Genomic DNA, 168,737 nt, shown 5'->3' with positions numbered 1-168,737 from the left:
ACGAGCCGGCGTAGGCGAACTGACCCGGGCTGGTCAACGCGGCACGCAGCGCCTGCGTCCCGCCATCGCCCACACCCGCGATCGCCTGATGCGCCCGGTCGCGCAGGACGTCGTACCTGTCCCCGACCGCCCTGCGCAGGTCCTTCAGATCCTTGTCCCCGGCCGGCCCGTCACCGTCGCTGATCACGACCACCATCGGCTCCACCGAGCCCTGGAGCGACAGGTTGTCGAGGATCTGCTTGGCCCGGCCGAGGTCAAGCCAGTCGCCGGCGCTCCTGTCCGCGCCGGACTGCAGGAACAGCACCGGGTAACCCTTGGGCCCCGCGGGACCGGGAGGGGCCTTGGGTCCGGGATCCTTGGCCTGGTAGCCCGGCGGCGTCCAGACCAGCGCCGACCGCTCCTTCTTCCTCACCTCATAGGTCAGGGTCTCGACCTTGCCGCCCTGTCCCTGAGGCGCGTCCGCCAGCAGGCGCGCCGAATCACCCTGAACCAAGAAGGTGCTCCAGAGAGGCTTGGAGCCCACGCCGGCGGCGTTCGTCGGATCCTTGAAGCTCTTGGTGTCGTCACCGGTGACCTGGTAGTAGTACAGGCCCGGCTTGAGCGGGCCGAGGGCCCCCGACCAGACGTCGCCCCGGCGGGTCAGACCGTACTCCGCCCAGGCGAAGGAGGGACCGAAGTTGCCCTCGATGACCACCTGTGACACCTGACCCGCGTTGGCCTGGACGTAGGCGTCAGGGACATTGAACGACGCGTAGCCGTCCTCGGACACGTTCAGCCACGGGGTGTCCGCCGTCGCCGGCAGCGGCGGCGCGAGCGATACCGCCGCCATCGCCATGACTCCGGCGGTGATCGCCGCCGAAAGCCGGCGCACGCCCGTGGGGCGCACGCTGCCGTCATTCCATAACGTCATACCGAAACTCCTTCATCGTCGGCAGTGGACAGGCCCCGAACTGGCCGACCTGGATCGTCGGTGGATGAGCGGTTGGTTCTGTGCCTGCACCTCCGTCCGTCGCACGTTCGCCCTGTTCGCCTGAACCGCTGGGTGCAGCCGTCGGCGTGTCAGGGTTCTCGTCGTGGTCTCGACGGTGCGAGGAAGCCGCGGATCACCGAGCAGGCCGGAAGCGGCAGTCGGCGTAGCCCTTTCACTGATCGGTCGCGTCGGCGACGTCGGTATGCGCGGGACCTCGCACCCGAGTCACTGGTCCGATGCCGCCGCTCCCAGCCCTCGGGGTACGCCCCTTTGAAATCGCTGACGGCGCGGACGATCAGGACGGAGCCGGACTGCGTCAACGTCCTCCATCACACCCCTGAGCACCTCAGCCGAATCAGGACTGGAAGCTGTGGGTCACCCGACCCGGAACGTCGGTACACGTGCGCCGCGGGCTCGCCGCCGTCGGCCTTGACGGCCACGCCACTCGTGGAATCGCACTCGATATCGGCTCCGTTGCCGATCTTCAACGTAAGCGACATCGATTGTTAACGCAAGCAACTTGCGATACCTCTCGACACGCCTGCCGTACGTCCCGAAGGCTCGGGCGGGAAAAGGGCGGCGCAATCGTCAAACGATTGCGCGCGGGTGTCTCACGCCCTTTCTCAGGCCCTCCGTCGAGCGTGGGCAATGCCGACGACGAGCGAGGCCGTTCCATCGCCCGCGTGACCGAGGGCCCCGGCTAGACCCGGTCCGCCGGCACGTATCGTCGTGTCCGAGCACCAGGAAGGCCAGGAAATGAAGATCGCTGTCATCGGGGGAACCGGCCTCATCGGATCCCGGGTGGTCGAGATTCTGAACGCGCGTGGACACGAGGCGGTGCCGCACTCGAGGTCCACCGGTGTGGACCTGCTCACCGGCCGGGGCGTGCCCGAGGCGCTGACCGCCGCCGACGTCGTCGTCAACCTGACGAAGCCACAGAGCTTCGACGACGCCTCGCCCGCCTTCTTCCGCAAGACGATGGACATCCTGCTGACCGGTGCCGAGGCGGCCGGCGTCGGCCACGCGGTCATCCTGTCGATCGTGGGCGCCGACCTGGTGCCCGGCTCGGTCTACTACCGGGCGAAGGTGCTGCAGGAGGACCTGCTCAAGGCAGGCCCGGTGCCGTACTCGATCGTGCGTTCCACGCAGTTCTTCGAGTTCATCGACACGGTGCTGTCCTGGACCTCCGACGAGCACACCGTCCGCCTGCCGGTCACTCTCATGCAGCCCATGGCCGCCGACGACGTCGCCCGGGCCGTGGCCGACGTCAGCGTGGGAGTCCCGCTGCGAGGCACGCTGGACATCGCGGGCCCCGAGGTCTTCGCGCTCGACGAGCTGGGCAGGATCACCCTCGCCGCCCGTGGCGACCGCCGCACCGTCGTCACCGACGACAGCGCCGGCTTGTACGCCGCCGCCCCGGGCTCCGCCCTCGTCGCCGGGGACGGCGCCGTCATCGCCACGACCACCTATCGGGAGTGGCTCGCGCGCTGACCCGCCGACGCCCTGCCGCGTGCTCTTCTACCGCGCACGGTCTCGGCGCCGCGTTGTCACAGATCGGATACTCTGCCCTGTCTTCGAGGCGACCGTACGTTGCGCAGCGACAGGAGCAGGACCTTGCCACCAGCAGGCACCACGATCCGGATCCGGGTACGGATGAGCGCCCGCGCCATCGATGAGCCGCACCGCGTCTCGAGTCAGCTTGAGCTGCTGTTCGATCTCACCTTCGTCGTCGCGGTCGCGGCCGTCACCGCCCAGTTCGCGCACGACATCGCCGACGGTCACAGCCTGGCGGGGCTGGTGCCGTTCCTTCAGGTGTTCTTCGCGATCTGGTGGGCGTGGATGAACTTCACCTGGTTCGCCTCGTCCTACGACACCGACGACGTCGCCTACCGGCTGCTGACCATGGTGCAGATGGCCGGCGTGCTGGTCCTCGCCGCCGGCGTGCCCGCCGCGGCGAGCCGCTCCGAGTACGGAGTCATCACGCTGGGCTACCTCGTGATGAGAATCGGGCTCGTCGCCCAGTGGCTGCGGGCCGGTCTCGAAGACCCGGCGAGGCGCCGCACCGCGTTCCGCTACGCCGGTGGCATCGCCCTCCTGCAGATGGGCTGGCTGTCGCGGCTCGTCCTCGTGGAGACGGGAGTCCTGCCCTCGTCCTTCGGCCTGCCGTTCTTCGTCTGCCTGGCCGCCCTGGAGCTCGCGGTGCCGTGGTGGGCGGAGCGGGCCATGGCCACCCACTGGCATCCGCACCACATCGCCGAGCGCTACGGCCTGTTCACGATCATCCTGCTCGGTGAGAGCGTGCTGGCCGCGAGCAGAGGGGTCGGAAGAGCACTCGAGGCGGACGCGGTCGGCGGCTCCTTCGTCGTGATCGCGATCGCCGGTCTCATCCTGCTGTTCGCTCTGTGGTGGCTGTACTTCCTCGGGCCCGCCGGGGACGGTCTCAGCGACCGCCGTAATCGGTCCTACCTGTGGGGATACGGCCACTATGGGATTTTCGCGGCTCTGGCGGCCCTCGGCGCCGGGCTCGAGGTGGCGGTGGAGCGGAACGGGCACGACGTCGTGGCGTCGTCGCCGGCGCTCGGCTACGCGGTCGCCGTACCGGTGGGGGTCTGTCTCGCCCTGCTGTGGGCGGTGCACGTGCTTGTCGTCGCAAAGCGCGTCATGGTCCCCGCCGCGGTTCTGGCGTGCGTCGTCATCGTCCTGTCGCTGCCGCTCGCGACGCCCTGGGTCGGCGTCGCCGGCACGGTCGCGGCGATCGCGGCGGTCTGCGTTCTGCTGGTCGCGGCCACGATCTGGTCGGCGGCCGCCGGGTCCCGCACGGCGAGCACGTCGTCATGACCCCTCTCACGTGACCGGTGACGAGTTGACGTGAACTTTGCGGCTGCTGTCACAACCTCGGGGGCTGTCCGGTCTTAGCTGGCGACCGGGTGGCAACGAGGCGGCCCGGCGGACAGAAAGAGAGCGCGATGAAGATCGTCGTTATCGGCGGCACCGGCCTGATCGGGTCGAAGCTGGTGAAGAAGCTGGGCGAGCAGGGCCACGAGGCGGTGGCGGCCTCGCCGAACACCGGCGTCAATACCCTGACCGGCGAGGGGCTCGCCGAGGTGCTGGTGGGTGCGCAGGTGGTGGTCGACGTGTCGAACTCGCCGTCGTTCGAGCGGACCGCGGTGCTGAAGTTCTTCGAGACCTCCACGGGCAACCTGCTCGCGGCCGAGGCGGACGCGGGCGTGGGTCACCATGTCGCGGTGTCGATCGTGGGAACGGAGCGGATGCCGGACAACGGCTACTTCGCGGCGAAGATCGCCCAGGAGCAGCTCATCGAGAAGTCGGGGATCCCGTTCTCGCTCGTGCACTCGACCCAGTTCTTCGAGTTCGACCGCGGCATCGCGGACGACGCCACGGTGGACGGCAAGGTGCACATGGCGCATGTGCTCTTCCAGCCCATCGCGGGCGACGACGTCGCCGAGGCGGTTCGCCGGACCGCCCTGGGATCACCGCTGAACGGCAGGGTCGAGATCGCCGGGCCCGAGCAGTTCTGGATGGACGAGTTCTTCCGGCAGGCGCTGACCGCCTGGGGCGACCCGCGCGAGGTGGTCACCGACCCGCACGCGCGTTACTTCGGCAGCGAGCTCACCGAGCACTCGCTGGTCCCGATCGGCGACGCCACCCTCGGCATCATCGGCTACCGCGACTGGCTCGACCGCTCCGCCACCGGCAAGTAGGCCGACGAGGCCGTTCATGCCCGAGGGCGCGCACGCGATGACCGCCGTCACCGGCCGCGCCGCTGTCCCACCGGTGCCGCTGTCCCACCGGCGCCGCTTGCCCCAGCCGAGCCGCGCGGGTCCCCGCGGTCATCGCGTCCCGCCCCGGCGAGCCGTCCGCCCACGACACGGAGACACGACACGGAGAGAGGAACGATGGCCGCACCGAGCGACGAGAACGAATTCCTGCACGAGCTCGAAATCGAGGTCGAGGCGGAGGTGATTCAGGTCGAGTCCAGCCGTCCTGAGGACGCCGCCGGCCTGCCGGTCACCGACTGGCTGTTCGACCCGGCAGACGCCGAACGCGAGGAGATCGGCCTGCGCGGTCTGCTCGCCGCGGTCGAGGTGCTCGAAGACGACCTCCGGCCCGGCGACCCCGCCGCGTAGTACGGCCCCGAACCAGGTCGTGCCTGACCGGTCAAGCCTGCTGCGCGTGGCCCAGGCGGGCCCCGCCCCGGCTCGGTCAGGCGTCCGCCGCAGAGGTGACGTGCAGGGCGACCGGCCGGAGGACCAGGCCGTCGGTCCACGTCACCGACTCGGGCGAGCCGGTGAGGCGGAGAGCGGGCCGGCGGGTGACCAGGGCTCTGACGGCCTCGGTGAGCTCGACCCTGGCGAGGCTGGCGGCCAGACAGCGGTGCGCGCCGTAACCGAATGCCACATGCGGGTTGGGAGGGTGGTGGGTGAAACGGTGGATGTCGAACCGGCCGGGCTCGGGAAACGCCTGCGGGTCGTGGTTGGCCGCGTTCAGGTTGGGCATGACGACCGTCCCCGCGCTCAGCGGGCCGCTGGGCAGGTCGATGTCCTCGGTGATGCGGCGCATGAAGGCGCTGGCGGGCGGCCCGTCGAAACGCAGGACCTCCTCGACGGCGGTGGCCGTCAGGCTCGGGTCCGCGACCAGCTCGTCCCACTGGCCTGGGTGGAGGAGCAACCGGAACACGCCACGGGCGATCATCGAGGCGGTCGTCTCGTACCCGGCCGTGATCAGTGAGAAGACCGTGTTGACGAGCTCGCCCTCCGACAGCCGGTCGTCGGCGTCCCTGGCCTGGATGAGCAGGTCGATGAGGTCCTCGCCCGGCGAGAGGCGATGCTGGGCGACCAGTTCGGCCGCGTAGGCCATGAAGTCGCCGTAGCCCTCGTAACGCGCCTGCTCGGTGGCCGTGGAGGTGGTGAGGAACATGTCCGTCCACTGGACGAACCGCTCGTAGTGGTCCATCGGCACGCCGAGCATCTCGCAGATGACGTGGGCCGGCAGCCGCAGCGCGTACTCCTGGACCAGCTCGAAGCGGTCGCCCAGGCCGTCGAGGAGCTCTCGGGCGGTCGCCGCGATTCGAGGACGCCAGGGTTCGATCTGGCGCGGGGTGAAGGTGCCCTGCATGATCCGGCGGTAGCGCGTGTGCTCCGGCGGATCCTGGTTGATCAGCGCGTCCGGGTCGTCGTCGATGCCGACGCCGCTCACGAACCGCGGCAGTCCGGGGATACGCAGGTTGCGGCTGGACGCCGGCGAGGCCAGCAGGGCCCGGACGTCCTCGTACCGGACGGCCATCGGGACGCGGTCGCCACTGGGCATGGTCGCCGGCTCCAGCGGCCCGCACTCGCGTCTGCGGGCGAACTCCGGTGGTGGCGTGCCCAGTGGCCCCGGCACGATATCCGGCCCGATGCCCGGCCTCATGCCGGGCTCAAGAGTGGGCCCGATGGTGGGCTCGGTCCCGTTCGGATCCAGCTCGGCGGTCACTGCAACCCCTTCCGTCCGGGTCGCCCGGGGTGCGGCCTACGCGGAACGTACGAAATGCCACACCATCCGTCAACGGACGAATTCGAAGGAGGAGCTCGTGAACCGCGAAGACGTTCACGGCGGCTGTCACAAGTCCGGCGGCTGTCCGGTCTTAGCCTGCGACCGGTCGGCACCACGCGGTGCGGCGAGCGCCGCAGACCCGGGCCGCCGGGCGGTCATGGACACGAACACCACTGTCGCCGGAGAGGTAGGACTTTGACGAAGGATCTGGAACCGCAGGGAACGGTCGCCGCGGCCGGGCCGGCGCCGATCGACACCCTCGACAGCCTGCGTGAGCACCTTCAATGGGCGGTCGAACTCGAACATGCGACGTTGCCGCCATACCTGTGCGCGCTGTACTCCCTCGATCCGGAGCACAACCCGGAGGCCGTAGAGGTGGTGGGCAGCGTCTTCGCCGAGGAGATGCTGCACCTGGCGCTGGCCGCGAACCTGCTCAACGCCGTCGGCGGCCGGCCGCGCCTCGACACGCCGGAGATGTTGCCGCCGTACCCCCGGCGGCTGCCCCACAGCGACCTGGAGCTGTCGTTGCTCCCGTTCGGCCCGGAGGCCCTGGAGATGTTCCTGCGCCTGGAACGGCCGGCCCCGCCCGGCGCCCCGGCGGAAGGCGACGGCTACGAGACGATCGGGCAGTTCTACGACGCGATCGAACAGGGCCTGCGCCACCTGTGCGAGCGGCTCGGCGAGCGGGAGGTCTTCTGCGGCGACCCCGCGCGCCAGGTGAGCGGCAGCCATTTCCGGCACACCGCGGGGTGGGTGTTCGCGGTGGAGGACCTGGAGTCGGCGCTGGGGGCGCTGAAGGAGATCGTCGAGCAGGGCGAGGGTACGGCCCGGGGCGAGGTCTGGGACGGTGACCAGGACGTCTTCCACCCCGACCGAGACGAGGTCGCCCACTACTACCGCTTCAGGGAACTCCAACTCGGACGGCGCTACCGGCGCGGCGACACCCCGCAGTCCGGGCCCACCGGTGAGCCGGTCTCGGTGGACCCGTCCGCCGTGCGCCCGATGCGGCCCAATTCGCGGCTGTCCGATCACGCGCCGGGCAGCGCGATCCGCACCGCGCAGGACGAGTTCAACCGCACCTACTGCACGCTGTTGAACCAGCTGGAGCAGGCCTTCGACGGCGAGCCGAAGATGCTGGGGGCCGCCGTCGGCACGATGTACGCGGTCAAGGCCCAGGCCGAAGCCCTGTTGCTGATGCCCGACGTGGACGGCACCACGGCCGGCCCCACCTTCGAGTACGTGCCACCCGAGTCGCGCTGACGAACGCCTGCCGCGGTGGGGAGCCGAGCTCGGCGAGCGCGCTCTTCGGCTCGTCACGCCCCTGATGCCGAACCGGCGGTGCGTGCGCTCACGAGCACCCACGCGTGCCGGCCGCGCGTCGATGCCCCGGCCGCACGTCGATGTCCCGGGCGCACGTCGGTGGCGCATGCGCGGGAACGGCGAGCCGGGCGTGCGGAGGCCGAAGGCGGGAACCGGTGCCGGTTCCCGCCTTCTCGCTCTCACCGCGCCTCGTTCTCACCGCGCCTCGTTCTCAGCGCGCGGTGGTGAACAGGAACGCGCAATCCTGTACGGCCTCCACGCGGTGGCGGCGTTCGGGCATGGCCAGCAGATCGCCGGGCCGCCCGTCCCACGAGTCGCGCCCGGCGACGAGCCGCACACGACCGTACAGCACGTGCACCGTGACCTCGCCGGGATGCTCGTGTTCGTGGATGTGCTCGCCCTGTCGCAAGGCCATCACGGTCTGCCGCAGCGAACGGTCGTACCCGCCGTGCACGGTGGTGGCACTGCGACCGGTGTCCGCCTTCCGGGCGAGTGCGAGCAGGTCACGGGCGAGTGCGGTCAGCGAAACCCGGGTCATGACCGCGGCGCCCGACGGTCTCGCCGGGCTTCCAGCTCCTCCGGGCCGACCACGGTCAACATCGGCTGGCCGGGTGCGCAGAACATCGTCACCACGAACACCGACTCCTCGTCGGCGAGGTGGTTGCCGTCCTGGTAGTGGATCACGTCCCCGCCGGGCTCCCAAAACGTCTCACCGGCCCGGACCACCCGCGCGGGCTCGCCTTCGAGCTCGAAGTCGACGGCTCCCTTGACCACGAACCCGTAGGCGGGCCCGGAGTGCCGGTGAGGCGGCGTGCCAGGGCTGTCCGGCGGCAGCGTGACCAGGATCGTCATCGCCTCGGCCCCCTCGGGCGCGGGCGGGGCCACCTGCACGCTGCCGACCATGTCGAACTCCGGCGGCGGACCGCTCTTGCCGGGGTTCTCACGGTCGTGAGCGCGCGTGCGATCGGTTCTCATCGGGCTTCCTCCCCGAGACGGGGGCCGGCTCGATCCGGCCGTACACCAGCTCAGACAAGACAGCGTCCCGATGCGTGACGGAGGGCCCCCGGCCCTTTCATCGTCTTTTCCGATGCCGCGCGCGGAGAGTTCAGCGGCCTCGCGCCGACCGGTTCCGCGGCCTGTCGTCGGCCACGACTCCGTAGCCGGAGGCGCGGAAGAGGAAGGAGGCCCAGGAGCGGTAGGGCCGCCACGCGTCGGCCACCTTCCGGTAAGCGGCAGGCGGAGCGTCCTCCGGCAGGCCGTACGCCTCGCGCAGGATCGCGAACAGGCGTGGCTCGTCGCCCGGGAACGCGTCCGGCGCGCCCGCGCCGCGGATCAGGATCAGGCCGGCGGAGAACGGCCCCACGCCGGGCAGGGCACGGAGCTCCGCCAGCGCCTCCTGGGGGTCGAGCGCGCGCAGGTGCTCGGTGGTGAGCACGCCGTCGAGCGCCGCCTGGGCCAGCCCGCGCAGCCACTCCTCCTTCTGCGCGGGCAGGCCGAGACCGCCGGCCTGCAGCAGCGTCATGGGCGGAGGAAAGGCGGTGTAGGTCTCCCCGTCCACGACGACCTTCGCGCCGTACCGCTCCGCGATGCGCTGTTTGAGCCGGGCGGCGACGAGCATCGACGTACGCTGCACGATCACCGCCCAGCACGCCGCCTCCCAGGGGCTCCAGAAGCAGAGCGGGCGCAGGCCGGGACTCTTGCCCTGCAGGTCGCCGAGCACCGGATCGGCCTCGCCCACCGCGGCGAAACCGGAGCCGTCCACGTCGAGGGACAGGATGCGGGCCACCTCGGCCCGGATCCGCGGCCCGGCGGCCCGCGTCGTGGCGACGGCGACCCCCTCGGGCGCGGCGGTCACGGTCACGCCGATCGGCAGCCAGTCGGACTCCGCGCAGTAGGCGAAGCGCAGCGCCCGCCCGTCGGAGGGCAGCCCGCTGGTGGCCGGCCAGTCCTCGACGAAGCTCAATGTGGCGCCGAAGTCGAACGGGCCTTCCGCCGTGAATGTGAAACCGTGCCTGGTCATAGGCCACATCGTACGAGGCCCGGCCGACAAACGATCTCTTTCTGCGGCCTTGCCCGGCCCCCCTGGGCCAGACCGGATCCTCGAGAACGAGGAACACCGGAGCGGACGGGAGGTACGGTCGGGATCATGGAGATGCTGGCGTGCGCGCTGATTCTTCTGGCCCTGCTCGAACGCCTGTGGCGATGGGCGGCCAAGGTCCGCAAGTCCGGCCGGTCCATCTCAGCCACCGGATTCGACGAGTTCGCGGCGGCCTTCCTCTCCAGCAAGCGGGCGCAACTGGAGCAGCGGCAGAGCGAGACGATGCTCCGCGACGACGAGACCGACGGCGCGCCACCCGCCAACCGCATCGACACCGCCCGCAACAAGATCACGATCGTCGTGCCGGGCAAGAGGTAGCCGCCGCTTCGGAGCGCGCTGCGCCAGAGCTTGTCGAAAGCTTTCGGCAGAAGACTTCCGACTTTCACTGTCGCCCTTCCACCCTCGTTGCCTATTCTTCCGTTGCACGGCGGCCTTCCGGTGTGACCAAAACCGGACCAACTGGCATTCCCGTGCCGATCATGGAGCGAGCATCGTGTCGAAACTTTTCGGTGACAGTGGGGAGACCGGCCTCGCCGACGAGCCGGCCTTCCAAGGGATGACGGGCTCATGGTGACGGTGGCGTTCAGCGGCACGCGGGAGGGCCAGGCGCCGCTGACCTGGGGACAGCGACTGATGTGGCGGGCGGTCCACCTGATGGGCGACAGCCAGACCTTCCTGAGCTGCCCCTGGGTGCTCCCGGTGTACGGCAGACGTGATCTCGGCAGCGTCCTGGAGGCGCTGCGCGTGCTGCTCGAACGCCACGAGAGCCTGCGGACGACCTTCGCCCTCACTCCTGAAGGGCCCGTGCAGCGGGTCGGCCGCGGCGGCGAGCTGACCGTGGACCTGGTGGACGCGGGACAGGACCCGGCGCTGCGGGTCGCCGAGCGGGTCGCGGGCGAGCTGGGCCGGACGCCCTTCGCGCACGACCGCGACCTGCCGCTGCGCGGCGCCGTCGTCGTCAAGAACGACCGCCCGATGGCGCTGGCGCTCGCCTTCTCCCATCTGGCGGTGGACTTCCAGGCGCTCAACACGCTGTCGGAGGAGTGGAAGGCACTGCTGCGCGGCGAGAAGCTGCCGCCAGCCGAGTGGCAGCCGATGGACCAGGCCGCCGCGGAGCGCGAGGAGCCGTACCCCGCCCGCTCGGCCAAGTCCGTCCGCTACTGGCACTCCGTGCTGGCGGACGGACCGCTGGACGTGTTCGACCATCCGCCGCATGACGCGGACGACCCGAGGTTCATCGAGGTCGGCATGGAGTCGGTGGCGCTCGCCGTCGCGGCGCAGCGGCTGGCGGAGCGCTGGACGATGAGCACGACCAGCGTGCTGCTCGCCGCCTGCGCCACCGTGCTGGCCGTCGTGAGCGGCCGCCCGCGCGCGGTCATGCAGCTCGTGCACAGCAACCGCCGCGACGCGCGTACCCGCGCGATGGTCGGCACCGTGGAACAGGACGGCCTGTTCGTGCTCGACCTGCCCGCCACGGACTTCGCCGCCGCCTGCCGGGCCGCGCAGCGCGGGGCGCTCAGGGCGTACCGCAACGCGCACTACGACCCGTTCGAGATGCAGGCCATGCGCGAGGAGATCGGCCGCCGCCGCGGCCGGGAGCCCGACCTCGACGCGTTCTTCAACGACAGGCGGACCGTCGGCACCTGGCCGGGCCTGCCTCCCGTCGACCGCGACGAGGACGTGGCCCGCCTCACCGAGAGGACCGGCACGTACGTGACGAACGCCTGGCCGGGTGTCCGGTTCAAGGCGTTCTTCACGGTCGTCTCGGCCCCCGACACCGGGAAGCTCAGCCTCATCGTGGACACCGCCTACCTGCCCCAGGACACCGCCGAGGCGATGCTGCGCGGCGTCGAGGCCCTGCTGGTCCGCGCCCTCACCGAGGACATCCCGATCGCCTCCGTTCCCGAAGTGTGCGGCGTCGGCCCCTACGACGGGCAGATCAGGACTGCTGGATCGCCAGGCGCAGACCGAACCCGATGACGATGAGGCCGGTGAGCCGGTCCAGGGCACGCTTGACCGGCGGCCTGCGCAGCCAGCCGCGCAGGATCCCGGTGAACCCGATGAGCACGGCGCTCCACACCAGCCCCTCGCAGACGTGGACGCCCGCCAGCAGCACGCCCATCACCGCGTGCGACACCCCCTGCGGCATGAACTGGGGCAGCACCGCGATGTAGAAGGCACCCACCTTGGGGTTGAGCAGGTTGGTCAGCAGGCCCCGCCGGAACGCCCGTCCCCACCCGGCGTCCGCCGGATCGGGCGGCGCCGCGTCGTCCGCCCCGCTCGTACGGCTGTGCCAGAGCATCCTGCCGCCCATCCAGATCAGGTACGCCACACCGGCCCACCGCACCACCTCGTACGCCACCTGGGAGGCGGTGAGGAGAGCCGACAGGCCAGCTGCCGTGAGCAGGCCCCACAGCAGAGTGCCGAGCTGAATGCCGAGCACGACGGCCCAGGCCGGCCTCCGGCCGGCGAGCAACGACGTACGCAGGATCAGCGCCGTGTCCAGACCGGGCGTCAGCGTGAGCAGCGCCACGATCGCGGCGAACGAAGCGATCGCACCATAGACATCCACAACGGCCACCGTAACGGCCGTTTCATCCGGTCGAGCTCCCGGAACAACGACACCCAATCGCATCGCCAGAGAAACCTACAATGCGCGACATAGCATGAAAGGCATGGACGAACCGCAGCCGGTCGCGCTCCCCAACGGCCGCAATCTGAAATGCGACACGTGCGAGAACGAGTTGTTCGAGGTGCGCCGGTGGAAACTCCAGACGACGGGCATGACGTTCATGAATCTCGACTGGGCCAATCGCGACGCCACCTGCTTCGTGTGCAGCAGTTGCCGTCGTATTCACTGGTTCCACTGGTGATCGGGAATCACAGGTAGCGCCAGGCGGCCGCGATCTCTCGCAGGGCCTCCGGCACGAGGCGGCGCATACGGCGCAGATGGGGATTATGCGCTCGCCGGTTGAGGCGCTATGGCCCTGGCCGCTCAGCTCAGGTCGGACATGTCGAGTACGAAACGGTAGCGGACGTCGTTGCGGCGGAGGCGGTCGAGGGCCTCGTTGACCTGCGACGAGGGGAGCAGCTCGATCTCGGCGGTGATGCCTTTGCCGGCGCAGAAATTCAGCATGGCGGCGGTTGCGGGACGGCCGCCGCTGCCCGCGGAGGTGAGTTTCTTGCGCCCCACGAGCAGGTCCATGGTCTCCACCGTGAGGGGTCCGAGATGCCCAATGTGGCTGAGCGTGCCGTCCAAGGCGACCAGTCGCAAGTACGGGCTGAGGTCGTGCGAGGTGGAGATGGTGTCGATGACAACATCGAACCCGTCTCGGGCCGAGGCCAGCTGTTCCGGATCTGTGGACACGATGAAGCCGTGGGCGCCGAGCCGGCGTGCGTCGTCTGCTTTGTCGGGTGAGCGGCTGATGACCGATGCGGTAGCGCCGAGCGCCACCGCCATCTTGACCGCGAGATGCCCCAGCCCGCCCAGCCCCGCCACGGCGACGCGGCTGCCGGGACCCACGCCCAGCGCGTGCAGGGGTTCCCAGACTGTGACGCCGGCGCAGAGCAGGGGAGCGGCGGCCGCCGGGTCCAGACCGGGGGGAAGCGGGTAGGCGAACCGGTCGCGGACGACGTACTCGCGGGAGAATCCCCCCAGGGTGGTCGATCCGTCCTGCCGGTCGGTGCCGCCGTAGGTCAGGGTCGGGAAGGCGTAACAGAAGTTCTCCTGACCGGCCCGACACATGGGGCACTCGCCACATGAATCGACGATGTTGCCGACCGCGACCCGGTCGCCGACGCGAAAGCGGGTGACCGCGGGCCCGGTCTCGGTCACCACGCCGGTGAACTCGTGACCCGGCACCAACGGATGCTCGGCCGCGCCGTCGTGGTCGCGCAGCGCGTGCAGGTCGCTGTGGCAGACGCCGCAGTAGTCGATCCGCACGGCGAGATCGTCGGGGCGCAGGTCGCGCCGCTCCAGCGGGGCCCGACGCAGCGTCGCCGCCGGGCCGTCCGCCCACCATCCGATCGTGGTCCGCACAACAACTCTCCTTAAACAGACTGTTCGGTTTATTGGGAGAGTACGCGCCATCCGCCCCCTCAGCAAACCAACCGTTCTGTCTGGTAGCGTCGCGGCATGGTGGACCAACCCGTGACCTCGCGCGGAGCCGCGACCTACCAGCGCATTCTCGACGTGGCTACCCGGGAGTTCGCCGAGCATGGCATCGCCGGGGCACGCATCGAGCGGATCGTGTCCGCCGCGCGCACCAACAAGGCCCAGCTCTACGCCTACTTCGGCAACAAGGACAAGCTCTTCGACACGATCTTCTTCGGCTCGCTGGAGCGGATCGTGAACGTCGTCCCGATCGACGCCGCCGACCTCGCGGACTGGGCCGTACGCCTCTACGACGAGTATCTCCGCCGCCCCGACCTCATCCGGCTGGCCACTTGGGCGCGACTGGAGCGCCGGCCAACCGGCCACCTCGTGGAGGACCACGATCGCCTCGACGATCACAAGCTGCGTGCCATCGCCGAAGCCCAAGCCGCTGGGCGAGTGCGCCAGGGAGACCCGTTCGACGTGATGGCCCTGGTCATCGCCATGTCCATGGCCTGGTCACCGGTCAGCAACGTCTATGCGGCGACTGCCCAGGAGCCCTCAGACGTACACGAACGGCGCCGCACCCTGCTCCACGAATGTGTTCGGCGCGCGGTTGCGCCCAAGTGACGCCAATCGCATTCACTGTTTCCGCTGGTGATCGGGAATCACAGGTAGCGCCAGGCGGCCGCGATCTCGCGCAGGGCCTCCGGCACCTCCTCCGGGGCGGGCAGCGGACGGCCCGGCTGGACCCGCCCGCTCCGGATCTTGTCGCGCCAGTCGCCGATGCCCTTCACGAAGTCGCCGTGGTCCTTGTCGCCGTACCGGACCATCCCGGGCTCGTACTCCACGCCGAGCCAGGCGCACAGTCGCCGCAGCTCGCCTTCGGTGTCGTCGACGAGCCGCTCGTAGCGGACGTCGATGCCGTCGTGACGCCGCCTGGCCTCCTCCAGGTGGCGCATGTACTGCAGCGTGTGCTGTACGGCCTCGTCCATCGGCCGCGCCCGCGGATCCGCCTCGTGCCACGACCTGGCGATCGACGCGGGGTGGCGCAGGAGGAAGACGAACCGGGCATCCGGCCAGCACGTCGTGATGCGGCGGTAGGCGAAGACGTTGCTTGGTGTCTTGTCCACCAGGACCTGCTTGCCGCTCCGGACCAGCTCCCGGTGCAGCAGGCGGTCCCACAGGATGTGCTCGATGTCGCTCGTACGGTGGCCGGCCGCCTCCATGGCCTGCCGTACGGGATCGGTGGTGAGGGTCACGGCGACCCGCCGGACGTGCAGTTCGTGCGGCGCGTGGATCCTGCTGTGGCTGTTCAGCAGCACGCGCAGGAGCGTCGAGCCGGACCTGACCGGTGAGAGCACGAAGACGGGTGCGCGCAGCAGGCGGTCGGCGGCCGGATCCGCGGGCGGGCGTGGCTCGTCTCTCGGCTCCGCGGCGGGTATGGCCCGTGGCCGGGCTCGCGTGATGACGTAACCGGTCATCCCTTCGACGGCGGCGTTGACCCTGCTCTTCCATGCCATGGCCGCGACCGTAGGGAGGCGTGGTGGCCTCGCGGTTAACGGAGGCTGGGGATTTCCGAAGTCGGGACAGCCGAGCCGGGCGCGCCGGTCACGGTCACGCCGGCGACAGGACCAGCACCGCGTGGTCGGGCGCCACGCTCGCGAGCCGCAGGAGGATGTCGCCGATTCTGCCGGGCCGTCCCATCGCCAGCGTCAGCCCGCCCTCCGTCCGGCAGCGGCCGTTGACGCAGCTCTGGCTGACGCCGGTGTTCATGCCCTCGACGTGGAAGGCGCCCGCGCCCGCCTCGAAGCGCAGCCGCAAAACGCCCTGGTCGAGTGAGGCGATCGTGATCGCGTCGAGGCCGGTCTTCCGGTCGAGCCGCAACCGGTCTCCCTGGCGGACCGCCACCTCGCAGTCGGCGTTCCGGCACGCGTCCGGGTGGTCCGAGGCCGCGACGACCGAGGGGCTGGGCGAGGGCGCTGCGGAAACCGTGGCCGTGGAATCCGTGTCCGCGGGGATCGTGGTGGACACCGGGCCGCCCGCGGCCGCAGGTCCCGGCCGCGTCTGCGGCTCCTGCGTCCCGCACGCCGTGAGCAGCACGGTCACCGACACGGCGAGGAGACCGGCCCGGCCGATCAGGCGGGACGCGTACGGTTCTCGACGCATGACTCTCCCCGAGACCACGACGGCTACGCCGGTCCGCGGCGCCGGCGGCCGGAGCGGCCCAGGTCCCGCCGCTCGGCTCGATCGAGCCTTCCCCGAGCCCTGCGGCCCCAATCCCGCAAGCGGGGATCACAGGAGGAGGGCGCCGGTGATCTGGTGGGCGGTTCTGCGCACGGCCGCGCCCAGGCGCGGCAGCGCCGCCGCCCCCACCGGCGCGGCGACCGCGACGGCCATGCACACCCCGCCGTCCGGGCCGAAGACGGGCGCGGCGACGCAGCACACCCCCTCGGCGAACTCCTCCCGCGCGTACCCCACGCCCTCGCCGCGGACGGCCGCGAGCTCGCGTTCCAGCGCGACCGGCGCGGTCACCGTACGGCCGGTCATCCGGCGCGGGGCCGGAGCGGCGAGGAACGCGGCGCGCAGACCGGCGTCGTAGGCGAGCAGCACCTTGCCCGTGGCCGTGCAGTGCAGCGGCGCCCGGTCGACGCCGTCCGACGGCGACTTCACCCGGTTGTGCCCGTACAACCGCTCGACGTACGCGACCTCGGACCCGTCCGGCACGGCCAGGTTGACCGTCTGCCGGGTCACCTCGTAGAGCTGGAGCAGATGCGGCAGGACCGCCCTGCGTGAGCCGGGCAGGCGACGGCCCTGGACCGCCCAGCCGCGCGGCGCCACGAGGTCGACGAGGCGTCCGCCGACCGTGTAGTCGCCGCCCGTACGCGTGACCAGGCCCCGCCGCTGCAGGGTCCCGAGCAGGCGATGAGTGGTGGTCTTGGAGAACCCGGTGGACCTGTGCACCTGGGTCAGGTTCATCGGCCGCATGCCGGCGGCCAGGCACAGGAGGATCTCCATCCCGCGTTCCAGGCTGCCCAGGGCGGAGGCCGCCTCCGCTCGGCGGGCGCGATCCAACGGTACGAACAACCCCACCCCGCGACGCTCGAAGCACATCTTGATCGGCCAGCGGTCACCTTAGCCGCGCCGCGCCGCGCATGAGGGGAGAACGCGGTTGCTACGCCGAGGCCGCCAGCTCGACCTGGCGGCCGACCCCGTCGCATTCGGCCGCGGCCAGCACGGGGGCGAGCAGGCCGGGGAAGCGGGTCTCCAGGTCGTCGCGGCGGAGCACGACGAAGCAGCGGGTGCCCTCCTGACGGGTGCGCGTGATCCCGGCGTCGCGCAGGACCCGCAGGTGATGGCTGAGCGTCGACTTGGCGACGGGGGCCCGCAGCTCCCCCCATCCACGCTCCCGGCCGTCGGCCAGCAGCCGGACCAGGCCGACCCGGATCGGATCGCTCAGCGCCGCCATGACCGCGGTGAGCGAGATCTCGTCCAGTTCGGGGTGGTGCGCCTGCTTCATGGGCCAATGGTAGCTTGTTCGTTGTTCATCGAACATCGAACACGGGAGTCGCGTTGACTGGACACGCTGACGGCCGCTTCGCCGGCCGGGTCGTCGTCGTCACCGGTGCGGGCTCGGGCATCGGACGCGCCGCCGCCCTCGCCTTCGCCCGGGCGGGAGCGCGGGTCCTCGGGGTGGGCCGCCGCGCACACGCCCTCGAGGAGACCGCCCGGCAGCATCCGGGCATCGACGTGCTCGCCGCGGACCTGCGTGCCGCGGATGCGCCCGAGACGATCGCGCGTGCGGCCGCCGGCCGCTGGGGCCGGGTGGACGTGCTGGTCAACAACGCCGGCGCGACCGCGGTCATGCCGCTGGCCGAAACGACGGCGGCGCGCGTCACCGACCTGTTCGACCTCAACGTCACCGCGCCCAGCCTGCTCGCCCGGGCGGTGCTGCCCCACCTGCGCGAAACACGCGGGTCGATCGTCAACATCTCGAGCACGTACGGCCACCGCCCGCTGCCCGGCGCGGCGCATTACGCCGCGTCGAAAGCCGCGATCGAGCAGCTCACCCGCAGTTGGGCGCTGGAGCTCGCCGGGGACGGCATCCGGGTCAACGCCCTGGCCCCCGGACCGACCGAGAGTGAGGCACTCACCGCCGCCGGTCTTCCCGCGGCCGTCGTCGAGCAGACCAAGCAGGACGAGGCCCGCCGCATCCCCCTTGGCAGGCGTGGTGAGCCCGGAGAGGTTGCCGAGTGGATCCTGCACCTCGCCGATCCGGCCGCGACCTGGCTCACCGGCCAGGTCCTCACCCTGGACGGCGGTCTTGAGCTGGCCTGAGCCGAGGGGCCGCCTGCGGCCGGGGCTCTCGGGGAGCGCCCCGGCCGCAAGCGTTTCTCAGTTCACCTCGACGCTCTCCAGTACGCCGAGAGCGTCGGGGACCAGGACGGCCGCCGAGTAGTAGGTGGTGACCAGGTAGGAGATGATCGCCTTGTCGTCGACGCCCATGAAGCGCACCGACAGGCCGGGCTCGTACTCGTCCGTCAGCCCGGTGCGGCGCAGGCCGACGACCCCCTGTTTGTCGGCCCCGGTGCGCATCACCATGATCGAGCTGAGCCCGCCCTCGCTGATCGGGATCTTGTCGCAGGGCAGGATCGGCACCCCGCGCCACGCCATGACCGTCGCCCCGTTCACCTCGGTGACGTCCGGATACAGCCCGCGCCGGGTGCACTGCCGTCCGAAGGCGGCTATGGCCCGGGGATGGGCGAGGAAGTAGTGCGAACTGCGCCGGCGGGCGAGCAGCTCGTCGAGGTCGTCGGGGGTGGGCGGGCCGGAACGGGTGTGGATGCGGTGCTTGAGGTCGGCGTTGTGCAGCAGGCCGAAGTCGCGGTTGTTGACCAGCTCGTGCTCCTGACGCTCCCGCAACGCCTCGATCGTCAGCCGCAACTGCTGCTCGGTCTGGTTCATCGGCTCGTTGTACAGATCCGCCACCCGCGAGTGCACCCGCAAAATCGTCTGCGCCACACTCAGCTCGTACTCACGCGGCCCCAGCTCGTAGTCCACGAACGTCCCCGGCAGCGTCGCCTCACCCACATGCCCCGCCGCCAGAGCGATCTCCGCCTCCCCATACCGGTTCACCGGCCGTGCGGCGGGAGGACGGGCGAGATGTTCGCGCAGGCCGCCCGAGAGCGCGGTCAGGTTGTCCAGCGCCGACCGGTCGAGGACGAGGAGAATGCAGGAGGTGAGGGCCCTGGCGGGCGCGGCCGCCGCGCCGATCAGGTCTCCCAGGTGGTCGCCGTCGGCCAGGACCTGGAGCAGGGCCTCGCCGCCGTACGGTCCGGGGCCGACGCGTGCGATCTTGCCGTGGGCGACGAGCACGACCTGTCCCGGCGGCACCGGCTCGCCCGGGCCAAGGTCGTGCTGGACGAACCGGTCCGCCAGCGCCCCGAGGATGTCGAGGTCGCCGTAGCCGTGCAGGGACGGCAGTTCGCCCAGCTCGGCCGGGATGACCCGCACCCGCGCCCCGGTGGAGACGAAGCTCACCCGCCCGTCCCCCACCGTGCAGGTGAGCCGGCGGTTGACCCGGTAGACGCCGCCCTGGACCTCGGTCCACGGGAGCACCCGCAGCAGGTGCCGAGGGGTGATCTCCAGCATCTGCGGCGGCGTCTTGGTGGTGGTCGCCAGGTTGCGCGCGGCGGCCGTGCTCAGGGTCAGGCGCGACGCGGTCATAGCGCCCCCGCCGGAAGCGGATGAGCAGGCGCCGCGAGGTCAGACCGCGTGAGAGCGGGCGCCGTCACGGACGACGCCGTGACCGACGGCGCCCCGTGAGCCGACGGCGCCGCGAGCGCCGGCGCCCTGTGTGCCTGCGGCGCCAGGGAGAGGATGCGTGCGGTGGCCGTGCCGAGGCCCGTCGGGCCCTGGGACCACCGGGCCGCCGGCCCCCTGCGCAGCTCCTCCTCGAAGTAGCGCCGGGACCGCCGGTGCCAGCGCAGGATCGCCGCCATCCAGTTGCGCAGGTCGGACACGTATCCCCCGACCGACTCCCGCACGGTCTCCCCCGCCTCGATGCGGTCGAGCAGGGCGGGCAGGTCGACGGTGGTGATGTGCTCGAACTGTCTCATCCGGCTGGTCATCAGCGCGTCCACCACGGTCACCGCCTCGTCGGGCGCGTGGTCGAGGAAGGTGCCGAGCACCACGACGGCGTTGTGCAGCTCCCCCTCGAACTGGACCTCCTTCCGGTAGGAGAACAGGTCGTTCAGCAGGCACGCGTAGTCCTGCGCGGCGTCGGTCATGCCGAGGAACTCGCGGGTCCGGTGGATCTCAGTGGGGATGACCCGGCCCGGCGCCAGCCTGGCCAGGCTCATCGTCATCTGCGAGCCGAACGTCCTGCGCCGCATCTCGATGTAGTCGACCGGATCGGGCACGCGGTGCTGGGCCTGGTTGGCCAGCTCCCACACCCAGCTGTCGATCATCTCCTCGACGGCGACGCGGAAGGCCCTGCGGGAGCCCTCGGGCAGCGGCCCTGCCGTGCGCGGCCACAGGTCGGCCAGCCCGCGTTCCAGCCCCGTCATCGGAGCCAGGCGCGGGACGAGGTCCAGCGGCATGAACTCCTTGAGCCGCCGGTTGCCGAGCTTCGCGCCCACCAGGTCGCGCGCCGCCCCGTAGACCCGGGGATAGTAGTCGTCGCCGTACGTCCCCCAGGCCAGCCAGTTGGTGGCCAGGACCAGTTCGTCGGCCGTGGCGTCCGGGTTGATGCCGGACGCGCACAGGGCGAGGTCGAAGCCGACGAGTTGCGGCTCGCTCCACACGGCGGTCGCCGGGATGCCGGGGACCCCGTCGAAGAAGCCCATGGCGGCGCACCATTCGACGTCCGCCGCGCGCGCCGCGTCCAGGTGCGGGTTGTCGCGCACCTCGAACGGCATGTACGGCTCCGGCAGCCGCACCGCCGCCTCCGAGAAGGGCCGGTGGGTGTGGTTGCGCAGGCCGCCCGCGCCCGTGACGTGGGCGCGGGCCACGTTCATCCCGAGGAACCCGCTTCCTCCTGCCGTCTTGGTGTATCGGCTGGAGGCGGTGTGCCAGGCGTGTCCTCCCGCCTGCCAGTCCTGCAGTCCCTTGACGTAGCTCAGGACCAGCGCCTGCTCGGGCGGCAGGACCCCTTCGTCGGCGAACAGCGCCGGCAGCTCGGTCAGCGCGGCGTGCTCGAACTGGTGCAGCCGGGAGGTGAGCAGGTCGTTGGTGATCTCCACGGCCCGAGCGGTCTCGCAGCCGAAGAAACGCTCGCAGACCAGGACGCAGTTGGACAGCTCACCCTCCTTCAGCACCTCGCGCTCATAGGAGAACAGGTCGTTGCGCAGGTGCACGGCGTCGGCGAACGACTCCGTCAGCACCCGGATCGGCCGGGACTCCGCCAGCCGGGCCGGCAACTCCGCGCCGGCCGCGTGCTCCACCAGCGCGGCCGACCACGGGGCGCCGCCGACCTTCCTGCGTTCCTCGATGTACTCGATCGGGTTGGAGACGGCCTCGCGCTCGATGTGGAACAGCTCCCACATCGACTCCTGCAGCAGGTCGCGGGTGACCCGGACGAACCGGCGCCGCCACGCCTGCGACATGGCGGGCACGGTCCGGGGCCACAGGTCGGCCAGGCCCCGCTCCACGGGGTTGGCCGGCTCGGGCGGGTCGTCCGTCATGAACGCGTCGAGCCGGTCCAGGTAGTCCTGGGCGCCGTCCAGGTCCCTGCTGCGTTTGAACGTCTCCAGGAAGTGGTCGTCGAAGTAGAAGACCCACACGTACCAGTCCGTGACCAGGTCCAGTTCGGGGGCGGAGCAGTCGGGATGGGTGTAGGCGCACATCAGGCCGTAGTCCATCGCTTCGAGCGACTCCTCGGTCCAGATGTCCGGGTCGTCGAGCATGCCCATGTCCGCCGCCCACCCCCGCGTGTGCGCCCGGGCGGTCTCCACATGCGGGTTCAGCCGGGGCGGATACGGGAGGTAGAAGTCCGGCAGCCGGTAGGAGGACATCAGAGGACCTCGACGCTCTCCAGGATGGCGAGGGCGTCGGGCACCAGGACGGCCGCCGAGTAGTAGGTGGTGACCAGGTAGGAGATGATCGCCTTGTCGTCGATGCCCATGAAGCGCACCGACAGGCCGGGCTCGTACTCGTCCACCAGCCCGGTGCGGCGCAGGCCGACCACGCCCTGGTCCTTCTCCCCCAGGCGCATGACCATGATCGAGCTGATGCCCTTGTCGTTGACCGGGATCTTGCTGCACGGCAGCATCGGCACCCCGCGCCAGGCCGGCGCCTTCTGGCCGTTGAACTCCACCGTCTGCGGGTAGATGCCCCGGGCGTTGCACTGGCGGGCGAAGGCCGCGATCGCCTTGGGGTGGGCGAACATGACGTTCGGGTTCTTCCAGACCGTGGCGAGCAGCTCGTCGAGGTCGTCGGGGGTGGGCGGGCCGGAACGGGTGTGGATGCGGTGCTTGAGGTCGGCGTTGTGCAGCAGGCCGAAGTCGCGGTTGTTGACCAGCTCGTGCTCCTGACGCTCCCGCAACGCCTCGATCGTCAGCCGCAACTGCTGCTCGGTCTGGTTCATCGGCTCGTTGTACAGATCCGCCACCCGCGAGTGCACCCGCAAAATCGTCTGCGCCACACTCAGCTCGTACTCACGCGGCCCCAGCTCGTAGTCCACGAACGTCCCCGGCAGCGTCGCCTCACCCACATGCCCCGCCGCCAGAGCGATCTCCGCCTCCCCATACCGGTTCACCGGCCGGTCCGGGTCCTCCCGGTAGGCCTGCACGTGCTCACGCAGGCCGTCCGACAGGGTGAGCAGCCGTTCGAACTCCTCCCGGCCGAGCGCGAGCACGGTGCACGGCGTCACGGTCTTGACCGTCCACTCCCACCGCGCGTCCGCGTTCACCAGCATCTGCTCGCCGACGTACTCGCCGTCGGCCAGCACCCCGAGGCGCGTCTCGTTGCCGTACGCCCCCTCGCCGAGCCTGTCGACCTTGCCGTGGGCGAGGAGCACGACCTCGTCCATCGGGGTGCCGGCCCGCGCGATGACCTGGCCGGCCTCGTACTCCCGCTGGATGAACAGGTCGGCCATGGCGGCGAGCACGTCGGCGTCGCCGAAGCCGTGCAGGGCGGGAAGCTCGCACAGCTCGGCGGAGATGACCCGCACGTCCGCCCCGGTCGAGACGAACGTCACCCGCCCGTCGGCCATCTGGTAGGTCAGCCGCCGGTTGACCCGGTAGGCGCCGCCCACCGCCTCGACCCAGGGCAGCACGCGCAGCAGATGCCGGGAGGTGATCTCCTGCATCTGCGGCGGCGTCTTGGTCGTGGTGGCCAGGTTGCGCGCGGCCCTGGTGCTGAGGCTCAACCGGTTGTCGGTCGGCATGGTGTTTTCGGTCACAGCACATCACCCCATCTGTGATCGGCACGGCGGCCGGTTGTTCGGTGACTGGACACGCTCGTCGCCGAGCGGCGGAGGGGGGAGCAGAGATCAGGGTCCTGCCGGCCTGGGCAGGGCCACACCGCATCGCCGGCCGCCCGTACGGCCGCGCGGAGGCGGCCGGAGCGGTTCCGGCGGCGGGAGTCAAGAAAGAGGCGGTCTGCCGGTCGCGCGCCTCACCGGACGCGACGGGTCAGCCGCTCGGTGAGCACCGTGAGCGCCTGCGCCGCCTCCGGCGCGATCGCGCAGTGGCGCAGCGCGTCGAGCGCCTGCCCGGCCCGCAGGGCGATGAGGTCCTCGACCTCGCCGAGGGCGCCGGTGTCCACGATGATCCGCCGGAGCTCGGCCGCCCGGCGTTCGTCCAGGTCGGGGCTGCCGTGCCAGGTCCGCAGCAGGTCCCGTTCCGGCCCTCGCGCCCGCGCGTACGCGTACGCCATGAGCACGGTCCGCTTCCCCTCGCGCAGGTCGTCGAGGACCGGCTTGCCGGTGACGGCGGGGTCGCCGAAGACGCCGAGGACGTCGTCGCGCAGCTGGAACGCCTCTCCGAGCGGCAGGCCGAACCGGGAGTACGCCTCCAGCAGGGCGGGCGGGGCTCCGGCGAGGGCCGCACCGATCTGCAGCGGGCGCTCCACGGTGTAGCGGGCCGTCTTGTAGCGAATGACCGTCAGGGCCTGTTCGACGTCCGCGTCGGCGCGGGCGTGCGCCAGGATGTCGAGGTACTGCCCGGTGACGACCTCCGTGCGCATCCGGTTGAACAGCTCGCGCGCCGCCCGCCCCCGCACATCGCCGGCGGCGGCGTCCGCGAGCAGTTCGTCCGCCCACGCCTGCGCGAGCACGCCGAGCAGGATGGCCGCGGACTGGCCGAAGGCCTCCGCCCCCTCCCACCGCGGAGTCCCGGCGAGCCCCCTGTGGATGGTCGGGCGCCCGCGGCGCAGCTCGCTGCCGTCCATGACGTCGTCGTGGATGAGCAGACCGGCGTGATAGAGCTCCAGCGCCGCGCCGGTGATGACGGCCCGGTCCTCGTGCGGCTCATCGCCGCCCGCGCCCCGCCAGCCCCAGTAGCACAGCAGCGGCCTGATGCGCTTGCCGCCCTCGACCACGAACTCGCGCAGCAGCCGGTAGCCCTCGGCGACGTCCGGATCGCCGACCGGGGGACGCCGGGCGTCGAGGAAACCGGCCAGCAGCTCGTCGACCCGTCCCCGGACGGCGCTCGTGACGGCGGCGACGCCGCCGGTGTCACCGACGCCGGTGATCCCTTTGACAGACGTGTCCACGGTGTCCGCGGTCATGCACGGCCTCCTCGCTCGGCGAGCCGGTATCCCTTGCGGAAAGTTACTTAATGAACACGCAAAGTAGAACCGGTCGTTCCGATAGTCGGAACTTCCCGCCGAGCCGTGCCGTGCTGCTTGCCGGCCCTGCCGGCCGTGCCGCTCAGCCGGCCCGGCCGGCCGTTGCGCTCAGTCGGCCCGACCGAATTGGGCGATCGCGGTCGCGAGCAGGGCGAGCCCGAGGACGGCGAGGACGGCCACCTCGACGGCGATGGGCACGTGCCACCCGCCCCACGTCAGCCCCGGCGCGAGCCGGGCCCGTACGGCGGGCGTCAGGTCCAGGTGCGCGAAGACGAGCCGCCTGATGGGGTCCACGGCGTACGAGAGGGGGTCGATCCGGTTGAGCGCGGTCAGCCACACGGGCAGGTTCGAGGCGGGGAACATCGCGCCCGACATGAAGTACAACGGCATGATCAGCAACTGGTTGAGCGCCATGAACGACTGCATCTGCTTGACCCGCACCGACATCGCGACCCCGAAGGCCGTGATGGTGAAGGCCAGCAGCACCTGGATGCCGAACACGCCGAGCATCAGCCCCGGCGCGTACGGCACGCCCACGGGACCCGCGATGCAGATGACGACGAGGCCCTGGAAGGCCGCGACGGTGGCCCCGCCCAGGCATTTGCCGAGGACGATGGACCCCCGGGACACCGGCGCGACCAGCATCTCGCGCAGGAAGCCGAACTCCCGGTCCCAGACGATCGAGGCGGCCGAGGACATCGCGGTGAACAGGACGGCCATGGCGAGGATGCCCGGATAGAGGAAGGTCCGCAGGCCGAGCCCGCCGGTGCCGCCCGAGGTGAGCTGGGACAGGCCGGTGCCGAGGACGAACAGGAACAGGAACGGCTGCACGAGAGAGGTGAGGATGCGCAGCGGGCCGTTGAAGAAGCGGATGATCTCGCGCTGCCAGACCACCTTGACGGCGCGCAGCTCGCTCATCGCGCTGCGCCCCGGCACCCGGACCGCCGTGATGGGCAGCGTCATCGCCGGCCTCCTCGCGCCGCGGCGAGCGCGGCCGGGCCGCGCGCGCCGCCGGACGACTCCGCGTCGCGGATCGACCGGCCGGTGTAGGACATGAAGACGTCGTCCAGGCTGGGCCTGGCCACGCTGACGGACCGGATCGACAGCCCCGAGCGGGAGAACAGCTCCGGCACGAACCGCTCCCCCTCCTCCACCTGGAACACGACGACGTCGCGGGACGCGACGGCCTTGATGCCGAACCGCTCGTCCAGGACGGCGACGGCCGCCGCGCCGTCGTCGGTCTGGATCTGGACGCGGTCCTTGCCGACGCCGGCCTTCAGCGCGGTGGGGGTGTCGAGCGCGATGATCCGGCCGCCGTCCATGATGGCGATGCGGTCGCAGTGCTCGGCCTCGTCCATGTAGTGCGTGGTCAGGAAGACCGTGATGTCCTCGGCCTCCTTCAACTCCCGGATGTAGGACCAGATGGAGCTCCTGGTCTGCGGGTCCAGGCCGACGGTGGGCTCGTCGAGGAACAGCACCCGCGGCGAGTGCAGCAGGCCGCGGGCGATCTCCAGTCGCCGCCTCATGCCGCCCGAGAACGTCGCGACCTTGGCCGCGCGCCTGTCCCACAGCCCCACCATCTCGAGCACTCCGCGCAGCCGCGGACCGACGTCCGCGCGAGGCACGCCGTACAGCTCGGCGTGGAAACGCAGGTTGCGCTCCGCCGTCAGATAGCCGTCGAGCGTCGGGTCCTGGAACACCAGCCCGATGGAACGCCGCACGCTGTCGCGTTCGTGCACCACGTCGTAGCCCGCCACGCGCGCCGCGCCGGCCGTGGGCGTGGTCAGGGTGCAGAGCATGCTGATCGTCGTGGACTTCCCGGCGCCGTTCGGGCCGAGGAAGCCGAAGATCTCCCCTCTGTGCACGGTCAGGTCGATGCCGCGTACGGCCTCGACGTCGCCGTAATGCTTGGCCAGGCCGGTGGTTTCCACCGCCGGATGCGTCATCCCGCCTCCCCATCAATTACACTTGGTGTAACAGTACACCAGGTGTAACCAAGGAAGGCCGATACGCTGTGCCCATGAGAGCGGGCGGACTGCGGGAGCTGAAGAAGAACCAGACCCGGCAGCTCATCGCCGACACCGCGAACGCGCTCTTCCGGGCCCGGGGGTTCGACGAGGTCACCGTGGACGAGATCGCGGCGGCCGCGCAGGTGTCGAAGAAGACGGTGTTCAACCACTTCCCGACCAAGGAGGACCTGGTCTTCTACCGGGCCGAGGACCGGGAGGCCATGTCGCTGGCGGCGGTCACCGACCGCCCGGCCGGGTTCTCCATCCTCGACTCCTTCCGCGCGATGTGCCTGGCGCAGACCAGGTTCATCCCGGGCATGCGGCGCGACCTCGTCCATCCGCGCAGCTTCTTCGACCTCGTCAGCGGCAACCCCTCCTTGGAGCGGAAGATGCACGAGGTCAACGAGCGGATCACCCGGGTGCTCGCCGACGCGCTGGCGGCCGAGGCGGGCGCGGAGCCCGGCGACCCGCTGCCCCGCATCGTCGCCTCGACGCTGGTCGGCGCGCAGCGGGCGCTCTACCGGCGGCTGCGGCAGCGGGTCCGCGAGGGCGGGCCCGACGAGGAGATCGGGCGCGCCCACCGCGCGGACGTCGAACGGGTCTTCGGCCTGCTCGGCAAGGGCCTCGGCGGCTACCCGCAGGCCTGACCGCTATTCGGCCACCGCGACCCTGGCCTCCTGGCCGTCCACGGTCGCGGCGCGCTCGCGCCGCCAGGGGCCGTGGAACAGGAGGACGGCGGGCGCGAACAGCGCCAGGCACACCAGCGAGACCACCAGCCAGGTCTGCCAGCTCGTGGCCTCGACCACGTGCGGGATGACCAGCAGGCCGACCACGGCGATCGCCTTGGTGAGGAAGCCGAACAGGCCCCATGCCGTACCCTGCAGCCGGGGGTCGACGTCCTCGGCGTCCTCGGAGTAGTTGGCCATCCAGGGGGCGTACGCCACGCCGAGCGAGCCGCCGAGCAGCGCGCCGACGATCATGAGCATGCCGCTGGACACGCCTTCGCCGCCGAGGATGTACGCCAGGTAGGCGGTGACCAGCACGGCCGCGACGGTGCCGACGAGCGTGATCGGCTTGCGCAGCTGGGTGCGGTCGGAGACGCGGCCGGCGACGATCAGCGTGATCAGGTTGAGGCTCCAGAAGCACGCCATGATCGTGGACGCCTCGGCGGCCGTGATGCCCAGGGCGCCGACCAGCATGGTCTGCCCGAAGAGCGTGAGCGTGATGTAGAGCACCAGCCACAGCGAGATGCCGACCACGTGGGCCCAGATGTTGGGCCGCACGAACAGCGAGGAGACCCTGGCCGGCCTGGTCAGGTCGACGACGTCGGCGGCCTTGCGCTCGGTGTGCTGGATCTGCGCGCGCAGCTCGGGCGACAGGTCGGCGATGTTGAAGGCGATGACGATCGAGATGACCAGCGAGAAGCAGCCCATGATGACGAACTGCGACCGCCAGGAGTCGTCGAAGATCGGCAGTGTCCAACCCGCGACGGCGGCGGCGAGGAAGTTGGCCCCCACCGGGCCCCAGGTCCAGAAGCCGAACGCCTGGGCCCTGCCGAGGCGCGGCGAGAAGTCGCGGACCAGCGGCGCGGTGCTCGCCATCGCCACTCCGTCGACGAAGGCCAGCACGATCCTGGCGATCAGCAGGTCCCTTGAGCTGTGGACGAGCGTCATGGCGAAGCAGCACACGGCGGTCAGCAGCATCAGCGGGACCAGCAGGCGCACCCTGCCGATCCGGTCGGTGAGCCTGCCGCCGAGCGCCGACGCGACGGCCCCCGCGACCGCCGCCGCCCCGGACACCGCACCGTACGTCGCGAGGGAGATGTCGAGGTCCTTCAGGAGCAGCGGGACCACGGGGGCGATCTGCGCCTCATAGGAGCCGATGAGGACGGCCAGCACGGCCATCGTGAGGATCTTCATGCGACGCGCACCCGTGGGGTACTCGTCGAGCTCGCGTACGTAGGACAGGCCCATAGACACGCCTTTCTCGTCGTCCCCCGTCCCAGCGATGAGTTCTAGAAGCAAGCTCTAGAATTCATTTCCACGAATGCTGCGCCTCCTCACGCCCAGAGTCAAGGGGCTGTGAGCATGTGTTTCTTCGGCACGGAATGACTAGAATGAGATTCTAGGATTTCGATCGAAGGAGGACGAGGTGGACATCGCCGAGGAGCTGGCCGGGCTGGACGCGGCCTTCGACCACACGGCCGTCGCCGCGCCGCGCATCCGGGACCTGCTGCCGATCTACCGCGACCTACTGGGAGGCGTCTACCTCGGCGGTGGCGACAACGTGGTGAACGGCTACCGGACGCTCCAGCTCAGCTACGCCAACGGGAGCAAGATCGAGCTGATGGAGCCGCTGGCCGGGTCCTCGTTCTTCGACAGCTTCTTCGACCTCACGCGCGGCAGAGGCGGGGTCCACCACCTCAACTTCCATGTCACCGACATCGAGGCCGCCGTGGCGGCGCTGCGCGAGCGCGGATATCGGCTGTTCGGCCTCAACCTCGCCGAACCCCGCTGGCGCGAGGTCTTCCTCCACCCGAAGGAGGCGCACGGGGTCCTGGTCCAGCTCGCCCAGCCGGGGCCGCGCGCTCCCGAGCCGGTGCCGTCCCTCGACGATCTGCTGGCCGGTCGAGGCCGGCGCGGCAACGGCGTCCCGAGCCCGTGACAACGGACCCTCGCCATCTCTAGATTGGAGTTCTAGAATTCGACTCTAAGACTTACTCCGCCTCGGAGGAGAACGATGACCGCATCGCACAAACCCGTCCCGAAGCCGACGCCGGAGACCCAGCCGTTCTGGGACGGCACGGCGGAGGGACTCCTGCGGATCCAGCGCTGCAGCGCCTGTTCGCGGCACTACTTCTATCCACGGCCCGCCTGCCCGCACTGCGGCTCGGACGACGTCATATGGGTGACCTCCGGCGGCAGGGCGACCCTCTACTCGTACGTGATCAGCCATCGCCCGGCTCCCGGCTTCGAGCAGGAGGGGCCGTACGCGATCGCGGTCGTGGAGCTGGAGGAGGGCGTGCGCATGATGACGAACATCGTGGGCGTCGAGATCACGCCGGAGAACCTACCCCTGGACATGGAGCTGCGCGTGGTGTTCGAGCAGCGCGGCGACGTGCACGTTCCCCTCTTCGAGCCCGCTGGGGGTCCCAACCGATGAACATCGTCATCGCGGGCGCGGCCGAGACCGACGAGCTCGGCAAGCTGCCCCACATGTCCACCGCGCAGCTCCACCTCCAGGCCGCGCGCAACGCGCTCGCCGACGCGGGGATGACCAAGGACGACATCGACGGCGTCGCCACCGTCGGCGTGCCCGGCCCGATCCAGATCGCCCACGCGCTCGGGATCGCTCCGGCCTGGCTCGACGGCACCGGGGTGGGCGGCTCGTCCTTCCTCTTCCACGTGCGGCACGCCGCGGCGGCCATCCGGGCCGGGATGTGCACCACCGTGCTCATCACGCACGGCGAGTCCGGGCGGTCGCGGGTCGGCGCGCCCCGGCCGGCCCTCGGCCCCGACTCGCTGATCGGCCAGTTCGAGCTGCCGTACGGCGTGCTCGGCCCGCCCACCATGTTCACGCTGACGGCACTGCGCTACATGAAGGAGACCGGGCTCACGCACGAGCAGCTCGCGGAGGTCGCCGTCGCGCAGCGCCGATGGGCGCACCGCAACCCCCGGGCCATGTACCAGGACCTGATCACCGTCGAGGACGTGCTCGCGTCCCGGATGGTCGCCTACCCCTTCCACCTGCTGGAGTGCTGCCTCGTCACCGACGGAGGCGGCGCGCTGATCGTGACGACCGAGGAGCGCGCCCGCAGGTCGCCGGTCCACCTGCTCGGCTCCGGCGAGTCGGCCGAGTCGCCGATCATCTCCCAGATGGAGGACTTCACCACCTCGGCCGCCTTCCGGCGCTCCGGCGAGGCCGCCTTCGCCGAGGCGGGCATCTCGCACGACGACGTGGACCACCTGATGATCTACGACGCCTTCGCGCACGTGCCCATCTACGGGCTGGAGGACCTCGGCTTCGTCAAGCGCGGCGAGGCAGGGCCGTTCATCGCGGAGGGCCACACCTCCCCCGGCGGCCGCCTGCCGCTCAACACCAACGGCGGCGGGCTCTCCTACACCCACACCGGCATGTACGGGATGTTCGCCATCCAGGAGTCCGTACGGCAACTGCGCGGCGAGGCCGCCGCCCAGGTGCCCGACGTCGAAGTCAGCGTCGTCCTCGGCAACGGCGGCATGTTCGCCTCCGCCGCCACGCTCGTCCTGGCCGGCCACCGCCCCTGACCCCGCCCGGCCCTGTCGGCCCTCCTCCGCTGCCGGAGGGCCGACGGCGGCGTACGCCGCTGTAATGGCCGACGCTCGCCCGGCGACTACATGTCGGGGCGTTGACGTCCAGCCGGCCGAACCTTCCGGGGAGCCCGGAAGGCACAGGAGCAGCAGATGAGCATTCAGCGGCGGCTCGAAGATTTCCTCGATGCGATCGATGACATTCTCGGAGAAGAAGAGATTCCTCCGGACAGAGCGCTCCGGCCGAGACTCCGGCGGCTCCTGGAGAGGGAGCTGATCCAGGAGGAAATCCGAAACTCGATGGCAGACGTGGGCACCGAGGAAGATCAGCTGTTCGAGATCGCCTCCGGCATGCTCGAGCAGATTCCATGTGAAGCCCCGGACGAGTACGACCGGTTTTGCAGAGCACTCGGTGACTATCAAGCGGCTCTCAGCACCGCCAGGCGGGACGCCGCGGACGACATGTGGAACCGCGTTCTGCCCCGGGTGGCCGCGTATGGAGGCATCGCGGGTAGCGCGATTCTGCTGATCGGCCTGCTGGCAGGCGGCCTGTTCGACGTCCTCGGCGAACTCCGGTTCGTCGGCGGCCTGATGCTGCTGGCCGCCGCACTCGCCGCGGTTCATCTGCGCGTACGCAAGACGATGGCCGGGCAGCGATTCCTGTTCGTCGTCACCGGCAAGTGGCATCGCAAGGTCTACATCTCGGAACGGGAAGCGCTTCTGTCCACCATCGTCGAGCGCGACCTGGTCGTTCCCACTCTCCGTCTGGCGTTGAACCAGGCGCGCGAAGACAGGCTGAGCCGGCGTTTCGCCGTCAAGGCCAGTCCCGGCCTCGGGGATCTGCACAGCACGCTGTATTACGTCCCGACGCCCGTCGAACGGGAAGTGGGCGAGCTCATCCGCCAGCTCACCGGCGGAAGCATCGGCCTAGCCGGTCCGCGCGGGTCGGGGAAGTCGTCGTTGCTGCGGCTCTACTGCGCCCCTCGAAGGAACGCCTCCTCCGCGGACGTCTGCTGCCTGGTGTCGGCGCCCGTTGACTACCTGGCTCGCGATTTCGTGCTTCACGTGTTCGCGGCACTATGCCGGTCCGTCGTCGTCAAGGTCAAGCGGAGACGGCGAGGCGCAGGCTCGCTTTCACTGGGGTATCTGATCGGGCTGTTCGTGGTGAGCATCCCTGTGAACGCGATATTCGGCGGCATGGTCTGGTTCGGGCTGCACAATTATTCCGGATCGCCTCCGCTACAGGGGCTGTCGGCCATGGCGATAGTCGCCGGGGGCTCCGCTCTGCTGTTCTTCTACGTCACCTGCGGGCTCGATTTCTTGGCCCGGTGGTGGAGGCTCCGCGCGGACCGCCGGTTGCGGAGGGCCGCGCTACGCAATCTCGCCCGGATCAGATATCTCCAGACGCACACCGAATCCTGGTCCGGGACCCTGAAGGCGAGCCTCGGGACGAAGCTGGGCCTGGGTCTCGACGGGCAGAGATCGCGCGGCGTCTCCCGGGCGGAGCAACCCCCGGGATATCCCGAGATCGTTCGCCTGTTCCGCGTGTTCGCGAGCATGACGTCCGCACACGCACGGGAGCAGGGAGGCCGTGTCTTGATCGGCATAGACGAACTCGACAAGATCGCCTCCGCCGGTCAGGGGGAGAAGTTCCTCAACGAGATCAAAAGCATCTTCGGGGTTCCCGGGGTTTACTTCCTCATAACCGTGTCCGATGACGCGTTGACGGCGTTCGAACGCAGGGGCATACGTCTTCGCGACGCTTTCGACAGCTCTTTCGACGAGATTCTGCGAGTGGAGCTGCTCAGCTATCGGGAGTCACGGCGCATGCTCTACAGGCGGGTGATCGGTCTGTCGGAGCCGTACGTGGCGCTGTGCCATGCACTCTCCGGCGGGTTGGCCCGCGACCTTATTCGTTCGGCTCGGCACGTCATCCGATCGGCCACGGAACGCGGGAAGCCCGACGAGTTCGATTCGATCGTGAGGCACATGGTCAGAGACGACGTCCGGCGGAAAACGGGAGTATTGAGCCAGATCGAGGCGATCAGGAACGACACTGCGCTGCTTCACGTGCTCCACAGGGTCAAGGTCGGATATTACGCCGAGAAGGAGCTGTCCGACCTGCTCCATGACGTCCGGGCCGCACCGCCCAAAAATCAGCGGAAGCCCGATTCGGAAGCGGATCTCCTGCGCCGAGAATTGATCGCCTTCTTGTATCTGTCGATGACGTTGGAAGACGTGTTCAACGAGCACCTTGACGAGGACCGGGTGAGATCCGCCGCTGACGACTCACACGGGCAGTGCCTGTTCGACAGGCTGGCGTCCGCTCGCTCGGCCCTCGGCACGAACACGGAGTTGGCGTGGAGACTGACGAGTGAAGCGCGCTCGGCCTGGGGTCTGGACAGCTGGGACAACGAGGCCGGAGGGAATGCCCACCGACCCCGTGGCGGCCCCTTCGGAGTGCAGCCGTCTCCGACTCCCTGACAGCTCCGTCGGCGGCGCTTCGGCACGTCAGACCGTAGGCTTGGCTCCGTCGAGTGGACAGTGACGAGGAGACGCTGGATGACAGCTCTGCCGGATGACAGTTGGCTTCTCAGCATTCGCCCTCAACCCGACCGCGTCACCGCGGAGGAGTACGACGCGCTCCCCGAGGAGATCGCCAAGGCCATCGAGATCGTCGACGGCTACGTGGTCTACTGCGCGGCTCCCACGCCTGATCACCAGACCGCCGGCAGGCGACTGGCGAACCTGCTGGAGCGACATGCCCGCGCCGCCATGGGCAAGGGGCATGAGTGCCTCACCGTCAACAACGACGTGGATCTGCGGCTGAGGGACGTGCCGTTGCTCAACCGCAGGCCCGACGTCGCGCTCTACCGGTGCCTCGACCGAGAGCGGGGCGAGCGTCTGCGCGCCGAGCACGCGCTGCTTGTCGTGGAGATCGTGTCTCCGGGATCGGAGACCCAGGACACGACCGACAAGCTCGGCGAGTATGCCAAGGCCGGCATCCCGCACTACTGGATCGTCCGTATCGACGGCACCGGCGTATCCGCGATCGAACGCTATCGGCTGGACCGGGCGGCGATGCTCTACAAGCACATCGGCACCCTCATGAAGGACGAGCCCGGGGAGGCTCCCGTCGTGAGCAACCCGATCCCCCTCACCGTCGACTGGGCCGAACTACAGTTCTGAACCCGTTCGGCGGCATGCTCATACGGGGAGGGCGTCTCCGGGGAAGCCGTGGCACGGGTGAACCTCGCAGCGCATCATCCCGGCTCGAACGCAGGGGTCCCCGGCCATGATCTCCGCGGCTTCCTCGGCCGGCACGGTCATGATTGCGACGCCGGCCACGACGTCGGAGGCGACCGGGCACAGGATCGCGATCACCCCCTCGGCGCGCAGCGACACCATACGCCGCTGATGTTCGAGCTCGATCGCGTCAGCGCCGTCCATGGTCCGCTCCGGCCCCCCACGAAAGGAGCGCCAGGCTGTAGGGCTTCGCGGTCGCGGCCAGAACCCGGATCTGTTCGTCGGTCACGCTCGTGCTCATGACGTCTCCCTACTTCTCGATGCGCTCGGCCAGCGAGACGATGATTCCTTCGGGCCCGCGGACGTAGGCCATCCGCCACACGCCTTCGTATTCGCCGACGCCTCCCACCAGGCCGTAGCCGCCGGCGGCGGCGTGCTCGACCGCGGCGTGAAGGTCGTGCACCTCGAAGGCGACGTTGCGCAGGCCCAGCTCGTTGGCCGGCGCGGCAGCCGAACCCGGGAGGTGGTCCGGCCGCGTGAAGCTCGACAGCTCCAGCGTCGTGCCTCCGCCGGGCGCTCGCAGCATGACGATCTCGGTGCGGGCGCCGGTCATGCCGATCACCGTGTCCAGGAACTCGCCTTCGACGGCCATCTTCGGATCGGCCTCCAGACCGAGGCCGACGAAGAACGCCTCCCGTCCTCTACCGTCACCATGCCTGCGGCCAGATCGCCCACGTCGACCCACGCTGCAGCCACTGCGGAGAGCCGATGCACGCCGACCTCCTCCCCGGCCCGGGTTCGGCCTGACGGCCAAAGGCCGCTTCGATGGGGAACGGCGCCGCCTCAGTAAGGCCCGTAGGTCACCGCGCAGGGGACGCCGTTGAGCGTGAAGCCGGTGGGGTGTTCGTCGGCCCCGTTTGCGTTGAAGCCGATCCAGAAGCTCGTGCCGGGATCAATGCTCTGCTGCCAGATCGGACTGGCGGCCTGGACGCTCGGCGGGGTCTCGGAGAAGGTGGCGTTCCACCCTTGCATCAGGGTCTGGCTTCCGGGGAAGACGAACTGCAGGATCCAGGGGCTGAACACCCGGGTCCCGGTGTTGGTGATCGTCACTCTGGTAGTGAAACCGGTGGTCCACCCCAGGCTGGCGTAGGTCACCGCGCAGTCGTAACCGGCCGGCACATCCGCGGGCGCCGCCCGGGCGGGCGCCGTGAACGACGCGGCCAGGAGAAGCCCGGCAATACCGATCCCCGACGAAGCCCGCAGAAAACGCATCGATCCCCCTCAGGACGGCGTCCCATGAAACCGATTTCGATGTGATCGTGAGCCACTCGAAATGCGCTGTCAAACAATTACCGGGACATATTTCGCGGCGCGTCGGCCCTGTCACACGTACGTTCGCCGCTTCGGCTGACCGAGCTGGGAGTTTCACCGCCGGCCACATACCGGTCACTTGACGGAGGCTGCCGGAACGGCCCTACTCGGCGTCGCTAATCGCGCTTTTCAGGCGCGCAGGAATGGTGGTGTGGCGACCGGTTCGGTAGCGGCCCGGGGTCGTTCCGATGATGTCGGTGAACGCCGCGATGAAGCCGCTCGGGTTGGCCCATCCACAGGCGTAGGCGGTCTGGGTGGTGTCGTGGCCGTCGGCGAGGAGCACGAGCGCGTGGTGGATGCGCAGCTGCGTGCGCCACTCGTAGAAGGTCATGCCGAGTTCCTTGCGGAACAGGCGGCTGAGAGTGCGGGTGCTGGCTCCGATCGTCTTCCCGAGCTCGGCCAGCGAGGCGTTGTCCGCCGGATTCTCATGCAGCATCCGGGCGATGGCCTGCAGCCGGTCGTCCCGTGGCTCCGGCAGGTGCAGCGGCTGTTCGGGTGCCTCGCGCAGGTCGTCGACGAGGACGCGAAGAAGGCGAAGGCGCGCGGAGCGGCTGTAGGCGGGCGCGTCGTCGTCGTAGTTGCGGGGGCCGGTCAGGGCGAGCAGGACCTCTCGGGCGAGATCGGAGGCCAGGAACACGACGGGACGCTCTGGTATGAACCGGGCGAGGGACGGCGCGAGAAAGACGATCCGCATGTCGGTGTCGCCGTGGGCGCGGTGGTAGTGCGTGAACCCGGCCGGGGTCCAGGCGACCCGGTTCGCGGGAACGATCGAGGTGCCGCGCTCGGTGTGGACTGCCAAGACGCCGCTGGCCGCGTACACCAGGTGTCCCCGCGTGTGCGACTGCACTGCGCTGACTTCACCGGACGGCCAGAGGTGTCGCCCGCCGGACGGCCACAGATGTGACGTCACACCGGCCGTCGGGCGAGGTTGGCGGCGAACGGGCATCGATTGGCATCCTATCGGTGGCCGGCCACACCGCGATCTCGTGACACTTCCTCCATGCGGACGTGGTTCCCGGTCGTGCGGAGCAGCCTGGCCGAACCACCTGGCATCGGGGCAGCGTGCCTCGATGCCGCCGCTTGCGAGAGAAGGAGAAACGCATGGCGACGTTCGTTCTTGTGCCCGGCGGTTGGAAGGGCTCCTGGGCGTATGAGGCGGTGGTTCCGCTGCTGGAGGGCGCCGGTCATACGGTTCACGCCCTGACCCTGACCGGTCTGCGGCCGGACGACGACAACGCGACGGTCGCGACTGCCAACCTCGACACGCACGCCGACGACGTGTTGCGGCTCCTCGATCGTGCCCACATCACCAGCGCGACGCTTGTCGGCCACAGCTACGCCGGGATGGTGATCGCCGCCGCCGCCGATCGCGCCGACGGGCGGATCTCACGGCTGGTGCATCTCGACGCCTTCGTCCCGCGCGATGGCGAGTCGTGGTGGTCGTCGGCGAACGAGTACTTCCGGGATGTGATCGCGGCCGGCGCCGCGGGCACGGGCTACGCCGTGCGTCCGCCGGACGGCGGCGATCCCCGCCGCCGTCCTCATCCCCTCGCCTCGTTCCTGCAGGCGATCCGGCTCACCGGCGCGCACGCCCAGGTGCCCCGCCGGGAGTTCGTCTACTGCTCGGGATGGGAAGACCGGACGCCGTTCGCCGAACTCCGCACCCGGCTCCACGCCGATCCCGGATGGCAGGTCCACGACCTCCCGACCGGCCACGACGCGATGCACGAGGCCCCGGAGGCGGTCGCCGCACTGCTGCTCGGCGACCGCACCGCGGATGCATCACCCAACAGTTAGGGCTTCACCACGGCTCGCCGTGATCGGCGCGCTGGGCGCCGCCGCGATCGGATGCTCGGGCGGCGGCGTGGACGCACGCGACTCCCCCGCCTCCACGGCGGGCACACCGGCGGCGGTCACCCGGCCCGAGGTGGTTCCGTCTCTGTCCGGCGGGACCTGGACGGAGACCAGAACGGCCGGAGCCGGCGCGGTGATGGAGAGCGTCGCCGCGACCGGGCACGACGAGGCCTGGGCCGTGGGCAGCCCCGGCGAGAACAGACGGAGCGGCCCGATCCTGCGCTGGGACGGCCGCGCCTGGCAGTCCGTGGCACTGCCGCCGGGCCTGCGCCATCCCCGAGTGGTGTCCGGGACGTCCCCCGGCAACGTATGGATCTTCGACATGGACGCGAACGCGTGGCAGTGGGACGGCCGGCGGTGGTCGGCCCGGGGACGACCGCCCTGGAAGCTGCCGGTCCTCCTGGCGGACGCCGTGGTCACCGGGCCCGAGGAGGTGTGGGTCGCCGGAGGTCAGGACGAGGGCGCCGCCGGAGATCCGCGCCGGCGGCCGCGGCTCGCCCGCTGGTCCCCCTCCGACTGGTCCGACGCATCGTCCTCTCGATCCGCCTGGCCGGGCATCCGTCACTTGGGGGCCGGCGTCTCCGGGGGCCTCTGGGCGCTGACCGGTGACGGGGACAGCGGACCCACCGTGGAGCGCTGGGACGGACGCCGCTGGACGATCGTGTCCGCACCCCCTGGCCCGCGTGAAGCCTCGGCGAGATCACCGGCCGAGCCCGCAGCGCAATCCCCCGCGTCAGCCGGGCGCGGGCCGGCGACCTCGCGGACTCGCGGCCAACGCCTCTTCCACGCCCGGCGTCACCACCGCGCGGAACGCCGCGTCCATCTCGGCGGGGGTGGCGGTCAGTTCGCCGTCGGCCCACTTGCGCAGCAGCGCCATGAACGCCCCGACGACGCAGGTGATCATCAGATCGAGCGAAGCCGGCGGTGTGCTTCCCGAGGGGAGGCCCGCCAGCAGTTCGTCACGGACGACCGCGGCCATGATCTGCTCTCCGCGCGCCATCACGACGCCGCCCCCGCGCCGTCCGAGCAGTGCTCGCACCAGTCGGCGCTGCTCCTGAAGGTGCTCGAACATCGGCAGGCTGAAGGCGAACAACACGCCCGGCCGGGACGCGGGAGCAAGATGGAGGAGGTCGGATAGTTCGTCCAGGTTGCTGAACAGCACATCCTGTTTGTCGGTGAAGTGTGCGTAGAAGGTCGAGCGGCCGACGTTGGCGCGGTTTATCAGGTCCGTGACCGTCACCGTCTCGTAGCCCTTCTCCAGGATCAGCTCTGTCAACGCCTGCTGAACGGCCCGACGGGTGCGCCGCACGCGTCGGTCGGAGCTCTCCCGCCGCGGGCTTCCGGACACCTTTTCCTTCCCTGTCCCGTACGGCACAGCCTGCCGGATCTGCTTGTTGACCGTCTCACGGCCCCGAATCGATCATTTATAACCGAACACATTGTTCCGAAACAAGAAGGAGGATCCCTTGAGCGCAGGAAAGCTCCTCCACGGTCACTCAAGACACAGCCACGGGGGCGGCACGATCGATTACCCGCGGGGTTACGACGTTCTGGCCGAAATCGGCTTCCTCGGACGCCGCCGCGGCGTTTTCACGCGTCTGGCCGCGCTGTCGGGCGCCGAGCAGGGCCATCAGATCGTGGACGTCGGATGCGGCACCGGCTACCTGACCCGGATGCTGGCTCCGATCGTGGGTCGCGAAGGGCGGGTGACCGGCCTCGACCCGTCGCCGGCGATGATCGGCCACGCCCGTCGGCGTTCACCTGACAACTGCTCCTATCAGGTGGGCGAGGGGCAGGCGATGCCTTTCCCCGACGCCTCGTTCGACATCGCGGTTTCCAGCTTCGCCGTTCATCACATGCCCGTCTCCGCCCGCGGCACCGCCGTAAGGGAGATGTTCCGCGTCCTGCGGCCGGGTGGCCGGCTGCTGATCGCCGAGTTCCGCCCGCCGGCCAACCCCCTCGCCGCCCGCCTCGCGGCCGTGCTTGCCGGTCCCGCCATGCGGCCCACCATGCCGGAACTGCTCGCCGACCTGGTTCCCGGCGCCGGTTTTCGCGTCGAGAGCACGGGCACGGTGGGACCGGTGCTCTACTACGTCACCGCCGTTCGTCCGCTCGATGCCCCTTCCTGAGAACCACCTCGCGCCGGGCGAACCGCCTGTGCGCGGCGGCGGTACGCGCCGCGCACAGGCGTACGAGCTCAGCGGCCGGGCCGGTCTCGCCAGGTGATGAGCGCGTCGAGCGCCTCCACGTGGGAGCCCCGCACGAGCAGAGGGTTGATCTCCAGCGACTCCAGGTCGTCGCCGAGACTCCCGGCGAAGGCGGCGACCCGGGCCACGACCGCCGCGACGGCGTCGAGATCGGCGGGCTCGGTGCCACGAGCGCCCCGCAGCAGCGCGGCGCCGCGCAGTTCGTCCAGCGCCCGCCGCACCTCGGCCGCGTCCACCGGCAGGACGCGCAGCGCCGTGTCACGCAGCGCCTCCACCCAGATCCCGCCCAGGCCGACGGCCAGGGTGAGCCCCCACGCCGGGTCCCGTACGACGCCCACCAGCAGTTCCACGCCGCCGCCGCGCTGCGGCTGGACGAGCGCGCCCACCCGGCCGGCGCCGGGGACCGCCGCGGCGGCGGCCACGACCTCGCGGTAGGCCCGCTCGACGTCCCGCGCGCCGGACAGGCCCAGCCGGACCCCGCCGATGTCGCTCTTGTGCCCCAGCCCTTCCGCGGCGACCTTGAGGACGACCGGGTAGCCGAACCCGACCGCCGCCGCCACCGCCGACTCCTCGTCGTGCACCAGCTCGCCGGGCACGACCGGGATCCCGGCCGACGACAGCAGAGCGGCGGCGCGGTGCTCGGCCCACACGCCGGTCCCCGGCTCGACCAGCGGGGCGTTTCCCGCAGCCTCGGCCGGGACGGCCGCGTCCGCCGCCTCGACCGCGGCGCGGTAGGCCCGCCCCCATCGGACGGCGGCGCCGATGGCGTGCATGCCGTGCTCGATGCCGCCCGCGACGTACGGGAACCCGGCCTGCCGCTGGACGTCGCGGCCGAACTCGGTGACGTCGGTCAGCACGTTGCTCACGACGACGACCGGCATCGGCGCCTCGGCCATGCGCCTGGCGCTCGCCGAGAACGTGGCGTACACGGGGGCGGGGTCGGGCGGGGCGACGCGCGGGAGGTCCGACAGCAGCATGACCGCCTCCACCCCGGGATCGGCGGTGACGGCCTCCAGCGCGCGGCCGAGCAGCGTGCGGTCGATGAGCACGTAGCCGGTGACGTCGAGGGGGTTCTGCACGGTCCCGAAGGCGGGCACGATCTCCCGCAGCCGGGCGACGGTCTCCGGGGCGAACGCCGGCAGCTCCAGCCCCTCGTCCTCGGCCCGGTCGGCGATGATCTCCGACGCGCCGCCCGAGGGCGTGACGACCCCGATCCGCGCGCCTGGCAACGGGCCCACCTCGGCGAGCAGGCCCGCGGTGATGATGAGGTCCTCAAGCGACCGCACCCGCACCACCCCGAGCTGCCGGAACGCCGCGTCGATCACGTTGTCGTCGCCCACGAGCGCGCCGGTGTGGGCCTGGGCGGTGCGGGAGGCGAGCCGGCTGCGGCCGATCTTCAGCGCGACGATCGGCTTGCCCGCGAGCAGCGCCCGGCGCGCCGCCCGGGAGAACGCGGCCGGGTCGCGGACCGACTCGAGGAACAGCGCGATGGCCTTGGTCGCCGGGTCGTCCACCAGGTAGTCGATCACGTCGGTGACGGTGACGAGCGACTCGTTGCCCATCGAGGTGAGCAGGCTGACCCCGACGTTGCGGGCCTGGGCGAAGCCGAGCACCGAGCTGGCCAGAGCGCCGCTCTGCAGCACCACCCCGACCGACCCGCGCAGCAGCGGGGACGGGATCGGCAGGCCGTACGGCGTGACGTCGGCGGCGGCGTTGATGAAGCCGTTGCCGTTCGGGCCGAGCATGGTGAGGTCGCTCTCCCGGGCGAAGTCGACGATCTCCGCCTCCAGGGCGGCGCCCTCCGGCCCGGTCTCGCCGAAGCCCGCCGTGAGGATCACGTAGTGACGGATGCCGAGCTTGGCCCCCTCGCGCAGCACGGGCAGCACGGCCGTGGTCGGCACCATCACGTACGCGAGGTCGACCTGGCCGGGGATGTCGGACAGGCTTCGGTGGGCCTGCTCGCCGTGCACGACGCCGCCGCGCGGGTTGACCAGGTGCACGGGCCCGCGGAAGCCGTGCGTACGGAGGTTGGTCAGCGTGCTGATCGACCAGCCGGACTTGTCCGTCGCCCCGACCAGGGCGATCGACCGGGGGTTGAACAGCTCTCCTACCGGCATCCTCACTCCCCGATCGTGCCGAGGCGGGCGTGGCCCCTGAGCAGGTTGCGAGCGATCGTCCGGCGCTGGATCTCGTCGGTGCCCTCGAAGATCCGCAACAGGCGCAGCTCGCGATACCACCGTTCGATCGGCAGTTCCTTGGTGTAGCCCATGCCCCCGTGGATCTGCAGCACGCGGTCGACGACCTGGTTGGCCATGACGGCGCCGTTCAGCTTGGCGATCGAGGAGGCGTGCCGGGCGTCCATGCCCTGCTGGACGCGCCAGGCGGCGTGCAGCGTGAGCCACTTGGCCGCCTCGATCTCCACCTGCGAGTCGGCGATCATCCACTGGATCGCCTGGTATTCGGCGATCGGCTTGCCCATCGACATGCGGATCTTGGCGTAGTCGATCGCCATCTGCAGCATGCGCTCGGCCGAGCCGACCGCCCGCGCGGGGATCATGTAGCGGCCCTGGCCGATCCACTGCATGGCCAGTTCGAAGCCCCTGCCGAGCTCGCCGAGGATGTTCTCCTCCGGCACCCTGACGTCCTCGAACACCAGCGAGGCCGGGCCCCACTGCCCCATCGTCGGGATCGGCTCGGACTTCCAGCCCATGTCGCGGTCGGCGAGGAAGCAGGTGACGCCGCCGTTCGCGCCCCTGTCCGGGTCGGTGACGGCGAACACCATCACGAAGTCGGCCTCGTTGCCGCCGGTGATGAAGGTCTTCTCGCCGTTGATGACCCAGTCGCCGCCGTCCTTGACGGCACGCGTACGGATGTTGCGGGCGTCCGACCCCGCGCCCGGCTCGGTGATGGCGAAGCAGGAACGGCGTTCGCCCTCGATGGTCGGGATGAGGTAGCGCTGCTTCTGCTCCTCGGTGCCGGCGTAGAGGATGTTGTCGGCCGACCCGCCGAAGCTGAACGGCACGAACGTCCGTCCCATCTCCATGGCGATGATCGCGGACATGACCGCGCCCAGGGCGGCTCCGCCGTACTCCTCGGGGGTGTTGATGCCCCAGAAGCCCATCTTCTTCGCCTTGAGCCGCAGGTCGCGGAGGACCCCGGGATCGAGCCCGGGGCCGCCGGCGCGCTCGCTGCGCAGCACCTCGGGTTCGAGCGGCATGATCTCCCGCTCCACGAACGCGCGGATGGTGTCACGGATCTGCAGTTCCTCTGGGCTCAGGGAGAAGTCCATCGACGCGACTCTTTTCTAGAATTGCTCTCTAGGAATCGGTTCCAGCCTGGTTCCCCGCCGAAGAGGTGTCAAGAGGTCTGGAATCAGTTTCTAGAATTCGACCGGCTACGATGGTGCCGTCCCTGGAAAACGCGCCGGCCGTGGACCCGCCGTCCCCGGAAACAAGGAGCCCAGATGGCACGCAAGCCCGGCGGCAAGAGCGGCTCGTGGGAGTGGAGCCGCACCGCCCAGACGCGTAAGAGCATGCTTCAGGCCGCCCGCGAGGTCTTCTCGGAGCACGGCTTCGCCGACGCCAACGTCGCGGACGTCGTCGAGCGCGCCGGCTCCAGCGTCGGCAGCCTCTACCACCACTTCGGGGGCAAGACCGAGCTGTTCCTCGCGCTGTACGAGGAGCACCAGGCCGCCCACGAGGAGGCCGCCGCCGCCGGCGTCGCCGCGGCCAAGCAGGCGGGCGTGAAGGACCCCGTCGAGCTGTTCATCGAGGGAGCCAGGGCGTTCCTGGAAGGGTCCTGGCAGCGGCGCGACCTGGCCCGGCTGTTCATGGACGGCGATGGGCCGCCCGGGTTCGAGCTGATGCGGCGCACCCGCGGCCGGGAGTGGGTCCGGCAGAACGCCGTCCTGCTCGGCGCGGCGAACACGCCGACCGACCGCCTCACGGTCTCGGTCCTCACCAGCGTGATCGGCGAGGCCGGCCGCGAGGTCGCGACCAGCGAGACCGAGGAGGAGGCCCATGAGGTCGTCGAGGCGGCGATCGCGCTGATCCGCCGCTTCGGCGACCCCCTGGCCACCCACGAAGGCACGACCGACGCCGCAGGTGCGATGGAAGCGGGAGTCGCCGGGAGCTGACCCCGGCGCCCTGACCCCGGCGCCCTGACCCTGGCGCCCTGGCCCCGGTGACGGCCCGCGCCTCCACGTCAGGCGGGGCGGAAGGCCGCCCTGCCCCGGTCGATGACGACGGTGCCGTCGTCCTTTGCTGTGCGGAACAGGGCCGTCGCACCGTCGCCGGACGTCCAGATCGAGACGGTCAGCGTCTCGCCGGGGAAGACCGGCTTGCTGAACCGTCCCGACATGGCCGCGAAGCGAGCCGGATCCGATCCCGCCACCGCGTGCAGCAGCGCCCGACCGGTGATCCCGTACGTGCACAGCCCGTGCAGGATCGGCCGGGGGAAGCCGGCGCGGGCGGCGAAGACGGGGTCGGAGTGCAGCGGGTTGCGGTCCCCGGACAGCCGGTAGAGCAGCGCCTGGTCCTGGCGGGTCTCGTACGTCACCGTGTGGTCCGGCGGCCTGCCGGGCTCGGCCCACTCGTCGCGGGGGCCGCGCTCGCCCCCGAAGCCGCCCTCGCCGCGGATGAACACCGAGCTGCGGCTCGTGATCAGCGATTCGCCGCTTTCGGCGTCCGCCGCCCTGGCCTCGGTCGTCACCAGCGCCCCCGAGCCCTTGTCGTAGATGCCGGTCACCGTCGAGGTGGTCCGCACGCGACCGGCGGACGGCAGCTCGCGGTGCAGTTCGAACGCCTGCTCGGCGTGCACGAGCATGGCCGGGTCGAAGTCGCCGAGCCGCCGTCCGGTGGGGGCCTGGGCGGCCAGGACCGCGAAGGTCGGCAGCACCCGCTGCCGGATCCCCGCCGAGTTCTCCGTGGTGAAGGTGAGCTCCTCGGTGCCCGCCCCGACGCCCAGCGCGTACAGCAGGGTGTCGGCGGACGTCCACGACCGCTCGTACGGCGCGCTCTCCACCCCGATCAGACTGTGGTCGAGCGGCATGTCAGCTCTCCCCCTCCGGGATGCGCCCGCTGGTGAGGGCGTTCGGCACGGCCTTGTCCACCAGGGCGGGGATCACCTCGCCCAACTCGGCCGGATCCCACCGGGCGTCCTTGTCCACCCCCGGCCCGGCGTGCCAGCCCTCGGCGACGCTGATGTGCCCGCCCCGCACGTTGAAGACGCGGCCCGTGATCCCCCGCGACTGCGCGCTCGCCAGCCAGACCACCAGCGGCGCGATGTTGTCCGGCGCCGAGGGATCGAAGCCGCCCTCGGCGGGCCGCCGCCCGCCCGGGATGAGGTTCTCGGTCATCCGGGTGAGCGCGGCGGGCGCGACCGCGTTGACCGTCACGCCGTAACGCGCCAGTTCCTTGGCCGCGATGATCGTCAGCGACGCGATTCCCGCCTTGGCCGCGCCGTAGTTGCCCTGGCCCGGGTTGCCGTAGATGCCGGACGACGACGTGGTGTTGATCACCCGGGCGTCCACCGGCTCTCCGGCCTTGGCCTTGGATCTCCAGTAGGCGGCGGCGTGCCGCAGCGGGGCGAAGGTGCCGCGCAGGTGCACCCGGATGACCCCGTCCCACTCGTCGGCGGTCATGTTGACGAGCATCCGGTCGCGCAGGATGCCCGCGTTGTTGACCAGGACGTGCAGGTCGCCGAAGGTCTCCACGGCCCTTTCGATCATGCGGCGCGCGCCGTCGAAGTCGGAGACGTCCTCGCCGTCGACCACGGCCTCGCCGCCCATGGCCCTGATCTCCTCGACCACCTCGCCCGCGGCGCCGGTGGACGACCCGGTGCCGTCGACCTCCGCGCCGAGGTCGTTCACGACGACCCTGGCGCCCTGGCGCGCGAACTCCAGCGCGTGTCCCCGCCCGATGCCCCGCGCGGCACCGGTGACGATCACGACACGGCCTTCCATGATTCCGCCCATGCGCTGCTCCCTTGACTCGACCTTGACCGGACCGCGTGTGAACGTGATTCTAGTAATGGAATCTAGAATTCGGTAGGGAGGAGCCGGTCATGATCCAGCTCGCCGTTCGATGACGGCCGTGCCGCAGACCATCGCGGCGGACCCCGGCGAGCGGGAGCGGCTGCGCCGCGCCTGGCGGACGCTGTCGGTCGTGAGCATGGCCAGCGTCCTGACCGCGCTCGGCGGCAGCGCGCTCAACGTGGCGCTCCCCGAGGTCGTACGGCAGACGCACGCGAGTGCGGACGCCGCGAGCTGGATCCTGCTCGCCTTCCAGCTCACGACGACCGTGCTCATGGTCGTGTTCGGCCGGCTCGCCGACCTGTTCGGGCGGCGGGCGATGTACCTCGGCGGCCTGGCCACCTACACCGTCGCCAGCCTGCTGGCCGGGCTCGCGCCGAGCGCGTGGGTCATCGTGGCGCTGCGCGTGCTGCAGGCGGCGGGCGGGGCCATGCTGCTGACCAACAGCGCCGCCCTGGTGACCGACGCCTTCCCCAAGTCGCGACTCGGCGAGGGGATGGGCGTCTACACCGCGTCCTTCTCCATCGCCCAGCTCGCCGGCCCGGCGCTCGGGGGCCTGTTCACCGAGCACCTCGGCTGGCGCTGGGTGTTCTGGTACAACGTGCCCCTCGGCATCGCGTGCCTGGTCTGGGGCGCGGTCGCCCTGCGGCCCGGACCGCCGCAGGGCCGCGACCAGGGGCTCGACCTGTCGGGCAACGCGCTCGTGCTCGCCTGTCTCGGCGGCCTGCTGCTCGCGCTGTCGGAGGTGACCAGGCTCGGCTGGGGACATCCGATGGTGGTGTCCGGGCTCGTCGTGTTCGCCGTGACGCTGCCGCTGTTCGTCGTGCGCGAGCTGCGGGCCCGTCATCCCGTGGTGGACATCCGGATGTTCCGCGACGTCACGTTCGCCCTCGGGACGCTGGCGTCGTTCCTCAACTCGACCGCCCGGGTCGGAGTGGTGCTCCTCGTGTCGCTGTTCTTCCAGGCCGTCCGCGGGGAGGACCCGGTGCGCGCGGCGGTGAAGGTGCTGCCGCTCTCGATCGCGGCGATGGCGGCGTCGGTCGCGTCGGGCTTCCTGCTGCGCCGTCTCGGCCCGCGCACGGTGGCCGTCGCCGCGACCTCGCTGACGACGGCGGGCCTGGCCGTCCTGCTGTGCCTGATCTCCCCCGGCGTCTCGTCGACGGCGCTCATGGCCGCCCTCGTGCTGATCGGCGTCGGCTCGGGCATGTTCCTGCCCTCCAACACGACCGCGATCCTCGACGGGGTGCCGTCGCACCGGCTGGGGATCGTGAACGCCATGCGTCTGATGCTGCAGAACACCGGGGTGGTGGTCGGCACCGCGCTGGTGCTGTCGATCATCACGGTGCCGCTGCCGGCCGGGCTGCACGACGCCGTCTTCGCGGGAACGCTGTCCCACGTCTCGTCCACGGCGGTCGAGCAGCTCGTGACCGGCTACCGCTGGGCGCTGGCCTGCATGACCGCCGTCTCCGCGCTGGCCGTGCTGACCTGCTTCACCAGAAGGCGGGCGGGCTCGTCCGTCAGCTGAGGACGCGGCCGTGCCGGTCGCGGGCCTTCAGCCGCACGGTGGGCATCTCGGGGGCGGGCAGCGGCTCCTGCCCGCCCGGGACGACGCCGAAGCGGCCGCCCCTCATCCAGTCGTCACGCGCCCGCGCGATCTCCTCGTGCGAACGGCCGACGAAGTTCCACCACATCACCAGGGGCTCCTCGAACGGCGTGCCGCCCAGCACGAACAGCCGGGCCGGACCGGCCGCCTCCATCGGCACCGCCGTACGGCCCTGGCCGAGATAGAGCAGCGAGCCCGGGCTCAGCGCGACCCCGGCCACCTCGGCCGTGCCCGACATGGCCAGCACCGCCGTCTCGAAGGCCGGGTCCACCGGCAGCCTGTGCCGCCGGTGCTGTCCGGGCGGCCCCTCGAACAGCACCTCGGCCCCGAGCAGCGGGGTGTGCACGAGGGCGGGCGAGCGCAGCGGCCCGGCCTCGCCCACCACGACGGTCACCGTGACGTCCCCGTCGCGCAGCACGGGCAGGGCGGCGTGGTGCTCGAACCGCGCCTGTCCGTGCCGGGCCTCCTCCGGCAGCGCGACCCACAGCTGCAGGCCGTGCATGCCCGGCGGGTGCTCCGGCGGCGTCTGCTCCGAATGGGCGATGCCGTGGGCGGCGGTCATCAGGTTGAGCTGCCCGGGCACGATCGACTGGACGTTACCGAGGCTGTCGCGGTGCAGGATCTCCCCCTCCGCGAGCCACGTGACCGTCTGCAGGCCGGTGTGCGGGTGCGGCGGCACCTGCATGCCCGGCCGGCCGGTCACGTCGTCGGGCCCGAAGTGGTCGACGAAGCACCAGGCGCCGACCATCCGGCGCGGGCGCTGCGGGAGCAGCCGCCGCACGGTCGTGTAGCGGCCGAGCGGCACGTCGTGGCCGGGCAGGAGCACGCTCTCCGGCTCCGCCTCGGCCGCCACGGTGCATCCGTACAGCGCCGGCTCCCCGGGGGTCACTTCGAGCCCTCCCCGCCGTCGAAGAACCTGGCCCGCTGATCGGCGGGCACCAGGTCGAGGTAGTCCGGGTGCCGCTCGATGTACCGCTTCACGAACGGGCAGAACGGCAGGACCGACAGCCCGGCGTCCCGGGCGGCGTCGAGCGCCGCCCGGACCAGCGTCGAGCCGAGGCCGCGGCCCCCGAAGGCCGGGTCGATCTCCGTGTGGGTGAAGGAGATTCTCTGCCCGTGGAGCCGGTATTCGGCGAACCCGGCGAGTGCGCCGTCCACGGTGATCTCGAAGCGGCTCGCCTCCGGGTTGTCGGCGACCTGCGGTTCTGACTGCTGCATCGGCTTTCCTTCTTCCAGGATCGTCGTCAGGCGGCGATCGTCGCGTGCATCTCCCACACGAGGATCTCGGCGGGCTCCGTCGCGGTGACCTTCTGCCCGCCGGTGGCGGTGAACCGTACGGCGTCGCCGGTCTCCAGAGTGCCCGCACCCTCCAGGGTGACGGTCCCCCGGGGTACGAACAGGTGCAGGAACGGCGCCTCGGGCAGCTCCACGCTCTGACCCGGCTGGAGGCGTGCGGCGTACAGCGCGGCGTACCGGTTCTTGATGCGGATCGCCGCCTCGCCGGCGTGCTTGTCCATACCGCTGGCGACCGGCACCAGGCCGCCGGCCAGCAGCTCGTTCTCGATCTCCAGCTGCTCGTAGCCGGGCGTGATGCCGGGCTCGTCGGGGACCACCCACATCTGAACGAAGTGCACGGGCTTGTCGTGGGTGTCGCCGCCGGTCAGCCGCCAGGAGTCGTTCTTCTCCGAGTGCAGGATGCCGGTGCCGGCACTCATGCGCTGGGCCAGGCCCGGGTAGATGACGCCGTTGTGGCCCTCGGAGTCCTGGTGGACCAGGGAGCCCTGGAGCACCCAGGTGACGATCTCCATGTCGCGGTGCGGGTGGGTCTCGAAGCCGGTGCCCGGGTGGACGACGTCGTCGTTGTTGACCAGCAGCAGCCCGTGGTGGGTGTTGTCGGGGTCGTAGTGGCCGCCGAACGAGAACGAGTGCTTGGAGTCAAGCCAGGAGATGCGGGTGGCGAAACGCTCGGCCGCCCGGCGGACGTCCACACGAGGGTTCAGCGTGGTCGTGGTCATGGGGTGCCCTTTCCTCGGCGCCATGTAGATGATGTGTCATCTACTGGTGCCTGACAACATACATGACGAGTCATTGATTCCGGCTAGCCTGGGGGCATGAACAGCCCTCGGTGGCTCGACGCGGACGAGCAGCGCGCCTGGCGGGCGTACCTGCGCATGCAGGGCCGCCTGACGGCCCGGCTCAACCGGCAGCTGCAGGCGGACTCGGGTCTGTCCCTGGCGGACTACGACGTCCTCGTGCACCTCACCGACCGGGAGGAAGGACGGCTGCGGCCGTACGAGCTGCAGCGCGACCTGCAATGGGAACAGAGCCGCCTGTCCCACCAGCTGACCCGGATGCAGCGCCGGGGGCTCGTCCGGCGCGAGGAGTGCGTGGACGACGGCCGCGGCGCGTACGTCGTGATCACCGAGGAGGGCCGCAGGGCCATCACCGCCGCCGCCCCCGGGCACGTGGAGACCGTGCGCCGCCTGTTCTTCGACGGCCTCACCCGCGAACAGGTCACCGCGCTCGAACGGCTGACCGCGGACGTGCTCGACCGGCTCGGCTAGAGCCTTCGGCGCGGCGGCACCGGCGTCCTGGCCGGCCTTCTTGCGTGACGTCACGATCTGACCATTCCAGCGGCCGTGCCGCCTGGGTAGCGTCGGAACATGATTCACCGTGGTGGCTGGGCGGCGGTCAGCCGGCCCCATGTGGTCGACGCGGGGCTCGTGGTCTTGGCCGTCGTGATCACTGCTCTCACGCTCCGGGGGCCGGCGTACGTGTCAGCGGGACTCGCGGTCGCGGCGCCGGCCCTGCTCGTGCGCAGATCCCGGCCCGCCCTGGTCGCCGCGATCACCATGGGGGCGGATCTGGCGGCGATGTCCGCGCTGGTCGCCGCGGGTGCGGCCGCACCGCTGCTGGTCGGGGCCGCGGCCACGATCGCGCTGTACAGTCTGGGCCGCCACGGCGAGAGGGTGTGGCTGACGGGTACGGCGCTCACGGTCGGCTACGTCACGGTCGTCATGATGGTCAATCCGGTGAACCCGGTGGGCAACGTCATGCAGATCCTCGCGGCCGTCCTGCTCGGCAGGCTGCTGCTGTCGCGGCACTGGCTGCTGGAGCGCCGGAAGCGGCGAGCGGCAGAGACCGCCGTGTCGGCCGAGCGGCGCCGCATCGCCAGAGAACTGCACGACGTGGTCGCTCACCACATCACCGTGATCAACGTGCTGGTCGGGGCAGGGCGCACGACGATGGCGAGCGATCGGGCCGCGGCGGAGGAGGCGTTCGTGACGGCCGAGCGGACCGCCCGGCAGGCCATGGCCGAGATGCGGCAACTGCTGCATGTGCTGAGGGCCGATGACACGGCGGAACCCATGGATCACACCGGAATCGGCGTCGCGGGCGTGCCCGCGCTGGTCGAGCAGGCCCGGCTGCCCGCGGAGCTGGACGTCACCGGCGAGGCCGTGCCCCTCCCCGCGGCCGTCGACCACGCGGTGTACCGGATCGTCCAGGAGGCGCTGACCAACGTACGCAGGCATGCCCCGGCGGCGCGTGCGCGCGTCCGGCTCTCGTACCTGCCGGGCTCCGTCGAGGTGGAGGTCACCGATGACGGCACGGGAACGCCGGCGCGAAGCCGTGGTGGTTTCGGGCTGCGCGGGATGGCCGAACGGGTGGCGCTGATCGATGGGGTTCTGACGACCGGTCCCCGGCCGGAGGGAGGCTTCCGGGTGCATGCCCGTCTGCCCCTCGCCATGCGGGAGAGGAGGCCGGAAGATGATCATCACAGTGCTGCTCGTGGATGACCAGGTCTTGGTCCGCAAGGGATTCGGAATGATCGTGAACGCGCAGGGAGACATGTGCGTCGCGGGTGAGGCAGGCGACGGCGAGCAGGCTGTGCGTCTCTGCGCCGAGCTGCGCCCTGACGTGGTGCTGATGGATGTGCACCTGCCGGGCCTGGACGGAATCGCCGCCACCGAACAGATCACGGCGGCGCTGCCGGGAGTCCGGGTGCTGGCGCTGAGCATGTACGACATGGACGAGTACGTCGTGGACATGTTGCGCGCGGGCGCGTCCGGTTTCCTGCCCAAGGACATCTCGCCCGAGGACCTGGTCGAGAGCGTGCGAGTCGTTCACCGAGGCGAGTCGGCGGTGGCGCCGCGTCTGCTGACCCGGCTGATCGGCGCGTTCGTCCGGGCCGGCAGGCCGCGCGGGTTCGGTGGCCATGGCGCGGCGGGCTCGGCGGGCGCGGTGGGCGCGCTGAGCGAGCGCGAACGCGAGGTGCTTCTGCTCATCGGCAGGGGACTGTCCAACTTCGAGATCGCAAGGGCTCTCCTCCTGGCGCCTTCCACCGTGAAGAACCACGTCACCAACGTCTTCGCGAAGATCGGAGCGCGCGACCGGGCGCAGGCCGTGATCACCGCCTACGAGTCGGGCCTCATCACCCCGGGCGAATAGGAGACCCAGGACCACGCTCCTAGCGCCGCCGGTCACCGGTGCCGGGCTCCCAGCGGGAGACCGTGCCGCCGGAGGACGATTTCCGCAGGCCCGGCCGCGAGGCTGGACAGGTGATCACCACAGCGAATCTCACCAAGCGCTACGGCCGGACCTTCGCCGTGAACGGGCTGTCCTTCACGGTGGAAAGCGGCCGGGTCACCGGCTTCCTCGGTCCGAACGGAGCGGGTAAGTCAACCACGATGCGCATCATCCTCGGGCTGGACCGGCCCACCGCGGGCGACGCGCACATCGACGGCAGGCCCTACCGGGAGTTCGAGCAGCCGCTTCGCAAGGTGGGGGCGCTGCTCGACGCCAGGTCCGTGCACGGCGGCCGCTCGGCCCGTAACCACCTGCTGTGTCTCGCCTACAGCAACGGGCTGCCCGCCTCCAGGGTCGGCGAGGTGCTCGAAGAGGTCGGGCTGGCCTCGGTGGCCGACCGCAGGCTCGGCGGGTTCTCCCTCGGTATGTTCCAGCGGCTGGGCATCGCGGGAGCGCTGCTCGGCCATCCGGAGGTGCTGCTGTTCGACGAGCCGGTCAACGGGCTCGACCCCGAGGGGATCGTGTGGGTGCGCACGCTCATGCGCCGCCTGGCCGCGGAGGGGCGCACCGTGCTGGTCTCCAGCCACCTGATGAGCGAGATGGCGCAGACCGCCGATCACCTGATCGTCATCGGCAGGGGACGGCTCCTCGCGGACGCGGGCGTCTCCGACTTCATCGGGCGCAGTTCTCAGAGATACGTACGGGTGCGCTGTGCCGATACGGCCCTGCTGGCGTCGCACCTGCCCGAGGGGAGCACCACCGCGCACGGCGACCACGTCCGGATCACCGGCATCAGCGCCCGGGCGGCCGGCGAGGCCGCGGCGGCGGCCGGGATCGCATTGCACGAGCTCGTCGAGGTGCGGCCGACCCTGGAGGCCGCCTACATGGAGCTGACCCAGGCCAGCGCCGAGTTCACGACGGGGCGGCCATGATCGGCCTCCTGCGCTCCGAATGGGTCAAGCTCCGCTCCATCCGCTCCACCGTCTGGACGATGGCCGGCCTCGTCGTCGTCATGGTCTCCTTCGCCTACCTCAACAGCGCCATCGCCTCCCGCGACGCGGAGCGATTGCCGGCGGGCGAGGCGACCTGGACGGCCCTCGGCGCGGCGCCGTTCGCGTCCCTCATCGTGGCCTCGCTGGGCGTCCTCGCGATCAGCTCGGAGTACCGCACCGGCATGATCCGCACCACCCTGCTCGCGGTGCCGCGCCGAGGGCGCATGCTGGCGGCCAAGGCGGCCACGTTCGCCGTGTTCACCTTCGTCGTCAACCTGCTCACGTGCCTGGCGGCGTTCCTGGTGGGGCAGGCCGTGCTCGGCTCCCACGGCGCGTCCCCGGAGGAGCCCGGCGTCCTGCGCATGGTCGCCGGATGCGCCCTCTACCTCACCGGGACCGGACTGTTCGGGCTCGCCCTCGGCGCCCTGGTCAGGCACACCGCGGGCGGCGTCGTGGCCGTCATCGTGGCGCTCTTCGTGCTGCCGCAGCTCGTCGGGATGCTCCCGGACGGGGCCGGCGCGCGGCTCATGCCCTACGTCACGAGCGTGGCGGGGATGCGGATCATGTCCTCGGCCCCGGGCGTGCTGACCCCGTGGGCCGGATTCGGTGTCTTCTGCCTGTGGCTCGCGGCCGCCGCGCTCGCCGCGCTCGTCCTGCTCGGAAGGCGTGACGCCTGACGCCCGCGCCGGACGGTACGGCGGGACGGCGCGCACCCGGTGACCTAGCTGACGAGGCCCTCGGGGAAGACGACGTCGGCCACTCCGGGGACGGTCCTGGCGACCAACTCGGCGATGCGGGCCGACCGCTCGTCGCCCGGGCCGTACAGCTCGACGACGCCGTCCCGCACGGCCGCGCCGAACGACGCGGTGTCGGCGCAGTCGCGCAGCGCCGCGAGCACGTCCTCGCGGATCCGCTCGTCTCCCTGGGCCAGCAGGCCCATCAGGTCGCGGCGGCTGACGATCCCCACGAGCTCGTCGTCGCGCAGGACGGGGACGCTCTTCACCCCGGTAGTGATCATCAGTTCGACCAGGTCCATGGTGTCGGCGCCGTCCCCGACGGTGGCGACGCGCGGCGTCATGACCTCCTCGACGAGCGCGGGCGGCCTGCCGGTGGGCAGGGCCTCGGGACGCAGGAAGGCCCGGGGATTGGCCCCGAACTCCCCGCGCAGCAGGTCCATCTCGCTGACGATCCCGACCATCCGCCCGGCCGAGTTCACCACCGGAGCGGCCGTGATGTCCTGCTCGTACAGCAGGCGGACGGCCTGCTTGATCGTCGCCGTGCGCCGGACTGTCACCACCGGCGTCGTCATGATCTCTCGGACCAGCATCGTGACCACCTCCTACGCGGCCGGTGCGAGGGCGAGCGTGCCGCCGGGCGCCGGCAGGACCCGCGTGCCGAAGTCCCGGCAGACGCCGTCGAGCGTCGCCCGCAGCCACTCGCGGTCCTCCGGGCAGGCGTGCCGCAGCCGCATCCGCACGGCCCGCATCGGCGCCATCCGCAGCTCCAGCAGCCGCCCCGACGCCGCCTCGGCCGTCGCGAAATACAGCAGCCGCAGATCGTCGCGGAACTCCTCGTAACCGGCGATGCCCTCGTAGTCGTCGATCAAGTCGCCGCAGCCGTAGAGGATCAGCCGGTCCCGGTACAGCTCGGCCGGGCGGGGGTGGTGCGAGGAGTGGCCGTGGACGAGGTCGACGCCGCCCTCGACCAGCGCGTGCGCGAACTCGACCTGGTCGTCCTCGACCTCGTAGCCCCAGTTGGAACCCCAATGGATGGAGACGACCACGATGTCCCCCGGCCGTCTGGCCTGCCGGACACAATGGACCGTCTCCGCCGCGGCGTCGCGGGACGGCCCGGCGAGGAAGGCCACCCCGGGCCGGTCGCGGGCCGCCGCCCATCCGCCGGGGACGCCGCTGGACGGCATCGCGACCGCGAACACCAGGACCCGCCCGCCGCCCGGCAGGGCCACGATCGCTGGCCGTCGCGCCTCGTCCTCGTCCCGTCCCGCACCCGCCTGGTCGAGCCCCGCCTCCGCCAGCGCGTCCAGCGTCTCGGCGAGCCCGCGTACGCCGAAGTCGAGCACGTGGTTGTTGGCCAGCACGCACACGTCGGGCCGGGCCACGGCCAGGGCGGGGAGGTTGGCCGGGTTCATCCGGTAGTGCACCTGCTTGCCCGGCGCGAAGTCGCGGCTGCGGGTGACACTCGTCTCCAGGTTCAGCACCCGTACGTCGGGGGCGGCCTCGTCCAGCACCTCCAGGGCGTCGCCCCAGGGCCAGGAGTAACCGCCCGGCCGCGGAATCGGGCCGTTGGCCGCCTCCGCCAATTCGACGTACGCGCGGGCGTCCCGGACGGACGACTCCTCGATCGCGGGATCGCCGGGGTGCGGAAGGATCTGGTCGACGCCCCGGCCCAGCATGACGTCGCCGCACAGGAACAGCGTCACCGGGTCCCCCGCCGCCGACCGCATCTCACCCCTCCTCGGTGAGTACCGCACAACGGGCGCCGCCAGGACAGTGGGGGAAGTCCCTGTGGTGGGCAAGCCACAGGCGGACGAGGGCGGCTTCGAGGTCGCGCACGTCCAGCCCCGCCTCGCCGGCGATCTCCCGCAGCCGATCGAGGGGGTGGTGCCCCGCACCGAACAGCCCGGCGTGCCGCCCGGCTTCCAGTGCCCGGTCGTCCGGCGGCGGGTCCACCCCGGGCCAGACGCCGCGCAGTTCGCGCAGGAACAGCGCGACCGTCACCGGGCCCCAGCCCGGCAGCGCGCCGAGCGCGGCGCGGGTCTCGTCCAGGCCGTCCCCGCGCAGCGCGCCGGCCTCGCCGCCCACCGACTCGGCGAGGCGGAGCAGCCGGGTGGCCGTGCGGTAGTCGTAGCGGGCGTAACCGCCGCGGTCGAGGATCTCGACCAGTTCCTCCCACGTGCGGCCTTCGACGTCGGAGATCCCGCGCACCCCCGCCTCGGCCATCGCCCGGTAGGTCCGTACGGCGATCGCGGCGGAGATCCGCGCGCCGAACAGCGTCGCCGCGAGCAGCCACCGCTCGACCTCGCGGTCCCCCCGGTCGACGTCGATGCCCATTTCACGGGAGAACCGGCCGCCCAGGGTCTCGACGAGACGGCGCGCGCGGTCCGGCAGGCAGGCCGGGTCCCTGTCCGCCGCCGTACGGCTCCGCGTCCTGGACGTCACACTTCCATACTCCCCCCTGGCCGCCCGCCGCCACCGGGCGGCGTCAGGCGCCGGACAGCAGGTCGTCCATACCCTCGTCCCGGTGGAGGCGGCCGATCGCCTCGGCCAGCAGCGGGGCGACCGGGCACACCTCCAGCGACGGCAGGGCCGTCTCGTCCTGCGGCAGGGTGTCGGTGACGACCAGGCCCCGGATCAGGCCCCGGATCTCCGCACGGCGCAGTCGCTCCCACGCGTCCCCGGCGAACAGGCCGTGCGTCGCGGCGACGGCGAACGGCGGCACCGCTCCCTGTGCGAGCAGGGCCTCGACGGCCGCCTCGATCGTCGCGCCCGTGCTGATCATGTCGTCGACGACCAGCGCGGGGCGGCCGGTGACGTCGCCGAAGACCTGCTCGGCCCGCACGTCCGCCCCGGTCAGCCGCGTCTTGCGCACCAGCGCGACGGGCCGCGCCAGCAGGCGGGCGTAGTGGCGGGCGAGCTTGATCGCGCCGAGGTCGGGCGCGACCACCACCGCCTCCTCCGGCAGGCCGCGCCCGGCGGTGCGGGCGAGGGCGGGCACGGCCGTCAGCGTCTCCACCGGCATCGGACACACCGCCTCCAGCGCGGCCGTGTGCGGGTCGACCGCGATCAGGCGCTCGACCCCGGCCGAGGCGAGCGCGGCCACCACCACCCGCAGCCCGATCGCCTCCCCTTCGCGGCGGCGCCGGTCCTGCCGGGCGTATCCCACGTAGGGCACGACCGCCGTCAGCCGGGCCGCGCCGCCCCGCCGGCAGGCGTCGGCGAGCAGCAGCGCCCCCATGACGTGCTCGTCTACGGACGGCCCGGTGGGCTGGACCATATAGACATCCGCGCCTCTGACACCGGTGACGACCGGCCGCGACTCGCCGTCCGGGAACCGCTCGACCACCGGGACGGACGGCTCCAGGTCCAGCGCGGCCGCGACGGCGACGGCGAGCGGGCGGTTGGCCGTCCCTGCCACGATCCGCAACCTCATCGCCGCCCCCCTCAAGCACCCACTGGCACCGTCCCCCGTAGACGCCTGAGGCAAGCGTGGCGCGGCCGGACCGGGGGTCCGGGGGCGTCCCCCCGGGTGCACCGCTCAGGTCACACGGCAGAGGATCTCGCCGTGCAGGACGCTGAACCAGGCGTCCTCGCTCGCGGCCCACTCCCGCCAGCCGTCGGCGATCCGCCGCAGGTCGTCCCGCGTGGCGTGGCCGCCCTCGACCGCACGGTCCGCGTAGGAGGACTGGACCGTGCGGTCGGCCCACAGCCCGCCCCACCAGTCCCGTTCCTCCGGGGTGGCGTAGCACCAGGTGGACGACGACGAGGTGATGTCGGTGAATCCGGCCTCCCTGGCCCAGGCGCGCAGGCGGCGCCCGGCGTCGGGATCGCCGCCGTTGGCCCGGGCCACCCGGCGGTAGAGGTCCAGCCAGTCGTCCAGGGCCGGAATCTGCGGATACCAGACGAAGCCGGCGTAGTCGGAGTCGCGCACCGCGACGATCCCGCGCGGCTTGGTCACCCGCCGCATCTCGCGCAGCGCGGCCACCGGGTCGCCGACGTGCTGCAGCACCTGGTGGGCGTGCACCACGCAGAAGGAGGCGTCGGGGTAGCCGAGCGCGTGAACGTCGCCGGTCGTGAAGCTCACGTTGCCCAGTCCGCGCCCCTCCGCCTCGCGGCGGGCCTGCTCCAGGATGCCGGGCCCGGTGTCGAGGCCGATCACCTCGCCCTGCGGCACCAGTTCGGCCAGGTCCGCGGTGATGGTGCCGGGGCCGCAGCCGACGTCCAGGATCCGCATGTGGGGCTTCAGCGCGCCCAGCAGGTACGCCGCGGAGTTGGCGGCCGTGCGCCAGCGGTGGGAGCGCAGGACGGACTCGTGAAAGCCGTGGGTGTACACGGCCGTTTCTTGTGCCATGCGGACACCCTTCCACACGTCTCGATATTTGAGCAATTATGTCTCATATTAAGAGACAGCGAACCGGCGGCGTGAGCGTGAGGTGGTCGCCCGCGGTTGATTCCCGGGCCCGAGCGGGGGCATGGTGATCGGATGACCAGCGATGAGGTGCGCGACGGAGTCACGCTGACCAACCTCGACCAGCCGCTGTTCGACGGCGCGGGCGCGATCAAACGCGACCTGGTCGACTACCTGGACGCGGTCCGCGACCGCGTCATCCCGGTGCTGCGCGAGCGGCCGCTGTCGGTGGTGCGGGTGCGGCAGGGCCAGGCGCCGTTCATGCAGAAGAACGTGCCCTCCTACGCCCCGGACTTCGTGCGGACGGTCACCGTCTGGGCCGAGTCGTCGCAGCGGCGCGTGTCGTACGCCCTGTGCGACGACCGGCGCACCCTGCTGTGGCTCGCCAACCAGAGGGCGGTGGAGTATCACCCCGCCCTCGTCCACGCCGGCGACTGGGACCGCCCCACCCATCTCGTCCTCGACATCGACCCGCCGTCGGCCGAGGCCTTCCCGCAGGCCGTCGCCGCCGCGCGCCTGATCGGCCGGGCGCTGGCCGACGCCGGTCTGTCGGGCGCGGTGAAGACCAGCGGCGCCAAGGGCCTGCACGTGTTCGTGCCGCTGGAGGCGCACACCACGGTGGACGTCGCCGCGGCCACCCGCGCCCTCGGCGTGCGCGCCGAGCGCCTCGATCCCGCCCTCGCCACGACGGCGTTCATCCGGGAGGACCGCGGGGACAGGGTCTTCATCGACTCGACCCGGTCGGGCGGGGCGACCGTGGTGGCGGCCTACAGCCCGCGCGTACGGCCCGGCGTTCCCGTGTCGTTCCCGGTGGCCTGGGACGACCTGGAGCGGGTCGCCCCCGGCGACTTCACCGTCCACACGGCCCCGGAGCTGCTGCGGGACGGCGACCCCTGGGCCGCGCTCATGCCGGAACCCCAGCGGCTCCCCCGCGACCTGGTCGAGGAGGGCCACACGATCCCGGTCGCCCGCGTCCAGGCCATGCACGAGGGCAAGCGCCGCGCCCGCGCCCGCCGCGCCACCTCGTGAGCAAGTTGGCGACATCGTGTTGCTATAGTTCGCGACATGTCGTCGCCAACCTCGCGCCAGAGCTGGGTCCCCCTCGTCGTGCTCGCCACGGGCGTGTCGATGGTCGTCATCGACGCCACGATCGTGAACGTGGCGGTGCCCGCGATCATCTCCGACCTGGGCCTCGGCGCCACCGACGTGGAGTGGGTCAACTCGATCTACTCGCTGATGTTCGCCGCGCTGCTCATCCCGTTCGGCCGGGCCGGCGACCGGTACGGCAGGCGGCGCCTGTTCGCCCTGGGGGTCGCGGTCTTCCTGCTGGCGAGCGTGCTGGCGGCGACGTCGGTGAACGGGCCCATGCTCATCGGCGTACGAGCCGTGCAGGGCGTGGGGGCGGCGATGGCCGTGCCGATGACCCTCGCGATCATCAACCGCGTCTACGTGGGACGTCAGCGGGTGATCGCCTTCGCGGTCTGGGGCTCCATCATCGGCGGCATGGCCGCCGCCGGTCCGCTGGCGGGGGGCTGGCTCGTCACCGAGCACGGCTGGCGGGCCGCGTTCTGGATCAACCTGCCCATCGGCGCGCTGCTCCTGCTCGGATCGTTGCGGGTGCCCGAGTCGCGGGACGGCCACGCGACGGGCGGCGACCTGGCCGGGCTCGTCCTCGCCGTGCTCGGCACGACCGGCGTCGTCTTCGCGCTGATCGAGGGCCAGAAGTACGGCTGGTTCGAGCCGCGGCGGACCGCGGACCTGTTCGGCCTGCGGTTCGAGAGCGTCTCCCCCGTGCCGTTCGCCTTCGGCATCGGCATCCTCGCGCTGGTCGCCCTCGTCGTGCGCGAACGGCGGCGCGAGCGCGCCGGCCTGCCCGTGCTCGTCGACCTGACGCTGTTCGAGCTGCCGAGTTTCCGCTACGGCGCGATGGCGGCGGTGATCGTGGCGCTCGGCGAGTTCGGCATGATCCTCGTGCTGCCGCTCTTCCTGCAGTCCGCGCTCGGCTACACCGCCTTCCGGGCCGGCCTCGTCATCGCCGCGCTGGCCCTCGGCACCTTTCTCGCGGGCGGGCTGGTCCCCCCGCTGTCGAAGAAGTGGTCGCCGCGGACCATCGTGCGGATCGGCCTCGCCATGGAGGCCGTCGGGGCTGCCGGGATCGGCCTGTCCCTGTCTCCGGACATGGGCGCCTGGCGGCCCGTGCCGTGGCTGCTCCTCTACGGCGCGGGCATCGGCTTCGCCACCGCACAGCTCACCGGCGTCCTCATGGCCGACGTGCCCGCGCGGCTGTCCGGCGGCGCGTCCGCGCTCCAGAGCACGGTCCGCCAGCTCGGCGCGGCGCTGGGAGTCGCCGTCCTCGGCGGGGTGCTGGTGTCGGGGCTCGGCTCGGCCGTCGAGCGCGGGCTCGCCGACCGGCCCGAGCAGGTGCGCACGAGTGCGGCGCGCGCGGTCGAGGAGAGCGCCGGCGCCGCCATCCCCGCGCTCCGCGACCCCGTGATCCGCGCGGTGGCGGTCGACGCCGCCTCCGAGGCGACCCGCAGGGTCACGTTCATCACGGCGCTGACGCTGCTGGCCGGGGTCGGCGTCACCCTCCTGCTCCCCCGCACCCCCGTCGCGAAGGACGAGTCGCCGGAGCGGGTCGCGGCGGGCGGGCCGGATACTGGAGGCCGCGACCTGGACACGTAGCGACCCTGGAGGGGGTAATGCCGAGGATCAGCGCGGCGACCGTCGCGGACCACCGGGCCAACCAGCACGCCGCCCTATTGGAGGCGGCGCGGGAGATCCTGGCCGCCGAGGGCGTGCACGGGCTCACCCCGGCGGCCGTCGGCGCCCGGATCGGCCTGGCCCGCTCCAGCGTCTACCGCTACTTCTCCTCCACCGCCGACATCCTGGCGCAGCTCGTGGAGGACGCCTTTCCCCGCTGGTCGGCCCGCCTGCGCGCCGCCATCGCCCCCGCCGGCCCGGACGCCTCGCTCCCCGCCAGGATCCGCGCGTACGGCAGGGCCGCGCTCGACTTCGTCGGCAGCCCCGACTACGCGCTGATCCCGGCGCTGCAGGCGATCGGGCTGCCGGGCGAGTGCCGGGTCCGGGTGGACGAGCTGCACGGGGAGCTGATCGCGCCGCTCGCCGACGCGCTGCGCGAGGCCGGGGCCGACCATCCGGCGCTGCGGGCCGAGCTGGCGTGGGGCGTGGTGCGGGCGGGAGCCCGCCGCCTCATGCCCGACGCGGCGGCACACGACCCGGAGCCCGCGGCGGACGCGGACCCGGACGACATCATCGAGATCACCCTCGACGTGCTCACCCGCGCCTTGCGCTGATCCCCGCCCGCCCGCACGAGCCGGGCCGGTAGACGAGCCGGTGCCTCAGAGCGGCGTCGTCCCGCGCCGTTTCCTGCCGCCGTCACCCGAGCCGTGACATTGCCATGACATCACCGGGATGCACAATGACGTCATTCACGATTGACGTGACGTCAGAGTGGCGTCATAGTTGAGCCATGGATCTGATGCCATACGTCGAGAACCTCCGCCGTCAGCTCGCCGTCGCCGCCGAGGCGGGTGGGCCCGACGCCCGCGCGCTTGCCGAACGCCTCACGAGCGCCCTCGAATCGGCGACCAGGCTCACCCTGCTGGAGGCGCTGTCGGCGGCGGCGGACGAGATCACCCGTGATCTCGCACCGGGCTCGGTCGACGTGCGGCTGCGCGGCGGCGACCCGGCGTTCGTGGTGACGCCACCGCAGCCGGGCACGTCGCCGGAGGGCACGACCGGCGGGACGGAACCCGCGCCGCCGGCAGCACCGCCCGGAGCACCGGAGGCCGTCCCGCCCGCCGGTCTGCCGTCCGGCGAGGAGGGCGGCACCGCGCGGGTCACCCTGCGGCTGCCCGAGCACCTCAAGGTGCGGGTGGAGGAGGCGGCCGCCCGGCAGGCGATCTCGGTCAACGCCTGGCTGGTCCGCGCCGTCTCCGCCGCGTTCGAGCCGGGCGCCGGAAGTGGTCACGCCGACCGGCCGCAGCAGCCCCGCAGCGGGCGCAGCTACACCGGCTGGGTGCGCTAGCGGCGCCCGGCCTCGTCACCCGCCACCACTCTTCGCCCGGCCCCGAGGCCGGGATGTTTCACCGGACCCGTGAGGAGGGCTCCGCCATGCCTGCTTTCGACACCCCCGAGCCGATCATCGCCGACATCCAGATCTACATGGGCCAGGTCCGCGTCCACGCGAGCGACCGCGCCGACACCGTGGTGGAGGTGCGCCCCAGCACCCCGTCCAGCGAGGCGAGCGCGCAGGCCGCCGAGCGGATCATCGTCGAGTTCTCCGCCGGACGGCTGCTGGTCAAGGACCCCAAGCCCAAGGCCCTGCGATACCTGCTGCCCTGGCGCGGCTCCATCGAGGTGACCGTCGAACTGCCCGCCGGCTCCCGCGTCGAGCTCCAGGGCGCCGCGGAGCTCATCGCCACCGGCCCGCTCGGCCAGACCGTCCTGCAGAGCTCGTACGGCGACCTGCGCCTGGAGGAGACCGGCCCCCTGGAGATCAAGGCGTCGTACGGCGACATCTCCGTCGACCGGGTGATCGGCCCCGCAGAGGTGACCACCTCCACCGGGACGATCCGGATCGGAACCATCGACGGCCCCGCCGCGCTGAGAACCTCCACCGGCGCCATCACTCTCGGCGAAGCGGCCGGTGACCTGCAACTGAAGACCGCCCACGGTGACATCGTCGTCGACCGCGCGCAGGCAGGCCTCACCGCCAGGACCGCGCACGGCGGGATCCGGGTGCACGCGGCGGTGAGCGGCGCCATGCACCTGGAGACCGGCTACGGCAAGGTCGGCGTCGGCATCACCGCGGGCACGGCCGCGTGGCTGGACCTGCACTCCAAGAACGGCGTGGTGCGCAACACCCTCGACGCCGCGGAAGGCCCCGAGACCACCGACAGGGTCGTCGAGGTGCACGTGAACACCAACTGGGGCGACGTCGACATCCACCGGTCCTGACCTCCGAACACGATTGAGGAGACCCCCTATGAGCGACGCGATCACGGCCGAAGGACTTGTCAAGAGATACGGCGAGGTGACCGCTCTCGACGGGCTGAGCTTCACCGTCCCGCGAGGGACGGTGCTCGCCCTGCTCGGCCCGAACGGCGCCGGCAAGACCACGACGGTGCGGGTCCTGACCACCCTGCTGCGTCCCGACGGCGGCCGCGCCACCGTCGCCGGGTACGACGTCGTCGGCGACGCCCGGCGGCTGCGCTCGTCCATCGGACTGTCCGGCCAGTACGCCGCCGTCGACGAGCACCTGACCGGCGCCGAGAACCTGGAGATGATCGGGCGGCTCTACCACCTGGGCGCGAGGCGCAGCAAGGCCCGCGCCCGCGAGCTGCTCGAACGCTTCGACCTCACCGACGCGGCGGACCGCCCGGTGAAGGGCTACTCCGGCGGCATGCGCCGCCGCGTCGACCTCGCCGGCGCCCTGGTCGCCGACCCGCCGGTGCTGTTCCTGGACGAGCCCACCACGGGGCTGGACCCCCGCGCCCGTGCCGCGTTGTGGGACACCATCTCGGAGCTCGTCGCGGCGGGCAGCACGCTGCTGCTCACCACCCAGTACATGGAGGAGGCCGACCACCTCGCGGACCAGATCATGGTGGTCGACCACGGCCGCGCCATCGCCCGCGGCACCGCCGACGAGCTCAAGGACCAGGTCGGCGGCAGCCGCATCGAGCTGACCGTGACCGACGCCGCCGAGTTGGAGACCGCCCGGCAGGCCCTCGCCCGGTTCGCCGCCGGCGCCGTGCGGACCGTGCCGGAATCGCTCCAGATCACCGTCGCGGTCACCGACGGTCCCGAGTCGCTGCGCCAGGTCCTCGGCCTGCTCGCCGACGCCGGAGTGCGGGTGCGCGACGCCGGCCTGCGGCGGCCCACCCTCGACGACGTCTACCTCACCCTGACCGGGCACCAGGCGTCCGGCACCGACCCCCAGGCCCGGGAGGCCACCCGATGAACGCGCTCACCATGCCCATCGCCGACGGCTGGACCATCGCCAGGCGCAACACCCGGAAGATCAGGCGCTCGCCCGACCTGCTCGGCTCCGCGATCATGTTTCCGATCGTGTTCGTGCTGATGTTCGCCTACGTCTTCGGCAGCGTCATCGATGTCCCGGGGATGTCCTATCGGGAGTTCCTGCTCCCCGGCATCTTCGTCCAGGCCGTGCTCGTGAGCGCGCAGGTCACGGGCTACACACTGACCCTGGACCTGCAGAAGGGGATCTTCGACCGGTTCCGCTCGCTGCCCATGGCCCCGTCCGGGGTGCTGATCGGCCAGACCGTCAGCGACCTGCTGATGAACCTCGCCAGCCTGGTCGTCATGGCGGTGATGGGACTGATCGTCGGCTGGCGGGTGCACACCCCGCCGCACGAGGCCGTCCTCGGCTTCGGGCTGCTGCTGCTGTTCGCCTACGCGTTCTCCTGGTTCACCGCGACCGTCGCGCTGGCGCTGCGCACCCCGGAGAGCTTCAACAACATCGCCACCACGCTCTCCTTTCCGCTGATGTTCGTCTCCAACGCCTTCCTCGACAGCTCCGATCTGCCTGCGCCGCTCCGCGTCGTCGCCGAGTGGAACCCCGTCTCGACCATCACCCAGGCCGCGCGTGAGCTCTTCGGCAACACCAGCGCCGCGATGAAGACCCCGGACGCCTGGCCCCTGCAGCACGCCGTTCCCGCGTCGCTGCTCTGGATCGCCGTCATCCTGGTCGTGTTCATCCCGCTGGCGACGCGCCTCTACAAGAAGGCCGTCAGCGCCTGACCACCCGCGCCGGCGACGGGCGCGGCCCGGTCAGGGCTTGCGGGCGACGGCCCCCAGGATGCCGGAGTCGCCCGGGTCCGCCGGCACCTCCCATGGAACGTCGGGCCGCCACGCCTGCACGGGGACCAGGCCGGGCTCCAGGATCTCCAGCCCGTCGAAAAAGGACGCGATCCGCGCCAGGGACCGGCCCGCAAGCCCGCCGGACGAGGTCGCCGAGTAGACCTGCTTGCTCGCCTCGACGACCTCCTCCTGGATGTCGCCCTTGTAGATGTGCGACAGCACCAGGTGGCCGCCCGGGACCAGCCGTTCCCGGATCTCCGCCACAGTGCGGGCGGCGGTCTCGTCCTCGGTCACGAAGTGCAGCACCGAGACCAGGAGCACGGCGAACGGCCGGGTGAAGTCGATGTGGGCCCGCACCTCCGGGTCGTCGAAGATGGCGCCGGGGTCGCGCAGGTCGCCGCTCATGACGATCGTGTCCGGGTTGTCGGCCAGCAGCGCCCGCGCGTGGACGAGGACGACCGGGTCGTTGTCCACGTACACGACGCGCGAGCCCGGGGCGTGCCGCTGCGCGACCTGGTGGACGTTCTCCTGGGTGGGCAGCCCGGCGCCGATGTCGATGAACTGGGTGACGCCCGACTCGGCCAGGTGCCGCACGGCGCGGCCGAGGAAGCCGCGGTTCTCCCGGGCGATCTCCCGCCCGTCGTTGCCCATCTGGCGGCCGATGGCGAGCATCTTCTCCGCGGCCTCGCGGTCGGACGGGAAGTTGTCCTTGCCGCCCAGGTAGTAGTCGTACATCCGGGCGACGCTGGGGACGGCGGGATCGATGCCCGCCGGTGCGTATCCGAAGTCGTCCATACGTCGCCCCTCCTCGGTGGGATCGCTCCCACGATGCCGTACGACGAAGATCATCCCCCGAGATTCACCCGCGGGCAACAGGGCAGCGCCCTGGTGACGACCTCAGGAGGACGCATGACACCACGCATGACCCTGACGGCGGCGGTGCTCGACGCACCCGACGCACGCGAGCTGGCGCTCTTCTACCAGCGGCTGCTGGGCTGGCCGATCGGCGACGACGAGCCCGGATGGGTGACGCTGCACCCGCCCGGCGGCGGGACCGGCCTGTCGTTCCAGACCGAGAAGCGGTACGAGCGGCCCGTGTGGCCCGCGGCGTCCGGGGAGCAGCAGATGATGCTCCATCTGGACATCGAGGTGGACGACCTCGGCACGGCCGGGGCCCACGCCGTCGAAGCGGGCGCGACCCTCGCCGGCCACCAGCCGCAGGACGACGTGCGGGTCTACCTCGATCCGGCGGGACACCCGTTCTGCCTGTGGATCAGGACGGGCTGACCGGCGCCCTGATGATCTGGCGGCGAGGACGGCGGGCGTGTGAAAGCGGATTAATGCGGGCGACACTCCACAGACGGTGACCGCGTAACAACGCCTGGTCAGACTTCCGAGGTATGAGCGAACCGAGAAATGCCGCCGACGGGGGCGGTCACGCGTCTCCCGGCCCGCATCCCCGGCACCCGCATCACCGGCGATCCTGGCGGCGGGAGGTCGCGGAGCTTGCCGCGCTCTTCCTCGCCGTCGGCCTCGCCCACGTGCTGACCACCCTGCTCGGCCACCGGGACCCCGGCCCGGTGGTCCTCGTCGGCCTCGGCCTGGCGCTGATCCTCGGCTCGGCCGTGCACCGGCGGCTGTCGGCGCCGGGAGCCGTACGGCCACGCCTACGGGTCAGGGCGGAGCAGCCCACGAGCCTGTGGCGGGTGCGCGCCAGGGTCGCCGAGCGCCCCGGCCGCCTCGCCGCGCTCGCCGGGGCGTTCGCGCGGCAGCACTGCAACATCCTCGCCCTGCAGATCGCGCCCGCCGGGAGCGCGTCGACGCTGCCGGAAGGCGGCGACGCCCTGGACGAGTTCATCGTCGAGGCCCCGGCCTCCCTGACGCCCCTCGACCTGTGGCGCGCGGTCGACCGGGCCGGCGGGGCGGACGCCGTCATCGTTCCCGCCCAGGTCAGGGACCTCATCGACCCCGGCATCCAGGCCCTGCTGCTGGGCCGGCGCGTACGCGACGACCCGGGCGAGCTGGTCGCGGCCATGACCGAGTTGCTGCGCACGGCGGACATCGGCAGGCCGGGCCCGGGCGAGCCCGCTCCCGGGGAAGGGCCGACCGTGATGATCATCCCCGTGCCCGGCGGCGGCGTGCTGGTGGCGCGGCGGCCGGACCTGCCGTTCACGCCGACCGAGACGGCGCGGGCCGCCGCGCTGGCCGCGGCGGCCCGGCACCGTCAGTGGGCGGACGAGTGAGCTGATCCGGACGGGCGCGCCGATCCTCAGCCCGCCGCGTCGAGCCGGCCCAGCTCCTCGGGCGACAGCTCCAGGTCCACCGCCTTCACCGAGTCGAGGATCGTCTCCGGCCGCGACGAGCCGGGGATCGGGATCACCACCGGCGCCTTGGCCAGCATCCAGGCCAGGCACACCTGCTGCGGGCTCACGTTGTGGGCCCGCGCCACCTCCGCGAACGGCGCGAAGCGCGAGCCCAGCTCGCCCGCCTGGGAGATGCCGCCGAGCGGGCTCCAGGGCAGGAACGCGATGCCCATCTCCGCGCACAGCTCCAGCTCCGGCTCGCTGGAGCGGAAGGACGGGGAGAACTGGTTCTGCACGCTGACCAGACGGCCGCCGAGGATGTCGTTGGCCTGGCGGATCTGCTCGGGGTTCGCGTTCGAGATGCCGGCATAGCGGATCTTGCCCGCGTCCAGCAGGTCGCGGATCGCCCCGACCGAGTCCGCGTACGGCACCCGCGGGTCGGGCCGGTGGAACTGGTAGAGGCCGATCGCGTCGACGCCCAGCCGCTTGAGCGAGGCGTCGCACGCCTGCTTGATGTAGTCCGGCGAGCCGTTGAGCGTCCACGAGCCGTCACCCGGACGCAGGTGGCCGCCCTTGGTGGCGACCAGCACGTCCGAGGTGTCGCCGTCGTAGCTCGCCAGCGCCTTGGCGATCAGCGTCTCGTTGTGGCCCACCTCGTTCGCGTGGAGGTGGTAGGCGTCGGCGGTGTCGATGAGCGTCACCCCGGCGTCCAGGGCCGCGTGGATGGTCGCGATAGAGCGCTGCTCGTCGGGCCGCCCCTCGATGGACATCGGCATGCCCCCGAGACCGATCGCGCCGACCTGCACGTCGCCGATGCGGCGAGTCCGCATAAGAAGATCCCCCTTCGAAGTGACACAGATCAGAGTTCTGTGTCCTATCCTGCGGATTCGGCATTAAGCCGTCCAACAGAAGATTCCGATCGCATTGAGCAGCGTGGGTGATAAGCGGTGGAGTTGCGGCAGCTCAGGTACTTCGTGGCGGTCGCCGAGGAGAGCCATTTCACACGAGCGGCCGATCGTCTGCGCATCGCGCAGTCCGGCCTGTCGGCCTCCATCCGGGCGCTCGAACGGGAGCTGGGCGCCGACCTGTTCCGGCGCAACACCCGGCAGGTGCGGCTCACACCCGAGGGCCGGGCGCTGCTGGTGGAGGCCAGGCGGGCACTCGCCGCGAGCGACGCGGCCCGTGACGCCGTGGCCGCCGTCCAGGGCCTGCTGCGCGGATCGCTGTCCATCGGCTCGCTGCAGTGCCTGCACGCGGTCAACCTGCCGGCCGTGCTCGCCGGGTTCGTGGAGTCCCATCCCGGCCTCGACATCCGGCTGCGCCACGGCGGCTCGGGCGAGCTGATCGAGCAGGTGCGCGAGGGCCGCCTCGACCTCGCCCTGGTGTCCCGTCCGGCGCACGAGCCCGACGACGTCGTGGTGACCCCCCTCGCGGCCGAGCCGCTCGTCCTGGCCTGCGCGCCGGGGCACCCGCTGGCCACGCCCGGGAAGGTGGGGCTGAAGGCGCTGCGGGGCGAGCGGTTCGTGGACTTCCCGCCCGACTGGGGCACCCGGACGCGGGCCGACGAGGCGCTCGCCGCCGCCGGCGTCGACCGCCATGTGGCCCTGGAGGTCACCGACGTCCACTCCCTGCTCGATCTCGTGGGGAACGGCCTCGGCGTCGCCCTGGTCCCCCGGTCGTTCTCCGCGAAGACCGCTCGCGTGCGCTTCCTGGAACTCGCCGACCCCGTTCCGATGTGGGAGACCGTGGCGGTGAGCGGAGCGCCCGGCGGCGCCGCGGCGGCGGCGCTGCTTGACAAAATCCACCACGCCTCACATTGACTTTCTAGTCAAAAATCACCCAAATTGGTATATAACACGTCATAAGCCTTCGGGGTTCGGCCCCAGGGCCCCGAACAGCCGACGACCACGAAGGCGACTCCCATGAGCGTGCACGTCCACGTCCGACTCAACGACGGTTACGCCGTCACCGAGGACGGCCAGCTGCTGGAGCGGAGCAGTTGCCACTGCGGCGCCTCCTGGGAGACGACCTACCAGGTGGACGAGGGCGAGCCCGAGAGCATCTGACCACCGCGGCCGCTCCGCCGGCGGCCGCCCGACCTCACCGGTCGCCGCGGGCGATGATCTCCAGCAGCGCGCGGTGCGTCTCCCGGTCGGCCGCCACGACGAGCCCGCCCGCGCCGGTGTGCAGCGGCTCCCCGTGGATGCCGGTCACCACGCAACCGGCGGCCTGGCACAGTGCGATCCCGCTCGCGAAGTGCACGCTGTCACGCAGGTGGCCGTCGGTGACGTACGCGGCGCGCCGGCCGGCGGCGACCCACGCCACCGCCAGGGTGGTGGAGACGACCCGCGGGCGGAAGCGCTCGGCGAAACCCGGGTCGGCGAGGAGCCCGGTGGCCCGGAAGGCGGGCGCGTTCGGGAACGGCGGATCGAGGTTGACGTCCACCAGTCGCGACTCGGCCGACGGCCTGAGCCGCTCGTCCCCGGCCTCGCGGCGGACGTACGCGTGAGCGCCGTCCGTCCAGAACGCCTCACCGGCGAAGGGGTCGGCGCAGGCCGCCGCCGTGACGGCGGAGCCCGCGCGCAGGGCCACGTTCACCGCGACGAGCATGGTGCGCGCGGCGTAGTTCAGCGTGCCGCACAGGGGATCGACCAGCCACATGCGCTCCGCGTCGTCCCGCCCGGTGCGGCCACTCTCCTCGCCCGTCACGGCGTCGTCCGGACGAGCCGTGCGGATGACGTCGAGGATGGCCTTCTCCGCTTCGATGTCGGCGGCCGTGGCGAAGTCGTCCGGGGACTTGGCCACGCGCGTCAGCGATGTCCCCCACATGGCGCGCACGACGGCTGCTCCGGCCTGCGCCGCCGTCAGGGCCAGTTCCTCGTCTGTGATCGGCACGAGGACAGGACTACCACGACCCCCGGCGGCTTCGTGAGGCGCGGTGCGGCCCTCTCCCCAAGGCGATCGGTTCTCACTAGTCTGATCCAGAAGTTTCCTCTGTTCAGGTGCTGGAGCCGCTCATGTCCCCCGCCTCGCCGGATGTCGCCCTCGCCCGCCGCCAGTCGCTCGCGGACCTGCTCCGGCGCTCCGCCCGGCGGCATCCCGCCCGGCTGGCCGTCGCGGACGCCGCGCAGGTTCGCACCTACGCGGAGCTCGACGAGGACGTGACGCGGGTGGCGGGCGCGCTGACCGCCCGGGGCGTGCGTCCCGGGGACCGCGTGGCCGTGCTGTCGCGCAACAGCGTGGACTACGTGCGGACCGTCTTCGGCGTGGCCCGCGCCGGGGCCGTCCTCGTGCCGGTCAACTTCATGCTCGGCGCCGACGAGATCGCCTATGTCCTGTCCCACTCCGGCGCGGTCGCGCTCATCGCGCAGGACGCGCTGCTGCCGGTGGCGCGGGACGCGGCCAAGCAGGCCGACGGGCTGCGGCTGCGCATGGTGTACGGCACGGCGCCCGAGGAGGGCTGGGAGCCGTTCGACGCGTTGCTGGTGGAGGACGCGGCCGAGCCGGTCGTGCCGATCGGGCCCGACGACCCCGCGCAGATCCTCTACACCTCGGGCACGGAGTCGCGCCCGAAGGGGGCCGTGCTGTCACACGCCGCGCTGATCGCCCAGTACGCGAGCTGCGTCATCGACGGCGGCATGACCCGCGACGACGTCGAGCTGCACGCGATGCCGCTGTTCCACTGCGCCCAGCAGCACTGCTTCCTGGTGCCGGACATCCAGCTCGGCGCCTCCAGCCACATCCTTCCCGGGGCCGACCCGGCCGCCGTGCTGGAGGCGATCGAGCGCCACCGCGTGACCAAGTTCTTCGCGCCGCCCACGGTGTGGATCTCGCTGCTGCGCCACCCGGACTTCGGCCGGCGCGATCTGTCCTCACTACGCAAGGGCTACTACGGTGCGGCGATCATGCCGGTCGAGGTGCTGCGGGAGATCGGCGAGCGGCTGCCGGACGTGCGCCTGTGGAACTTCTACGGCCAGACCGAGATGGCGCCGGTCGCGGTGATGCTCCAGCCGGAGGACCAGATCCGCAAGGCGGGCTCGGCCGGCCAGGCCGCGCTGAACGTCGAGACGCGGGTCGTGGACGCCGACGGGAACGACGTCCCTCCCGGGGAGATCGGAGAGATCGTGCACCGCAGCCCGCACGCGATCCTCGGCTACCTGGACGACCCCGGGAAGACCGCCGAGGCCTTCCGCGGCGGCTGGTTCCACTCGGGCGACCTCGGGGTGATGGACGAGGAGGGCTACCTCACGGTCGTCGACCGGATCAAGGACATGATCAAGACCGGCGGGGAGAACGTCGCCAGCCGCGAGGTCGAGGAGGTCGTCTACGAGCATCCGGCGGTCGCGGAGGTGGCCGTCGTCGGGGTCCGCCACCCGAGCTGGATCGAGGCGGTCGTCGCGATCGTGGTGACCAGGCCGGGCACGACCGTCACCGAGGAGGAGCTGCGGGCCCACGTGCGGGCGCGGCTGGCCGCGTTCAAGGTGCCCAAGGCCGTCGCGTTCGTGGACGCGCTGCCGAAGAACCCCAGCGGCAAGATCCTCAAGCGCGAGCTCAGGGACCGCCACGCCGCCCTGGCCGGCCGCATCCCCGGCGCGCGGCTTCCGGGCGGTCAGGAGGGGTAGCCGTAGCGGCCGTGGAGGCGGACGAAGCGGGCCAGCATGAGAACCTGGCGCGGTTCGAGGCCGATGACCGTGCGCTCGAACAGCACGACCTCCTCCCGGCCGCCCGTGCCGATGGGCTGCACCAGGCGTCCGCCGAGCCGCAACTGCTCCACCAGCGGCGCGGGGACCGTGGGAAAGGCGGCCGAGACGATGACGGCGTCGTAGGGGGCCTGCTCGGGCACCCCCCGGCCGCCGTCGCCGACGAGCACCTCCACGTTGCGGATGCCCTGCCGGGCGAGATTGCGGCGCGCCCCGCGCACCAGGTCGGGCCACAGCTCGACGCTGACCACGTCGGCGGCCATACGGGCGAGCAGCGCGGTCTGGTAGCCGAGACCGCTGCCGACCTCCAGCACGTGCTCCCGGCCGGTCAGGCCGAGTCCCTCGATCATCGTGGCCGACAGCGACGGCTGGGTGGTCACCTGCCCGTGCGCGATGGGGATCGGCACGTCCTCGTACGCGTGGGCGACGTGTTCGGCGGGGACGAAACCGGCCCTCGGGGTCGAGCGCACGGCCCGGAGCAGGCGCTCGTCGCGCACGCCCACCGCCCGGACGGCCCGGACGAGGTCTTCGGGACAGGCGGCTGCGGTCACGTCCACCACGCTCACGTTCGGCGGTGAGCGGCGCCGTCCCCCGCGGCCCGCTCATCCCCGGTGATGCCCCCGCAGCCGCGCCGGAACCCCAGCCCGCGCCGGAACATGAGCCTGCGCCGGAACACCAGTCGCACCCGAACCTCGGCCGCGTCCGAACTCAGCCGCGCCGGAGCTCAGACGTGCCGGAACCTCAGCCCGCGTCGGCGGCGAAGGTCACCTCCGCTGTGCCGACGGTCCCCCCGCGGCGGCCGGGGGCGCTCTGCCACTGCCAGTAGAGGTTCGTGTGCGCGATCACCTGCTCGGGGGACGGCGCGCCGTAGGCGGTGAGGTCCTCGGTGGTGTGCGCGTCGCCGACCAGCGTCACGTCGTATCCCCGGACGAACGCCCCGTGGAGGGTCGAGCGGATGCACGCGTCGGTCTGGGCGCCCGTGACGACGAGACGGCCCACCCCGCGCTCGGCGAGCAGCGCCTCCAGGTCGGTGTCCTCGAACGAGTCGCCGTACCTCTTGTGGACGAGCGGCTCCGCGTCCTCGCGGACCAGCTCGGGCACGTACTGCCAGTTCTCGCTGCCCTGCTGGAGATCGTGGTCGTCGGAGTGCTGCACCCAGATCACCGGCACGTCCTCCGCGCGCGCCTTGCCGATCAGGGTGTCGATGTTCGCGATCACCGCGTCGCGGTGGGGGGCGCCGGCCACCACGCCGTTCTGGACGTCGACGACCAGCAGCGCGGTGTTCGGGCGATCGGCAAGAGTGGTCATGGGATTCCCGTTCTCGTCGCGGACCTCGTGTCGTCTCACCCTAGAACCGGCCACCGACATTCAGCCTGCGTACGAAGCACCCCAAATTGGAGTGCTACATACCGATTTGCTAGCGTCTGGGGTGTGCGGTTGACGAAGTTCACGGACCTGGCCCTGCGTGTCACCATGCGCCTGGCGGTCCTGGACCCGGGGGCGTCCCTCACCACCCGCCAGGTGGCCGACGCGATGGCGATCCCCTACAACCACACCGCCAAGGCCATCGCCCGCCTGCAGCACCTCGGCATCGTGGAGGCCCGCCGGGGACGCGGGGGCGGCCTGGAGCTGACCGAGTTCGGCCGTACGGCCTCGATCGGCTGGTTGGTCCGCGAGCTTGAGGGAGAGGAGGAGGTCGTCACCTGCGAGGGGGAGATCCCCTGTCCGCTGCGGGCCGTCTGCAGCCTGCGCGGGGCGCTGCGCGGGGCGCAGCAGGCCTTCTACGCCTCCCTCGATCCCATCACGGTGGACCAACTGACCTCCTCGTCGACGAGGCCGGTGCTGCTCAGCCTCTCCTGACCTGCACAAATGGGAAGAACAAGCAGGTTCATGGCGTTAAATTTGCATCTTAGATACCAATTTGGAGGATCTCATGCTCTCCCCGGAGTCGGCCGCGACCATCCGCGCGACCCTGCCCGTGATCGCGGGCGCGATCCAGGACATCACCGCCCGCTTCTACGACACCATGTTCGCCGACAACCCCGAGCTGCTGCGCGACCTGTTCAACCGCGGCAACCAGGCCAACGGGGAGCAGCGCGTCGCGCTCGCGGGCTCGATCGCCGCGTTCGCGACCGTGCTGGTGGAGCGTCCTGGGGAGCTTCCCGGCACGATGCTCTCCAGGATCGCCAACAAGCACGCCTCCCTCGGCGTCACCGAGGAGCAGTACGCCGTGGTGCACAAGTACCTGTTCGGCGCGATCGGCGAGGTGCTGGGCGACGCCGTGACGCCCGAGGTCGCCCAGGCGTGGGACGAGGTCTACTGGCTCATGGCCGAGACGCTGATCGGCCTGGAGCGTGCCCTCTACCGCGAGGCGGGCCGGGGCTGGACGCGGGCCACGGTGATCGAGCGCCGTGACGAGACGGCCGACGTGGTCGCCTTCCTCCTGCGCCCGGACCTGCCGATGCCCTTCCGGCCGGGTCAGTACGTCAGCGTGCAGGTGACGCTGCCCGACGGGGCACGGCAGATCCGGCAGTACAGCCTGTCGAACGCCCCGCAGCGCGGCGACTGGCGGATCACGGTCAAGCGGGTGCGCGACGAGGGAGCACCCGAGGGCGAGGTCTCCAACTGGCTGCACGGGCATGTCCGGGCCGGTGACGTGCTCTCGGTGTCCGCGCCCTTCGGCGACCTGACCCTGCCCGAGGGCGACGGCCCGCTGCTGCTCGCCTCGGCGGGGATCGGGGTCACCCCCATCCTGTCGATGCTCGACCACCTGGCCGCCACGGGGTCGGAGCGACGGGTGCTGGTCGTGCACGCCGACCGCTCGCCGGACGCGCACGTCCATCGCGAGGAGCTCGCGGACCTGGTCGCGGCCCTGCCCGGCGCCACCCTCCACCGGTGGTACGAGGACCTGCCGCTGGACCAGGTGGACGACGCGGCGCACGCCGCCGGCCATGTCACCGGCCATGTCGCCGGCCATGTCACCGCGCTGGGCCGGGCCGACCTGTCGGCGATCGACCTGCCCGGGGACGTCGTGGCCTGCCTGTGCGGGCCGCTGCCGTTCATGCGGGCCGTGCGCGCGCAGCTGGTCGAGCTGGGCGTGCCCGCATCCGGCATCCACTACGAGGTGTTCGGCCCCGACCTGTGGATCGCGGCCGCCTGATCCGGTGACCGGCCCGCCGCCCGCCCGCGGCGGGCCCTCCCACCGCGCCTTCTCACCGGGCCTTCTCACCGGGCCCTCTCGCCGCGCTTTCCCACCGCGCTTTCCCACCGGGCCCGGTCAGCGCAGCAGGCCGACGCCGACGTAGCCGTCCACGCCCGGGATCCTCGGCAGCCTCGGCTCGTCGGGCTCCGGCCGCCACTCCTCGGTCACGATCAGACCCGGTTCCACCAGGTCGAATCCGTCGAAGAACCGCAGCAGCTCCGCGTGGGTCCGCGGGGTGACCGCCCCGGCGGAGGTGTTCTTGTACAGCTCGCGTCCCTCGCGGATCTTCTCCTCGTCGAGGTCGCCGTACGACAGGTGGCTGATGGCCATCGCGCTACCGGGGGCGAGCCGGTCGCGCAGCGTGGCGACGATGCGCTCGGCGTCTCCCGTGTCCGGGACGAAGTGCAGCACGGCCACCATGAGCAGGCCCACCGGCTTGCCGAAGTCGATGTGCTCGGTGATCCGGGGGTCGCCGAGGATGGCCTCGGGCTCGCGCAGGTCGCCGTCCACGACGATCGTCTGGCTGTTGTCTGCCAGCAGGGCCCGGCCGTGGGCCAGCACGATCGGGTCGTTGTCGACGTAGACCACCCGCGCGTCGGGGGCTTCGCGGAGCGCGACCTGATGGACGTTCTCCTGCGTCGGCAGCCCGGCGCCGATGTCGAGGAACTGGCGGATGCCCTCCCGGGCCATGAGGGTCACGGCCCGGCGGAGGAAGCGTCTGTTGGTCTGCACGCCTTCACGCGCGTTCGGGGTCAGCTCGATGAGCTTCTCGGCCGCCGCCCGGTCCACGGCGAAGTTGTCCTTGCCGCCGAGGAGGTAGTCGTAGATCCGGGCGACGCTGGGGATCGTCACGTCGATTCCCGGGGGACCCTGCTCCATGTTCATCCCTGCCCCTGATGCGCTCGTACCTTGATCAACGGTATCCGATAAGTCGGAATTCGGCGCGTCAAAGGCGGAGTTGACCGGCACGCGCCGAGGACACGGCCGGTCAACCCCGTAGCACGGCGGGCCCCCTCAGTCCCCCGCCGGGCGCTCACCCCCCGGGGTGCCGGCGACCAGGATGTCGACCGGGCCCGTCGTGACAGGAGCGGTGACGACCGGGTCGGTGATGAAGTCGCGCATCCAGTGGAAGCTGGCCTTCGGCGTGCGCACCTGGGTGTCGTAGTCCACGTGCACCAGCCCGAACCTGGCGGAGTAGCCCCGCGCCCACTCGAAGTTGTCCATCAGCGACCAGCAGAAGTAGCCCCGCACGTCCGCGCCGGCCTCCATCGCGTCGCGGGTCGCGGTCAGGTGGTCGCGCAGGTAGTCGATGCGCCCGCTGTCCTCGATCACGCCGTCGTCGCCGTACCCGTTCTCCGTGATGTAGACGGGCGGCAGGTCCGGATAGCGGGAGGTCAGCCCGACGAGGGTCTCGTACAGCCCCTCGGGCTCCACCACCCAGCCCAGCCCGCTGGTGCGCGCGTCCTCCGGCGTGACCGTGCGCACGCCCAGGTCGAACGCCGAGCGCAGGGCAGGGTCGGCCTCCTCGTACGGCGCGGCCTCCACGTGCAGCCGGTAGTAGTAGTTCACCCCGAGGAAGTCCAGGGGCGCGCCGATGACGTCCAGGTCGCCGTCCCTGCGGAAGGAGAAGTCGGTGATCCGGCCGAACGTCTCCCCCATGTCGGCGGCGTAGGTCCCGCCGAACAGCGGTTCGGTGAACTGCCGGTTGACCAGCAGATCCATCCGCCGCGCGGCCCGGACGTCCTCCGGCGAGGAGGTCACCGGGACGGTCGGCGACATGTTGAGCGTCACCCCGATCTGCTGACCGGGCCGGGCCATCTCGCGCAGGCGCGCGACGGCCAGGCCGTGGCCGAGCAGCAGGTGGTGGGCCGCGGCCAGCGCGCCGTGCCCCTCCTTGGCGCCCGGCGCGTGCCGGCCCTCGCCGTAGCCGACGATGGACGAGCAGTAGGGCTCGTTGAGCGTGATCCAGTTCGAGACCGAGCCGCCGAGCGCCTCGTACATCACCTCGGCGTAGTCGGCGAAGCGCTCGGCGGTGTCGCGGACCCGCCAGCCCCCGCGGTCTTCCAGCGCCTGCGGCAGGTCCCAGTGGTAGAGGGTCACGTACGGCTCGATTCCGCCCTCGCGCAGGGCGTCGACGAGCCGCCGGTAGAAGTCGAGCCCTCGCCGGTTCACCGGTCCGCGGCCGTCGGGCAGCACCCGCGGCCACGCAACGGAGAATCGGTAGGCCCCCGCCCCCAGGTCTTTCATGAGATCGACATCCTCTTGCCAGCGGTGATAGTGGTCGCAGGCGAACTCACCCGACTCGCCCCGTGCCACCGCGCCGGGCACCCGGCAGAAGGTGTCCCAAATCGAGGGCCCCCGGCCATCGGTGTCGACGGCCCCCTCTATCTGGTACGCCGCGGTGGCCGTGCCCCACACGAAGCCGGCGGGAAAGGTCCGCGGCATGGCGAGGCGTTCGTCGGTCGCCGTCATTCCGTCTTTGCTCCAGGTTCCGTGCCCGCTTCGGTGAACAGCCCGGGCACGGCGGCATGCCGTGCGGGCGATGGGACCGTTCCCCCGAAGGCCGCGGGACCCGCCGAGCCGTACGGCGGGCACATACGCGGGCAGACGGAGTTCCGCAGCGGACACCTGAACTCCCTCGCAGGAGAAAGGGAAGCGGCTGCGAGACACGATGGCGGCCGGGCCCGTGGCAACGAAAAAGCGCCAGCCGATGTCCGCCATCACACATAAGAGGACGGGACGTTGTCAAGTCACGAAAACGTGACGGGAGGAAATTCCGCTTACTGGTTGACGTGCTCACCTGCGGTTGCCTATTTTGGGGAAACCGGTTGCATGAAACCGGTTACAGCGAGATGCGATAGCGTTTGGTCCGTGGCAACGATCAGAGAGCTGGCGCGCCTGTGCGGCGTGTCTCCCGCGACCGTCTCCCGCGTGTTCAACAACCCCGAGGTGGTGAACGCGAATACCAGGGAGCAGGTTCTGCGGACGGCCCGCCAAATCGGCTATCTGCCCAACGAGTCGGCCCGCACCCTGGCCACCAAGAAGTCCTTCATGGTCGGCCTGGTGTGGGACACCGACCATCGCCGGCCCGGCTGGCGGCATCCGTTCTTCCAGGAAATCCTCATCGGCCTGAAGACGGCGCTCAGCGGGCGCGGATATCACCTTCTCATGCTCGCCACCAGCGGGGACACGGGCGGGGAGAGAGCGGAAGACGCCTACGTGCGCGCCGTGCGCAGGCACAACCTGGACGGCGTCGTGATGATCGACAGCGGCACCTGGGATCCCTCACTGCGGCGGCTGTCCGAGTCGGGCATCCCCTGCGTCAGCCTCGACCGTCCCGTCGAGGGTTCCCGCGCCACCTATGTGACCTCCGACAACGCGGGCGGCGCCCGCCTGGCCGTACAGCACCTGCACGAGCGGGGACGGCGGGCCATCGCCACGATCACCGGCCCGGCGCACACGCGCCCGGGCGCCGAGCGCCTGCGGGGCTACCAGGACGAGCTGTCCCGGCTGGGGCTGCCGCACCGGCCCGAGTTCGTCATCGAGGGCGACTTCTACCTGTCGGGCGGCCACGCCGCGATGCGCCGCCTGCTGGAGGCGGACGATCGGCCCGACGCCGTGTTCGTCGCGGGCGACGAGATGGCCGTCGGCGCGCTGCGCGCGATCGGCGAGGCCGGCCTGAAGGTGCCCGAGGACATCGCCCTGGTCGGGTTCGACGACATCGAGGTGGCCGCGCTCGTGCCGCCGGGCCTGACGACCGTCGCCCAGGACAAGGCGGGGTTCGGCACCGCCGCCGCGGAGGCGGTGGTCTCCATGATCAACGGTGCGGACACCCCGCCGCCCCGGGTCCTGCCGACGACACTCGTCGTACGCGGCTCCAGCACGCCCCCGCTCTGACCCGCTTCATCCTCGGCCGGTCCATGCGTACGGCTCACCGGCGGCGAAGCCGGGCGTCCTGCAGCGCGGGCGGCGTGGTGGCGTAGTTGTCCTCGGGGTTGAGGTCCGTTCCCGGCGGCACGATGGCGTCGATGCGGTCCAGGATGTCGTCGGTCAGGTCCACGTCGGCGCCGGGGAGGAGTCCGTCGAGCTGGTCGGCGGTGCGCGGCCCGATCAGCACGGACGTGACGGCCGGGTGCGCGCGGGCGAAGGCGACCGCGAGTTGCGGCAGCGTCATGGCGGCCTCGCCGGCGAGGGCGGCGAGCTCCGTGAGCGCGGCGGCCTTGAGCCTGCCGGTCGGCGTCTCCGGGTCGTACCGCGACGGCTGGGACGAGGCCCGGTGGCCGGTCGTGAGATCGGCCCGGCCGGACAGCCATCCGCCGTTGAGGGGGCTGAAGGTGAGGACGCCGAGCCCGTGGCGCTGGGCGGTCGGGAACACGGCGCCCTCCGGCTTGCGGGTGAACACGGAGTACATCGACTGCTCGGTCAGGAACCGGTATGTCCCCGTGCGCTGCGCCGTCCACTGTGCCTCCGTGATCAGCTCCGCGGGGAACATGGAGGAGCCGAACGCCCGGATCTTCCCGGCGCCGACGAGGTCGGTCAGGGCCGACAGCGTCTCGCCGACGTCCGTCTCATGGTCGGGGCGGTGCATCTGGTAGAGGTCGATGTGATCGATGTCCAGGCGACGCAGGCTGTCCTCGACCGCGCGGACGATCCACCGACGGGAACCGCCTCGCCGGTTGGGGTCCTCGCCCATCGGCAGCCCGAACTTCGTGGCGATGACGAGGTCGTCGCGGCGGCCCTTGATCGCCTTCCCGACGATCTCCTCACACTCACCCCGGGAGTAGACGTCGGCGGTGTCGATGACGTTGATGCCGGCGTCGAGTGCGCGGTGGATGACGCGGATCGCATCGTCGTGGTCGCGGTTTCCCATGCTGCCGAACATCATCGCGCCGAGGGAGAGCTCGCTGACGGACATTCCGGTGGCGCCGAGAGTTCTGCGTTTCATGTCGTATGCCTTCTGGGTTCGCGGGGCTGCTGACCTGTTCATCCCACCAAGCCGGCCCGCCGTGCCGTGAACCCGATCCTGCCGCCGCCTTGCACGATCCTGTCAATCTCGCGCGCCGGGCTCCCTCGGGCATGGTGATGTCAGCCGGTCAGGGCTGGTTGACTGACGCGCATGGACCTGCTTGACGAGATGCGGAGGCTGATCACGCGCCACACCGCCGTCGGCCTTCGCAGGGGGATCGTGGACGGAGTGACCATCGCGTCCGTGGACCGGCCCACGTTCCCGGTCGGCACGTTCTCCACGCCGTCGCTCGCGATCGTCGCGCAGGGCGTCAAACGCACGGTGCTCAACGGGGTCCCGTACGACTACCGCGCCGGGCAGTACCTCGTCGTGTCAGTGGACCTCCCGGTGATCGGCCAGGCCCTGGAAGCCAGCCCGGACAAGCCGTTCGTCGTCTTCAGCATGTCCCTGCGCCCGGCGGACATCGCGCCGCTCCTGCTGGAGGCGAGCGCGGCCGGCAAGCCCCCGGCGTTCACCGGAATGGCGGTGAGCGACGCCTCACCGGAGTTGCTGGATCCCGTCGTACGCCTGCTGCGCATCGCGGACCGGCCGGACGACCTGCGCGTGCTCGCGCCCGGATACCAGCGGGAGATCCTCTGGTGGCTCATCAACGGTGACCAGGGGGCGCTCGTGCGGCAGATCGGCCTCGTCGACGGCAATCTCGCGCACATCTCCCGGGGAATCCGCTGGATCCGCGAGCACTACCGGGAGCAGCTGTCCGTCACGGATCTGGCAGGGCTCTGCGGGATGAGCGCGTCGTCCTTTCACCGGCACTTCCGCGCGGCGACGTCGATGACGCCGGTCCAGTTCCAGAAGCAGATCCGTCTCCAGACGGCCCGCACTCTGCTCATGACCCGGTCGGGGAACGTGGCGGACATCGGCTATTTCGTCGGTTACGAAAGCCCGTCACAGTTCAGCCGCGAGTACCGCAAGGTCTTCGGGGCCTCTCCCGGCCGGGACGCCGCGCAACTGAGCGCCATGGCGCAGGAGGACACCAGGCGGGAGCTGGTGGACGAGCCGGCCTGACCCCATCGCCGCCTCCTACCGTATGCTGTACGGTACAGCGTACGAAGAGAGAAAGGGCCGAGTGCGTGTACGAGCCGAGCGACGAGGAACTGAAGAGCGTCGAGGACTGGTTCGCCCAGTACGACGCGCTCGCCGAGCAGGGGACGATCGAGCGGCTGGCCGACCTCGCGGTCTTCCCGATGAACCTGGCCACCGACGTGCCGGGCGGCTTCGCGGCCGTACGGCAGTGGACGCGCGAGGAGTACGTCGAGGCGATGCGGGAGGCCATGGGCGGCGGGACGGCGGAGCTCGGCATGGAGTCGGTTCGGACGCCGCACTTCCTCAGCCCCAACCTCGTGTTCGTGGAGACCACGGCGACGATGACGGTCGAGGGCCGGCAGGAGAGCATGCACTACGGCGACCTGCTGGTGCGCACCGAGGAGGGGTGGGCGTTCCAGACGATGGCCCAGGGCGGCTGGGGTCACGGCTGGCCTCCCGCCAGGCGCGGCTGACCGGCCCGGCACTGCCGGTCCCGCCCAAGGCGGGCGAGGGGGCGAAGCCTGGGTGAGGGGGGCGATGCGGGCGCACTCCGGACAGTTGTATAAGCTTCCTATGCAATTCACTTCCCGTCCGGAGGAACACCAGTGTCCGTCACCCCGAGCGCCGATCCCCCCGAGGAGCCCCAGGCGGTCGCCGCCGTCCTGGACGAACTCGCGGTGCTCACCGTGCGGCGGCTGTCCGTGCAGGGCGACCTCAGCCTCACGGCCGCGACGACCCTGTCGTACCTGGACCGCAACGGCCCGCAGCGGCTGAGCGTCCTGGCCGCGCGCCAGTCCGTCACCCAGCCGTCGATGACCCAGCTCGTGCAGCGCCTTGAACGTGAAGGCCTGGTGTGCAGGGCGGTCGACGACCTCGACGGCCGCGCGGTGCGGGTCAGCGTCACCGACGACGGCCGGGCGCTGCTGGCCGAGCGGCGCCGCCGGCGCAGAGAGCGGCTCACCGAGATGCTCGGCACGCTGTCCCCCAGCGAGCTACGCGAGCTGACGCGGGTCGCCGGCGAGTTCCTCCCCCTGCTCCGGCGCCTGCTCGAGGGCACGGCAGACGAGTAGGGATCAGGGCGCTCCCCCTCGCTTCTTCCCAGGAGGTCCGGTGAGCTCTGCTCATGCCCCTGTCTCCAACCCCTTCAAGCAGCCGAAGGCGGTCTGGGCGGTCGCCTTCGCCTGCGTGATCTCGTTCATGGGGATCGGGCTGGTGGACCCGATCCTGCCCGCCCTCAGTACGAAGCTGCACGCCACGCCCAGCCAGGTGTCGCTGCTGTTCACGAGCTACCTGGTCGTCACCGCCGTGGCGATGCTGGTCACCGGCTGGGTCTCCAGCCGCATCGGCGCCAAGCGCACCCTCATCGTGGGCCTCGCCCTGATCGTGGTGTTCGCCGCCCTCGCCGGGACGTCCGGCAGCATCGGCGGCATCGTCGGCTTCCGCGCCGGCTGGGGCCTCGGCAACGCCCTGTTCATCGCCACCTCGCTCGCCGTCATCGTCGCGTCGAGCAGCGGCGGCTTCGCCGGAGCGATCATCCTGTACGAGACCGCGCTCGGCGTCGGCATCGCGGTCGGGCCCCTGCTGGGCGGCGTACTCGGCGGCATCAGCTGGCGCGGCCCGTTCTACGGCGTCGCGGTCCTGATGGCGATCGCGCTGATCGCCACCGTCACCCTGGTGCGGCCCACGCCCACACCGGCGAAGAAGACCGGCATCGCGGCCCCGATCAAGGCCCTGCGTCACCGCGGCCTGCTCATCCTGGGCCTGACCGCGCTCTGCTACAACTGGGGCTTCTTCACCGTGCTGGGTTACGCGCCCTACCCGATGGAGCTCGACGAGCACCAGCTCGGCCTCGTCTTCACCGGCTGGGGAATCCTCGTCGCGATCTTCTCGGTCTTCGGCGCCCCGCGGCTGCAGGCCCGCTTCGGCATCGCCCGCACGCTGTACGCCAACCTCGTGCTGTTCAGCCTCGACATCCTGGTGATCGCGCTGTTCACCGACAACCGGATCGTCGTGATCTGCGGCGTGATCGTCGCCGGCGTCTTCATCGGCGTCAACAACACGGTCACCACCCAGGCGGTCATGACCATCTCGCCCGTGGAGCGGCCCATCGCCTCCGCGTCGTACGGGTTCATCCGCTTCATCGGCGGCGGCCTCGCGCCCTTCGTCGCGGGCAAACTCGCCGAGCGCCTCGACAGCCAGCACGCGCCGTTCTACTTGGGGGCCGCGGCCGTGCTCCTCGGTGCGCTCGTCCTCACCACCGCGCACCGGCAGCTCGGCGAGGCCGAGCGCGCCCAGGCGGCCGAGATGGCCGCCACCGAGCCGGCCGTCGCGCGACGGGAGGAACTGGAGGAGGAGGCCCTGGCCGAGGACCTCGGCTCGGCCACCTGATCGAGACGCCGGGGGGCCGGGCGCGGCGGCCCTCCGGCGCTGCCCGTACGCCGCTCGTCCTGCCCATGCCCTCGCCATGCCCCTGCCATGCCGCCGTCACGCCGGACGGCCGCCGCCGGGGCAGCGCGATTTCCGAGCACTCCGGGGACCGGGGACGCGAGGGCCGGGTCAGATCCGCGTGAGCAGATCGGGAGTGAGCGCGGCGGATCCCCGGCAGCCGGAGAGGGCCAGCGTGAGGTCGGTCTCCGCCAGCACGCAGCGGATCACGTGCTCCACCCCCGCCTGCCCGTCCAGGCCCAGCCCGTACGCGTACGGGCGGCCGAGCAGCACGGTCCTCGCGCCGAGCGCGAGCGCCTTGACCACGTCGTCCCCGGTGCGGATGCCGCCGTCGAACAGCACGGTGAGCCGGTCGGCCACGGCGTCGGCGACGGCCGGCAGGGCGTCGGCCGCCCCGATCGAGCCGTTGACCTGGCGTCCCCCGTGGTTGGAGACGACGACGCCGTCCATGCCCGCGTCGGCCGCCAGACGGGCGTCGTCCGGGTGCAGGACGCCCTTCAGCACGATCGGGCCGTCCCAGTGCTCGCGCAGCAGCGCGAGGTCCGGCCACGTCTTGCCCGGGTCGCCGAACATCCCCACGAAGTGCAGGACGGCGGCGTTCGGGTCCTCGTGCACCGGCCGGGCGAGCCCGGCCTGGAACGCCGGGTCGGTGAAGTAGTTGGCGGTGCCGACGCCGCGCAGGAACGGCAGGTAGGCCTGGTCGAGATCGCGGGGCCGCCAGGCCAGCAGCGGCGTGTCGAGGGTGACGACCAGCACGGTGAACCCCGCTGCCTTGGCCCGGGCAAGGAAGCTGAGGCTGACCTCGCGATCCTTGCCCCAGTAGAGCTGGAACCACCGCTCGCCGTCGCCCATGGCCGTCGCGACGTCCTCCATCGGCGTGCTGGAGGCCGACGACAGGATGAAGGGCACGCCCGTCGCGGCGGCCGCGCGGGCGGCGGCCCGCTCGGCCTCCGGATGCATGATCGACAGCACGCCGATCGGCGCGAGCGCCAGCGGCGCGGGCAGCCTCCTGCCCAGCACGGTCACCGACAGGTCGCGTTCACGCACGTCGCGGAGCATCCGCGGCACGATCCGCCAGCGGTCGAGCGCCTCGCGGTTGGCGCGCTCGGTGCGCCCGCTGCCCGCGCTGCCGGCGACGTAGCCGAACGGGCCGGGCCCGAGCCGCCGCTCGGCCATCTCCTCCAGCCGGGTCAGATCGGTCGGCAGCCGGGGCACGGCACCGGTCATGCCGTTGAGGTAGATCTCGTACTGGAAGTCCGCCCAGGTGGTCATCGTCGCCCTCGTTCCGCCGCCGAATCGACAGCGGCACGCTACCGAATCACCGCCCAAAAACTGACAAGTTGGTCATACCGGCTCACCGGGGTCCGGGGGCGCGGCGGAAGAGGAAGGGCTGACTCTCCCGGCCCGGCACGACGAACCAGCACTCGCCGGTGCCCTCGCTCGCCAGCAGCGAGAAGAACGCCTCGACGACCGTCTCGACGTCGAGGATCGGGAACTTCATCTCGTCCAGCAGCGCCTTGATGTCGCCGTCCAGGATCCCGGTGTCCGCGAACGACGGGCACAGCCCCTGCACCCGGACGCCGAGGGGCTCCAGCTGCGGGCCGAGCGAGCGGACGAGCCCGACGACCGCGTGCTTGTTGGCCGCGTAGACGGGATCCTGCGGAATGCCCACGATCCCCGCCATGCTGGCGGTCGCCACGATCACGCCCCCGGCCCGCATCGCCGGCAGCGCGGCGTGCACGCCGAAGACGACGCCGTCGAGGTTGATCCCCATCACGCGCCGGTAGCGGTCGAGGTCGAAGTCCTCGCCGAGCCCACAGCCCGAGGCGACGCCCGCGTTGAGGAAGGCGAGGTCGAGCCCGCCGTGCCGCTCGACCGCGAGCGCGACCGCGGCCTGGTTGTCCTCCAGCCGCGACACGTCGGTCCGGACGAAGGCAGCGCCGATCTCCTCGGCGGTGCGCGCGCCGGCCTCGGCGTCGACGTCCGCCAGCACCACGTGCGCGCCGTACTCCGCCAGGCGGCGGGCCACACCCGCGCCGATGCCGCCCGCGCCCCCGGTGACGAGCGCGACCTTGCCGGAGATGTCGTCGATGTTCACAGCGGCAGCCCTCCCGTCGCGGACCTGGTCGAGCCGGTGGCCCGATAGGCCTCGATAGTGCGTTCGGCGATGCGCATCTGGTGGATCTCGTCGGCGCCGTCCGCGAACCGCGCCCATCGCGCGTGCTGGAACATGTGCGCCAGCGGGGTGTCGGTCGAGTAGCCGAGCGCCCCGTGGACCTGGATGGCCCGGTCGACGATCCGGTTGAGGCTGTTCGCCACGAAGTGCTTGGCCATCGAGACCTCCGTGCGGAAGTCCTCACCCTTGTCGATCTTCGAGGCGGCGTGCAGGACCATGAGCTTGCACTGGTAGAGCTCCATGGCCGAGTCGGCGATCATCCACTGCACGCCCTGCTTGTCGGCGAGCAGCGACCCGTGGCTGAACCTGTCCAGGGCCCTGCCCACCATCATGTCAAGGGCCGTCTCCGCCTGCGAGATCCACCGCATGCAGTGCGCCAGCCTGGCCGGGCCGAGGCGGTACTGCCCCAGGCGGTGGCCGTTGCCCCGCCCGCCGAGCACGGCGGAGTCCGGCAGGCGCAGGTCGGTGATGACGATCTCGCTGTGGCCGGTCGAGCCGTGCATGGTCTCGATCTCGCGTACGTCGTTCCAGCCGTCGGCCGGCAGGTCCACCAGGAAGGCCGTGTTGGCGCCCCGCGCGCCCTCCGGCAGGTCGAACTCGGTCTTGGCGATCAGGATCGCGAAGCTCGCCCTGCGCGCGTTGGAGATGAACCACTTGTGCCCGTTGATCACCCACTCGTCGCCGTCCTTCACGGCGCTCGTGCGGATGAGCGTGGGATCGGAGCCGGCCACCTCGGGCTCGGTCATCGCGAAGCACGACATCTTCACGCCGTCGAGCAGCGGCCGCAGGTAGCGCTCCTTCTGCTCGTCGGTGCCCCAGTGCAGCAGCGTGTGCATGTTGCCCTCGTCGGGGGCCGCGCAGTTGAGCACCCACGGTCCGAGCCTCGTCTTGGCCGCCTCGGCCTGCACCATGGCCAGCTCGACGTGGCCGAGGCCCATGCCGCCCCACTCCTTGGGCATGTGCGGCAGCCAGAGCCCCTCCTGCCTGGCCTTGCGGCGCAGGTCGAAGATCGTGCGCAGGTACTCCTCACGGGTGAGGACCTTCTCCTCGGAGTCCTCGAACGGCTTGACCGCCGGGATCACAGTCTCCTGGACGAACGCCCGCACCCGCGCGCGTATCTCCTCGTGCTCGGGGGCGAGCGTGAAGTCGATGGCCATGATCCTCCCTCGGGCACGGTAATGCGGCTGACACGTCAAATAATGCGATCGCCTGAAATACCGTATCCTTCGGGCGTACGAGCGACAAGGGAGGCGCGATGCCGGCGGAGACGACGGTCCGGAGGCTCGTGGACGCCGCCGAGCGCCTGTTCGCCGAGCGCGGCATCGACGCGGTCTCGCTGCGCGAGATCAACGCCGCCGCCGGACAGCGCAACTCCACCGCGCTGCAGTACCACTTCGGCGACCGCTCCGGGCTGCTGAAGGCGGTGCTCGCCAAGCACCGGCCGGAGATCGAGGCGCGGCGTCACCAGCTCCTGGACGAGTACGAGGCACGCGGCCCGCTGCCGCCGGCCGAGGCGCTCCGCACGCTCGCCGCCGCGCTCGTCCGCCCGGCCGCCGCCAAACTGGCCGACCCCGGCGGCGGGCGCGACTACCTGCGCGTGATGGAGCAGCTGGTCCACCGCATGCCGCCCAGCCTCCCCGAGGACGGCGGCGGCAGCATCGGCCGCTGGCGTGAGCTGGTCGCCCCCCTGCTTCCCCAGGCCGCCGTGCGCCTGCACCAGCGTTTCATGGCGATCCGCATGACGTACGTCGAGCTGGCCCGCCGCGCGAGCGGCCCCCCGGCGAGGGACGACCGCCTGTTCACCAGCCATCTGATCGACGTGGTCGCGGCGGTCCTCGCCAGCGAGGTCTCCGGCGAGACCGCCCGCCTCCTCGCCGAACGCGAGCGGCGTCACTGAGACCCGCGCGGCGGTCGTAGCCGTTCTTTTGCCCTGTCTGGGGAATCCGCTGCCGGAGCGTGACGGCATCGGGGGCACACAGTCCATAGGACGACCGCCGCGCGGCGGTCTCATCGGGCATCAGGAGATCCCACGGCGGACCTGATTCCGCGTCCGTCCCGCGGGTCGCGCCGGACGCTCTTCGTGCGCATCGACGAACCCGCCCACGCCATACGCGATCGGCCAAAGGGTGATCATGCCGAGTCACGCATCGCGAACAGCACGGGCCGGGAACGGCTCGCGGATCTCGCCCAGGCGGTCACACGGACGGCTGCACCACGTCTTCGAGGCGCGGTGCGACCTGACGCCCGGGGCGACGGCGCTGGAGTGCGGGCGGCTGAGGCTGACCTACGCCGCGCTGGACGCGCGGGCGAACCGGCTGGCGCACCTGCTGCGCGGCCTGGGGATCGGCTGCGGATCCCGCGTCGCGATCCTGCTGCCGAGGTCGGTGCACACATACGTGGCGCTGCTCGCGGTCGGCAAGGCGGGCGCGGCGTTCGTGCCGATCGACCCGCAGTCGCCGCCGGACCGGGTCGGCTACATCCTCGACGACGCCGGCGTCGACCTCGTGCTCACCACGGCGGACGGGTCGCCCGCCGTGGTGAGCACGGGCCACCGCGTGCTCGACCTCGACGCCTCCGCCGGTCTCGCCGCCGCCGCGCCGGCCACCCGCCCGCTCGACGGCGCGGCCGGCGACGATCCGATCGCGTACGTCATGTACACCTCCGGGTCGAGCGGCCGGCCGAAGGGCGTCGAGGTGGCGCAGTCGAGCATCGGCAACTTCCTCGACGTCGTGCCCGGCCTGTACGGCGTGCGGCCGCACGACCGGGTCTACCAGGGGATGACGATCTCCTTCGACTTCTCCATCGAGGAGATCTGGCCGACGTGGTCGGCCGGGGCCGCCCTCGTCGCGGGCCCGGCGGACTTACCGCAGTTCGGCGCGGAGCTCGCGGACTTCCTGGACCGCAGCGAAATCACGGTGCTCTACTGCGTGCCGACGCTGCTCGCGACGATCCCGCGCGAGCTGCCGCGCCTGCGCACGTTGATCGTCGGGGGCGAGCCCTGCCCGCCCCGCCTGGTGGAGCGGTGGAGCCGGCCGGGCCGCCGGATCCTCAACACGTACGGGCCGACGGAGGCGACCGTCACCGCGACCTGCGCCGAGCTGCTGCCGGGGCGGCCGGTCACCATCGGCCGGCCGTTGCCGACCTATTCGGTGGTGCTGCTCGACGAGCGACGCGACCCCGTGCCGGACGGCGAGGTCGGCGAGATCTGCATCGGAGGGCCGGGCGTCGCCCGCGGCTACGTCGGCCGTCCGGACCTGACCGCCGACCGCTTCATCGAGCATCCGCTCGCCTCTGCGGGCGGCAGGCTGTATCGCACCGGAGACCTGGGCCGTGTGACCGCGACCGGGGACATCGAGTATCTGGGCCGCGCCGACTCCGAGGTGAAGATCCGGGGACACCGGGTGGACCTCGGCGAGATCGAGAACGTGCTGCTGGAGGACGCCGGCGTCGCCGAGGCCGTGGCCGCCCTCGTGCCCGTGCCCGACGCCGCCGCCTCCACCGGCGAACTCGCCGCCTACGTCGTGCCCACGGCGGGCGGTGAGGGCGGCGGGGACGGCGACGGCTACCGGGCCCTCGCCGGGCGGCTCCACGACCGGCTGCGCCGCCGGCTTCCGTCGTACATGCTGCCCTCGTTCCTGGACGTCGTGACCGCGCTGCCGGCCATGCCCAGCGGCAAGGTGGACCGCCGGAGGCTGCCCCCGCCGACCGGCCGCCGCCTCGTGGGCTCCGGCCCGGTGACGCCCGCCGAGGGCGAGCTGGAGACACACCTGCGCGCGGTGTGGGCCGAGACGTTCGGCCTCGCCCCCGAGGCGTTGTCGGTCGAGGCGGACTTCTTCACCGACCTCGGCGGTCACTCCCTGCTGGCGGCCCGCGTGGTGTCCCTGCTGCGCACCGGTGAGATCGGCGCGAGCCTCGCCGTTCGCGACCTCTACGCCAACCCCACCGTGCGCGGCCTCGCCGCGCACCTGATCGCCGCACGCCCGGGCACCCGTACGGGGGTGCCGGGGCCGGCCGCCCCGCCCCGCCCGGCTCCCCTGCGGCACGGCCGCCGCCGGATCGCGCCGGCCGGGGCCGTACAGAGCGCGGTCATCTACGTGCTGCTGCTCGTGATCACGCTGCCGCTGTCCATCACGTTGTACGGATGGACCAACCCTCGCCCGGTCCCCGGCGTCCCCAGGAGGGACGAAGGGTGGCTGCTGCTGCCCGGTCAGGGCGCCGAGCTGCTCTCCTCACTGGCGCTGGCCGCGATGACCGCGTATGTCATGGTGCACTGGCTGCTGCCGGTGCTGCTCGCCCGGCCGCTGACGGCCGGCGTCCGGCCCGGCCGATATCCGCTGTGGAGCGTCACCTACGTGCGGTTGTGGGCGCTGCAGCTGCTGCTGTCGGTCTCCCCGCTGCCGCTGCTGAGCGGCTCCCCGATGATGGGGGCGTACCTGCGGCTGCTCGGCGCGCGGGTCGGGGCCGGCGCCGCCGTCGCGACAGGCGACGTCAACCTTCCGGCGATGCTGCGGATCGGTGCGGGCGCCTCCGTCGGGTACCGCTCCTCCCTGCACGCGTGGCTGGTAGTGGACGGATGGGTGGTCGTCGCCCCCGTGGAGATCGGTCCGCACGCGTTCGTCGGGAACGGCGCCGTGCTCGGCCCGGGCACGCGGGTCGGCGCCCACGCCGGGCTCGGCGACCAGTCGGCGCTGACGCAGGGCGAGACGGTGCCGGAGGGAGCGCGGTGGGCCGGGTCGCCGCCGAGCCGCGTGGAGTCGCTCGGGCCCGTGGTGGAGACGATGCTGGGCGCCCCCGCCCCGGTCGGGTGGAAGGCGCGTCACGTGGCCGCGGCGGTGGCGGTCCTCTGCTGCCTTGAGGCGGTCGCGGTGGCATCGATCGTGCCGAGCGTCCTGCTCGTCTGGGCGGCCGTGGCCGCCTGGGGTCTCGCGGCCGGCCCGGCCGCCGTCCTGGTGGCGGGCCCGCTGTACGTGGCCGTCGTCTGCGCGGCGGTGGCCGCCGGCAAGCGCCTGGTCCTGCGGAAGGCGCCGGTCGGCGTCCACCCGGCGCGTTCCTGGCTCGGCGTACGCAAGTGGGCGGTGGACAAGCTCCTGGAGTTCAGCCTGCGGTCGACCAACTCGCTCTACGGCACGCTGTACACCTCCCCGTGGCTGCGGCTGCTCGGCGCGCGGGTCGGCCGCCGCGCGGAGGTGTCCACGGCCGCGCAGCTCGACCCCGATCTCCTGACGCTGAGGGAGGAGAGCTTCGTCGCGGACATGGCGAGCGTGGGAGCCGCGGGCTTCGCCCGGGGCCGGGTCGCCTTCCTGCCGACCGAGGTGGGCAGGCGGGCGTTCGTCGGCAACGCCGCGGTCATCCCGGCGGGCACGCGCATGGGGCCGGGGTCGCTGGTGGGCGTCAGTACGATCCCGCCGCGCGACGGCGTCCCCGAGGGCACCTCGTGGCTCGGCTCCCCCCCGATGCACCTTCCCGTGCGGCAGGACAGCGGCGCGTTCTCCGAGGAGCAGACGTTCCGGCCGCCCCGCCGGCTGGTGCTCCACCGCCTGGGCGTCGAGTTCTTCCGCGCCACCCTTCCGGCGACGCTGTTCGGCACGGGCTTCTACCTTTACCTGCTGGGCGTGCACGCGCTCGCCCGCGTCCTGGCCCTGCCCGCGGTCGTGGCCGCCGCGCCGCTCGTCGCCTGTGCGGCGGGGCTGGCGGTGATCGGCTGCTGCGCCGGGTTCAAGCGATGTCTCATCGGCGTCTACCGGCCGAGGGTGGAGCCGTTGTGGAGCAAATTCGTCCGGCGCACGGAGTTCGTCACCGGGCTGTACGAGGCCGCCGCGGTTCCGGCCGGGGTCGCGCTGCTGGCCGGCACCCCGTTCCTCCCGCCCGTGCTGCGCTGGTTCGGGTCCCGCATCGGCAGGCGCACCTGCATAGCGACCACCTACATGACCGAGTTCGACCTGGTGGAGATCGGCGACGACGTCGCGATCGGATCGGGGGTGTCCCTGCAGACCCACCTCTTCGAGGACCGGGTCATGAAGATGTCCGCCGTGACCGTGCGGTCCGGCGCGAGCATCGGCGCCCGCGCCGTCGTGCTCTACGACTCGGTGGTGGGCGAGGACGTGTCGCTCGGCGCTCTGTCGCTGCTCATGAAGGGCGAGCGGCTCACGCCGGGCACGAGCTGGCGAGGCATTCCGGCGCAGGCCGCCCCCGCCTGAGAGATGTGCGAGGAACACCATGGGATCCACCGGCGTACGCGGAGTCCTGCGCCGCCTCTTCCGCCAGGAGAAGGCCCCGCCGCCGCGCTCCGGACGGCCGATCGCGCTCGTCTACCGGGGCCCGGCCTCGCTTCCCGGCTGCTCGGAGGCGGTCGCCGGGTTGCTCGAGGGGAGTCGCTGGGGCTTCGACGTCCGCTACACGGGCCCGCACGAGGAGATCCCGCTCTCGGCGGAGGCGCTGGCCGGGGCCGCCGTGTACGCCCAGCCCGGCGGGGGGGACCTGGCACGCGGCTACCGGCACCTCAAGCGGCATCGCGGCCCGCTCCGCGACTTCGTCGCCCGCGGCGGCCGCTATCTCGGCTTCTGCCTCGGCGGCTACCTCGCAGGAGCCACCCCGGGCTTCGCCCTGCTGCCGGGCGACACCGACCAGTACATCGCCACGCCGGGCGCGACGGTGGAGGACGAGGAGGACACGCTCGTCGACGTGCGGTGGCGCGGCCAGGACAGGACCGTGTTCTTCCAGGACGGCCCCTGCTTCCTGCTCGAACCGGGCAACAGGGCCAGCGTCCTCGCCACCTACCCCAACGGCGCCGTCGCCGCCCTCGTCACGCCGTACGGCGCGGGCCGGGTCGCCGTGGTCGGCCCGCATCCGGAGGCCACCGACGACTGGTTCACCGACGCCGGTCTGCCGGTGCGGCACGCGCAGGATCTCGCCCTCGACCTCGTGGACGCGGCGATGACCGGGTGAGTGACCCATGTGACTCCTGCGAAAATAGCCACAAAAGTGACTAATATGAACAAATTACCGCTTTCCGGCAAAAATCCCCATTATGGGGGAATGGTGCGTAAATTAGCCGCCCTCGCCGCGGGGCTCACCCTGATCGCGTCTTCGGCCGTTCCGGCCGCCCCGGCCGCCGCGGAGCCGGTCACCTTCCTCCCCGGGGCGGCGGGGACGGGCGACCCCTACTATCCCCTCCAGGGCAACGGCGGTTACGACGTCGGGCACTACGACCTGCGCCTGCGGTTCGATCCCGACGGCCATAAGTTGGACGCCACCACGACGATCACCGCGACCGCCGCCCAGAACCTGTCGCAGTTCAACCTCGACTTCTCCGGGCCGCCGATCAGCGGCGTACTGGTGGACGGCGCCCGGGCCGCATACCGGCGCGACGGCCAGGAACTGGTCGTCACCCCGCCGAACGGGCTGAGGGCGGGAAGCACGTTCACGGTTGCGGTGTCCTATGCCGGCGCCCCGAAGGCGGTCTCGGACGCGACCGGTGAGCAGGGATGGATCAGGACCAAGGACGGCGCGTTCGTGGCGTCCCAGCCGGACGGCGCGCGCAGCTGGTTCCCGGCCAACGACAGCCCGGCGGACAAGGCCACCTTCTCCTTCCGGGTGTCCGCGCCCGAGGACCTCACCGTGCTGGCCAACGGCGAGCGTACGGGGACCGACGGCGCGGACGACGACGGCTACAGGACCGTGCGGTGGGAGATGAGGCAGCCGATGGCGCCCTACCTCGCCACGGTCGCCATCGGGCGCTTCGTGGTCAGCGAGGGCACGGTCGACGGCATGCCCAACGTGACCGCCTACGACCCGTCGCTGGCGGACGAGTCGGAGAACCTGCACGACTACACGGCGAAGGCGGTGGCCTGGGAGACCGGGCTCTTCGGCCCCTACCCGTTCTCCTCCACGGGCGGCATCGCCGACGGCGACGGCTCGGTGACCGCGCTGGAGACGCAGGGCCGGCCCGTCTACAGCGGCGGCCCGAGCGACAACCTGGAGATCGTGCACGAGCTGGCGCACCAGTGGTTCGGCGACAGCGTCGGAGTGCGCAGCTGGCGCGACATCTGGCTCAACGAGGGCTTCGCGACGTACGCCGAATGGCTCTACCAGGAGCAGCACGGCGGGCCGTCCGCCAAGGAGATCTTCGACCGGCACTACCGGAAGACCGGCCACTTCTGGCACCTGAAGACCGGCGATCCCGGCCAGGCGCACATGTTCGACGAGGACGCGGTGTATCTCCGGGGCGCGATGACCGTCCACGCCCTGCGTACGAAGATCGGGGACAAGGTGTTCTTCCCGCTGCTGAAGACCTGGGTGCAGCAGAACAGGCACGGCACCGCGACCACGGCCGACTTCGTCGGCCTCGCGGAGAAGCTCAGTGGGCAGAACCTCCGCCCCTTGTTCGACGCCTGGCTCTACCAGGCCAAGAAGCCCAGCATCTGATCCCGGCGACTATCGCTGAACCAGCATGGACCGCACGCCCGGAAGGACGGCGGCGCGGAAGGTGGCGTCGAGTTCTGCGGGGGTGGCGGAGATGTCGCTGCGCGCTCCCATGGTGCGGGTTTGCCCTTCCGGCGGGTGGGGAGGGGAGGACAGCGCCGCCGGGGGATGGTTGCGGACGGCCCGTTTCGGACTTCATGGCGGTCCGTATTGAGGTGGATCGGACGGAGCGGGACCGCGGAGGGGTGAAGTGAGCGGAATACCCACCATCAAGAACCTCGACGAGCTGACCGAGCTCGTCGAGCACCGGCCCGGCCTGTACCTGCGGTATTCCAAGGGGCCCGACGCCGACGCCGGCAAGCCGAGCGTCGACTACGAGAGCCGCCTGGAGCTGCCCGGCCTGTCGGTGACCGTGCTCGACGCCGAGCGCTGGTGGACCCTCCCCCTGCGTGACTGGCTGGCCCGTCAGATCTGCAAGTACACGCACCTGGCCGAGAAGGACGAGGAACGGCACGCATGGGTGCTGACCGGCCACATGGTGGGCCGCGGTCCCGACCACGAGCCGCTCATCGACCAGGTCGAGCCGGTCGCGTGGCTCGACGACTCGGTGGTCGAGCAGGCGCGCGACCACTACGAGAAGGTGTTCGACGCCGGCCGCGACTCCACCGGCTGAGCGGCGCGGCACGTGCACGCCGCGGATGCATCCCGAAGTCGCGATCGACACCGACACGTCGCCTGCGGGGACGCTCCCCGGAGATCGTCCGCCCGGTAGCCTTGCAGGCCGGTGTACCTGCTGCGTCCGCGCCCGCAGTCACGGGAGCCGAAGCGTTCTGCAGTGGTTTATATGCTTTCTTTTCCTGTTCATGACGGTGATCGCGAGGGTGGACATGGTCGAGAGGGCAGGCACCGCGAAGCGGTCGCGATCAGCGCGCGCCGCCGGCGGTGACCCCGAACTGGATCTGCGGCAGCTCCTGGCCGGCCTCACCGCCGTACGGGACGGCGATTTCGGCACCCGGCTTCCCGAGGACGGAGACGGCCTGCTGACGGAGATCGCGACCGTCTTCAACGGGATGGTCGACCAACTCTCCCTGTTCACCTCCGAGGTGACGCGCGTGGCGCGGGAGGTCGGCACCGAGGGACAGCTCGGCGGCCAGGCCGAGGTGCCGGCGGTGTCCGGCACCTGGAAGGACCTGACCGATTCGGTGAACGCGATGGCGGGCAACCTCACCAGCCAGGTCCGCTCCATCGCCGAGGTCACCACCGCCGTCGCCAAGGGCGACCTCTCCCAGAAGATCACCGTCGACGCCCGCGGCGAGATCCTCGAACTCAAGAACACCGTCAACACCATGGTCGACCAGCTGTCCTCCTTCGCCGACGAGGTCACCCGCGTCGCCCGCGAGGTCGGCACCGAGGGACAGCTGGGCGGCCAAGCCGACGTCAAGGGCGTCTCCGGCACCTGGCGCGACCTCACCGACTCGGTGAACTTCATGGCCGGCAACCTCACCAGCCAGGTCCGCAACATCTCCCAGGTCGCCACGGCGGTCGCCAAGGGCGACCTGTCGCAGAAGATCACCGTCGAGGCCAAGGGCGAGGTCGCCGCGCTCGCCCAGACCATCAACACCATGGTCGACCAGCTCTCGTCGTTCGCCGACGAGGTCACCCGCGTCGCCCGCGAGGTCGGCACCGAGGGACGGCTGGGCGGCCAGGCCGACGTCAAGGGCGTCTCCGGCACCTGGAAGGCGCTGACCGAGTCGGTGAACGTCATGGCCGACAACCTCACCGACCAGGTCCGCAGCATCGCCGAGGTGACCACCGCGGTCGCCAAGGGCGACCTGTCGCAGAAGATCCGCGTCGACGCCCGCGGCGAGATCCTGGAGTTGAAGGAGACCATCAACACGATGGTCGACCAGCTGTCCTCCTTCGCCGACGAGGTCACCCGCGTCGCCCGCGAGGTCGGCACCGAGGGCCGGCTGGGCGGCCAGGCCACCGTACGCGGCGTGTCGGGCACCTGGAAGGACCTGACCGACTCCGTCAACGTGATGGCGTCCAACCTCACCAGCCAGGTGCGCTCGATCGCCCAGGTCGCCACGGCGGTCGCCAAGGGCGACCTGTCGCAGAAGATCACCGTCGAGGCCAAGGGCGAGGTCGCCGCGCTCGCCCAGACCATCAACACCATGGTCGACACGCTGAGCGCGTTCGCCGACGAGGTCACCCGTGTCGCCCGCGAGGTCGGCACGGAGGGCCAGCTCGGCGGCCAGGCCCGGGTGCCCAACGTGGCGGGCACCTGGAAGGACCTCACCGACAACGTCAACTCGATGGCCGACAACCTCACCAACCAGGTGCGCGCGATCGCCCTGGTGACCACGGCCGTCGCCCAGGGCGACCTGACCAAGAAGATCGACGTCGTCGCCCGGGGCGAGATCCTCGCGCTGAAGACGACCATCAACACGATGGTCGACCAGCTGTCCTCGTTCGCCGCCGAGGTCACCCGCGTGGCCCGCGAGGTGGGCAGCGAGGGCCGGCTGGGCGGCCAGGCCGAGGTCGAGGGCGTGTCCGGCACCTGGAAGCGGCTGACCGAGAACGTCAACGAGCTGGCCGGCAACCTCACCCGCCAGGTGCGCGCGATCGCCGAGGTGACCAGCGCGGTCACCTCCGGCGACCTGACCCGGTCGATCACCGTGGACGCCGAGGGCGAGCTGGCCGACCTCAAGGACAACGTCAACTCCATGGTGGAGTCCCTGCGCGAGTCGACCATGGCCAACCAGGAGCAGGACTGGCTCAAGACCAACCTCGCCCGCATCTCCGGGCTGATGCAGGGCCACCGCGACCTGTCGGCGGTCGCCGAGCTGGTCATGAACGAGCTGGCCCCGCTGGTCAACGCGCAGCAGGGCACGTTCCTGCTGGCCGAGGAGACCCCGGCGGGCGCGGAGCTGCGGGTGGTCGGCTGCTACGGCCACCGCGACACCTCGCGCCGCTACGCGTTCGGCGAGTCGCTGGTCGGCCAGGCCGCGCAGTCCAGGCGGACGATCCTGGTGGAGGACATCCCGCCGGGCTACCTGAGCGTGTCGTCCAGTCTCGGCGAGGCCGCACCGGTCGCCCTCGTCGTGCTGCCGATCGTGGTCGAGGACCAGGTGCTCGGCGTGATCGAGCTGGCCAGCCTGGGGCGCTTCGCCAGCATCCACCGCGCCTTCCTCGAGCAGCTCGTCGAGACGATCGGCGTCAACGTCAACACGATCGTGGCCAACGCCCGCACCGACGCGCTGCTGGCCGAGTCGCAGCGGCTCGCCACCGAGCTGCAGGTGCGGCAGGAGGAGCTGCAGCGCTCGAACGCCGAGCTGGAGGAGAAGGCGGAGCTGCTGGCCCAGCAGAACCGCGACATCGAGACCAAGAACAGCGAGATCGAGCAGGCGCGCCAGGAGCTGGAGGACCGGGCCCAGCAGCTCGCGCTCGCGTCCAAGTACAAGAGCGAGTTCCTCGCCAACATGAGCCACGAGCTGCGCACCCCGCTCAACTCGCTGCTCATCCTGGCGCAGCTCCTCTCGCAGAACCCCACCCGCAATCTCACCCCCAAGCAGGTGGAATACGCCAACGTCATCCACTCGGCCGGCACCGACCTGCTCCAGCTCATCAACGACATCCTCGACCTGTCCAAGATCGAGGCCGGCAAGATGGACGTCACGCCGGAGCCGGTCAGCCTGCGTCAGCTGCTCGACTACGTGGACGCCAACTTCCGCCCGCTGACCACCCAGAAGGGGCTGCGGTTCGAGGTGACGGTGGCCTCCGACGTGCCGGCCCAGCTGCTCACCGACGAGCAGCGGCTGCGGCAGGTGCTGCGCAACCTGCTGTCGAACGCGGTCAAGTTCACCGAGTCGGGCTCGGTCGAGCTGCGCATCGAACGGGCGGCCGACGTGGACCTGCCGGGCGCCGCCGGCCAGGAGATCCTGGCCTGCCATGTGATCGACACCGGCATCGGCATCGCCGCGGAGAACCTCTCGCAGATCTTCGACGCCTTCCAGCAGGCCGACGGCACCACCAGCCGCAAGTACGGCGGCACCGGCCTCGGCCTGTCGATCAGCCGCGAGATCGCGACCCTGCTCGGCGGCGAGATCCGCGCGGCCAGCACGCTGGGTGAGGGCAGCACGTTCACGCTCTACCTCCCGCTGGCCCACTTCGACGGCAGGCAGCGGGACGAACCCGAGACGCGGGAGGACGAGCCGCGGCTGATCGCCTCTCCCTCCGCCGCCGAGCACTCCCTCACCGGGTACTCCTTCACCGAGCACCCTGTCGCAGGGGACTCTGACGCGGGGCACTTTGTCGCAGGGCACTCTGTCGCTGGGCACTTTGTCGCTGGGCACTTTGTCACCGCGCACGATGGGCCCGCGGCGGCGCAGACCTCGGGTGGCAGGAACGGCAGGGCGGGACGCCGCCTGCTGGTCGTCGAGGCCAAGCCCGGCGGCCTGCTGTCCATGCTCGCCCAGAGCGTCGCGGCCGACCTGCACGACACCCACGGGCCGGTCCAGGTGTCGACCGCGAGCCACGCCCAGTCCGCGCTGTCGATGCTGCGTCAGGAGAGCGTGCACTGCGTCGTGCTCGACCTCGGCATGCCGCACGACGCCGCGGCCGACTTCCTCAAGGGGCTCGACGCCGATCCCGCGCTGCGCGCGCTGCCCGTGCTCGCGCACCACTCGCGCAAGCTGTCGCGCCCGCAGGAGGACCTGCTGCAGGTGCGCTCCCGCAACCAGCCGCTGGAGCGCCTGCCCAGCCTCGACGAGCTGCGCGAGCGGATCGCCCTGCACCTGTCCGCCGAGGAGCCCGGCAGCGTCCTGCCGCTCGTGCAGCCGGCCTCGGAGGAGGGGGCGCAGGAGCTCGGGAAGGTCGACAGCGCGCTCGTGGGCCGCAAGGTGCTGGTCGTGGACGACGACGTGCGCAACGTCTTCGCGCTCACCACGATCCTCGAACTGCACGGCATGCAGGTGCTGTACGCGGAGAACGGCCGCAAGGGCATCGAGATGCTGATGCGCAACGACGACGTGGACCTGGTGCTGATGGACGTCATGATGCCGGAGATGGACGGCTACGCCGCCACCACCGCCATCCGCTCCATGCCGCGCTTCGCCCGGCTGCCGATCATCGCGGTCACCGCCAAGGCCATGCACGGAGACCGGGAGAAGACGCTGTCGTCGGGCGCGAGCGACTACGTCACCAAGCCGGTGGACGCCGAGGAGCTCATCGTCCGCATGCAGCGCTGGCTCGACCTGCCCGGCAACGGCGACGGGTAGGCGCGGCGGGCTCAGGGCTGACGGGTCGGGGCCGGGGCGGCGCGACGGCGCCGCACCCGCGCCGCCCGGCGCAGGTCCTCAAGCACCGCCCTGGCGGCCCGCCGTCCGGAGACCAGCGCGCCCTGGTGGGAGCCGGTGTCCCGGTGGTCGCCGCACACGTAGCGCCCGGCGCCCAGCCCCACCGCCTCAAGACGAACCGGGCGGCGCAGCGGCATCGGGGGCGGCATGGCGGGCAGGGCCGCTTCGATCGCGTAGGTCGCGACGTGCTCCCACGACGAGGTGTCGCCGTAGATCTCGGTGAGCCGGGTCCGCACCCGCGGCTCGTCCCGGTCCCCGTGTACGCCGAGGACCGAGGTGGCGATCAGGGCGCGGCCGTCCGCGGAGTACCCGGGCGCGGCGTCGGTGATCACGATCGTGTCGGTGACGATCCCCTCCACGTCCACGACCAGCGTGGGCTCGCCGAGGGGCGAGGCGGGGGCGGCGTGATAGAAGGTCGTGACCGGCCGCATCGCGGGCACCGGCAGACCGGGCACCAGCCGCGCCGCGGTGGGCGCATCCACCGCCACCACCACGGCCGCGCCCGCGATCTCGCCCCCGCCCGCGAGGGCTACGCCGTCGGCCGTCAGCGCGCTCACCGGCGTCTCCAGCGAGATCGCGTCCTCCGGCAGGCGGGCGGCGAGCTGTGCGGGAATCCGCTCCATGCCGAGGGCCGGCACGCCGATCCTGCCGCGGGAGAACGACCGCCACAGGAGGTGGAAGATCCGGCCGGAGGTCTCCAGCTCCCGTTCCAGCACGACTCCCGCGAGGAGGGGGCGGAACAGGTTCTCGACGATCTCGGGGGACGCGCCCCAGCGCCGCAGCTCGGCCAGGGTGGTGCGCCCGGCGCCGCCGCGCCGCCGTACGAGGAAGTCGGGGAGCAGCAGGTCGCGGGCGGTCACCGCGGCGAGCACCGCCTTGTCGAACGGCGTGCCCACCGGGGCGAGCAGGCCGCTGAGCGCGTGCCGGGGATGCCGCCAGGGCAGCGCGACCCGCTCGCGCCGGCCGCCCTTGAAGATCATCGCTCCGTTGGTGAACCGCCGCAGGTCCAGCGCGGCGATGTCGAGGACCCGGCGGGCCTCGGGGTAGCTGGTGTTGAAGATCTGGTAGCCCCGGTCGAGCCGGAAGCCGTCCACCACGTCGGTGCGGATCCGGCCGCCCACGCCGTCGGACGCCTCCAGGACGCGCACCGGCACCCCCTCCTGACGCAGGTGCCAGGCGCAGGCCAGGCCCGCGAGCCCCGCGCCGACGACGATCACCGTGGCGGGCTGTGGCATGAGCGGATCTCCTCCCCGACCGGCCGCACACGCGACGGCTCCCTTCTGGGAATTCGAACCGGAACGGCGGGGCGGATGCAGCGGCTCCGTACGAGGCTCGAAGCGGTGGGCGAGAGGTCAGATCTGTGATCGTTCACAGTCCCGGAAAGCCGGCGTCGCTGAAAGTTACAAAGATCGGCGCTCGGCGTCGATGTGCAGGTGACACGCCCGCAGCGGCTCCTACCAGCCGCAGATCGCCGATTCCCGGATGCCTCGGATGATTGCGTTCACATCGGTGAACCGGGCTGATTGACCACCCCGCCGGTTTCGCGTTGTGATGACGCACCCGGCGCTATCCCGTCGCACCGTACCCGCCGGGGCCCGGCCCGACCCCGGAGGTCCCGCATCGGAGAGTCGCGATCACTCCCACGCCTCCGGCGCCCGCACGGCCGAACCCCGCGCCCCCGTCGGCACCCCCTCATGGAGTTCCAGATGACCACACGACGAAGATCCGCTCTGGTCGCCGCCGTGGCCTCGGCCGCCGCGCTCGCCGGGACCGGGGTCCTGCCGGCCCTGCCCGCCTCGGCGGCGGCGGGCTGCCGGGTGGACTACCAGGTGACCAACCAGTGGCAGGGCGGATTCGGAGCCAACGTCACGATCACCAATCTCGGCGACGCCGTCAACGGCTGGACGCTCACCTGGTCGTTCACGGCGGGCCAGGCCGTCACGCAGGCGTGGAACGCCACGGTCACCCAGAGCGGTGCGCAGGTCAGCGCCAAGGACGCCGGCTACAACGCCTCGATCCCCACCGGCGGCACGACGTCGTTCGGCTTCAACGGCTCATGGAACGACTCGTCCAACCCCGTGCCCGCGAACTTCGCGCTGAACGGCACCACCTGCACCGGCGGGGTCACGAGCAGCCCCTCCGCGAGTCCCAGCGCGAGCCCGACCCGGTCGCCCTCCGCGAGCCCTTCCGCAAGCCCTTCCGCAAGCCCCTCGGCGAGCCCCACGCCCAGCCCCACGCCCAGTCCCTCCCCCAGCCCCACGAGCATCCCGGCGGGCGCGCGGCAGATGGAGGACCTCGACCGCGGCCTGATCAGCGTGCGGTCGGGCAGCGGCAACCTGGTCTCCTGGCGCCTGCTCGGCACCGAGAGCATCGGCACCGGGTTCAACGTCTACCGGGGCTCGACGAAGCTGAACTCCTCGCCGATCACCAACTCCACGAACTACTTCGACTCCGGGGCCGCCGCCGACGCCACGTACACGGTGCGGGCCGTGGTGAACGGCACGGAGCAGGCGGCGTCGGAGACGTCGCTGCGCTTCACCGGCGGCGACCACCTCGACGTGCCCATCCAGCCGCCGTCCGGCGGCACCACACCCGACGGAGTCGGCTACTCCTACAGCGCCAACGACGCGAGCGTCGGCGACCTCGACGGCGACGGGCAGTACGAGTTCGTGCTGAAGTGGGACCCGTCCAACGCCAAGGACAACTCCCAGTCCGGCTACACCGGCGACGTGTTCGTCGACGCGTACAAGCTGAACGGCACCCGGATGTGGCGCATCGACCTCGGCCGCAACATCCGCGCCGGCGCCCACTACACGCAGTTCCAGGTGTACGACTACGACGGCGACGGCAAGGCCGAGGTGGCGATGAAGACCGCCGACGGCACCAGGGACGGCGCCGGGAGGGTCATCGGCAGTTCCTCGGCCGACTACCGCAACTCCTCCGGCTACGTCCTGTCCGGTCCCGAATATCTGACCATGTTCAACGGCCAGACCGGCGCGGCCATGTCCACGGTGAACTACGACCCGCCGCGCGGGACGGTCTCCTCGTGGGGCGACTCGTACGGCAACCGGGTGGACCGGTTCCTCGCGGCCACCGCCTACCTCGACGGCGCCCGCCCGTCGCTGGTCATGTCGCGCGGCTACTACACCCGTACGGTCATTGCGGCCTGGGACTTCCGCAACGGCTCCCTGGTCGAGCGGTGGAAGTTCGACTCCGACTCCGCCGGCAGCCAGTACACCGGCCAGGGCAACCACAACCTGGCCGTCGCCGACGTGGACGCCGACGGCAGGGACGAGATCGTCTTCGGCGCGATGGCGATCAACGACAACGGCTCGGCGCTGTGGAACACCCGCAACGGCCACGGCGACGCCTTGCACGTCGGCGACCTCGACCCGTCGCGCGCCGGGCTGGAGGTGTTCAAGGTGGACGAGGACACCAGCAAGGCCGCGGCGTGGATGGCCGACGCCCGCACCGGCTCGATCATCTGGAGCAACGCCTCCTGCGGCTGCGACAACGGCCGCGGCGTCTCCGACGACGTCTGGTCCGGCAGCCCGGGCGCCGAGTCGTGGTCGTCCGGCGTCAGCGGCGTCTTCAACACCAGGGGGCAGAACGTCGGGCGCAAGCCGGGTTCGGCGAACTTCCTCGCCTGGTGGGACGCCGACCCGGTCAGGGAGCTGCTCGACGGCACCCACATCGACAAGTACGGCACCGGCGGCGACACGAGACTGCTGACCGCCAGCGGCGTCCACTCCAACAACGGCACCAAGTCCACCCCGTCGCTGTCGGCCGACCTGTTCGGCGACTGGCGCGAGGAGGTCGTCTGGCCGACGAGCGACAACACCGCCCTGCGGATCTACAGCACGACCACGGCGACGAACCGCCAGGTCTACACGCTGATGCACGACCCGACATACCGCCTGGCGGTCGCCTGGCAGAACACCGCCTACAACCAGCCGCCGCACACGGGCTTCTTCCTGGGCGACGGCATGTCCGCCCCGGTCAGGCCGAACATCTATCTGAGGTGATCCGCCGGCGGCGGCCGCGGACTACCTGGCGAGGTCCGCGGCCGCCGCCGCGCTACCAGGGCTGGGGCGCTACCGGGGCGGCCGGCGCCCCGCGCTCCATGCGCCCGAAGCGCTCAGCCGGAGGCTTCCGTGGCTTGCGTGAGGCACAGACCGAGCTGGGTGTACAGCTCCAACTGGTCGAAGTACTCCCGGTGCGTTTTGATCTTGCCGTCCTCGATGAAGGACGCGCAGGTGCCCCGGAAGGTGACCGGGCGACCGGTCCCCTCCAGCTCGCCCCCGTCCGGCAGCAGGATCGGCCCGAGGTGCGTCCCCGTGGCCGTCCACTCCACCATCAGGGGCGCTTCACAGCCGACGGCCTCGTACCACACGATCAGCTGGAAGTCGGGAAAGCTCTTGAAAACCTGCTCGTACATCCACCCGATCTGCTCATGTCCCTCCGCCACTCCGAAAGGCGAGACGAGGACGGCGTCCGGGCTGAAGGTATCGAGCAGGGCCTCCAGATCGTGTTCGTTCAGCGCGTCGGCCAGCTGGCGTTTCACAGCCCATGGATCCGACATGACGACAGTCCTTCGACGGTCGGTATGCAACGCAGTGCAACAACATTAGCCAGAGACCGGTCAGACGTCGCCCACGGTTACGCCGCCGGAACGCCACGAGAGGGTCCCGTTTCTCACAGAGTTGCGCAATTTCCGCACGGCGGTCCCGGCGGCGGCCCCGCTGACCGTTCGTCAAGGGTCGCCAGGTCGCCGACCCTCGCGTGACCTGCACCTTTGTGGGTAGGCCAGTCACAGCGGAGGGGGGTGGCAGGATGCGATCGTCGATCAGTCTCGGCCGAGTGGGCGGGGTCCCGGTCGGGCTCAACATCAGTGTCATCGTGATCGTCGTGATCCTGGTGATCGGGCTGGCCTTCGGGCGTTTCCCCATCGCCTTTCCCGGTCTGCCCATGGCGGCGTACGTGCTGGCCGCGGTGGTGTCGGCCCTGCTCTTCCTGGCCTCACTGCTCGCGCACGAGCTGGCCCACGCGATCGTCGCCAGGCGGCACGGAGTGGAGGTCAACGGCATCACGCTCTGGCTGCTCGGCGGGGTGGCCGAACTGCGCGGAGAGCCCCGCTCCCCCGGCGCCGACCTCAAGATCGCCGGGGTGGGGCCGTTGACCAGCGTCGTGCTCGGCGGCCTCTTCGCCCTCGTGTCCTGGGGAGTCTCGGCCATCGCGGCGCCGCCGCTGGTCAGCGGCATGTTCGCCTATCTGGCCGCGGTGAACGTGCTGCTCGCCGTGTTCAATCTGGTGCCCGCCGCGCCGCTGGACGGCGGCCGGGTGCTGCGGGCCTTCCTGTGGGCCCGCTGGCACGACCGCATGCGGGCCGCCGTGGCCGCCGCGCGGGCGGGCCGGGTCTTCGGCTATATCCTGATCGCGCTCGGCTTCCTCAACCTCGTCTCCGGCCTCGGCCTCCAGGGGTTCTGGCTGGCCCTGATCGGCCTGTTCCTGGTGAACGCGGCCACCGCGGAGGAGCAGCAGACGCAGATCGACGCCGCTCTGCACGGGATCACGGTGGACGAGGTGATGTCGCGCGACCCGGTCGTCGCCCATCCTGACGAGACCGTGGCCGGGTTGGTCGACCGGCTCGTGCTGCGCCGCCACCTGTCCACCTATCCGCTGCTGGACGACGACGGCCGGTTCGCGGGACTGGTGACCCTGGGCCGCGTCCGGCGGGTGCCGCCCGGCGACCGGCCGACCACCCGGCTGCGGGACGTCGCGTGCCCGCCGTCGGAGGTGCCCACCGCGCACCCCGGCGACCTGCTCACCGAGTTGCTCCAGCGGATGAGCGGCGGCGCGGACGGCCGGGCCGTGGTGCTCGACGCCGACGGTCGCCTCGTCGGTCTGGTCACGCCCACCGACATCAGCCGGACCATCCAGACAGTGGACCTGCGGGCGCGCGAGCCGTACCGGACGCCACGTGGCGCCGACCTCGCCCCGCCGCCTCCCGGAGACCGCACGCCCGGAGGCCCCACGCCTGGCGGCCCTGCTCCGGGAGGCCCTGCTCCGGGAGGCCCTGCTCCCGGGGGCAGGGTCCCGCCGGCCGGTCGCCGCGACGCCGCCTGAACGCTCGTCCGATACGGGTCACTCGTCGGCGGGTTCCTCGACGTCGTCGGGCGAGTCGGCGCCGGGGGCGTGCCAGTCGCCGGACGCGCCTCCGTCCAGGTCCGTCCCGGGCTCCACGTCGGGTGACTGCGCCAGCGGCGGCAGCCGCTCCGGGATCACGTGCTCCGGCCCCGCGTTGTCCTTCGGCATGGCCTCCTCCTCGGGCTGCTGCCTCTCCGTCTTCGCGTACCCTCGGGCGACGCGGGCATTCGGTCAGGCCGCGAGGAGCGGCCGCGATAGCCGAAAACAGACCCGCGAACCGTGTTGAAAGGGAGACCAGGGGTAGGCGAACCGTGCGACCGGACCGGACAAAGCGGTCGTAACTGATAGAGGAAGGCTCTCAAGGAGGTGGGGACATGACGATCGTCGACGACACGGCGGTCGAACGACGGCGGCTGCGGTTCGAGCGGGACGCGCTGCCGTACATCGACCAGATCTACGCCGGCGCCCTACGGCTCGCCCGAAACCCCGCCGACGCCGAAGACCTGGTGCAGGACGTCTACATGCGGGCCTTCAGCAACTTCCATCAGTTCCGCGAGGGCACGAACCTGCGGGCCTGGCTGTACCGCATCCTGACCAACACCTACATCAACACCTACCGCAGGCAGCAGCGGCAGCCGCAGCGGTCCGCGGCCGAGGACGTCGAGGACTGGCAGCTCGCCGAGGCGGCCTCGCACACCTCGTCGGGACTCAGGTCCGCCGAGGTGGAGGCCCTGGACGGGCTGCCCGACTCGCGGGTGAAGCATGCGCTGCAGGAGCTGCCCGAGGACTTCCGGCTGGCGGTCTACCTCGCCGACGTGGAGGGCTTCGCCTACAAGGAGATCGCCCAGATCACGGACGTCCCCATCGGAACGGTCATGTCGCGGCTGCACCGGGGACGCCGGCAGCTGCGGACCAAGCTGGAGGACTACGCCGCCGAGCTCGGCCTGCTCCGGTCGGCCGGCCCCGCCGCACAGGACGGCGAGAGAACCCGGGACGGCGGCACGCACTAACGCAGGCACCTGGGCGGAAGGAGCTCAGGCGTCCTCGCGCTCGGGGTTCTCCAGCCGGAAGAAGTTGCTCGGGCTGCCGTCCTTGCGGTGCTCCTGGTAGATGAAGTTGAGGTTGCGCTCCTCGAACGTTGTGAACCACTCGTCCCAGGAGATCTCCTTCAGGTCTTGGTCGCCGTAGCCCTGGAAGTCGAACCGGAGGACGCCGGGACGGCCCTCGTGCTCTGTGCCGGTAACGGTGGCGGGTCTGGCGTCCCGTTCCTCGGCCCACCGCCTGATGACCTCGTGGTCCGTCGTGATCAGGCTGCGTCCGGGGCGCTCCTCGTGCTCCTCGGAAGAGGAGATCTCCTGCTCGTACTTGTGCTCGCCGGTGACCGGGTGGTGCTGCTCGGACATCTCGCCACCTCCCCGTCGTCGTCCCTACCCCGCGCCACCGGCCTTACCCTGGGCCTTCCCGGGCAGCCGCACCCAGGCGGGGGACTCCTCCCCCGGCGCGTACGCGGAGTCGAGGCGCTTGCCCACGACGCCGGGCATGCCCTGCTCGGCCGCCGCCCGCCGCACCGCGCCGGGCTCCCCGGGCCAGGACGGCGCCGTCTGCCAGCGCGGCCCGTTCACCGCGAGGTCCTCCAGCCCCGCGCGGCGGCGCTCGAACGGCTCGCCGAGCAACGACCGGCCGTCGTCGTAGAGCAGGTCGTAGGCGACGTAGACGGGGGTGCCCGCGAACGTGACGACCTCGCCGTCCAGCACGACGGCCCTGCTGCCCAACGACTCGGCCAGCGGGCGCAGCCAGCGATGCTCGCCGGTGACGTCCGCGCCGACCGCGTCGCGCAGCGCGAGCCGGCCGCCCTCCACGTACGCGAGCGCTCGCGTGCCGCCCCACCAGAACTCCCAGGCGTACGCCTCGGGGTCGCGCGGCACGCGGGCGCGGGTCACCGGCGTCATCGGCGCGAGCGAGGTGGGCGGAGGCTCCCACCGCCCGCTGGGCGGGTCCATCCGGTGGATCATCCAGTTGCGCCCCCGGGTCTGGAACAGCACGTAGCGGCCCGCGACCCGGGAGCCGCTCAGCACGATCTTGACCTCGCGGTCGCTCCACTTCTCGGTCGCGTAGTGGCCGCGGTCCCAGATCGTCATCGTGCCGCCGCCGTACTCGCCCTTGGGGATCTCGCCCTCGAACCGGGCGTACTCCATGGGGTGGTCCTCGGTGTGGACGGCGAGGTGGTTGATCGCGGGGTCGGGCGGCAGGCCCTTGGGGATCGCCCAGGAGACCAGCACGCCGCCCCGCTCCAGGCGCAGGTCCCAGTGCAGCGACCGGGCGTGGTGCTCCTGGATGACGAACGTGTCGTCCTCGCCCCGCGGCAGCGGTCCTTCGGTGGGGATCGGCTCGCGGGTGCGCGTCGCGTCGCGCTTGGCCCGGTAGGTCTCGAGTTTGTCCGCCATCTCACTGGTCCTACCCACGGCATGACTCGCCGTGGGTGACAAGCGTGTCACCTTGTAGCGACATGTCCGGTTAAGGACTTCGTGACCACTTGGTAATTGCGAGTCACTATCGTCACGCAGCATGAGTTCAGCGATCAGGCTGACCGCGGGCGCCGGCGTCGTAGCCCTCGGTCTCCTCCTGCCCGGCACCCCCGCCACAGCGGCCCCGAGCCACACGGTCAAGATCACCGTCATGGCCAGCTCCGACATCCACGGAAACGCGCTCAACTGGGACTACTACAAGAACGCGGAGTACGACGACAGCGCGCACAACGACGTGGGCCTGGCGAAGATCTCGACGATGGTGTCGAAGATCAGGGCCGACCGCGGCGCCGACCACACCATGCTGTTCGACTCCGGTGACACCCTCCAGGGCACGCCGCTGGACTACTACTACGCGAAGATCGAGCCGATCACCTCGACCGGCGCGATCCACCCCATGGCCAAGGCCATGAACGCCATCGGGTACGACGCCGTGACGCTGGGCAACCACGAGTTCAACTACGGCCTGCCGCTGCTCGGCGCATGGGTCAAGCAGATGAAGGCGCCGGTCCTCGGCGCCAACGCCGTCTCGGCCACGACCGGCCAGCCGGCCTACGAGCCGTACGTCATCAAGACCATGAAGGTCAAGGGCGAGAAGCCGATCAAGGTGGGCGTGCTCGGCCTCACCAACCCCGGCGTCGCGATCTGGGACAAGGCGAACGTCGACGGCAAGCTGAAGTTCCTCGACCTCGTCGCGACCGCCAAGAAGTGGGTGCCGGTCATCCGCGACCGCGGCGCCGACGTGGTGCTGGTCACCGCCCACGCGGGCGACGACGGCCTGTCGTCCTACGGCTCCGACCTGCCGGTGGAGAACGCCGCCGCCATGGTCGCCGAGCAGGTGCCGGGCATCGACGCCGTGCTGTTCGGCCACGCGCACAACGAGGTGCCCCAGCGCTTCGTCACCAACAAGGTCACCGGGCAGCAGGTGCTGCTGACCGAGCCCAGCAAGTGGGGCCAGCGCCTCAGCGTCGTCGACTTCACGCTCGCCAAGGAGCGCGGGAAGTGGACGGTGACCGGCAAGTCGTCCACCACGCTCAACACCAACACCGTGGCCGAGGACCCGAAGATCGTCGCGCTGATGAAGGACGCGCACGACAAGACCGTCGGCTACGTCAACAAGGTCATCGCCCAGTCCACCCAGGAGCTGTCGGCGGCCGAGTCGCCGTACAAGGACACGCCGATCCTCGACTACATCCAGAAGGTCCAGACCGATCTCGTCAGCAAGGCCCTCGCCGGCACCGCCGACGCCTCGCTGCCCGTGCTGTCGATCGCCGCGCCGTTCAGCCGCGCCGCCGTGTTCCCGGCCGGGCCGGTCAGCGTCCGCGACATGGCCGGTCTGTACGTCTACGACAACACCCTGCTCGGCATCAAGCTCAACGGCGCACAGATCAAGGACTTCCTGGAGTATTCGGCGAAGTACTTCGCCCAGGTCGCCCCGGGCGCGCCGATCGACCTCGCCACGCTCACCAACGCCGGCGGCACGCCCGACTACAACTACGACCAGCTCTCCGGCGTGACGTACGACATCGACATCTCCAAGCCGGTCGGCCAGCGCGTCGTCGGCCTGTCCTACCAGGGCAAGCCCGTCACCGCCGACCAGCAGTTCGTCGTGGCCATCAACAACTACCGCCAGTCGGGCGGCGGCGGCTTCCCGCACGTCTCGACCGCCCCGGTGGTCTACAACGCCCAGGTGGAGATCCGCCAGGCGCTGATCGAGTACGCCGCCGCGACCGGCACCATCGACCCGGCCTCGTTCGCCGAGCCGAACTGGAAGCTCGTCCGCGACGGAGTCCCCGTCTTCTCGGAGTGACCTGCACGGAGTGACGACTGGGGGTGGCCCGTTCCGGGCCACCCCCTTCTCCGTTGAGCGGTCGTACTCAGGTCGATCCGGGTGATTGCGCTCATGCCCGCGCGCCGGTCCGGCGGCGACGCTGACGTGTCGGAACGCCGAGAGAAAGAGTGGCCGTGAGCAGAAGCGGGATCGTCCTTCTCGCGATCGTCTCCACGATCGCCGGAATCATCCTGGTCTACGTGGTGGACGTGCCGCTGCCGGTGGTCGTCTCACTGGGGTTCGGAGCGCTGTGCCTGCTCTGGCTGACAGTGCTCCTGACCGTGCCGTGGAACCTGTACTTCCAGGCCCGTTCCCTGATCCACGAGATACGGGTCAGCCGCGAGCGCGGGGTGGAGGTCTCGCCGGAGCGCGAGACGGAGGCCCTCCGCATCGCGGTACGCATGCGCCGGGCGGCCGTCGCCGCCCACCTGCTGTCGGCGGCTCTGCTCGCGGTCGTCACCTACTTCTCCGGTGAGACCGTCGGCTACTACTTCGCCGTCTTCTACCTGGTCGCCACCTTCTTCAGGCCCGCCGGAGCCTGGTTCTCGCACCTGCGCGGCCGGATGGCCACCATGCTGGAGGAGGTCCGGTTTCCGCGTGAGGACGTCGTCACGCTCGCCGGGCGGGTCGAGGCGCTGGAGAGACGGGCCGAGGAGTCCGAGGCGCGCGCCGCCGAACTCGCCGAGCGCCTCGACGCCCTCACCTCGGAGACCCGCGCCGGGTTCCGCGCGGCCACGGTACGCGCGGACGACCTCGACCGCCGGCTCGACGCCATGGGCAGGACGTTCGAGGACTCCCTCAGCCGTCTCACTGACAACCAGGAGGTCCTGTCGGGCATCAAGGCGTTCCTCCGCCTGATCAGATCCGAGACGGCGTAGTCCGCGAGCCTCCCCGCTGCTCGCGGGTGCGGCGGCCGTGTCCGCCGCGGCGGCGGTCCCGGCTCTCAGCAGCGCAAAACCGGAAATTCCCGATTTTGTGGACGGTCCCCTCAGTGCCCGATACCCTCTGCCGGGTCAAGATTGTCGGATCTTCAACAACAGGGCGGGGACGGCGTGGCGCGCTCGTGGAGGGAGCTACCCACGGGCCGGGTCGTGCATCTGCACGCAGAATCGGACGTGTATCTGCACGCGGGACAAGACGTGCACCTGCACGGCGACCCGGACGCCGTCGCGCTGGCGGTCGACCCCCTGCCCGACGACGCGCCCGCGCTGGTCACCTACGTCCCTCGCCCGGCCCTGACCCCTGCGGACGTGGTCGCCGACGTGCTGCGTGAGCTGGAGTCCGCCGCGCTCGCGATGTTCCCCGCCTGGCTGCCCGAGGCCGGCGGCATCACCGGAACCGGCGGCGCGGCCGTCGCCGCCGTCCGTGCCCTCGCCCTGCGCACGGGCTCCGGCACAAGGCACTTCGCGCCCTTCCTCGCCCAACTCGCCGAACGCGCCCTGCGCGAGCGGGCCGCCCTGGGCGGGGTCACGCGCGGGGTCGTGGCCGGAGGCCGTACGACGGGCCGGGCCGGGACGTTCCCGCCCGAGATCCGCGCCGCGGGGCTGGCCCGGGTGCTCCGCTCGGGCTACCGGCGGCCGGAGGCCGCGATCCTCGTGCGGGTTCCCTCCGGGCTCCCGCCCGCCGCCGAGGAGGTGCTGGTCGCGGCCTGCGAATGGCTCGCCCACCACGGCGGGTTCGGCGTCTGGCTCACCGGGCCGCCGCCGCGCTCCGTCGACCGGATCGAGTCCGTGGCCGCCCCGATCCCCGAGGATGTGGCGGCGCTCGTCCGCGAGATCGAGCCGGGCGGCGCCGAGGAGTCTCCGCTGCCGGCGCTCACCTATCCGCCTCTCGCCGGGCTGCCGCACCCGGGCAGCGCCGCCGAACGGCGGTTGGAGGCGGCACTGTCGCCGTGCGACTGGGCGGCAAGCCGCGAGTGGAACCAGCTCCACGCCTCAGGACCGCTCAGCAACCCGATCCGCGTCGACCTGCTCTGGCGTGCCGAACGATGCGTGGTCGAAATCGACGGTCCCGAGCATCTCGGTCCGCTCCGCCGCGCCGCCGACGGACTGCGCGACCAGCGCCTGCGCCGGGACGGCTACGCCGTCCGCCGATTCACCAACGAGCAGGTGCTGAAACGTGTCAGCACCGTGCTCGCCGAGTTGGAACGCTTCCTCCACCAGTGCCGCAATGGAACGTTCGAAGGGTCACCCCATGCCTGACAAACCCCTGTCCTTCTCCGCGACCTGCGCCCTACTGATCCTGATGGCAGAGGACCGGGAGGTGTCCAATCCCGAGCTCAAGGAGAAGTACGGCGTCACCGTCACGGGCAAGGAGCGGACCGCCCTCAACGACGGCGGATTCGTCACCAGCCGGAGAACGGGGCGCTCTTTCAGCCATGTGCTGACCGACAAGGGCTGGCACCACGCGTCGGAGCTCGTCCGGGACGGCATCAGCGCGCCGGGCACCGGCTTCGCCGCGGCTGCGGTCAAGGCCCTCGTCGGCAACCTCCAGCGGCACATCGACCGGAGCGAGACCAGCCTCGCCGAGATCTTCGGCCGGGAGGACCTCGTCCCCGGGTTGAACGAGTCGTCGATGCCAGAGACGACGGCAGGGACGACGGCAGAACCGATCGCGCAGCAATCGATCGCGCAGCCGCCGATCCCGCAGCCGCCGATCGCGCCGCCGCCGATCGAGAGGGTGCCCGCGTCCGAAGACGTCGAGACCTTGATCCGCAAGGCGTACGCGCAGCTCGCCGACAGGCCGAACGCCTGGGTCAGCCTGACCCGGCTGCGTCCCCTCCTGGGCGACGCCCCCAGGGACGTGGTCGACGCCGCCCTCTGTCACATGATCGGCCTGCCGGACGTACGTCTCGTTCCCTGGGAGAACCAGAAGACCCTCACCCAGGCGGATCGGGAGGCCGCCGTCGTCGTCGGTGACCAGCCCAAGCACCGCATCTGGATCGGAGCATGATGTCCGGCAAGGAACTGGACGCTCTGTCGGCGTTGAGGTTCAACTACGCCAAGGTCCCCGACGACGTCTGGCGCCCGCTGCCGTTCCACGTCGGGACCCTCCACCAGCGGACCGCGCAGACCGTCCTCGACGGGTTCATCGAGGCCGAGGAGAGCGCCGATGCGAGCCCCATCGGCATCGTCATCGAGGGACAGCGAGGCTCCGGCAAGACGCACCTGCTCGGCTGGGTCCGGCAGAAGGTGCACGAGGAGGACGGCTATTTCTTCCTGGTGAGCCTGCTCGACGCCAGGAGCTTCTGGGACAGCGTGCTGCTGTCCATGCTGGACAGCCTTTCCCGGCCCATACCGGGATCGGGGACCCAGCTCACGGAGCTGCTGTGGCGGCTGTGCCTGATGGCCGAGATCCCGGAGGACGCGCGCCGGTCGCTGACCGGTGAGGCGTCGCTCTCCCGGCAGGACCTGGACGACTTCGTGCGCGCCCTGCGCCGCTACGACCGGCACGTCGGCGGCGTCGCCCAAGACGTTGCCAGGGCGCTCGTCCTGCGCGCGTCCGGCGACCCGTCCGCGCAGGACGTCGGAGACGCCTACCTCTCGTGCGCAGCGGAAGGAGACCCGGGCGAGCGGGCCGGCTGGGGTTTCAGCACGATCGCGAAGTCGCCGCAGGAGATCGTCAGGGACCTGTCCCGCCTGGTGGCGCTGACCGGTCCCTCCGTCATCGCGGTGGACCAGATCGACGTCCTGATCGCGCAGTCGTCCGTCGCCATGGCGGGAGACACCAAGGACTCCTGGCAGCAGGCGGCCGTCGTCGAACAGATCGCGGGCGGCCTGATGAACCTCCGCGAGGTGACCCGCCGCACGCTGACCGTGCTCTCCTGCCTTCCCGCGACGTGGGAGCTCATCCGCACGAAAGCCACGGACACGGTGCAGGACCGGTTCCGGGAGACCATGCCGCTCGACACCATCCCCGATGCGCGAACGGGCATCGAGCTGGTCGAGAAGCGGTTCAGCGCGCAGTACGGCGCGGTGAGGTTCACGCCGCCGTATCCGACGTGGCCGGTGAAGCCGGAGGCGTTCGAGGAGGCGAACCAGTACACGCCCCGCCAGTTGCTCATCCGGATCGACCAGCACGTCCGGTCATGCCTGGCGAGCGGGCAGGTCACGGAGTTGGAACGGCTGACTGGCGCGCCTTCGAACAAGATCGACCCCGAACCCCGGCCGCCGAAGCAGGAACCCGACTTCGGCGCGCTCGACAGGCGGTTCGCGGAGCTGCGGCAGCGGGCGGACGTGGTGGAGGCGCTGGACCCGATCACCGAGGACGTCGTGATGCCGGGGCTGCTGTCGGCCGGACTGTCCGCCTGGATCGCCGAGCAGGGCGAAGACGGGCGCCTGTTCACCCAGGACCCGCCCCCAAGCACGAAGCCGCCCCTGCACGCCCGCCTGCGACGGACGCTGGACGAGGAGACGGAGAACGAGGCCCACTGGTGCTTCCGCGCCATCTCGGCATCCCATCACACCGCCGCGCTCAACCGGCTGAAGACCGCGTCGACGGCGGCCGGGCTCGACGAGCGGATCCCCGCGCGCAAGCTGTTCGTGCTCAGGAACCAGAGCTGGGCCAAGGGACCGGCCACCCAGCAGGCCCTGGCCGCCTTCGAACAGGCGGGCGGCCGAGTGCTCCAGGTCGAAGAGGACGATCTGAGGATCTTCTCCGCGCTTCGCACCCTGCTGACGGAAAACTCGCCGGACCTCCGGGCGTGGCTCGTCTCGCGTAAGCCGACGAGCGAAGTGAAGCTGTTCGCCGAGGCGCTGAGCGACGCGGCCGTTCCCCGCGTGTCCGGCACCGGACTGTCCGCCCGGCCGAGCCGGTCGCAGGACCGCCCCCGGCGCACCGCCAATCCCGAACGGCGTCTGCTCCGTCTGGAGAGGGTGCCAGGACTCACGACGCTGCCGGTGGCCGACGCGCCGCCCCTGCCCTCCGGTGACACACCTGCCGCCGACACACCTGCCGCGGCTCCCGGCACCGCGCAGTCCCTGGCCTTCGGCATCGCGGCGTCCCCGGCCTCCGGCGGTGTGCCGGAACCTGTCGGTGCGAGCGCCGCGGTTTCCGGCGTCACCCTCGGCCCGGCCGTTCCCGATCTGCAGGTCTGGCCGCCGCTGCCCGCCGCCTCGGACCTCACTGTGACGTCACCGGCCGAGGCACCGGCCAATGCACCGGACACGGAGCTACCGGCCGTCGAGGTGGCGGCCGTGGAGACACCGGTCGCGGAGACGCCGGCCGTCGAGACACCGGCCGTCGAGACACCGGCGGCGGAGGCGGCGGCCGTTCCCCGCCCGCGAAGGCCACTGTCATCGGACGAGGGCCCTGAGGCTCCCAACCTGACGATCGGAGCGGCGACATCGGACGGCCGGCCGGTGCGCGTCCAACTGGAGACCCTGCGCAAGCACATGGCGATCTTCGCCGGCTCGGGCTCCGGCAAGACGGTGCTGATCCGCCGCCTCGTGGAGGAGTGCGCTCTTCAGGGAGTCTCGGCGATCGTCCTCGACGCGAACAACGACCTCGCGCGGCTCGGCGACCCGTGGCCGGAGCCACCCGCGGAGTGGGGCGAGGGCGACGCGGCCAGGGCCGACGACTACCTGGCGAACACCGACGTGGTGATCTGGACGCCGCGCAAGGAGTCGGGACGGCCGCTGAGCTTCCAGCCGCTGCCCGACTTCGGCAGCGTCGCCGACGACCCGGACGAGTTCGGCGAGGCGGTGGACGCCGCCCTCGCCGCGCTCGTGCCCCGGGCGAAGCTGGAGGCCAAGACGGCCAAGGCGCATCTCGGCCAGGCGGTGCTCCGCGAGGCCGTCGCCCACTACGGACGGCGCGGCGGCACGAGCCTCGCCGGCCTGATCGCCCTGCTCGACGACCTGCCGGACGGCGTGAGCACTCTCGAAGGCGCGGCCAGGCTCGCGACCGAGATGGCCCAGCACCTGAGGGCGGAGACGATCAGTGATCCGCTGTTCGCGGGGACCGGGACGCCCGTCGATCCGGGCGTCCTGCTGACGCCGCCGGAAGGCAAGCGGGCCCGCGTGTCGGTGATCAGCCTCACCGGCTTGGCCTCCGACGCTCAGCGGCAGGGCTTCGTCAACCAGCTGCAGATGGCGCTGTTCTCCTGGATCAAGCGGCATCCCGCCGGAGACCGGCCGCTCGGCGGGCTGTTCGTGATGGACGAGGCCCAGACGTTCGCGCCGTCCGGGACGGCGACCGTGTGCACCCAGAGCACGCTCGCCCTCGCCGCACAGGCCCGCAAGTACGGCCTCGGGCTGGTGTTCGCCACCCAGGCGCCGAAGGGCCTGCACAACCGGATCACGGGCAACGCCGCCACCCAGTTCTTCGGCCTGCTCAACGCGCCGGCCCAGATCACGGCGGCGCGGGAGCTGGCCAGGGCCAAGGGCGGCGACGTCCCCGACGTGGCACGGCTGCGGTCCGGCCAGTTCTACGCGGCCTTCGAGGGCGGGTCGTTCACGAAGGTCAGTACGCCGCTGTGCCTGAGCCACCACCCGAGCAGCCCGCTGACGAGCGAGGAGGTCGTGGCCCGGGCGAACCGGTCCTGAATGAGAGCGCGCGGAGCCGGCGCCGTCCTCGGAGGCGACGCCGGCTCCGCTACACCTGCTCTGCCCTGGGAGTCGGGTTGGGCGGGGTGACCGGCCGGCCGTAGAGGATCGATGCCCAGGCGTTGGTGAGGACGTCGACGAGGACCTCCTCGTCGTCGAACGGGGGGACACCGGCCGCGGCCAGATAGTAGAGCCGTTCACCCATCCAGGTCAGCGACGCGGCGACCGCGCGCACGTCCATGTCCCCGAGCCGCCCGCGGACCTGCGGGTCGGACTCGATACGGGCCGCGGCGGCGTCGGTGAACAGGTCCATCTGTTCCAGCCAGAGGGTTCGCAGCCCCTCGTCCGAGCCCTGGCTCTCCACGATCGCCATGAGGATGCCCGCGTTGTCGCGCCACAGCCGGGCGCCGTCCCGCACCCCCGCACGCAGCGCGGCGACGGGGTCCTGCGACCCGCCGATCCAGGGGTCCGCGGCCCGCTGTCCCTGCGCGACGGCGTCGCGCACCAGCTCGCCGAGCACGGCCTGCTTGCTCGGGAAGTAGAAGTAGAAGCTCGCCCGCGAGACCTCCGCGGCGGTGAGGATGTCGGCGACGCTGAGGGTGTCGAAGCGGCGCTCCCGCAGCAGCTCGCGGGTCGCGGACAGGATCCGCTCCCGCAACCCGGTGGACGCCGGCTCCGCGGCCGATCTACGGGCCGGCCGCGCACCGGGCTTCGAAGACATGCCCCTCAGGATACCGACGTGCTGTACGGACGCCATGTATGAACGCCGCGTACAGACACAATGTCCATACATTGTGTATGGTGCCTTCATGACACAAACAGGCATCGGCATGAGGTACCGCACCTTGGGCACCAGCGGTCTTCGGGTGTCCGAACTGATCCTTGGCGCGATGACCTTCGGAGAGCAGGGCGGGGTGGGCGCGCCGCCGGCGGAGTGCCGGCGGATGCTCGACCTGTACGCCGAGGCCGGCGGCAACATGATCGACACGGCCGTCAACTACCGCGACGGAGCCAGCGAGGAGATCCTCGGCGAGCTGCTCGAGGGCAGGCGCGAGTCGTTCGTCCTCGGCACGAAGTACACCGTCTCTCGCGACCGCTCCGACCCGAACGCCGCGGGGAACCACAGGAAGAACCTCCGGGCTTCCCTGGAGACCAGCCTGCGCCGGCTGCGTACGGACTATCTCGACCTCTACTGGGTGCACATGTGGGACCGTGGCACGCCCATCGAGGAGACCATGCGCGCGCTGGACGACGCCGTCCAGGCCGGCAAGGTGCTCTACGTGGGGATCTCCGACGCCCCCGCCTGGGTCGTGGCCCGCGCCAACACCCTCGCCGAGTGGCGCGGCTGGAGTCCCTTCATCGGCCTGCAGGTGCCGTACAGCCTGCTGCAGCGTGACGTCGAACGGGAACTGCTCCCCATGGCCGAGTCCCTCGGACTCGGCGTCACGGCGTGGAGCCCGCTCGGCGGCGGGGTGCTGTCCGGCAAGTACACACTGCCCCGCGTACACACCCCCCAGGACGGGGCCGTGCCCGCGGGACGGCTGAAGGCCGAGTCGCTCTCGGCCCGCGACCACGCCGTCGCCCGGGCCGTGCAGGAGGCCGCCGACGACCTCGGCGCGACCCCGGCGCAGGTCGCGATCGCGTGGACGATGAGCCGCTCTCCCGCCGTCCATCCGATCGTCGGGGCGCGTTCCGCCGACCAGCTACGTGACAATCTCGCCGCCGCCGGCCTCGCCCTCCCCCCTGAAGTGCGCACGCGCCTGGAACAGGCCACCGAGTTCACCCTCGGATTTCCCGGCGACTTCATCGCCCAGACCTCACCGTGGGTGTTCGGCGCCGCGCTCACCGACCCCCCTTCCGGCACATTCCGGCGATGAGGGCCGCCTCAGCTCCTGCTGCCCGCTCCGTCGAGGAACTACCTGCTTCCCCGGCGCGACCGCACCCTCCTACCGGTTTTCCTAGCGGCGGAAGGCGGCGGCACCGGCGGCGGCGATCGCCACCGACAGGACGATGACAACGGTGAGCGTCCCCAGGGGGTTGCGGTGCCGTACGGGTGCGATCGCGCGCATGGCCGGCACCCGGTAGACGGGTGACGGCGACGGAGTGGGCCGCGGCGTCGGACGAGGGCTCGGGGACGGCGCCGCCGCGGGCCGGGGCGCGGCCGCCACCCGATGCGGGGAGTGCCGGGGCGCCGGGGCGGGCTTCTCGGGCGCCGGCACCGGAGGCTTCGGCGCGGGCGGCGGCTCAGGGGTGGGCGGTGGCACGGGTGTCGGCGGCGCGCAGCCCGGCCTTCCGATGCCGACCTCGGCGTGCAGGTCGACGATCACGTCGACGTCGAGGCAGACGCCGACCCGCAGGCCCGGTCCGTTCGGATCGTCTGCCGTGAGGGACGCACCGGCGGCCGCCCGGACCGGGGCGGGTGCCGCGGCGGTCAGCGTGGCACAGGTCAGCGCGGCACAGACGGAAACGGCCGCGACCGCGACGGCCACGCGCGGGCCCGCCGTCCTGCCCATGTCAGCGGCCCTCGGGGATCCGCTGGAACTCGTGCAGGGCGCTCACGAACGCGTCGGGCTTCACCGCCAGGCCGCCGCTGAAGGGGCGGGAGATGTTCCAGGCGAGATAGACGCCGACGCCGAGCAGGACCGCCATCGCCAGCACCGGCACGAGCGTGAGCCCCCGGGGCCGTGCCCCGGCCAGGAACGGGAAGACCACGACGAGGACGCCCGTGAGCACCGTCAGCAGCATGACGCCGGGGGGCGGCTCGGTGCCCGCGTCGGCGGCGCGCTGCCGCCGGGCGGCGAACAGGTCCGCCATCCGCTCCAGCACGGCGTCCCTGGCGTCGTGCGCCTCCTCGGTCGTGGCCGGTAGTTCGGTCACGTGGGCACGCAGCGCCTCCAGCCGCGACGTCCCCTCGGTGCCGAGGTGTCCGGTCGTCATCTGCGGCCACTCGTCCTCGACGACGTATCTCGCGTACTCGCGGAGTCCCTCGCGCACCTGGGCGGCGTCGGGGGCCGGGAGCGGCGCGGCGGCCCAGTAGGCCTCCACGAGCGCCTGGGTCTCGGAGTAGGTGTTCTGCCGTGCGGAGTCGGCCGTGGTCCACGGCACGACGATCGCGATGGCGAACACGAGCAGGAACAGCGAGGAGAGCATCGACCCTGCGTGACCGGCGGACGCGCCGCCGGGATCGCGGTCGTCGGTGCCCCGGCCCAGCGCGCGGAAGAGAAGGGCCGCCACGGCCACCAGCCCGACGGCCGCCGCGACCGCGAGTACGCCCAAGAGCATGACATCTCCACAGACACTTTGCCGATTACTTGCAGTGACATGAGTATCACAAGAAGTAACCATTGACCAGCGAAGACGGGCAAGTGACGGCGCGGCCTGCGCCACCCGCCGGGAGAGGTCATGGCAGGATCGGCGGGGAGGTGAGCGCATGCGCGTGGTGATCGCGGGCGGACACGGGAAGATCGCCCTTCGGCTGGCACGCCTGCTGAGCGGGCGGGGCGACGCGCCCGTGGGGCTGATCCGCAACCCGGATCAGGTCGCGGACGTGGAGGCGGCCGGCGCCGAGGCGGCGGTGTGCGACCTGGAGCGGACCACGCCGGAGAAGGTGGCCGAGATCCTGCTGGGGGCGGGAGCCGTCGTCTTCGCCGCCGGGGCGGGACCCGGCAGCGGCGTCGCGCGCAAGTTCACCGTGGACCAGGGAGCCTCGGTGCTGCTCGCCGACGCGGCCGAACGGGCAGGCGTGTCCCGCTTCATCCAGATCTCCTCGATGGGCGCGGGATCGCCGCCCGCGCCGGGGAGCGACGAGGTCTGGGCGGCCTACATCACCGCGAAGACGGCGGCGGAAGAGGATCTGCGCGCCCGCCCGCTCGACTGGACGGTCCTGCGGCCGGGGCGGCTCACCGACGGGCCGGGGACCGGTCTGGTGACGCTCGCCGACCCGCCGCTTCCCTCCGGAGCCGTGCCGCGCGACGACGTGGCCGCCGTGATCGCCGCGCTGATCGACGCTCCGGAGACGCGGCATCGCGTCCTCGAACTCATCGGCGGGGGCGTGCCCGTCACCGAGGCCGTACGCCTCGTGCTGCTGTGATCACCGCACCGGGGTGTTCCGGGACCGTTACCCATGCCGTCCCGGATAGCAAGAGGCACTAAATACCCAATCGGGCACTAGATCGTTGCGTTACGGAAAAATCCCGAATTTGTGGGGTTCATGCGCCTTGACGTGCTTTTCGGGGTGACGAAGACTTCCCTCGACTTCGCGTGATCCACTCCGGGCTGACCCCCCTCCCCGGAAAGGCACGCCAGATGGAGGAAACTCGATGAGTAGCTCTCCCCGGAGAGCGCGTCGCTATGCCGCCGCGCTCGCACTCCCCCTGGCGATCACTCTGAACGCCCTCCCGGCGCTCGCCGATCCCTCTCCGGATCCGGTCCCGCCCGATCGGGCGTCCAGCACCGCGCAGAACGGCGTCGCGCTGATGCGCGTCGTCGTCGCCGACCAGTCGGGCGTGGACAGGCTGCTCGCCCTGGGCGTCGACCTGGCCGAATACAACAAGCCCGTCGACGGCGGCATCGAGGTGCACGCCGTGCTCAGCCCCGAGGAGGCGCGGAGTCTGCGCGACCAGGGCTTCGACGTCCGCGACGCCATCTCCGACCAGAGCGACTACACCGCGAACCTGGCAGAACGGCGGCAGGCCCTCGCCACCGCGTCGGCCGACGCGGCGGAGACCGACACGCTGACCCCGCTGCGCGCCGAGTGGTTCACCAGCCTCGACAACCAGCGTTTCCTGTCGGTGGAGGTGAAGACGAGCGCGACCGACGCCCAGACCGTGCTCACCGCCACCTGGGACAGCGGCCCCGGCACGGCCCCCGACTCCGGCGGCTCGACGACGATGTCCCGCTTCACCGACGCGGGGCAGTACATGTACCACCGGTTCAACTCGCCGCTGCCGATCACGGAGACCCCCACCCAGGTCACGATCACCAGCAGCCGGGGCGGCTCGGTCACCGTGCCGGTCACCAAGTGGCTGGGCGAGCCGCGTAAGGCGCCGAGCAAGCACTACGTGCAGGACTTCGTCGACCACTACATGGACCCCACCGAGGTCACCGGCCGGATCGTCGCGCTGGCCAAGCAGTTCCCGAACATCTCGGAGATCGTCGACCTCCCGAACAAGACGAACGGCTACCGCCGCCAGGCGCAGGCGCAGTTCGGCACGGGCTCGGGAAGCGCCCTGGCGAGCACGTTCTACGTGACGTCGAAGGCGTACGGCAGCGAGGGCGGCAACGACGTCAGCGTGGCGCTGGCGAACCCCGGGACCGCCTCGGCGCCGCTCTCCGTCGCCGTCAACGGCAAGGACGTCGTGGTGAACCTGGCCACTGACGCCTCCGGCGCGGTCACCAGCACGGCCACCCAGGTGGTCGCCGCGCTCAACGGCGACTCCGCCGCTTCGGCGCTGCTGACCGCCGCCCTCTACCGGACCAGCACGGGCGCCGGTGTGGTGGCGGCGGCCCCGGCGACGAAGCTGACCGACAACCTCAAGGCGCCGGCGACCGTCTCGCGTCAGCCGTTCCAGATGAAGGCGCTGCGCATCGGCAAGAGCCGGGACGGCTCGAAGACCGGTGTGTTCCTCTACTGCCAGGAGCACGCCCGCGAGTGGGTGACCTCGCTGACCTGTGTGGAGACCGCCGAGCGGCTGCTGCGCAACTACGCGCTCGACGCGGACACCAAGAAGCTGGTGAACAACCTCGACATCTTCATCGTGCCGACGATGAACCCCGACGGCGCCCACTACTCGATGTACGACTACAACATGCAGCGCAGGAACATGGTCAACTACTGCGCTGCCGACGGGTCGGACCCCGGGCGGCGCAACTCCTGGGGCGTCGACCTCAACCGCAACTTCTCGGTGGGCAGCGTCTACGACGGATACAACGGCGGCTCGACCACCTGCACCGGCGACACCTACGCCGGGCCGTCGGAGCTGTCGGAGCCGGAGACCCGCAACGAGGTGTGGCTCACGGAGAAGTTCCCGAACATCAAGTTCGCGATGAACACCCACTCCTACGGCGGCTACTTCATGTGGCCTCCGGGGGCGTACAAGACCGCCGGGCGGGAGACGCTGCCGCGGCCGGACCTGGGCACGGAGGAGTACTTCTGGAACGCCTCCACCCACATCCTGTCGGCCGTGCAGGGCTGGCGCGGCACGGCCATCTGGCCGGGGCGCACCGGCCCGGTGATCGACGTGCTCTACTCGGCGGCCGGCAACAGCGCCGACGAGTTCTGGTACAACAAGGGCATCATCGGCTGGGACTTCGAGGTCGGCGCCGACGTCTACGACCCGGCGACCAACAGGTACAACGCGGTCGGCTTCCAGCCCCCGTTCGATGAGGGCCACGAGGAGGCGATGGAGTTCTCCAACGGCCAGATCGGCATCCTCGAAGTCGCCCAGATGTACCAGAAGGACAAGCAGAGGCCCGAGTCGAAGCTCGTGGTGACCGACAGGACCGACACCTCGGCCACGTTCACCTTCAGCGTGGACGAGCCGGCGAACGTCTACTACACCCTCGACGGCAGCCGGCCGACGCTGAGCTCGCCCAAGCTGACCTCGTCGGGCATGCGTGAGGGCGCCGCGAAGATCACGGTCGACAAGACCACCGAGGTGCACTGGTTCGCCATGGACCTCGCGGGCAACGTCGAGAAGAACTACAAGCCGGACGGCAACGGCAAGAACTACAACAACGAGACCGTCACGGTCGACAAGGCTCCTGTGGTGCCGCTGACCGTGACCGCCTCGTCCCGCTGCACGGGCACCTTGGCGTACGTCGCCGTGACGGCCGTCAACGCCGGTGACGTGCCGGCGACCGTGGAGCTGAACACCGCGTTCGGCAAGAAGACCGTGGCCGACGTCGCTCCGGGCAAGCAGGCCTACCAGTCCTTCAACACCCGCGCCCCCCAGATCGACGCCGGCACGGTCACCGTGAAGGCGACCGCCACGATCGGTGGCAAGCAGGTCATCTCGTCCTACGACGCCGCCCACGGCGCGTCCAGCTGCGGCTGAGCCGCATACACCGCCGTAGCACAACCCGGGGCCGGCCGGCCGACCAGCCGGCCGGCCCCGCCCCCCATAGATGGAGCGATTCCCATGAGAATGACCACCCGGATACTCGCCGCGTCGGTGCTCGGCCTGGCCCTCGCCGGCGCGGCCACCCCCGCCATGGCCGACGACGACCCCGCCACCGGCGGCGTGGATGTGTCGGTGAACATCCAGCCCACCACCACCCCCGGCCAGCTGTCGATGACCGTGGCCGACAACAACGGGGTGTCCCTGGAGGAGAACGGCTCCGACGCCGCCGCCCGCCAGTTCACCGGCACCCTGCCCACCGTCACCGTCACCGACACCCGCACCCCCGAGGAGATCCCCGCCGGCGAGTACTGGGCCGTCGTCGGCCAGGCCAGCCAGTTCGTCGCCGCCGACGACCCGGCCAAGACCATCGGCCCCGAATACCTCGGCTGGAAGCCGCACCTGATCAGCGACTCCTCCACCGGCGCGGTCGCCGCCGGTGAGCCGGTCTCCAGTGTCGTCTCCGACGGCACCGGAGCCCCCGAGGTGGGCCTGAAGGGCCAGGAACTGCTGGTCTCCTCCGCCGACTCCGCCGACGAGATCGGCACCTCGCAGGTCAACGCCGACCTCGCCCTGCGCACCCCCGCCGACGTCGCCGCCGGCGAATACCACTCCACCATCACCCTGTCGCTGTTCAACCAGTCCTGACCCGGCGGTTCCCCGCCGAACCAGCACCGTCCAGGACGAGGTGACACAGGGTTAGGAAATCCTGACGTAGCGGATTGTTGACCGGGCGGTCAATCAGGCAGACCGTCAGGTTACAGGTCACCTCTCCCCGTACGGAGGCACGGATGGATCTCACGAGATCGTTGTCCGACGTCGTCGCCCTCGTCGCCGGGCTGGTCGCGGTGCTCGCACCGTTCTTCTGGGCCGACGCCCAGGCGGCCACGCAGCCACTGCTCGTCCTCGGCGCCCTGCTCGTCGTCTCCGCCCTGTGGTCCATTCTGGGCGCGGGCGGCGCCAGCTCCTGGGTGACCGCGGCGTTCGGCGCCCTGCTGTTCGTCTCCCCCTGGGCGTTCGGCTTCGACGGCGACTCCGCCTCGGCGTGGACCGCCTGGATCACCGGCGCGGTCACCGTCGTCGTCGGCCTGCTGACCGTCCTGCAGGTGCGCGGCCGCACGACCGTCACCGCCTGACCCTCACCGCCCGACCCTCACCCGCCCACCCTCGCGTACGGCCTCGCCGCCTCCGTCGCCCTCCCGGCGACCGGCGGCGGGGCCGTACGCCTTTCCGGCACCCGGCGAGGGAGTCGGCGCGTGGGCGACAGCAGCGGTGGCAGGGGCGGTGGCTACGGGGGCTGGGCACGGGGCCTCACCTGCACAGGGACCAGAGTCGCGCTTATCACTCCATAGGCGATATGTCGCCCCTTGACTTTGGCGCGATCTCCACTCAATCTGTTGCGTATAGCGCTTCCTGTTCCACCAGACGAAACTGGGAAACCCTCGCATGATTCCTGCGTGCCCCCTCGCCGCCCTGCCCCGGGGTGAGGCCCTCCGAGTCGAGACAGATCCCCCGATCGCCGTCTTCCACACAGAGGACGGTGAACTGTACGCGGTGGACGACACCTGCACGCACCAGGACGCGTCGCTGGCGGACGGGTGGCTGGAAGGGTGCGAGGTGGAGTGCCCCCTGCACGCGTCGCGCTTCGACCTGCGCACGGGCCGGGTGGACGCTCCTCCCGCGAAGCTGCCGGTGCGCACCCACCAGGTGGTGGTCCAGGACGAGACCGTCTACATCGTGCCCTCGGACCTGCCGCCGAACCTCCCGCCCGGCGTCCGCACCGGTTCGGCCTGAGACACCGTGAGGGTGCCGTGAAATCCGTCGCTATCGTCGGCGCGTCGCTCGCCGGGCTGTCGACGGCCCGCGCGCTGCGGGCCCAGGGCTTCGGCGGGCGCCTGACGATCGTCGGGGCCGAGCCGCACCGCCCCTACGACCGGCCCCCGCTGTCCAAGGAGTTCCTCGCCGGGCAGATGACGACGGCGGACCTCGCCCTGGAGGGCGACGGCGAGGACCTCGACGCCGACTGGCGCCTGGGCGTCGCCGCCACCCGGCTGGAACAGGGCGGGTCGCTGCGGATCGCGCTGGCCGACGGCTCCGCGGTCGAGGCGGACGGCGTGGTGATCGCCACCGGCGCGGTCGCCCGCACCCTCGGCGGCGATCTCGCCGGGGTGCACACGCTGCGCACGATCGAGGACGCGGCGGCCCTGCGGGCCGATCTCGACGCCGCCCGGCGGCTCGTGGTGATCGGGGCGGGCTTCATCGGCGCGGAGGTCGCCTGCGTCGCGCGCACACTCGGGCTCGACGTGACGATCGTCGAGGCGGCGCCCGCGCCGTTCGCCCGCGCGCTCGGGCCCGAGATGGGCGCCGCGCTCGCCGGGCTGCACCAGGACCACGGGGTGCGCCTGATCTGCGGCGCCGCCGTACGCGACCTGACGGGCGAAGGCCGCGTCGACGGCGTGCTCCTTGAGGACGGACGCCGCCTGGACGCCGACGTGGTGCTCGTCGGCATCGGCGCGCGGCCGGTGGTGGAGTGGCTCGACGGCAGCGGGGTGCAGGTCGGCGACGGCGTCGTCTGCGACACCGGCGGCGCGACGAGCGTGCCGGGAGTCGTCGCGGTCGGCGACTGCGCCGCCTGGTTCGACCCCGCTCTCGGCGCCCACCTTCGCGTGGAGCACTGGACCGGTGCGGCGCGGCGTCCCGCGACGGCCGCGCGGACGCTGCTGTCCGGCGGCGCCGCCGTGCCGGACACCCTCGCGCCGCCCTACCTGTGGTCCGACCAGTACGGCATGCGGGTGCAGTTCGCCGGGCACACGCTGCCGGGAGACGAGGTGAGCGTCGAGGAGGGCGACCTCGCGTCCCGCCGCTTCCTCGCCGTCTACCGCCGGGAGGGCCGCACGGTCGCGGTGCTCGGCGTCGACCAGCCGCGTTCGTTCACCCGGTGGCGGCGCCGCGTGAACGAGCCCGCCGGGGCGCGATGAGCGCCGCCGTGTCCCACCGGGGACGTCTTCGCGGCACCGGATCCGCCCGCATCGGGTCGGCTGACACCGGGTCCACCGACACCGGGTCCACCGACACTGGGCGTGCGGCGATCCGGATCATCCGGCGTGGCCGAGACGGTGGCTGATGTCCGCGGCGCCCGCGACGAGCACGGGCGCGAGCTCGTGCATGCGCTCCTCGCTGAACCGGTAGGCCGGGCCGGAGGCGCTGACGGCGGCCACCACCTCGCCCTCGTGGGAGCGGATGGGCGCGGCGATGGCGTTCAGCCCGATCTCGTACTCCTCCACGGTGACCGCGTAGCCCCGACGCAGCGCCTCGTCGAGCTGCCGTCGCAGCTCGTCGGCGTCGGTCACCGTCGCCGGGGTGAAGCGCTCCAGCCCGGCGGCGGTGATGAGCCGTTCGCGGCGCCGCTCGTCGAGGTGGGCGAGCAGGACCTTGCCGCTCGACGTGGCGTGCAGGGGGGTGGGCTGGCCCACCCAGTTGTGCGCGGTCACGGCCGCCTGGCCGCGCACCTGGTCGAGGTTGATGGCGAAATGGGACCGCGCGACGGCGATGTTGACGGTCTCCCCGATCTCCTCGGCGAGCCTCCGGCACACCGGGCGGCTCTGCTGGACGAGGTCGAGCCGCGCGGCCACCCCCGCGGCGAGCCGGACGACGCCGAAGCCGAGGCGATACTTGCCGCGGTCCTCGGCCTGCTCCGCCAGGCCGCGCGCTTCGAGGGCGCCGAGAAGCCGGAACGCGGTGGACTTGTGCACGCCGATCTCCGCGGCGACCTCGCTCACGCCGGCCTCGCCGCGCCGGCTGAGGATCTCCAGGATCGTGACGGCCCGGTCCACCGACTGGACGCCGCCGCTCCCCTCGGACCGCGCGGCGGCTTCGTCGGTCCCCGCGAGATCGGGGTCCGGCGCGTGACGTTGCGAATGCTGCACTCTATTGCGCATATCAATATCATCCTGCCCGGGAGGCGGACATGTATGACTTTGTCATCGTCGGTGGTGGATCAGCGGGGAGCGCGCTCGCGAACCGGCTCTCGGCCGACCCCTCGAACCGGGTGCTCGTGCTGGAGGCGGGCCGTCCCGACTACCTGTGGGACGTGTTCATCCACATGCCGGCCGCGCTGATGTTCCCCATCGGCAGCCGGTTCTACGACTGGAAGTACGAGTCCGAGCCCGAGCCGCACATGAACGGCCGGCGGATCTACCACGCCCGTGGGAAGGTGCTCGGCGGGTCGAGCAGCATCAACGGGATGATCTTCCAGCGCGGCAACCCCATGGACTACGAGCGCTGGGGCACCGATCCGGGCATGGAGACCTGGGACTTCGCGCACTGCCTGCCGTACTTCAAGCGCATGGAGACCTGTCTGGCCGCCGACGCGTCGGACCCGATGCGCGGGCACGACGGGCCGCTGGTGCTGGAGCGCGGCCCGGCGAAGAACCCGCTGTTCACGGCCTTCTTCGACGCCGTGCAGCAGGCGGGCTACCCGCTGACCGACGACGTGAACGGCTACCGCCAGGAGGGCTTCGCGCCGTTCGACCGCAACCTGCGCCGCGGGCGCCGCCTGTCGGCCGCGCGCGCCTACCTCCACCCCGTGATGGACCGCCCGAACCTCACGGTCAAGACCCGGGCGTTCGTCACGAAGATCCTGTTCGAGGGCAAGCGCGCGGTCGGCGTCGAGTTCGACGGCAAGCGGGTGCGGGCCGGGGAGGTCATCCTCTGCGGCGGCGCGATCAACTCCCCGCAGCTCCTGCAGCTGTCCGGCGTGGGCGACGCCGACCACCTGAAGGCGCACGGTGTGGACGTGGTCCACGACCTGCCCGGCGTCGGCGAGAACCTCCAGGACCACCTGGAGGTCTACATCCAGTACGCCTGCAAGCAGCCGGTCTCGATGCAGCCCGCCATGAAGTGGATCAACCGGCCGATGGTCGGCGCCCAGTGGCTGTTCCTGCGCAAGGGTCCCGGCGCGACCAACCACTTCGAGGCCGGCGGCTTCGTACGCGGCAACGAGGACGTCGACTACCCCAACCTGATGTTCCACTTCCTGCCCGTCGCCGTGCGGTACGACGGCAGCGCTCCGGCCGGCGGGCACGGCTACCAGGTGCACATCGGGCCGATGTACTCCGACGCCCGCGGCTCGGTGAAGATCAAGAGCGCGGACCCCCGGGTGAAGCCCGCGCTGCGCTTCAACTACCTGTCCACCGAGCAGGACCGCCGCGAGTGGGTCGAGGCCGTACGCGTGGCCCGCGGCATCCTCAACCAGCCGGCCATGGACGCGTTCAACGCCGGCGAGCTGTCCCCCGGCCGGGAGGTCGAGACCGACGAGCAGATCCTCGACTGGGTGGCGAAGGACGGCGAGACCGCACTGCACCCCTCCTGCACGGCGAAGATGGGCGTGGACGAGATGTCCGTGGTCGACCCGCTGACCATGGGGGTGCACGGCCTGGAGGGCCTGCGGGTCGTGGACGCCTCGGTCATGCCGTACGTCACGAACGGCAACATCTACGCGCCCGTGATGATGGTCGCGGAGAAGGCGGCCGACCTGATCCTCGGTAACACTCCCCTGGCCCCCGAGCCGGTGGAGTTCTACCGGCACAGGAAGGACGCCTGACATGAAGGACCTGCACATCGGCGGGCAGTGGCGCGACGCGGCCGAGGGCGGCCGGCGCGAGATCCACTGCCCGGCCGACGGACAGCACGTGGCCACCGTCGCGGAGGCCGGCCGCGCCGACACCGAGGCGGCGATCGCGGCGGCCAGGCAGGCGTTCGACGAGGGTCCGTGGCCGCGCACGCCGGAGCGGGAGCGCGGGGCGCTGCTGCTGCGCGTGGCCGGTCTGCTCGAGCGCGACAAGGCCGAGATCGCGCGGGCGGAGTCGCTGGACACCGGCAAACGCCTGGTGGAGAGCGAGTACGACGTCGACGACGTGATCGGGTGTTTCCGCTACTTCGGCGGGATCGCGGGCACCGACGCCGGACGGGTGGTCGACACCGGGCGGACCGACGCGATCAGCCGGGTGGTGTACGAACCGGTCGGGGTCTGCGGCCTGATCACGCCGTGGAACTACCCGCTGCTGCAGACCTCCTGGAAGGTGGCGCCCGCGCTGGCGGCGGGCAACACCTTCGTGCTCAAGCCGAGCGAGCTGACGCCGTCCACCGCGATCCTGCTGATGCGGCTGCTTGAGGAGGCGGGTCTGCCGCCCGGCGTGGCCAACCTGGTGCTCGGGGCCGGCGCGGAGGCGGGCGCGCCGCTGGCCGAGCATCCGGACGTCGACATGGTCTCGTTCACCGGCGGCCTGACGACCGGGCGCCGGATCATGGCCTCGGCCGCGCAGACGGTCAAGCGCGTCGCTCTGGAGCTGGGCGGCAAGAACCCCAACATCGTGTTCGCCGACGCGGACTTCGACACCGCGGTCGACTTCGCCGTGACCGCCGTGTTCCTGCACTCGGGGCAGGTCTGCTCCGCCGGCGCCCGGCTGCTGGTGGAGGACTCCGTCCACGAGGAGTTCGTCGACGCCGTGGTGCGCCGGGCCGAGCGGATCAGGCTGGGCGGGCCGTTCGACCCCGAGGCCGAGACCGGCCCGCTGATCTCGGCCGGGCATCTGGCCAAGGTCGAGGCGTACGTCGAGGCGGGGATCGCCGAGGGCGCGACGCTGCGCTGCGGCGGGCGGCGCCTGGAGGGCGCGGGCTACTTCTTCCCGCCGACCGTGCTGGACGGCTGCCACCGCGGTATGCGGGTCGTGCGGGAGGAGTCGTTCGGGCCGGTGCTGACGGTGGAGCGGTTCTCCGGTGAGGACGAGGCCGTCGCGCTGGGCAACGACACCGACTACGGGCTGGCCGGGGCGGTGTGGACGACGGACGCGGGCAAGGCGCAGCGGGTGGCCGGCCGGCTGCGGCACGGCACCGTGTGGATCAACGACTACCACCCCTACGTGCCGCAGGCGGAGTGGGGCGGGTTCAAGCAGTCCGGCGTCGGCCGGGAGCTCGGTCCGACCGGGCTCAACGAATATCGCGAGATCAAGCACATCTGGCAGAACACCGATCCCCGCCCCCAGCACTGGTTCCGCCCCTGAGTCAGTCGCCTCGCCCGTGCGCGGCGAGGAACTCCTCGATGCGGCCGTCCATCTCGGGCGGCGCCGCGAGGGGAAGGGTGTGATGGGTGGCCCCGGGCAGCACGGCCGTCTCCACGCGCGGCAGGAGCGCCGCGGCGGAGGCGGCCACCCGGCCGATGTCGTGCGCCCTGCTGCGCTCGGCCAGGAGAAGCAGCACCGGGAGCCGCAGCGCCCGCAGCGCCTCCGGGGCGGGGCGCGGACCGGTCAGGGGCCGGGCGGCGGGGAAGGCGGCGGCGCGGTCGTAGAGGCGCAGCCACGTCTCGTCCAGCGCCGCCTGCCCCGTCTCCCAGCCGAGGAACGCGCGGCGTCGGCGTACGGTCGGGCGCAGCAGCATCGGCAGGGCGCGCAGCAGATAGCGGCGGGAGAAACCGGTGAAGCAGTTCGTCGGGTCGGCCAGGACCAGGGCCCTCACCCTCGCGGGCGCGTGCGCCGCGTAGTGCAGGGCGCTCCATCCTCCGTAGGAATGGCCGCACAGAGACACCGCCGGGGACACTTTTGAGGCGGCGAGCCCGTCGAGCACGGCGTCGAGCCAGGCCATCTGGTCGCTCAGCGTCCGGATCGCCCGATCGCCGGCGACGCTGCGTCCCGCGTCCCCGACGGTGTCGACCGCGTGCACCCGGTAGGCCGTGCCGAGCGCCCGCGCCGTGCCGGACCAGACGGTCGAGGTGGTCCCGCCGCCGTGCAGGAGCACCACCGGCGGCGCGTCCGCGGGGCCGACGGAGTTGACGTGGGTCGTGCCGTAGGGCGTGCGGATCTCTACCGACTCGGTGGAGGCGGGCCAGCGCGTCGCCAGGACGGCGTCGTAGGCCGCGAGAAACCCGTCGTCGATGGTCGTCAAGACGCCTCCAGAATGCCTCGCTGAGCGATAATCTCGTTCAGCGAGATAATAGGAGGTTTCATGATGACGCGCGGGCACGAGGGCCCGGAGATGGAGATCTTCCACCTGCTGCGGGCGGTCACGGTGGAGTACGGCCTGCGGCAGGCGGAGTTCGCGGCCGGGCACGGCATGCACGCCACCGACGTGCGGGCGCTCATCTGCCTGCTGGACGCGGAGCGGGCCGGGATCGACGCCACCGCCGGTTTCCTCGGCTCCGGGCTGGGCCTGAACTCGGCGGGCACCACGGGGGTCGTCGACCGGCTCGAACGGCTCGGCCTGGTCAGCCGGGTCCGTGACGTCAAGGACCGGCGCCGGGTCCTGCTGCGAGTCGAGGACCGCGCCAAGGAACTGGGGTGGAGCTACTTCGGCCCGCTCATCGACGCGGCGGTCACGGTCCTGTCCGGATTCGACGAGCGGGAGACCGCCGCCGTGCGGCTCTTCCTCACCACGACGCTGGACGCATTGACGGCACAGGACCGATGAGCCGATGCGGGGAGCATGCTGGAGGCATGGACGTGTCCGTGCGCTTCGCACCCGAGCTGTGGATCTTCCTCGCGCCGCGCAACCGTCGGCCCGAGGTGGTCGTGCCGTACGACGGGACGTCCTCGCTCGGCCACCTGATCGAGTCGGCGGGCGTGCCGCTGACCGAGATCGGCGAGCCGGTCGCCGGAGGCCGCCCGGTCGAGCGGTCGTATCGGCCGGGCCAGGACGAGGTGGTGGAGGTGCCGGCCGTGCCCAGGCCGCAGGCCGTGCCCCACTGCCGGTTCGTCCTCGACGTCCATCTGGGGACGCTGGCGCGTCGGCTGCGCCTGGTCGGCCTGGACACCGCCTACCGCAACGACATGGACGACGACGCCCTGATCGAGCAGGCCGGCGCCGAGGACCGGGTGCTGCTCACGCAGGACCGGGGCATCCTGCGCCGCCGGTCGCTGCGGTTCGGCGCGTACGTGCGGGGCGCGCGGCCGGACGACCAGTTCCTCGACGTGCTCGACCGCTTCCGCCCGCCGCTGGCCCCGTGGACCCGCTGCACGGCCTGCAACGGGCGGCTCGCCCCGGTCGGCAAGGCCGAGGTGGAGGACGCGCTGGAGGCCGGGACCCGGCGCAGCTACGACGAGTTCGCCCACTGCCTCGCCTGCGGCCGGATCTACTGGCGCGGCGCCCACGGCGGGAACCTGGCCGCCGTCGTCGACCGCGCCCTCCACGCCGTCCGTCTCGGGTAGCGGTTGCGTCTCCAGTAGGGGGAGACGCCAGGGTGGGGACATGAACGGCGACACGCTCTACTCGATCGGTGAGCTGGCACGGCGGACCGGACTGACGGTCAAGGCCATCCGGTTCTACTCCGACTGCGGGATCGTGCCGCCCACCGGCCGCAGCCCGGCCGGCCACCGCCTCTACGACACCGACGCCGCCGCCCGGCTGGAGCTCGTACGCCCGCTGCGCGACCTGGGGATCGACCTGCCGACGATCCGTAAGGTCCTGGACCGGGAGCTGTCCCTGGCGCAGGTCGCGGCGGCGCACGCCGAGGCGCTTTCGACGCAGATCCGCGTGCTGCGCCTGCGGCGCGCGGTGGCGACGGCGGTGGCCAGGCGCGGCTCCACCCCAGAGGAGACGGATCTCATGCACAGACTCGCCAGGCTTTCCGAGGACGAGCGCCGCCGCCTGGTCGGCGGCTTCCTCGACACCGCGTTCGGCGGCCTGGACGCCGACCTGACCGGGATCAGGCGCACGATGACCCCCGAGCTGCCCGACGATCCCGAAGACGAGCAGGTCGAGGCGTGGATCGAGCTGGCCGGAATGGCCCGCGACCCGGAGTTCGGGGCGCTCATGCGGCGCGTCACCGAGCAGCACCTGGCCGACCAGCACGGGGCCGACCAGCACGGGGCCGACCAGCACGGGGCCGGCCGCGCCCGGGGAGACGTCCCGCGCCCGGGCGCGGTGGCGATGGTCCGCGACCACGTCGCCCCCGCACTCGCGGCGGGCGTCGACAGCGCCTCACCCCAGGCGGACGCGGTCGTCGCCGCCGTGGTCGCGCGGTACGCCGACCTCGTGGGCCACCCCGACGACAGCGCCCTGCGACACCGGCTGCTCACCCTGCTGGAGACCGCGAACGACCCGCGCAGGGAGGCGTACCTCCGGCTGCTCGCGGTGGTCAACGGCTGGCCGCCCCCGGAACCGCTGACCCCGGCCCTCACCTGGTTCGTCCAGGCCCTGCGCGCTCGCGCTTCGTGAGACGCGCCCCGGTTCCTTCTGCAAAGATCACTCCGAAATGTCCCCGCGCTCCGGAGTGTCCGCCATGACCGATGGCCGCTCAGCCTTCGCCGAGGTGTTCTCCCACTACCGGGAGCTGCTGCGGGATGAACCGTGGCTGGAGGTGGCCATGTGCTGGACGGTCGTCGTCCCGCACGACCACCGGCCGTTCCCCGTCGCCGACGCCGGAGCACGGGTGAGCGGCGGAACCCGGCACGAGGTGCACGAGGCCGCGCCGCTGGAAGCGCTTCCTTACGACGACGGGGTTTATCCGATGCTGGTGGAACCGGTCGGATCGGCCGTGGTGCTGTTCGAGAACAACGGATTCCTGGGCAGCCTGCCCGAGGTGCTGCGGCGGCTCAGCCGCGACGGCCGGGTGTGCGGCGTCTACTGGAACGTGGAGGGCGACAACAGGCTGAGCTACGCGGCCGACGGCAGAGTGCTGGTCAACCTCGACGCGATGTTCTGGGACGAGTGGACCGGCGACGACTTCGCGGTGCTCGAACCCGAGTTGCGTGCCATGACCGACCTGCTCGCCGGGGACGAGGACGACTGGCAGGCCGCCGCGATGACCGTGGTCGAGCTGGTGACGGGGGTGCGGCTCACCGCCGAATGGCTGTCCGGGGCGCATCCCTACCTCACCTTCCGATGGCCCCTGGCGGCGGAGCCGCCCTCACCCGAGGAACTCGCCGAATACCGGAACGACCCGGAGGTGAAACTGAGGGACGCGGTGCGGGCCGCGCCGGAGTCGCGGCAGTTCACCGCGCTCACGCACCTGGCAGCGCTGCTCGCCACCCGGTTCCGCCTGGGCGAGATCCCCGTCGTACGAGACGTCCTGGTCGACCTCGCGTCGGGGCGGCGCGCCGGGGCGCAGCGGGCCGTGGAACTGCGTGAGCAGCTCGTGGCGCCGCTGGCCCAGGAAGCTTTCACCGACGACGACGATGACGACGCGGACGACCCGTCGTTCGAGCAGGACCCGGCATGGCAGCGGATGCAGGCGGGAATCGCCCTGCAGATCGCCGCACGCGGACCGAAAGGCGCCGCCCTGACGGACGTCGACATTCCGATGGTTTTCGACGCCTACCATCACGCCGGTCTGGCCCTGGGCGACGACTGGCCGGCGGTCCGCGAGTCCGTCCGCGGGATCCTGTCCGGCACGGACGCCTGAACGCCGCCGTCCGCGGCTACGCCTCGTCTTCGACGTCGTCGATCGGGCGGCCGAACGTGACCGCGTCGCGGACGGCACCGGGCACGGTGGAGCGAAGAGGCGCGTCGGGGCGCAGGCCGAGCGCGTCGTTGACCGTCGAGAACGCCACGCGGAGCGCCACGAACACGGTGATCGTGAAGATCTGCGCATCGTCGAATCCGGCGTCGCGCAGCTCCTGCACATCCGCCGCGGTGGTGCCGTTGGGGTCGCGCGCCACCTTCCGGGCCCACGCCGCCATGGCCCGCTCGCTGTCGCTCAGGCCGTCGTCGACGCCCCTGAGCACCCCTGCGGCGGTCCGCGCGTCGCTCGCCTCGGCCAGCCTGCCTCCCCACACGAGTGAGCAGTAGGAATCGCCGAACGCCGACGCGCACGCGGTGACGAGCACGGAACGCTGACGCAGGCTGAGGCGGTCCCCGGTGTTCACCTGCCGCAGCAAAGCGAACAGCCCCGTCACCGTCGCCGGTTGATAGGCCCACAGGCGTGAGACGCTCATGACGTAACCGACCTCGGCGACGTCCTCGTCGAAGATCTGCCGGGCCTCCGCGCCGACGTCGGGCATGCCGAGAAAACCGATTCTGTCCATGGTCTCTTTTCACCGTCGCCGGTTTGCTTGGGCCACCAGCGTCGCCGTTCGCCGGCCCCGGCTCATCCGTGCGACGCACGGATTCTCGTACGGACGCGGTCTCGGTGTCGCCTCCTTCGTATCGCCGGGCGCCCGTGCCGAAGGACAATGCGGGGATGAGGTACCACGAGGGCGGCCTGCCCGATCGGCTGGTCCACGCCGGGGTCACCGTACGCGAGGCCGAGGTTCTCTGGGCGGTCGCGGAACGGCTGCGCAATCGCGAGATCGCCGAACGGCTGCACGTCTCGGTGCGCACCGTGGAGAGCCACATCGCCGCCCTGCTGCGCAAGCTCGACGCCCCGGATCGGGCGGCGCTGGCCGCGACGGGTGCGCGACTGCGACGTTCCGCGCGGGCCGGCTCCGCGCTGCCCGCCCCCCTGACCACCCTCGTCGGCCGGGCGGAGGAGACGAGCGAACTCCTCGCGCTGCTCGGCTCCCATCGTCTCGTCACACTCATCGGTCCGGGGGGCGTGGGCAAGACCCGGCTCGCGCTCCACGTAGCCGAATCCGCAGGGGCCGAATCCGCAGGGGCCGAATCCGCAGGGGCCGAATCCGCAGGGGCCACGGCCCTCGCCGACCGGTTCCCGGGAGGCGTCCGGATGGCCGATCTCGCTCCGGTGGAGCCGGAGTCCGTCGGTGACACCTTCGCCCGGGCGCTGGGCGTCGTGCCGGAGCCGGGATGGCCGCTACGCGACATCATGCGGGAGGTCGCCGCGGTTTCCGGTTGCCTGCTGCTCGCGGACAACTGCGAGCACGTCGTCGCGGAGGCCGCCGAGATCGTCGCCGACCTGCTCGGCGCCGGCGGCGCGCTGCGGGTGCTCGCCACCAGCCGCGAACCGCTCGGCATCCCCGGCGAGGTCGCCTACCAGGTGCCGGCGCTGCCCCTGCCCGCTCCGGACGCGTCCGAGCGGGCCGAGAGCATCGCGCACTACGACGCCGTACGCCTGTTCGTCGACCGGGCGGCGGCCGCGTCACCCGGCTTCGCCCTCACCGACGCCGTCGCCCCGGCCGTCGCGGCGCTGTGCCGGCGCCTCGACGGGCTGCCGCTGGCCATCGAACTGGCCGCGTCGCGGCTGCGCACGTTCGGGCCGCTGGAGCTCGTGGAGCGCCTCGACCGGCGTTTCGAGCTGCTGTCCGCCGGAGCCCGTACGGCCCCGCCGCGGCACCGCGCCCTGCGCAGCACCATCGACTGGAGCTACCGGCTGCTGGACGACGGCGAGCGAGCCTTGTTCGAGCGGCTCGGCGTGTTCCCCGCCGACTTCGACCTGGCGGCCATCGAGTCGGCCTGCGGAGGCGAGGATCTCGGCGGCGAAGCCGTGATCACGCTGCTGCCCAGGCTGGTGGACAAGTCGCTCGTCTCCACCGCAGGGCGCGGCACCGGGCGCTACCGGCTGCTCGAGACGATCCGCGCGTACGCCGCCCACCGGCTGGCGGGCTCGGGTCGTGAACCGGACGCGAGGGGCCGTCACGCCGCCCACTACCTCGCCTTCGCCGAACAGGCCGCCGAGCGATTACGCACCTCGGAGCAGCGCGTCTGGCTCGACCGCATGACCACAGAGCAGCCGAATCTGCACGCCGCGCTGGCACACGCCGTCAGCACCGGCGACGTCGAGTCCGCATGGCGGCTGATCGCCGCGCTGCAGCGGTTCTGGGACGTCACCGGACGGCGCCGCGACGCCCACACGTGGGTCAGGCAGGCACTGGCCGTCGCCGACCCGCCCGCCACGCCCGCCGTCGTCGCCGGGCTCACCGAGGCCTGCCTGATCCTCGACTCCCGGGACGCTCGCGCCGCGTTCGACCTGGCCCGCAAGGCGGCGAGCCTGGCTGCCGGCCTCGACGGTCTCACCCGTGCCAGGGCGGCACGCGCGGTCGGGACGAGCGCGACCTGGATCCGGCCGGAGCTGGTCGCCCCGGCGTTGCGGGAGGCGCTCGCCGGGTTCGGCGACGAGCATCCGTGGGACAGCGCGCTGACGATGCAGGGCCTCGCGATCACCACCGCCGACCTGGATCGGGCGCTCCAGTGGGGACGGGACAGCGCGGCGTTCTTCCGCAGGGCCGGCGACCAGATATGCGCGGCCAACACCTTGTACATCATGGCGCAACGGTCGATGGCCGCCGGCGTCGCCGACGACGAGGTGCAGGAGTGGCTCGGCGAGAGCCACGCCCTGGCCGAGGCCGCGGGCAGCGAGGCGGACATGGCCCACGCGGCGGTCGGTTTCGCGCAGCTGGCGTGGCTGCGCGGCGATCACGACCGGGCCGCCGAGCTCATGACCGAGTGCCTGCCCACCCTTCGCCGGCTCGGTGACCGCCGCTGCACGGGCCGGGCGCTGCACATGCTCGGTCAGCGGGCGTACGAGAAGCAGGAGCCGGCCCGGGCCGAAGAGCTGTTGCGCGCCAGTGTCGAGGCCATCGCGCTCGCCGGCCAGTCGTTCGTGCTCGTGTCGGCGATCGAGGCCCTTGCGGCCGTGTACGCCGCGCAGCGGCGCCCCCGCAGCGCCGCCGTGCTTCTCGGCACGGCGCACAGCGTGCGCGAGGCGGCCGGCGCGCACATGCGCCCCCGGCGACCACCCGACCACCAGGAACTGCGCCACGCTCTCGTACGGATCCTCGGCGCCGGGCCCTTCGACAGCGCCCACCGTCGAGGTGAGCGTCTGTCGCCGGCGGCGGCGCTGCGGCTCGTGCCGCTCGACGAACCACCTCTCCTCACGACGCCGTGACGCCGCCTCCCACGCGGCGCAGCGCCTCGGGCGTGAGGTCCTTGAGGGTGGGATATCCGTCGACGGCCATGATGAGGTCCGCCTCGGCCAGTATCGAGCGCAGCACGTGCACGACGCCGTCGACGCCGCCGACCGCCAGCGCGTACGCGTACGGGCGGCCGATCCCCACCGCCGTGGCGCCCAGCGCCAGCGCCTTGACAACATCGGCGCCGCTGCGCACACCCGAGTCGAACAGGACCGGCAGCCCGTCGGCGGCCTCGACCACGCCGGGCAGGCACTCCAGGGCGGGCAGTCCTCCGTTGGCCTGCCGTCCGCCGTGGTTGGAACAGTAGACGGCGTCCGCGCCGTGGTCCTTGGCGCGACGGACGTCCTCGGGATGGCAGATGCCTTTCAGCATCAGCGGCAGCCCGGTCTGCGACCGCAGCCAGTCCAGGTCGTCCCACCTGAACGGTCCGCCGAAGATCGGCAGTCTGCGCACGAACGCCTCGGTGGCGTCCTCGCCGGGACGCAGTCCCTGCCGGAACACGGGGTCACTGGTGTAGTTGCTCAGGCATCCGCTCGGCACCTGCGGATAGTTCGATGCGCGCAGGTCGCGGGGCCGCCAGCCGGTGACCCAGGTGTCCAGGGTGACGGCGATGCCCTTGAAGCCCACCGCTTCGGCCCGGTGCACCAGGCTCGCGGCCAGGTCCCGATCGGGCGGCGTGTAGAGCTGGAAGAAGCCGGGCGTGTCACCGAGCGCCGCGGCCACGTCCTCCATGGGGTCCGCGGACAGCGTCGCCGCGAAGAACGGAACGTGCGTACGAGCGGAGGCTCGGGCGCATGCGAGGTCGCCGTGCTCGTCCTGGGCGCACACCCCGATCACCCCGATGGGCGCCATGAACACCGGCGAGGGCAGCCGCGTCCCGAACAACTCGATCGACATGTCGCGCTCGGCGGGAGCGACCAGCATGCGCGGATACAGGCCCCAGTGTGTGAACGCCTCGCAGTTGGCTCGCTGGGTGTGCTCGTCACCGGCGCCGCCGGCCACATAGTCCCAGACCTTCGGCCGCATCGCGGCGGACGCCCTTTCTTCCAGCTCCGCGAAGGTCATCGGATAGGGCGGTTGATGGCCGGTCTGTCCCTGGGCGTACAGCTCGTCCTGGTACTTCGCGAAACTCATACGTGCGCGTTACCCCTGGCAGGGTGCGCTACCCGAGCCCGGCGGCCAAACGACGGCCAAGTATGCGGAAAAGAGCCGGGCCCCGCCGGCGGTTCTGGACGAACCAGTCGTCGGGGTTGCGGTCCGACTCCCGAGAGCTGTCCGAGCCGGTGTTCAGACAGATGATTCGGTGAGTCGTGAATAGGGCACGCCTGTCGATTGCTCGGATATCGTCCAGAGTCGACGCCGCTCCACCGGGTCGCAGGCGCGGGCCGGCGCCCGTTGCGGCTTCGGGGCGCCCTTGAACTGCCCCGGACCGCCTGGCCCGTAGTACTCGCCGCCGGTGGCGTGTAGGTCGGTAGCGGCCCGTAGCACCGGCAGAGCACCCCGCTGAGCCGACTGGGTGAGCAACCATCCGATCGTCGCGTTGATCAGCCGGAACCCTGGCGAAGCGTCCCGGAACAATTCGGTGCGCGCACCGCCCGGATGCGCCGCGAGGCTGATCGTGGAGCAACCGGCCGCGATGAGCCGGTGCTGGAGTTCGAAGGCGAAGAGCAGATTGGCGAGCTTCGAGGCGTTGTAGGCGGTCGTCGGCCGGTACCGGTCGAGGCTGCCGGGGTCGAGGTTCGTGACGGAGCCTGCGCTCGCCGCCTTGCTGCTGACCGTGACCACCCGGCCGTTCGGCGATCGTTCGAGCAGGTCGAGGAGGAGGCCGGTCAGCGCGAAGTGGCCGAGATGGTTGACGCCCATTTGTGACTCGAAGCCATCTTCGGTGAGGCGGGCCGGCTGCCACCAGAGGCCGGCGTTGTTGACCAGGATGTCGAGCCGGTCGAACCGCTGGTGGAACTCGGTTGCCGCCCGCCGCACGGATCTGAGGGATGCCAGGTCAAGGGCGAGCACGCTGCCGGGGCCGGGTAACCCGCGCACGGCGTCCCTGCCCCGTGCGGGATCGCGGGCTCCGAGGACGACGTGTGCGCCCCGGGCTGCCAGGGCCTTCGCCGTCTCCAGCCCGATGCCGGCGGTGGCGCCGGTCACCAACGCGATCGTGTCGTCGAGCGGTGGGATGTCTCGCGCACTCCACATGGCGTCTCCTATTTTCGGAACGATCGCCCCGTTTCGAATATACGGAACGCCCGCCCCGCTTGTCGATGTCTTCAGGAGGAACCCTTGCGCGCCGACGCTCGCCGCAACCGCCAACGCATCCTTGACACCGCCTACGACGTACTCGCCGCCGAAGGCGTCGGCGTACCCATCGACGAGATCGCCCGCCGCGCCGGCGTCGGCGCCGGCACCGTATATCGGCACTTTCCCACAAAGGAATCACTCATCGAGGCCGTCGTGCTCGACCGCATCCACGCCATGACTGACAAGGCCCGCTCCGGCATCGACTTCACCGCGTTCTTCGCGTTCATGGTGGAGGCCGGCCTCGCCAACCGCGCCATCGCCGACGCGCTGGCCAGCGGCGGCTACCAGATCCCCGCCGACGCCGACGCAGCCCTCAACACCGCCTTCGCCGAACTCCTCCAGAAGGCGCAGACAGCCAGAACCATCCGCTCAGACATCACACCCGACGACCTTCAAGCCCTCATCGTCGGCTGCGTCGCCACCGCCAGACACCGCGGTGACACCGACCTCGTCCGGGTCGTCGTCGACGGCCTACGCCCTTGACGCCAGCGGCATCGGCGGCCAGGCGCGGGCGGCACCCCCACCTCCGAGCGGGGGTGCCAAGCACGGGCAGCGGGGTGTCGGCAACTGACGGCTCGTCCGAGCGACGAGAAACATAAAAGCCCGCAAGCGGCGGTCTCAGGAGGCGACGGGGTAGGTCGTGAGCGCCTTCTCGAACCAGTCGATCGTGCGGCGCAGGCCGGTGACGGGGTCGATCCGCGGACGCCAGCCGAGCCGCTCCTCGGCGAGCGAGGTGTCGGGACGGCGGACGGCGGGGTCGTCCACCGGCCGCTCGACGAACCGGATCGGTGAGGACGAGCGCGCGAGGTCGCGGATCGTCTCCGCCAGCTCCGCCATCGACATCTCGGCCGGGTTGCCGATGTTCACCGGCCCGGCGAAGTCGCTGTCCGCCAGCGCGAGCACGCCGTCGATCGTGTCGTCGACGTAGCAGATCGACCGCGTCTGGCTGCCGTCGCCGGTCACGGTGATCGGCTCGCCCAGCAGCGCCTGGCGGATGAACGTGGGGATCGCCCGGCCGTCGTAAGGCCGCATCCGCGGGCCGTACGTGTTGAAGATCCGCACGATGCCGGTGTCGGCACCGCGCGCGTTGCGGTAGGCCGTGGTCAGCGACTCGGCGAACCGCTTGGCCTCGTCGTACACGCTGCGCGGCCCGACCGGGTTCACGTTGCCCCAGTAGGTCTCCTTCTGGGGGTGTTCCAATGGGTCGCCGTACACCTCGCTCGTGGAGGCGAGGACGAACCGCGCGCCCTTCTCGGCGGCGAGCCCGAGGGCGTGCAGCGTCCCCATGCTGCCGACCTTGAGCGTCTCGATCGGATGGCGCAGATAGTCGGCGGGGGACGCGGCCGAGGCGAAGTGCAGCACCAGGTCGACCTGGCCCGGCACATGGACGAACCCGGTGAGGTCGCACTCCACGAGCCGGAACGCCGGCCGCCCGATCAGGTGCTCCACGTTGCGTGGCGACCCGGTGAGGAAGTTGTCCAGGCAGACGACCGCCGCACCGCGCTCCACGAACCGTTCGCACAGATAGGAGCCGAGGAACCCGGCTCCCCCGGTGACCACGACACGGGATCCCTTCACCGCACACCCACTCCTCGCAACTTCCTGACCGCGTCGAGCACCTCGGGCACCCCGATTTCGAGCAGCCCCTCCGATGGCCGGTCGCCGTGCGGGTCGCCCCTGCGCCCTGCCCACAACGCGATGTGCGGGCGGTCCGGCGGCGGCCCCCACAGCGCGGGCGGCACCGGGCCGTACAGGATGACCGACGGCGTGCCGACGGCGACGGCCAGGTGCGACATGCCCGTGTCGCCGCAGACGACGAGCGCCGCGTGCGCCGTCAGCGCGGCGAGCTCGGGCAGGTTCGTACGGCCGGCCAGCACGGACTCCTCCGGCAGGTCGGCGAGCTGGGCGACGTGCCGGGCGAGCGCGATCTCGGTCACGCTGCCGGTGAGGACGACCCGGTGGCCCTGGCCGGCCAGATCGGCCGCCACCCGGGCGAAGCGGTCCGGCGGCCACTGCCGCGCCCGGAACGCCGCCCCGGGATGGATGATCACCTCGCCGCCGGCGAGCGGGCTCGGCCCCGGGTCGCCCAGCGCGAGGTCCTCCGGGTCGGCCACGATGCCGTACCACTCCAGCAGGGAGCACCACCGCCGCCTCTCGTGCGTCTCCGGCTCCCAGGGCGGCCCGTCCGAACCCGGCACCAGGTGGTGGGCGTGCGTGAGCAGGCGGCCCGGCCGGGTGCGGCGCAGCGCCTGGATGCTCTCCGGGCCGCTGCCGTGCAGGTTGACCGCGACGTCCGGAGACTCGTACGGCACCGGCCCGGGGCCGGACACGTCGAGCAGCTCGTCGACGCCGCCGACCAGCGGCAGCAGCCCGCCGAGGTAGGCCGGGGCGGCGAGCACGAAGCGGTGCTCCGGGTGCGCCCTCCGCAGCGCGCGCAGGGCGGGCACCGAGGCGAGCAGGTCGCCGAGCCCGAGCCCGCGCAGGGCGAGCAGCACCGGTCTTCGCGGATCTTCTAGGGCCATGACGTCTCCGTTGAGGCGCACACGACCAGCTCCCTGACCTCGCAGCCCTGCGGCTGGCCGAGCGCGAAAAGGATCGCCGAGGCGACGTCCTCCGGCTGGTTCAGCCGGGTGTCGGGGCCGGGCTTGTACTGGTCGGGACGGTCGTTGAAGAAGTTCGTCTGCATGCCGCCGGGGATCAGCAGGGTCACCCCCACCTGCCCCGCCAGTTCGGCCGCCAGGGCCCGGGTGAACCCCACGACGCCGAACTTCGAGGCGCAGTAGGCCGTCGCGTCGCTGAGCGCCCGCACCCCGAGCGTGGAGGCGACGGTGACGACCTTGCCACCCGACCGGCGCAGGTAGGGCAGGGCCGCCCGGACCACCGCGGCGGTCCCGAGCAGGTTGACCCCGATCACCCGTTCCCACTGCTCGGCGGCCACGTCCTCCAGCCGTCCGCAGGCGTCCACGCCCGCCGCCGTCACGACGCCGTCGAACCCGCCCGCCCGGCCGGCGAGCTCGCGTACGGCCCGCTCGGCCTGCTCGCGGTCGGCCAGGTCGGCCCGCACATGGTCGAACCCGCCGTCCGGCTCGTCGACGTCCACGACCAGGGGCCGTCCGCCGGCCTTGGCGACCGCCATGGCGGTGGCCCGGCCCAGGCCGGACGCGCCACCGGTGATCAATACGTTTCCCACCATTGAGGTCGATCCCTTTCGATAGGCGGCCGAAGTCACGAAGCGGCTCGGGCGGCGGCGATCAGTCCGGTGGTGGAGTAGCCGGGCACGGTCGGCAGGATGACGACCTCCCCGCCGGCCCGGCGCACGGCCTCGGCCTCCGGCATCGACCGCTCGTCGTAGTCGCCGCCCTTCACCCACACGTCCGGGCACAGGCGCTCGATGACCTGCGACGGCGTGTCCTCGCCGAAGACCGTCACCGCGTCCACGCAGCCGAGCGCGCGCAGCACCTCGACCCGGTCGCGCTCGCTCACCAGCGGCCTGCTCGGCCCCTTGAGCCGCCGGATCGAGTCATCGGAGTTCACGCAGACCACCAGGGCGTCGCCTAAGGCCCGGGCCCGCCGCAGCAGGCTCACATGACCGGCGTGCAGCAGGTCGAAACACCCGCCGGTCGCGATCAGGCGGCCCCCCGCGGCGCGTACGGCGGCGGCCACCTCGAAGGCGGACGCGCCGGGCGCGAACGGCACCGGCGGCTCGGCGGCGGGACAGTGCCGGCCGGGCCGGTGCTGCCCGGAATGGTGCAGGCGCAGTGCGGCGGCCCCGCCCTCCTCCACGAACCTGGTCGCCTCGCCGACCGCACGGGCGACGGCGTCCTCGGTGGACGCGCCGTCCGCGAGGGCGAGCGCCGCCGCCGCGGCGAAGCGGTCGCCCGCGCCGCAGGCGTCCGTGCCGGACGCGGCGTGCGGGACGGGGACCGGCCCGAACCTGCCGCCGCGCCGGGCCAGCATCGCCCCGCGCTCCCCCAGTGTGATCGCGACGGCCTCGGCGTCGAGGTCGCGCACCAGCCTGCGGGCGGTGCGCTCCGGGGAGACGTACGGCTCCTCGCACATGCCGCGGGCCTCGGCCTCGCTGGGCGTGACCAGCGCGCATCCCCGCACGGGCAGCGACCCCCGGGGATGGGGGTCCCAGACCAGCGGGACGTCGAGGCCGCGCAGCGGCTCGCGCATCAGGTCGGCCACCCCGCGCCCGTAGTCGGCGACCAGGACCGCGCTCGCCGCGGCGAGGGCGTCGGCCGCGCGGGCGAACGCGGAGGCGGAGGCGATCTGGCCGGGCCGGCCCATCGCCCGCCCGTCGCCGGTGTCGATCCTGACCAGCGTCTGCCCGCGGGCGCGGACCCGCGCCTTGCGCACGGTCGTGCCGCGCAGCGGCAGCCGCACGATCTCGACCGTGGGCGACAGCAGGTCCTCCAGGCACCGGCCCGAGGGGTCGTCGCCCAGAGCGGTGATCAGCACCACCCGCGTGCCGTCGCGGGCGGCCAGCAGCGCCGCGAGCCCCGCGCCGCCCGGCCGGTGGTGCTCCGCCTGCCCCTCCACGACGGGAACGGGGGCGTCGGGGCACAGCCGGTCGGCGGTGCCCTCGACGTCGACGTCGAGCAGGGAGTCTCCGACGATGACGAGTGGTCCGCTCACGCGACCGCCTTCTCAATCACGTCACAGAGCATGTGGATCACCGTGAGATGCACCTCCTGGATGGTCGCGGTGTCGTCCGCGGGCACGGTCAGGGCCTCGTCGCACAGCTCGGCGAGCGGGTTCGGCCCGGGGCCGGTCAGCGCCCAGGTCGTCAGGCCGCACTCGCGGCCGGCCTCGGCCGCCTCGGTCACGTTGCGGCTCGTCCCGCTGGTCGACAGGCACATCAGCACGTCGCCGGGGCGGCCGTGCGCCCGCACCTGCCGCGCGTACAGCTCGGCCATGCCGAAGTCGTTGCCGATGGCGGTCAGCGACGAGGTGTCGCCGTGCAGCGGGATCGCGGCGTACGGCCGCCGGTCGGCGCGGTAGCGCCCGACCAGTTCGGCGGTCAGGTGCTGCGCCTCGGCGGCGGAGCCGCCGTTGCCGCAGGCGAGCAGCCGCCCGCCGCCGCTCAGCACCGCCGCGAGCTTGTAGCCCCAGGCGTGGATCTTGGGTGTCTCCGGGTCCACCGCCGTCAGCGCGGTGCTCAGCCGGGCCAGGTGAGGATGCATCGCTCAGCCTCCCGCGGCGGCGAGGGTGCCCAGGCACCCGCCGGCCAGGTTTCGGTACACGGACTCGGTCTGCTCGGCGATCCTCGGCCAGCCGTAACGGGCGCGGGCCCGCCGGGCTCCGGCGGCCGACAGCGCCGCCCGCAGTCCGGGCCGGGTCAGCAGATCGCAGAGCGCGCGGGACAGCGCGCGCGGCCGCCGGGGCGGCACGAGCACGCCGCATCCCGCGACGGTGTCGAGGTGGCCGCCGACCGCGGAAGCGACCACCGGCACCCCGCAGGCCAGGGCCTCCAGGGGCACCATGCCGAACGGCTCGTACCAGGGGACGGTCACCAGAACGTCCGCGGAGCGCATGAGGGCCGGCACGCCGGCCCGGCTCACGCTGCCGATCAGCCGGACCCGGTCGCCGACGCCGAGGCCGTCGGCCAGCGCGCGCAGCCGCGTGCTCTCCTCGTCGCCCGGGTCGCCGCCCGCGATGACGAGCTCGGCGCCGGGCACGTGCCGCATCGCCCGGACGACGGTGTCCACCCCCTTGCGGGGCACCATGCGGCCGATGCTCAGCACCCGGGGCCGGTCGCCGCGCGGGGCGGCCGGGCCGTCCGGGCGGAACACGCCGAGGTCGACGCCGCACGGCACGACCGCGATCCGGTCGCGCGGCACGCCCATCGTGACCAGTTCGCCCACCTCGTCGGAGCAGGTCGCGACGACCGCGACCGCCCGGTGGCCGATGTCGCGCTCGATCGCGAGCCGGCTCGGCGGGCTGGTGTCGGCCTCGCCCTGCCAGCGCCGCTTCACGGTGCCGAGCGCGTGGTAGGTCTGCACGACCGGGATCTCAAGAGGCTCCGCCGCCGTCAGCGTGGCCAGCCCGCTCATCCAGAAGTGCGCGTGCGCCACGTCGGGCGGCTCGGCCTTCCACCTGCGGGCCAGGTGCGCCCCGAACTCCGGCATGTGCGGCAGCAGCTCGTCCTTGGGCAGCGGTTCCGCCGGGCCGGCCGGCACGTGCTCGACGGTGACGCCGGGCGCCATCGGGACGACGTCCGGCTGGCCGGGGCAGGTCCGCCGGGTGTGCACGACGACCTCGTTGCCCCGTTCGGCCAGGGCCAGTGCCAGGGCCGCGACGTGCACGTTCTGCCCGCCGGCGTCCACACCGCCGAGGGTCGCCAGCGGGCTGGCGTGCTCCGACACCAGGGCGATCCTCATGGCACCCTCTCCTTCACCGCCTCTTCGGCGGGGATGAGGCGGCGCACCGCGGCGACCACCTGCTCGCCGCCGACCGTGGCCAGGCACGGGTGCCCGGGCACGGGGCAGACGCGCGCCCTGCTTCCCCGGCAGGGGGCGTCCTGGTCGCCGAGCACCACCGTGGGCACGCCGTACGGCGCCCAGCGGGCGGCGGGCACGACCGGCGCGAACAGGCTGACCACGGGCGTGCCGACGGCCGCCGCGAGGTGGGCGGGGCCGGTGTTGGCGGCGACCACCGCCGACGCCCCGGCCAGCACGCCGGCGAGCTCCGCGAACGTGGTCGCCCCGCCCAGATCGAGCGCGGGGCCGGAGACGAGCGCGGTCAGCGCGCGCTCTCCCGGGCTGCCGGTGACGACGACCCGCTCACCCGCGGCCAGCAGCGCCTCGACCGCCTCCGCCCACCGCTCGGCGGGCCACGCCCTGGCCGGCGCGGTCGTGCCGGGATGCACCACCACATAACCGGGCGGGCCGGTGAGGTGCTCCACGTCCGGCAGCGGACCACGCACGGCGAGCCGCCCGTCGTCGCCCAGCGGAAGCTCGAAGCCGGCGGCGCGCGCGAGGCCGAGCATCCGCTCCGGCTCGGGGAGGTCCACGCTCTCGTCCACGACGTGCCGCACGTCGAGCAGTGAGCCGGGGTAGTCCTCGCTGATCGCGGCGATCCGCGGCACTCCGGCCAGCCGGAGCAGCAGGGCCGTCGGCAGCGCCGACTGGTGGAAGGACGTGAAGACGACGGCCGCGTCCGGGCCGACGGCGCGAACCTGCTCGACCAGGCGGGCCGCGTGCTCGGAGGTCATCGGGATCCGGTCGGGGTCGATCCACGGGGCACGCCATTCCAGCACGCGGTCGACGCCGGGCAGCAGTTCGGCCGCGGCCCTGCCGTACGGACCGGCGAGCATCACGACCTCCCGCGCCCCGGCGGCGACGGCGCGCACGGCGGGCCCCGCGAGCAGCACGTCCCCCGCGTTGTCGGGCCGCACCACCAGAGCGGTCCCGATCACGAGCGCCTCCCCGTCCGTGCCTTCACCTCGCCTCTGATCCGGTGCGCGCAGGCCACCGGAGGGATGACCAGGCTGGTCACGGCCATGCGCGCGACCTCCTCCGGCGTACGCGGGCCCGGGGCGATGCGCGCCCAGGCGAACTCGGCGGAGAGGCCGAGCCAGGCCAGTCCCGCCGCGGCGGCCAGTCGCCGCCCCCCGCCGGCGGCGAGCGTGAGCGCGAGCAGGCCCATGCCGGTGGTGAGGGCGTGCCGCTTGAGCCGGCCGCCGTGGCCGCCGATGGCCGCCCGCCAGTCGCGGCCGTGCACGCGCCGCATGAGCGCGTCGGACGCGTTGCCGCGCTGGAAGCGCACGCTGGACCAGAAGCCGTCGTCGCGCATCGGGTGGCGGGTCAGGCGTTCGCCCTTCACCAGCGCGAACCCGGCCCGCTCGACCCGCAGCGCGAGGTCGGCGTCCTCCCGGTAGGCGCCGGGGAAACGCTCGTCGAAGCCGCCGGTCGCCTCCAGGGCGGTCCTGCGGTAGGCCATGTCGGCGGTGATCCAGTCGGCGTCGGCCAGCCCGGCGGTGTTGCGCTCCGCGTCGGTCGGGCGGCGGCCCGGCGGCAGCGGCACCTCCAGCCGTCCCTGGCTCCCGCCGACGTTCCCAGGCAGGCGGGCGAGGTCGTCCGTCAGCGCGCGGACCCAGCCGGGGCCCGGCACCACGTCGTCGTCGAGGAACACCACCCACGGCGTCGTCGCGGCCCGCCATCCGGCGTTGCGCGCGGCGGCCGGGCCGCGCCCGCCCGACCTGAGCAGGCGCACGCGGCCGGGCACCGGCAGCGGCTCGCGGCCCTCCTCCGGCCGGTCGTCCACGACGACGATCTCAGGGCCGGGACCGACGGCGGCGAGCGTGGCGGCCAGGCTCGGGCGCCCGATCGTCGGGACGACGACCGTGACGGCCTGTCCCGTTTCTTGGTGCGGCTCCCCGGTGGGAGCCGTGTTCGTCTCCTGGGTCATCTCAGTCGTCATCCGGCGAACACCGCCCCCCTGCGCACGACGTACGGACCGAGGACGAGCACGTCCACCGGGGCCGAGCCGAAGCACTCCAGCGCGTCGCGGGGGTCGTCCACCATCGGCCGGCCGGCCGTGTTGAGGCTCGTGTTGACCACCACAGGCAGCCCGGTGCGCGCCTCGAACTCCTCGAGCAGCCTTGCCAGCAGCGGGTCGCGGCCGCGCTCGACCGTCTGGATCCGGGCCGTGCCGTCGACGTGCACGACCGCGGGGAGGCGGTCGCGCCACTCCGGCCGCACGTCGTGGACGAACAGCATGTACGGGCTCGGCGTCGGGCCCCTGTCGAAGATCATGGGGGCGCGTTCCGCCAGCACCATCGGGGCGATGGGACGGAACTGCTCGCGGCCCTTCACGTCGTTGAGCCGCTCGGTGTTGCGGGGGTTGCCGGGGTGGGCGAGCAGCGACCGGCGGCCGAGCGCGCGGGGGCCGTATTCGGCGCGCCCCTGGAACCAGGCGATCACGCGGTCGGCCGCGAGTTCGGCGGCGACGGTCGCGGCGAGGTCGGCGGGGCGCTCGTACGGCACGCGCGCGACGTCGAGCCAGGCGCCCAGCTCCTCGTCGGTCCAGCTTCGCCCGAGGTCGGCGCCGGGCATCGGCGTGACGGGGTCGCCACCGGCCTGGGCGAGGTGCAGCGCTCCCCCGAGCGCGGTGCCCGAGTCGCCCGCCGCGGGCTGCACCCAGACCTCCTCGAACGGGCCCTCGGCGAACAGCCGGGTGTTGGCCACGCAGTTGAGCGCCACTCCCCCGGCCATCGTGAGACAGCGTGCGCCGGTGCGCTCGTGCAGCCACCTGGCGAGGTCGAGCAGCACCTCCTCAAGGCGGATCTGCACGCTCGCGGCGAGGTCGGCGTGGTCGGCCGTCCACTTCTCGCCCTTGCCGAGCGCCTTGGCGTAGACGCTCCAGTCGATCGGCTCGACCCGGAAGCCGCCGTCGCCGGTGGGGTGGACGAGCTCGCGCATCTCGCGCAGGAAGCGCGGCTCGCCGTAGGAGGCGAGGGCCATCACCTTGTACTCGTCGCTCGACCGGAGGAAGCCGAGGTGCTGGGTGAGGTCCTCGTACATCAGCCCGAGGGAGTGCGGCAGCGCCTGGCTGGCCAGGACGGTCAGCTCGCCGTCCCGGTAGTGCCCGGCCAGGTGCGAGACGGCCTCGCCGCGGCCGTCACAGACCAGCACCGCCGACTCGCGGTAGGGCGCGGCCAGCCCGGCCGACGCGGCGTGCGCGATGTGGTGGGGGACGAAGCGCACCTGGGCGGCGTCGAGCCCGGGCAGCGCGGTGGCCAGGAAGTTGGGGGCGCGGCGTGCGTAGGTGGTGCGCAGGTCCTCCCAGTGCCCGTCCTGCCCGGGCCCGCCGGGCACCACGAGCTCGGGGTCGTAGGAGTAGGCGACGCCGTCGAGGTCCTCGGGCCGCAGGCCGGCCTGTTCGAGACACCACGCGGCGGCCAGCTCCGGCAGTTCCCAGGCGGAGAAAGGAACCGGGCGCTTGCCGTGCTTGCGCCGGCTGAAGCGCTCTTCCTCTGCTGCGGCGATCACCTCACCATCCACGACCAGCGCGGCGGCTGGATCATGAAAAATCGCATTTATCCCCAAGAACCGCATCGGTTTCCCTCCGTTGCGCAGTGGAGGTCTGGTTACCGAGAGAAGCGCTACTAAACACTCCTTTGTAGAGAAGTCGACGTGAGTGGGGGATGCACTCAATAACTACTACTCTGAGTAGTCATGGGCGGAGTCGTGGCGGTGTTTGCCGATCTGTCCCCCGGGTAGCCCGGCGGGCGATTCACGCAGGAGGTCGCTCGTGTCCCAGCCCGCCCGTCCACCCGCCGCGGTGCTTTTCGACCGTGACGGAACGCTCATTCACGACGTTCCTTACAACAGTGATCCTGAGCGGGTGGAGCCCGTCGCCGGGGCCAGGACCGTGCTCGACCGGCTGCGCGCGGAGGGCGTCCCGGTCGGGATCGTGACCAACCAGTCGGGAGTCGCCAAGGGCCTGATCGCCCCGGAGGCCCTGCGCGCCGTCAACGACCGGGTGGACGCGCTGCTCGGCCCCTTCGACGTGTGGGAGGTCTGCCCGCACGACGACGGCGACCGCTGCGACTGCCGCAAGCCCGCGCCCGGTCTCGTGCTGCGCGCGGCCCGGCGGCTCGGCGTACGTCCGGAGGACTGCGTGGTGATCGGCGACATCGGCCGGGACGTCGAGGCCGCTCGCGCCGCCGGCGCCCGGGGCATCCTCGTGCCGACCCCGGTGACGCTGCCCGAGGAGGTCGCGGCCGCCCCCGAGGTGGCGCCCGACCTCGCCGCGGCCGTCGATCTGGTGCTCGGGGGAATTCAGCTCAGAGCTGAGGATGAAGGGGCATGACCAGGGCAGATGGGTGAGGCGCCCGCGGGCGGAGGGCACGGTGTTCCGAGGTCGGCAGAACGGGGAGCGACGCGATGAAGATCATGGTCTGGCATGTCCACGGCTCGTGGACCACCTCTTTCGTGCATGGACGGCACGACTATCTGGTGCCGCTCACCCCCGACCGGGGGCCGGACGGGCGAGGCCGGGCCGACACCTATCCCTGGCCCGGCACCGTGCGGGAGGTGCCGTACGACCGGCTGGCCGGCGAGGACGTCGACGTGGTCGTCTACCAGCGGCCGCACGAGCTCGACCTGGCCCGCGAATGGCTGGGGCGCGACGTGCCCGGCGTCTACGTCGAGCACAACACGCCCGCGGGGGACGTGCCCAAGACCCGTCATCCGCTGGCCGACCGCGACGACATCCCGATCGTCCACGTCACCCACTTCAACGACCTGTTCTGGGACTCCGGCCGCGCCCCCACCCACGTCATCGAGCACGGCGTCGTCGACCCCGGCTACCTCTACACCGGCGAACTGCCCCGTGCCGGCGTGGTCGTCAACGAACCGATCAGGCGCTGGCGGGTCGCGGGCACCGACCTGCTGCCCACGTTCGCCGCCGCGACCCCGCTCGACGTGTTCGGCATGAAGGTCACCAACCTGCCCGCCAAACTCGGCCTGGCCGGGGAGATGGAGGCGTTCGAAGACCTGCCGCAGGCCGCCATGCACGCCGAGCTGGCCCGCCGCCGGGTCTACCTGCACCCCTACCGCTGGACCTCGCTCGGCCTGTCACTCATCGAGGCCATGATGATCGGCATGCCGGTCGTCGCGCTCGCCACCACCGAAGCCGTGGAGGCCGTGCCGCCGGAGGCCGGAATCGTCTCCACCAAACTGCCCACGCTGCTACAGGCACTCAACCAGTTCGCCAACGAACCCGAGCTCGCCGTCCAAGCGGGCAAGGCCGCCCGCTCGGCCGCACTGGCCCGATACAACCTCGACCGCTTCCTCACCGCCTGGGACACCCTGCTCACCACCATCGTCCCCGAATGACCCGTCAACCGACCCCGGGACGATCAGGCAGCAGCATTCCGCGCCACGGTGATGGTGAACGTGGTCTCCATCGCTCTGGCGAGACGGTCCAGCATGGCCAGTGTGGGCACACCGCCGCCGCCCTCGATACGCGACAGGGCCGGCTGACTGATATTGGCCCGCCGGGCCACTTCGGCCTGCGTCAGACCCAGCTCGATTCGCCGGGAACGGATCATGTCGCCGAGCTGTAGATCCAGCCCAGCCTGGATGTATTCGGGATGCTCAGCCGCCTCCTCCCGCAGGCTGGCAGTCCTCAGCGTCTTCCACCTGCTGTGTCCCGTCATGATCCGCTCCTTTCAAACAGATGCGTAGTCGCGTCGAGATGAGTCGCCTCGCAAATCTGCTTGGCCTTCACCGCACGCTCGACATCGTCATGCTGAGGCCCCTCCCGGGTTTTCTGGAACACCGTGAGAAGCACGATCACCCTCCCCCGCCCTGAAGGCAACCAGTAGCTGATCCTCCACGAGGTCTCCCCGAGAATGACTCGCAGTTCTCGCACTCCGTCCCGTAAAGCCTTGGTGTGCACCGCATGCTCCCCTGCGGGGCCGCCATCAGACGTAGGCGCCGCTCCCGGCCGAGGCGGGACCTTGATTGTTTACCGAGAACGGGGCACCGCGAGGGCAGGTGATCCGGTCCGGGTGGGAAAAGGCTCCTCATGATGCGCAACCTGGTGAACGGCGCCGTCGGCGGCGCGCTCGCGACGGCCGTGTACAGCGCGATGCTGATGGCCGCGGACAGGGCCGGCCTGCTGGAGGAGCCGCCACCGCGGCGGTTCGCGCGGCTGACCCTTCCCGGGCGGGACAAGCCCAGGAGGGGCGAGAACGTGCTCGGCACGATCGCGCACTTCGCGTTCGGCTCCTCCTGCGGTTCGGTGCTGGGCCTGTTGTCGGCGGGGCAGCGGGTGCCCGTTCCGATCGGCACGGCGTACGGGTTGCTGGTGTGGTATTTCGGCTACCAGGGCCTGGCGCCGAGCGTCGGCGCGTACCCGCCCGTCCCGAAGGACCGCCCCGGCCGCCAGGCCGCGCTGCTGGCGGGACACCTGCTGTGGGGCACCGCGCTCGCCTTCGCGCTCAACCGGCTGCGTACCGAGAAGGCGCCGATGACCGCCGAACTCGCGCCTCGCATGCGCGAGCAGGTCCGGCGCGTCATGCCCACCCCCGAGCCGGTCTCCGCACGCTGATCCGGCCCGCTCGTCCGGCTACCAGAAGCCGACTTCCGAATACTTGGCCGACGGCCCGTCCAGCAGCGGCCGTCGCTCGCCCTTCAGGTGGGTGTCGAGAAAGGCGGTGACGTAGTCCCGGGTGATCCGCAGGGATCGCTCACCGTTCATCGGGGCGACCTGCATGCCGAGCTGCGGCCCGAGCACCGCGTAGTCGACGAAGCTCACGTGCTCGGCACCGGTGACGGTGAGCCAGCGCTTCCACGTGCCGGTGACATGGGGCCAGAACAGGTCCCACGACTTCGGCTCCCCGCCGGCGACCGGCTGCTGCCGAGGGTTGCCGATCATCATGAACGGCTTGGTGATCGGCTTGGCGGGAGTCGTGGGGTTGTAGGAGCCGTCCAGGTTGACCGCGGCCGTGATCCGATCGCTCACGGCGAGCAGGTGGGCCGCGCTCTGGCCGCCGACCGAGTGCCCGACCATCGCGATCCTGCGCTCGTCGATCAGCCGGTTCCAGCGCCTCGTCCGCTCCAGCCGGTCCAGCACGAAGGTCGTGTCCGCCGCCCGCACCCGGGCGACCTTCTCCCCCAGCTCCGTGGTCTGACCACCCGCACCGGCCTCGAACGTGACGGTCCTGCCGCCGGGGAAGGTGGTGGCGACCGACTCGTAGGTGTGCTCGATGCCCGCGACCACGTAGCCCCGGCTGGCGAACTCCTCGGCCAGCGAGGTCAGCGTGGCCCGTGGCATGGTCATGCCGGGCGACATGACCACCAGCGGCCATCCACCTCTCTTCGCCAGCGCGGGCACGTCGGCGCGGGCGTACGTCCTCGTCTTCGTGAGCGTGTCCGGCGGGAGGTCCTTCAGCTGGGGGAATCCCTTGAGGATCAGCGCCGACTCCTGCGGGGTGACGTACGGCGCGGTCGGGCCCTTCGCCTTCACGGCCGGATACCAGAGGGAGACCATCAGCTCTCGCGGCCTGCCGTCCACCCAGGGGTCGGGCCGATGGGAGTCGACCAGGTGGACGTCGGACCGTCCGACCGCGTAACGCCCGGTCGGAGCGGGCAGGGCGGGCTTGGTGGCGGCGGCGGTGGCGGCGGGGGCGGCGGAGGTGCCGCCGGTCAGCGGAGCCAGGGCGATCACGCCGGCGATCAGGAGATGTCTCATGCCCGTCACCCTGCCGGGCGGCGCCGCCGTACCGTCCCCTGCGAAGGTCACGCGACGTGCGCGACTTTCGTAGGGGGTCGCCCCGCCGGACGCAGCAATAGCCTCTGAGCGTGAACATCCTGGATCGGGCCCTGCCGTGGGCGCTCGGCGCCGCGGTGTTCCTGCTCTGCGCGGGCTCCGCGTACGGCTGGGCCGGCGTCGCGACGACGCTGCCCGCCCCGGTGGCCCTGACGATCGCCGCGGCCGCGGGGGCGGCCGCCGTCGTCGCCCGGCGTTCGGTCTGGCCGGTGACCGTGATGGCGGCCGTCGCCTACGTCTGGCCGGCCATGTGGCCGCCGGCGGTGGTGGCCTCCTACTACGCGGGCCTGCACTTGGGGCGCCGCCGGGCCCTGTGGCTCTACGCGGCCGGCGCGTCCGCGGTGTGGGCGCTGGGCGGGGTGGTCTCCTCCCTGAGCGGCGGCCACCGGGCGCTGGCGATGGGCTCTTCGCCGAACGTGCTCATCCTGGGCGGTGCGCTGGTCGGGCTTCCGCTGGTGGCCGGCTTGTGGAGCCACGCCAGACGGCAGGTGCTCGTGGCCATGCGCGAGCGAGCCGAACAACTGGTGCGGGAACAGGTCCTGCGCGCGGATCAGGCACGCGCCCAGGAACGCGCCCGCATCGCGCGGGAGATGCACGACGCGGTCGCGCACCGGGTGTCGCTGATGGTCCTGCACGCCGGCGCGCTGGAGGTCGGCGCGCCGGACGAGCGCACGGCCAAGGCGGCCGCTCTGATCGGCGACGTCGGCAGGGAGGCGCTGAGCAACCTGCGCGAGGTGCTCGGCGTCCTGCGCGCTCAGGACGCCTCCCGCGACCCGCAGCCCACACTGGCCGACCTCGACCGGCTGCTCGCGCAGTCTCGCGCTCTCGGCCTCGTGGTCAACCGGCGTGACGAGGGCCAGGCCCGCCCGATCGGGCAGTCCGCGGAACGCACCGCCTATCGGGTGGTGCAGGAGGCGCTGGCCAACGTGCACAAGCACGCGGGCGGCGCCGAGACCGACGTGGCCGTCCGTTACCTGCCCACCGGTCTGGAGATCGTCATCCGCAACGCGCCGTCCGCCGCACGCGAGGAACTTCCGAAGTCCGGCTGGGGCCTGGTCGGCCTGCGCGAACGTGTCGAATTGCTCGGGGGGACCCTGGAGGCCGGCCCGTACGACGGCGGTTTCCAGGTACGGGCGAGGATTCCCGCCGCATGATCCGCGTACTGATCGTCGACGACGAGGCGCTGGTCAGGTCGGGGCTGCGGATGATCCTGGAGGCGGCGGGCGACGTGGTGGTCGTCGGCGAGGCACGCGACGGCGAGGAGGCGATCGGCGCGGCCGCCCGGCTCAGGCCCGAGGTCGTGCTCATGGACGTCCGGATGCCCGGCATGGACGGCCTGACCGCCACGGGACGGCTTCTGCGCGCCGCCGGCCCCCCGAAGGTGGTCATGGTGACCACCTTCGACCTGGACGAGTACGTCCACGAGGCGCTGCGTCTCGGCGCCGTGGGGTTCCTGCTCAAGGACACCCCGCCACGTGAACTGATCGCCGCGGTCCGCACGGTCGCCGAGGGCAACGCGATGCTCTCGCCATCCGTGCTCAAACGGCTCCTCGGCTCGTTCGCGCACAAGGCGCCCTCGCGTGCCGAGGTCGCGCGTCAGCGGCTCGCCGCCCTCACGGCCAGGGAGGAGGACGTGGTCAGGGCGCTGGCACGCGGCCTGTCGAACGCCGAGATCGGGCGGGAGTTGAAGCTGTCGGAACCGACCGTCAAGGCGCACGTGAGCCGGCTGCTCGCCAAGCTGGGCCTGGCCAACAGGGTGCAGGCGGCGATCCTCGTCCACGACGCCGACCTCGGGTGACGCCCGGGCCGGGACCCCTTACGCGACGAAAGTAGGGGGTGACGTCTGCCGATCGTCCGATGTGCCGTGACCCGCGGACTGTCTAGCTTCGTGGCGTGTCGGCCCCGACCCCTGTGTGAGGGACGGGCCCGCGTCCGATCCGGGATCTCCCGGATGTCCTCGACGCCGACAGGCCGACACGGTGTACGGGTGTCCAACGATCGGAGTCACGCTCATGACGCACGCCATCCTCGACCTGGTCCAGCAGGTGATGTCATCGCCCTGGCTGTACGTGGCGCTGTTCGCCCTGGCGCTGCTCGACGGGTTCTTCCCCGTCGTGCCGGCCGAGACCTCGGTGATCACCGCCGCGGTGTTCGCCGCGTCGGGCGAGACCAACCTGGCCCTGGTCATCGTGGTCGCGGCCCTCGGCGCGTGCGCGGGTGACCACGTCTCCTATCTGATCGGCAGCAGGTCGGCGGGCAGGCTGCGGGAGAAGAAGCCGTTCGTCTGGGCGCGGAAGGCGCTGGCCGAGCGGGGCGGGCTCGTCCTGGTCGTGGCCAGGTACATCCCCGGCGGGCGCACCGCGACCACGGTCACCATGGGCGCCGTACGGTATCCGCTGCGCTCGTTCACGTTCTTCGACGCGATCGCGGCGGGTTCGTGGGCGGTGTACTCCGGGCTGATCGGCTTCTTCGGCGGGATGGCGTTCGAGAACGACCCGATCAAGGGCCTGCTCCTCGGCCTCGGCATCGTGCTGTCGATCACCGTGGTCGTCGAGGTGGTGAGATGGCTCAGGAGACGACGCGCCGCCCGGCTCTCCCTCGATCGTCCTCCCACCCCGTCGACAGGGGAAGAATGTGATCTCGTGTCTGCCGCCGATTCACGGCAGCGCTGACCGACCGAGGAGGAGCAGATGAGCAAGCTCGACGAGAACGCCGTGGCTCTGCTGAAGGAACCGGTCCACGCCTGGGTGACGACGGTCCGGCCGGACGGATCGCTGCACAACACCGTGGTGTGGGTCGACTACGACGGAGACACGGTGATCTTCAACACCGCCGTGGGGCGGGCGAAGGAGCGGAACCTGCGGGCCGACCCCCGGGTGTCGGTCAGCGTGCTCGACCCGGAGAACGCCTTCCGCTTCGTCAGCGTCTCGGGCACCGCCGAACTGGAGCTCGAAGGCGCGGACGCGGTCATCGACGGCCTGGCGAAGAAGTACCTCGGCGTGGACGCCTACCCCTACCGGCAGCCGGGAGAGCAGCGCATCACCGTGCGCGTCGTGCCCGAGAAGGTCGTCTTCAGCGCCGGCCGCTGACCGGGCGCCCTGTGCGGCGGCGGCGCCGGGGTCCCGCTCACACGGCGGCGCGCAGGTAGGCGAGCACGGCGAGCACCCGGCGGTGGTCGTCGGCGTCCGGGGGCAGGTCGAGCTTGGCCAGGATGCTCGCGATGTGCTTGGCGACCGCCGCCTCGGAGACGAACAGCGCGCGGGCGATCGCGGCATTGGACCGTCCCTCCGCGACGAGCGCGAGCACTTCGCGCTCGCGCGGCGTGAGCCGGGCCACCGGGTCGCGCCGCCCGCGCAGCAACTGCCTGACGACCTCGGCGTCGATCACCGTGCCGCCGCCCGCGACCGTGGCCACCGCGTCGGCGAACTGCGTGACGTCGCCGATGCGGTCCTTCAGCAGGTAGCCGACGCCGCCCCCGCCCGGGGAGCGGGTCTGGTCGAGCAGCTCGGCGGCGTAGGTCTGCTCGACGTACTGGCTGAGGACCAGCACCGCGAGGGACGGCCGCGCCGCCCGCAGCTCCAGCACGGCCCGCAGCCCCTCGTCGCTGTAGCCGGGCGGCATGCGCACGTCGGCGACGACGACGTCCGGGTCCTGCCCGGCGACCGCCTCGATCAGCCCGGGGGCGTCGCCGACGGCCGCGACGACGCTGTGCCCGAACCGTTCGAGCAGGCCGGCGAGGCCCTCCCTGAGCAGCACCGAGTCTTCGGCGATCACCACGCGCACGGAAACTCCGCCCTCACCGTGGTCGGGCCGCCGTACGGGCTCTCGACGGTCAGCGCGCCCCCGACGGCCGACACCCGGTCGGCGAGCCCGGTCAGGCCGGTGCCGCGCGCCGGGTCCGCTCCCCCGCGCCCGTCGTCGGCGATCTCCAGCACGAGGCTGTCCCCGCGCAGCCGGCCGCGCACCGCGCAGGAACCGGCCCCGCTGTGCTTGGCCACGTTCGCCAGCGCCTCGCAGGCGACGTAGTAGGCCGCCGCCTCCACCCGCTCGGGCGGCCGCCGGTCGAGCTCGACGTCCACCCGCGCGGGCACCGGCGACCTGCCGGCCACATCGCGTACGGCGGCGGGCAGCCCGCGGTCGGCGAGCACCTGCGGATGGACGCCGCGGATCAGCTCGCGCAGCTCCGCGAGCGCCTGACCGGCCAGCTCGCGCGCCTCGTCGAGCCGCACGGCCGCGGGCGAGCCCGGCGGAAGGTCGAGCCCGGCCAGGCCGAGTTTCATCGACAGCGCGACGAGCCGCTGCTGCGCGCCGTCGTGCAGGTCGCGCTCGATGCGGCGGCGCTCGGCCTCGAAGGCGTCCACCAGCCGCGTGCGGGAGCGCGCGATCTCCCGCATCTCGGCCTCCTGCGGCACGAGCATCGCCCGCGCCATCGCCGCCCGGGCGCCCGCCCAGGCGGCCACCGTGTACGCCGCGACGGGCACCAGCAGCAGCCCGACGGCCGATCCGAGAAAGGTCTCCCCCAGCGTGGCCTCGCCTTCGGGAGCGGTCGGCTGCACGAGCGGGGAGAGGATCAGCACCACAGGCCCGGCGATCGCGGCCGCCACCAGCAGCAGGTCGGCCCACCAGAGCGCGACCAGCGCCACGACGGCGTGCCCCGCCTCGCGCCACCCCGGCCACCAGCCGTCCGGCAGTCCGCGCACCGGCTGCCGGTCAACGAGGCGCATCCGCCACCGCTCGAACCGGGCCACGGGCGTCAGCAGCAGCGCGGCCACCCCCAGGGACAGCGGCACGGAGAGCAGGCCCCCCACCGCGCGGACGGGCGCCAGGACGGCGGCGAAGGCCAGGCCGGGGACGACCCCGGCCAGCAGGTATGCCAGAGACCTCCACGGCCAGGCCGAGGCGAGGAAACGCTGCGGCGGCCCGGCGAGCGCGTCCAGCGCGGTCCGGGGCACCAGGGGCACGGGAGCGGGGGCGGAGGCGGAGGCGAGGAGCGGGGTGGCCACGGCACCGACGCTAACCGCTGGGCGCGCCGATGTCGGTAGTGCTGGGGATACCCCCGGTTCTCGCCCCAGCGCCAGTGCCTCGCGGCCCCGCCGCCGATTGGCTGAGCGACATGACACAGACAACCGGGCAGGCGGTCCTGCTCGACGCGGTCCGCGTGGTGTACGGCACCGGGCCCAGCGCGGTGACCGCTCTCGACGGCGTGACCCTCGGCTTCGGCCAGGGCACCTTCACCGCCGTGATGGGGCCCTCCGGCTCCGGCAAGTCCACGCTGCTGCACTGCGCCGCCGGGCTCGACCGGCCGGCGTCCGGCGCCGTGCTGATCGGCGACACCGACCTCGGCCCGCTGAGCGAGAAGGCGCTCACCCTGCTGCGCCGGGAAAGGATCGGCTTCGTATTCCAGGACTACAACCTGGTCGACGCGCTCACCGCGGAGGAGAACGTGGCGCTCCCCCTCCGCCTGGCCGGGCGCCGCCCCGGCCCTGACGAGGTGCGCGACGCGCTCGCCCGGGTCGGCCTTGACCGGCGGGGCGGGCACCGGCCCGCCGAGCTGTCCGGCGGCGAGCGGCAGCGGGTGGCGATCGCCCGTTCACTCATCACCCGGGCGCGAGGAACCGGGCCCGCCGTGCTCTTCGCCGACGAGCCGACCGGCGCGCTCGACCGGGCCGCGTCCCGCGTGGTCATGGAACTCCTGCGCGCGCTGGTCGACGCCCACGGGCAGACCGTCGTCATGGTCACGCACGACCCCGCCGCCGCGGCGTACGCGGACCGGGTCGTGCTGCTGGCCGACGGCCGGCTCGCGGGGGAGCTCGGGCGGTCGAGCGCCGCCGAGATCGCCGCCCGCATGGCCCTCCTGGAGGAGGCATGCTGACCCCGTCTCTGCTCCGTTCTCTGCTCCGGAGCCGGTGGACCGGGCTCGCGGGCACCTTCGTCGCGCTCTGCCTCGGCGCCGCGGTCCTCACCGCGAGCGCGCTGCTGCTGACGTCGGCGGGCCCGCGGGTGCCCGCCCGGTACGCCGCCGCGCCCCTGCTCGTGCACACCCCCGGCGTGCCCGGGGACGACAACGCCTTCGCCGAGAACCGGCCCTGGTCCCCGGAGACGGTGGAGGCGCTGGTCCGCGCGCTGACGCCGGTGCCCGGCGTGGCGGCGGCCGTCCCCGACCGCGCCTTCTACGCCCAGGCCGTCGTCCGGGGCAGGCCGGCCGGCGCGCACGAGGCACGGGGCTGGAGCACCGCGGCCCTGGCGCCGCACCGGCCGGTGGCGGGCAGGCCGCCGGTCCGTGCCGGAGAGGTGGTGCTCGATCGCGCGCTCGGACTCGCACCCGGCTCACCCGTCACGCTGCTGACCGCCAGGGGCCCCGCGCCGTACACGGTCAGCGGGCTCACCGACGGTCCCGGGCCGTACGTCTCGGACGGCGAGGCCGCGCGTCTCGGAGGCGGCGTGCGCGTCATCGGACTGCTCACCCGGCCGGGGGCGGACCCTGCCGCTGTACGGGCCGCCGTGCGGCGCGCCGTGCTCGGCGTCGTCGGCGGGTCCGGGCGGGTGCTGGCGGGGCCGGACCGGGCGGCGGCCGAGCCCGCGGCCGACGCGCGGACCCGCTGGATCGGCATGCAGGTGCTGACCGCGATGGCGCTGCTCGGCGGGTTCGTGTCGGTGTTCGTGGTGGCCTCCACGTTCGCGTTCCGGGTCACGCAGCGGCGCCGGGAGTTCGGCCTGCTGCGGGCGGTCGGCGCGACCCCGCGGCAGGTGCGGCTGATCGTGTACGGCGAGGCGCTCGCCGTGGGCGTCGTCGCCGCCGCGGCCGGGGCGCTGCTGGGCGCGGCCGTCGCGCCCGCCGTGGGCGGGGTGCTCGTCGCCGCGGGCTTCGAGCCCGAGTCGTTCGGCGTGCGGTTCACCCCGCTGCCCGTGGCGGCGGCGGTCGTGGCCGGGATCACGGCGGGCCTGCTCGGCGCCTGGTCCGCCTCGGGCCGGGCCGCCCGCGTCCGCCCACTGGAGGCCCTTCGCGACCACGCGGCGGGCGGCACGCCGATGACGCGCGTGCGGTGGATCGCGGGCGTCGTGTCGGTCGCGGGCGGTCTGGCCCTGGCGGTGGCGAGCGGTTCCGCCGGCGAGGACGCCCTGGTCAACGACGTCCTGCTCGCCGCGATGGCGCTGATCGCCGGGCTCACCCTGCTCGCGCCGGTCGTCTTCCCGCCGCTCGTCCGCGGCTTCTCGTGGCCGATCTCCCGGCCGGCCGTGGGCATGCTGGCCGGGCGGAGCGCGATGACCGCCGTGCGGCGCACCGCCGCCACCGCGGCCCCGGTGCTGCTGACCGTGGGCTTCGCCGTGCTGGTCACGGGAATGGTGCGCACGACCGCCGCGGCGTACACGGCGGAGCGGGCGGCGAGCACCTCCGCGGCGGCGGTGCTCGTGCCCGACGGCGCCCCCGGCCTGTCGGACGCGGCGCTCGCGGCGGCGTCGGCCCCCGGAGCGATCACAGCCCCGCTGCCCACCACCGTGTACGGCGACCGGCCGCTCTCCGCGCTGGGCCACGGTGGCCTCGCCGGGGACGAAGCGGCGGTCTCCGAGTGGGTGGCCCGGGACCACGGCTGGCGCAAGGGAGACGTCGTGCCGCTCACCTTCGAGGACGGCAGCACGGTGCGCCTGCGGATCGCGGCGGTCCCGTCCGGCGCGCCGGCGGAGGTGCTGGTCTCCAGGGACACGGTGCGGGCGCACGACCCGTCGGCGCTGACCCCCGAGGCGTACGTGTCCCGGCCGGCCGGGATGGTCTTCCCGGGGGCGAGGACGGTGAGCGTCGCCGACCGCGCGGCCGGCGACCAGGCGGAGGAGGACCGGCTGGTCTGGCTGTTCACGCTCCTGCTGGTCGGGGTCTCGGCGGGATACTCGGGCCTGGCGATCGTCAACACGCAGGTCATGGCGGCGTCGGCACGCGCGCGCGAGTTCGCGGTCCTGCGCCTGTCCGGCGCGACGCGGCGGCAGGTGATCGCGGCGGCGGCCGTCGAGGCGGCGCTCGTCACCGGAATCGGCGCCGTGCTCGGTCTCGCCGTGGCCGTTCCCGCGCTGCTCGGAATGCGCGCCGGGCTGGCGCAGAAGTCCGGCGCGGCCGTTCCCCTGGTCGTCCCCTGGCCCACGGTCGCGGCAGTCGTCGCCGCCTGTCTCGTCCTGGCCGCTGGAGCGAGCACTGTTATCTCAGGAAAAACATCCTTCACATTGAAAAGTGCTCATTCCAAGCCGCCTACCAGCGCAAATGCTTGATCAGGCAAAGCAAACGTCGATCCTTCGCCTTGTTATCGCAAGGGTTGCGATTCGAGACGTTCAGGAGGACCACTTTCCGGATATCCCTCATTAACATTTTTTTCCTGAGCATTGCATTGCGAACACGGATGGAGGGGTCATGGCGGGCTGGCACATGCCTTCCCTTTTACGCCCGCGCTCGATCCAGGCGAGGACCGCCCTGATGAGCGCGGTCCTCTCCCTCCTCGTCCTCACGGTGATCGGGTTCGGCCTGGACCTCACCGTCCGCAACCGGATCCACAGCCATCTCTTCATAGACACCCAGCGGGTGGCCACCGACTGGATCGCCTCGATGGGGCCCAACGGCGTCCCCGAGCCGCCGGCCGCGCACGAGGACCTGGTGCAACTCGTCGACTCCCGCAACCGGGTGATCACCGCCAGCCGGGCGGCGAGCGGGCGGGCCCCGCTGACCTCCCCCTTCCCTGAAGGCGAGGACGGGTTGCAGTACCGCATCGACTGCCCGGACGGGGACCGGTGCGTCGTGCTCACCGCCGTACGCGTCCTGCCTGTGCAGTCCCGGCTGTTCTGGAACGGGGAGCCGCACGCCGTGTACGCGGGGAGGGCCGAGCCCGGCCTCCTGGCCACGCATCGGCTGGAGCTGTTCATCGCGATCGGAGTGCTGCTGATGACCGCCGGATGGACCTGGGCGAGCTGGTGCGTCGCGGGCCGCACGCTGCGCCCGGTCAGAGAGATTCGCGAGAGGTGGACCGAGATCAGCGTGCGCGACCCGAGCCTGCGCGTCCCCCAGCCGCACGGCCGCGACGAGATCGCCGAGCTCGCACGGGCCTCCAACAGCTTCCTCGACCGCCTCGACACCTCGGTACGCCAGCAGCGGCACTTCGCCTCGATGGTCTCCCACGAGCTGCGGACCCCGCTCGCCGGGCTGCGCACGCAGCTGGAGGAGGCCCTGCTCTACCGTGAGGAGACCGACCCGTACGAAACGATCCGCACGGCGGTGCGGACCACCGAGCGGTGCCAGGCGATCATCGACGAGATGCTCACGGTCGCCCGGGTCCGCACGGCCGCGGCGGTCCAGCCCGAGCGGGTGGACCTCGGGACGCTCGCGCGGGAGGAGGCCGCGGCCCGCACCGGCGGCGTGCCCGTGCACGTCGAGGCCGAGGACGAGGTGATCGTCCTCGGCAACCGGGTCCAGCTGTGCAGTGTGCTGACCAACCTGCTGGTCAACGCGCAGCGCCACGCGTGCAGCAGGGTCGACGTCATGGTGAGGCGGGACGGGGACGAGGCGATCGTCACCGTGCTCGACGACGGCGACGGCATCGCGCCGGAGGACCGTGAGCGGGTCTTCGAGCCGTTCGTCCGCCTGAAGGACGGGCGCCGCCGCGACCCCAAGGGCACCGGGCTGGGCCTCGCCCTGTGCCGTGTCACGACGGACGCGCACCACGGGACGCTGCGGGTCGAGGACTCCCCGCGCGGCGCATGCTTCGTCATGCGCCTGCCGCTGCCCGCGGGCGCCGCGGCCGCGGGCAGCGCGCCCCAACTCAGCCGGTGACGCTGCTCAGCCGGTGACGCTCAGCCGGTCACGCCAGGGCGGGCGCTCCCGGCGGCGGCCAGGGTCAACGCGAAGTCGGCGGAGCTGTCGGTGTACCAGCGGCAGACCGCGAACCCGGCCCGGGACAGCTCGTCGAGCACGCCCTCCCTGCGGAACTTGGCGCTGATCTCCGTGCGCGTCTCCTCGCCCTCGGCGAAGGAGACCGTGAGGCCGAGCGCCCTGAGCGGGACCTCCATGGGCTGGGTGGCCCGCAGCCGCATCTCGATCCATTCGTTGTCCTCGTCCCACAGCGCGACGTGCTCGAACGCCTCCGGCTCGAACCCGGCGTCCAGCTCCCGGTTGAGCACGTGCAGCACGTTGCGGTTGAAGGCGGCCGTCACGCCTCCCGGGTCGTCGTACGCCGCGACCAGCCGTCCTCTGTCCTTCACCAGGTCGGTGCCGAGCAGCAGGGTGTCGCCCGGCCGCAGCGTGGCCCGCAGCTCCTTGAGGAACACCTCTCGCGCGGCGGGCGGGAGGTTGCCGATCGTGCCGCCGAGGAAGGCCACCAGCCGCCTGCCGGTCCTCGGCAGCAGCGCCAGGTGCTGCTCGAAGTCGGCACGCACCGGCCGCACGTCCAGGCCGGGATAGCGTACGGCGAGCCGCTCCGCCGCGGCCTCCAGCGTGACCTCGTCCACGTCGACCGGCGTGTAGGCCCGCAGCGTGCCCGCGTTGGCCAGCGCGTCGAGCAGCAGCACGGTCTTCTCACTCGTGCCCGAGCCCAGCTCGACGAGCGTGTCGGCCCGGGTGAGACCGGCGACGTCGACCGCGCGGCGGCGCAGGATCTCCAGCTCGCGCCGGGTGGGGTAGTACTCCGCCAGCCGGGTGATGCGGGAGAACAGCTCGCTGCCCGCGGCGTCGTAGAACCACTTGGGGGGCAGCCACTTGGGCGACGAGGTGAGCCCGGTGCGTACGTCGTTCTCCAGAGCCTGGCGCAGATAGTCGCCGCCGAGATGATCGGTAACCATGGTCGCCTCTCAATCGATGGGTGTCACCGAAACGCCGTCGGGGGACGCGAGCAGCAGGCTCCGGTCCGGCACGGCCCGCCAGCCCGGCCGGTCGTCCAGCGGCTCGCTCGCGACGAGCACCCCCTCCTCCAGGTGTGTGAACAACGTGTCGCCCCACGCGACGGCGGCCAGGTGGGAACCTCCCGTCACGAGCAGGTTGAGCCGGGCCTCCGGGTCGCCTTCCGACGCCGCGCGGACGACGGCGGGCAGGACGCCGGCGAGCGGCAGGCCGTCCCGCAACCGGGTGAACACGGCCGCGGCGAGCCACGCGGAGTCGCACACGCTCTCCGCGTCGGCCGCGAGGGGCCGGACGGCCTCGCGCCCGACCCTGCCGTTGTGGCTGAGCAGCCAGGGCCCGTCGGCGAACGGCGCGGTGGCCGTCTCCTCGATCGGCATCCCGACCGTGGCCGACCGCACCGCCGCGATCAGGCAGTGCGAGCGGGCCGCCGCGGCGAGGCCGGGCATGTTGGCATCCGACCAGACGGGCACCGTACGGCGGTAGCGCACGGGCCGGGACCCGTCGTACCAGCCGAAGCCGAACCCGTCGGCGTTCACCGTGCCGTACTTCTGCAGGCGCGGCGCGTACGACTGGTGCAGCAGGCCGTGTCCGGGGTCGCTGATGAGCGTGGTCAGGGACCGCACCGGGCCCAGCCACGCCGCGTGGCGGCACATTCCCTCACTCCTCCGAGCGAGCGCAGCGGAAGCCGGCGAAGATCTGCCGCCGGATCGGGTAGTCCCAGTTGCGGAAGGTCGTGCGGACGGCGGACGGATGGGTGGCCCACGACCCGCCGCGCAGCACCCGATAGGTCTCCCCGAAGAAGACCTTGCTGTACTCCTCGTAGGGGAAGCACCGGTAGCCGGGATAGGGCTGGAACCAGGAGTCCGTCCACTCCCACACGTCCCCGATGAGCTGCTCCACGCCGTAGGGGCTCGCGCCGTCCGGGAACGCCCCCGCGGGCGAGGGCCGGGCCGCGCGGTGGCCGAGGTTGGCCCAGCGCCCGAGATGGCCGGGATCGGCCTCGCCCCAGGGGTACGTGCGGCCGCCGCACGCCTTCTCCCACTCGGCCTCGGTCGGCAGGCGCTTGCCCGCCCACCGGGCGTACGCGTCGGCCTCGTACCAGGAGACGTGCTGCACCGGCTCGTCCGGCGGCACGGGCTCCTCCCGGCCGAACCGGACCCGCCACCAGGTGTCGCCGTCGCGCGTCCAGTACAGCGGGGCCTCCACGCCGTTGCGCTCGGCCCACTCCCAGCCCTGTGGCAGCCACCAGCGCGGGTCGCGGTAGCCGCCGTCCTCGACGAACTCCAGATAGGCCGCGTTCGTGACGGGACGGCGGTCGATCCAGTAGCCCGGCAGGTAGATCCGGTGGGCCGGCCGCTCGTTGTCGTACGCCCAGGCCACGGTGTCGGTGCCCATCGTGAAGACCCCGGCGGGGATGTGGACCTCGGGCTCGGCGGCGGGCCTGCCGGGCGGCAGTTCGCCGTCGCGCACCAGGCCGGGCCGCCGGGACAGCTGGAGCGTGGCGAGCATGGTCTCGTCGTGCTGGTGCTCGTGCTGGAGCACCAGCCCGAAGACGTAGCCGCCGGAGCGCAGCGGATCGGGGGCGGCCAGGTCCACCATGTCGAGCACGTCGAGCACCCGGCCGCGCACGCCGGAGATGTACTTCCTGGCTTCGGCCGGGCCGAGCAGCGGGAGCGACGGCCGGTCCTTGCGCGGGTGTTTGAACGCGTCGTAGAGGTGGTCGATCTCCGGGCGCAGCGGCTCGATGCCGCCCACCTCGCGCAGCACCCACAGCTCCTCGTAGTTGCCGACGTGCGCGAGGTCCCAGACCAGCGGTGACATGAGGGGCGAGTGCTGGCGCACGAGCATGTCGTCGTCGGCGTCGGTGTAGGCGAGCGACCGCTCGCGTACGGCGGCGAGCTCGGCCGCGATCCGCTCCTTCAGGCCGGTCGGGCCGGCGTTGCCCAGGACGGCGTCGAGATCGGTCACCGAGACCTCCGGAGGCAGCCCGGTCCTTCAGGGCCGGGAGGAATCTGGACCCCGCACGGGGTGGCCCGGCGGAGCTGGGACAGCCCAGAGCACGAAGCGCTCACGACTTTGCTCCTTCTGCTGACAGTTAGGCAAAGCGCCCGTAAAATGCGAACATGCGTACGGCTTACAAGGTGCGGATCTACCCCACCCCCGAACAGGCAGCGGTGCTGAACCGCACGTTCGGCTGCGTACGCCTGGTTTGGAACACGATCCTGGCCTGGCGGCAGGCCCGCTACCGCGCCGAGGGCGCGACGACCTCCTACGTGCAGACCGACCGGTACCTGACCGAGCCGAAACGCGACGGCGGCCATAACTTCCTGTACGAGGTCTCCAGCGTCCCCCTGCAGCAAGCGTTGCGGCACCAGCACACGGCCTTTGTGAACTTCTTCGCAGGACGCGCCCGCCATCCGCGGTTCAAGTCCCGCCATGGCCGCCAGTCCGCGACCTACACCCGGTCGGCGTTCCGCTGGCGGGATGGGCGACTGCACCTGGCGAAGATGGACGGCCCGCTGGAGTTCGTGTGGTCCTGGCCGGAGGTCGCCCCGGCCATGATCGACCCGACGACGGTGACCGTCTCGCGCGATCCTTCCGGCCGCTGGTACGCCTCTCTCGCCGTGGAGGCCGATGCCGATCCTGAGCCGCTGCCGTGCACCGGCAGCCAGGCCGGAATCGACCTCGGCGTGACCGACTTCGTCGTCCTGTCCACCGGTGAGAAGATCC

At 71.8% G+C, this 168,737-nt stretch carries 161 protein-coding genes (1 of these 161 only partly in view); 84 read left to right on the top strand and 77 right to left on the bottom strand.

Going from position 1 to position 168,737, the window contains the following annotated elements; translation table 11 throughout:
* Positions 1–910 (bottom strand): alpha/beta hydrolase (locus ACIBK1_RS24850; RefSeq protein ID WP_396738011.1); only part of this gene is annotated, 910 nt, incomplete at its 3' end.
* Between the two features lie 816 nt (positions 911–1,726).
* On the opposite strand from ACIBK1_RS24850, the gene ACIBK1_RS24845 reads away from it, so the two are divergent.
* The 4 genes from ACIBK1_RS24845 (at position 1,727) to ACIBK1_RS24830 (ending at position 5,118) form a co-directional block, all read left to right on the top strand.
* On the top strand, positions 1,727–2,461 hold the full coding sequence (locus ACIBK1_RS24845) for an SDR family oxidoreductase (protein WP_396738008.1): 735 nt from the start codon (positions 1,727–1,729) through the stop codon (positions 2,459–2,461).
* Positions 2,462–2,584: 123 nt separating this feature from the next.
* Positions 2,585–3,808, top strand: a complete 1,224-nt coding sequence (locus ACIBK1_RS24840; RefSeq protein ID WP_396738005.1) for a low temperature requirement protein A — start codon at positions 2,585–2,587, stop codon at positions 3,806–3,808.
* A gap of 128 nt (positions 3,809–3,936) precedes the next feature.
* Positions 3,937–4,692 (top strand): SDR family oxidoreductase, encoded by a 756-nt coding sequence (locus ACIBK1_RS24835; RefSeq protein WP_030512474.1) that lies wholly within the window; start codon positions 3,937–3,939, stop codon positions 4,690–4,692.
* 195 nt (positions 4,693–4,887) lie between these two features.
* Positions 4,888–5,118, top strand: coding sequence for a hypothetical protein (locus ACIBK1_RS24830; RefSeq protein ID WP_396738002.1), 231 nt, complete (start codon positions 4,888–4,890; stop codon positions 5,116–5,118).
* A 76-nt stretch (positions 5,119–5,194) separates the two neighbouring features.
* Here the strand turns inward: ACIBK1_RS24830 and ACIBK1_RS24825 are convergent, their stop codons facing one another.
* Positions 5,195–6,463 carry a cytochrome P450 gene (locus tag ACIBK1_RS24825; protein ID WP_396738000.1) on the bottom strand — a complete coding sequence of 423 codons (1,269 nt, stop codon included), beginning with the start codon at positions 6,461–6,463 and terminating at the stop codon, positions 5,195–5,197.
* A gap of 255 nt (positions 6,464–6,718) precedes the next feature.
* On the opposite strand from ACIBK1_RS24825, the gene ACIBK1_RS24820 reads away from it, so the two are divergent.
* Complete coding sequence (locus ACIBK1_RS24820; protein WP_396737997.1) at positions 6,719–7,783, top strand: ferritin-like protein; 1,065 nt, start codon at positions 6,719–6,721, stop codon at positions 7,781–7,783.
* Between the two features lie 271 nt (positions 7,784–8,054).
* On the opposite strand, the gene ACIBK1_RS24815 is transcribed toward ACIBK1_RS24820, so the two are convergent.
* From ACIBK1_RS24815 to ACIBK1_RS24805, 3 genes are all read right to left on the bottom strand, one after another.
* A complete protein-coding gene (locus ACIBK1_RS24815) occupies positions 8,055–8,381 on the bottom strand; it encodes a cupin domain-containing protein (RefSeq protein WP_030512478.1) in 327 nt (108 codons plus the stop codon).
* Positions 8,378–8,818, bottom strand: coding sequence for a cupin domain-containing protein (locus ACIBK1_RS24810; RefSeq protein WP_396737993.1), 441 nt, complete (start codon positions 8,816–8,818; stop codon positions 8,378–8,380). The genes ACIBK1_RS24815 and ACIBK1_RS24810 overlap by 4 nt, the downstream gene beginning before the upstream one ends.
* A gap of 130 nt (positions 8,819–8,948) precedes the next feature.
* On the bottom strand, positions 8,949–9,863 hold the full coding sequence (locus tag ACIBK1_RS24805) for a DNA-3-methyladenine glycosylase family protein (protein WP_051762891.1): 915 nt from the start codon (positions 9,861–9,863) through the stop codon (positions 8,949–8,951).
* Positions 9,864–9,989: 126 nt separating this feature from the next.
* Here ACIBK1_RS24805 and ACIBK1_RS24800 point away from each other — a divergent pair, with 126 nt between their 5' ends.
* Together ACIBK1_RS24800 and ACIBK1_RS24795 are read left to right on the top strand one after the other, a co-directional pair.
* A complete protein-coding gene (locus ACIBK1_RS24800) occupies positions 9,990–10,259 on the top strand; it encodes a DUF6191 domain-containing protein (RefSeq protein ID WP_051762893.1) in 270 nt (89 codons plus the stop codon).
* A 249-nt stretch (positions 10,260–10,508) separates the two neighbouring features.
* Positions 10,509–11,921 (top strand): condensation domain-containing protein, encoded by a 1,413-nt coding sequence (locus ACIBK1_RS24795; protein WP_030512482.1) that lies wholly within the window; start codon positions 10,509–10,511, stop codon positions 11,919–11,921.
* Here ACIBK1_RS24795 and ACIBK1_RS24790 read toward each other — a convergent pair.
* Positions 11,881–12,513 (bottom strand): LysE family translocator, encoded by a 633-nt coding sequence (locus tag ACIBK1_RS24790; RefSeq protein ID WP_030512483.1) that lies wholly within the window; start codon positions 12,511–12,513, stop codon positions 11,881–11,883. The two genes, ACIBK1_RS24795 and ACIBK1_RS24790, sit on opposite strands and share 41 nt — an antisense overlap.
* A gap of 103 nt (positions 12,514–12,616) precedes the next feature.
* On the opposite strand from ACIBK1_RS24790, the gene ACIBK1_RS24785 reads away from it, so the two are divergent.
* Positions 12,617–12,814 (top strand): hypothetical protein, encoded by a 198-nt coding sequence (locus tag ACIBK1_RS24785; protein ID WP_030512484.1) that lies wholly within the window; start codon positions 12,617–12,619, stop codon positions 12,812–12,814.
* Positions 12,815–12,936: 122 nt separating this feature from the next.
* On the opposite strand, the gene ACIBK1_RS24780 is transcribed toward ACIBK1_RS24785, so the two are convergent.
* Positions 12,937–13,980: an NAD(P)-dependent alcohol dehydrogenase gene (locus tag ACIBK1_RS24780; RefSeq protein WP_030512485.1), complete on the bottom strand. Its 1,044-nt coding sequence runs from the start codon at positions 13,978–13,980 to the stop codon at positions 12,937–12,939.
* Positions 13,981–14,076: 96 nt separating this feature from the next.
* Between ACIBK1_RS24780 and ACIBK1_RS24775 the strand changes: the two genes are divergently transcribed.
* Entirely contained in the window at positions 14,077–14,664 is a 588-nt protein-coding gene (locus ACIBK1_RS24775) for a TetR family transcriptional regulator (protein WP_030512486.1), read from the top strand.
* Between the two features lie 38 nt (positions 14,665–14,702).
* On the opposite strand, the gene ACIBK1_RS24770 is transcribed toward ACIBK1_RS24775, so the two are convergent.
* From ACIBK1_RS24770 to ACIBK1_RS24755, 4 genes are all read right to left on the bottom strand, one after another.
* Positions 14,703–15,557: a sulfotransferase family protein gene (locus ACIBK1_RS24770; RefSeq protein ID WP_396737987.1), complete on the bottom strand. Its 855-nt coding sequence runs from the start codon at positions 15,555–15,557 to the stop codon at positions 14,703–14,705.
* Positions 15,558–15,651: 94 nt separating this feature from the next.
* Positions 15,652–16,203 carry a hypothetical protein gene (locus ACIBK1_RS24765; protein ID WP_396737984.1) on the bottom strand — a complete coding sequence of 184 codons (552 nt, stop codon included), beginning with the start codon at positions 16,201–16,203 and terminating at the stop codon, positions 15,652–15,654.
* 126 nt (positions 16,204–16,329) lie between these two features.
* Entirely contained in the window at positions 16,330–17,127 is a 798-nt protein-coding gene (locus ACIBK1_RS24760; protein WP_396737981.1) for an IclR family transcriptional regulator, read from the bottom strand.
* An 82-nt stretch (positions 17,128–17,209) separates the two neighbouring features.
* The gene (locus ACIBK1_RS24755) at positions 17,210–17,554 is read right to left on the bottom strand and encodes an ArsR/SmtB family transcription factor (RefSeq protein ID WP_030512490.1); all 345 of its coding nucleotides are present in this window, start codon (positions 17,552–17,554) and stop codon (positions 17,210–17,212) included.
* Between the two features lie 53 nt (positions 17,555–17,607).
* Here ACIBK1_RS24755 and ACIBK1_RS24750 point away from each other — a divergent pair, with 53 nt between their 5' ends.
* A complete protein-coding gene (locus ACIBK1_RS24750) occupies positions 17,608–18,372 on the top strand; it encodes an SDR family NAD(P)-dependent oxidoreductase (RefSeq protein WP_396737978.1) in 765 nt (254 codons plus the stop codon).
* A gap of 57 nt (positions 18,373–18,429) precedes the next feature.
* Here the strand turns inward: ACIBK1_RS24750 and ACIBK1_RS24745 are convergent, their stop codons facing one another.
* From ACIBK1_RS24745 to ACIBK1_RS24720, 6 genes are all read right to left on the bottom strand, one after another.
* Positions 18,430–19,761: a family 2B encapsulin nanocompartment shell protein gene (locus tag ACIBK1_RS24745; RefSeq protein WP_396737975.1), complete on the bottom strand. Its 1,332-nt coding sequence runs from the start codon at positions 19,759–19,761 to the stop codon at positions 18,430–18,432.
* Positions 19,758–22,049, bottom strand: a complete 2,292-nt coding sequence (locus ACIBK1_RS24740) for a terpene synthase family protein (protein ID WP_396737972.1) — start codon at positions 22,047–22,049, stop codon at positions 19,758–19,760. Before ACIBK1_RS24740 ends, ACIBK1_RS24745 begins: the two co-directional genes overlap by 4 nt.
* The gene (locus tag ACIBK1_RS24735; protein ID WP_357319741.1) at positions 22,049–23,422 is read right to left on the bottom strand and encodes a family 2B encapsulin nanocompartment shell protein; all 1,374 of its coding nucleotides are present in this window, start codon (positions 23,420–23,422) and stop codon (positions 22,049–22,051) included. The genes ACIBK1_RS24740 and ACIBK1_RS24735 overlap by 1 nt, the downstream gene beginning before the upstream one ends.
* 230 nt (positions 23,423–23,652) lie before the next feature.
* Positions 23,653–24,765 (bottom strand): polyprenyl synthetase family protein, encoded by a 1,113-nt coding sequence (locus tag ACIBK1_RS24730; RefSeq protein WP_081903983.1) that lies wholly within the window; start codon positions 24,763–24,765, stop codon positions 23,653–23,655.
* Between the two features lie 168 nt (positions 24,766–24,933).
* Positions 24,934–25,788: an ABC transporter permease gene (locus ACIBK1_RS24725; RefSeq protein WP_030511821.1), complete on the bottom strand. Its 855-nt coding sequence runs from the start codon at positions 25,786–25,788 to the stop codon at positions 24,934–24,936.
* The gene (locus ACIBK1_RS24720; RefSeq protein WP_030511820.1) at positions 25,785–26,771 is read right to left on the bottom strand and encodes a daunorubicin resistance protein DrrA family ABC transporter ATP-binding protein; all 987 of its coding nucleotides are present in this window, start codon (positions 26,769–26,771) and stop codon (positions 25,785–25,787) included. Before ACIBK1_RS24720 ends, ACIBK1_RS24725 begins: the two co-directional genes overlap by 4 nt.
* 74 nt (positions 26,772–26,845) lie before the next feature.
* Between ACIBK1_RS24720 and ACIBK1_RS24715 the strand changes: the two genes are divergently transcribed.
* Positions 26,846–27,481: a TetR/AcrR family transcriptional regulator gene (locus ACIBK1_RS24715; protein ID WP_030511819.1), complete on the top strand. Its 636-nt coding sequence runs from the start codon at positions 26,846–26,848 to the stop codon at positions 27,479–27,481.
* Between the two features lie 3 nt (positions 27,482–27,484).
* Here the strand turns inward: ACIBK1_RS24715 and ACIBK1_RS24710 are convergent, their stop codons facing one another.
* On the bottom strand, positions 27,485–28,807 hold the full coding sequence (locus ACIBK1_RS24710) for an MFS transporter (protein WP_396737968.1): 1,323 nt from the start codon (positions 28,805–28,807) through the stop codon (positions 27,485–27,487).
* Between the two features lie 178 nt (positions 28,808–28,985).
* Here ACIBK1_RS24710 and ACIBK1_RS24705 point away from each other — a divergent pair, with 178 nt between their 5' ends.
* The 5 genes from ACIBK1_RS24705 to ACIBK1_RS24685 all read left to right on the top strand — a co-directional run bounded on the left by ACIBK1_RS24705 (position 28,986) and on the right by ACIBK1_RS24685 (position 34,312).
* Entirely contained in the window at positions 28,986–29,498 is a 513-nt protein-coding gene (locus ACIBK1_RS24705) for a VOC family protein (protein ID WP_051762634.1), read from the top strand.
* Between the two features lie 75 nt (positions 29,499–29,573).
* Complete coding sequence (locus ACIBK1_RS24700; protein WP_030511816.1) at positions 29,574–29,996, top strand: Zn-ribbon domain-containing OB-fold protein; 423 nt, start codon at positions 29,574–29,576, stop codon at positions 29,994–29,996.
* Positions 29,993–31,120, top strand: coding sequence for a thiolase C-terminal domain-containing protein (locus tag ACIBK1_RS24695; protein ID WP_030511815.1), 1,128 nt, complete (start codon positions 29,993–29,995; stop codon positions 31,118–31,120). The genes ACIBK1_RS24700 and ACIBK1_RS24695 overlap by 4 nt, the downstream gene beginning before the upstream one ends.
* Before the next feature lie 156 nt (positions 31,121–31,276).
* Entirely contained in the window at positions 31,277–33,607 is a 2,331-nt protein-coding gene (locus ACIBK1_RS24690) for a hypothetical protein (protein WP_396737964.1), read from the top strand.
* A gap of 78 nt (positions 33,608–33,685) precedes the next feature.
* Positions 33,686–34,312 (top strand): Uma2 family endonuclease, encoded by a 627-nt coding sequence (locus tag ACIBK1_RS24685; RefSeq protein WP_030511813.1) that lies wholly within the window; start codon positions 33,686–33,688, stop codon positions 34,310–34,312.
* An 18-nt stretch (positions 34,313–34,330) separates the two neighbouring features.
* Here ACIBK1_RS24685 and ACIBK1_RS24680 read toward each other — a convergent pair whose 3' ends face one another.
* From ACIBK1_RS24680 to ACIBK1_RS24665, 4 genes are all read right to left on the bottom strand, one after another.
* Positions 34,331–34,573 carry a YciI family protein gene (locus ACIBK1_RS24680; protein ID WP_030511812.1) on the bottom strand — a complete coding sequence of 81 codons (243 nt, stop codon included), beginning with the start codon at positions 34,571–34,573 and terminating at the stop codon, positions 34,331–34,333.
* A 106-nt stretch (positions 34,574–34,679) separates the two neighbouring features.
* The gene (locus tag ACIBK1_RS24675; protein ID WP_396737960.1) at positions 34,680–35,021 is read right to left on the bottom strand and encodes a VOC family protein; all 342 of its coding nucleotides are present in this window, start codon (positions 35,019–35,021) and stop codon (positions 34,680–34,682) included.
* Between the two features lie 191 nt (positions 35,022–35,212).
* The gene (locus tag ACIBK1_RS24670; RefSeq protein WP_030511810.1) at positions 35,213–35,641 is read right to left on the bottom strand and encodes a cellulose binding domain-containing protein; all 429 of its coding nucleotides are present in this window, start codon (positions 35,639–35,641) and stop codon (positions 35,213–35,215) included.
* 202 nt (positions 35,642–35,843) lie between these two features.
* A complete protein-coding gene (locus ACIBK1_RS24665) occupies positions 35,844–36,587 on the bottom strand; it encodes an AraC family transcriptional regulator (protein ID WP_396737957.1) in 744 nt (247 codons plus the stop codon).
* A 254-nt stretch (positions 36,588–36,841) separates the two neighbouring features.
* Here ACIBK1_RS24665 and ACIBK1_RS24660 point away from each other — a divergent pair, with 254 nt between their 5' ends.
* Positions 36,842–37,537: an alpha/beta fold hydrolase gene (locus ACIBK1_RS24660; RefSeq protein ID WP_396737954.1), complete on the top strand. Its 696-nt coding sequence runs from the start codon at positions 36,842–36,844 to the stop codon at positions 37,535–37,537.
* Here ACIBK1_RS24660 and ACIBK1_RS24655 read toward each other — a convergent pair.
* Both ACIBK1_RS24655 and ACIBK1_RS24650 read right to left on the bottom strand, forming a co-directional pair.
* A complete protein-coding gene (locus ACIBK1_RS24655; protein ID WP_396737951.1) occupies positions 37,523–38,014 on the bottom strand; it encodes a hypothetical protein in 492 nt (163 codons plus the stop codon). The genes ACIBK1_RS24660 and ACIBK1_RS24655 overlap by 15 nt on opposite strands.
* A gap of 313 nt (positions 38,015–38,327) precedes the next feature.
* Complete coding sequence (locus tag ACIBK1_RS24650; RefSeq protein WP_051762632.1) at positions 38,328–38,903, bottom strand: TetR/AcrR family transcriptional regulator; 576 nt, start codon at positions 38,901–38,903, stop codon at positions 38,328–38,330.
* 157 nt (positions 38,904–39,060) lie between these two features.
* Between ACIBK1_RS24650 and ACIBK1_RS24645 the strand changes: the two genes are divergently transcribed.
* Positions 39,061–39,723 (top strand): class I SAM-dependent methyltransferase, encoded by a 663-nt coding sequence (locus ACIBK1_RS24645; protein ID WP_396737948.1) that lies wholly within the window; start codon positions 39,061–39,063, stop codon positions 39,721–39,723.
* A gap of 68 nt (positions 39,724–39,791) precedes the next feature.
* On the opposite strand, the gene ACIBK1_RS24640 is transcribed toward ACIBK1_RS24645, so the two are convergent.
* Positions 39,792–41,918, bottom strand: coding sequence for an acetate--CoA ligase family protein (locus ACIBK1_RS24640; RefSeq protein WP_396737945.1), 2,127 nt, complete (start codon positions 41,916–41,918; stop codon positions 39,792–39,794).
* 2 nt (positions 41,919–41,920) lie between these two features.
* On the bottom strand, positions 41,921–43,090 hold the full coding sequence (locus tag ACIBK1_RS24635) for an acyl-CoA dehydrogenase family protein (protein WP_030511803.1): 1,170 nt from the start codon (positions 43,088–43,090) through the stop codon (positions 41,921–41,923).
* Between the two features lie 174 nt (positions 43,091–43,264).
* On the opposite strand from ACIBK1_RS24635, the gene ACIBK1_RS24630 reads away from it, so the two are divergent.
* Positions 43,265–43,936 carry a TetR/AcrR family transcriptional regulator gene (locus ACIBK1_RS24630; protein WP_081903978.1) on the top strand — a complete coding sequence of 224 codons (672 nt, stop codon included), beginning with the start codon at positions 43,265–43,267 and terminating at the stop codon, positions 43,934–43,936.
* Positions 43,937–44,004: 68 nt separating this feature from the next.
* Here ACIBK1_RS24630 and ACIBK1_RS24625 read toward each other — a convergent pair whose 3' ends face one another.
* Both ACIBK1_RS24625 and ACIBK1_RS24620 read right to left on the bottom strand, forming a co-directional pair.
* The gene (locus tag ACIBK1_RS24625; protein WP_396737942.1) at positions 44,005–44,850 is read right to left on the bottom strand and encodes a MaoC/PaaZ C-terminal domain-containing protein; all 846 of its coding nucleotides are present in this window, start codon (positions 44,848–44,850) and stop codon (positions 44,005–44,007) included.
* Position 44,851: 1 nt separating this feature from the next.
* Entirely contained in the window at positions 44,852–45,775 is a 924-nt protein-coding gene (locus tag ACIBK1_RS24620) for an SDR family oxidoreductase (RefSeq protein ID WP_396737939.1), read from the bottom strand.
* Between the two features lie 118 nt (positions 45,776–45,893).
* Here ACIBK1_RS24620 and ACIBK1_RS24615 point away from each other — a divergent pair, with 118 nt between their 5' ends.
* Entirely contained in the window at positions 45,894–47,357 is a 1,464-nt protein-coding gene (locus ACIBK1_RS24615; RefSeq protein ID WP_231514154.1) for an MFS transporter, read from the top strand.
* Here ACIBK1_RS24615 and ACIBK1_RS24610 read toward each other — a convergent pair.
* Genes ACIBK1_RS24610 through ACIBK1_RS24600 form a run of 3 tightly spaced genes read right to left on the bottom strand, consistent with a single transcriptional unit; the run spans position 47,350 to position 49,450 of the window.
* A complete protein-coding gene (locus ACIBK1_RS24610; protein ID WP_051762630.1) occupies positions 47,350–48,324 on the bottom strand; it encodes a pirin family protein in 975 nt (324 codons plus the stop codon). The two genes, ACIBK1_RS24615 and ACIBK1_RS24610, sit on opposite strands and share 8 nt — an antisense overlap.
* Positions 48,321–48,653: a GNAT family N-acetyltransferase gene (locus ACIBK1_RS24605; RefSeq protein ID WP_030511797.1), complete on the bottom strand. Its 333-nt coding sequence runs from the start codon at positions 48,651–48,653 to the stop codon at positions 48,321–48,323. The genes ACIBK1_RS24610 and ACIBK1_RS24605 overlap by 4 nt, the downstream gene beginning before the upstream one ends.
* Positions 48,654–48,679: 26 nt before the next feature.
* Entirely contained in the window at positions 48,680–49,450 is a 771-nt protein-coding gene (locus ACIBK1_RS24600; RefSeq protein ID WP_030511796.1) for a pirin family protein, read from the bottom strand.
* A gap of 96 nt (positions 49,451–49,546) precedes the next feature.
* Between ACIBK1_RS24600 and ACIBK1_RS24595 the strand changes: the two genes are divergently transcribed.
* From ACIBK1_RS24595 to ACIBK1_RS24575, 5 genes are all read left to right on the top strand, one after another.
* Positions 49,547–49,999, top strand: coding sequence for a MarR family winged helix-turn-helix transcriptional regulator (locus ACIBK1_RS24595; protein WP_030511795.1), 453 nt, complete (start codon positions 49,547–49,549; stop codon positions 49,997–49,999).
* A gap of 99 nt (positions 50,000–50,098) precedes the next feature.
* Positions 50,099–51,232, top strand: a complete 1,134-nt coding sequence (locus ACIBK1_RS24590) for a sensor histidine kinase (RefSeq protein ID WP_396737935.1) — start codon at positions 50,099–50,101, stop codon at positions 51,230–51,232.
* Positions 51,204–51,884, top strand: coding sequence for a response regulator (locus ACIBK1_RS24585; RefSeq protein ID WP_396737932.1), 681 nt, complete (start codon positions 51,204–51,206; stop codon positions 51,882–51,884). Before ACIBK1_RS24590 ends, ACIBK1_RS24585 begins: the two co-directional genes overlap by 29 nt.
* Positions 51,885–51,994: 110 nt before the next feature.
* Entirely contained in the window at positions 51,995–52,894 is a 900-nt protein-coding gene (locus tag ACIBK1_RS24580; RefSeq protein WP_396737929.1) for an ABC transporter ATP-binding protein, read from the top strand.
* Entirely contained in the window at positions 52,891–53,631 is a 741-nt protein-coding gene (locus ACIBK1_RS24575) for an ABC transporter permease (RefSeq protein WP_030511791.1), read from the top strand. Before ACIBK1_RS24580 ends, ACIBK1_RS24575 begins: the two co-directional genes overlap by 4 nt.
* Positions 53,632–53,675: 44 nt before the next feature.
* On the opposite strand, the gene ACIBK1_RS24570 is transcribed toward ACIBK1_RS24575, so the two are convergent.
* The 5 genes from ACIBK1_RS24570 to ACIBK1_RS24550 all read right to left on the bottom strand — a co-directional run bounded on the left by ACIBK1_RS24570 (position 53,676) and on the right by ACIBK1_RS24550 (position 58,042).
* Positions 53,676–54,281 carry a CBS domain-containing protein gene (locus tag ACIBK1_RS24570; protein WP_076435213.1) on the bottom strand — a complete coding sequence of 202 codons (606 nt, stop codon included), beginning with the start codon at positions 54,279–54,281 and terminating at the stop codon, positions 53,676–53,678.
* 12 nt (positions 54,282–54,293) lie between these two features.
* On the bottom strand, positions 54,294–55,418 hold the full coding sequence (locus ACIBK1_RS24565; protein ID WP_396737926.1) for a CapA family protein: 1,125 nt from the start codon (positions 55,416–55,418) through the stop codon (positions 54,294–54,296).
* 1 nt (position 55,419) lies between these two features.
* Positions 55,420–56,133, bottom strand: coding sequence for a hypothetical protein (locus ACIBK1_RS24560; protein ID WP_051762627.1), 714 nt, complete (start codon positions 56,131–56,133; stop codon positions 55,420–55,422).
* Between the two features lie 43 nt (positions 56,134–56,176).
* Positions 56,177–57,124, bottom strand: a complete 948-nt coding sequence (locus ACIBK1_RS24555; RefSeq protein ID WP_030511787.1) for a ribose-phosphate diphosphokinase — start codon at positions 57,122–57,124, stop codon at positions 56,177–56,179.
* A gap of 105 nt (positions 57,125–57,229) precedes the next feature.
* Positions 57,230–58,042, bottom strand: a complete 813-nt coding sequence (locus ACIBK1_RS24550) for a methyltransferase domain-containing protein (RefSeq protein WP_030511786.1) — start codon at positions 58,040–58,042, stop codon at positions 57,230–57,232.
* 132 nt (positions 58,043–58,174) lie between these two features.
* Here ACIBK1_RS24550 and ACIBK1_RS24545 point away from each other — a divergent pair, with 132 nt between their 5' ends.
* The 7 genes from ACIBK1_RS24545 (at position 58,175) to ACIBK1_RS24515 (ending at position 64,882) form a co-directional block, all read left to right on the top strand.
* Entirely contained in the window at positions 58,175–59,128 is a 954-nt protein-coding gene (locus tag ACIBK1_RS24545) for a DNA polymerase domain-containing protein (RefSeq protein ID WP_396737921.1), read from the top strand.
* Positions 59,129–59,164: 36 nt separating this feature from the next.
* Positions 59,165–60,781: an MFS transporter gene (locus ACIBK1_RS24540; RefSeq protein WP_051762626.1), complete on the top strand. Its 1,617-nt coding sequence runs from the start codon at positions 59,165–59,167 to the stop codon at positions 60,779–60,781.
* A 17-nt stretch (positions 60,782–60,798) separates the two neighbouring features.
* The gene (locus ACIBK1_RS24535) at positions 60,799–61,413 is read left to right on the top strand and encodes a TetR/AcrR family transcriptional regulator (protein WP_030511783.1); all 615 of its coding nucleotides are present in this window, start codon (positions 60,799–60,801) and stop codon (positions 61,411–61,413) included.
* A 176-nt stretch (positions 61,414–61,589) separates the two neighbouring features.
* Positions 61,590–62,147, top strand: a complete 558-nt coding sequence (locus ACIBK1_RS24530) for a toxin-antitoxin system HicB family antitoxin (RefSeq protein ID WP_030511782.1) — start codon at positions 61,590–61,592, stop codon at positions 62,145–62,147.
* Positions 62,148–62,233: 86 nt separating this feature from the next.
* Positions 62,234–63,079, top strand: coding sequence for a DUF4097 family beta strand repeat-containing protein (locus tag ACIBK1_RS24525; RefSeq protein ID WP_396737916.1), 846 nt, complete (start codon positions 62,234–62,236; stop codon positions 63,077–63,079).
* Between the two features lie 28 nt (positions 63,080–63,107).
* Positions 63,108–64,082, top strand: coding sequence for an ATP-binding cassette domain-containing protein (locus ACIBK1_RS24520; protein WP_357323653.1), 975 nt, complete (start codon positions 63,108–63,110; stop codon positions 64,080–64,082).
* The gene (locus ACIBK1_RS24515; RefSeq protein WP_396737913.1) at positions 64,079–64,882 is read left to right on the top strand and encodes an ABC transporter permease; all 804 of its coding nucleotides are present in this window, start codon (positions 64,079–64,081) and stop codon (positions 64,880–64,882) included. The genes ACIBK1_RS24520 and ACIBK1_RS24515 overlap by 4 nt, the downstream gene beginning before the upstream one ends.
* 30 nt (positions 64,883–64,912) lie before the next feature.
* Here the strand turns inward: ACIBK1_RS24515 and ACIBK1_RS24510 are convergent, their stop codons facing one another.
* On the bottom strand, positions 64,913–65,737 hold the full coding sequence (locus ACIBK1_RS24510; RefSeq protein WP_363403643.1) for an SAM-dependent methyltransferase: 825 nt from the start codon (positions 65,735–65,737) through the stop codon (positions 64,913–64,915).
* Between the two features lie 114 nt (positions 65,738–65,851).
* Between ACIBK1_RS24510 and ACIBK1_RS24505 the strand changes: the two genes are divergently transcribed.
* On the top strand, positions 65,852–66,229 hold the full coding sequence (locus ACIBK1_RS24505; protein WP_396737910.1) for a VOC family protein: 378 nt from the start codon (positions 65,852–65,854) through the stop codon (positions 66,227–66,229).
* A gap of 113 nt (positions 66,230–66,342) precedes the next feature.
* Positions 66,343–67,185 (top strand): hypothetical protein, encoded by an 843-nt coding sequence (locus tag ACIBK1_RS24500; protein ID WP_396737907.1) that lies wholly within the window; start codon positions 66,343–66,345, stop codon positions 67,183–67,185.
* Between the two features lie 26 nt (positions 67,186–67,211).
* Here the strand turns inward: ACIBK1_RS24500 and ACIBK1_RS24495 are convergent, their stop codons facing one another.
* The gene (locus ACIBK1_RS24495; protein ID WP_030511775.1) at positions 67,212–68,075 is read right to left on the bottom strand and encodes an aldo/keto reductase; all 864 of its coding nucleotides are present in this window, start codon (positions 68,073–68,075) and stop codon (positions 67,212–67,214) included.
* 117 nt (positions 68,076–68,192) lie between these two features.
* Between ACIBK1_RS24495 and ACIBK1_RS24490 the strand changes: the two genes are divergently transcribed.
* Positions 68,193–69,065, top strand: coding sequence for a LysR family transcriptional regulator (locus ACIBK1_RS24490; protein WP_030511774.1), 873 nt, complete (start codon positions 68,193–68,195; stop codon positions 69,063–69,065).
* A 102-nt stretch (positions 69,066–69,167) separates the two neighbouring features.
* Entirely contained in the window at positions 69,168–69,311 is a 144-nt protein-coding gene (locus ACIBK1_RS24485) for a hypothetical protein (protein ID WP_167769261.1), read from the top strand.
* A 34-nt stretch (positions 69,312–69,345) separates the two neighbouring features.
* Here ACIBK1_RS24485 and ACIBK1_RS24480 read toward each other — a convergent pair whose 3' ends face one another.
* The gene (locus tag ACIBK1_RS24480) at positions 69,346–70,140 is read right to left on the bottom strand and encodes an inositol monophosphatase family protein (RefSeq protein ID WP_030511773.1); all 795 of its coding nucleotides are present in this window, start codon (positions 70,138–70,140) and stop codon (positions 69,346–69,348) included.
* A gap of 107 nt (positions 70,141–70,247) precedes the next feature.
* Here ACIBK1_RS24480 and ACIBK1_RS24475 point away from each other — a divergent pair, with 107 nt between their 5' ends.
* Positions 70,248–71,867 carry a fatty acyl-CoA synthetase gene (locus ACIBK1_RS24475; protein ID WP_449566889.1) on the top strand — a complete coding sequence of 540 codons (1,620 nt, stop codon included), beginning with the start codon at positions 70,248–70,250 and terminating at the stop codon, positions 71,865–71,867.
* On the opposite strand, the gene ACIBK1_RS24470 is transcribed toward ACIBK1_RS24475, so the two are convergent.
* Both ACIBK1_RS24470 and ACIBK1_RS24465 read right to left on the bottom strand, forming a co-directional pair.
* Positions 71,855–72,502, bottom strand: coding sequence for a protein-L-isoaspartate(D-aspartate) O-methyltransferase (locus ACIBK1_RS24470; protein WP_231514153.1), 648 nt, complete (start codon positions 72,500–72,502; stop codon positions 71,855–71,857). The genes ACIBK1_RS24475 and ACIBK1_RS24470 overlap by 13 nt on opposite strands.
* Positions 72,503–72,686: 184 nt before the next feature.
* Positions 72,687–73,253 carry a cysteine hydrolase family protein gene (locus ACIBK1_RS24465; protein WP_030511770.1) on the bottom strand — a complete coding sequence of 189 codons (567 nt, stop codon included), beginning with the start codon at positions 73,251–73,253 and terminating at the stop codon, positions 72,687–72,689.
* Between the two features lie 123 nt (positions 73,254–73,376).
* Here ACIBK1_RS24465 and ACIBK1_RS24460 point away from each other — a divergent pair, with 123 nt between their 5' ends.
* Together ACIBK1_RS24460 and ACIBK1_RS24455 are read left to right on the top strand one after the other, a co-directional pair.
* Positions 73,377–73,805: an RrF2 family transcriptional regulator gene (locus ACIBK1_RS24460; RefSeq protein ID WP_396724509.1), complete on the top strand. Its 429-nt coding sequence runs from the start codon at positions 73,377–73,379 to the stop codon at positions 73,803–73,805.
* A 73-nt stretch (positions 73,806–73,878) separates the two neighbouring features.
* On the top strand, positions 73,879–75,105 hold the full coding sequence (locus ACIBK1_RS24455; RefSeq protein WP_396737903.1) for a globin domain-containing protein: 1,227 nt from the start codon (positions 73,879–73,881) through the stop codon (positions 75,103–75,105).
* A 117-nt stretch (positions 75,106–75,222) separates the two neighbouring features.
* On the opposite strand, the gene ACIBK1_RS24450 is transcribed toward ACIBK1_RS24455, so the two are convergent.
* On the bottom strand, positions 75,223–76,026 hold the full coding sequence (locus ACIBK1_RS24450) for an SAM-dependent methyltransferase (RefSeq protein WP_036408915.1): 804 nt from the start codon (positions 76,024–76,026) through the stop codon (positions 75,223–75,225).
* 135 nt (positions 76,027–76,161) lie between these two features.
* A complete protein-coding gene (locus ACIBK1_RS24445) occupies positions 76,162–77,619 on the bottom strand; it encodes a GH1 family beta-glucosidase (protein WP_396737900.1) in 1,458 nt (485 codons plus the stop codon).
* Between the two features lie 399 nt (positions 77,620–78,018).
* On the opposite strand from ACIBK1_RS24445, the gene ACIBK1_RS24440 reads away from it, so the two are divergent.
* On the top strand, positions 78,019–79,044 hold the full coding sequence (locus tag ACIBK1_RS24440) for a LacI family DNA-binding transcriptional regulator (RefSeq protein WP_030511765.1): 1,026 nt from the start codon (positions 78,019–78,021) through the stop codon (positions 79,042–79,044).
* 34 nt (positions 79,045–79,078) lie between these two features.
* On the opposite strand, the gene ACIBK1_RS24435 is transcribed toward ACIBK1_RS24440, so the two are convergent.
* A complete protein-coding gene (locus tag ACIBK1_RS24435; RefSeq protein WP_030511764.1) occupies positions 79,079–80,092 on the bottom strand; it encodes an aldo/keto reductase in 1,014 nt (337 codons plus the stop codon).
* A gap of 171 nt (positions 80,093–80,263) precedes the next feature.
* Between ACIBK1_RS24435 and ACIBK1_RS24430 the strand changes: the two genes are divergently transcribed.
* From ACIBK1_RS24430 to ACIBK1_RS24415, 4 genes are all read left to right on the top strand, one after another.
* Positions 80,264–81,178: an AraC family transcriptional regulator gene (locus ACIBK1_RS24430; RefSeq protein WP_030511763.1), complete on the top strand. Its 915-nt coding sequence runs from the start codon at positions 80,264–80,266 to the stop codon at positions 81,176–81,178.
* Positions 81,179–81,243: 65 nt separating this feature from the next.
* Entirely contained in the window at positions 81,244–81,669 is a 426-nt protein-coding gene (locus tag ACIBK1_RS24425) for a nuclear transport factor 2 family protein (RefSeq protein ID WP_396737895.1), read from the top strand.
* Positions 81,670–81,801: 132 nt separating this feature from the next.
* On the top strand, positions 81,802–82,266 hold the full coding sequence (locus tag ACIBK1_RS24420; RefSeq protein ID WP_396737892.1) for a MarR family winged helix-turn-helix transcriptional regulator: 465 nt from the start codon (positions 81,802–81,804) through the stop codon (positions 82,264–82,266).
* A gap of 40 nt (positions 82,267–82,306) precedes the next feature.
* Positions 82,307–83,584, top strand: coding sequence for an MFS transporter (locus ACIBK1_RS24415; RefSeq protein ID WP_357317512.1), 1,278 nt, complete (start codon positions 82,307–82,309; stop codon positions 83,582–83,584).
* Positions 83,585–83,752: 168 nt separating this feature from the next.
* Here the strand turns inward: ACIBK1_RS24415 and ACIBK1_RS24410 are convergent, their stop codons facing one another.
* The 3 genes from ACIBK1_RS24410 to ACIBK1_RS24400 form a co-directional block, all read right to left on the bottom strand.
* Entirely contained in the window at positions 83,753–84,913 is a 1,161-nt protein-coding gene (locus ACIBK1_RS24410; RefSeq protein ID WP_030511759.1) for a lactate 2-monooxygenase, read from the bottom strand.
* An 82-nt stretch (positions 84,914–84,995) separates the two neighbouring features.
* Positions 84,996–85,739: an SDR family NAD(P)-dependent oxidoreductase gene (locus ACIBK1_RS24405; RefSeq protein ID WP_363424748.1), complete on the bottom strand. Its 744-nt coding sequence runs from the start codon at positions 85,737–85,739 to the stop codon at positions 84,996–84,998.
* Positions 85,736–86,974 (bottom strand): acyl-CoA dehydrogenase family protein, encoded by a 1,239-nt coding sequence (locus ACIBK1_RS24400; protein WP_396737888.1) that lies wholly within the window; start codon positions 86,972–86,974, stop codon positions 85,736–85,738. Before ACIBK1_RS24400 ends, ACIBK1_RS24405 begins: the two co-directional genes overlap by 4 nt.
* A gap of 98 nt (positions 86,975–87,072) precedes the next feature.
* On the opposite strand from ACIBK1_RS24400, the gene ACIBK1_RS24395 reads away from it, so the two are divergent.
* From ACIBK1_RS24395 to ACIBK1_RS24370, 6 genes are all read left to right on the top strand, one after another.
* Positions 87,073–87,714, top strand: a complete 642-nt coding sequence (locus ACIBK1_RS24395; protein ID WP_030511756.1) for a helix-turn-helix domain-containing protein — start codon at positions 87,073–87,075, stop codon at positions 87,712–87,714.
* 235 nt (positions 87,715–87,949) lie between these two features.
* Complete coding sequence (locus tag ACIBK1_RS24390; protein WP_396737884.1) at positions 87,950–92,014, top strand: Pls/PosA family non-ribosomal peptide synthetase; 4,065 nt, start codon at positions 87,950–87,952, stop codon at positions 92,012–92,014.
* 19 nt (positions 92,015–92,033) lie between these two features.
* Positions 92,034–92,762, top strand: coding sequence for a BPL-N domain-containing protein (locus ACIBK1_RS24385; protein WP_156081212.1), 729 nt, complete (start codon positions 92,034–92,036; stop codon positions 92,760–92,762).
* Positions 92,763–92,852: 90 nt separating this feature from the next.
* The gene (locus tag ACIBK1_RS24380) at positions 92,853–94,241 is read left to right on the top strand and encodes a M1 family metallopeptidase (protein ID WP_396737880.1); all 1,389 of its coding nucleotides are present in this window, start codon (positions 92,853–92,855) and stop codon (positions 94,239–94,241) included.
* 247 nt (positions 94,242–94,488) lie between these two features.
* Complete coding sequence (locus tag ACIBK1_RS24375; RefSeq protein WP_030511752.1) at positions 94,489–94,911, top strand: DUF6098 family protein; 423 nt, start codon at positions 94,489–94,491, stop codon at positions 94,909–94,911.
* Positions 94,912–95,101: 190 nt separating this feature from the next.
* A complete protein-coding gene (locus tag ACIBK1_RS24370; protein ID WP_396737876.1) occupies positions 95,102–99,517 on the top strand; it encodes a HAMP domain-containing protein in 4,416 nt (1,471 codons plus the stop codon).
* An 11-nt stretch (positions 99,518–99,528) separates the two neighbouring features.
* On the opposite strand, the gene ACIBK1_RS24365 is transcribed toward ACIBK1_RS24370, so the two are convergent.
* Positions 99,529–100,830: an FAD-dependent oxidoreductase gene (locus ACIBK1_RS24365; RefSeq protein WP_051762623.1), complete on the bottom strand. Its 1,302-nt coding sequence runs from the start codon at positions 100,828–100,830 to the stop codon at positions 99,529–99,531.
* A 471-nt stretch (positions 100,831–101,301) separates the two neighbouring features.
* On the opposite strand from ACIBK1_RS24365, the gene ACIBK1_RS24360 reads away from it, so the two are divergent.
* Positions 101,302–103,620: a rhamnogalacturonan lyase family protein gene (locus ACIBK1_RS24360; protein WP_396737873.1), complete on the top strand. Its 2,319-nt coding sequence runs from the start codon at positions 101,302–101,304 to the stop codon at positions 103,618–103,620.
* A 113-nt stretch (positions 103,621–103,733) separates the two neighbouring features.
* On the opposite strand, the gene ACIBK1_RS24355 is transcribed toward ACIBK1_RS24360, so the two are convergent.
* Positions 103,734–104,177, bottom strand: a complete 444-nt coding sequence (locus ACIBK1_RS24355) for an ester cyclase (RefSeq protein WP_030511749.1) — start codon at positions 104,175–104,177, stop codon at positions 103,734–103,736.
* A 251-nt stretch (positions 104,178–104,428) separates the two neighbouring features.
* Here ACIBK1_RS24355 and ACIBK1_RS24350 point away from each other — a divergent pair, with 251 nt between their 5' ends.
* Positions 104,429–105,721, top strand: coding sequence for a site-2 protease family protein (locus tag ACIBK1_RS24350; RefSeq protein ID WP_396737870.1), 1,293 nt, complete (start codon positions 104,429–104,431; stop codon positions 105,719–105,721).
* An 18-nt stretch (positions 105,722–105,739) separates the two neighbouring features.
* Here the strand turns inward: ACIBK1_RS24350 and ACIBK1_RS24345 are convergent, their stop codons facing one another.
* Entirely contained in the window at positions 105,740–105,910 is a 171-nt protein-coding gene (locus ACIBK1_RS24345; protein ID WP_156081211.1) for a hypothetical protein, read from the bottom strand.
* A gap of 206 nt (positions 105,911–106,116) precedes the next feature.
* On the opposite strand from ACIBK1_RS24345, the gene ACIBK1_RS24340 reads away from it, so the two are divergent.
* Positions 106,117–106,752 (top strand): sigma-70 family RNA polymerase sigma factor, encoded by a 636-nt coding sequence (locus ACIBK1_RS24340; protein ID WP_036408878.1) that lies wholly within the window; start codon positions 106,117–106,119, stop codon positions 106,750–106,752.
* Between the two features lie 24 nt (positions 106,753–106,776).
* Here ACIBK1_RS24340 and ACIBK1_RS24335 read toward each other — a convergent pair whose 3' ends face one another.
* Positions 106,777–107,145: a hypothetical protein gene (locus tag ACIBK1_RS24335; RefSeq protein ID WP_051762621.1), complete on the bottom strand. Its 369-nt coding sequence runs from the start codon at positions 107,143–107,145 to the stop codon at positions 106,777–106,779.
* A gap of 24 nt (positions 107,146–107,169) precedes the next feature.
* Positions 107,170–108,186 carry a DNA polymerase ligase N-terminal domain-containing protein gene (locus ACIBK1_RS24330; protein ID WP_396737868.1) on the bottom strand — a complete coding sequence of 339 codons (1,017 nt, stop codon included), beginning with the start codon at positions 108,184–108,186 and terminating at the stop codon, positions 107,170–107,172.
* Positions 108,187–108,307: 121 nt separating this feature from the next.
* On the opposite strand from ACIBK1_RS24330, the gene ACIBK1_RS24325 reads away from it, so the two are divergent.
* From ACIBK1_RS24325 to ACIBK1_RS24305, 5 genes are all read left to right on the top strand, one after another.
* Positions 108,308–110,077 carry a 5'-nucleotidase C-terminal domain-containing protein gene (locus tag ACIBK1_RS24325; RefSeq protein WP_396737865.1) on the top strand — a complete coding sequence of 590 codons (1,770 nt, stop codon included), beginning with the start codon at positions 108,308–108,310 and terminating at the stop codon, positions 110,075–110,077.
* Between the two features lie 155 nt (positions 110,078–110,232).
* A complete protein-coding gene (locus ACIBK1_RS24320) occupies positions 110,233–110,976 on the top strand; it encodes a hypothetical protein (protein ID WP_396737862.1) in 744 nt (247 codons plus the stop codon).
* Between the two features lie 237 nt (positions 110,977–111,213).
* Complete coding sequence (locus ACIBK1_RS24315) at positions 111,214–112,299, top strand: endonuclease domain-containing protein (RefSeq protein WP_396737859.1); 1,086 nt, start codon at positions 111,214–111,216, stop codon at positions 112,297–112,299.
* Positions 112,292–113,050: a hypothetical protein gene (locus ACIBK1_RS24310; RefSeq protein WP_396737856.1), complete on the top strand. Its 759-nt coding sequence runs from the start codon at positions 112,292–112,294 to the stop codon at positions 113,048–113,050. Before ACIBK1_RS24315 ends, ACIBK1_RS24310 begins: the two co-directional genes overlap by 8 nt.
* Entirely contained in the window at positions 113,047–116,643 is a 3,597-nt protein-coding gene (locus tag ACIBK1_RS24305; RefSeq protein WP_396737853.1) for a helicase HerA domain-containing protein, read from the top strand. The genes ACIBK1_RS24310 and ACIBK1_RS24305 overlap by 4 nt, the downstream gene beginning before the upstream one ends.
* A 49-nt stretch (positions 116,644–116,692) precedes the next feature.
* Here the strand turns inward: ACIBK1_RS24305 and ACIBK1_RS24300 are convergent, their stop codons facing one another.
* On the bottom strand, positions 116,693–117,364 hold the full coding sequence (locus tag ACIBK1_RS24300; RefSeq protein WP_396737850.1) for a TetR/AcrR family transcriptional regulator: 672 nt from the start codon (positions 117,362–117,364) through the stop codon (positions 116,693–116,695).
* Between the two features lie 109 nt (positions 117,365–117,473).
* Here ACIBK1_RS24300 and ACIBK1_RS24295 point away from each other — a divergent pair, with 109 nt between their 5' ends.
* On the top strand, positions 117,474–118,520 hold the full coding sequence (locus tag ACIBK1_RS24295) for an aldo/keto reductase (protein WP_396738025.1): 1,047 nt from the start codon (positions 117,474–117,476) through the stop codon (positions 118,518–118,520).
* Positions 118,521–118,601: 81 nt separating this feature from the next.
* On the opposite strand, the gene ACIBK1_RS24290 is transcribed toward ACIBK1_RS24295, so the two are convergent.
* On the bottom strand, positions 118,602–119,156 hold the full coding sequence (locus ACIBK1_RS24290) for a hypothetical protein (RefSeq protein ID WP_396737847.1): 555 nt from the start codon (positions 119,154–119,156) through the stop codon (positions 118,602–118,604).
* Between the two features lies 1 nt (position 119,157).
* Positions 119,158–119,925, bottom strand: a complete 768-nt coding sequence (locus ACIBK1_RS24285; protein WP_030511738.1) for a bestrophin-like domain — start codon at positions 119,923–119,925, stop codon at positions 119,158–119,160.
* A 148-nt stretch (positions 119,926–120,073) separates the two neighbouring features.
* Between ACIBK1_RS24285 and ACIBK1_RS24280 the strand changes: the two genes are divergently transcribed.
* From ACIBK1_RS24280 to ACIBK1_RS24255, 6 genes are all read left to right on the top strand, one after another.
* Positions 120,074–120,733, top strand: coding sequence for an NAD(P)H-binding protein (locus tag ACIBK1_RS24280; protein WP_030511737.1), 660 nt, complete (start codon positions 120,074–120,076; stop codon positions 120,731–120,733).
* Positions 120,734–120,962: 229 nt separating this feature from the next.
* Positions 120,963–123,698 carry a M14 family metallopeptidase gene (locus tag ACIBK1_RS24275; RefSeq protein ID WP_396737844.1) on the top strand — a complete coding sequence of 912 codons (2,736 nt, stop codon included), beginning with the start codon at positions 120,963–120,965 and terminating at the stop codon, positions 123,696–123,698.
* 84 nt (positions 123,699–123,782) lie between these two features.
* Positions 123,783–124,409: a hypothetical protein gene (locus ACIBK1_RS24270; protein ID WP_396737841.1), complete on the top strand. Its 627-nt coding sequence runs from the start codon at positions 123,783–123,785 to the stop codon at positions 124,407–124,409.
* A 143-nt stretch (positions 124,410–124,552) separates the two neighbouring features.
* On the top strand, positions 124,553–124,897 hold the full coding sequence (locus tag ACIBK1_RS24265) for an SPW repeat domain-containing protein (protein WP_030512269.1): 345 nt from the start codon (positions 124,553–124,555) through the stop codon (positions 124,895–124,897).
* 310 nt (positions 124,898–125,207) lie between these two features.
* The gene (locus ACIBK1_RS24260) at positions 125,208–125,555 is read left to right on the top strand and encodes a bifunctional 3-phenylpropionate/cinnamic acid dioxygenase ferredoxin subunit (RefSeq protein ID WP_030512270.1); all 348 of its coding nucleotides are present in this window, start codon (positions 125,208–125,210) and stop codon (positions 125,553–125,555) included.
* 17 nt (positions 125,556–125,572) lie between these two features.
* Entirely contained in the window at positions 125,573–126,739 is a 1,167-nt protein-coding gene (locus ACIBK1_RS24255) for an NAD(P)/FAD-dependent oxidoreductase (RefSeq protein WP_396737838.1), read from the top strand.
* Positions 126,740–126,856: 117 nt separating this feature from the next.
* On the opposite strand, the gene ACIBK1_RS24250 is transcribed toward ACIBK1_RS24255, so the two are convergent.
* A complete protein-coding gene (locus ACIBK1_RS24250) occupies positions 126,857–127,687 on the bottom strand; it encodes an IclR family transcriptional regulator (RefSeq protein ID WP_396725950.1) in 831 nt (276 codons plus the stop codon).
* 41 nt (positions 127,688–127,728) lie between these two features.
* On the opposite strand from ACIBK1_RS24250, the gene betA reads away from it, so the two are divergent.
* Both betA and ACIBK1_RS24240 read left to right on the top strand, forming a co-directional pair.
* On the top strand, positions 127,729–129,363 hold the full coding sequence (betA, locus tag ACIBK1_RS24245; RefSeq protein ID WP_396737835.1) for a choline dehydrogenase: 1,635 nt from the start codon (positions 127,729–127,731) through the stop codon (positions 129,361–129,363).
* Between the two features lies 1 nt (position 129,364).
* Positions 129,365–130,822 carry an aldehyde dehydrogenase family protein gene (locus ACIBK1_RS24240; protein ID WP_357326609.1) on the top strand — a complete coding sequence of 486 codons (1,458 nt, stop codon included), beginning with the start codon at positions 129,365–129,367 and terminating at the stop codon, positions 130,820–130,822.
* Position 130,823: 1 nt separating this feature from the next.
* Here ACIBK1_RS24240 and ACIBK1_RS24235 read toward each other — a convergent pair whose 3' ends face one another.
* Positions 130,824–131,699: an alpha/beta fold hydrolase gene (locus ACIBK1_RS24235; RefSeq protein WP_396737832.1), complete on the bottom strand. Its 876-nt coding sequence runs from the start codon at positions 131,697–131,699 to the stop codon at positions 130,824–130,826.
* 60 nt (positions 131,700–131,759) lie between these two features.
* Between ACIBK1_RS24235 and ACIBK1_RS24230 the strand changes: the two genes are divergently transcribed.
* The 4 genes from ACIBK1_RS24230 (at position 131,760) to ACIBK1_RS24215 (ending at position 135,153) form a co-directional block, all read left to right on the top strand.
* Positions 131,760–132,221, top strand: coding sequence for a MarR family transcriptional regulator (locus tag ACIBK1_RS24230; protein ID WP_030512276.1), 462 nt, complete (start codon positions 131,760–131,762; stop codon positions 132,219–132,221).
* Between the two features lie 26 nt (positions 132,222–132,247).
* A complete protein-coding gene (locus ACIBK1_RS24225) occupies positions 132,248–132,958 on the top strand; it encodes a Mut7-C RNAse domain-containing protein (protein WP_396737828.1) in 711 nt (236 codons plus the stop codon).
* A gap of 40 nt (positions 132,959–132,998) precedes the next feature.
* Positions 132,999–133,967, top strand: coding sequence for a MerR family transcriptional regulator (locus tag ACIBK1_RS24220; RefSeq protein ID WP_396737825.1), 969 nt, complete (start codon positions 132,999–133,001; stop codon positions 133,965–133,967).
* Between the two features lie 64 nt (positions 133,968–134,031).
* Positions 134,032–135,153, top strand: a complete 1,122-nt coding sequence (locus tag ACIBK1_RS24215; protein ID WP_030512279.1) for a DUF6461 domain-containing protein — start codon at positions 134,032–134,034, stop codon at positions 135,151–135,153.
* A gap of 16 nt (positions 135,154–135,169) precedes the next feature.
* On the opposite strand, the gene ACIBK1_RS24210 is transcribed toward ACIBK1_RS24215, so the two are convergent.
* Complete coding sequence (locus tag ACIBK1_RS24210; RefSeq protein WP_030512280.1) at positions 135,170–135,775, bottom strand: carboxymuconolactone decarboxylase family protein; 606 nt, start codon at positions 135,773–135,775, stop codon at positions 135,170–135,172.
* 155 nt (positions 135,776–135,930) lie between these two features.
* Here ACIBK1_RS24210 and ACIBK1_RS24205 point away from each other — a divergent pair, with 155 nt between their 5' ends.
* Complete coding sequence (locus ACIBK1_RS24205; RefSeq protein WP_396737822.1) at positions 135,931–138,531, top strand: ATP-binding protein; 2,601 nt, start codon at positions 135,931–135,933, stop codon at positions 138,529–138,531.
* Here the strand turns inward: ACIBK1_RS24205 and ACIBK1_RS24200 are convergent.
* Complete coding sequence (locus tag ACIBK1_RS24200; protein WP_030512282.1) at positions 138,518–139,690, bottom strand: alpha-hydroxy-acid oxidizing protein; 1,173 nt, start codon at positions 139,688–139,690, stop codon at positions 138,518–138,520. The two genes, ACIBK1_RS24205 and ACIBK1_RS24200, sit on opposite strands and share 14 nt — an antisense overlap.
* A 153-nt stretch (positions 139,691–139,843) precedes the next feature.
* Positions 139,844–140,752, bottom strand: a complete 909-nt coding sequence (locus tag ACIBK1_RS24195; RefSeq protein WP_396738023.1) for an oxidoreductase — start codon at positions 140,750–140,752, stop codon at positions 139,844–139,846.
* A gap of 84 nt (positions 140,753–140,836) precedes the next feature.
* Between ACIBK1_RS24195 and ACIBK1_RS24190 the strand changes: the two genes are divergently transcribed.
* Positions 140,837–141,337 (top strand): TetR/AcrR family transcriptional regulator, encoded by a 501-nt coding sequence (locus tag ACIBK1_RS24190; protein WP_396737819.1) that lies wholly within the window; start codon positions 140,837–140,839, stop codon positions 141,335–141,337.
* Between the two features lie 135 nt (positions 141,338–141,472).
* On the opposite strand, the gene ACIBK1_RS24185 is transcribed toward ACIBK1_RS24190, so the two are convergent.
* From ACIBK1_RS24185 to ACIBK1_RS24145, 9 genes are read right to left on the bottom strand one after another with little or no spacing between them, the layout of a single operon-like run.
* Positions 141,473–142,432, bottom strand: coding sequence for a UDP-glucuronic acid decarboxylase family protein (locus ACIBK1_RS24185; RefSeq protein ID WP_030512285.1), 960 nt, complete (start codon positions 142,430–142,432; stop codon positions 141,473–141,475).
* A complete protein-coding gene (locus ACIBK1_RS24180; RefSeq protein ID WP_030512286.1) occupies positions 142,429–143,376 on the bottom strand; it encodes a glycosyltransferase family 9 protein in 948 nt (315 codons plus the stop codon). The genes ACIBK1_RS24185 and ACIBK1_RS24180 overlap by 4 nt, the downstream gene beginning before the upstream one ends.
* Positions 143,367–144,047 carry an SDR family oxidoreductase gene (locus ACIBK1_RS24175; RefSeq protein WP_030512287.1) on the bottom strand — a complete coding sequence of 227 codons (681 nt, stop codon included), beginning with the start codon at positions 144,045–144,047 and terminating at the stop codon, positions 143,367–143,369. The genes ACIBK1_RS24180 and ACIBK1_RS24175 overlap by 10 nt, the downstream gene beginning before the upstream one ends.
* Before the next feature lie 32 nt (positions 144,048–144,079).
* Positions 144,080–145,492 (bottom strand): PfkB family carbohydrate kinase, encoded by a 1,413-nt coding sequence (locus tag ACIBK1_RS24170; RefSeq protein WP_030512288.1) that lies wholly within the window; start codon positions 145,490–145,492, stop codon positions 144,080–144,082.
* Positions 145,489–146,040, bottom strand: coding sequence for a D-sedoheptulose-7-phosphate isomerase (locus tag ACIBK1_RS24165; protein ID WP_030512289.1), 552 nt, complete (start codon positions 146,038–146,040; stop codon positions 145,489–145,491). Before ACIBK1_RS24165 ends, ACIBK1_RS24170 begins: the two co-directional genes overlap by 4 nt.
* 3 nt (positions 146,041–146,043) lie before the next feature.
* Entirely contained in the window at positions 146,044–147,237 is a 1,194-nt protein-coding gene (locus tag ACIBK1_RS24160) for a glycosyltransferase (protein ID WP_396737815.1), read from the bottom strand.
* A complete protein-coding gene (locus tag ACIBK1_RS24155; RefSeq protein ID WP_396737812.1) occupies positions 147,234–148,274 on the bottom strand; it encodes a glycosyltransferase family 9 protein in 1,041 nt (346 codons plus the stop codon). The genes ACIBK1_RS24160 and ACIBK1_RS24155 overlap by 4 nt, the downstream gene beginning before the upstream one ends.
* Positions 148,271–149,278, bottom strand: a complete 1,008-nt coding sequence (locus tag ACIBK1_RS24150; protein WP_396737809.1) for a glycosyltransferase family 2 protein — start codon at positions 149,276–149,278, stop codon at positions 148,271–148,273. The genes ACIBK1_RS24155 and ACIBK1_RS24150 overlap by 4 nt, the downstream gene beginning before the upstream one ends.
* Positions 149,275–150,915 (bottom strand): carbamoyltransferase, encoded by a 1,641-nt coding sequence (locus tag ACIBK1_RS24145; RefSeq protein WP_396737806.1) that lies wholly within the window; start codon positions 150,913–150,915, stop codon positions 149,275–149,277. Before ACIBK1_RS24145 ends, ACIBK1_RS24150 begins: the two co-directional genes overlap by 4 nt.
* A 196-nt stretch (positions 150,916–151,111) precedes the next feature.
* Here ACIBK1_RS24145 and ACIBK1_RS24140 point away from each other — a divergent pair, with 196 nt between their 5' ends.
* Positions 151,112–151,672: a D-glycero-alpha-D-manno-heptose-1,7-bisphosphate 7-phosphatase gene (locus ACIBK1_RS24140; RefSeq protein WP_396737803.1), complete on the top strand. Its 561-nt coding sequence runs from the start codon at positions 151,112–151,114 to the stop codon at positions 151,670–151,672.
* A gap of 74 nt (positions 151,673–151,746) precedes the next feature.
* Positions 151,747–152,700 (top strand): glycosyltransferase, encoded by a 954-nt coding sequence (locus ACIBK1_RS24135; protein ID WP_396737800.1) that lies wholly within the window; start codon positions 151,747–151,749, stop codon positions 152,698–152,700.
* 23 nt (positions 152,701–152,723) lie between these two features.
* On the opposite strand, the gene ACIBK1_RS24130 is transcribed toward ACIBK1_RS24135, so the two are convergent.
* Positions 152,724–153,023, bottom strand: a complete 300-nt coding sequence (locus ACIBK1_RS24130; RefSeq protein WP_396737797.1) for a helix-turn-helix domain-containing protein — start codon at positions 153,021–153,023, stop codon at positions 152,724–152,726.
* A complete protein-coding gene (locus tag ACIBK1_RS24125) occupies positions 153,020–153,331 on the bottom strand; it encodes a type II toxin-antitoxin system RelE/ParE family toxin (protein ID WP_081904049.1) in 312 nt (103 codons plus the stop codon). The genes ACIBK1_RS24130 and ACIBK1_RS24125 overlap by 4 nt, the downstream gene beginning before the upstream one ends.
* Before the next feature lie 66 nt (positions 153,332–153,397).
* Here ACIBK1_RS24125 and ACIBK1_RS24120 point away from each other — a divergent pair, with 66 nt between their 5' ends.
* Positions 153,398–153,919: a DUF6789 family protein gene (locus ACIBK1_RS24120; protein ID WP_396737794.1), complete on the top strand. Its 522-nt coding sequence runs from the start codon at positions 153,398–153,400 to the stop codon at positions 153,917–153,919.
* Positions 153,920–153,937: 18 nt separating this feature from the next.
* Here ACIBK1_RS24120 and ACIBK1_RS24115 read toward each other — a convergent pair whose 3' ends face one another.
* Entirely contained in the window at positions 153,938–155,062 is a 1,125-nt protein-coding gene (locus ACIBK1_RS24115; RefSeq protein WP_396737791.1) for an alpha/beta hydrolase family protein, read from the bottom strand.
* A 110-nt stretch (positions 155,063–155,172) separates the two neighbouring features.
* On the opposite strand from ACIBK1_RS24115, the gene ACIBK1_RS24110 reads away from it, so the two are divergent.
* From ACIBK1_RS24110 to ACIBK1_RS24095, 4 genes are all read left to right on the top strand, one after another.
* Positions 155,173–156,294, top strand: coding sequence for a sensor histidine kinase (locus ACIBK1_RS24110; protein WP_396737788.1), 1,122 nt, complete (start codon positions 155,173–155,175; stop codon positions 156,292–156,294).
* A complete protein-coding gene (locus ACIBK1_RS24105; protein ID WP_030511595.1) occupies positions 156,291–156,938 on the top strand; it encodes a response regulator in 648 nt (215 codons plus the stop codon). The genes ACIBK1_RS24110 and ACIBK1_RS24105 overlap by 4 nt, the downstream gene beginning before the upstream one ends.
* 214 nt (positions 156,939–157,152) lie before the next feature.
* Complete coding sequence (locus ACIBK1_RS24100; protein WP_396737784.1) at positions 157,153–157,812, top strand: DedA family protein; 660 nt, start codon at positions 157,153–157,155, stop codon at positions 157,810–157,812.
* Positions 157,813–157,830: 18 nt separating this feature from the next.
* On the top strand, positions 157,831–158,229 hold the full coding sequence (locus tag ACIBK1_RS24095) for a PPOX class F420-dependent oxidoreductase (protein WP_030511597.1): 399 nt from the start codon (positions 157,831–157,833) through the stop codon (positions 158,227–158,229).
* 37 nt (positions 158,230–158,266) lie between these two features.
* Here the strand turns inward: ACIBK1_RS24095 and ACIBK1_RS24090 are convergent, their stop codons facing one another.
* Complete coding sequence (locus ACIBK1_RS24090; RefSeq protein ID WP_396737781.1) at positions 158,267–158,923, bottom strand: LuxR C-terminal-related transcriptional regulator; 657 nt, start codon at positions 158,921–158,923, stop codon at positions 158,267–158,269.
* Positions 158,911–160,143, bottom strand: coding sequence for a sensor histidine kinase (locus tag ACIBK1_RS24085; protein ID WP_231514142.1), 1,233 nt, complete (start codon positions 160,141–160,143; stop codon positions 158,911–158,913). The genes ACIBK1_RS24090 and ACIBK1_RS24085 overlap by 13 nt, the downstream gene beginning before the upstream one ends.
* 110 nt (positions 160,144–160,253) lie before the next feature.
* Here ACIBK1_RS24085 and ACIBK1_RS24080 point away from each other — a divergent pair, with 110 nt between their 5' ends.
* The 3 genes from ACIBK1_RS24080 (at position 160,254) to ACIBK1_RS24070 (ending at position 164,945) form a co-directional block, all read left to right on the top strand.
* Positions 160,254–161,012: an ABC transporter ATP-binding protein gene (locus tag ACIBK1_RS24080; protein ID WP_030511600.1), complete on the top strand. Its 759-nt coding sequence runs from the start codon at positions 160,254–160,256 to the stop codon at positions 161,010–161,012.
* Positions 161,006–163,396 carry an ABC transporter permease gene (locus ACIBK1_RS24075; protein WP_396737777.1) on the top strand — a complete coding sequence of 797 codons (2,391 nt, stop codon included), beginning with the start codon at positions 161,006–161,008 and terminating at the stop codon, positions 163,394–163,396. The genes ACIBK1_RS24080 and ACIBK1_RS24075 overlap by 7 nt, the downstream gene beginning before the upstream one ends.
* Before the next feature lie 202 nt (positions 163,397–163,598).
* Complete coding sequence (locus tag ACIBK1_RS24070) at positions 163,599–164,945, top strand: sensor histidine kinase (RefSeq protein ID WP_051762565.1); 1,347 nt, start codon at positions 163,599–163,601, stop codon at positions 164,943–164,945.
* 20 nt (positions 164,946–164,965) lie between these two features.
* Here ACIBK1_RS24070 and egtD read toward each other — a convergent pair whose 3' ends face one another.
* Genes egtD through egtB form a run of 3 tightly spaced genes read right to left on the bottom strand, consistent with a single transcriptional unit; the run spans position 164,966 to position 167,975 of the window.
* Positions 164,966–165,949, bottom strand: a complete 984-nt coding sequence (egtD, locus tag ACIBK1_RS24065; RefSeq protein ID WP_030511603.1) for an L-histidine N(alpha)-methyltransferase — start codon at positions 165,947–165,949, stop codon at positions 164,966–164,968.
* A gap of 9 nt (positions 165,950–165,958) precedes the next feature.
* Positions 165,959–166,660 (bottom strand): ergothioneine biosynthesis protein EgtC, encoded by a 702-nt coding sequence (egtC, locus tag ACIBK1_RS24060; protein ID WP_030511604.1) that lies wholly within the window; start codon positions 166,658–166,660, stop codon positions 165,959–165,961.
* 4 nt (positions 166,661–166,664) lie between these two features.
* Positions 166,665–167,975, bottom strand: coding sequence for an ergothioneine biosynthesis protein EgtB (gene egtB / locus ACIBK1_RS24055; protein WP_231514143.1), 1,311 nt, complete (start codon positions 167,973–167,975; stop codon positions 166,665–166,667).
* A 155-nt stretch (positions 167,976–168,130) separates the two neighbouring features.
* Between egtB and ACIBK1_RS24050 the strand changes: the two genes are divergently transcribed.
* A protein-coding gene (locus ACIBK1_RS24050) for an RNA-guided endonuclease InsQ/TnpB family protein (RefSeq protein WP_396737772.1) crosses the window boundary here: on the top strand, positions 168,131–168,737 show its 5' portion. The gene runs 596 nt beyond the window's last position; 607 of the gene's 1,203 nt are visible here — the first part of the coding sequence; it begins with the start codon at positions 168,131–168,133; its stop codon lies beyond the right edge, outside the window.

This window comes from Microbispora rosea (genome assembly GCF_044460045.1).
In the GTDB taxonomy this organism is placed as follows: Bacteria; Actinomycetota; Actinomycetes; order Streptosporangiales; family Streptosporangiaceae; genus Microbispora; species Microbispora rosea.
This window is presented reverse-complemented; position numbering and strand designations above follow the sequence as displayed.

Excerpts from the sequence above, each read along its gene's own strand:
- ACIBK1_RS24435 (WP_030511764.1), bottom strand. The coding sequence starts at position 80,092 with ATGAAACGCAGAACTCTCGGCGCCACCGGAATGTCCGTCAGCGAGCTC.
- ACIBK1_RS24135 (WP_396737800.1), top strand. The coding sequence starts at position 151,747 with ATGAAGATCATGGTCTGGCATGTCCACGGCTCGTGGACCACCTCTTTC.
- ACIBK1_RS24745 (WP_396737975.1), bottom strand. The coding sequence starts at position 19,761 with ATGACCGCGTCGCGCCTGACCCTGAGCACGGCCGCCGCGCGCAACCTG.
- ACIBK1_RS24815 (WP_030512478.1), bottom strand. The coding sequence starts at position 8,381 with ATGACCCGGGTTTCGCTGACCGCACTCGCCCGTGACCTGCTCGCACTC.
- ACIBK1_RS24505 (WP_396737910.1), top strand. The coding sequence starts at position 65,852 with ATGACACCACGCATGACCCTGACGGCGGCGGTGCTCGACGCACCCGAC.
- ACIBK1_RS24765 (WP_396737984.1), bottom strand. The coding sequence starts at position 16,203 with ATGCGTCGAGAACCGTACGCGTCCCGCCTGATCGGCCGGGCCGGTCTC.
- ACIBK1_RS24800 (WP_051762893.1), top strand. The coding sequence starts at position 9,990 with ATGGAGATGCTGGCGTGCGCGCTGATTCTTCTGGCCCTGCTCGAACGC.
- betA (WP_396737835.1), top strand. The coding sequence starts at position 127,729 with ATGTATGACTTTGTCATCGTCGGTGGTGGATCAGCGGGGAGCGCGCTC.
- ACIBK1_RS24335 (WP_051762621.1), bottom strand. The coding sequence starts at position 107,145 with ATGTCCGAGCAGCACCACCCGGTCACCGGCGAGCACAAGTACGAGCAG.
- ACIBK1_RS24070 (WP_051762565.1), top strand. The coding sequence starts at position 163,599 with ATGAGCGCGGTCCTCTCCCTCCTCGTCCTCACGGTGATCGGGTTCGGC.
- ACIBK1_RS24240 (WP_357326609.1), top strand. The coding sequence starts at position 129,365 with ATGAAGGACCTGCACATCGGCGGGCAGTGGCGCGACGCGGCCGAGGGC.
- ACIBK1_RS24660 (WP_396737954.1), top strand. The coding sequence starts at position 36,842 with ATGGCGACGTTCGTTCTTGTGCCCGGCGGTTGGAAGGGCTCCTGGGCG.
- ACIBK1_RS24545 (WP_396737921.1), top strand. The coding sequence starts at position 58,175 with ATGACCAGCGATGAGGTGCGCGACGGAGTCACGCTGACCAACCTCGAC.
- ACIBK1_RS24805 (WP_051762891.1), bottom strand. The coding sequence starts at position 9,863 with ATGACCAGGCACGGTTTCACATTCACGGCGGAAGGCCCGTTCGACTTC.
- ACIBK1_RS24215 (WP_030512279.1), top strand. The coding sequence starts at position 134,032 with ATGACCGATGGCCGCTCAGCCTTCGCCGAGGTGTTCTCCCACTACCGG.
- ACIBK1_RS24385 (WP_156081212.1), top strand. The coding sequence starts at position 92,034 with ATGGGATCCACCGGCGTACGCGGAGTCCTGCGCCGCCTCTTCCGCCAG.
- ACIBK1_RS24710 (WP_396737968.1), bottom strand. The coding sequence starts at position 28,807 with ATGGGCCTGTCCTACGTACGCGAGCTCGACGAGTACCCCACGGGTGCG.
- ACIBK1_RS24700 (WP_030511816.1), top strand. The coding sequence starts at position 29,574 with ATGACCGCATCGCACAAACCCGTCCCGAAGCCGACGCCGGAGACCCAG.
- ACIBK1_RS24755 (WP_030512490.1), bottom strand. The coding sequence starts at position 17,554 with ATGAAGCAGGCGCACCACCCCGAACTGGACGAGATCTCGCTCACCGCG.
- ACIBK1_RS24550 (WP_030511786.1), bottom strand. The coding sequence starts at position 58,042 with ATGGCACAAGAAACGGCCGTGTACACCCACGGCTTTCACGAGTCCGTC.
- ACIBK1_RS24205 (WP_396737822.1), top strand. The coding sequence starts at position 135,931 with ATGAGGTACCACGAGGGCGGCCTGCCCGATCGGCTGGTCCACGCCGGG.
- ACIBK1_RS24365 (WP_051762623.1), bottom strand. The coding sequence starts at position 100,830 with ATGCCACAGCCCGCCACGGTGATCGTCGTCGGCGCGGGGCTCGCGGGC.
- ACIBK1_RS24220 (WP_396737825.1), top strand. The coding sequence starts at position 132,999 with ATGAACGGCGACACGCTCTACTCGATCGGTGAGCTGGCACGGCGGACC.
- ACIBK1_RS24635 (WP_030511803.1), bottom strand. The coding sequence starts at position 43,090 with ATGGACTTCTCCCTGAGCCCAGAGGAACTGCAGATCCGTGACACCATC.
- ACIBK1_RS24330 (WP_396737868.1), bottom strand. The coding sequence starts at position 108,186 with ATGGCGGACAAACTCGAGACCTACCGGGCCAAGCGCGACGCGACGCGC.
- ACIBK1_RS24785 (WP_030512484.1), top strand. The coding sequence starts at position 12,617 with ATGGACGAACCGCAGCCGGTCGCGCTCCCCAACGGCCGCAATCTGAAA.
- ACIBK1_RS24830 (WP_396738002.1), top strand. The coding sequence starts at position 4,888 with ATGGCCGCACCGAGCGACGAGAACGAATTCCTGCACGAGCTCGAAATC.
- ACIBK1_RS24455 (WP_396737903.1), top strand. The coding sequence starts at position 73,879 with ATGCTCTCCCCGGAGTCGGCCGCGACCATCCGCGCGACCCTGCCCGTG.
- ACIBK1_RS24370 (WP_396737876.1), top strand. The coding sequence starts at position 95,102 with ATGACGGTGATCGCGAGGGTGGACATGGTCGAGAGGGCAGGCACCGCG.
- egtD (WP_030511603.1), bottom strand. The coding sequence starts at position 165,949 with ATGGTTACCGATCATCTCGGCGGCGACTATCTGCGCCAGGCTCTGGAG.
- ACIBK1_RS24270 (WP_396737841.1), top strand. The coding sequence starts at position 123,783 with ATGAGAATGACCACCCGGATACTCGCCGCGTCGGTGCTCGGCCTGGCC.
- ACIBK1_RS24690 (WP_396737964.1), top strand. The coding sequence starts at position 31,277 with ATGAGCATTCAGCGGCGGCTCGAAGATTTCCTCGATGCGATCGATGAC.
- ACIBK1_RS24600 (WP_030511796.1), bottom strand. The coding sequence starts at position 49,450 with ATGACCACGACCACGCTGAACCCTCGTGTGGACGTCCGCCGGGCGGCC.
- ACIBK1_RS24395 (WP_030511756.1), top strand. The coding sequence starts at position 87,073 with ATGCCGGCGGAGACGACGGTCCGGAGGCTCGTGGACGCCGCCGAGCGC.
- ACIBK1_RS24075 (WP_396737777.1), top strand. The coding sequence starts at position 161,006 with ATGCTGACCCCGTCTCTGCTCCGTTCTCTGCTCCGGAGCCGGTGGACC.
- ACIBK1_RS24685 (WP_030511813.1), top strand. The coding sequence starts at position 33,686 with ATGACAGCTCTGCCGGATGACAGTTGGCTTCTCAGCATTCGCCCTCAA.
- ACIBK1_RS24130 (WP_396737797.1), bottom strand. The coding sequence starts at position 153,023 with ATGACGGGACACAGCAGGTGGAAGACGCTGAGGACTGCCAGCCTGCGG.
- ACIBK1_RS24625 (WP_396737942.1), bottom strand. The coding sequence starts at position 44,850 with ATGCCGCTCGACCACAGTCTGATCGGGGTGGAGAGCGCGCCGTACGAG.
- ACIBK1_RS24810 (WP_396737993.1), bottom strand. The coding sequence starts at position 8,818 with ATGAGAACCGATCGCACGCGCGCTCACGACCGTGAGAACCCCGGCAAG.
- ACIBK1_RS24095 (WP_030511597.1), top strand. The coding sequence starts at position 157,831 with ATGAGCAAGCTCGACGAGAACGCCGTGGCTCTGCTGAAGGAACCGGTC.
- ACIBK1_RS24195 (WP_396738023.1), bottom strand. The coding sequence starts at position 140,752 with ATGTGGAGTGCGCGAGACATCCCACCGCTCGACGACACGATCGCGTTG.
- ACIBK1_RS24535 (WP_030511783.1), top strand. The coding sequence starts at position 60,799 with ATGCCGAGGATCAGCGCGGCGACCGTCGCGGACCACCGGGCCAACCAG.
- ACIBK1_RS24345 (WP_156081211.1), bottom strand. The coding sequence starts at position 105,910 with ATGCCGAAGGACAACGCGGGGCCGGAGCACGTGATCCCGGAGCGGCTG.
- ACIBK1_RS24165 (WP_030512289.1), bottom strand. The coding sequence starts at position 146,040 with ATGCATCCTCACCTGGCCCGGCTGAGCACCGCGCTGACGGCGGTGGAC.
- ACIBK1_RS24325 (WP_396737865.1), top strand. The coding sequence starts at position 108,308 with ATGAGTTCAGCGATCAGGCTGACCGCGGGCGCCGGCGTCGTAGCCCTC.
- ACIBK1_RS24530 (WP_030511782.1), top strand. The coding sequence starts at position 61,590 with ATGGATCTGATGCCATACGTCGAGAACCTCCGCCGTCAGCTCGCCGTC.
- ACIBK1_RS24285 (WP_030511738.1), bottom strand. The coding sequence starts at position 119,925 with ATGCTCTTGGGCGTACTCGCGGTCGCGGCGGCCGTCGGGCTGGTGGCC.
- ACIBK1_RS24630 (WP_081903978.1), top strand. The coding sequence starts at position 43,265 with ATGGCACGCAAGCCCGGCGGCAAGAGCGGCTCGTGGGAGTGGAGCCGC.
- ACIBK1_RS24500 (WP_396737907.1), top strand. The coding sequence starts at position 66,343 with ATGAGCGAACCGAGAAATGCCGCCGACGGGGGCGGTCACGCGTCTCCC.
- ACIBK1_RS24280 (WP_030511737.1), top strand. The coding sequence starts at position 120,074 with ATGCGCGTGGTGATCGCGGGCGGACACGGGAAGATCGCCCTTCGGCTG.
- ACIBK1_RS24350 (WP_396737870.1), top strand. The coding sequence starts at position 104,429 with ATGCGATCGTCGATCAGTCTCGGCCGAGTGGGCGGGGTCCCGGTCGGG.
- ACIBK1_RS24445 (WP_396737900.1), bottom strand. The coding sequence starts at position 77,619 with ATGACGGCGACCGACGAACGCCTCGCCATGCCGCGGACCTTTCCCGCC.
- ACIBK1_RS24740 (WP_396737972.1), bottom strand. The coding sequence starts at position 22,049 with ATGTCCTCCTACCGGCTGCCGGACTTCTACCTCCCGTATCCGCCCCGG.
- ACIBK1_RS24200 (WP_030512282.1), bottom strand. The coding sequence starts at position 139,690 with ATGAGTTTCGCGAAGTACCAGGACGAGCTGTACGCCCAGGGACAGACC.
- ACIBK1_RS24290 (WP_396737847.1), bottom strand. The coding sequence starts at position 119,156 with ATGGGCAGGACGGCGGGCCCGCGCGTGGCCGTCGCGGTCGCGGCCGTT.
- ACIBK1_RS24410 (WP_030511759.1), bottom strand. The coding sequence starts at position 84,913 with ATGACCACCTGGGCGGACTTCCAGTACGAGATCTACCTCAACGGCATG.
- ACIBK1_RS24720 (WP_030511820.1), bottom strand. The coding sequence starts at position 26,771 with ATGACGCATCCGGCGGTGGAAACCACCGGCCTGGCCAAGCATTACGGC.
- ACIBK1_RS24570 (WP_076435213.1), bottom strand. The coding sequence starts at position 54,281 with ATGCTGGTCCGAGAGATCATGACGACGCCGGTGGTGACAGTCCGGCGC.
- ACIBK1_RS24225 (WP_396737828.1), top strand. The coding sequence starts at position 132,248 with ATGGACGTGTCCGTGCGCTTCGCACCCGAGCTGTGGATCTTCCTCGCG.
- ACIBK1_RS24450 (WP_036408915.1), bottom strand. The coding sequence starts at position 76,026 with ATGGAGCAGGGTCCCCCGGGAATCGACGTGACGATCCCCAGCGTCGCC.
- ACIBK1_RS24120 (WP_396737794.1), top strand. The coding sequence starts at position 153,398 with ATGCGCAACCTGGTGAACGGCGCCGTCGGCGGCGCGCTCGCGACGGCC.
- ACIBK1_RS24160 (WP_396737815.1), bottom strand. The coding sequence starts at position 147,237 with ATGAGGATCGCCCTGGTGTCGGAGCACGCCAGCCCGCTGGCGACCCTC.
- ACIBK1_RS24400 (WP_396737888.1), bottom strand. The coding sequence starts at position 86,974 with ATGGCCATCGACTTCACGCTCGCCCCCGAGCACGAGGAGATACGCGCG.
- ACIBK1_RS24180 (WP_030512286.1), bottom strand. The coding sequence starts at position 143,376 with ATGGCCCTAGAAGATCCGCGAAGACCGGTGCTGCTCGCCCTGCGCGGG.
- ACIBK1_RS24380 (WP_396737880.1), top strand. The coding sequence starts at position 92,853 with ATGGTGCGTAAATTAGCCGCCCTCGCCGCGGGGCTCACCCTGATCGCG.
- ACIBK1_RS24260 (WP_030512270.1), top strand. The coding sequence starts at position 125,208 with ATGATTCCTGCGTGCCCCCTCGCCGCCCTGCCCCGGGGTGAGGCCCTC.
- ACIBK1_RS24265 (WP_030512269.1), top strand. The coding sequence starts at position 124,553 with ATGGATCTCACGAGATCGTTGTCCGACGTCGTCGCCCTCGTCGCCGGG.
- ACIBK1_RS24565 (WP_396737926.1), bottom strand. The coding sequence starts at position 55,418 with ATGCGGTCGGCGGCGGGGGACCCGGTGACGCTGTTCCTGTGCGGCGAC.
- ACIBK1_RS24590 (WP_396737935.1), top strand. The coding sequence starts at position 50,099 with ATGATTCACCGTGGTGGCTGGGCGGCGGTCAGCCGGCCCCATGTGGTC.
- ACIBK1_RS24430 (WP_030511763.1), top strand. The coding sequence starts at position 80,264 with ATGGACCTGCTTGACGAGATGCGGAGGCTGATCACGCGCCACACCGCC.
- ACIBK1_RS24775 (WP_030512486.1), top strand. The coding sequence starts at position 14,077 with ATGGTGGACCAACCCGTGACCTCGCGCGGAGCCGCGACCTACCAGCGC.
- ACIBK1_RS24210 (WP_030512280.1), bottom strand. The coding sequence starts at position 135,775 with ATGGACAGAATCGGTTTTCTCGGCATGCCCGACGTCGGCGCGGAGGCC.
- ACIBK1_RS24495 (WP_030511775.1), bottom strand. The coding sequence starts at position 68,075 with ATGCGGACTCGCCGCATCGGCGACGTGCAGGTCGGCGCGATCGGTCTC.
- ACIBK1_RS24355 (WP_030511749.1), bottom strand. The coding sequence starts at position 104,177 with ATGTCGGATCCATGGGCTGTGAAACGCCAGCTGGCCGACGCGCTGAAC.
- ACIBK1_RS24305 (WP_396737853.1), top strand. The coding sequence starts at position 113,047 with ATGATGTCCGGCAAGGAACTGGACGCTCTGTCGGCGTTGAGGTTCAAC.
- ACIBK1_RS24515 (WP_396737913.1), top strand. The coding sequence starts at position 64,079 with ATGAACGCGCTCACCATGCCCATCGCCGACGGCTGGACCATCGCCAGG.
- ACIBK1_RS24640 (WP_396737945.1), bottom strand. The coding sequence starts at position 41,918 with ATGCCGGTAGGAGAGCTGTTCAACCCCCGGTCGATCGCCCTGGTCGGG.
- ACIBK1_RS24730 (WP_081903983.1), bottom strand. The coding sequence starts at position 24,765 with ATGACCGCGGACACCGTGGACACGTCTGTCAAAGGGATCACCGGCGTC.
- ACIBK1_RS24300 (WP_396737850.1), bottom strand. The coding sequence starts at position 117,364 with ATGTCTTCGAAGCCCGGTGCGCGGCCGGCCCGTAGATCGGCCGCGGAG.
- ACIBK1_RS24695 (WP_030511815.1), top strand. The coding sequence starts at position 29,993 with ATGAACATCGTCATCGCGGGCGCGGCCGAGACCGACGAGCTCGGCAAG.
- ACIBK1_RS24835 (WP_030512474.1), top strand. The coding sequence starts at position 3,937 with ATGAAGATCGTCGTTATCGGCGGCACCGGCCTGATCGGGTCGAAGCTG.
- ACIBK1_RS24175 (WP_030512287.1), bottom strand. The coding sequence starts at position 144,047 with ATGGTGGGAAACGTATTGATCACCGGTGGCGCGTCCGGCCTGGGCCGG.
- ACIBK1_RS24795 (WP_030512482.1), top strand. The coding sequence starts at position 10,509 with ATGGTGACGGTGGCGTTCAGCGGCACGCGGGAGGGCCAGGCGCCGCTG.
- ACIBK1_RS24555 (WP_030511787.1), bottom strand. The coding sequence starts at position 57,124 with ATGAGGTTGCGGATCGTGGCAGGGACGGCCAACCGCCCGCTCGCCGTC.
- ACIBK1_RS24715 (WP_030511819.1), top strand. The coding sequence starts at position 26,846 with ATGAGAGCGGGCGGACTGCGGGAGCTGAAGAAGAACCAGACCCGGCAG.
- ACIBK1_RS24150 (WP_396737809.1), bottom strand. The coding sequence starts at position 149,278 with ATGACGACTGAGATGACCCAGGAGACGAACACGGCTCCCACCGGGGAG.
- ACIBK1_RS24310 (WP_396737856.1), top strand. The coding sequence starts at position 112,292 with ATGCCTGACAAACCCCTGTCCTTCTCCGCGACCTGCGCCCTACTGATC.
- ACIBK1_RS24670 (WP_030511810.1), bottom strand. The coding sequence starts at position 35,641 with ATGCGTTTTCTGCGGGCTTCGTCGGGGATCGGTATTGCCGGGCTTCTC.
- ACIBK1_RS24145 (WP_396737806.1), bottom strand. The coding sequence starts at position 150,915 with ATGCGGTTCTTGGGGATAAATGCGATTTTTCATGATCCAGCCGCCGCG.
- ACIBK1_RS24390 (WP_396737884.1), top strand. The coding sequence starts at position 87,950 with ATGCCGAGTCACGCATCGCGAACAGCACGGGCCGGGAACGGCTCGCGG.
- ACIBK1_RS24115 (WP_396737791.1), bottom strand. The coding sequence starts at position 155,062 with ATGAGACATCTCCTGATCGCCGGCGTGATCGCCCTGGCTCCGCTGACC.
- ACIBK1_RS24100 (WP_396737784.1), top strand. The coding sequence starts at position 157,153 with ATGACGCACGCCATCCTCGACCTGGTCCAGCAGGTGATGTCATCGCCC.
- ACIBK1_RS24080 (WP_030511600.1), top strand. The coding sequence starts at position 160,254 with ATGACACAGACAACCGGGCAGGCGGTCCTGCTCGACGCGGTCCGCGTG.
- ACIBK1_RS24725 (WP_030511821.1), bottom strand. The coding sequence starts at position 25,788 with ATGACGCTGCCCATCACGGCGGTCCGGGTGCCGGGGCGCAGCGCGATG.
- ACIBK1_RS24105 (WP_030511595.1), top strand. The coding sequence starts at position 156,291 with ATGATCCGCGTACTGATCGTCGACGACGAGGCGCTGGTCAGGTCGGGG.
- ACIBK1_RS24605 (WP_030511797.1), bottom strand. The coding sequence starts at position 48,653 with ATGCAGCAGTCAGAACCGCAGGTCGCCGACAACCCGGAGGCGAGCCGC.
- ACIBK1_RS24275 (WP_396737844.1), top strand. The coding sequence starts at position 120,963 with ATGAGTAGCTCTCCCCGGAGAGCGCGTCGCTATGCCGCCGCGCTCGCA.
- ACIBK1_RS24360 (WP_396737873.1), top strand. The coding sequence starts at position 101,302 with ATGACCACACGACGAAGATCCGCTCTGGTCGCCGCCGTGGCCTCGGCC.
- egtC (WP_030511604.1), bottom strand. The coding sequence starts at position 166,660 with ATGTGCCGCCACGCGGCGTGGCTGGGCCCGGTGCGGTCCCTGACCACG.
- ACIBK1_RS24510 (WP_363403643.1), bottom strand. The coding sequence starts at position 65,737 with ATGGACGACTTCGGATACGCACCGGCGGGCATCGATCCCGCCGTCCCC.
- ACIBK1_RS24520 (WP_357323653.1), top strand. The coding sequence starts at position 63,108 with ATGAGCGACGCGATCACGGCCGAAGGACTTGTCAAGAGATACGGCGAG.
- ACIBK1_RS24620 (WP_396737939.1), bottom strand. The coding sequence starts at position 45,775 with ATGGGCGGAATCATGGAAGGCCGTGTCGTGATCGTCACCGGTGCCGCG.
- ACIBK1_RS24595 (WP_030511795.1), top strand. The coding sequence starts at position 49,547 with ATGAACAGCCCTCGGTGGCTCGACGCGGACGAGCAGCGCGCCTGGCGG.
- ACIBK1_RS24340 (WP_036408878.1), top strand. The coding sequence starts at position 106,117 with ATGACGATCGTCGACGACACGGCGGTCGAACGACGGCGGCTGCGGTTC.
- ACIBK1_RS24675 (WP_396737960.1), bottom strand. The coding sequence starts at position 35,021 with ATGGCCGTCGAAGGCGAGTTCCTGGACACGGTGATCGGCATGACCGGC.
- ACIBK1_RS24540 (WP_051762626.1), top strand. The coding sequence starts at position 59,165 with ATGTCGTCGCCAACCTCGCGCCAGAGCTGGGTCCCCCTCGTCGTGCTC.
- ACIBK1_RS24525 (WP_396737916.1), top strand. The coding sequence starts at position 62,234 with ATGCCTGCTTTCGACACCCCCGAGCCGATCATCGCCGACATCCAGATC.
- ACIBK1_RS24485 (WP_167769261.1), top strand. The coding sequence starts at position 69,168 with ATGAGCGTGCACGTCCACGTCCGACTCAACGACGGTTACGCCGTCACC.
- ACIBK1_RS24230 (WP_030512276.1), top strand. The coding sequence starts at position 131,760 with ATGATGACGCGCGGGCACGAGGGCCCGGAGATGGAGATCTTCCACCTG.
- ACIBK1_RS24770 (WP_396737987.1), bottom strand. The coding sequence starts at position 15,557 with ATGGCATGGAAGAGCAGGGTCAACGCCGCCGTCGAAGGGATGACCGGT.
- ACIBK1_RS24845 (WP_396738008.1), top strand. The coding sequence starts at position 1,727 with ATGAAGATCGCTGTCATCGGGGGAACCGGCCTCATCGGATCCCGGGTG.
- ACIBK1_RS24680 (WP_030511812.1), bottom strand. The coding sequence starts at position 34,573 with ATGGACGGCGCTGACGCGATCGAGCTCGAACATCAGCGGCGTATGGTG.
- ACIBK1_RS24585 (WP_396737932.1), top strand. The coding sequence starts at position 51,204 with ATGATCATCACAGTGCTGCTCGTGGATGACCAGGTCTTGGTCCGCAAG.
- ACIBK1_RS24735 (WP_357319741.1), bottom strand. The coding sequence starts at position 23,422 with ATGCCGACCGACAACCGGTTGAGCCTCAGCACCAGGGCCGCGCGCAAC.
- ACIBK1_RS24295 (WP_396738025.1), top strand. The coding sequence starts at position 117,474 with ATGAGGTACCGCACCTTGGGCACCAGCGGTCTTCGGGTGTCCGAACTG.
- ACIBK1_RS24575 (WP_030511791.1), top strand. The coding sequence starts at position 52,891 with ATGATCGGCCTCCTGCGCTCCGAATGGGTCAAGCTCCGCTCCATCCGC.
- ACIBK1_RS24465 (WP_030511770.1), bottom strand. The coding sequence starts at position 73,253 with ATGACCACTCTTGCCGATCGCCCGAACACCGCGCTGCTGGTCGTCGAC.